The following is a 207,504-nucleotide window of genomic DNA, read 5'->3' on the forward strand; positions in this document are numbered from 1 at the left end:
CAGCTCTACATGACCGGTGCGTTTCCCCGCCAGGAGCTCGCGGTGCTGGACTTCTTCCTGCGGAATCACCGCGAGGTCGGTGCCCTGGTGGTCGTGACTGATCCCGGCTGGTGCGTGCATGCACGGCTCAAGGAGGAGGGCGGCGTCCCGTTTCCCGACTGGCTCTATGACAGAAGCGTCGTCACCTACGCTGCGCGTCTGATCTCATGGCAGGCCATCGAGCACGCTTTTCAACGCATCAGCATCGGCCTTGGCCGGCGACCACGGATGAACCCTGACGGCTTTGTCAGCTACGAGGACATCTGGCCGCCGGGCCAATTCAAGGAAGTCGGCTGGCCCAGGGATCCGGCGCCGTCCTTGTCCGCCGAGATGCGGGCGACATTTCCCGAGATCGCTGCGCTGGCAGATATCGTCAGGACATTGCCGGCCGGTGTGCCCGTCGTCATCATCGTGCCGCCGACCTTCGCGACCACCGTGCCGAAACCCGGCACGGAAGCCGCCCTGGAGCGCAGCGCGTGCGATGCCGCGCTGAAGAAAGTGGTCGCGGGCCGACCGCGCAGCAATTTCATCAACTATCGCGTTGACAACGATCTCACGCGCGACCGCGCCAATTTTGCCGACTTCATCCACTATCGCGCCATCCTGGCGCGCAAGATCGAGCAGGGGATCGTTGCGAGCCTGCGCGATGGGGAGAACGCGAAGATCGATTTCTGAGCGGTCCTCAGCCGAGCTGCTCGAAACCGCCATCGAGCCAGAGTTTGCGCGCCAGCTTGCGCTGGATCTTGCCGCTGGTGGTCTTCGGCAGGGCGCCGGGCCGGATCAGCGCGATGTGGCGCGCCGAGAGTTCGTGGTTGTCGGCGATGGCCTCCCGAATCCGGCCCCTGATCGCTTCGGTGTCGATCGAGTGACGCGCGGTGCGCTCGATTTCCTGGACGATGACGAGTGCCTCTTCGCCGGTCTCGTCGGGCACCGAGAACGCCGCGCCGCAATTTTCGCGCAAAGCTCCATCGAGCGATTGCACGGTGCGCTCGACGTCTTGGGGATAATGGTTGATGCCGCGGACGATGATGAGGTCCTTGATCCGCCCGGTGACGAACAGTTCGCCGGTGACGTCGAGCAAGCCGAGGTCGCCGGTGCGCAGCCACGCCCCGTTTTCGCCGGTAATCTGCGCATTGAGCCCCTCGCGCGTCGCCTCGTCGTTGCGCCAATAGGCGCGGGCGATATTGGCCCCGTTCACCCATATCTCGCCGACGCGGTCCGCGGGCAGGCGCGTGCGGTTGTCCGCGTCCACGATGGCGATCCGCTCGCCGGTGAGCGCGCGGCCGCAGCCGACGACGATCTGCGTGTCTTCGGCGCTGGAAGGCGCTTCCGCTGCGTGCGCCTGAAGCGCCGTGCGGCTCAGGCTGCGTGTGACATGACCGTCGTCGCGGCGTCCGCCGGAAATCAGGAGCGTCGCTTCCGCCATTCCGTAGGCGGGATACATTGCGCGCGGATCGAAGCCGTGCGGCGTAAATGTCTGGATGAACCGTTCGATGGTTTCCGCATGCACCGGCTCTGCGCCGTTCAGCGCGATCCTGAGCGAGGACAGTTCGACGCCCTCCATCTGGTCGGCGCGATAGCGGCTGACGCAAAGGTCGAAGCCGAAATTCGGGCTGCACGCCACTTCCGCGCGGTAATGAGAGATCGCGCGCAGCCAGCCGAGCGGCCGCTGCATGAACGCATTCGGTGCCATCAGCACGCAAGTCGCCCCAACATAGAGCGCCTGCAGTGCGTTCAGGATCAGCCCCATGTCGTGATAGAGCGGCACCCAATTGACGTAAGTCGATTGCCGGGTGTTGCCGAGCGCGAGCCGGATCATCTCGAGATTAGCGAGCAGATTGGCGTGGCTCACCATCACGCCTTTGGGCGCGGACGTCGAGCCGGAGGTGTATTGCAGGAAGGCGATGTCGTCCGGCGCCGGCTCGGGCAGTTCGATTGTCTCATCATCGGCCGCGGCGAGATCGACCTCGATCCAGCGAATGTGCTCGTGCGCGAAGCGTGCCCGCAGATCACCGCGGAGCGCGACGGCCGAATTGGTCAGCGCCACCGCCGGCGTGCAATTGGCGAGTATCGCGGCGCTCGCATCGCGCGCGCTGTTTCGCCGTGGCGTCATCATCGGCACGGCGATGATGCCGGCGATCAGACAGCCGAAGAACGCCACCATGAATTCGATGCCGGGCGGAAACACCAGGATGGCGCGGTCGCCGGGACGCGCGGCCACGGTCAATCGCTGCGCGAGGGCGGATGCGGAGTGATGCAGTTGGCGGAAGGTGAGGACAGCTTCCTCCGTCCCGCGATCGGATACGAAGATGTAGGCCCTATCGTCGGCCTGCTCCGCCGCACGTCGGGCCAGCAGTGCCACGAGCGAGCGGAAGGTTTCCATGGGTTGCGCCGGCTTCTGCCGCCCTCAGGCGGCGGGACGGATTGCGCCCTTGTCGGCGAGAAATTGCGACAGCGCCTCAACGGTCGGATGGTCGTAGAAGTCGTCCGTCGATAGTTCGAGGTCGAGCTTCTCCTCGAGTTCCATCATCAGGTAGACCAGCATCGCCGAATCGAGCCCAAGGCGGCTGAATTTCGTGCCGATGTCGACCCGGTCCTTCGAAATTCGCAGGATATTTGCCAGGGCGGCAACGCAGAAATCCGAAATCTGCTCGCGTGTCATGTCATGTCCCAAAAACAATGGGACGACAATACGGGTGACCCCCTGGTTGTCAATTTGACCGGAACGCCGCTGCGTTGAAGGTTGTGGACTGTTGCTTCCTTGCGTCGGCCGGTGCCCAATCCGTGCACAGGCTGGCGCTGTTTCCTGCGGTCGACTGCGGCAACGCGCCCGTCGCAGCAGCGGCTTTCTGATTCGCTGGCGCGGCAACGCCGCGTTCAGATAGGTCAGTTCTGGTAGTAATAGCCACGGGGTTGGTAAACCTGCCGGGGCTGCGGCTGATAGTAGGTGCCGTTGCCCTGATTGTAATATTGCTGCGGCTGCTGCTGATAGACCTGTGCGTCATAGAGCGGGCGGCTGCCACGCGGCGCCGGGTAGCGCGCGCCGGTGTCGGTGCCGTCGGCCGGATAGATGTAGTTGTCATCCTGCGGCATGTAGCGGCGGGCAGGTGCGGCCTGAGGCGTCAGGTTCACGGGATCGCCTGATGTGGCATACTGCTCTTCGGCGGGCTGCGGCGCGCGGGCCACTGCCGTGGGGTTGCGGCCACGCGGATTGCGCGCCAGGGCCACCTGCGCCGAGCCGGTCAGCGTCACCGTGGTGTTGAGCACGCCCTGCTGCTGCACCAGCGTGTAGAGCGTCGTGGCATTCTGGCGCGACAGCCGCACGCAGCCATGCGAGGCGGGCGTGCCGAGCCGACCGACCGAGTCGGTGCCGTGGATGGCGTGCCCGACCTTGGTGAAGAAGATCGCGTGCGGCATCGGCGCGTCGTCGAATTCCTTGGAGTAGTGATCCTCTTCCATGCGGAAGGTGCGGAACGCGCCGTTCGGCGTCTCCCGCGAGGGGATGCCTGTCGACACCGGCCAGTGGTAGCGCGCGACGCCGTCGACAGCGACGGTCATCTGCTGATTGTCCTTGTCGACGGTGATCTCGACCTTGGCCTGCGCGGTGCCCGCGCTCAAAAGCATCAGGGAGGTGAAAGCAATAAAAAACGAACGCATCTGACTTGTGGCCTCCGGCCTGTTCACACTAGGCGCCGCGGCTCTCCGTCCCCCGGCGTGCACTATGCCTGCAATCCGGCTTTCGTTCCAGCGGCCTGCCCGCCCATCGTTAACGGGACGCCCGGCGTAAGCAAGGCCGCTTTGTGCCGCAAAGCCAGCGGCGGCGCTGACATTTTCGCGAGCGGGAGATGCGTTCACAATGCCGACAATTCATCAGAATGGCGCAACCATCCGGGGCGCAACCATTTGGCCGCATCGGCGTTGATGATCGCTGCCTCGACCGGCGGCTTCCGCCGCCGGTTTTACCTTTGGGAATGAAGATGAACAAAGTTTGCGTCGCCGCCGCCTCTCGGCCGGCCGGTCTGCCTTTCCGTCTGCTCTTTGCTGGCGCCGCCGTTCTGGCCGCGCTGTCCTGCATCCCACAGCCTGGCCATGCCCAAGGCATCGTTCGGGGCGCCCAGGAAGGTTCTTATGAAGGCAACCGGATAGCCGGCCCCGTGGGTGGCGTGGTTGGAGGCGCGGTCGGCGCGGGTGTCGGCGGTGCCGTCGGCGCGGTCGAGGGGGTGTTCGGCATTCCTCATCGCGGCCACCGTCGCTGCCGCGGCTATTACGACGGATACAACCGCTTCCACTGCTATCGGTGATGTCCCCGTAGCCCGGATGGAGCGAAGCGCAATCCGGGCTACGCCTCTCGATCAGTTCTTCAACCGATACCCCGTGCGGAAAATCCACCAGATCACGACCAGACAGATCACCAGGAAGGCCGTCGTCATGCCGATGCTGACGGCCATGCTGACGTCCGCGATCTCGTAGAAGCTCCAGCGGAAGCCGGAGATCAGATAGACGACCGGATTGAGCAGCGCCACCGTGCGCCAGGCGGGTGGCAGCATGTCGATGGAATAGAAGCTGCCGCCGAGGAAGGTCAGCGGCGTCACCACAAGCATCGGGATCATCTGCAGCTTTTCGAACCCGTCGGCCCAGATGCCGATGATGAAGCCGAACAGGCTGAACGTCACCGCCGTCAGCACCAGGAAGGCCAGCATCCAGACCGGATGGTGGATGTGCAGCGGCACGAACAGGCCGGCTGTGGCGAGGATGATCAGGCCGAGGATGATCGATTTGGTCGCGGCCGCGCCGACATAGCCGAGCACGATCTCGAAATAGGAGATCGGCGCGGACAGGATCTCGTAGATCGTGCCGGTGAATTTCGGGAAGTAGATGCCGAACGAGGCGTTGGCGATGCTCTGCGTCAGCACCGAGAGCATGATCAGGCCCGGCACGATGAAGGTGCCGTAGCTGACGCCCTCGACCTGGCTGATGCGCGAGCCGATCGCGGCGCCGAACACCACGAAATACAGCGAGGTCGAGACCACCGGCGACACGATGCTTTGCAGCAGCGTGCGCCAGGTGCGCGCCATTTCGAACAGATAGATGGCGCGGACAGCGCGGTAGTTCATGACGCCCTCACGAGATCGACGAAGATGTCCTCGAGCGACGATTGCGTCGTGTCGAGATCGTTGAAACGGATACCGGCGGTGCGGAGGTCGCCGAGCAGGCTGGTGATGCCGGTGCGCTCGCCCTTGGTGTCGTAGTCGTAGACCAGCGTCGCACCGCCGTCGCAGAGGTCGAGCTCGTAATGCCTGAGGCTCTCCGGCAGCGCATCGAGCTTGCCTTGCAGATGCAGCGTCAGCCGCTTCTTGCCGAGCTTCTGCATCAAGGTAGCCTTGTCCTCGACCAGCACGATCTCGCCCTTGTTGATGACGCCGATGCGGTCGGCCATCTCCTCGGCTTCCTCGATGTAATGCGTGGTCAGGATGATGGTGACGCCGGATTGCTGGAGCGTGCGCACCACCTCCCACATGCCCTTGCGCAGCTCGACGTCGACGCCGGCGGTCGGCTCGTCGAGGAACAGGATCTGCGGCTCGTGCGACAGCGCCTTCGCGATCATCACGCGACGCTTCATGCCGCCGGAGAGCGTGATGATCTTGCTGTCCTTCTTGTCCCACAGCGAGAGGTCCTTCAGCACCTTCTCGATATGATCGGGGTTCTTCGGCTTGCCGAACAGCCCGCGGGAGAAGCTCACGGTCGCCCACACGCTCTCGAAGGCATCGGTGTGCAATTCCTGCGGCACCAGCCCGATCAGCGAGCGCGCCTTGCGAAAGGAGGTCTGGATGTTCTCGCCGCCGACGAGGACCTTGCCTTCGCTCGGATTGGCAATGCCGCAGATGATCGAGATCAGCGTGGTCTTGCCGGCGCCGTTAGGGCCGAGCAACGCGAAGATCTCTCCGCGCTTGATGTCGAGATTGACGTTCTTGAGCGCCTTGAAGCCGGACCCATAGGTCTTCGACAAATTGGCGACGGAAATGATGGAGGACATGATGGCCGCAAGTCTGAGGGGGCGAAGGCTGGGGAGGGGAGGCTGGAACCTGCCGGGAGGGGCGGGTCAGCGGAGCCCTGAGATAGGAATGCCCTTGCGCGGCTGCAATTAGCCGGAGAAAAATGGCCTCGAAACAGGCCCTTCCGAGGCGGGTTTCAGGCAAGTGTTGCGCGATGGTCACGACTTGCTGCTAAGATCGTCGTTCACGCGGCTCTTTGTTGCGTCTGCGAGCAGGCCATGGCTACGATTCCGGCCGAAGCATATTCCCAAGGAAAAGATCGATGAGACCGAACGGCCGTCACACCGCTGGCGCCAGCCAGTTGTCCGCCCTCCGTGCCTGGGCGATGGGCCTGCTCCTGCTGTCAGCTGTTGCCATGAGCCCGAACACCGCCAAGGCGGCGCCGAGCCAGGCTGCGGTCGCGACCACGCATGTCTACCTGCTCCGCGGCGTGCTCAACATCTTCTCGCTCGGGCTCGACACCATCGGCGCCCGGCTCCAGGCGCAGGGCATCCCGGTGACCGTCTCGAATTTCGTGTCCTGGTCCTCGCTCGCCGATGAGGCCGCCACCGCCTACAAGGCCGGCCGGCTCAGGACCATCGTGCTGGTCGGGCATTCCTCGGGCGCGACGGCGCTGCCGGACATGATCGCCAAGCTCAACCGTCTCGGCGTGCCCGTGAAACTCGCGATCGGGCTCGACTCCGTGTTCAAGACCAAGCTGTCGACCGGCGCGGAGCGCTACATCAACATCTATATCGGTGACGGCCCCGGCGAGCCGGTAAAGCGCGCGGACGGTTTTCGCGGCAAGCTCGACAATGTCGACGTCCGCGGGTCCGGCGTCGGCCACATCTCGATCGACAAGAACGAGGCGATCCAGCGCCGCGTGATTGCCGAGATCGACGCTGCAATCATGCGCTCGCGCGCACCTGCTCCGGTTGCCGAACCCGGCGCCCCCAGGCCGGCGCGCTCGGCGGCGGCAACGGCTCCCCGGAATTAAGCCTTTCGCCGCAAGCCGCTGAATTGACAATGCCGCCGTCATGCCGACGGCGGCATTGTCGTATCTGCACAAGCCAAGCTCGATCACCCGCCGGTCGAGTGAAGGGAACTCTGCACACGATCTGGTGTTGTCACACCATGACAAGGAAACGAAACGTCGGTCCCATGGCGGTTCAGCCCGAGCGGGCGTGGGCCGGTCGGCCTGTTTCCGAAAACGTCCTTGAGAAAAAGCCGCAGCCTCAATTGAGCCAGTTGAGCGCGAAGCGAGCCGGCCTGTTGAGGCAGCACGCGCTGCGAACGCAGCGGGCGTTGCTCGCCGGCAACCGCGACGGTCGCAAGAGTTAAGAGTTCCTCGAATCGACAGGCCGTTTTTCCGGTGTGCCGTCTGTCTGGGGCCAGTCCACGTGAAGATTTATCAGTGCCCGTCATGCCGCCATCCTGTCTCGTTCGAGCACGTCGCGTGCGCGAATTGCAGCACCGAGCTGGCGTTCGATTCCTCGCGCATCGAGATGACGAAACTTGCATCCCATCAATCTTGCCGTAACCGCGAAATCATCGGTTGCAACTGGTGTGTCGAGGGCGCGGACTGGTATTGCGACTCGTGCCGCCTCACGCGCACGATTCCGAATCTCGGCAGCACCAGAAACATCATGCTCTGGCGCCGGATGGAGGAAGCCAAGCGCCGTCTTCTCTATGATCTCAGTCGCCTCAGGCTTCCGCTTGCATCGCGCACCGGCGCACCATTGGCGTTCGACATTCTCTCGGACGAGGTCAGTCCGATCCTGACGGGGCATCTCTCGGGTCTGATCACGCTCAACCTTGCGGAGGCCGATGATGTCGAGCGAGAAGCTCGCCGCGTGGCGTTCCGGGAGCCGTATCGCACGCTGCTCGGGCATTTCCGGCACGAGATCGGTCACTTCTATTGGGACCTGCTCGTTGACGGCACGACATTCCAGGCCCCGTTCAAGCTGATCTTCGGTGACCAGGCGCAGGACTATCAGGCCGCGATCAACACCTATTACAGCCGCGCCGATCGTTCATACGACCGAAGCGGCTTCATCAGCGAGTACGCCACGTCCCACCCCTGGGAGGATTGGGCGGAAACGTTCGCGCATTTCCTGCATATCGTCTCGACGCTCGATTCGCTGGCAGGTTTGCCGTTGTCGCTGGACGAGCGCGCCCGCCAGACCCTGACGGATCCCTATCTCGAGAGCGACTTCGAGGCACTCCTGGCCCTGTGGATGCCGCTTGCCCGCAGCATCAACGAGCTCAACCGCTCGCTCGGGATGAGCGACGCATATCCGTTCGACATATCGCCGGCGGTCAAAGGCAAGCTGCATCTCGTCCACATGGCGATCAGCGCATTCCGCGATCAGCAGAGCCTGGCGGCGTAAATTTCGCGGGGGATAGCCCCGTTTGAAGCAAGAATCTAGGGCTTCGGTTCTGATTCGATCAGAACCAATCATGCTCTAGGCAGCCGTCACCCGCACGGGCATGCTCTTCAGCCCACGCAGGGAATTGTTGAGCCTGCGCCTCGGCTCTGCCGTGAGCTCGATGGTCTTCACTCGCCTTGCGAGCTCGCCGAAGATCAATTCGCCTTCCAGGCGTGCGATCATCTGGCCGACGCAGGCGTGGATGCCGGCGCCGAAACCGACATGCCCGGTCGCGAGCCGTTCGACGTCGAAACGGTCGGCTCGGTCCCAGCGCGCGGGATCGCGGTTGGCGGAGGCCATGAACAGCAGGACCTTGCGGTGTGCGGGGATCACGCCGCCGCCGATCTCGACATCGCGCGTGGTGGTGCGGAAGAACGTCTGTACCGGTGAATCATAACGCAGCCCTTCCTCGAAGGCATTGCGCGCCAGCTCCGGCTTGTGGTGCAGCTTGCGATATTCATCCGGGTGAGCGGCGAGCGCGAGCAGCGTATTGCCGATACCGTTGACGGTGGTGTCGATCCCGGCGGTGAGGAACGGTCGCACCAGATGGGTTGCTTCATGCTCGCTGATCTCGCCGTCGTCAGCCGCCTGGTAGATCATCATGCCGAGCCCGTCCGGTTGCAACGCATCTCGCGCACAGCATTCCATGATCCAGCTCTGCGCCGCGAGGCCGGCTTGTCGTGACGCCGCCAACGTTTCGTTCTCCGGGCCAAAACTGTCGAACACGAACGTGCTCCAGGCCAGCAGCCTGTCGCGGCCGTCCGGCCGGATGCCAATCGCATCCGGAAACACCTTCATCGGGTAGGCCTCGGCGAGATCGGTGACGGCATCGAACGTGCCCTTGTCGATCAGCTCCGAAACCTTCTTCTCCGCTTCCTTCTGAAACGTCTCGCGCAGTCGCCGCGCGACACCCGGGGACAGGGTGCGGCCGAGCACGCGGCGGCCCTTGTCGTGGTCGGGAGGATCGATCTGGAGCGTCAGCGGCTTTGGCAGGGCCGGGTTCATCCCGTGCAGCCCGACACCCTCGCCGCTGATGAACGTCTTCCAGTCCTTCAGGGCCGGCTCGACTTCGGCATAGCCTGCCATGGCCAACACGCCGTAGCGCTCCAACGCGAACGCGGGACCGAGCGCGCGCAACGCCTCATAGGCGGGATAGGGGTCCATCAGGAAATCTGGCGCAAACGGGTCGGCCGGACTGGATGCAATGCCGTTCATGGTCAGCTCCCGTCCACTATTGCCTGGTTAGCGGACACTGGCCTTCGCTCTCGGGGCGGAACGCGTCCTCACCCTTGATCGTGGCGACCACCTTCAGCAGGTCCCAAGTCGATGTCGACCCTTCGGGCGCCTTGACCTGGAGCAGATAGAGCGGGTGGATCTTGCGGCCGTCCTTGCGGATGTAACCCTTGCCGAACAGCGGATCGTCGGTCGGCATCTCCTTCATCGCCGCCACCACCGCCTTGCCGTCTTTGGCACTGCCGACCTTGTCGACCGCTTTGAGGTAGTGAATCACCGAGGCGTAGACGCCGGCCTGCATGTCGTTCGGATAGGCTTTCGACGGAATGCGTTCGGCGAACCGCTTGGCGAAAGCCCGCGTGCCGTCGTTCAGATCCCAGTAGAACGGGTTCATGATCTGCGCGCCTTGCGCAAACTTCAACCCGAGCGCGGGGAGGCCGTTCATGCCCAGGATCAACCCGACCAGCTTATGGTCCTTGGTCAGACCGAACTCGGCGGCCTGCTTCATCGACGTGATGGTGTCGTCACCGGCATTGGCGAAGCCGACGACGTTCGCGCCCGACGCCTGGGCCTGGAGCAGGAAAGAGGCGTAGTCGGCCGTTCCCAACGGATGCCGGACGCTGCCGAGCACCTCGCCGCCGGACGCCTTGACGGCCTCCGCCGCCTGTTTTTCCAGATCGTGACCGAAGGCGTAGTCAGCGGTGATGAAGAACCATTTCTTGCCACCCTGCTGGACGATCGCCTTGCCGAGGCCGCGCCCGTAGGCATAGGTGTCGTAGGTCCAGTGCACGGTGTTCGGCGTGCATTTTTCGCCGGTCAGCAGCACCGTACCGGCGCCCGATCCGACGAAGACCTTGTTCTTCTCGGCGCTCATGCCGGCGACGGCGAGCGCGATCGACGAGTTCGGAATGTCGAAGATCGCGTCGACGCCGTCGTTCTCGTACCAGCGCCGCGCGATGCCGATCCCGATGTCCGTCTTGTTCTGGTGGTCCGCGGCGACGACCTCGACCGGCTTGCCGCCGGCCTTTCCGCCAAAATCCTCCACCGCCATCTTGGCGGCGACGACGGAGCCTATGCCTTGATAGCTCGCGAACGGCCCCGACTGGTCGTTCAGGATGCCGATCTTCACCACGTCCTGAGCGAGGGCCGGCCCCGCCGCAGCCAGCATCAAGGCCGAAATGCACAATTTATGCAGAAATTTGCTGTTCATTGTCTCCCTCCCGTGGGCGGTCTTGGTGCCGCTAAATAATAGTTATATTTTATATCTATTTTCGGGAGAGTCAATTCGGCGGATTCTTGGGCCGCCGCGGTTCGAGGATCATGAGTTCGTGAAACCCGCAGGGAAGTCCGGCCAGCAGCCGGAGAAATCGTTGAATTTGCAGGCGCTCCAGCGCACGCCGGGCTTCATGCTTCGGCTCGCACAGCTGAAATTCTTTGAGGGCTTCTACGAAGCGTTCGCCGCATTGGGCGTGACCCCCGCGACCTATGCGATCTTCGTCGTCATTCGCGACAATCCCGGCGTTCCGCCAAGCAGCCTCGCAAGCCTGCTGCGGCTGCGCCTGCCCAATCTGATCAAGATCCTGAATGAGCTGGAGTCGTCGGGCTTCATCAAGCGCAACCGCTCCAAGGCGGATCGCCGCGCCGTCGAGCTCGTGCTGACGCCAAAGGGCGCCAAGCTCATCCACGAGGCGACGAGCCTGACGGAGCCGTACAACAAGAAGATGCTCGTGCCGCTCAGCGAAGCCGAGCAGCGCACCCTGCTCGAACTATTAAACCGGATCCTGCCGCTCTAGGTGGCCCGCATCGGCGGGCGTGCCGCCCGACAAGGGCCATGGCCGTTGCTCCTGTTAGGTCAAGAACGCGCGAATGCTGTCCGCGATCTCCTTCGCATGCGTCTCCAGCGCGAAATGGCCCGTGTCAAAGAACTGCACCACGGCGTTCGGATTGTCGCGTTTGAACGCTTCGGCGCCGGGCGGAATGAAGAACGGATCGTTCTTGCCCCAGACCGCGAGGAACGGCGGCTGGTGCGTGCGGAAATACTCCTGGAAGGCGGGATAGAGCGCGACGTTGCTCTTGTAGTCGCCGAACAAATCGAGCTGCACGTCGTCCGAGCCCGGGCGCGCGAGGTAGAAATTGTCGAGGCTCTGGCCGTCCGGTGACACGGTCATCGGATCGGGGACACCATGCGTGTACTGCCAGCGCGTGGCTTCCGGCGTGAGGAGCGCGCGGAGCGCCTCGCGATTGGCCGGCGAGGGATCCTGCCAATAGGTCTTGAGCGGAGTCCAGTTGTCGCTAAGGCCATCCTCATAGGCGTTGCCGTTCTGCGAGATGATCGCCGTGATCCGCTCGGGGTGGCTGAGCGCAAGCCGGAAACCAGTCGGCGCGCCGTAGTCGAAGACGTAGACCGCGAACCGGTCGAAACCGATCACTTCGGTGAAGCGTTCGATCACGCGTGCGACGTTATCGAACGTGTAACGGAAGCTTTCGCGCGAAGGCATGTCGGACTGGGCCGAAGCCGGGAAGATCGGGCGCCACAATCTGAAACCTGTTAGCAAGCAGCGGAATGAGGTCACGAAACATGTGGCCTGCGCTGGGGAAGCCGTGCAGCAGCAGGAGTTTTGGCGCTCCGGCAACGCCGGCCTCGCGATAGGCCACCTTGAATCCGTCGATATCCGCGCTGCGGTACGTGATTGAGGCCATGACATTCTCCATTTGCAGTAACCTTATAAAAGCTTTTTAAGAGGTTACTTTCAGGCCTCGTAACTTGTCAATGACGTTTTAACTGGTTATCTATGTTGTTCTCCCGACCGGCCAAGGACCGCTCATGGACCGCCCGCCCGCCATGTTCATCGCCGACTCGCTCGGCCTCGACTTCCTCAACTCGGTGGCGACGCCGGTCGATACGCCCGTGGACTGGATCGACGACGGCGATGGCCTGATCGACTGGCTGGCACAAGCGAAGCTGGTGCCGGCGGATGATCTGCACGCGCTGACAGCACGTGCCACGCCGGACGAGCTGGACAAGGTCGCGGATCAGGCGCGCGCCTTGCGCGAATGGTTCAGGGGGTTCGTGCGCAAGCATGCGGGCCGGCCGCTCACGACAGATGCCTTGCGCGAGCTCGGTCCATTGAACAGCCTGCTGGAGCGCGACGAAGCCTTCAGCCGGATCGAGCCCGGGCCTCACGATGGCGGCGCTCTGGCATTGCGAATCAAGCGGCGCTGGCGATCGCCGGAAGCGCTATTGCTGCCGGTTGGCGAAGCCATGGCGAAGTTCGTCTGCGACGAGGACTTTTCGAACGTCAAGGCGTGCGAGGGGCATACCTGCACCATGCTGTTCGCCGACCACACGCGCCGGCGCGCGCGGCGATGGTGCATCATGGCGGTCTGCGGCAACCGCGCGAAACAGGCCGCCCACCGCAGCAGGCTCAAGAGCATGCAGTGATTGGGTGTCGAGATGCTGGAATGAGCGTGGATCGAGCCCCGGTTCCGTGCCCCAAATTCCACCCAATCGACCGTCACTAAGCGCCTTTGGGGGAGGCTGCAGCCTCCCGGAGTGGGACTGCTGGACTGATGATCGATTTGAGGCGACTCCTCGCGCTGGCAGCCGTTGCGCTGCTCGCCTTCAGCACCGGGACGGCCGTTGCCTCACCTGCCAAGACGAAGCCCGCCGCGGCCGCACCCGCCGCGCCACCGCCCCCACCGTTCGAGCCGTTGCCGCCGCCGAAAATCTACCTGTTTCGTGGCGCCATGGGGCCGTTCTTCTCCACCGGCATGGACCGGCTCGAAGAGAAGCTGACGCAGGCCGGCTTTTCGGCCAACGTCTATGAATTCACCATCTGCCGATGGATCGGCGATCGTGCCATCTCGAGCTACAAGGAAACGCCGGCGCCGATCGTGCTGATCGGGCATTCGATGGGCGGGCTTTGCTCGATCGTCATCTCCGAGATGGCGGCCAAGGAGAACGTCCCGATCAGCCTCGTCATTACCATCGATCCCGCGCATGCGACCGGCGACGTGCCGCTCAATGTCGAGCGCTTCATCAACATCTACCTCTCCGACAGTGTGCTTGGCGGCGGCAACGTGGTCGCGGTGCCGGGTTATCGCGGTCACTATGCGAGCTATGACCTGAAGGAGAACGCGCGGGTCAGCCACATCAACATCGAGAAGTCCGACGACATCCACCGTCAGATCGTCGACATGGTCACGCAGTTGCCGCGCATTCCGCCCCAGACGCAGGTCGATGCCGTGCCGCTGCGCTATCTGGTGCCGGCGAATACGCTTGTCGAATTGTGGGACAGTGGCGTGCGGCTACCGGTACGCCGCGGCGACACCATGGAGAGCATCGCGGCAGCCAATCGCGTGCCGTTGTGGTCGCTGGCGCAGAGCAACTCGCTGCCGGAGAACGCAACCCTCACCCCCGGCCAGTCCATCATCGTTCCGCGCCACCTGACGCCGCCGGAGCCGACAGCCGCCATGGCGACCCCGCCGCCCGCACGGCGGTAAGCGGTCAGCAACGGAGATCGCCGGGATGGAGCTTGGCTGATGCCAGGCACCATCCCTCGCGGCGCCTGTCATTCACGCATCTTGTGTCGCGGCAGCCATCTTGAGGCAGGTGTCGCCAAGGGGGAGCGAGCCGTGGCGGAAGCCCGGCCCGCCGGGCGATAAGGCGCGGCGAGAAGCATCAGAAACAACGCCCTTTCAGCCGCATATTTGGCGGCGGGTCGGCCGTTTTCGCAGCCGTGCATGACCAGGCGTCCTTCCCTCGTGCAGACACGCCACCGCCATGTCCTTCGACCGCATTTCTTCAGGAACACTTCGAATGTCGGGAGCTGTTCGGGCATGTCGATTACCCGTGGCTGCTCGCCGTCAGGCGCGTGGTTGCGTTCCCCATCGCCCGGTTCGGAGCCTGAAAGGTGAGCGGAAAGGCGGAGACGGAGACCTTCTCGATCGCCGAGCGCTCCTCGGACACGCGTCGCTCGATGAACCGCCGTTCGAACTCGGTCAGCTCGGTCTTGAGCAACCGCTGATAGCGGCTGATGTTGCTGCGGTGGCCGCGCAGCAAGGCCAGCTCTTCATCGACCCTCATCGCAATCTCCGTAGAGCTGTCGTTGCCTACGCTGCGAGGCCGGTTCGCTCGACCGATCGCGTGCGGACCGGCTTGCCGCCCGGAGGCCCCTTCGGATGGTGGTCGAGGCTCGCGAGCGCTTCCAGGATTTCGTCGATGGTGACAGCTTTGCCCGAGCCGGGCAGCTCCCGCAATGTCGGACTCGAGGCGACACTGGCTGCGTCCGACGCCCAGGACGCAAGGATCGCGCGCTTCTCGCCGATCGACAGCGTTGGATCGGCTATGACGTCGCGGGGATGATCATAGACAGAGCCAGGGTGCAATATCGCGTTCAGATCGATGATGTTGTCGACATGATCGAGCATGAGAGGTCCTCCTCCTTTCTCTAAACCTCTGACTTGCATTCGGGTACGCGGTCGAAGGCCATGGCCGATCCCGCCCGACCATCGGGCGGGATCACCGGGTCTCCGACAGACCGAATTCAGGCGGCTTTGCCTTCGAGTTGATGCACGTTGCCGGACGGCGCGGCATTGATGGCAATTCGCCGCGGCTTCATGGCTTCAGGGATTTCCCGGACCAGTTCGATCTTGAGCAGGCCGTTCTCGAACGAGGCGCTGTGCACCTGAACATAATCGGCCAGGTTAAACTGCCGCTTGAACGGCCGCGCGGAAATGCCCCGGTAGAGATATTCGCGTTCGGTTCTGTCCGGCTTGTTTCCCTCGACGGTCACCGCGTTCTGCTCGGCCGTCACCGTGACTTCGTTGGGTGAGAAGCCCGCAATCGCAAGCGAAATCTGGTAGCGATCCTCGCTGAGGCGTTCAATGTTGTAGGGGGGATAGTTGTCCTCGCCGGCACGCTGTGCCGTTTCAACGAGGTCGAAAAGACGGTCGAAGCCAACGGTCGAACGCCACAAGGGAGAAAAGTCGTAAGTGCGCATAGCCAGATCCTCCAAGGAGCAAAATGGATACGAACGACACCGGACACGACCGGTACCCGTCTCAGTTTCCCGACCCACCAGGCGTCGGGAACGCCACCTCTCGGCGGCAGCGGAAAAATAAAAAAAGCCCGTTTTGGTTTCAAGAGGGGGTCCAAAATTTTTTGGAATCCCTGGCGCCTCCCGACCCAACCCTCTCCCCGCAAGAACGGGGGAGGGAGGAGACGCACCGCGGACTACACGTTGGATCCCTGGATCGCCTCGATCACGGCATCCGTCACCTCCTTCGTCGTCGCCGTGCCACCGACATCCGGTGTCAGCACGCCGGCGGCACATACTTTCTCCACCGCCGCCATCAACCGCACCGCCGCGTCTTTTTCGCCGAGATGCTCCAGCATCTGCGCGCCGGTCCAGAACGTCGCGACCGGGTTGGCGATGCCCTTGCCGGTGATGTCGAAGGCCGAGCCGTGGATCGGCTCGAACATCGAGGGGAAGCGGCGCTGAGGGTCGATATTGCCGGTCGGCGCCACGCCGAGGCTTCCCGCCAGTGCCCCTGCGAGGTCGGAGAGGATGTCGGCGTGCAAATTGGTCGCGACGATGGTGTCGAGGCTCTTCGGGTGCAGCGTCATGCGCACCGTCATGGCGTCGACCAGCATCTTGTCCCAGGTCACATCAGGGAATTCTCCCGCGACCTCGGCCGCGATCTCATCCCACATCACCATGCCATGGCGCTGCGCGTTCGACTTGGTCACTACGGTCAGGAACTTGCGCGGACGCGACCGGGCCAGCTCGAACGCGTAGCGCATGATCCGCGTCACGCCGACGCGCGTGAACACCGCGACCTCGGTGCCGACCTCTTCCGGGAGACCCCTGTGGGCGCGGCCACCCATGCCGGCATACTCGCCCTCCGAATTCTCGCGGACGATCACCCAGTCGAGGTCGCCGACGCCGACATTGCGCAGCGGCGAGGCGACGCCCGGCAAGATCTTGGTCGGCCGCACATTGGCGTATTGGTCAAAGCCCTGGCAGATCGGCAACCGCAGGCCCCACAGGGTGATGTGATCGGGAACATCGGGCGCACCGACCGCGCCGAAATAGATCGCGTCGAACTTCTTGAGCTCCGCGAGGCCGTCGGCGGGCATCATCACGCCGTGCTTCTTGTAATAGTCCGAGCCCCAGTCGAACGTCTTGATGTTGAAGGCGAGGTCGCCGCTGCGTTTGGTCAGCGCCTCCAGCACGCGAACGCCGGCGGAGATGACCTCGGGGCCGATGCCGTCGGCGGGGATCGCTGCAATCGAATGGGTACGCATGAGGATGCTCCGTTGGGTGTCAGTGGGATTGCGTGACGGGTTCGACGCGGGCGGTCTGCGCCCGCGACAATAGCAGGGTCAGGACCGCGGAGAGAACCAGCAGGCCTGCAACGCAGTAGAGCCCGCCGACAAAGCTGCCGGTCTGGTCCTTGATCCAGCCGATCATGGCGGGCCCCACGAAGCCGCCGAGGTTGCCGATCGAGTTGATGGTGGCGATGCCCGCCGCGGCCGCGGGGCCGGAGAGGAATAACGTCGGCATGCTCCACAGCGGTGGCTTCGCCGAGGAGATGCCGATGTTGACGAGCGCCAGCGCGATCAGCACGGTCACGACGCCGGTCGCAAGTCCGGCAAAGGCGAGCCCCGCCGCCGCGAGCAGGCAGGCCAGAACGACGTGCCAGGTGCGCTCGCCGGTGCGATCCGAATGGCGCGCCCACAGCACCATGGCGACGACGGCGGCGCTCGCCGGCAGCGCGTTGAGGAATCCGACCTGGAGCGAGGACAAGCCGAACTGCTTGATGATCTGCGGCGCCCAGACGCCGAGCGTGTAGAGGCCGGCCGAGGTGCCGAAATAGATCAGTGCCAGCGCCAGCACCCGCGGATCGGCGAGCCCTCGCCAGATGCTATGCTTCGCGGTCGCAGCTTTGCTGGTGGTCTCTACGTTCATGGTCTCGACCAGCCAGCGCCGCTCGTCATCCGCGAGCCATTTTGCTTTCTCCGGGCGGTCTGTGAGGAATGCCAGCACCACGAACCCCAGCAGCACCGCCGGCAGCGCCTCCAGCACGAACAGCCATTGCCAGCCCTTGAAGCCGAGCATTCCATCCATCTCCAGCAGCGCGCCCGAAACGGGCGATCCCAGCACGGTCGAGAGCGGCGCCGCCGCCATGAACAGCGCAGTCACGGCCGCACGCTGGCGTGCCGGGAACCAGTAGGAGAGGTAGAGGATGATACCGGGAAAGAACCCGGCCTCGGCGACGCCGAGCAGGAAGCGCAGCGCGTAGAAGCTGGTCGGGCCCTGCACGAAGGCCATCGCGGCCGACACAATGCCCCAGGTGATCATCACCCGCGCGATCCAGATCCGTGCGCCGACCTTGTGCAGGATGATGTTGGAGGGTACCTCGAACAGGAAGTAGCCCCAGAAGAAGATGCCGGCGCCGAAGCCGTAGACGGTCGGCGACAGGCCGATGTCCTTGTTCATCGTCAGCGAGGCGAAGCCGATATTGACGCGGTCGATGAAGGCCACGAAGTAGAGCAGCATGATGAAGGGAACGATGCGCCATGTGAACTTGCGCAGCACGCGCGTCTGAATCTCGGTCGCCATCTCAGCCTCCCTGATTCCGTTGTGACGGCGGACCCTGAAGGTCCACTTCGGAGCCAAGCTAGGCGGGAGTGGCTGGGGGACTCAATTGGCGCTGGTTTATACAAAAAAATGATATAATCCTCGCCGGGAAGGCCAGGAGGACTGCGAATGGAATTGCATCAGTTGCGATGCTTCGTGGCCGCGGCCGAGCAGTTGCATTTCGGCCGCGCGGCACAGCATCTCCAGATGCTGCCCTCCGCACTGGGCCGCCAGATCAAGCTGCTGGAGCATGATCTGGATACGCGGCTGTTCGCGCGGACGACGCGGGCGGTGTCGCTGACGGAAGATGGCGCGACGCTGCTGCGCGATGCCCGTGCCATCCTTGCCCGCGTCGAGGCGGTCGAGAGCAATCTGCGCAATCGCTCGCGCGCGGGGGCTGCTCGAAAACTCCGGGTCGGCGCGATCGACAGTGCCGCGGCGGGGCTGTTACCGGCATTGCTCCGCGACTTCCGCGCAAAGCACCCGGAGGTCGGGGTGCAGCTTCTGGAGGAGAAGACCGTCCGGCTGCTGCCGAAGATCCTGACCGGCGCGCTCGATCTCGCCTTCGTGCGTCCGCCGGCTCAGCGGGACAAGCGGCTCGAATTCCGCGATCTGCTGCAGGAGACAGCCATCGTGGCCTTTCCGCAGCGCCACGCGCTGGCCAAACGCAAGTCGATCACGCTGGTGGAGATCGCCGACGAAGCGATGCTGGTGCCGGACCGCCGCTCGCGGCCGCACAGCCACGACCTCACGATAAGACTGTTCGAGCAGGCAGGCCTCACGCCACGCATCGTGCAGGTCGCCGACGAGAAGCAGACCATCATCAATCTCGTCGCAACCCGGCTCGGGGTCGCGATCGTGCCACGCTGGAGCACGCGGATGGCCGTGTCAGGCGTGCGCTTCGTGCCGCTGCGGCCAAAGCAGATCGGACCCGTCGGCCGGCTACCGCTCGCTGCCGCATGGCTGCGCGGCTCGCGTGACCCGACCCGCGACGCGATGCTGTCCGTGCTCGAGACGCGTCTGCGCAGCTATGCGCGCGACGCCTGAGGCGCTATGACATCGGCTGTGCGAGAGGTGTAATGCGATGACTGAACGGCAAGCTTCGAACGAATTGCGGGTTGCCATTGCAGGGCTCGGCTCGATCGGCACCAAGATCGCGACCGCGCTCGATCAGGGCATCGAGGGATTGACGCTCTCCGCCGTGGCGGTGCGCGATCCCACAAAGCATCAGAAATTGCTCGGCGGCCTGCGTCGTCCGCCATCCGTATTGCCGCTCGACCAGCTCGGCGACGCCGCCGACATCGTCGTCGAATGCGCGCCGAGCAGCCAACTGCGTGCGATCGTCGAGCCCGCAGTGAAACGCGGCAGGGCCGCGGTCGTGGTCAGCGTCGGCGGGCTACTCGACAATTTCGATCTTGTCGATCTCGCCCGCGCCAATGGCGGCCGCATCCTGGTGCCGACCGGCGCGCTGATCGGGCTCGACGCCGTCAACGCGGCTGCGATCGGCACCATTCATTCGGTGAAGATGGTCACGCGCAAGCCGATCGACGGCTTGAAGGGCGCGCCGTTCATCGTCCAGAACAATATCGATATCGACAATCTGCGCGAGCCATTGAAGCTGTTCGAGGGCACGGCGCGCGAGGCCGCGAAAGGCTTTCCGGCCAATCTCAACGTCGCGGTCGCGCTGTCGCTCGCGGGGGTTGGGCCGGATCGCACCCAGGTGCAGATCTGGGCGGACCCGACCGTGACCCGCAACGTTCACCGCATCGAGGTCGAGGCGGACTCCGCGCGCTTCTCGATGTCTATCGAGAACATCCCGTCCGAGAATCCCAAGACCGGGTTGATCACGGCGCTGTCCGTGATCGCGCTGCTCCGCAAGCAGCGCGCCACGCTCAGTGTTGGAACATAACCTTCAAGCGCCGGTGACACGCCAGATCACGTTGCCGACGTCGTCGGCCATCAGCAGCGACTTCTTGTCGGGACCGATCACGACGCCGACCGGGCGGCCGTAGGATTCTTTCTCATCCGGAGCCAGGAAGCCCGACAAGATGTCGCGTGCGGGACCCGAAGGCTTGCCGTTCTCGAACGGGACGAAGACCAGCTTGTAGCCTGACAGCTTGCTGCGATTCCACGAACCGTGCTGGCCGATCGCCATGCCGTTCGGGAAGCCGGGCAGCGTGCCCGCCGGCATCCAGCACAGGCCGAGCGAAGCGGTATGGCCGCCGAGCGCGTAGTCCGGCGTGAGCGCCTTGGCGACCATCGCCGGATCCTGCGGCACGCGATCGTCCACCGTCTTGCCCCAGTAGCAATAAGGCCAGCCGTAAAAGCCGCCATCGTGCACCGAGGTCAAATAGTCCGGCGGCGTTTCGTCGCCGAGGCCGTCGCGCTCGTTGACGACGGTCCAGAGCACACCGGTCGTTGGCTCCCAGGCGAGACCAACGGGGTTGCGCAGGCCTGCGCCGAAGATGCGGTGCGTGCCGGCGACGAGGTCGAGCTCGTAGACCGCGGCGCGGCCTTCCTCGACCTCCATGCCCATCTCGGCGATGTTGCTGAGCGAGCCGACGCCGGCATAGAGTTTTTTGCCGTCGGGGCTCGCGAGCAGGCTGCGGGTCCAGTGGCCGCTTGGCTTGAAAGTGGTGAGGCGCTTGCCAGGCGCGGTGATGCGATCGGCATTCGCCACGTACGGGAAGGCCATCACGCCGTCGGTGTTGCCGACATAGAAGGTGTCGCCGACCAGCGCCATGCCGAACGGCTGGCTGAGATTTTCCATGAACGCGCCGCGATACTCCGCGACGCCGTCGCCGTCCTTGTCGCGCAGCAGCGTTATGCGGTTGGCGCTGACGCCGAGCGCGGCGGCGCGTCGCATCGTGGCCTGCATTGCGTAGTGAAACACGGACCTCGGCGCCCCCGCGATCTGCGTCGCCTCCGCAATCAGCACGTCGCCATTGGGCAGCACCTCGATCCAGCGCGGATGGTCGAGACCGGTCGCGAACGCATTGACCTTGAGCCCGGGTGCGACCGTCGGCTTCTGTCCCTCGCTCCAGCCCCGCGCCGTCGGCATCTTCAGTGTCGGGATGGCGCCTTGCGGCTTTGCTTCGGGAATGACGGGCGACTGGCCCCAGGCCGGCGCAGGCACGGTGCCCGACAGCTTTCGCCATTGCAGCGCGATGCCGCCGAGAAGCGCAACGAACTGCGCAAAGATGCTGGAAAAAGTCATGAGAGGCCCCTGTTTGCGCGCGCATCCAACGGGCTGACGGGGCAGACGTCAACCTGTGTGGAGCGCCGCGGGGCTCTATTCCCGTGGAATGGCAGCCGCTCGAATTTGCATGGGACGAATGCCGACAGGATGGGCCCGGAGATCAGCGGCCGATCTGCCGCTCTGCCCGGCGCGCCGCGCGAAAATCATCCAGATGATGGATGTTCGGCGCGAGCGCCGCCTCCCTGGAGAGGAGATGATAAACGCGCGCCACCGTGCGCTGCTTCTGCTTCGGCCGCCCGGGCGGCAGCGCCCGCGCCTTGCGGACGGCGGCGATCGCGTGCTCGCGAAAATAATCGTAGGCGTCGGACATGGCTCGATGCTCTGCGGTCATTGCAGGTGTCGAGGGGCTAACGGCCGCAGGCAGCAGGGGTTCCTGACAGCAGGTGTGTTGCGCACACAGCTTCCTCGGCGTCGTCCTGGCGAAAGCCAGGACCCATACCGCGGAATCCATCGACTGTATGCGGCCTCAGTTCCGGCAATCCCCGCCAAACCGCTCCCTGGGGTAATGGGTCCTGGCTTTCGCCAGGACGACTCCGGAGGTGCAGCCGCGCTACGCTTGTGATGACAGCGTTGAAGCGATACTCGCCTCAGCGCGGCGACAGGAACGGGATGATCATCGGGACGCGACGGCAATAGGCGCCGTAGGCGTCTTCGCCGAGCTCCTTGGACAGGAACACCTCTTCCATCCGGCCCTTCTGCCACATGCCGAGCGAGATCAGGATGGCGCCGAGCATCGCGGTTACCGTGCCGACCGCGATGCCGGTCACCAGCATGCCGAGGATCAGCCCGGTGTAGATCGGATGGCGCACGATGCCGTACGGGCCGGTGTCGATGACGCGGTGGTCTTGCTTGTGAGTGATGGTGTTGGACCAGAACTGTCCAAGATGCAGCCGTCCCCACCAGGTGAAGGAGATGCCGGCCAGCACGATCAGCGCCACGACGTAGACAGCATTATTGCTGAACACCCAGAGCGGCTTCTCGCCGAGCACCTCGGCGGTCCAGGGCGTGAACAGGATGCCGCCGACCAGGATCGGAATGCGATAGCGGCCGGACTCCAGCGTCATCACCTGCTTCTGGGTACGGCCTTGCCAGAACGAGGCGCCCACCCAGCTTGCGAGCCAGGCGAGCCAAATCAGGGCGAGCAGTTGCGTCGGCCAGGTCGTGGTCCAACCACCCCAGGCGACAGAGAGAAGCTTGCTGAAATCGAAGGACATGCGGAAAGGTTCTTTGGGTTGGGCGGCAGCTCAGCTGGCGCGCGAGGAGAGCGCGTGATGCTCGATGGCGCCGGAGGCAAGCGCGCCGCCGCGGGCGAGAAGATGGGTGATGGTTTCGCGCAGGACCGGCTCGATCGGGCGCGGCGCGTAGCCGAGTTCGGTGCGCGCCTTGTCGATCGAGAGGTCGCTCGCGGCGAGCGCGATGCGCACGCCCTCGGCGGTGCCGTTGGGCGGCCGGCGCGTGATACGATCGGAGAGATATTCGAGCATGATGCCCGACAGTTCGGCCATCTTGCCGGGAACGACGACCGGGAATTGCCGGCGGCCGCTCATCGCGGACATCATCCGCAGAATCTGGCCGAGCCTGACGCAGTCGCCGCCGAGGATGTAGCGCTGGCCGTTACGTCCGCGTTCCATGGTCAGCACCAGGCCCATGGCGACGTCGCGGACGTCGACGAGATTGACCGGGAAGTCGAGATGCGGCTGCACTTTCTTCTGCAGGAAGTACCACAGCATCGCGGTCGGCGGCGTCAGATTATGGTCGGCGGCACCGATCGGCATGGTCGGGGTGCCGATCACCAGCGGAAAACCTTCAGCTGCGGCCTTAGCGGCGCAATGCTCGGCCAGCGATTTCGACCGCGTGTAGGCGCCCGGCATCGCATCGGCCGGCTGCAGCGCCTCTTCGGCGGGAACACCGTTGAGGTCGGAATAGGGGAACAGGATCGATTCCGTCGAGCAGTGCAGGAAGCGCGAGACGCCGCGCTTCATCGCGGCCGCGAGCACGATCTCGGTGCCGCGGCAATTGACGTCGTGAAAGGCCTGCTTGTCGGCGACCCACATGCCGGGCAGGCCGGCGAGGTGATAGACCTGATCGACACCCGCAATTGCGGCATCGACCGCGGCGCCGTCCAGCACCGAGCCACGGGCATATTCGACGTCGGCATACGGCGTGGCCGGCGCACGAACATCGAGGACACGCACCCGCTGCCCACGGGCGCGGAGCGCTTCTACGAGATGATGTCCGATGAAGCCGCTGCCACCGGTAACCAGTACGAGAGCCATGCAGAAGGTTTGCTGTTTCGCGTCTAGAACTATCGGGTTGAAAGGGAATTGGTCGGAACAGGCGCCAGAATCGCGGCAAGGTCGCGACGGAAGCCCAATGCGATGAATAATTTTGCCATGACAAACATCGGTCCAAGCAGAAAATGCGTGGGGTGGTCGACCATCGACGGCTGCCGCTCCTCGAAAACCTTGTGGCCGACGATTTGCGACGCGACGCCGAGCCCGATCAGCACCGTAAAAATCGACCACATCATGACGATCGAGACCTGATTGCCGATCGCGGTTGCGACCGAAAGCAGCACGATCATCGCGGCGAGGATGCCGAGCCCGATCCCGGCGTCCAGCATCAGCCAGTAGACCAGCACCGGCAGGGCCAGAATCACGGCCAGACTGACCTCGATCCCGAACACCGGGAAATGCACCAGCGTCAGCGGCAGCACGGCGCCGGTGAAGAGCAGGAGGATGCCGACCACGTGCATCGCGCAGTTCCAGGGATCGCGATGATATTCGACGTAGTCGGCCAGCTGGTGTCGAAAAGAACTGGCCATCTCGGTCTCGTGCAGCATGGGGTCGGGAAGGACGAAAAAAGCCTATAGCACCTGATAGGGCGGTGCACAAACCGGCGCTATTGTCGCGCAAGGCCACGCTGTCGCGCTGTGAGACAGGTCACAAAATGATCAAGACTTCAAAGGGTTCCGCCAGCCGCCGTGGCGCGTCTGCTCAGTGTTTCTTGGCGGGCTTTTTCGCCGCAGGCGCAGGTGTCGCAGCCGGATGCGCAGGCGCTTCCTCGGGTACCTTGGCGTAGGTCAGGATTTGCAACTGGGCGTTGGCGGCCGCGGTTGGCCTGGCCCGGTCGAGAAACTGCTCCTCGCCGAGGCCGATCGGATGCAGCCGCTTGGTCGAGATCTTGAACGTGTTCACCAGCACGTCGCGAATCGCGTCCGCCCGGCGCTGGCTCAGGATCGCGTTGGCCTCGCGCGTCTTCGCGTTGGATTCCACGTGGCCGACGATCAGGAATGTGTAGGGCAGCAGCGAGGCATGGACCAGCGCGTCAGCGAGGCGCCCGACGGTCTGGTAGGACGCCGGCTGGATGATCGGCGTGTCGGCGTCGAACTGGATCTGCGCGGTGAAGGTCGGCAAATTGACCAGATCCGGCGCGATCAGCGGCCGGTTCACCGGACCGGGATCGTTCTTGATCCTGGCCTTGGCCCGCTCCATCACCTGCAGCTTCAGCGCGGGAAGATCGATCTCGGCGGCTTGTTCGAAATGGTTGAGCTTGCCGACGATGTCGTCGCGGGTCGGCGGCGCCGTCTGCGCTTCTGCCGCGCCCGCAAGCAAGGTGAGGCCGAGCGCGATGGTTATTCCGACGATGGAAAGCCGGTTCGCTGGCATCACCGATACCCCGCGTCGTCGACGGCCTTCAGGCAGTTGTTGCTGATGCCCTTGGGCGTCGAGACCAGGCAGGGGACCGCCTTGCTGGTCTCCTTGGTCGAGCCGCCGCAGACCTTGACGATCTCGCGCTGGCAGACGTTCGCCACCGTGACGCGCGCGGCGACGCGCTTCTGGATCGCGTCGAAGGCGCCGAGATAGTCGCTCTGGCACTGTTGCGAGAGCACGTCGCGGTTGCGCGAGAGGCACTCCTTCAGGCGGGTCGAATCCGGGTTGACGCCGCGGCAATTGGCAACGATTTCCGCACCGCAACTTTTCGCAAGCATCCCGATCGCATCGCCAAAGCTCATGGTCTCCGCCGCCGCAAGCGACGGCATAACCAATGCCAGCAAGATCAGTGTGATGGAGCCCCGGACCATGGCCGCATCTGATACGGGGAAGTTCGCGGTGGTCAAGGGCTGTTCGGGCGAGAAGTGTCGAGAGTCCGACCAGTGCGGCGAACAGTCCTCACTCCGTGGCCTCAGTGAGGGGTGGCCATTCGATCAGGGCGACCGTGTGCTTCCCGAGCTCGTCGGCCACATCAGGGTCGGCCTTGAGCTCGTCCAATGTCCGCGGCGGGGGAAGCTGGCGGCCGTCCGCGATCAGTTCCTGTGCATAGAACGCGAGTGCCTCGGGCGCATTCTCCAGGGCCTCATCGACGTCGTCGCCGCCGGAAATGCAGCCGGGCAGGTCGGGAAACCACAGGCCGACGGCTTCGTCCGGGCCGGCGTCCTCGACGATGGCGATGTAGTGCGGCATGCAGGCCTCACGCCCGCTGCACAAAGCTGTCCACGACCTTCTTCTCCCCCGCCTTGTCGAAGGCGATGGTGAGTTTGTTGCCGTCGATCTTGGTGACGCGGCCGTAGCCGAATTTCTGGTGGAAGACGCGGTCGGAGAGGGAGAATTCCGAGGTCGTGCCGGTGGATTTGGCGACGAGCTCGCCCTCGATCGTCAGGGGCCCACGGCGGCGCGAGGAGAAGCTGCCGAAATCGGGCGAGGACGACTGGGACGAATACGACGAGGCCTGTTCCTCGAAGCTGCCGCGGCCGCCATTGCCGCCCCCTCCGCCGCCGCGATTGCGATTGGCCTGGGCGCGCTGCCAGCCGGGGGTCGAATAGGTGGAGCCGAACGCTTCCATGTCGTCGAAGCGGGAGGCGCCGTAGCCGCCGGTGCCGCCCCAGGCCGAGCCGCCCTTGGATTCTGTGATCTCGACATTGGCGGCCGGCAATTCGTCGAGGAAGCGCGACGGGATCGTGGTCGACCAGGTGCCGTGGATCCGGCGGTTGGTCGCAAAGTAGATTTTGGCGCGGCGGCGGGCCCGGGTCAGGCCGACATGGCCGAGCCGGCGCTCTTCCTCGAGGCCGGCGCGGCCCTGTTCGTCCAGCGTGCGCTGGCTCGGAAACAGGCCTTCCTCCCAGCCGGGCAGGAACACGTTGTCGAATTCCAGCCCCTTGGCCGAATGCAAGGTCATCAGTGACACCGCGTCCTCATCGGCGCCGCTGTCGCGGTCCATCACCAGCGAGATGTGCTCCAAGAACCCTTGCAGGTTCTCGAACTCCTCCATCGAGCGCACCAGCTCCTTGAGGTTTTCGAGCCGGCCCGCGGCGTCCGCCGAACGGTCCTTCTGCCACATCTCGGTGTAGCCGCTCTCGTCGAGCACGATCTCGGCGAGCTCGGTGTGCGAGGTGACCTCGCGCTGGGCGCGCCAGCGGTCGAACTGCGCGACGACGTCGCGTAACGAGCCGCGCGCCTTCGGCTTCAGCTCGTCGGTCTCGACCACCGCGCGCGCCGCCTCGAACAGCGGAATGCGGCGCTTGCGGGCGTGGTCGTGCAACATCTGCACGGTGGCATCGCCCAGGCCGCGCTTGGGCGTGTTGACGATGCGCTCGAAGGCGAGATCGTCGGCCGGTGAATTGATGACGCGCAGATAGGCCAGCGCGTCGCGGATTTCGGCGCGCTCGTAGAAGCGCGGGCCGCCGATGACGCGATAGGGCAGGCCGAGCGTGACGAAGCGGTCTTCGAACTCGCGCATCTGGTAGGAGGCGCGAACGAGAATCGCGATCTCGTTGAGCTTGTCGCCCTGGCGCTGGATCTGCTCGATCTCCTCGCCGATGCCGCGGGCTTCCTCTTCCGAATCCCACGAGCCTGTCACCGTGACCTTCTCGCCGTCATGGTCTTCGGTGCGCAGCGTCTTACCGAGCCGGCCTTCATTGTGGGCGATCAGGTGCGAGGCGGCGGCGAGGATGTGGCCGGTCGAGCGGTAGTTGCGCTCGAGGCGGATGACCTTGGCGCCGGGAAAATCATGGTCGAAGCGCAGGATGTTGTCGACCTCCGCGCCGCGCCAGCCATAGATCGACTGGTCGTCGTCGCCGACGCAGCAGATGTTCTTGACGTGTGTTTTTTCGTTCGCCGGAGGCGGCGCCACATCGTCATTCTCGGCATCACCGGGCCGATGCGAAGCGTCGAGACCCGGTGATCCATCTGGCGAAGAATCGATGGCTTGCCGGGGCAAGCCGGGCAATGACGGATTGGACGATGGCGCCTGTGACAACAACCGCAGCCATAGATATTGCGCGACGTTGGTGTCTTGATACTCGTCGACCAGGATGAATTTGAAGCGCTGCTGGTACTGCCGCAGGATATCCGGATGCTCGCGGAAGATGCGGATGTCCTCGAGCAGCAGATCGCCGAAATCGGCGGCGTTCAAAATCTTCAGCCGCTCCTGGTAGCTCGCATAGAGCTTGCCGCCCTTGCCGTTGGCGAACACGGCGGCTTCGCCCGACGGCACCTGCGACGGCGTCAGGCCGCGATTCTTCCAGCCGTCGATGAGGCCGGCGAGCATGCGCGCGGGCCAGCGCTTGTCGTCGATATTGTCGGCTTGCAGAAGCTGCTTGAGCAGTCGGACCTGATCGTCGACGTCGAGCACGGTGAAGTTCGACTTGAGCTGCGCCAGCTCGGCGTGGGTCCGCAGGATGCGCCCGCCGATGGAGTGGAAAGTGCCGAGCCACGGCATCCCTTCCACCGCATGACCGAGCATCTGACCCAGCCGGTGCTTCATCTCGCGCGCGGCCTTGTTGGTGAAGGTCACCGACAGGATTTCGGATGGGCGGGCGCGGCCCTGGCTCAGGATATGGGCGATGCGCGTGGTCAGCACGCGGGTCTTGCCGGTGCCGGCGCCGGCCAGCACCAGAACCGGGCCGTCCAGCGTTTCCACAGCCTCGCGCTGCTCCGGATTGAGCCCGGACAGGTATTGCGGGCCCACCGAGGCCCGCGCACGCGCGGCGATGCCGCCGGCTGCGGGCTGGTGGTCGGGGACGCTCTGGGACGTGATCTTGCTCGGCTCGGTCATGCGAATCATTTGCCCCACGTTGGCACCGCGGGGTGGTGAAAGGGGAGCCTTCTTAACAGGGATTGGTCCCTATATGGGGCCGCGGGGAGGGGTTTTCCACGTGCGGGGGCAGCCAATTTGTTCCTGTCGGTTGAGCGAATTTCTGCTCCCAGCCGCTCGGAACCATTGTTCCGAGTTGGCGATTGGTTCTGCAAGTGAGGCGCGTCAGGCGCGCCGATCGCAGACAGACATCGAAACAGAGGTTTGGATCATGCTTAGCTGGGTAGTGACGTTTCTGGTTATCGCCCTGATCGCCGGTATCCTGGGCTTTGGCGGCCTCGCCGGCGCGTCGATCGAAATCGCCAAGATCATCTTCTTCATTGCGGTCGTGTTGTTCCTGGTCTCGGCCGTTGTGGGTCTGGCCCGCGGCCGTACCAGGGTCTAGCGCGCTTACCGCTTCGAGGGCATCGCCACGTTCCGGCCGATGCCCTCGGGCCGTGGCACCGCGCTGTGGGTCTTGACCACCGCTGCGATGCGCTCGCTTATGTCTGGCGGAAAAGCCGCCACCTTTCGTGAGCCCATGTCGATGTGAAGCGACATGTTCTCCGAAGTGGCCGACAGCCAGCCCTCGGCGGCGTGCCGCAACTCCTGGAACGTGTGCAGCCGCTTGTCGTCGGCCTCCAGCAGCCAGACCGAGACCTGCACGGGATCGCCCAAGTGGATTTCGCGCAAGTAGCGCACGTGGCACTCGGCAGTGAAGGTCGAGCCGCCGCGCTCCTTCATGTAGCCCGGCCCGATCCCGAGCGTCAGCCACATCTGATCGATCGCGCGGTCGAACATCACGTTGTAATAGGCCATGTTGAGGTGGCCGTTGTAGTCGATCCATTGCGGCTCGATCTGCATGATCGAGGCGCGGAACGGCGCGTCCTCGATCGTTGTGGCAGCAGTCTCCGGCATGTGTCCTTCCCCAGCTATGCGTCCGGTCGCTTGACTTGACCGGTGAGATGTCCTTTGCCACGGTTCGTCTCGTCGGGAGGAACGTCCGTGGGTACGACCATCACCAATAATCCGCCGCGGCCGGCGCCGAAAGCCCTTGCGAGCGCGCTGGAGCAGCTTGCCGCGCGGTTCGGCAACCGCCTCATCACCTCGCAGGCCGTCCGCGAGCAGCACGGCCATACCACCACATGGATCGTGAACCAGCCGCCGGACGCTGTGGTGATGGCGCAGAAGACCGCCGACATCCAGGACGTGGTGCGGATCTGCGCGAAAAACGGCGTGCCCGTCATCGCCTTCGGCACCGGCACCTCGCTCGAGGGCCAGGTCAACGCACCCGCCGGCGGAATCTGCATCGACCTGCGCGACATGAACAAGGTGCTCGCAGTGCATGCCGAGGACCTCGACTGCGTGATCCAGCCCGGGGTCACCCGCAAGGCGCTCAACGAGCATCTGCGCGACCAGGGCCTGTTCTTCCCGATCGACCCCGGCGCGGACGCCTCTCTCGGCGGCATGGCCTCGACCCGCGCCTCCGGCACCAACGCGGTGCGCTACGGCACCATGCGCGATAGTGTGCTGGCGCTGAAAGTGGTCCGCGGCGACGGCGAGATCATCACGACCGGCACGCGCGCGAAGAAATCATCCGCCGGCTATGACCTGACGCATCTGTTCGTCGGCGCCGAGGGCACGCTCGGCATCATCTCGGAATTGACCATCCGCCTGCGCGGCATCCCCGATACGATCGCGGCCGGCGCGGTGTCGTTCGAGACCGTGCACGGGGCGTGTCAGGCCGTGATCCTGGCGATCCAGACCGGCATTCCCGTGGCGCGCATCGAGTTGCTCAACGCCGCGCAGGTGCGGGCCTGCAACGCCTATTCGAAGCTGACGCTGCCGGAAACGCCGCTGCTGCTGATGGAATTCCACGGCAGCGAGATCGAGGTCGGCGAACAGTCCAAGGCCTTCGGCGAGATCGCAAAGGACTGCGGCGGCGGCGATTTCTCCTGGACCACCAAACCGGAGGATCGCACAAAACTGTGGCAGGCGCGGCACGACGCCTACTGGTCGGTGAAGGCGCTGCGGCCCGGCGACAGCATCGGCGTGGTCGCGACCGACGTCTGCGTGCCGATCTCGCGCCTTGCCGAATGTGTCGGCGAAACCGAGGAAGATCTCAAGCGGCTCAACCTGTTGTCGCCGATCGTGGGCCATGTCGGCGACGGCAATTTCCACTGCTCGCTGGTCTGCGACACCAACGATGCCGACGAGATGGCCCGCGGCGAGGAGTTCATGCATCGGCTGGTCGAACGCGCGCAGGCGATGGACGGCACCTGCACCGGCGAGCACGGCATCGGCCAGGGCAAGCAGAAATACCTCAAGGCGGAGCTCGGCCCCGAGGCGATCGATGCGATGCGGGCGCTAAAAAAGGCGCTCGATCCGCAGAACATCTTCAATCCCGGCAAGATCGTACCGGAGGCGTAGCGCGCAGGCTCACCGCCGTTTATGCTCGCTCCCTCACCACGGAGCAGGCAATGCAGTGGTTCGCGCGCAAGACGCGTCAAGACATCTGGGACGAGGCGATCGAACGGCCGCTCGGCGATATCGAGGCCGCCGAGCGCATCCGTGCGATCTGTGACGCCGCTGCGGCGAGCGCGGCAGGGGCCGCGCGCAGCGACAAGCGCGACAGCGGGCGCTACGAGCGCGCGGCCAAAGTCGCGATGGAAATCGCGATGAAGATCGCGGACGGGCTGATGCGCGACGACGCAGTCCGTCGCATCGTCGATCTCTGCATGACAGCGAACGACCTCAAGACGGCGCAAATCCTGTTTCGCGCGATCCATGCCAGCTGGATCCGCGAAACGGTGCAGCGGGATCATCCGACATTGGCGCAGTGAGCGCAGTTATTTCGCCAGCTTGCGCACGGCCTCGTCGACACTGTGGAAGACGTTCTCCCGGGGCAGGGCCTCGAACAGTTTGAACCGCTCGAACGCGTCCTGCGCGCGCACCGATTCCAGCCGGGCCAGCGCGACCGTGACACCCTGTTCGCTGCACGCCCTGAACACATCGAGCAGGATCTGCGCGGCGGTGAAGTCGATCTCGACCATGCCGCTCGCCTCCAGCACCAGCAGCTGCGGAGGCGTCGCGCCGAGCACCTTGGTCACGTCGCTGCGAAAGCCGGGCGCGTTGAGGAACGACAGCGGCGCCTGCAGCCCGATCACGGCGACTCCGGCAATGCGCTCTCCGGTGATGTGCGGATGCGCCGGCCACCAGATCGTGGTGCCCGGCACGCGCTCGAACTCGACGAGCCGCGCGCGCGTCGTGCTCCAGATGCCGTGCAGCAGCGACAGCACGATGCCGAGGAACGCACCCTGCTGGATCGGCAGCACGATGATGAGTGCGGCGGTGGCGGCGATCAGCAGGAATTCGCTCGGGGATTGGCGATAGATCGTGACGATCTGCTTCACGCGGATGATGCGCAGCGCGACGAACAGCAGGATGCCGCCGAGGGCTGCGTCCGGGACGTGCTGCAGCAATCCCGTTCCAAACGCGAGCAGCGCCAGTACGATTGTCCCCGCGGCGAGACCCGCGAGCTGCGATTGTCCGCCGGTCTCGGCGACAATGCCCGTCCGCGGCGGGCTGGCATTGACCGGAAACGCGCCGAACAGGCCCGACAGCGCGCTGCCGGCACCCACGCCGAGAAAATCGCGATCGACATCGGCCGGCTTGTCGGGATCGGACGGGAACGAGCGCGTCGTTGCCGCGGTCTGCACCATCACCACGACCGTGATGACAAACGCGAGCGGCACGAGGCGGACCCATTGCTCCGGTGCAAGCTCGGGGAAGGTCGGCCGCGGCAGCGTGCCCGGCACGAGGCCTACGACGTTGACGCCCTTGTTCTCGAGGCCGAGCGCGATCGTGGCCAGGGTCGCGGCGACGAGCCCGATCAGTGCGCCCGGAATTTTTGCGCTGATCTTCTCAGCGACGAAGACCACGGCCAGCACGCCGAAGCCGATGCACAACGTGAAGGGATTAGTGCGGCCGAGCTCGCTTGCGAGCACGCCGATGCGATCGAGCGTCGGTCCGCCCGGCGAGTCCAGGCCCAGCACGCCCGGCAATTGCGACACGATGATGTGGACGGAGATGCCGGCGAGGAAGCCGACCATGACGGGCACGGACAAGAGATTGGCGATGCCGCCAAGGCGGAAGGCGCCGCCGGCCAGCATCATCGCGCCGACCATCAGCGCCAGCGCGATCGCGAGCCCCTGATAGTCCGGCGAGCCGGCGGCGGCCAGCGCGGCAAGTCCGCCGGCGAAGATCGGCGTGATCGTGGAATCGGCGCCGCAGGACAGGAAGCGGTTGCCGCCGAGCATCGCAAAGCCGAGCGATCCCGCCATGAAGGCGAAGAAGCCGATCTGCGGCGCGAAGCCGCCGAGCCGCGCCGTCGCCATCTGCTCGGGAATCGCGATCGCCGCAAGCGTCAGCCCCGCCATCAGGTCGCCCGGGAGGGAATAGGACGCGAGTGAGCGAAACAGCGGCCAAGCTGGCTTGGCGTGAGCGTCGTGCGGCATCGATGTGGAGTCCCCGGAAAGTCTGGCGCCAGTCGGTTAGACTACAGCATTTCCGTATCGGGAAGCAGCAGACGCAGTTTATCTCCATCCGTCGACGGAGGACAGATCTGTCCTCCGTATCTCGCGAATGGGGTCTCAGTACCGGCCGCGGTCGTTGTGATAGTCGCCGCCGCGTCCGCCGCCCATACCCATGCCGATCCCGACACCGATGCCAATGCCCTGCATGATGGCGCCGGGCGGCGGGCCGCGATCCGGTGGCGGCGCGCGCTCGTAGATCACCTCATCAGGCGGCGGCCGGCGTTGCCTGGGCGGCGTGTCGACCACCTTGCGCTTTGGCGGGGTGTCGTCGACGCGCTTCTTGATCACGGGCGCGACCGCCGGGTTGACCGGCGAAGCCGGCGGTGTGGGCGTCGAGCACGGGCAGGTCGGGGCCATTGCGACGGCGACCGGGGCAGGAGCGGCCGCGACCACAGCAGGCAAGACGTAGTTGCGGTTCTGCACGCGGAGCAGCAGCCGGCGTGCGGTCGCAGCCAGATCGCTGTTGTCCCAGTTCGTCAGATAAGCCTCGAACGAGGCGCGGGTGTTGATCGCGGTGGCGCGCTCCCACGCCAGCATCTGGCGCCGGCGCTCCACGATCGTGCGCAGGCGCGGGGTACGGGTATCCTGGGCGTACAACTCGATATACGCCTGATACGCCGGCACGGTATCGTCGGTGATCACCATCTCATAGGCGACCATGGCCGGCTTGCCCTGCAAGTCCTTGCGCCAGTCCTCGAGGCTGCGCGTGCCGCTCGCAAGTGCCATGGAGGATGCGCCAGGAAGCGCAGCCTGACTGCCGCTGCCGTCGCCGCCGAAGAACTTGAAGTCGGTCGTCAGCGACGAGCTTTCCCAGGGGATCTGGCGTCCGTCGGTCGATTGCGCCACGGCGACGCGAATGCGCTTGAACACTTCTTCGATCGGCAGATTGGGCTGCTTGGCGACGGTCAGCGCCGCGGTGGTGTAGGGGCTGTCGATGCCGGAGCCATCCTCGGCTTCGGAGCCCGGCGAGGTCGAATAGGAAATGAAGGAGCCCGGCGCGCCGGCCTTGGTGTCGACGATTGCAAGCCCGTGGCCGGCGCCGCTGAGCGCCGGGAACGGGTTGTTGCGGCAGGCATCGAGCATGAAGATGCGGGCTCGTGTCGGCAGCGCGCCGAGCGTGTTGAGCAAATCGTTGAGCCGCACACCCTGCAGCGGAATGTCGGCTTCGCGCTTGGGGTCGAGATCGACGGGAACGAGATAGTTCTCGCCGTCGATCTGGAGGCCGTGGCCGGCATAGAACACCAGCGCGACGGTGTCGGCGCCGCTGGCGCTGACCTTGCCGGCGAAATCCGAGATCGCCTGACGCATGTCGTTCTGCGCCAGATTGGATGCCGTGGTGACGGTGAAGCCGGCATTGCCGAGCAGCTCCGTCATGCCTTTGGCGTCGTTGGCTGCGTTGGGCAGTTCCGGCACGGTGCGATAGGCCGATTGACCGATCACGAGTGCGAGCCGCGCTTCGGCCGCCGCATCCGTGGGCGTCGTCAATTGCGTGAGCGCGAGAAGAGCGGATCCAAGAAACAAATTGCGAAGAACTGGACGGCGCATGGTGTCACCTCCATCGGCAATGCGCGCGATGATGTCACCTTTTCTAGATGGCCGCCATGCGTCTGTCTGTGCAGTGGATCACGTTGAGCTGCGGCAAAATGGGGCAGGAGGTCTGCCAGAGCCAGTGCGGCATCGTTCTGGCGCCATCCATGTGAATTGCGCATTGATCCATGCGCCAATTAGATTGATTGCGATGCCGCGCGAAAGCATCCTCTCGCACAATGGACCCGATGCCGGTCTAAGCGAGAATCCCGCAAAAAACACGGTTGTTTCGCCGCGCGCGGATGCCGTCGATCTTCGCGACGCGCCGCTTTGCGACCACCGGCCGCAAGCCTTGCCTGCGCCGCCGCTTTGGCCATACAGTCCGCGCAACGGGCTGCGGCAACGACCGTCGCTCGAAAAATAATAATTGGGGAGAAACCGCATTATGTCCATCGTGCCCGTGAACCGTCGCGCGTTCATCAAGTCGTCGACGGGACTTGCCGCCGGCCTCGTGTTCTCCCCCGCACTCATCGGCCGCGCCGAAGCCGCGACCTTAAAGCTGAAATGCTCCTCCTCGCTGCCGAACGATCCCAAATTCGCCAACGGCCGCGTCTATTACGACAATCTCGTGAAAAACCTGAAGGCGAACGGCCTCGGTGAACAGGTCGAGGTCGCGTTCTTTCCCGACAACCAATTGGGTCAGGAAATCGACGTCATCAACTCGGTGAAGCTCGGCGTCATCGATCTCATGGTCTCGGGCTCGTCGATCTCGGCCAATCTGGTGCCGCTGGTCGGGACCTTCGATCTCGGCTTCCTGTTCTCGAGCTTCCCGCAGCAGACCAAAGCGTTCGATTCGGGCGCCGCCAAGCCGATCGAGGAGGCGCTGCTCAAGGGCAGCAACATCCGCATCATCGCCTGGGCGTATAATTTCGGCTCGCGCAGCGTGCTGGCGCGGAAGCCCGTAAAGACGCCGGAAGATCTCGCCGGACTCAAGATCCGCACCCTGCCGAATCCCGTCATCACGGAATGCCTGCGCCTGATGGGCGCCGCCGCAACGCCGCTGGCCTTTGGCGAAATCTACACGGCGTTGCAGGCCGGCGTGCTGGACGGGCTCGAGCACGATCCGCCGACCATCCTGGCCAGCAAGTTCTTCGAAACGGCGAAATTCTATTCACTGACGCAGCACAATTTCTCGCCGCTCGCGATCTATTTCAGCGACACGACCTACAATCGCATGGATCCGAAGCTGCGCGAGGGTTTCCTCGACGCCGCGAAGAAGGCTGCGGCCGACACGCGCACCCACGGGCTCGCGGTCGAGAAGGAGGCGCTGTCGGCTTTGACCGAGAAGGGCGTGACGGTGGCCGAATGCGACCGCGAGGCGTTCAAGAAGCGCGTCGCGCCGCAGATCGAGAACTTCATGAAGGCGCGGCCGGACTCCAAGGCCGTCATCGACATCATCCGCGCCACGCAGGCCTGACGTGGCAATGACAGCTGCCGTACCTCTCTCGGGCGGCCGCCACGGGAGCATCGCCCTGCTGCTTCGCGTCAGCGACGCGATCGCGGCCATTCTGCTGGCCGCGGATCTCGTCGTCGTCTGCGGTTCCGTGCTGCTGCGCTTCTGCTTCAACGCGCCGGTGGAGTGGTCCGACGACGTCGCGCGCGGCCTGATGGTCGGCTCGGCCTTCTTCGGCGCGGCGAGTGCGCTCGCGCGCGGCGAGAATGTCGGCGTCTCCTTCTTCCGCGACCTGGCTCCGGTACGGCTGCGCGCGCTGATCGATGCCGCGAGTGCGCTGCTGGTGGTGCTGATCTCGGGCTACGTCGCCTACAACGCCATCAAGCTCGGCTCGCTGACGGCGGGCCAGACCACCGGATCCGGCTTGCCGCTGGAGCTGACCTTCTACCCGATGGGCGCCGGCGCGCTGTTCATGACGGTGTTCGCGATCGACCAGCTCGGCGCCAGGCCGCTCCCTGATATCGTCAGAGGCCTCGTCGCGATTGCCGTCGTGACCGGCCTCTATCTCGCCTGGGATTATCTGTCGCCGGCCACGGTGCCGTCAGCGGGCACGCTGATGCTGATCGGTTTCTTCGCGACGTTGGTCGGCGGCTTGCCGATCGGCTTTGCGCTGGCGCTGGCCGCGCTGATCTTCATCTGGGTGGAGGGCGCGCTGCCCGGCGTGATTTTCGCCCAGCAAATGGCGCGCGGCATCGACAATTTCGTGCTGCTCGCGATTCCGTTCTTTATTCTCGTCGGCTACCTCATGGAAGCCAACGGCATGTCGGTGCGGCTGATCGAGCTGTTGCAGCGCGGGGTCGGCCGCATGCGCGGCGGCCTCAACGTCGTGATGGTGGCCTCGATGGTGCTGTTCTCCGGCATCTCGGGCTCGAAGATGGCCGACGTCGCGGCGGTCGGCTCCGTGCTGATTCCAGCCGCGCGCCGCTCCAAGCAGAATCCGGGCGGCGCCGTGGCGCTGCTCGCGGCCTCCGCGGTGATGGCGGAGACCATTCCGCCCTGCATCAACCTGATCATCCTGGGCTTCGTCGCGAATTTGTCGATCGGCGGCCTGTTCGTCGCAGGGCTGCTGCCGGCGGCGTTGATGGCGCTGGCCTTGATCGCCGTCTCCATCATCTTCGGCAAGACTCCAACTGAGACGCCAGCTGATGCCGAGGACATCGCGCCGCAGATGCCGGTGTCCGGCCTGTGGAGCGGCGCGATCGCCTCGTTCGGTCTGATCTTCATGATCTTCTTCGGCTTCAAGAGCGGCTTTGCCACCGCCACGGAGATCTCGGCCTTTGCCGTGGCTTATGCACTCGTTGTCGGCAGCGTGGTGTTCCGCGAGCTCAGCTTCACATCGGCCGCGCACAGCTTCGTCCAAGGGGCGACGCGCGCGGGGCTCGTGCTGTTCATCGTTGCCGCAGCACAATCGCTGGCGTTCACGCTGACCCTCCAGCAGGTGCCGCATGCGGTCGGCGATTTCATGCTGGGATTGTCCAAGACCAGCGGTACCTGGCTGTTCATCCTGCTCGCAATCGGCGTGCTGATCGTGATGGGCTCGGTGCTGGAGGGCGCGGCCGCGCTGATCATCTTCGGGCCGTTGCTGCTGCCGGTGGCCGTGCAGCTCGGCATCGATCCCCTGCATTTCGGGGTCGTGCTCGTGATCGCGATGGGCATCGGCCTGTTCGCGCCGCCGCTCGGGCTCGGGCTCTACGGCGCCTGCCTGATCGGCAACGTGCCGATCGAGCAGACGGTGAAGCCGATCATGGGCTATCTTGGCCTGTTATTCCTTTGCCTGCTTGTGATCGCGTTCGTGCCATGGCTCAGCACGGCATTGCCGCGCGCGTTCGGCTACTGAAGGAGTCTTGCCGTGAAAGTCCTGCTGGCCCACACGCCGGAGATGCGCCGCAATTACTATGGCGATCGCAGCCTGGACGGTTTGCGCGCGACCGCCGAGGTGGTCCTGCACGAGAGCGATGAGACGCTGGTCTCAACCAGCCTCGTGCGCGCTGCGCAAGATGTCGACATCATCGTGGCCGATCGCATGACCGAGGGACGCGGCGAGATCTTTGCGCAACTGCCGCGCCTGCGCGCCTTCGTCCGCTGCGCCGTCGACATCCGCAACGTCGATGTCGAGGCCGCCTCGAACGCCGGCGTGCTGGTGACCCGCGCCGGGCCTGGCTTCGTGCAAGCCGTTGCCGAGCTCGCGCTCGGCTTCATGGTCGATCTCTCCCGCGGCGTATCCCGGGCGACGGCCGACTACCAGGCAGGCCGCAAGCCGGAAGCGCGGATGGGACAGCAGCTCGCGGGCAGCAAGATCGGCATCATCGGCTATGGCAGCATCGGGCGCTATCTCGCCGATATTGCCAAGGTGATGCGCATGGAGGTGCTGGTCGCAGATCCCTTTGCGACCGTGAGCGACAGCGCCATCCGGCAGGTCAGCCTCGATGAGCTCCTCGCCGCGTCCGACTATGTCGTCTGCCTTGCCATCGCCAATGAGCAGACCGAGAACTTGATCGGGGGGGCGGCACTGGCGCGGATGCAGAAACATGCCGTTTTCATCAATCTCTCGCGCGGCAATCTCGTCGACGAGGCGGCGCTGGCGAAGGCGCTGCTCGAGAATCGTATCGCGGGTGCCGCGATGGATGTCGGCCGCGCGCCCGACCAGATGCCAAGCCCGGAGCTTGCGAAGCTTCCCAACGTCATCGCGACACCGCATGTCGGCGGCCTGACGCCGCAGGCGATCGAATACCAGTCGCTGGAAACCGTGCGCCAGGTCGAGGCGATCGTCAAAGGCGAGATCCCGCAAGGCGCCGTCAACGCCGACCGCTGGACGCGTCGGCCCTGATCCGGCTCTACAGCCGGTCCACTGCTTTGAACGTCCCGTCCTTCTGGATCACCGTCAAGAACACCTTCGGCGGCGCGTCGAGCATGCGCATGCCGACGGTGACGGTGCTGCCGCTGATGTCGAAGCGGCCGACATCGTTGATGGCGCGCAGCAGGTTCGCGCGCGTCGGTTGCGGCCCGGCTTGTTCCAGCGCCGCGGCGGCGAGGCGGCCGGTGAGGTAGCCTTCGAGCGACACGAAGTCCGGTGTCAGCGCCGGGTTGAACGCCGTCTGCGCCGCCTGGTAGTCGGCGACCAGCTTGAGCGAGCGGTCCCAGGGAAACGGCACGACCTGGGTGACGACGACACCTTCGCCCTCGGGGCCGAGCTCCCGGGCGAGCGCCACGGCGCCGACGAAGGAGATGTTGACGAAGGTCGGACGAGCGCCGCTGCGGTGCGCGAGCTTGATGAACTCCGCGCAGGGACCGTAGGTCCCGACCATGACGATCGCCTCGGGTTCGACGCGCTTGATCGTGCGCCAGGCCGACGCGACGGCGCGGGTGTTGCGCTCGAAGGTGCCTTCGGCGGCGAGCTCGAGACCGCGTTTGGCAAGCGCGCGCTTCACGCCGGAAAGACCGTCCCGCCCGAAGGAATCGTCCTGGTAGAAAATGGCGATGCGGGTGAAATGGCGATCCTCCGTGAGGTGCTTGACCCACGCCTCGGCCTCGGCGGCATAGCTCGCACGGATGTTGACCACGTTCGCAAGCTCGAGGTCGCGCAAGAATTCGGCGCCGCTGAACGGACCGATGAAGGGCACGTTCCTGGCGCTGGTGATCGGTATCGTCGCCATCGCGGTCGGCGTGCCCACCGCGCCGATCAGCGCGAACACCTTGTCGTCCTCGATCAGCCGCAGCGTCTGCGCCACCGAGCGGTCGGGATCGTAGCCGTCGTCGCGGCTGATGAGCTGGAGCTTGCGGCCATGGACGCCGCCTTTGGCGTTGATCTCGGTGAAAGCTGCGACGATGCCCTGCCGCATCCGCTGTCCGAGTGTGGAGGAGGGACCCTCGAGGGCTGCGGCCTGGCCGAACAGGATCGCATCCTCGCTGACGCCGATCTCGTCGGCTTTTGCCGGCAGCATGGTTGCTGCCAGGAGCGCGACGGTGATCACGATGAATGTCGCAGATCGAGATCGATACATCAAAAAGTCTACGGGTGCGGGGAGTGGTTTCGGGTAAAGCTATCGCCGCAGGATGAATCGCCGATGTATCGGCGGCTCCGTACTACTCCGGGGAAAACCGGCAACTTATTTCGACAAAGCCCGCATCATCCTGCACTTCATTAACTAAGCCGGCTGATGCAGAAAAGCCGCGTTCCGAAATTGTGCAGTTCTTAACCGGGGTCCTGTTCCGATAGTGGCTCCGGCGGCTCAACCAGAGGTTCGGTTGGCCGGGAGAGGGGACGGCGGTTTCTGGAATGGGCGGTCGGGATCAGAACGATCAGGATCGGGGACGTATGACCGGATGGTGGCGTGCCGCGCCGCTGCTCGGGCTCTATCGCCCTGCACTCGTCGCAGTCGGCGTTGGTCTTCTGTTCTCGGTCGCGGGTGCGGCCGCTGTGGCGCGATGGGAAGGCCGCGTCAACAAGATCGAGTTCGAAAACGCGGCCGAGACCGAAGTGATCGTCATGCAGAACGGCATGGGCGAGTACATCTCCAGGCTCGTCGCGTTGCGCACGCTGTTCGAATCGACCAACCAGGAGATCACCCGCAGCGAATTCGAGACCTTCAGCGCCCGCCTGTTCGAGCGCCATCCCGGCATGCTGCGCATCTCCTGGGTGCCGCGCGTGAACCGCAAGGAGCGCGCCGAATACGAGGCCGCGGCGATCACTGACGGCGTGTCCGGCTATCGCATCAAGTCGCTCCAGGGCGATGCGTTCGCGACCGCGCCGCAGAGCGACGAATATTTTCCGGTGCTCTACTCGACCCAGCCGAAGACGTCTCCGGTCTACGGCATGGACTACGCGACCATTCCGGAGCGCCGCGCGATCCTCGAGCGCGCACGCGACACCGACCGCGTCTCGGCCATTCGCACCCGCCTCTACGAGCCGAAGGCGGGCGGCCGGTTGCCCGACGTACTCGTCGCCATTCCGGTCTACGCCAAGGGAACATCGCGCGACACCGTCGTGGACCGGCGCCGCAATCTCGCCGGCTTCGTCGTCGGCGTCTTCGACCTGCCGCTGCTGATCCAGTCCATTCGCGCGACCACCGGGGCAAGCCCCGCGGTCAGCGTGAACGTCTATCCGCCGTTTACGGCGCAGATCGTCGGCCTGGAGGCCATGCTGCCGGATTATTCGTCGGCCGCGACGGCGCCGCAGTCGATGCGGGACGTCGCGCAGACCCTGCACTGGTCGGGCAATCTCAAGATCGGCGGCATGGATTGGCAGGTGCGGGCGGTTCCGGCTGCCGGCGGTCCGCTGGAGACGACTTACGATCGCGCGGGCGCGGTGCTGATCGTCGGCATGCTGCTGACGCTGTCGCTTTCGACCTATCTCATGCTCGCGAGCCGCAATTCGCAGCGGCTGTCGCTGGCGAACCGGCGGGTGCTCGAACTCGCCCAGACCGACACCCTGACCGGATTGCCGAACCGCGCCTTCTTCCTCGCCCGGCTCGACGAGCTCAATGGCCGTTTGATGGACGCTGGTCCGACCTTCTCGATCCTGATGCTCGACCTCGACCGCTTCAAGAACGTCAACGACTCGCTCGGTCACGGTGCGGGCGATGCGCTGCTGCGTCAGGTCGCACAGCGGCTGAAATCCGCGCTGCGCGCCAGCGACGTGCTGGCCCGGCTCGGCGGTGACGAATTCGCCATCATCCAGGAAGCTTGCGAGGATCAGCGCGTCTGCTCGACCGAACTGGCGGGGCGGATCGCCAAGCTCGTCGCCGAGCCGTTCCTTCTTCCCGGACATCGCGTCGAGATCGGCACCAGCATCGGCATTGCGATCGCGCCCGATCACGGCACCGATCAGGAGCAGCTGCTGAAGAAGGCCGACCTTGCGCTGTACCGCTCGAAATCATCGGGCCGCAACTGCTTTACCATCTACGACAAGGCGATGTCGGCCGAGCTCGAGGCGCGCAGCACGCTGGAAGGCGATTTGCGCCACGCCATCGCGCGGTGCCAGCTCGAGGTGCACTACCAGCCGTTTGTCGACGCCCTCAGCGGCGCGCAGCGCGGCTTTGAGGCGTTGGTGCGCTGGCGGCATCCGACGCGCGGCTTGATTCCGCCGGACCAGTTCATCCCGCTTGCGGAGGAGACTGGGCTGATCGTGCCGCTCGGCGAGTTCGTGCTGCGACGCGCCTGCGCGGACGCGGCCGGCTGGCCGTCCGACCTTGCGGTTGCAGTCAACCTGTCGCCGATCCAGTTCAAGGAGGCCGAGCTGTTCGAGATGATCAGCGCGGCGCTCGCCGATTCCGGGTTGCCGCCCCGGCGGCTGGAGATTGAGATCACGGAATCCGTGCTGCTGGAACGCGGCGTCGAGAACCACGCCTTCATGGAGCGGCTGAAGAGCATCGGCATCGCGCTCGCACTCGACGATTTCGGCACCGGCTATTCGTCGCTCAGCTATCTGACCGCGTTCCCGTTCGACAAGATCAAGATCGACAAGTCGTTCATCCGCAACCTCACGCATCAGCCGCGCAGCTCCGCCATCATCTCCTCGATCGTGACGCTGGCGCGCGGGCTGGACATGTCGGTCACCGCCGAAGGCGTAGAGACCCGCGAGGAATACGAACGGCTGAAGGCGCTCGGCGTCAATTTCGCGCAAGGCTATCTGTTCGGCCGTCCGCACCCAATCGAACGGATTCTGTTCGACGCGGCCGCCAAACCGCCCCAACGCGACGCCGCCTGAGGGCGGCCGCCCAAGGATCGCTCAATGGGGCATGCGCGAAAAGCGCTTGACCCGGGCAGCCCCGGATGGTCGGAAGGACCGTCCAGGGGTGAAACACACAATGCGGCTTCCGTTCTTCTACGGCTGGGTCGTGGTCGCGGTGACCTTCGTCACCATGGCCATCGGCGTCAACGCTCGCACCGCCTTCTCGCTGTTCTTTCCTCCCATCATCTCTGAATTCGGCTGGGAGCGCGGCGTCACCGCGGGCGCATTTTCCTTCGGCTTCGTGGTGTCGGGCATGGTCAGCCCGCTGATCGGCCGGCTGATGGATCGCGCCGGCCCGCGCGCGGTGATGGAGCTCGGCGTGGTTCTGATGGGTGGCGGGCTGCTGCTCGCGCCGCTCACGAGTCAGCCATGGCATCTCTACGTCACCATCGGCGTCATGGTTGGCGCCGGCTCGGTGTGTCTCGGCTATTCCGGGCAGTCGCTGTTCCTGCCGAACTGGTTCATCCGCACCCGCGGCCTCGCCATCGGCATCGCCTTCGCCGGGGTCGGCATCGGCTCGGTGACGCTGCTGCCGTGGGTGCAGCACATGATCGAAGGGACCGGCTGGCGCACCGCCTGCACGGCGATGGGCCTGATGATCCTGATCGTGCTGGCGCCGATCAATCTGTTCCTGCACAGGCGCCCCGAGGATATCGGCCTGCGGCCCGACGGCGATGCCGCGCCGGTCGCGGGTGCCGCAAAACCCGTCTCCAACATCGTCGATCCCGTCTGGGCCCAGACCGAATGGACACTCCGGAAAGCGGTCGCCACGACGCGGTTCTGGTGGATCGCGCTCGGCTATTTCTGCGGCCTCTACATCTGGTACGCGGTGCAGGTGCACCAGACCAAATTCCTGCTCGACATCGGCTTCAGCCCGGGTGTCGCGGTGTGGGCGCTCGGCATCGTCAGCCTGCTCGGCATTCCCGGCCAGATCCTGCTCGGCCATGTCTCCGACCGGATCGGGCGGGAATGGGTGTGGGCGATCAGCTGCGCGGGTTTTGCGATCTCTTTCGCGGCGCTGATGGCCCTGAAATTCCAACCGTCATTGTGGCTGGTCTATCTCATGGTGTTCACGCAAGGCGCGCTCGGCTACGGCCTGACCTCGATCATGGGCGCAGTGGTGTTCGAGATTTTTCAGGGCAAGCACCAGGGCAGCATTTTCGGCACGATCATGCTGGCGGCATTGGCCGGCGGCGCCGCCGGTCCCTGGGTCACCGGCTTGCTTTACGATCGGGTCGGCGACTACACGCTCGCTTTTGGCGTTGCCATCATCGTAAGCGGGCTGTCGGCGCTTTCGATCTGGCAAGCTGCGCCGCGCAAGGTGCGCGCCGTCGCCGGGAAGCTTCAGGTGGGCGCCGGCGCCGAATAGGTTCCGTACGCAGCGGATTACCCTCGCTTCTTTTGCAGAACATTAAGCATGTCGCGTCTTGGCGCGGCGCGACCGGGCTGCAAAAACGTCTTGGACACCATCGCGGCACTAGCCTCGGTTGCTGTATCTTCCCGATGCCTCCGGGTCTAGCGATGTCCGCCTCCGATTGTGCCATGACAGAAACTCCGGAAGTGCTGTTGGCCGCGCTCGAACGCGCCGACGAGGGCATCGTCGTCGTCGACAGCGCGCGTCGCATCACGCATTTCAATGCCGGTGCAGAGCGGATCTGGAATCTCGCACGCGCTGATGTGCTCGGCCGCGACGCCGAAACTCTCACCCTCAAATGCCTTCAGGCCGAACCGTTTGCGGAGTTCCGGGACGAGATCAGCCTGGTGCGCCGTGACGGCAGCCGGATCCGCGCGGCCATCTCGCTTTCATCCATTGCAAGTGGCGGCATTGCCTATCGCATCGTGTTCGCGCGCGACGTCACAGCGGACGCCGAGCGCCGCAGCAGGATCGGGCTTCTCCACGCCGTCTCCGACCAGACCAACCGTGCGGTGCTCATCACCGATACCGACCAGAACATTGTCTACGTCAATGCCGCCTTCACGACGCTGTTCGGCTACACCAGCGAGGAAGCCGAGGGCCGCCGCGCCAGGGGCCTGCTCGCGGGCCGCCACACCGATCGCAAGGCCGTTGCGAAGCTCGTCAAGCGCCTGATGGATGGCGGCCACCGCGGCGAGGTCGAGATGCTCGCCTATGACAAGGACGGCGAGGAGATCTGGGTCTGCGCCCGCATCGATGCCTTCCGCGACAAGAAGGGCCAGGTCAAGCACTTCTTCGCGCTGCTCGAGGACATCACCGAGACCAAGCAGCTGCGCTCGCTGCAGCAGCTCATCATGGGCGCGCTCGCCGACGAGGTCCCGATCGGCGAGATCGCCGACCGGCTGTGCCGCCGTGTCGAGCAGATGGCGCCCGACGTCGTCTGTTCGCTGCTGCACATCGATACCGCGGGCCTGATCCATCCGCTCGGCGGCCCAAGCCTGCCCGAGGACTATTCCCGCGCGCTGGACGGCGTGGCCATCGGCCCCAATGTCGGCTCGTGCGGAACCGCGGCCTTCTACGGCGAGCCGGTGCTGGCGACCGATCTGGAGACCGACCTGCGCTGGCAGCCCTACAAGGCGATGCCGCTCGCGATTGGCCTGCGCGCATGCTGGTCGACGCCGGTCAAGGCCAAGGACGGACGGGTTATCGCCACCTTCGCCTTCTACTACCGGGAGCCGCGCGCGCCGAGCAATTGGCATCGGCGCATCGTCGAGGCCTGCGTCAATCTCGGCGCCTTCGCAATCGAGCGCAAGGAGGCGCGCGCCGAGATCGCGCGGCTCGCCTATCACGATATCCTCACCGGCCTGCCGAACCGCGCGCAATTGCGGCGCCTGATCACCACCGCCATCGATGCCTGCCCGACCGGCAGCCACGTCGCGCTGGCCTTCCTCGACGTCGATCATTTCAAGGACGTCAACGACACGCTCGGTCATGCCGCCGGCGATGAGCTCCTGATCCAGCTGGCGCAGCGCCTGCGCGAGCAGATCGGACCCGAGGACATGCTGGGGCGATTAGGCGGCGACGAGTTCGTGATCCTGCTGCCGCGTCGCAACGCCGAGGGTGCCGAGCGCGTCGCGGCCGGAATCACCGAAGCGCTGGCGGCGCCGCTGCGGCTCGGCTCCAGGCAGCTGCAGATGTCGGCGAGCATCGGCGTCAGCCTCTATCCCGATCATGCGACCGACATCGACACCTTGATGCAGCAGGCGGACGCGGCCATGTACATGGCCAAGCAGGCGGGACGTTCGACCCATCGCCTGTTCAGCGCCGAGATGAACGGGCTCACCGAGCAGCGGCTGGCCTTGATTGCGGCGCTGCGCCGCGCCATCGCCGAGGGCGAGCTGACCCTCAGCTATCAGCCGCAGATTCGCAGCTGCGACGGCGCGATCCATGGCGTCGAAGCGCTGGCGCGCTGGCATGATCCCGAGCTCGGCGACGTCTCGCCGGCAAAATTCATCCCGCTCGCCGAAGAGTGCGGCCTGATCGAGCAGATCGGCCTGTGGTCGGTGCGCGAGGCCTGCCGGCAGATGGCGAGCTGGCGCCGCGCCGGGCTCGAGATTCCATCCGTGTCCGTGAACCTGTCGCCGATCAATTTTCGCAACGTCACGCTGGCCGCGCGGCTCAAGGACATCCTCGCTGAATACGATCTGCCGGCGGATGCGCTGATGCTCGAGATCACCGAGGGCGCGTTCATGCAGGACAGCGTCGCCGCGCTCGAGACGATGAACGCGATCCGGGAGCTCGGCGTCGGGCTTTCCGTGGACGATTTCGGCACCGGCTATTCCAGCCTGAGCCGGCTCGCCCATCTGCCGATCCGCGAGCTGAAGATCGACCGCAGCTTCATGCGCGACATCGAGCGTGACGCTGGCGCGCTCGCGATCGCCACCGCCGTGGTGCGCGTCGGCCAGGGCCTCGGCATGACCGTCGTCGGCGAAGGGGTCGAGACCGAGGCGCAGCGCAAGGTGCTGGCCGAACTCGGCTGCGACGTCGTGCAAGGCTTCCTCTACGCACCCGCACTCGCGCCTGTTGCCTTCGAGCGCTGGTTGATCGAGCACTGCGCCGAGCAGGCGCAGGCGATGCTGGCTCGTCTCGACATTGCACCGGCCGGCGCGACCGCAGTGAAGCGGTCAGCGTAGAAGCGACTTTCGGCGGGTGATGTCCGGGCTCAGACCTCCGGTTGCAGGAAGGTGCCGTATTGCTTGGTCGCGACGACCGCGGCTGCGGCCTGTCCGATCATCCGCATTGCTGCCATCATAGGCCACGGTCCAAGACTCACCCGCCGAACGCCGACGCGAGCCAGATCCGGAAGTGCGGGAACGCCTTGTGTCACCATGATGTTGACCGGCAGAGGCGTGAGCTGAACGAACCTTTCAATGAGCGCGAGGTCGGTGAGGCCGGGGACGAAAATTCCGTCGGCGCCGGCCTCGGCATAGACCTTCGCTCGCCCCGCCGCTTCGTTCATGCACTCGTCCGGCGATCCGAATTTCAGCAAGAACGGATCCGTTCTCGCATTGATGAAGAGCTGAACTCCCAGATTTTTCGCGGCGTGCCGCACGGCCTTGATCTTGGCGGCATGGAGCTCGGGATTGACGAGTTGCCGCTTTCCCCCTGATAGCCCGTCCTCGATATTGATGCCGACGGCGCCGGCTTTCAAAATCTCGGTCGCCGATCTGGCGGCAGCCTCCGGGGTGTCGCCATATCCGGCCTCCAGATCGATTGAGACTGGAACAGACACGGCCGCAGTCATCCGCGACACCAGGCCGGTCACCATGTCGAGCGGGACATTTTCTCCGTCGGCGTATCCAAGTGCGGAGGCGACCGCCCCGCTGCTGGTCGCGATGGCCGGAGAGGTCTTCGCGATGGCTTTGGCGGTGGCGGCGTCCCAGGCGTTGAACAGGATGAGCGGATCGCCCTTCCTGTGAAGGGCATGAAAGGTCTCGGCATATTGCTGTTGTGTCTTGGTGTCCATTGCGCGTACTCCGGATTAGAGAACTCAAAGGATGTTGTGGGCGACCGCCCTCTGCGTTCAGTCAGGCGCGTGCGTCTTGAACCAGCCCATGATCAGGCCGGTGACTTCTTCCTCACGCTCGAGGTGCGGGAAGTGCCCGACATCGGGCAGGACAATCCGCTTGTGCGGCCCCTTGAACAGCGGCTCCTCCTTGACCGAGTACCTCGCTGTCGGATCGTTGCTGCCATAGATCGTCAGCGTCGGCGTGTGCATGTCATTGATCGGCAGCCGGCGCGCGAGCCCCGCATCGGTCAGGCCTCCGTAATATTTAAGCGCTGCGGCCATCGTGCCGGGCGAGCTGAGCGTCTCCTTGATTGAACGGATGTGCTCGGCATTGTTGAATGTCGGCGACCACAGCTTCCAGAGATAGTCGACGAAGGGAAGTCCCTCGGTACTGACCGCGGATTCGGCGCCGGGAAGCTGGAAGAAATAGACATGGAAGACGGCTCGAACGAGCTCCGGATCCCGTCTGATGCTCGAAATTGTAATTGGATGTGCGGTGTTCATGACCACGGCGGCCTTGATTGCCGATGGCGCCGTTGCCAGCGCCTGAAAGGTCGAGGTGCCGCCCCAATCCATGCCGACGACGCGCGCCTGTCCGTCGTCACTCAGCGCCGCGATGAGGGCTTCGAGATCCTTGCCCAGTGCGATCGGATCGAAAACTCCGTCCGCCGGAATCTCGGTCGGCGCATAGCCGCGCAGGAACGGCGCGACCGCACGATACCCTGCATCCGCGAAGACCTGCAGCTGCTTTCGATACGACCAGGCATTATCGGGAAAGCCGTGCAGGAACATGACAAGGGGGCCGTCGCCCTGCTCGAGATAGGCGAAGCGCACGCCGTTGGCCTGCACGTATTTCAAGGCGGGTTCAATGCCTCTGGTATTCGCTTGGGCATTCGCTAGTCGTGCCGCGCTCCCAGTATTCATCGTCATTCTCCATGTCATCGTGCCCCGCGATCGAAATATGTGCGGAGCGCACATATTCGTCAAGTTGTTTTTTGTGCGCTCCGCACATATTGTCCGGCTCATGGAAAACGGAATCGCAAATTTGCTGGGGGCGCTTTCGCTCGCCGTCATGGATCGGATCGAGCAGGGCGCGCGCGAGGTCATCGGCCGCGGAGGCGAGACGCCTGCGGCACTGGTCGTCATCGGCTATGGCCAGGGCATGACCAACGACAAGCTGCGGCGGATTCTTGGCCTGTCGCATTCGGGAACGGTCCGGCTGGTGGACCGTCTGGTGTCGGATCGGCTGGTCGAACGTCGGCCCGGACAGGACGGCCGCGAGGTTGCTCTGCACCTGACCGCGAAGGGCGCCGCAACCCGCAACGACTTGATGACCTCGCGAATATCGGCGGTCGCGTCGCTTCTGGATGTGCTGTCGCCGGCTGAAACGAAACGACTCGAAACGCTGCTCCATGAGTTGTTGTCTCGGCAGGATACGTCCGAGATGGATCGCTTCACGATCTGCCGCATGTGCGACGACAGCGTTTGCACGAATTGCCCCTTGCCCACGGACAAGGGCAAACGCGCTCGCTAGCGGGCGCGCTCGACACAATCATCCGGCTTGGGCCCAACGCGCGTTCACGTCGCGGAAAGGAACGTCCGGCGCTTCTCCACGTTATCGGCCGTCGAGCGCAAACCGGGCCACACGATGAAGAAGATCGCCACCATGCTTGTCATGCTCTGTAGCTTGCCGGTTGCCGCCGGTGCGGAGAGCTGGAGTGGCTATCGCATTCCCGAGACCGGGACCAACGTCGACATCCCTTCGTCGATCTTCACCGAGCAAGCCGGTCGACCCGACGGGTATGGCATGCAGTACCGGACCAGCGACGGCCGCGCGGATTTGACGGTGCAGGCCGTTCCGAACGACGGCAGCTCACCGGCCGCTTTCCTGGCGCGAAAGAATCCGCCGCCCGGCATCACCTACAAGCGCATCACGCCGCGCTTCTTCGTGGTGTCCAGCACCCGGGGCGGCAAGATCTGGTACGACCGCTGCAACTTTGGCCGTCGCTACGTGCATTGCGTGTTGATCAACTACCCCGCTTCCGAGAAGCGGCAGTGGGATGCGCTCGTGACCCGCGTTAGCCGTACGCTGAGCGGCGGTTGATCCGCTCACAAAGAAAAAAACCTGCTCACAAAGAAAAAACTGCCCGCGAGTCGCGGGCAGCAGTCTCGTGAGGATGGTTCAGCGCACGTTCGTCGATGTTGTCGACATGGTCGGCTTGGAGCCTGGCACGTGCGACATGGTCTTGGTGGTGGACCCGACCTCCTCGCCCGCTTTCACTTTGGTGCGGGTGTGGGAGCGGCTGAACGTGCCACCCTCATGCGCCTGCGCGCGCGCATTGGAATTGAGCACCGGACCGTTGCCCTTGTTCATGCTGGTGCCGGACTGCGCCTTGCCGTTGGCAGACGCGGCGCTGCCGCCCGCTGCAATCGACGAGCCGGTCTGTCCGGAGCCCGAGGTCGACGTGCCGCCGGTCCCGAGCGTGCTGGCCGAGGTGCCGCCGGCGGCAGCCGAACCGCCGGTGCCTCCGGTCATGCTGGTTTGCGCCGACAACGGCGCGGCGGCGGCGAGCAGGAGTGCGACCGACGAGGTCGCGATCAACATTCTCATCTGTCAAATCCTTTTGCTATGGCGACGATGTCGAGATGGTGCAGCCGTTGACTGTGACGGTGCTCGCGCTGGTCGAACCGGGGCCGCCGGCCGTCGAGGACGAACTCGACACGTTGCCGCCACCGGCCTGGACGTGCACCGACGATCCGCCGGCCGAGCTCGAGCTCGAGAGCGAGCCGCTCGATGAGGTCGAGCCGGTTGTGCCCGAACCCGATGACCCCAGCGCGGTGATGCTGCCGTCGGGATGTTTTTCCACCGTGACCCGACAGGTCTCGCCGGATGCGGTCTTGCCGGTTTTCTGCATGGTTTCCCCCACAGCGGCGCTGCTTATCAAAGTCAAAACTGCGATCGCAACGATTGGTCTGTTCATGCCAGTCCTCCTCAGGAAGGACGAAGGAGCGGCATTGCTGCCGCTCCGCCGGCCGGGATGTCAGTCCTTGTCCTTCTTCATCTCGTCCTTGTGGTGGCCTTTGCCCTTTTCCATGCCCATGTCGCTGGAATGTCCCGCGGAGGAGCCGGCCGCTCCCACAGTCGAGCCGCTCTTGCCGCCGCCGGCCGACGAGCCGCCGGTGCCGACTGTCGATGCGGAATTGGAGCCCGAGCCTGCCGCAGAGCCGCCCGTGCCGACGCTGGACGAGCTCTTGCCGCCGCCGGCCGACGAACCGCCGGTGCCGAGCGTCGAGGCCGAGCCTGAGCCGCTGCCGGAGCCCGCGGCGGAGCCGCCGGTGCCGATCGACGAACTGCTGGTGCCGCCGCCGGCCGACGAGCCGCCGGTGCCAAGCGTCGAAGCCGAACCCGAGCCGCTGCCCGAACCCGCCGATGAACCGCCGGTGCCGACGGTCGAGTTGCTGGTGCCACCGCCGGCTGACGAGCCACCCGTGCCGACCGTCGAGCTGGACTGCGCCATCGCGAGCGCCGTACCGGCCAGCAGCGCGGCTGCGGCCACAGACAATTTCAGAATCCTCATCGCTGTCTCCTCCAATGATCAAATTGCCAAAACAGGCTCGGGATAAAGTGGCAAGGTGAGGAAACGTTCCTTGGATGGGGTACGGTGATGTGGAAAATGCGCGCGTATAATCGCTTCCAGGTTCCAGCGGCGCAGCGCGGCGCGCCGATGTCGAGCGGGAACAGCGAAGCTCGACGATCTGAAGACAACAAACGCTAGTCCGACGACAATCCTGTCCTGCGCCGCAGGTCCGTGATCGCGCGCAGAAAGCTGTCGGCCGGCGTCGTATCCGGATCGATCAGGCGGTGCAGGCGAAAGCCGTCTTCCAGCGCCAGCACGACGGAGGCCATCCATGGCGGATTGAGCGTGTCGCCCTTCGCGTTGCTCTTCAGCGTGGCCTCGACGATGTCGGCGACCAGCTTGCGCCGCGCGCGCAGGCGCTTTGCAAGCTCCGGTCGGCGCTTCTCCGCGCGCGCGACAAACAGGATCATCTCCATGTGGAGCAGCGGCGAGCGGCCGAGTGGATCCTGCCTTGTGCGATCCATCGCCTTCAGCGCCGCGATGAAGTCGTCGAGGTTGTCGTGCTGCGCGAGGATGTCCATGTTGCGCCGGATCGACTGCGCGACATGGTCCTCGAGCATGGCGATGATCAGCTCGTCCTTGCTCTTGAAGTTGGAATAGAACGCTCCCCGGCTGAATCCGGCCGCCGCCGCGATCGCCTCGATGCTGGCGCCGCCGATGCCGTCCTCCTCGAAAACGCGCGCGGCCGCCTCGAACAGCCTGTCGCGCGTGTCGTCCCTGGTCGGCCTGGTTCTCACCCTTGACATCGGAGCAGGTTAGGGCAGAATGCAACTCGATACAACAATGTATCGAGTTGATAATTCAGGGATGGTTACGCTGCGGCAAGAGGGGCTGCCCGCGTATGCGATTCATGCGGCAACCGATATGAGGTCACCATGAACGAGCACGTGCAGGGCGCCGGCGGTCCGCTGTTCAATCCGCTGTCGCCGGACTTCATCCGCGATCCCTATCCGCATTATGACCGGCTGCGCGCGATCTATCCGATTCACGTGACGCCGTTCGGCCAGTTCGTCACGAGCCGCCATGCCGATGTCAGCCTCGTGATGCGCGACAAGCGTTTCGGCAAGGATTTCGTCGAGCGTTCCAAGCGCCGCTACAGCGAGAAGATCATGGAGGAGCCGGTCTTCCGCAGCATGAGTCATTGGATGCTGCAGGCCGATCCGCCCGACCACAGCCGCCTGCGCGGCCTCGTCGTGAAGGCCTTCACCGCCCGCCGCGTCGAGGACATGCGGCCGCGGATCCAGGAGATCGTCGACCAGACCATCGATGCCGTGATCGACCGCGGCCATATGGACCTGATCGAGGATTTCGCCTTCCGCCTGCCTGTCACCATCATCTGCGACATGCTCGGCATCCCCGAGGACCATCGCGAGACTTTCTATAACAGCTCGCGCGACGGCGGACGGCTGCTCGACCCCGTGCCGCTCTCGCCGGAGGAGATCGCCAAGGGCAACGCCGGCAACATGATGGCGCAGATGTATTTCCAGCAGCTGTTCGAGCTGCGTCGCAAAAATCCCGGCGACGATCTTATCACTCAGCTGGTGCAGGCCGAGGAAGACGGCAACAAGCTCACCAACGAGGAGCTGACCGCCAACATCATCCTGTTGTTCGGCGCCGGCCACGAGACCACGGTCAATCTGATCGGCAATGGCCTGCTGGCGCTGCATCGCAATCCGGACCAGCTCGCGCTGTTGAAGGCGCGGCCGGAGCTGATGGTGGGCGCGATCGAGGAATTCTTGCGCTACGATTCCTCGGTGCAGATGACCGGGCGGGTCGCGCTGGAGGATATCGACGATCTCGGCGGCGCGAAGATCCCCAAGGGCGAGACCGTGCTCTGCCTGCTTGGGTCGGCCAACCGCGACCCAGCGGTCTATCCTGACCGGCCCGACCAGCTCGACGTCACCCGCCAGAATGTGAGGCCGCTGTCGTTCGGCGGCGGCATCCATTTCTGCCTGGGGGCCCAATTGGCGCGCCTCGAGGCCGAGATCGCCATCGCCACGCTGTTGCGGCGGCTGCCCGACCTGCGCATCGACGACGTCGAAAACCCGGAATGGCGGCCGACCTTCGTGCTGCGCGGCCTAAAGCGGCTGCCTGCGAGCTGGTGATGGCCGCCCGCGTTAACCTCCGCGCGCAACAGTCGCTGTGACTTCGCCACACTTCCCCCTATATAAGGGGCTGTTCCGGTACGTCTGAGGCCCTGCGGCTCAGGCAAGGCCCGCATCCGGTTTGGCCGAGGGGAGACCCGTGCAGACGACGCTGCTCGGATTGGCGATTGCCTTTATCTTAGCGCTGCTGGCCGCTCTGATCGGGCCTTACTTCGTCGACTGGAACCAGTTCAGGCCCCAGTTCGAAGCGGAGGCCGGCAGGATCATCGGCGTGCCGGTGCGGGTGGCGGGCGAGCTCGACGCGCGGCTGTTGCCGGCGCCGACGCTGCGGCTGCGCGGGGTCACCTTCGGCGGCAACAACGATCTCGGCCGCCTGCGCGCCGACAAGCTCGACGTCGAGTTCAGCCTGAGCTCGCTGATGCGCGGCGAATGGCGTGCCACCGAGCTTTCGGTCAACGGCATGGCGGTCGATCTCGGCCTCGACGCGCGCGGGCGGGTCGATTTGCCGTCCACCGCGAGCGGCAGTTTCAATCTGGCATCGCTGGCGATCGAGCGGCTGAACCTCACCGGCCGCATCGCCCTGCATGATGCCGCCAGCCGTTCGACACTGGAGCTCAACGACATCGCCTTCTCCGGCGACGTGCGGTCGCTGGCCGGCTCGGTCCGGGGCGACGGCAGTTTCACGGCCAGCGGCGTCCGCTATCCGTTCCGCGTCTCCTCCGGCCCGAGCGCCGACGGCAACGCCACCCGCCTCCACCTCAACATCGATCCCGGCGAGCGCGCCATCCTGGCCGATCTCGAAGGTGTGCTTGCCTTCGACAACCGCCTGCCGAAATTCGACGGCGCGCTGACGCTCGCCGTGCCGGCGCCGAAGAAGCCGGCCGAAGCGGGGCCGATGCCCTGGAAGCTCACCACGAAACTCAAGGCCGATCCGGCCGGCGCCAAGTTCGAGCAGGTCGACGCCAGCTTCGGGGCCGAAGACTCCGCGCTGAAGCTCGGCGGCGTCGGCGATATCAGGTTCGGAGCGTCGCCGCTGCTGCGCGCGGTGCTGTCGGCGCGCCAGGTCGATGCCGACAAGCTGACGGCCAAGAACGATGCCGAGCCGCAGCGCATCCTGCCGGCGCTGCGTGCTGGCCTCGCCGCAATCCCGCAGGCGCCGATCCCGGCGCAGATCGAGTTCAACTCCGACCAGATCATGCTCGGCGGCCGGCCGCTCCAGAACATCACGGCCGAGCTTGCGACCGACGGACGGTCCTGGACCTTCCAGCGGCTGGAGCTGCGCGCGCCGGGCCAGACGCAGCTCTCGCTCAACGGCGCGACGCCCGGCGCCGACAGCTTCAGCGGCCGTCTCAGCGTCGATTCCTCCGATCCCGATACGCTGGTGGCCTGGCTTCAGGGCCGCAGCGAGGTCAACCGCCGCAGCACGCGGCCGCTGCGCCTTGCCGGCGACGTGACCATCGCCGCCAACCATTTCGCCATCGACAGGCTGAAGGCCGAAATCGAGGGCGGCGCGGTCGAAGGCCGCATCGCTTTCGTCCAGACCGGCGCCAGCAAGGGCTCGCGGATCGACGCGGAGCTCAAGGCCGACCGCCTCGACCTCGATGCCGCCGCGAGTTTTGTGCGCGCGCTTTCGGGGCCTCAGGGCGAATGGCCGGAGGAAGCGAAGCTTTCGCTCGATATCGGCCGCGCGATCTCGGCGGGCCAGGAGCTGCGGCCGTTCACCACAAAACTCGGCTACGGCCCGGCATCGCTCTCGCTGGAGCAATTGCGGTTCGGCCAGGCCAGCGGCGTGACCACGGAAGCGAGCGGCAGCTTCGACCGCGCCAAGGCAACGGGCAAGCTCGCGCTGAAATCCTCCGCCAATTCGCTGCGCGATCTCACCGCGCTGCTCGAGCCGTTTGCGCCGTCGGTGCGCGCGCGCTTCGACGCCATCCCGTCGCTGCCAGGTGCGACCCGCCTCAAGCTCGACCTCAGCCTCGACAAGAACGCCGAGCATGCCGATCGCAACGACGCGCGTGCCGTGCTCGAGCTCGACGCGCCGCAGCTCAAGGCCAGCGCGACGCTGGCCGCGCAGACGCCGGTGGCCGCCGTCAACGGCATCGACATCGAGCGGTTGCGCAACAGCGACTTCACGCTGGATTCGAAAGTCTCGACACCGCAGGCCAGTTCACTGCTGGCGTTGCTCGGGCTCGATCGCGTGGTCGCCGCAGGCGAGGGCGCTTCGCAGTTCGAAGGCCGCTTGAGCGGCGCGTGGCGTCATCAGCTGCAATTGAATGCAAAGCTCAGCGGCGGCGGGTTGGACGCGGACGCACAAGGCAACGTCGAATTGTCGGAGCCGAAAGGCAGCGTGAATTTGCGCGTGCGCAACGCCAATCTGGCCCCGCTGTTCGGGACCAGCCCGGCCGATAAATCCGTGCAGAGCGTCAATCTGTCCTCGCGCGTCAGCCTTTCCGGCAACCGCCTGACCTTCAACGATCTCGACAGCACCTTGGCGGGCTCGCATCTGCGCGGTCATCTGGCGGTGACGCTCGATCAGGAGAAGACCGTCGACGGCGAAGTCGGCCTCGATTCGCTCGACCTCGTGCCGGCGCTCGCGATGGCCATCGGCGCGGCCGGACACGATGCCAATGCGCCGTTGAGTACCGGGCTTCTCGGCGGCTGGCGCGGCCGCGTCGCCTTCCAGGCCTTGCACGGCACGTTGCCCGGCGGCATCGAGCTGCGCCCCTTCGGCGGTACGATCCGGAGCGACGGTCAGTCGCTCGCGCTCGACGCACTGAAGGGCGGCGTAGGCGGCGGCGAGATGTCGGCGAGCCTCGATGCGCGCACTGGCGCCAACGGTCTGACGCTCAACGCGCGTATCGAGCTCGGCAATGTCGACGCGGCGGCGCTGCGCTATCGCGACCTCGCGCTGCCGAAGGGACGCGCCTCGGCGCAGATGGCGCTGACCAGCCAGGGCCGCAGCGTCGCGGCCCTCACCGGCGCGCTCGCCGGCAACGGCACGGTGACGCTTGATTCCGCTGAAATCTCCGGCCTCAATCCGCGCGCCTTCGAGATCGCCATCCGCGCCAGCGACGGCGGCCAGGTCGCCGATGACAATCGGCTGCGCCAGCTGGTCGAGCCCGCGCTGTCGGCGGGGCCGATTGCAGTGGCCTCGGCGCAGATCCCGTTCACGATCCGCGACGGGCGGCTGCGCGTCGGCGCAACGTCGTTGGAGGCGAAGAACGCGCGCGCCATCGTCTCCGGCGGCTACGACATCCCCGCCGACCAGGCCGACATCCGCGCTAGCCTGACGCCGATCATGACCGGGCTCTCCGGCGCTCCGCCCGAGATCCAGCTGTTCGCGGCGGGTCCCCCCGACAGGCTCAATCGCACCGTCGATCTGGCGCCGCTGTCCTCGTGGCTCGCGGTGCGCACGATCGATCGCGAGACGCGCCGGCTGGATGCCATCGAGCGCGGCGAGCCGCCGCCGGCGACCGCCGCGCTGCCGACCCTGGTGTCGCCCGAACCGACGCTGGAGCCGTCGCTGCCGGATGTGCCGATGCCCGGCCGCGATCCGCGCCGCGCGCCGCCGCCGAAGCCCAAGGCCGACATCAGGGTCGCGCCGACCCCGAAGGCGCCGCAGGCCGCTCCCGCAGCGCCAAGCCCTCCACTTACAAGCCCTCCACTTACAAGCCCCCAACTCACAAGCCCGCCGCTTGCGAACCACCAGATCGCGCCGCTGCCTCCGCCGATCGACGTGAGGCCGGCTCCCGGCCCGCCGCCCGCAAAGCCCAAGCCAAAGCCGCCGCTGGTGCTGACGCCACAGAATCCGTAGGCGACAGTCCGTCATGCCCGGGGCTTGTCCCGGCCATGACGCCGCAGAGGCATCAGTGCCCCAAGCCTTTTCAGCTAGCGGGAGAGGGGCGCAGCTTCCTCGCGACGCACCGGTAAACCCATTCCCTCGCTTTTTAACGAATTTTGCTCGGCAAAACTGATCTGCCGACTTTACCGGATTCTCGCGTTTGTTCCCTAGTCTCTGTTCCCAGAGGAACTCGGCGTCCTGCGGCACAAGCAGGATGGCTAGCCAAGAACTGGGGTCATCGGGATGAACGGCGCGACAACACTTCTGCAGGATCTGGACGACGCGATCGCACGTGGCACCGACGAAAGCCGGACCAAGGCGTTGTGGCACGCGACCGACATTCTGATCACCGGCCGCTACAGCGACGACGAGATCAGCACGTTCGGCGAGGTCATCGGCCGGCTCGCCGACGAGATCGAGGTCGCCGCACGGGTGCAGCTCTCCGAGGTCATGGCAGCCTGCGATCACGCACCGCTCAATGTCATTGCGCAACTCGCGACCGCCGACGAAATCGAGGTCGCCGGTCCCGTGCTGCGCGACTCCAATCGTATCGACGAGAAGCTGCTGGTCGAGAGCGCCATGACCAAGAGCCAGTCGCATCTGCTCGCGATCGCCCAGCGCAAGTCGATCGGCGAGGCCGTCACCGACGTGCTGGTCAAGCGCGGCGACCAGGAGGTCGTGACGTCGGTTGCCCGGAACGAGGGCGCGCGCTTCTCCGGCTCGGGCCTTCTGCACATGGTCCGCCGCGCCGAGGGAGACTCGATTCTCGCCGAGCAGCTTGGCCTGCGCAAGGACGTGCCGCGTCACATCTTCCAGCAGCTGATCTCGAAGGCGTCGGAAGACGTCCGCCGCCGGCTCGAGCACGAGCGCCCGGAAATGGTGGCGCAGATCCAGAGCTCGGTAAGCGACGTCACCGGCGATCTGCACTCCAAGTTCGGCCCGTCCTCGCGCAGCTATTTCGTCGCCAAGCGCGTGGTGACGACGCAGTACCGGCAGGGCAACCTCAACCAGGACTCGATCTCGAACTATGCGCGTCAGCACCGCTTCGACGAGGTGCAGATCGGCCTGTCGCTGCTGTCGTCGCTGCCGGTCGACGTGATCGAGCGTGCGATGATGGACCGCAATCGCGAGATGATCCTGGTGCTGTGCAAGGCGCTCGATTTCTCCTGGGACACCACCATGTCGCTGCTGTTCCTCGGCGCCAAGGATCACCTGATCACGGCGCGCGAGCTCCACGATAACGAACGCGATTTCGGCAAGCTCAAGATCGAGACCTCGCGCAGCGTCTTGAAGTTCTACCAGTCGCGCAAGAGCGCGGGTGCCGACGCGGGCCGTCAGCCCGAGCTCCAACAGGTGCACTGAGCGAGAGGGAGTATCTGCAATGTTGCCTCAATTCGGCACCGCCGTTCGCAAGAAGAACCTCAACAAGGCCGCAGCCGGCGAGATCGGCGGCGGAGCGGCCGACCAGGCCTCGGTCGATGCCGCCTGGCTCGTGCTGGAAGCCGCCAACGACCTCGGTGACCATGCCGCTATCGAAGCCTGCCGCCGCGTCATCGACGCCGAGCTGAACGGCACGGCCGCCGGCAGCGCGGATGTCGATCTCGTGCTGGGGTATTTCAGGTAGCAGTCGTGCCCGGCCGAGGATTGTCCGGCACCGTGAGAGCGGCTGTGAGTTCTACTTGCCGCGATATCGAAGGGTCTCGACGAGCAGCGAGAATGCCGGTGAAGGTTGGCGCCGACTGGGATAATAAAGGTGGTAACCCGAGAACGGCGGACACCAATCCGACAGCACCCTGATCAGCCGGCCCTGCGAGATGTATGGCTGCACGTGCCCTTCGGTGAGGTAGGCAAGTCCGAAGCCTTTGAGCGCGCCCTCCAGCAGAAGCCCTGCGCTGTTGAACACGAGCTGTCCTTCCACGCGCACGTTGAGCTCCCGACCGTTCTTCTCGAACTCCCAGGCGTAGAGGCTGCCGCCGTGAGTCGGTAGGCGCAGATTCAGGCAATTGTGCCCAGTTAGATCCTGAGGCGTCCTGGGGTCGCTTGCGTTCAGCGAAGTAGGACGGCGATCCAACGACGGCCATTCGAAGATCGGGGCTTATTCGCACAGCGATCATGTCCTTGGCGACGAGCTCGCCCGGACGAATTCCCGCGTCGACCTGCTGCGCCACGATGTTGGTGAGCCCGTAGTCGATGATCACTTCGGCGTGGATGTCTGGATACTGGGGAAGAATCTTCCCCAGCGCCGGCAGCAGGATCTCGGCGGCGGCGTACTCCGTGGCGGTCAGCCGTACGGTTCCCGCGGGCTTTTCCCGGAGTTCGCTCAAGGCGGCGAGATCAGCATCCATCTCCGTGAATTTGGGCCCGAGGCTCAGGAACAGCCGTTCTCCGGCTTGGGTTGGCGTGACACTCCGGGTCGTTCGGTTGAGAAGACGGACGCCCAGGCGCTCCTCCAACTTTCGGACGATCTGGCTCAGCGCCGATTGCGTCATACCAAGCTTGGCTGCGGCACGCGTGAAGTTGCGCTCCCTCGCCACGGCGAGGAAGGCCAGGATATCGCTGGCGTCATCCCGGTTCATTGATAAGCCTGTCTTATGACTGCATTCGAATTTTATCACCTAATCGGACCGGGGCGGAAGCCTTACTTTCTCATCAACATGAGGGGCCACTTGATCTCGTCATCGCCCAAGGGCTCGCCAGCCCGCGATCGGATTGGTCGCAGCCGGGCGCGATCGACGTCCGAACTCTGCCCAGCACTCGTCGCCTTGTGGCTGATGGCGCACCGGCAAATCTGGAAGGATCCACGCGATGAGAATGCTCGCAGCGGCCTTGTTTTCATTCTGCCTGTTTGCTGACGGCCCGGTCGCGGCGAAAGACGCATCCAGCGACGGAGCAAAGACCATATCAAAGCCGGAAGACATCCGTGCGGTCGCGCCAGCCCTCGAAGGCTACGCGCAAAAATTTGTCGATGGCGATCTGTGGAAGCGACCGGGTCTCTCGCCTCGGGACCGCAGCATCGTCACCGTCGCAGCTCTCATCGCACGTGGTCAGACGGTGGAGCTGCCATACTATCTGGGTCTCTCGCTGGAGAATGGCGTGAAGCCGTCGGAAATATCGGAGATCATCACGCATCTGGCCTTCTACACCGGCTGGGCCAACGCGATTGATGCGATCCCGGCTGCGAAGCAAGTCTTCGAGAGCCGCAACATCGGCGCCGATCAGCTCCCGCCCGCGACGGGACCGCAGCTGCCGCTCGACGAAGCGGCGGAGAAGCAGCGGGCAACGCGCGTCGGAGAGCAGTTCGGGCAGATCACGCCGAGCCTTGTCCAGTATACGACCGACGTGCTGTTCCGCGATCTCTGGCTCAGGCCGGCGCTGGCTCCGCGCGACCGCAGCCTGGTGACCGTGAGCGCGCTGATTGCCACGGGTCAGGTTGCGCAGATCACCTATCATCTGAACCGCGCAATGGACAACGGCTGACGCGGGAGGAAGCCGGCGAGGTGCTCGGCCATCTCGCCTTCTACGCCGGATGGCCCAATGCTTTCTCCGCGGCACCTGTCGTCAAGGACGTCATCGAGAAGCGACCCCGCTGAAAGAACGAAAATGCCTCGGTCGACAATCCCGCTCGCGATCCTCCACGAGCGGAGACATGCCATGGTGACACGCAGAGACATACTCGTTGGCGGAAGCGCCTCCGCCCTCGTCGGAATTCGACTGGCCCCGGCGCGCGCGTCCGAAGCACTGAAGGAGACTGCAATGGACATCGACATCAAGAGAAACGGATCTCGCCCTTCCCAGAAGGGCCCTGAAGACTGGTTCACCGGGACGGTGCGCATTGACCCGTTGTTCGCGGCTCCCGAGCCTGCACGCGTGAGCGGCGCCCAGGTCACTTTCGAACCTGGCGCACGCACGGCCTGGCACACGCATCCGCTTGGGCAGACGCTGATCGTGACAGCAGGGCTCGGCTGGGTGCAGCGGGAAGGCGGTCCTGTCCAGGAGATCAGGCCCGGCGACGTCATCTGGTTTCCTCCAGGGTTGAAGCACTGGCACGGCGCGTCGGCCACCACAGCCATGACGCACATTGCCATCCAGGAATCGCAGGACGGCCGAGCGGTCGACTGGATGGAGAAGGTCGGCGACGAGCAGTACCGAATGTGAAGACACTTCATCGGGCGCATCATCTGACCCGGGCGAGCGCGCCCAGTCGATCGGAAGAGGTTTCATGAGCGTACAACTCGCCCCAAAAAACGAGACGCTGTCGCCCGGTCCGGCATGGAGCGCGGTCTTTGCGCTGACCCTCTGCGTCGGGACATTGATTGCGTCCGAGTTCATGCCAGTCAGCCTGCTGACCCCCATCGGGACCGGTCTCCACATGACCGAGGGGCAGGCGGGCCAGGCCATCGCAGTCTCCGGACTGTTCGCCGTCTTCGCCAGCCTTGCGATCTCCTCGGTGACGCGGGGCATTGATCGGCGCAGTCTTCTGCTGGGCCTCACCTCGCTGATGATCGTTTCGGGGCTGATGGTGGCGCTGGCGCCGAACGCGCTGGTGTTCATGGTAGGGCGCGCGCTGATCGGGGTCGTCATCGGTGGGTTCTGGTCGATGTCGGCGGCCACCGTGATGCGCCTTGTGCCGGAGCAGCAGGTCGCGGCCGCCCTTAGCCTCCTCAATGGTGGCAACGCGCTGGCGACAACGATCGCCGCGCCGGTCGGGAGCTTTCTAGGTCAGTTCATCGGCTGGCGAGGCGCCTTCTTCTGCGTCGTCCCGCTCGCGATCATCACCCTGGTCTGGCAATACGCGACATTGCCCTCGATGCCTTCGGAGCGCGACGCCGCAGGGAACGTATTTGGGTTGCTCCGCCGGCGGTCTGTCGGCATTGGGATGCTCTCGGTCGCTCTCCTGTTCATGGGCCAGTTCGCGCTTTTCACCTATTTGCGGCCATTTCTGGAGACCGTGACGCGCGTAGACGTCTCCACGCTCTCGGCCATCCTGCTCGTGCTCGGAGTCGCGGGCCTGCTGGGGACCTACCTCATCAGCTTCCTTCTGAGGCGGAGCCTGCAAGCACTTCTGATCGGGATGCCGCTTGCGATGGCGGCCCTTGCCCTCGGCTTGATCGCCTTCGGAAGTTCAACCATCGTTGTCACCGTGCTGCTGGCCGGTTGGGGCCTCATCGGCACGGCCGCGCCGGTCGCCTGGTGGACCTGGATGAGCAGGGCGCTGCCTGAGGATGCGGAGGCGGGCGGCGGGCTGATGGTCGCGGTGATCCAACTCGCCATCACGGCGGGCGCCTCCCTCGGAGGATTCTTGTACGACAGCAGTGGATACCGGAGCGCCTTCATTGCCGCCGCCATCCTGCTCTGCGGCTCCGGACTTCTAGCTTTTGGGGTCAGCACGGTGCGAGATCGGGAGAAGGAACGACGGGCCGCCTGAAAGCATCGCACGCATCCGTGATCTCCGAAACCTGCCGACGCGGGTAACGACCGAAGCTCCCCTTCGTACAGCCTTCAGCGAGCGTAGTCTCGCAGAGCTGATGGATGTGAAACCGGGGAGACATGGTCGGATGAAAGAGTTCAACGTCGCTGAGGTCGGGGGTGGTTCCTATCGTCCTCTTGCCATTCTGCGCTGGGTCATGGTGATCATATTCGTATCGTTTGGCATGCAGAAATTCACGCCGCAGTCCGCCCAGGGGATCGCCCAGTTCATCAGCAATAGCCCGTTCATCTCCTGGCTGTCGGTGTTCGGCCTGAGGGGAGAGGCCTATGTCCTCGGCGTCGCTGAATTCGTGATTGCGGCGCTGCTCGCGGCAGGCAGCTTCAGCCCGGTCTCGTCCGCGCTTGGTTCATTCATGGGCATGGTGACCTTTGCGATCACCTGGTCGTTCTTCTTCACGACGCCCGGCGTCGTCAAATGGAGCCTTTCATCCGATCCGATGGCGTGGAATCTGACCGGCGAATTTCTGTTCAAGGACATCGTCCTGCTCTGCGTTTGCGCGGTGTTGTTTCTGGCCTCGCTGCCACGATCGGTTGTTCGCCTGCGCACCGAATGATCGTCAGGCCGTCTCTCAGCGACGAATCCGGTAGAGAACGCCGTTCTCGCCGTGACGGAACGTGCTTCGCTCGAGGAGATAGTTGGACTTCTCCAGAACGCGGCGCGATGCGCCATTGCCGACATAGACCAGGCCGATGAGGGACGGCAGCTCGTGGTGTAGCAGTCCGATATCGGTCAGCGCGGTCGCGGTCTCGCTTGCAAGGCCGCGGCCCCAGCATTCGCGCTTGAACGCGTAGGCAATCTCGATCTCGTCGATATCGTCCACCAGGATGTGCCGGATGCCCGCTCGCCCGGCGAATGCCCCGTCTTTCGTTCGCAGCACCCACAGCCCGAAGCCATACTGGTCCCAATGGGAGATATTTGCGTCCAGATAGGTCTTCGTCCTCTCCGCCGGGCGGACGCCGCCGAGATAGCGCGAAACGTCCGCATCGAGATGCAATGCGACGAGGTCGGCGAGATGATTTTCGTTCAGCCTCTCGGCCGTCAGGTTCTCGGTGCTGAAATGATCCATGGACCCGGATAGCCGCTTTCGGAGCAGGTCAGGATGACGCGCCTTCGCCGCCCCTCATGATTTCTAACACATCCTAACGGGCAATTTCGGCGGCATCCGGTCAATGTCTCCATGGAAAAGCGGCGGAATTTCCAAACAAGCACGAAGGTCGACGGAGATTGCATGACGTCCAAAACGCAAATCGAATCACTGCAACGGTCCGCGAGCGTCTCGCGCCGCGGTTTCGTGGGAGGCCTGTCGGCGGGCGTTCTGGGGGCGGTTGCGACCGAAGCGGCGGCGGCGCAAACCCTGGCCGAAATCCCTGATCGCGGGCCCGGCGCCGATCTCGGTGCGCACAGCGAACGATCGCGCTTCGTCAAGATCGATCGCATTCCTGAGGCAACACCAGGCAAGCGCAACGTCGACCCCAGTGATGCCATCAACTCCAAGACGCCGCATCAGAAGCTGGTGGGCAACATCACGCCAACCGATCTGCATTACGAGCGCAGCCATTCCGGGGTGCCGGACATCGATCCCGCGCAGCACCGTCTGCTCATCCATGGTCTGGTTCAGAAGCCGCTGGTGTTCAGCGTCGACGATCTCAAGCGGATGCCGTCCGTCACGCGCGTGGTCTTCATCGAATGCACCGGAAACGGCTGGGAAAACTGGAAGAAGGCAGACCCTGACCTGACGGTGCAGAACACGCATGGCCTCGTCAGCACCAATGAATGGACTGGCGTTCCGCTGAAGTTCCTCATTGGTCTCGCGGGCAAGGAGAAGAACTCGAACTGGATGCTCGCGGAGGGAGGCGACGGCGCGGGCGTCGACCGCAGCATTCCGTTGACCGACGAAATCGTGAACGAGGCCTTTGTCGCCTACGGTCAGAACGGCGAACCACTGCGCCCCGCGCACGGGTTTCCAATGCGACTGGTGATGCCGGGTTTCGAGGGCAACCTCAACATCAAATGGCTGCGCCGTCTCAAGTTCGGCACTGAGCCCTGGATGACCCGCTGGGAGACGGCGCGCTACACGCAACTGCTCGCCAACGGCAAGGCCCGCCAGTTCCAGCTGAGGATGGAAACCAACTCCGTCATCACACAGCCCTCGGGCACGATGCAGATCCGGCCCGGCTACAACATTATCTCCGGTCTGGCCTGGAGCGGCCATGGCAAGATCGCCAAGGTCGAGATATCGACCGACGGCGCGAAATTCTGGAAACAGGCGCAGCTGAATCAGCCGGTGCTGTCCAAGGCACAAGTTCGATTCCAGATGGACTGGGTCTGGGACGGAAAGCCGACAAGGATCGTGAGCCGCGCGACCGACGAGCAAGGCAACGTTCAGCCGGACCGGCAATCCTTCATCGCCGCGATGGGGAGCAATGCGCTGTTCCACTACAACGCCCAGCAGACCTGGAGCATCGACGAGGCCGGGAGGGTCCGCAATGTCCTCGCATGACAATCGGCTTGTCGCAGCGGCTCTCGCGCTCGGCCTGCTCGCGGCGCCCGCATTTGCATTCGATTTAGGCCGTCCCGCGACTCCGGAGGAGATCAAGTTATGGGACATCGACGTCACACCCGATGGCAAGGGGCTGCCTGTCGGCAGCGGCACGGTTGCGCAGGGTAAGCAGGTCTTCGCCGACAATTGCACGGCCTGTCATGGCGACAACGGCCAGGGCGGGATCAAGGATCGTCTGGCCGGTGGGCAGGGCACACTCGCCTCCAGCGCGCCGGTCAAGACCGTCGGCAGCTTCTGGCCCTATGCGACGACCTTGTACGACTACATTCACCGCGCGATGCCATATCCCACACCGGGTTCGCTCAGCACCGACGACACCTATGCCGTCACCGCCTACATCCTGAGTCTGAATGGCATCGTTCCCCCCGACGGCAAGGTTGATAAGGACAGCTTGCCGAAGATCAACATGCCCAACCGCGACGGCTTCATTCCGGACCCGGAATTCGATCCGGCAAAACTATTCCGCAAGAAATGAGCGTGTGATCATGAGGGTTTCGGCGCTGCTCAAGATCCTCGCTTTGGTTGCTGCGACATGTTTATGGGAGACCCAAGCAATGGCCGTCGACGGACTGATCACGATCAGGAGCAGTTTCGGGCCTGAAGAGACGATGAAGCGGCTGGAAGAGGAAGTGATGGTCAAGGGCCTCACAATATTCGCCCATGTCGATCATGCCGCGGGCGCCGCCGCTGCCGGCCTGCCGTTACGCCCGACCAATCTCATCCTCTTCGGAAATGCAAGGGGTGGTACGCCATTGATGCAGCAGTCGCAGACCAGCGGCATCGATCTGCCGCTGAAGGCGCTGGTCTGGCAGGACGAACAAGGCGCGACCTGGTTGTCCTACAATGATCCGGCGTATATCGCCGGGCGTCACGGCATCGGCGAGCCGGCCAAGGCTGCAATTGTCGCCATGACGGCGGCCCTGCACGCGATCGCGACCAAGGCCACCGCCCCCTAGCGCAATGGGACGGCCGCGCGACGCGTGCGCCAGGAGGAGAGATCCATGAACAGCACAGACGGGCAACCGGAATCACCCGCTCCCGGGGACGGCAAGATCGCCAGATGGCTGGTCATAGCGGTGCTATGCGCCTTCCTCGTCGGTGCCGGCGCGCTCGGCTATCTCGGCTGGTTCAGCACGACGACGGAGGTGCCAGCGTCGGGCTATGTCGCACTGGTGCTCGGCGTCGTGTTTTCGCTGGTGGTCGGCATCGGCTTGATGGCGCTGGTGTTCTACAGCAGCCGCAAGGGTTATGACGAACCGGCGGTGCTGATCCAGGAGCCGGAGAATGATTCGGACGAAGACGGCGTCAGCGCAGGCTCCGGTCCACCGACCGAGCCCACTGAGCGAGCCCACTGAGCCGGATGCTCGCATCGAGATGCAGTGTGACGAGGTCGGCGAGGTGATCTTCGCGAAGCCTCGGTGCGCTTAGCCTCGCAAGACCGGGCTCAGCTTCCTGAATCTTTCAACCAGGAGGCAATCGTCTGATTAAGGTAATCAGGCACTTCATGCTGAATGAAGTGGCCAACGTCAGGCACGATCTTGACCGTAAGATTGTCGGGATTTTCAATCCATGACTTTTCCAGTTCAATCGTGCTTAGCAAAGCGTGGCTCTCCTCGATTCCGTGCAGATGCAAGACCGGGCATTTGATCACGGCACCGGTGAGCTTCTTCATGGTTGGGTCGAAAAGATTGAGCGCAAGCTGGGAAAACGCGTAGTTGGCCTTGTAATAATTCATCATGGACGAGATGGAAGATTTCGCGAAAGCCTCGACGTATCGACTCCTCACCTGTGGATCGACAACCCAGTATGCCAAATGCTGCGCAGTCAAATTGTCGCCTTTGCCTCGAGCGAAGAAGCGTGTGGCGTAGGCGCTGGCCTTGGCCTGCGCGATAGGGTGGTTCCAAGGGAGCAATTCCCGCGTGATGGCGCCAGGATGAGGAACGCTGAGGACGACAAGTCTTTCGATCAGGTCCGGATTTTGCCCGGCGAATAGCCACGACAAAGCGGCGCCCCAGTCGTGCCCGATCAGGATGGCCTTGCGACCGTTTCTCTCTGCATTGATCACGGCACGGATGTCATCAAGGAGAACCGGAAACTTATAGTTCTCGACGCCTTCCGGCCGATCGCTCAAATCGTATCCGCGCAGATCGAGAGCGACCACCTGATAATCTGCTGAAAATGCCTGGATCTGATTTCTCCAGGAGTACCAGAAGTCAGGAAATCCGTGCACGAACACCATCAGCGGTTTTTGATGGGATCCCATGGTGACGTAGTGGATTTTCGTTCCCGCATTGTCCGCATATCTGTGCAGAAGGTTCGGATCCTTATCGATATCAACGGCAGGCTCGCTCAAAGCGACAGGGATTTTATTGTGCCAGATGGCATCGCTTGAAGTTTCTCCGGAAACGACGCGGCTGGACATCGCAGTGAACATGGCAGCTCCTAAAAGCATCATCGCGCAGGATCTAGAGGCCATCTCGGTGGTCCCGTTCGCTAGAACAATTGCCGAAATCGAAGTTGCTTGAGCTCATTTGAGTATGTCCTGCGCAGCAATCTGTGAGAGTGAAATGTCCGAGACTGCAACTTCTGGAAGTGAATCTGATAGCGGTGATACGGCGGGCACATTTACTATGGTGATCGCCATATCATGGCGATCACCATAGCGATGTCAAGCCAGGCGTGTTATGCTGACGGGATGCCCCGTAAGACTGACGCCCGCGATCGCGCGATTGCCACTGCCGAGCGACTGTTTCGCATCCAAGGCTACACTGCGACGGGATTGAGCCAGATCATCGAAGAAAGCGGCTCGCCTAAAGGATCGTTCTATTTTCATTTTCCGCGCGGTAAGGCACAGCTCGCAGAAGAAGCAATCGATCATTACGTTGCGACTAGAATGGCTGTGTTGGGGGCGATCTCGGCGAATACGACCGGCGATGCCCTGAGTTTTGTTCGCCAGATTTTCGGCGCGTTCGCGGCCGAGATGGTCGCCTCTGATTTCCAGTATGGCTGTCTCATGCAGAATCTGGCGAATGAGCTTCCTGCACTCGACGCTGAACTGACCGAACGGGTCGCGCGCGGATTTGCTGATTCAACCGAGATCGTCGCGGAGCATTTCAGAGGGTGCGGTTTCACGTCCGCGCGCGCATCTTCGACCGCTTCCGCATTGGCCGCTGCCGTCGAAGGCGCACGTACGATCGCCCGCCTGCAACGCACAGCGGCTATATTCGACGCGCTGGCGGATGTGAGTGTCCAGGGGTGGGCGGCCCCCGAGGGGAGACCCGAGGTCAGCTCCCGGCGGCGCGGACGGTAGCTGCAACGGCGGACTTCCTTGCCGTTGCAATTGGCATGAAACGATGTTCACCGCGTCGTTCCAGGCGAGCGGCATCGAATGACATTGACGCGGAATAACGGGCAGTGCTTCCTACCATTGCAAGGACGCGCTTTCGTTGGGGGTGACGGTCGTCCAGCGAATGTTCCGACGCGGAGTGGCAATGGATTTCGAGCGCGACATAGCCAAGGTCAGCGGAATCGCTGCGGTCTCGACCATCCTCGACGTGGTCAGCCGGACCACCGGCATGGGGTTTACGGCCGTTGCCCGCGTCACCGGGGACAGGTGGATCACCTGTGCCTCGCGTGATGAACTTGCGTTCGGGCTGAAACCCGGTGACGAGCTCAAGGTCGAGACCACGATCTGCCATGAGATTCGGCAGAGCCGTGAGGCTGTTGTCATCGACAATGTCAGCGAAGATGCCGCCTACTGCAAGCATCACACGCCCGCGCAATATGGCTTCCAAAGCTACATCTCCGTGCCCATCATTCTTCCCGACGGTTCATTCTTCGGAACTCTTTGCGCGATCGATCCGAAGCCGCGCAAGCTTCGGACCCCCGAGGTCATCGGCATGTTCAAGCTGTTTGCGGAGCTGATCGCGTCTCACCTCGACGCGGCCGACCGGGTCGAACTGATCGAGAACAGGCTCGCGCTGGAACAACGCAATGCCGAACTGCGCGAACAGTTCATCGCCGTGCTCGGTCACGACCTCCGAAATCCTCTTGCCTCGATTCAGGGGGGCCTGCGGCTTCTGAACAATAAGGTCGATGACGAGGGGAAGAACTGGATCAACCTCCTGCAGGGAAGTGTGGCCCGGATGGCGGGCCTGATCGACAATGTCATGGACTTCGCCCGCACGCGGCTCGGCGCTGGGATGCAGCTCAAGCTGAGAGAGCAGGCACTCGAGCCTGTCATCAAGCAGATCGTCGCGGAGTTCGAGAACGTGCATCCGGATCGGGTCATCGAAACGGTCATCAACGTCTCCGGGACTGTCAGAATCGACGCCGGCCGCATAGGCCAGATGCTGTCCAATCTTCTCGGCAACGCGATTTCCTATGGAGACGCCAACGAGCCGATCAGGGTCCTGGCGCAGGCGACCGGAGCTGGCTTCGACATCAGCGTTGTCAACAAAGGTGCGCCAATTCCGGCGGAAGCGATGCCGCGCCTTTTCACTGCGTTCGACCGCGGCGACGTTCAGCCGAACCAACAAGGGCTTGGACTCGGACTGTACATCGCCCAGGAGATTGCGCGCGCCCATGGTGGGTTGATCGTCGCGTCGTCGATGCGGGATGAAACGGTGTTCACGGTGTCGATCCCGGCAACACAGGCCAGCGGCTGAGGAGGCGCGCCACGCTTCGGTATCCTGCCGTCACCGCGCGTCTCACCAATTCTCCGACAATGCCATCATGCGCCTGTTTTGCCCGACGGCGCAACCGGCCTTGTGCGCAAGGCGTTGGTTCTGGCCAGCTGCGGTCAGCTGATTTTAGCACACGCGTAAGCCATTGATTTCACAACCCCCGTCTACTGTGCATGGGGTTGTTTTCGCGCTTTTTGGTTTCGAGACGTGGCTAGCCCGCTCCGAACGCGACCGCGACGTTGTAAGTCAGGAGGCTCGCGGCATAGGCCAGCACCAGCATGTAGAAGAAGGTGACGGCCATCCAGGTCCAGCTTCCGGTCTCGCGCCGGATCACGGCCAGCGTGGATGCGCATTGCGGGGCGAAGATGTACCACGCCAGCATCGACAGCGCGGTCGCGAGCGACCATTTCGTCGCCAGCACCTGGCCGATCTGCTCGGCCGCTTCCTTGCCGCCTTCGATCGCATAGACGGTGCCGAGTGCTGCGACCGCGACCTCGCGCGCCGCCATGCCAGGGATTAGCGCGACCGCGATCTGCCAGTTGAAGCCGACCGGCGCCAGCAGCGGCTCGAGCGCCTTGCCGATGATCGCGGCCAGGCTGAAGTCGATCGCCGGTTCGGTGGCGCCCGCGGGCGGCTGCGGGAACGAGGCCAAAAACCAGATCAGCACCATCATCGAGAAGATCGTGGTGCCGGCGCGGTGCAGGAACATCTTGGCCCGCGTGTAGACGCCGATCGCGATCGATTTCAGCCGCGGCACCTTGTAGTCCGGCAGCTCCAGCATGAACGGCGCCGGCGCATAGTCGCGCAGCATGAAGAATTTGATGAGGAACGAGACGGCCAGCGCGCTGGCGATGCCGACCGCGTAGAGGCCGAACATCACGAGGCCCTGGAGGTTGATGAAGCCCCAGACGTCTTTTGCCGGAATGAAGGCGGAGATGATCAGCGTGTAGACGGGAATGCGCGCCGAGCAGGTCATCAGCGGCGCGATCAGGATCGTGGTCAGCCGGTCGCGCTTGTTGTCGATCACGCGCGTCGCCATGATGCCGGGGATGGCGCAGGCAAAGCTCGACAGCAGCGGGATGAAGGCGCGGCCGTGCAGGCCGGCGCCGCCCATGATGCGGTCCATCAGGAACGCGGCTCGCGCCATGTAGCCGAAATCTTCCAGCAGCAGGATGAACAGGAAGATGATGATGATCTGCGGCAGGAACACGATGACGCTGCCGACGCCTGAGATCACGCCGTTCTGAAGGAAGCTCTGCAGCAGGCCGGCGGGCAGGGTGGCGTGCACGAACTCGCCGAGGGAGTCGAAGCCCGAGTTGAGCAGCTCCATCAGCGGCTGCGCCCAGGCGAACACCGCCTGGAACATCACGAACAGGATGGCCGCGAGCACGATCAGCCCGCCGACGGGATGCAGCACGATCGCGTCGATCCGCGCCGTCCAGGTGTCGGGCCGGCTGGGAAGGCTGACGCAATCGGCGATGATGCGGTCGGCTTCGCGCTGGGTGGCGCGCAGATCGGCCACGCTGAGCGCCCGCCAATTGTTCTCGCCCGGCTCGGCGGCGAGCTTCGCCGAAATCTCGTCGGTCAGCGACAGCAGGTCGGCCGTGCCGCCCTTGCGCACCGCGATCGAGGTGACCACGGGCACGCCGAGCTCCTTGGCGAGCCGCTCGACGTCGACAGTGATGCCGCGGCGGGTCGCGATGTCGAACATGTTGAGCACGAGGATCATCGGACGGCCGGTGCGCTTGAGCTCCAGCAGCAGGCGGATGGTCAGGCGCAGATTGGTGGAATCCGCCACGCACAGCACGAGGTCGGGGAGGGTCTCGCCGGAAGCCTTGCCGAGCACGAAGTCGCGGGTGATCTCCTCGTCCGGGCTGCGGCCGCGCAGGGAATAGGTGCCGGGCAGGTCGACCACGGAGACCTGGCGGCCCAACGGCGTGACGAAGAATCCTTCCTTGCGCTCGACGGTGACGCCGGGATAGTTCGCGACCTTCTGCCGGCTGCCGGTCAGCGCATTGAACAGCGAGGTCTTGCCGCTGTTTGGCGTGCCCACCAGGGCGAGATGAAGTAGGGGCAATTCCATGAAGTTGGGGTCCGGTCGCTTCAGGCGACGATGATGGCCATGGCTTCGCGACGGCGGACCGCGATGGTGATGCTGTCGACCCGGACCGCGATCGGGTCGCGCCCGACCAGCCCCTCGTGCAGGACCTCGACCCGGGCGCCCTCGACGAAGCCGAGCTCGATCAGCCGACTCTCGAGCTCGATGTCCGAGAGCGCCGAGCCCGCGTCCTTGGGGGAAAGGTGCTGGATGACGCCGGTATAGCCGCGCTGGGCCAGGCCGAGCGGCATCTGCGGACGCGTATCATGGATGTCGGTCATGCCCTGTATTTTCAACGCAGGGCATCGAGGTCAAGCGCGCTCGGTCGCTGAAACTGCACCTTAGAGTGATTTTAAAGTACCAGCTTCGTGACGGAGGCGATTGGCGCCAGGATCGGGCGCCAATCTCGGCACCAAGACGGCTACTGGGCCGGGACCTTTTCCGCCTGGATGGCGGCCATGGCGCGGCTCTTGAAGTAGTCGAGCACGAACAGGCGGATCGCCGAGGACAGATTGCCCTGCTGGCGGTTGCCGTCGATCTCGCCGACCAGCTCGGACAGCGTCATGTTGCGCAGGCCCGAGATCTCCTTCATGCCGTTCCAGAACGCCTCTTCCAGGCTGACGCTGGTCTTGTGACCGGCGACGACGATCGACCGTTTCACGACGGGCGACTTCATGGCTGCTCCTCGCGATCGATCTGGTGCTGGTCCAGGTGCGCCTTCGCCTGGTCCGCGCGCGTCTCCTCCGCCGACCGCTCCGCCTTCGTGCGGCCGAACTTCGTTCGGTTGGCGTCCGCCTGCTTCGCCGTGGCTTGCCGCTCGGCGCGCTTCCGGAAACGATTCAGGTTGATGACGTTCCCCATGTCGCGTCTCCATCATCCGATCCTCCGTGGGCAGGATGAAACATTCAGAAACTGTGCGCGGCACTGCGCCCAATGAGACTTGATCGCCATTCGCTTGTCCTCGTCAATCGACCCTTGGGCCATCAAACGATGAATTCCGCCCCGTGGGGGCGGAGGGGCTGCGTAACACGCAATCCCGCCGCGACATTGACGGTAATCAAATCCCGTCCTTTAAGCCCTACATTTAATGGAGCTTGGGGCTCCGTATCATTACGGATGGCTATCGGAATTCGGAATTTATCCCGGGCTGGTCATCTTCTCGGGGCGCACCAGGCGGTCGAACTCCTCCGCCGAGACGAAGCCGAGCCGCAGCGCCTCTTCCTTCAGGGTGGTGCCGTTGGCATGCGCCGTCTTGGCCACCTTGGCCGCGTTGTCGTAGCCGATCTTGGGGGCGAGCGCCGTCACCAGCATCAGCGAACGCTGCATCAGCTCCTTGATGCGCTTCTCGTCGGCGCGGATGCCGCTGACGCAATGCTCGGTGAAGGAGCGCGCGGCGTCCGCCATCAGCCGGATCGAATGCAGCATGTTGTAGGCCAGCACGGGCTTGTAGACGTTGAGCTCGAAATGGCCCTGGCTGCCGGCGACCGTAATCGCGGTGTGATTGCCGAACACCTGGCAGCACACCATGGTCATCGCCTCGCACTGCGTCGGATTGACCTTGCCCGGCATGATCGAGGAGCCCGGCTCATTCTCCGGCAGCATCAGTTCGCCGAGGCCCGAACGCGGGCCCGATCCAAGCAGGCGAATGTCGTTGGCGATCTTGAACAGGCCTGTCGCGACCGAGTTGATGGCGCCGTGCGCCAGCACATAGGCGTCGTTCGAGGCCAGTGCCTCGAATTTGTTGGCGGCGCTGGTGAAGGGCAGCTTGGTAATCCCGGCAACGTGCTTTGCGAACAGTTTTGCAAAGCGCGGCTTCGAATTGAGCCCGGTGCCGACGGCGGTGCCGCCTTGCGCCAGCGGATAGAGCTCCTTCACCGCGACCTTGAGCCGGGCGATGCCGCTTTCGACCTGGGCGGCATAGCCGGAAAATTCCTGGCCGAGCGTCAGCGGCGTCGCGTCCTGGGTGTGGGTGCGGCCGATCTTGACGATCTTTGCGAACTCCTTCTCCTTCTTGCGCAGCGCGCGCAGCAATTCGCCGAGGGCAGGGACGAGATCGGCGTTGATGCGGCTTGCCGCCGCGATGTGCATCGCGGTCGGGAACGAGTCATTCGACGACTGGCTCATGTTGACGTGATCGTTGGGATGCACCGGCTTCTTGGCACCGAGCTCGCCGCCCAGGAGCTCATTGGCGCGGTTGGCGATGACCTCGTTGAGATTCATGTTGCTCTGCGTGCCCGAGCCGGTCTGCCACACCACCAGCGGGAAATGATCGTCCAGCTTGCCCTCGATCACCTCGCGCGCGGCGCGGATGATGGCATTGGCGCGGCGCTGGTCGAGCAGGCCGAGCTCCTGGTTGGATTGCGCCGCGGCGAGCTTGACGATGCCGAGCGCATGCACGAGCGAGATCGGCATGCGATCGGTGCCGATGCGAAAATTCTGGCGCGAGCGTTCGGTCTGCGCCCCCCAATAGCGATCGGCGAGGACCTCGATCGGGCCAAAGCTGTCGGTCTCGGTGCGGGTCGCCGGGCGCGAGGAGCCGTCGGTCTTCGCGCGAGAAGTCTTCGAGCCGGAGGTCTTGGCCATGAGCACATCCATTCCGCCGCACGAAATGCCACGCGGCCTCTTCATGCGCCTCTATATAGGGAGTTTGGCCGCCTGCGACGGGCTCCGGCCCGATCTAGATCATTTCTTGCGGAAACGGTCCAATCGCACGACTTCGGCGCCGCCCTGGTTCGGAGCCGCCGGCTCTTCGGCGCCTTCCGCAGGTTCAGTGGCAGGGGGCACCGCGACCGCGGACGGGGCGGGAGCGGCCGGCAATGTCTCGTCCGAGACGTCGGCGACATCGGAGGTGTCGAACTGGAGGCCGAATTTCACGGACGGATCGAGGAAGCTCTTGATGGCGCTGAACGGCACGATCAGCCGCTCCGGAATGCCGCCAAAGGACAGGCCGACCTCGAAGCGGTCCTCGAGCACGGTCAGATCCCAGAACTGGTGCTGCAGGATGATCGTCATCTCTTCCGGATATTGGGCCAGCAGCCGCGACGACAATTTCACGCCGTCAGCCTTCGACACGAAGGTGATGAAGAAATGATGCTCGCCGGGCAGTCCCTGGGACGCGGCGTCGGTCAGCACCTTGCGCAACACGCCGCGCAGCGCGTCGCGGGCCAGCACATCGTATCGGATATGATCGGTCGCCATGGTGGTCCTGTTGCATTCCAGGAGCTGGGCCCTGCCGGCCCGACTCGCCAAGCCGCAATAGTACCGCGCCTGACGGGTCAACAGGAGTCCCCGCGGGGTAGGAAATAAGAGGTAAGTGGAGGCTTCTGTTGCCAGGTGCCTCCGAACCCCGCCTAACGGAGCTTAACCCGTTAGGACTTCAGAATGGTCTTTCAAACTGCGTTACGCAGCCTGAGCAACCGGAGCAAAGTTGTCGTTGGCAACTATTGCATAGCCCGATAACGGCGGAACAATACCGAGAAAAAGAACGCCCTTTACGCCCTCGTCGATCCTATTTCGCCCCCGCCAAAGCCCGCTTTCAGGGCCAGCCCACTGGTGGGCTTTGGTGGAGGCGCCGGGTACCGCCCCCGGGTCCGAATGGTTTATTGCGACGACCGTTTATTTCCATAGCCGGCGAACCGGCACTCCCAATATAGGGGGCAAATGTTTCAAATAACAGGTGTTTCGAGCGACCATTCCGAGGTTCCCTTGGGATAGGTTCCCGGCAGGCTTGGCCGCGTGCCGGCCGGCGTTCTAAGCTCCTGACATGTCCGAGGATTCCGCACCGGCTGCCCAAAAACGAGATCGCGAGCCGGGCGGTCCAGCCATCAGTGCTGTTCCGCCGGGCTTGCTCGCGCTGTTCCTGGCCTTCGCCCGGATGTCGCTGGCGGGCTTCGGCGGGGTTTTGGTCTTCGCCCGGCAGGCCATCGTCGAGCAGCACCGCTGGATGACGGCGGACGAGTTCAACGAGACGTTTGCGCTCTGCCATTTCCTGCCCGGGCCCAACATCGTCAATCTGTCGATGGTGTTCGGCGCGCGGCTGCGCGGGATCGCCGGCGGCATTGCCGCCTTCGCGGGGCTGTTGCTGCCGCCCACGCTGATCATGACGGTGCTCGCGATCGTCTACGCCCGGTTCGGCGATGTGGAGGTGCTGCGCCGCATTCTCGCGGGCATCTCCTGTGCGGCCGTCGGTCTCTTGATCGCGGTGGTCTTCCGGATGATGACGCCGCTGCTCAAGCGGCTGGACGCCGTCGCGCTCATCCTGATGCTGGGCGTCTTCCTCGCCATCGGCGTCCTTCGCCTGCCGCTCCAGGTCGTGCTTTTGGTCGCGATCCCCGTCAGCGTCAGCGCCATTTTCCTGATGCGGCGGAAGGTAGCAGCATGAACGCGGAGAACCCGATCTGGGCGCTGATCTCGACCTTCGGTCTGATGTCGCTGTTCGCAGTCGGCGGCGCCGCAGCGGCGGTGCCCGAGATGCACCGCATCGCAGTCGATGTGCATCACTGGATGACCGACAAGCAGTTCGCCGACGCCTATGCGATCGCGCAGCTCTCGCCAGGTCCGAACGTCCTTATCGTCACGTTAATCGGCTATGCCGTCGCCGGCATTCCCGGTGCCCTGGCGGCGACCTTGGCCATGTGCCTGCCCACCGCGCTGCTTGCCTATTATGTCAGCCGGCTCCTCAACCGGCCGAGCCAATCGCGCTGGCCCGGGCTGATCCAGGCTGCACTGGTTCCGCTCTCGATCGGTCTGATGGCGGCGAGCGCCCTGATCCTCGCCGAGTCGACCGATCGCACGCTTGCTGCGCTGCTTCTGACCGCGACGGTTGCAGTGGTCGCATCCGTCTCGCGCATCAATCCACTTTGGATTTTGCTGGTCGGGGGCTTGTTGGGTTTTGCTGGCATTGTGTAATGAAAATGGCTAGGCAGGGATCCGGGCGGGGCATCGATTTCCAGCCGATTAGAACAACAGTGCTCGTGGCTTACGGGTCGCGGAGGAGACATGCATGGCCGATACGATGGGCCACTCGGCGACAGCCAACCGAAACACCTCGGTGGTGATCAGCTTTTGTCTGCTGGCCATAGCGCCGCAGATCTTCGAATTCATCTGGTCGTTCGGGACGATCTTTGGCTGGGGCGCCGGACGCGGCCCGGCCGCTGTCGTGATCAGCCACGCTACGGCGCTGCTCGCGGGGGCGCCCGGCGCGTTGCTCGGGGCGGTCGGCGGTGACACTAAGAAGGCGTCATCCGACGTGCTGCTGGCGCTGATCTATTCTTATCCGATCTTTGCGGTGGCTATTCTCACGTTCTTCATGACGATCAGGTCGGCGCAGGATTATGTCGGCGGGATCGTGCTGATGGCGCTCGCCCTGTTCGCACTGTGGGCCTCCAGCGATTTGCAGGGGATGCGCGGCTTCTCCTTTGGCGCCGGCACGGCGCCGCGGATGTTTGGCGGACTGCTCGTCGCACTTGGCGCGGGCATTGCGTTGACGGGACTGCTGACCGACGGGCCGAGCATGGCGCACTATGCCTGGCGCGGGCCGCTCTTCGTGATGATCTCGATCGTCTTCTTCGCGCTGGCGATTCGTCCGCTTGGGGTGGTGGTTACGGCATTCTCGAGCTTCCTGATCGCGGCGATGGGCACGCATGAGACGCGCTGGGTCGAAGCGGTCATCGTCGGCGCCTGCCTGACGCTCGGCTGCGCGCTGCTCTTCCCCTACGTGCTCGGACTGCCGATGCCGATGTTCCCGCGCTTCCTGGTTCAGTGAGGGTGTGATGTTCGATCTCTTCCACAATCTGGGCCTCGGTTTCGGTGTGGTGTTTCAGATCTCGTGGTGGTCACCGTGGTGGCTCTACGGTCTGTCTCTGCCGATCTCGATCAACATTCTCATGTGCCTGATTGGCGCATTGGTCGGCACGCTGGTCGGCGTGCTGCCCGGTATCGGCACCGTCGCAACCGTGGCGATGCTCCTGCCGATCACGTTCGGATTGCCGCCGGTCGGCGCGCTGATCATGCTCGCCGGCATCTATTATGGCGCCCAGTACGGCGGCTCGACCACTTCGATCCTGGTCAATATTCCCGGTGAGGCGACGTCGGTCGTCACCGCCATCGACGGCCATCAGATGGCGAAGCAGGGCCGTGCCGGCCCGGCGCTGGCGATCGCGGCGATCGGCTCGTTCTTCGCCGGCTGCGTCGCGACAGTGCTCATCGCCGTGCTCGGCGCGCCTCTGACCAAGCTCGCGCTGGCGTTCGGTCCGGCCGAATATTTCTCGCTGATGGTGCTCGGCCTGATCTTCGCGGTGGTGCTGGCCAAGGGCTCGGTGCTGAAGGCGATCGCTATGATCGTGTTCGGCCTGATGCTGTCGATGGTCGGCTCTGACATCGAGACCGGCGCCTCGCGCATGGCGTTCAACATTCCGGAACTCGCCGACGGTCTCGGCTTTGCGACGGTGGCGATGGGGGTGTTCGGTTTCGCCGAGATCATCCGCAACCTCGACGCCGGCGCCGAGATGAACCGCGACCTCGTGCAGCAGAAGATCACCGGCCTGATGCCGACCAGGAAAGACCTGATCGACTCGGCGCCTGCGATCCTGCGCGGCACCGTGCTCGGCTCGATCCTCGGCATCCTGCCGGGTGGTGGCGCTGTCATCGCGTCCTTTGCGTCCTATACGCTCGAGAAGAAGATCGCCAAGAACCCGTCGCGGTTCGGCCGTGGCGCGATCGAGGGCGTGGCGGCACCGGAAAGCGCCAACAACGCCGCGGCGCAGACCTCGTTCATCCCGCTGCTGACACTCGGCATCCCGCCCAACGCCGTGATGGCGCTGATGGTGGGCGCGATGACCATCCACGGCATCGTGCCGGGTCCGCAGGTGATGCAGAAGCAGCCGGAACTGGTCTGGGGCATGATTGCCTCGATGTGGATCGGCAATCTGATGCTGATCATCATCAACCTGCCGCTGGTCGGAATCTGGGTGCGGCTGTTGCGCGTCCCTTACCGGCTGATGTTCCCCTCAATCGTGATCTTCTGCGCGATCGGCATCTACTCGGTGAACAACGCGCCGGTCGACGTCATCCTCGCAGGCGTGTTCGGTCTGGTCGGCTACTGGCTGATCAAGCACGATTTCGAGCCGGCGCCGCTGCTGCTCGGCATGGTGCTCGGACCGCTGATGGAAGAGAATCTGCGCCGCGCGCTGCTGATCTCGCGCGGCGATTGGAGCGTGTTCCTGACGCGTCCGCTGTCGGCCGTGCTGCTGGCGATCGCGGCCTTCCTCCTGGTGCTCACGGTGCTGCCCGCGTTGCGTGCCAAGCGCGACGAGGTGTTCACAGAGTCCGAGAACTGAGGGCGACGCGCCTGCCGGCGCGCCGTGGCTCGAACCCAAGCCGGCAAGTTGGCCAGCAGGATCAATCTGATAGACGAGGGGCGGGACGCTAAGTTCCGCCCCTTGTCGTTTGCACCGGGAACGCTCACTTTTCCGGGTATAATGCCCAGGGATGGCGAATCGCCGCTGTCGCAGCGTGGGGGCGGCCGCTAAATTCGCCGCCTCCCCAAAGGCTCACGCACATGCACCAGTATCAGGACCTGCTCGAGCGGATTCTTTCAGACGGCGCCGAAAAAACCGACCGGACCGGCACCGGCACGCTGTCGGTGTTCGGCCATCAGATGCGCTTCAATCTATCTGCCGGCTTTCCGATGCTGACCACCAAGCGCCTGCCGCTGAAGGCGATCGTGCATGAGCTGTTGTGGTTCCTGAAGGGCGATACCAACATCAAATATCTGCGCGACAACGGCGTCACCATCTGGGACGAGTGGGCCGACGCCAATGGCGATCTTGGCCCCGTCTACGGCCATCAGTGGCGCTCCTGGCCCGCGCCGGACGGACGCAGTATCGATCAGATCGCGAACGTCATCGACATGATCAAGCGCAATCCGGACTCGCGTCGGCTGATCGTCTCGGCCTGGAATCCGGCCGAGGTCGACAAGATGGCGCTGCCGCCGTGCCACTGCCTGTTCCAGTTCTATGTCGCCAACGGCAAGCTGTCGTGCCAGCTCTATCAGCGCTCGGCTGACGTGTTCCTCGGCGTGCCCTTCAACATCGCCTCCTACGCGCTGCTCACCATGATGGTGGCGCAGGTCACGGGCTTGAAGCCCGGCGACTTCGTGCATTCATTCGGTGACACTCATCTCTATTCCAACCATCTGGAGCAGGCGAAGCTCCAGCTCACGCGCGCGCCGCGCGCGCTGCCGGTGATGCGGATCAACCCCGACGTGAAGGACATCTTCTCCTTCCGTTACGAGGACTTTGAGCTCGTCGGCTACGACCCGCATCCGCACATCAAGGCCGCGGTCGCGGTCTGACGCCGATGTCGCTCAATATCCGCCGTGTGCGTCCCGGCGAAGGCGGGCTGGTTCTCGCTTTCATCCGCGAGCTCGCCGAGTACGAAAAGCTTTCGCACGAGGTCGAGGCGACCGAGGCTGACATCGCCGACGCACTGTTCGGCGAGCGACCGCAACTCCATTGCGCCCTCGCCGAGTGGAACGGCGAGCCGGTCGGCTTCGCGGTGTGGTTTGCGAATTTCTCGACGTTCAGCGGCCGCCACGGCATCTATCTCGAAGATTTGTATGTGCGGCCGTCGCATCGGGGTAGGGGCCTCGGCAAGGCTCTGCTCGTGCATCTTGCCAGGGAATGCGTCGAAAACGGCTGGTCCCGGCTGCAATGGGCGGTGCTCGACTGGAACGCGCCGTCGATCGCCTTCTATAAATCCCTCGGTGCCGTCATGCTGGACGACTGGACGCTGTGCCGCGTCACCGGGCCTGCGTTGACGCGGCTTGCCGGGAGCGCGTCCTGATGGAGATCGTCTTCGTCGTCGCGATCGCGGAGAACGGCGTCATCGGCGCCGGCAACGCCATGCCGTGGCGAATGAAATCCGACATGGCGCGCTTCAAGGCGCTCACGATCGGCAAGCCCGTGATCATGGGCCGCAGGACCTTCGAATCCCTGCCCCGGCCGCTTCCCGGCCGCACCAACATCGTCGTCACGCGCGATGCGGATTATCGCGCCGCCGGCGCCATCGTGACGACATCGACTGATGAGGCAGACGCCATCGCGCGCGGCGATGCCCTGCGGCGTTCGGTCACCGAGATCGCCGTGATTGGCGGCGCCGAAATCTTCCGGCAATGGCTCGATCGCGCCGATCGCCTCGAAATCACGGAAGTGCATGCCCGCCCCGAGGGCGACACGCATTTCGGCATCGACAGGGCCGAGTGGGATGAGGTGGAGCGCATCCGTCATCCTGCCGGACCCCACGACAGCGCCGACTACTCCTATGTGACATATCGTCGGCGGGCGGGCCATTAACCGCATTTGCCAATGTTAACATTGACTTTTCTGCCCCCAAGCTTAGCTCGGAGGGCGGCGATGGCTGCGTTGTAAGGGACCTGCCTGTCCCCTATAAAGCCGGACCGGACAAAGCGGGCTGGGGCAATTTCACCCTGCCGAGGAGAGCGTCGAATGCCGTGGAAGAATCAGGGCGGTGGCCCATGGGGCTCGGGTCCGAAGGGACCATGGGGCAACGGCCCGCAACCGGTCGGGCCAAGGCCGCCGGATCTGGAAGACCTTCTGCGGCGCGGCCAGGACCGCCTCCAGCAGATCATGCCGGGCGGCTATTTCTCCGGCATCGGCATCACGCTGATTGTGCTGCTCATCGTCGCGTTCTGGCTGCTGTCGGGCTTCTTCCGGGTGCAGTCCGAAGAGCTCGGCGTCGTGCTGCGCTTCGGCAAGCATGTTCGCACCGTGGAGCCCGGCCTGAACTACCATCTGCCCTATCCGATCGAGACCGTGCTGCTGCCGAAGGCACTGCGTGTGTCCACCATCTCCATCGGCATGACGCTGATCGACGATCCGGCGCGGCGCGGCCGCTCCATTCGTGACGTGCCGGAAGAGAGCCTGATGTTGACCGGCGACGAGAACATCGTCGACGTCGACTTCACCGTGCTCTGGCGCATCAAGCCCAACGGCGTCGGCGATTTCCTCTTCAACATCCAGAATCCCGAGGGCACCGTGAAGGCGGTCGCCGAGAGCTCGATGCGCGAAGTGATCGGTCGCTCGCAGATCCAGCCGATCCTGACCGGCGCGCGCAATGTCACCGAACAGGGCGTGCAGGAACTGATCCAGAAGACCCTCGACAGCTACGGCGCCGGCATTCAGATCAGCCAGGTGCAGATGCAGAAGGTCGACCCGCCGGCGCAGGTGATCGACGCCTTCCGCGACGTCCAGGCGGCGCGCGCCAATCTGGAGCAGCTGCAGAACGAGGCGCAGACCTATGCCAACCAGGTCGTGCCGCAGGCACGCGGACGGTCGGCGCAGATCATGCAGGCCGCCGAAGGCTACAGGGAGCAGACGGTCGCCGAGGCCAAGGGCCAGAGCTCGCGCTTCCTGAAGGTTTACGAGGAATACAAGAAGGCGCCCGACGTGACGCGTGAACGGATTTACCTGGAGACGATGGAGCGCGTGCTCGGCGGCTCGGAAAAGCTCATCTATGATGGCGGCCAGTCGGGCCAGGGCGTGGTGCCTTATCTGCCGCTCAGCGAACTGACGACCAAGCGGCCACCTGCAACCGGCCAGCAGACGACCGGAGGCAACCGATGAGATCTCCGGTCACAGGCATCGTCACGCTGCTCGGCCTCCTGCTCGTCGTGATCGTGGGCTACATGTCCCTGTTCACGGTGGCGCAGACCGAGCAGACCATCGTGCTGCAGTTCGGCAAGCCCGTCGACGTCGTCACCGCTCCCGGCCTGCACTTCAAGGCGCCGTGGAATTCGGTGATCAACATCGACAAGCGCATCCTCGATCTGGAGAACCCGTCGCAGGAAGCGATCGCGTCCGACCAAAAGCGGCTCGTGGTCGACGCCTTCGCGCGTTACCGCATCAAGGACGCGCTTCGCTTCTATCAGAGCATCGGCTCGATCCAGGCCGCCAACATCCAGCTCACCACGCTCTTGAACGCGGCGCTACGCCGCGTGCTCGGCGAGGTCACCTTCATCAACGTGGTCCGCGACGACCGCGAGAAGCTGATGCAGCGCATCCGCGATCAGCTCGACCACGAGGCCGACGGCTACGGCATCCAGGTCGTCGACGTCCGGATCCGCCGCGCCGATTTGCCGGAGCAGAACAGCCAGGCGGTCTATCAGCGCATGAAGACGGAACGCGAGCGCGAAGCCGCCGAGTTCCGCGCGCAGGGCGGCCAGAAAGCACAGGAGATCCGCTCCAAGGCCGACCGCGAGGCGACCGTGATCGAGGCGGATGCAAGGTCGCTGGCCGAGCAGACGCGCGGCGTCGGCGATGCCGAGCGCAACCGTCTGTTCGCCGAAGCCTACGGCCAGGACGCGGATTTCTTCGCCTTCTACCGCTCGATGGCGGCCTATGAAACCGGGCTGCGCGCGAACGACACCCGCTTCCTGCTGCGCCCGGACTCGGATTTCTTCCGGTTCTTTGGTAACCCGTCCGGCAAGACGGCGACCACGACGCCAGCGAAGCCGTAAGTGAGACAAGGGCGGCAGGTCTGGCCGCCCTTCGTTCAGACAAGAACAGCACAACGGGAGGTTCCAATCCGATGAGGTCCATTGCGTTCACCGACTTCCTCATCGGTTTGGGCATCCTGTTCGTGCTGGAAGGCTTGATGTTCGCGGCAAGCCCGGCCTGGATGCGCAAGGCCATGAAAAGCGCGATGGCCACGCCGGACAATGTCCTGCGGGCGGTCGGCATCGGTTCGGCCGTAGCCGGCCTGGTCCTGATCTGGGTTATGCGACGTCCAATTTAGCCGTCGCACCAACGCCAAAGTGAAGGCGAGGGACCGGTTTTCGCCTTATTGTCCGGGTCTTGAGGCCCGTTAAGGTCCGCGCTTGCGCCGTCCCCCCGTTCGAGCGCAGTCTTGACGCCGAATCCTTGTTTCCTGGAGATCACAATGACCGCTGCCACCATTGCCCCGACCCGTTTGCGCTTAGGGCTGGCCGCGCTCGCCGTTGGCGTTTTCAGCGCATTCGGCACACCGGCCTATGCGCGCGGACCGGATGGCATCGCCGACGTCGCCGAGAAGGTGATCGACGCGGTCGTCAACATCTCGACCTCGCAGACCGTCGAAGCCAAGGGCGGGGGCGGCGGCAATGCCATGCCGCAACTGCCGCCCGGTTCGCCCTTCGAGGAGTTTTTCGACGACTTCTTCAAGAATCGCAAGGGTCCCGGCGGCGGCAGCAAGGGCGGCGAGAATAGCCCGGCGCCGCGCAAGACCAACTCGCTCGGAAGTGGCTTCATCATCGACACATCAGGCGTCGTCGTCACCAACAACCACGTCATCGCGGACGCCGACGAGATCAACGTCATCCTCAACGACGGGACCAAGATCAAGGCCGAGCTGGTCGGAGTCGACAAGAAGACCGACCTTGCCGTACTCAAGTTCAAGCCGTCGAAACCGCTGGTGTCGGTGAAGTTCGGCGATTCCGACAAGCTGCGCCTCGGCGATTGGGTCGTCGCGATCGGCAATCCATTCAGTCTCGGCGGCACCGTGACGGCCGGAATCGTCTCGGCGAAGAACCGTGACATCTCCTCAGGTCCCTACGACAGCTACATTCAGACCGACGCTTCCATCAACCGCGGCAATTCCGGCGGTCCGCTGTTCAACCTCGATGGCGACGTCATCGGCGTCAACACGCTGATCATCTCGCCCTCCGGGGGCTCGATCGGCATCGGCTTCGCCGTACCGTCGAAGACGGTGGCGGGTGTCGTCGACCAGCTCCGCCAGTTCGGCGAATTGCGCCGCGGCTGGCTGGGCGTGCGCATCCAGAGCGTCACCGACGAGATCGCCGAGAGCCTCAACATCAAGCCGCCGCGCGGCGCGCTGGTTGCCGGCGTCGACGACAAGGGCCCGGCCAAGCCGGCCGGCATCGAGCCCGGCGACGTCGTCGTCAAGTTCGACGGCAAGGACGTGAAGGACCCCAAGGATCTCTCTCGCGTGGTCGCCGATACCGCGGTCGGCAAGGAGGTCGATGTCGTCATCATCCGCAAGGGTCAGGAGGAGACCAAGAAGGTCATGCTCGGCCGGCTGCAGGATCCCGACAAGGTGCAGGCCGCAGTGAAGACCGACGAGCCCGCACCTGAAAAGACCGTGACACAGAAGGCGCTCGGCCTCGATCTCGCGGCGCTGAGCAAGGATCTGCGTACGCGCTACAAGATCAAGGACAGCGTCAAGGGCGTGGTCGTCACCAATGTCGACGCTAATTCGGATGCCGCCGAGAAGCGCCTCTCCGCCGGCGACGTCATCGTCGAGGTGGCGCAGGAGAGCGTCTCCAGCGGCGCCGACATCCAGAAGCGGATCGACCAGCTCAAGAAGGACGGCAAGAAGTCGGTGCTGCTGCTGGTCTCGAACGCCGACGGTGAGCTGCGCTTCGTGGCGTTGAGCGTGCAGTAAGCACGGCGCAGTTCTGTAGGGTGGGCAAAGCGAAAGCGTGCCCACCACTTTTCCACCACTGCTGCAAGAGTGGTGGGCACGGCGCAAATGCGCGTTTGCCCACCCTACAGCAGTTGGGCGTGCGGTAAGACTTACGCCTCCACGAACTCCTCGCGTCGATACCCCTGCGCGTACAGCAGCGCGGTGAGATCGCCATGATCGATCCGCGCCGCCGCAGCGGCGGCCACCGCGGGCTTGGCGTGATACGCCACGCCCAGCCCCGCCGCCTGGATCATCGCGAGATCATTGGCGCCGTCGCCGACCGCCAGCGAGTCGATGTCGTCGAGATCGAACGACTCCATTAGATCCACCAGCGTCGCGAGCTTTGCCGCGCGCCCCAAAATCGGCTCCTTCACCTCGCCGGTGAACTTGCCGTCGCGGACGACGAGCTCGTTGGCGCGGTTCTCCTGGAAGCCGATCCTGGTGGCGACCGCGCTGGTGAACAGCGTGAAGCCGCCGGAGACGAGGCAGGCATAGGCGCCATGGGCGCGCATGGTCGCGACCAGTTCGCGACCACCCGGCGTCAGCGTAATGCGCTTGGCCAGCACCTCGTCGACGGCACTGGCGGGGAGGTCCTTCAGCAGCGCAACGCGCTCGCGCAGCGCCGGCTCGAACTCGACCTCGCCGCGCATTGCGCGTTCGGTAATGGCTGCCACATGGGCCTTCACCCCGACGAAATCGGCGAGCTCGTCGATGCATTCCTGGCCGATCATGGTGGAATCCATGTCGGCGAGAAAAAGCTTCTTGCGCCGGAAGCCGACTGGCTGCACCACGATGTCGATGGGCAGGTCGCCGCGAAGCTCGCGGAGCCGCTGTTCGATGGCGTGACGGTCGCCTTCGAGGTTACTGTCGGCGCCGAAGGGGATATCGACTGCAACCCCGTCGAACAGCCAGTGCGCGGGAGCTGCCTGAGGCAGCACGGCGCGGGCGCCGTCGACGATGGTGGAGTCGAGCGCGGGGTTATTCGGGTTGCAGATCAGCGTGGCAACGAGGGACATTTGAGGTTTTCGTGAGCGAGGGGCAAGTCGGCAGAAGGCATGTTGGCAAGGCGGTGCTTATCGCAGGCCCGACCGCCAGCGGCAAGTCGGCGCTGGCGCTCGAGCTTGCGCTCGCTGCGGGCGGGGTCGTGATCAATGCCGATTCCATGCAGGTCTATCGCGACCTCCGCATCATCACCGCGCGCCCCACAGATGGCGACGAGGCGCGGGCGCCTCATCGCCTGTACGGCCATGTCGATGCGGCCGTGAATTTTTCGGCTGGCGCCTGGGTGGGCGACGCGGCCAAGGCGCTCGAAGTGGCGAAAGCCGAAGGCCGCCTGCCGATCTTCATCGGCGGGACCGGGCTGTACTTCAAGGCGCTGACGGCGGGCCTTTCCGTGGTACCGCCGATCCCCGCCGAGGTGCGCGAGGACGTTCGAGCGCGACTGGAGCGGAACGGCGTCGAGGCGCTGCATGCGGAACTCGCAGCCTCCGATCCGCGAGCCGCCGAGCGATTGAACCTGCGTGATCGCACGCGCATTGCGCGCGCGCTCGAAGTGGTCGAAGCCACCGGCCGCTCGCTGCTGGACTGGCACCATGAGGGCCAGCCGCCTTTGCTCCCCGGGGACAGTTTTCGCGCGGTGTTCCTCGCGCCCGAGCGCGACGAGCTCTATGCGCGCATCGACGCCCGTTTCGACGCCATGTTGGGTGCCGGCGTGCTGAAGGAGGTCGAGCGTCTCGCCGCCCGAAACCTCGATCCGCTGCTGCCGGCGATGAAGGCTCATGGTGTGCCGGCGCTGATCCGGCATCTGCGCGGTGAGCTCAGCTTGGAGCAGGCGGCAACCATCGGCCGCGCCGACACCCGCCACTACGCCAAGCGACAGTTCACCTGGTTCCGGCACCAATTGCCCGAATTCGAGTGGGTGAAGCCCGGGGAGACGCGGGGCTGGCTGGCGGCGATCGTGAACGCGGCACTGGACCAAGGCTGACACGCTTTTGTGCCTCCGCTCCCGAATTTACCTCTCGCCCATCCCCGGGAACACCGCTACACTGCCAAAATCGCGCGGGAACGGCTGCATTGCCTTGACATCGGGGCGCCGGCCGCTATGTTTCGCGCAACCTTTGGGAAGCTGGGCGCCTGCCATGCGTAACATTATTACCAAACTCCTTATCGCCGTCGTACCCAGGCACACCGCCGGGGGTGGCTAGCTGCCATCCACATGACAGGCGGTGTGCATGGGCCCTCTTCGGGGCCTTTTTTATTTCCGAAAACCCGACACGAACGAAGCCGCTGACAACAGCGCATCCGGAGCAAGCCAATGAGCGACAAGAGCCACGATCCGAACCAGATGACCGGCGCCGCGATGATCGTCCGCGCGCTCATCGATCATGGCGTGACCGACATTTTCGGCTACCCCGGCGGCGCGGTGCTCCCGATCTACGACGAGATTTTCCAGCAGAGCGAAGTCCAGCACATCCTGGTCCGCCACGAGCAGGGTGCGGGTCACGCCGCCGAGGGCTATGCGCGTTCGACCGGCCGGCCCGGCGTTGCACTGGTGACCTCCGGTCCCGGCGCCACCAACATGGTGACGCCGCTCACCGACGCGCTGATGGACTCGATCCCGCTGGTCTGCATCTCCGGCCAGGTGCCGACGCATCTGATCGGCAACGACGCGTTCCAGGAATGCGACACCGTCGGCATCACGCGCCCCTGCACCAAGCACAATTGGCTGGTGCGCGACGTCAACGATCTCGCAAAGGTGCTGCACGAGGCCTTCTACGTTGCGACCACGGGGCGACCGGGCCCGGTGCTCGTCGACGTGCCCAAGGACGTGCAGTTCGCGACCGGCACCTATCATCCGCCGCGCAAGTCCGACGTGCATCGCTCCTACGCGCCGCGGGTGAAGGGCGATGCGACGCAGATCCGCAAGGCCGTGGCGCTACTCGCGGGCGCCAAGCGCCCCGTGATCTACAGCGGCGGCGGCGTGATCAATTCCGGCCCTGAAGCCACCAGGCTGCTGCGCGAGCTGGTCGAAGTCACCGGCTTTCCGATCACCTCCACGCTGATGGGCCTCGGCGCATATCCCGCGTCGGGCAAGAGCTGGCTCGGCATGCTCGGCATGCACGGCACCTACGAAGCCAACATGACCATGCATGATTGCGACGTCATGCTGTGCGTCGGCGCGCGCTTCGACGACCGCATCACCGGCCGCGTTGACGCGTTCTCGCCGGGCTCGAAGAAGATCCACATCGACATCGACCCGTCCTCGATCAACAAGAACATCCGCGTCGACGTGCCGATCATCGGCGACTGCGGCAACATTCTCGGCGACATTCTTCAAGTGTTCAAGGCGGAGGCGAAGAAGCCCGACATCAAGGCCTGGTGGCAGCAGATCGCGCAGTGGCGGGCCCGCAACTCGCTCTATTACAGGAAGAGCAACGACGTCATCCTGCCGCAGCACGCGATCCAGAGCCTGTTCGAGGCGACGCGCGGCAAGGACACCTACATCACCACCGAGGTCGGCCAGCATCAGATGTGGGCGGCGCAGTTCTACGGCTTCGAGGAGCCGCATCGCTGGATGACCTCGGGCGGTCTCGGCACCATGGGCTACGGCTTGCCGGCCGCGGTCGGCGTGCAGGTTGCCCATCCCGACAGCCTCGTCATCGACATCGCGGGCGATGCCTCGGTGCAGATGACGATGCAGGAGATGTCGACGGCGGTGCAGTACGAGCTGCCGATCAAGATCTTCATCCTGAACAACCAGTACATGGGCATGGTGCGGCAGTGGCAGCAGCTGCTCCATGGCAACCGCCTGTCGCATTCCTACTCGGAGGCGATGCCGGATTTCGTCAAGCTCGCGGAAGCCTATGGCGGCGTCGGCATCCAGGTGCACAAGCCCGGCGATCTCGACGGCGCCATCCAGGAGATGATCTCGGTCAAGCGCCCGGTGCTGTTCGACTGCCGCGTCGCGTCGCTGGAAAATTGTTTCCCGATGATCCCCTCCGGCAAGGCGCACAACGAGATGCTGTTGCCGGAGCAGGCGAACGACGAAGCCACCGCAAAGGCGTTCGCCGGCGGCAAGGCGCTGGTGTGATGTGATGTTCGACCTGAACGAGCTCGAACGCGCGCATGCGATCGTGGGGCAGGCGGTGCCGCCGACGCCGGCGCACGCCTGGCCGCTGCTCAGCCAGCGGCTCGGCACGCAGATCGTGGTCAAGCACGAGAATCATGCGCCGACGGGCGCCTTCAAGGTGCGCGGCGGGTTAGTCTATCTTGATCGGTTGAAGCGCGAACGGCCGAACATTCCGGGCATCATCTCGGCGACGCGCGGCAATCATGGTCAGAGCCTCGCCTTTGCGGCGAGCCGCCATGGTGTGCCTGCCGTGATCTATGTGCCGCGCGGCAATTCGGTCGAGAAGAACCGCGCGATGAAGGCGTTCGGCGCCGAGCTCGTTGAGCATGGCGAGGACTTTCAGGCCGCACGCGAGGAAGCCGGGCGCCACGCGCAGTTCGCCGGGCTGCACATGGTGCCGTCGTTCCATACGGACCTGGTGCTGGGCGTGGCGACCTATGCGCTTGAATTGCTCCGGGCCGCGCCCGATCTCGACATCCTCTATGTGCCGATCGGGCAGGGCTCGGGGATCTGCGGCTGTATCATGGCGCGCGATCTGCTCGGCCTGAAGACCGAGGTCGTCGGCGTGCAATCGACCGAGGCGCCGTCCTACGCGCTGTCGTTCGCGGCCGGTCATGCCGTGACGACCGAGACCAGCAATACGCTCGCGGACGGCATGGCGACGCGGATTCCCGATCCTGAAGCGCTCGCGGTCATCCTCAAGGGCGCCTCGCGTATCGTCCAGGTGACGGACGATGAGATCGCGCTCGCGATCCGTGCGCTCTGGACCGACACGCACAATCTCGCCGAAGGCGCCGGCGCCGCCGCGCTCGCCGCAGCGCTTCAGGAAAAGACCAAGCTACAGGGCAAGCGCGTCGGTCTCGTGCTGTCCGGCGGCAATATCGATTTCGATCTGTTCCGCGGTTGGGTCGGCACGGAAGCGCCGGTCGCTCGTCGGGCGACGGCGTAACGACGAGAATGAAGGGGACGACAATGAACCAGCCCGCATCCGCCTATTTCATCGAGGAACGCCACGATCCGAACGAGACGCACACGCTTTCGGTGCTCGTGCAGAACGAGCCCGGCGTGCTCGCGCGCGTCATCGGCCTGTTCTCGGGGCGCGGCTACAACATCGAGAGCCTCACGGTCTCGGAGACCGAGAGCCAGAAGCATCTCTCGCGCATCACCATCGTCACGACGGGCACGCCGATGGTGATCGAGCAGATCAAGCATCAGCTCGACCGCATGATCCCTGTGTATCGCGTCGTCGACATGACGCTGACGAAACGCTCGATCGAGCGCGAGCTTGCAATGGTCAAGGTTCGCGGAGAGGGCGAGCATCGCGTCGAGGCGTTGCGGCTGGCGGACGCGTTTCGCGCCCGCGTGATCGACGCCACCACCGAGAGCTTTGTGTTCGAGATCACAGGCAACACCGACAAGATCAACCAGTTTATCGACCTGATGCGTCCGCTTGGCCTCGTCGAAGTGTCGCGCACCGGTGTTGCCGCGATTGGTCGCGGGCCTGAAGGAATGTGAGCGATGCTGGCGCGCGACTGGTATTACAACGAGCGGAACCGGATGGGGATCGGGCCTGCAGTGGCCTCGATCTACGACAGTCACGACGATGCCGATCTACGGGCGCGCGCGGCGCTGAAAATTCTTGGGGTCCAACGCGGCTGGCGCATCGCCGACATCGGTTGCGGCAACGGCGTGCTCGCGACCGAGGCCGCGCTGATGGGCGCCGAGGTCGACGCCATCGACATCTCGCCCGCGATGCTGGCGCTCGCCGAGATCTACGCGCGCGACCGCAAGGCGCCCGTCCGCACGCAGTCCGCCGGCCTGCTCAGCTTCGCCTACCGGCCGGAATCCTATGACCTGATCGTCAGCGAGTTCACGCTGCACCATCTGCCGGATTTCTGGAAGGCGGTGGCCATGTCGCGGATCTATCGCGCGCTCAAGCCCGGTGCCACTTTCTATTTGCGCGACATCGTCTACGCCTCGATGCCCGATGCGCTCGAGCGCGACGTCGAGCAATGGGCCGACTTTGAGATCAAGAATCACGATGTCCCGCGTGAAAGCGTCGTCACTCACATGCGCGACGAATATTCCACTTTTGGCTGGGTCATGGAACGGATGCTGACCGACGTCGGCTTCACGCTGGTCTCGGCCGATTATCACGCCCCGATGCACGGCACTTATCTGCTGCGGAAACCCAATTCTTCCATTTAAAGGCCGGCGAGCAAGGCTCGACCAGAACAACAAACAGGGCTGCACGACAGGGCAGAACCGGGAACGACAATGAAGCCGGCCGACATCCTCATCGCCATCCTGGTGGCGGTCATCTGGGGGCTTGCCTTCGTGGCGAGCCGGATCGCGCTCGACGAATTTTCGCCGGAGCTGATGACGGCGATGCGCTTCACCATTGCCGCGGTGCCGTGCCTGTTCATTCGCAAGCCGAAGGTTGCCTGGTCGCTCCTGATCGCGATCAGCTTCACGCTCTTTCTCGGCCAGTTTCTGAGCCAGGCCTATGGCATCGCCCATGGCGTGCCGGTGGGGCTGACCAGCGTCGTCGTGCAGAGTCAGGCGCTGTTCACGATCGGCTTTGCCGCGATCGCATTCGGTGAGCGGCCGACGCCGGTGCAGACGCTGGGCATCGCCATCGCAGCAATCGGTCTTTTGATGATCTGCGGCACGGTCGGCTATGATTTCAGCATCGGTGCCTTCGCCGTGCTGATGATCGCGCCGGTCAGCTTTGCGGTCGGCAATATCCTGCTGCGCGGCGCCCGCGGCGTGCCGATGTTCGATCTGTTCGCCTGGTTGTGCCTCGCCACCGCGGTCCCGCTGTTCGCGCTCACGCTGATCGTCAACGGACCGACGCCGACATGGCAGTCGCTGATCCACATGTCGCTCACCGGCCTCATTTGCCTGCTGTTGATCGGCGCCATCTCCACCAGCATCGCCTATTGGCTGTGGGGCCGGCTGCTGCGTGACTATCCCCCTGCGCAGGTGGTGCCGTTCGCGCTGCTGGTGCCGTTCGTCGGCTCGGCCGCGTCCAGCATCGTGTTCGATGAGCGGTTCGGCCCGCTGCGCCTCGCCGGCATGCTCACCGTGATCGGCGGTATCGCGGTGATGGTGCTGGCGAAACGCCCCGAGGCGTTACCAAGAACCGCAGCCGAAGGCCGCGTGAGGTGAGCATGTCCCAGTCGCTGCTGTATGCCTTCCTCGCCTTCATGGCCGTGATGTATTTCACGCCTGGGCCGAACAACATCATGTTGCTGTCCTCGGGGCTGACCTATGGCTTCCGGCGCACGATACCCCACATCGCAGGCGTGGTCATCGGCTTCGCCTTCATGATTGCAGCGGTCGGCCTTGGGCTTGGCACCGTCTTCCTGGCCTATCCGATCCTGCAGACCATTTTGAAATATGCCGGCGCCGCCTACTTGCTCTACCTGGCCGCCGTGATCGCTTTCTCGGGCCCGGCCAAGCCGGACGAGGGGGATGGCCGCGGCCCGATGACTTTCCTGGGCGCCGCCATGTTCCAATGGATCAACGCCAAAGGCTGGGTGATCGTGATCGGCACCATCACCGCCTATGCGGCGATCGCCCAATTCCCGCTCAACATCGCGATCCAGACCTTGATCAGTCTGCTCGTGGGCACGGTCTCGACGGTGGTCTGGGCCTTCTTCGGCACCGCACTGCGGCCCGTCCTGACCTCCGTGCGGCTGGTCCGCGCCTTCAACATCCTGATGGCGATCCTGCTGCTGGCGTCGCTCTATCCCGTCGTCATGGATGCATGATGCCCCGGCTTTCCATGCAGAAACGGGTTTCCCAGGGGGCCGAAAATGCTCTAGACAGCCCCCGAAATCCGCAAATTTCACCGTCCGAGACCTGACTGACAAGACCTGACCAACGGCCGATTCCGGCCCCTGAACGAGGAAACGACCATGCGTGTTTATTATGATCGCGACGCCGACCTGAACCTGATCAAGGGCAAGAAGGTCGTCATCGTCGGCTATGGCAGCCAGGGCCACGCCCATGCGCTGAACCTGAAGGATTCCGGCGTCAAGGACGTGGCGATTGCGCTTCGCAAAGGTTCGGCCTCGGCCAAGAAGGCGGAAGCTGCCGGCTTCAAGGTGATGGAAGTCGCCGAGGCCGCCAAATGGGCCGACCTCGTCATGATGCTGACCCCGGACGAGCTCCAGGGCGACATCTACCGCGAGCACCTGCATGACAACATGAAGAAGGGCGCAGCGCTCGTCTTCGCGCACGGTCTCAACGTCCACTTTAACCTGCTCGATCCGCGCGCCGACCTCGACGTGCTGATGATCGCGCCGAAGGGCCCCGGCCACACCGTTCGTTCCGAATACCAGCGCGGCGGCGGCGTGCCCTGCCTGATCGCGATCGCCAAGGATGTCTCGGGCAACGCCCACGACCTCGGCCTGTCCTATGCCTCCGCTGTCGGCGGCGGCCGTGCCGGCATCATCGAGACCACCTTCAAGGAAGAGTGCGAGACCGACCTGTTCGGCGAGCAGGTGGTGCTCTGCGGCGGTCTGGTCGAGCTGATCAAGGGCGGCTACGAGACCCTGGTCGAAGCCGGCTACGCCCCGGAGATGGCCTATTTCGAGTGCCTGCATGAGGTGAAGCTGATCGTCGACCTGATCTATGAAGGCGGCATCGCCAACATGAACTACTCGATCTCCAACACCGCCGAGTACGGCGAGTACGTCACCGGCCCGCGCATCGTCACCGACGAGACCAAGAAGGAGATGAAGCGGGTTCTGAACGACATCCAGTCCGGCAAGTTCGCCCGCGACTGGATGCTCGAGAACAAGGTCAACCAGACCTCGTTCAAGGCGACCCGCGCCAAGCTCGCCGAGCACCCGATCGAGGAAGTCGGCGCCAAGCTGCGCGACATGATGCCCTGGATCAAGAAGGGCGCGCTGGTCGATAAGTCGAAGAACTAAGTCGCGGCCGTTCGGATGCGGCGTATCGGTTACGCCGCATCCGGACACGCGAGCGAAAACACAAGCTTCGCTCGCCAAACCAATTCTTAAATCTTTCGCGGCTATATTCGAGCGAGATCGCAACCAGCGGTCTCGCTCTTTTCGTCTCGCGCGAAGCATTGCTGCTTCATTCAAATTCTTCGCGAGCTGAAGTGCTCCCTGAGCAGGAAGAACTGACGCTCAAACCACATTCTTGGTCTCGCGTTGTTTTTCGGAATTTCTCAGAAGCTCCCGATCCTCAAAAGCCGAGCGTCTTCAGAGTCAAAGATTCGGCTCTTCATCCATATCTTCACACTGCAATCGATCTCACGTCGCGACGTTCCCGCCTCGCTTCAACTTAAGAACTGACATCGGCGGCGTCTCCTTGAGCGGTGGACGGCATTGCGCCGCGGCACGTTTCCACTGCATGATCGCGGGAGCTCTTCGGGGGAAAGACCATGCGATCCGTCGTCGTCACCGGCGCGTCCACCGGCATTGGCTGGGCCATTGCTAAATTTCTGATCGGGCGCGGGTATCGTGTTTTCGGTAGTGTCCGCAAGCAGGCCGATGCGGACCGGCTCACGGGTGAATTCGGTGCGAACTTCACGCCGCTGCTGTTCGACGTCACCGACGAGGCGGCGGTCCTCGCGGCTGCGCGAAAAGTCCGCGAGGCGCTGGGCGGCGAGACGCTGGCCGGTCTCGTCAACAATGCCGGCGTCGCGGTCGCCGGTCCCGTGCTCGAATTGCCGGTCGACGACTTCCGCCGGCAGATGGAGATCAACGTCATTGGCCCGGTCATCGCGACGCAGGCCTTTGGGCCGCTGCTGGGCGCCGACCCGTCGTTGAAGGGGCCGAAGGGCCGGATCGTGATGATCAGCTCGGTCGCGGGCAAGAACGGCAATCCCTTGTCGGCGCCTTACAGCACCTCCAAGCACGCCATCGAAGGCCTGTCGGAGAGCTTGCGCCGCGAGTTGATGCTGTTCGGCATCGACGTCATCATCGTCGCCCCCGGCGCGGTGAAGACGCCGATCTGGAGCAAGGCCGAGCAGATCGATCTCTCGGTCTACCAGAACTCGCCTTATCTGCCGGCGCTGAACAAGGTCATGGCGTTCATGATGAAGCTCGGCGAGACCGGGCTGCCGGCCGAGCGGATCGCCGAGGTCGTTTTCGAGGCGCTCACCGCCGAGAGGCCCAAGGTTCGCTACCAGATCACGCCGGACCGGATGCGACATTTGATGACGGCCGCGCTGCCCAAGCGTGTGGTCGACCGTATCATCGCCAAGCGGCTCGGGCTGCTGCCGCAGGGCTGAGCCTCCGAGGCGAGACCATTGCCAGACAGGTGATCGATTTCCGATCGTGGGAGCGTCTTGAGATGCCGGCTTATGTGATTTTCGACGTCGAGATCAGGGATTTGCAGCAGTACCAAAGCTTCATGTTGGGCGTGAAGCCCGCCCTGGAGGCCGCTGGAGCCAGGTATCTGGCGCGAGGGGGCGGCCACAAGGTCTACGAGGGAGACTGGCAGCCCCGCAGGATCGTTCTGCTGGAATTCCCGTCCGTCGCAGCCTGGGAGGCGTTCTACACAGGCGCGACCTACCAGGGACTCAAAGCGGTCCGGGATGCTTGCAGTTCTGCCCGCCTGGTCAGCGTCGAGGGCCTCGACTAGACGGCAAATCGGTTCTGCACCGCGGGATTTGCCCTGGGGACGGATTGGATGCGGAGACCAATCGGCTTCCGCTAACATTAAGCGAAGGTCGGATCGCGACGCGCGTTGCTTGTCCGTGACCGTTCAATTACAGTTTTATGACACGGTGCAGGCCTTCCGGCTGCGCCGAACGCCGCAGGCCCGGTCAGCCGGCTCGGCATCACCGTGCCGGACCAGCAGTTGCGTGTCGTCGATGGCGTCCGCGCCGAATCCAGGTCCTTCTGCCACAACCGCCGTGCTGGCGAGCGTCGCCGCGCTCGGCATCTGGCGGCTGCTCGCGGTTGCGGCGCCGCATCTCGCGGCGCTCGTCCTGATGTGCGAGACCGAGACGGATTTCGGCGCACGGCTCTCCTTCGTGCTGGCCTGGGGCATCCTCAATTTCTTCTGGATCGCGCTACTGCGGCGGCCGGCGCTCTCGGGTGCGCTGTCGCTGACCATGGTCGTGGTGCTGGTGCTGCTGTCGCGGCTGAAGCACGACGTCGTGCAGATGACGGTCAACTTCATCGACCTGATGATGATCGACCGCGACACCGTGGCGTTCCTGTTCACGATCTTCCCGAATCTGCGCTGGTCGGTGATCGGGGCTGGCCTCGTCACGCTGCCGCTGATGTATGCGCTGTGGTGGCTCGACCCGTTCCGCATCCGTAGGCTACCGGCACTCGCCTGCAAGCTCGCCTGCCTCGCCGCGCTGGTCGGCTATTCGCTCTATCATCCGGACGAGGCCTGGCGCGGCTATTACGACGACGGCTATCTCTCGAAGTTCTTCCGCTCCGGCGTCAGCGCGGTCTCCGACTTCGCGCAATACGGCTTCATGGAGTCGGCCGCTTCGACCAACGAACGGCTCAATACGCCGCTGGTCGATGCCTGCCATCCCGCCGGCCGGCGGCCGAACATCATCATGGTCCATGATGAATCGAGCTTCGACATCCGCGCCGCGCAGGGCATCAAGGTGCCGACCGGCTACGGTAGCCATTTCAAATCCTGGGACGGCAAGGAGCGCGCGTTTCTGGCCGAGAGCAATGGCGGGCCGAGCTGGTTCACCGAATACAATGTGCTCGCGGGGTTGTCGTCGCGCTCGTTCGGCCGCTTCGCCTATTTCGTGACGCGCATTGCAACAGGCCGTGTCGAGCGCGGCCTGCCGCTGGCGCTGCGCCGCTGTGGCTACGACACGATGTCGCTCTACCCCGCCAATGGCGGCTTCATGGCCGCGCGCAGCTTTCAGGTGACGACCGGCATCGAACGCTTCCTCGACTCCAAGGATCTCGGCGCCAAGGATGTCGAGCCGGATAGCTTCTTCTACGACAAGGCGCTCCGGCTGATGGGTGAGCGATCGCCGAACAAGCCGCTGTTCACCTTCATCTATCTCGGCGCCAATCATTTCCCCTGGGAGACGCGCTTCCGCCCGGATCTGCTGCCGAACTGGCGCGCACCGGGCAATGTGCCGTCCATCGACGAATATCTGCGTCGGCAGGCGATGAGCGCTGAGCAGTACAAGGCTTTCCTCGCGGGCTTGAAGAAGAATTTTCCCGGCGAGCCTTTCCTGATCGTGCGCTATGGCGACCATCAGCCCGAGTTCGCGCCCGGTATCCTCGAGCCCGGGCTCGACGAGGGTGCAATCGGCAAGAAGCTCGACGCCTACGACCCACGTCTCTACGCGACTTATTACGCGATCGACGCCGTCAATTTCGAGCCGGTGAAGAGCGAGGCCGTGATGGACACGGTCGATGGTCCGTATCTGCCACTGGTCATCCAGGAAGCCGCCGGCATCCCGCTCGATCCGTCCTTCGCCGAGCAGAAGGAGATCATGCTCCGCTGCAAGGGCATCTTCTACGGCTGCAAGGACGGCGCCGAGGCGCGCCGGCTGAATCGGCTGCTGATCGATGCGGGGTTGATCCGGGGGCTGTAGCCGGCCTACCGCCCACCCACCTTCTCCCACAGCCATTTCGCCACGGCATCCGGCGACGAATTCGCATCATTGCCGGCGGCGCGTAAATTGGCTTCGCGCATGGTCGCGATGTCGATCTTGCCGAGCAGCGGTTTCAGCGCGGCCTGCAGCCGCTCGTCGCCGGCCCGTTTCGGGGCCAGCAGCAGGATGGCGTCGTAGGGCGGGATCGCGTGCCTGGGATCGTCGAGCGCAACGAGATCGTATTTTGCGATCAGCCCGTCGCTGGTGTAGCCCGCGATGACATCGACCTCGCCGCTGGCGACCGCCGCATACATGAAGTCCGGCTGCATCTGGCGCTGGGCGCGGAACGAGAGCCCATAGGCCTTTTGCAGCGCCGCCCATTCGGGTCGCGAGAAGAACTCATAGTCGCCGGCGATCGACAGGGTCGAAGCATGCGCGGCGAGATCGGCGATGGTACGGATGCCAAGCGCCTCGGCGCGTTTCTTAGGGATCACCAGCGCATAGGCGTTCTCGAATCCGAGCTCGCCGAGCAGGGTGATGTTCTCCTTCGCAAGCGTCGTCTGCAGCTCCGCCAGCAGTTCCGCCCGCGGTTGGATGTCCGTGCGGTGAAGCTGATTGGCCCAGAGCGTGCCGGAATAATCGACATAGAGATCGATATCGCCGGCCTTCAATGCCTCGAAGATCACGCTCGAGCCGAGACCGGATCGTGCGACGGCGGAAAGGCCGGAGGCCTGCAGCCGGTCGCGCATCAGCGCCGACAGCACATACTGCTCGGCAAACGTCTTGGCGCCGACGACATAGCTGTTCGGTGAGCGCTCTATCGTCGGCACCAATGTTGCGGCGACCAGTGCCGCGATCCCGGCCGCGCCAAGCGCTGTACGCGCGCGGCTGCGCCACCGCAGGCCACTCTCGATCAGGCCGAGCAGTTGATCGACCGCGAGCGCCAGCAGAGCCGAGGCAAAGCAGCCGAACAGCACGAATACCCAGTTCTGGGTCTGCAGCCCGGCAAAGATGTAATTGCCGAGGCTGGTCTGCCCGATCGGGGTCGACAGCGTCGCGGTGCCGATCACCCACACGGCGGCGGTACGGATGCCAGCCATCATCACCGGGAGAGCCAGCGGCAGTTCAACCATCACCAGCGACTGCCGTGCGGTCATTCCGACGCCTTTGGCAGCCTCGATCAGCGCGGGATCGATGCCGTTGAGGCCGGTGATGCCATTGCGCAGCACCGGCAGCATCGAATAGAGCGCCAGCGCCAGCATCGCCGGCAGGAAGCCGAAAGCGGAGAAGGAGACGCCGAACCAGGCCAGCGCCACGGAGGCCGCGAGCAGCAGGAGCGGATAGAACAGCGCGAGCAGCGCCAGCCCGGGCACCGTCTGCACGATGCTGGCTAGCGCGAGCAGGACGGCGCGCGGCGTTGGGCGGTTGCGCGTCAGGATCGCCAGCGGCAGGCTGACGATCAGGCCGAGCGCAAGTGCGGCGAGACTGACCCGTACGTGGTTGCCGAGATAGTCGGGCAAATGCCCCAGCGCCTCGCCCCAGCGCGGATCGGTGAAAAGGCTCATGCCGCCCCGCTCTGTGGCAGCAACGCGTTCAATCGCTCGACCTGGCGTCGTGGCGTCCGCAACAGCTCCAGCACGTAGGCGTCGCTGCTTTTCGAGAGCTCCACTGGCGTGCCCTGCGCCAGCAGCTTCCCGCTGCGCATCACCGCGATGCGGTCGGCGAGCAAAATCGCTTCCGTCATGTCGTGGGTGATCATCACGGTGGTCAGGCCGAGCTTGCGGTGCAGCTCGCGAAAATCGTCGCCGAGCGCATCGCGGGTGAGGGGATCGAGCGCGCCGAAGGGCTCGTCCATCAGCACAATTCGGGGCCGTGCCGCAAGCGCCCGCGCCACGCCGACGCGCTGGCGCTGGCCGCCCGAGAGCGCATCCGGCAACCGCTCGCGATGCGCGGCCCGGTCGAGCTGCACGAGCTCGAGTAACTCATCGACCCGCGTTGCGATATCCGCCGCCGGCACGCCGAGCAGTTTTGGCGTGATCCCGATATTGTCCGCGACGCTCAGATGCGGGAACAGCCCGCCGCTCTGGAAGACGTAGCCGATGCGGCGCCGCAGCGCGACCGGATCGACGGATTGCACGTCGTCGCCCTCGACCGTGATCGTGCCGCCATCCGCCTCGATCAGGCGGTTGGCGAGCCGCAGCAGCGTCGTCTTGCCCGAACCCGAGCCGCCGACGACGGCCACAAACTCGCCTTCGGCGATGTCGAGTGACACATCGTCCACGGCCTTGAGCGCGCCGAAGCTCTTGGTGACGTGGGCATAGCCAATCATCGGCCTGGATGGCATCGGGCGGGGCTCACTACGCTAACCCGCCCGTGGGGCAGGGGATGACGAGGCCCATGCGTACCACGCTTGGCGGCTTGATTGAACTTGGCCGCGCGAGCGGCTAAGGCATCGGGCCAAGTTCGGAGGGAACACATGATAACGCCTACGGCAGTGGCGCTGGAAGATGCCAAGGTCGCGTTCCAGCTGGGGGACGGGCGGGTCTATACGGCGGTGGAGAAGGCGCATCTGACGGTGGCGCAGGGCGAGTTCGTCGCCATCGTCGGCCCGACCGGCTGCGGGAAATCAACACTGCTCAACGTCGCGGCCGGGCTGCTGAAGCCGGCTGCCGGGAGCGTCAGGATATTCGACCAGCCGCTCGCCGGGCTGAATCGGGATGCCGGCTATCTGTTCCAGGCCGATGCGCTGTTCCCCTGGAAGACCGCGCTGGACAACGTCGCGATCGGGCTCGAAGTCAGCGGCACGCCGCGCGGCGAGGCGCTGCCGCAGGCGCAGACATGGCTGACCTCGGTCGGCCTGGGTGCCTTCGCCAACCGCTATCCGCACATGCTCTCGGGCGGCCAGCGCAAGCGCGTGGCGCTGGCGCAGGTGCTGATCCGCGATCCAAAGATCCTGCTGATGGACGAGCCGTTCGGGCCGCTGGATGCACAGACCCGGCAGGTCATGGGCAACCTGCTGCTCGACCTCTGGAACGCCGATCGCAAGGCCGTGCTGTTCGTCACCCATGATCTGGAGGAGGCGATCGCGCTCGCCGACCGCGTTGTGATCATGTCGGCGGGGCCGTCCTCGCGCATCATCGGCGACTGGCGCGTGAGCCTGCCGCGCCCGCGCGACATTTTTGAAGTGCGGCTGGACAAGGAATTCCATGCGCTTCATCGCGAGATCTGGAGCGTGCTCAAGGACGAGGTCATGAAGGGCTACGCGCAATCCACGCAAGCGGCGGAGGCGGTGTGATGTCGCGCGTGACGCTGCTCCTGCTGCAAGTGCTGGTCGCGGTGGTCTGCCTCGCGCTGTGGCAATTGCTGTCGACCGTGCCCGTGTTCGGCAAGATCCTGCTGCCGCCGTTCTTCTTCTCCAATCCGGTCGATGTCTTCGCCCAGATCGTCAAATGGTTCTCGTCCGGCGTGATCTGGAAGCATCTCGGCATCACGCTGACGGAATCGATCCTGGCCTTCGTCATCGGATCGGCCGGCGGCGTGCTGATCGGCTTCTGGTTCGCGCGCCAGCCGTTGGTCGCCGCGGTGTTCGATCCCTACGTGAAGATGGTCAACGCACTGCCGCGTGTGGTGCTGGCGCCGATCTTCGCGCTGTGGCTGGGGCTGGGCATCTGGTCCAAGGTCGCGCTCGGCGTGACGCTGGTGTTCTTCATCGTGTTCTTCAACGTCTATCAGGGCGTCAAGGAGGTCAGCCGCACCGTGCTCGACAATGGCCGCATGCTCGGCATGAGCGAGCGGCAGCTGATGCAGCACGTCTATTGGCCCTCCGCGCTGTCGTGGATGTTCTCCTCGCTGCACACGTCAGTGGGCTTTGCCGTGGTCGGTGCGGTCGTCGGCGAATATCTGGGATCGGCGGCGGGGCTCGGCTATCTCATCCAGCAGGCCGAAGGCATATTCGACGTCGCCGGCGTGTTCGCCGGCATGTTCGTGCTGTCGGCCTTCGTCATCCTGATCGACTTTGGCGTGACGTTGGTGGAGCGGAGACTGCTGGTGTGGCGCCCGACCGTGGACGGTCGCGGCTAGGCCGCGAGGGGCCCGCGCACCGCGCGAGCCCCGGATCGATCAGTCCAGCAGTTTGGTGTCGTCGGGGGCCTGCGGCGGCGTCTTGATCGCGATCGCCTTGACCTGTCCGCTGATCGGCTTGGTGCCGCCATGCGGCGTCCCCTTCGGGATGATGACGAGGTCGCCCGGCTTCACCGTGACTTCCTTGTCGCCGAACCAGATCGTGCCGGTGCCCTCTAAAATGTACTGGATCTCGTTGGTGTTGGGATGCATGTGCTTGGGCACATTGCCGACCTGGATCGAGATGGTGGCGCCGTCGGCGCTCGCGAACATCTTGGAACGGAAGCCGACGGCGTTCGCGTTCCCGAGCGCGTCACCCTCCATCTCGCCGGTGTGGATGATCTGCGGCGTGATGTTCTCCGCGGCCAGCGCCGGCCGAAGCAGGTGAGTTGCGCCGCATCCGGCGGCAAAAGCGGTGGCGATCGACAGTCCGATTGCAAGGCGATTCATGGATGATCCTCCCCATCAAGAATTGTTCTTGTGGGCTCATGCTATTGCGCCGAAAGGCCGATGGCCAGCGCCTTCGGTCCTGCTTCTCAAGCCAGCTCGGCTGCTCTATGGTGCCGCCAGCCGAACGGAGGAAACCAATGAAGAACACGATAGCCAGGCTCGCGGGCGCGTTGATCGCGCTGACGCTCACCGCCGGTCTTGCCGCGGCGCAAAGCAAGGTCACCATCGCGATCGGTGGCGGCTCCTGCCTGTGCTATTTGCCGACGGTGCTGGCAAAGCAGCTCGGCGAATACGACAAGGCCGGTCTCAATGTCGAGCTCGTGGACCTCAAGGGCGGCTCGGACGCGCTCAAGGCCGTGCTCGGCGGCAGCGCCGACGTGGTCTCCGGCTATTTCGACCATTGCGTCAACCTCGCAGCCAAGAAGCAAGAGCTTCAGGCGTTCGTCGTCTATGACCGCTATCCCGGCCTCGTGCTGGTGGTTTCGCCCTCGCACACCAACGAGATCAAGTCGATCAAGGACCTCGCCGGCAAGAAGGTCGGCGTCAGCGCGCCCGGCTCTTCTACGGACTTCTTCCTCAAATATATGCTCAAGAAAAATGGCGTCGATCCCGCCAGCACCGCCGTGATCGGCGTCGGCCTCGGCGCCACTGCGGTCGCCGCGATGGAGCAGGGCCAGATCGACGCGGCCGTAATGCTCGATCCGTCGGTGACCGTGCTTCAGGGCAGCCACAAGGATCTGCGCATCCTCTCGGATACCCGCACGCAAAAGGATACGCTCGAGACGTTCGGCGGCGAATATCCGGGCGGCGCGCTGTACTCGACCGCGGCCTGGGTTGCCGGCCACGAGAAGGAGACGCAGGCGCTGACCAACGCGATCCTGGGCACGCTCGCCTGGATCCACTCGCACTCGCCCGAGGAGATCATGGCGAAGATGCCGGAGGAGACGGTCGGCAAGAACAAGGACCTCTACCTCGCGGCGCTCAAGAACACGATCCCGATGTTCTCCGAGACCGGCAAGATGGACCCGAAGGGTGCGGACGCCGTGCTCGCGGTGTTCAGCGTCGGCTCGCCGGAGGTGGCCAACGCCAAGATCGACGTCAGCAAGACCTTTACCAACAAGTACGTCGAGCAGGCCAAGAAGACTACGGGGAGCGCCAAATAACTGGCGCGAAGGCGTGGTCATCAGGCGTCATGACGTCACCCATCATTCATCGCGTCACCACCCTTGATCTCGCCGTGCGACCGATCGTCTGGCCGTTCGCGGAGGAGCGGCGCGCCGAGATCACCGCGCATTTCGCCGAGAAGCAGCGTGAGCGACCAAAACTCTGGAACGGTCGCGTCCTGATCGGGCGGGATGCCCTGTTTACCGACGGCCATCTCGCCGCGACCTATTTCGAGACCGATTTCGCGAGCTTCCTCGCCTGGCGCGACTGGGGCTTTCCCGACAAGGCCGTGTTCAACGGTTTTGGCATGGGCGCGCTGCGTAGCTCCGACGGCGCATTCGTGATGGGCGAGATGGCGCAGCATACCGCCAATGCAGGCCGGATCTATTTCCCGTCGGGCACGCCCGACCTCGACGACGTCAGGGGCGACACGCTCGACATTCCCGGCAGCGTGATCCGCGAACTCGAGGAGGAGACCGGCCTCACCGCGGCCGACTATCGGGTCGAACCGGACTGGCACTGCGTCGTCACCGGCCCCACGATTGCGATGTTGCAAATTATCAACCTGGACATGCCGGGTGATGTGGCGCGTGCGCGGATCGAAGCCAATCTGGCGCGCGAGGCCGAGCCGGAGCTGTCGGCTATCCATCTCGTGCGCGGAATGAGCGATCTCACGCCGTCCATGCCGCGATTTGTCACGGCCTTCGTCGAGCAGCAGTTCGCGTTGCGCTGACGCGCGAGGCTTGACATCGCTGCGCCCAGCCCATGTGATGGGCAAAAATACAAAAGCAAAAAGAATGCAATGCACAATCGGCCAGGGAGGTTTTGATGCGCGTGCGCATGGCTGCCCGTTTGGTACGTGGGCTGTTGGTCGCGATATCAGCGACGGTCTTGGCGGCGTCCGCCCAGGCTCAAGATCAAGGCAAAGAGAAGAAGATCAAGATCGGCGTCGTTTTCGATTTGACCGGGCCTCTCGCCGGCGGCGGCTCTGAGCTCGGTTATATCGGCGCAAAGATCGTTCTCGACCATTTCGCCAAGACCGGCGTCGAGGGTTACAAGATCGAAGCGGTCTATGCCGATGCGCAAAGCAAGCCCGACATCGCGATCAACGAATCCGTTCGCCTGCTCGAGCAAGAAAAGGTCGACATGGTGCTCGGCTTCTTCTCCTCGGCGCAATGCGTGCCGGTCGCGGCCCGTGTCGAGCAGCTCAAGAAGTTCATGTGGATGACGACCTGCATCTCGTCGGCCGTGTTCAACGAGAAGGGTTACAAATACGTCTTCCGCCCGCAAGCGAGCGGCGACCAGTTCGGCATGATGACGATGGATTTCATCGCGCAGAACGCCAAGGCGAAGTTCGACAAGGAGCCGAAGGATCTGCGCGTCGCGATCATTCACGAGGACGGCGCCTATGGCGTCGACGTGTCCAGGGGCAACGAGGCCGGCGCGAAAAAGGCGGGCTTCAACGTCGTGATGAAGGAAGGCTATTCGGCCACCGCGCCTGACCTCTCCGCGCTGGTGACCAAGTTGAAGCGTGCCAAGCCCGACGTCATTTTCCACACCGGCTACAACCCCGATATCACGCTGTTGCTGCGTCAGGCGCGCGAGCAGGGGCTGAAATTCGGCGCGCTGATGGGGCACGGTGCGGGTTACGGGGTCTATGAAAAACTGAAGGAAGGCATGGGCGCCGATGCCACCTACATCTTCAACACCGACCCGATCTCGATCTGGCTTGCCAACCAGAAGACCATGGATCCCAAGCTCCCGCCTGTGATCAAGATGGTCGGCGAGGAATTCGACAAGATCCGGCCGGGCGTCGCCATCCGCTCGGCGCATGTCGGCATCGGTGCGTCCAACACTTATGTGTTCATGAATGACGTGCTGCCGCGCGCGATCAAGAAGTACGGTGGCGTCGATCCAGATGCGCTGCGCAAGGCGGCGCTCGACATTGATATTCCCGAGGGCGGCACCATGCTCGGCTTCGGCGTCAAGTTTTACGGCGAGGGCACGCCGATGGCCGGGCAGAACGAGCGCTCGTTTCCGGTCGTGATCCAGTACATCGACGACAAGTCCTCCGTGGTGTGGCCCAAGAGCCAGGCGCAGCGCGAGGCCGTGCTGCCGTTGCCGAAGGGCACCACCTACAGCAACCAGTAGCGCAAATGCGCGCAGAGAGGAGAGCGGGACGGTGCTGGAAGTCAGCGGGCTGGTGAAGCGGTTTGGCGGCTTCACCGCCGTCAACAATGTGTCGTTCAAGGTCGGCCAAGGCGAGATCCTCGGCCTGATTGGCCCCAACGGCTCGGGCAAGAGCACGATCTTCAATATGCTCTCGGGTACGCTGGCGCCGACGTCCGGTTCGATCCTGTTCGACGGCTCCGAGATCGCAGGCCTTCCGCCGCACCGGATCATCAACAGCGGCATCGGCCGCACCTTCCAGATCCCGCGGCCATTCCGCCGCCTGACGATCTTCGAGAACGTCGCGCTCGCCGGCTTCTACGGCCAGGGCCGCCACAGCCGTGCCAGGGCCGAGGAGGCGGCCGAAAGATCGCTGGCGATGGTCGGCCTGCCGACCGATCGCCATGCCAGCGTGGATGGCCTCGGCGCAGCCGGCCTGAAGAAGCTCGAGCTGGCGAAAGCGCTCGCCACCGCGCCAAAACTCCTGCTGGCCGACGAGAGCCTCGGCGGCCTCGACGAGGCCGAGATGGGGCAGGCGGCCAACATGCTGCGCAACATCCGCGACGAGCTCGGCATCACCATCATCTGGGTCGAGCACATCATGGGCGTGCTGATGCGCGTCGTCGATCGCGTCATGGTGCTCGATCACGGCGAGAAGATCTCGGAAGGATTGCCAAGTGCCGTTGCCGGCGATCCCCGTGTCATCGAGGTCTATCTCGGCACCGATGCCGAGACCACGCAGGCCGCGGCCGCCGCAGCGCGCCGCCGCGCGGGGGTGCAGTGATGCTTGAGCTCCGCGGCGTCAATGCCGGCTATGGCACCTTCCAGGCACTGTTCGACGTCGATCTCGACGTGAAGGCGGGCGAGGCTGTCGGCGTCATCGGGCCCAACGGGGCCGGCAAGACCACCCTGATGCGCGTCATCTCCGGGCTGATCCGTCCCTCGCGTGGCTCGATCAGAATGGAAGCCGTCGACGTCGTGGCCACGCCGCCGCACAAGATTGTCAGCCTCGGGATCGCGCATGTGCCGGAGAACCGGCGGCTGTTTCCGCAGCTCTCGGTCGACGACAATCTCAAGATGGGTGCCTTCATGCAGGAGGCGCGCGGCCACTATGCCGAGCGGCTGGACGTGGTGTTCGAGCTGTTTCCGCGCCTGAAGGAGCGCCGCCACCAGATGGCCGGCACCATGTCCGGCGGCGAGCAGCAGATGTGTGCGATCGGCCGCGCGCTGATGTCGAATCCAAAGCTGCTGCTGCTCGACGAGCCGTCGGCGGGGCTCGCGCCGGTCGTGGTGCAGCAGGTGTTCGAGCTGGTGAAGCGGATCCGCGCCAGCGGGCTGACCGTGCTGATCGTCGAGCAGAATGTGCAGCAGGTGCTGAAAGTGGTCGATCGCGCCTATCTGATCGAGGCGGGCACGATCAGGTCCTCAGGCACCTCGGCCGAGATGCTGGCGAGCGACACGGTCAAGGAAGCGTATCTCGGGGTGTGAGGTTCATCCAGGCATGCAAGCATTTTTGGACATTTTCGACATCTACCTGCTGGAGGCCGTGATCAACGGCATCCTGCTCGGCGGCGTGCTGGCGTTGCTCGCGCTCGGGCTCAATTTGATCTTCGGCGTCATCGACGTGACCTGGATCTGCTATGCCGAGCTGGTGATGATCGGCATGTACGCCATGTACTTCCTGGTGCAGTATTACGGCATCAGTTACTTCCTCGCCGCGCCGCTCACCATCCTGCTGGTCGCGGTGCTCGGCGCGGCGCTGCATTACCTCGTGATCGCGCCGCTCCTCACTGCGCCGCCGATCAACCAGTTGCTGGCGACCGGCGGGGTGCTGTTCGTACTGCAGAGCTTTGCCACCGTCGCCTTCGGCATCGACTTCCGCAACCTCGGCATTCGCCTGCCGGTGCTCGCCTTCGGCGACATGAATTTCAGCTACGCACGACTTCTGTCCTTCCTGGCTGCGCTGGTCGGCATGGTCGCGGTCTATCTGTTCATGACGCGGACCTTCACCGGCACCGCGATCCGCGCGATCTCTCAGGACCGGCAGATCATGGCGCTGATGGGCGTCGATACCAAGCGCATCTATCTCATCACCTCGGCAATCGGCGGGGGGCTGGCCGGGCTCGCCGCCTGCCTCCTTGTGCTGCAATATGACGTGCATCCCTTCGTCGGCCTGTCGTTCGGACCGATCACGTTCCTGATCTGCGTGCTCGGGGGCCTCGGCAATTTCATCGGCGGCTTCATCGCCGCCTTCGTGTTCGCCGAGATCATCTCGCTCGGCGGCCTGTTCTCCGATCTCGAATGGGGCTATGTGCTCGCCTTCGCCTTCTTCATCGTCATGATGTTCATCCGGCCCGCGGGCCTGCTCGCGAGGCGCCGATGATGGGGCGGGGACGGCTTGCTGCCTGGGCGGTGGGATTGGCGGCGCTGGTCGCGCTGCCTTTCGTCTATCGCGATCCCTATCATCTGCACATCCTGGTGCTGATCCTGATCTGGTCGTTCGCCTATACGTCCTGGTCGATGATGGGGCGGTTCGGCCTCGTCTCGCTCGGCCATGGCGGGTTCATGGGAATAGGCGCCTATGTTACCGCGCTACTCTGGAATCACCTGGGATGGTCGCCCTGGATCGGCATCCCCATCGGCATGGTCGCGGCCGGCGCGCTGGCGCTGATCGTCGGCTATCCCTGTTTTCGCTTCCGCATCACCGGGCACTATTTCGTGCTGGTGACGCTCGCGCTCTCCGGCATTGTGCTCCAGGTCATCACGGCGACACGCGACTACACCGGCGGCTCGCTCGGCTACACGCCGAACCGGGCCGCGGGCAACAAGCTCTGGTCGCTGCAATTCGACGACAAGATCACCTGGTACCTGATCGCGCTCGGGGTCTGGCTGTTCGGCATCGTGGTCTGGCACGGGGTCGACCGCAGCATGGCCCGCTATGCGCTGGAGGCGATCTCGGAGGACGAGGACGCCGCGGCCGCCGCCGGCGTCGACGTCACCGCGGAGAAGCTGAAGATCACACTGCTCAGCGCGCTGATGACGGCGCTCGCCGGCGCGATCTACTGCCAGTACCAGATGTTCATCACGCCCGACACCGTCAGCGGCATCGCGGTGTCGCTCCAGATGGTGTTCGCGGCCATCGTCGGCGGCCTGTTCGTCTCGCTCGGCCCGACCTTCGGCGCCGTCATCACGATTATGCTGGCCGAGACCCTGCGCATCGGCTTTGGCACCAAGGCGGTCGGCTGGGACAATCTCGTCTACGGCGTGCTGCTCGTGCTTTTCATCATATTCCTTCCGAAGGGCATCCTTGGTAGCTTGCTCGATCGATTGAAGCCGCAACGCAAGGTGCCCCGCGCCCATGAGCAAGAAGTCGTCCAAATCGCTCGCCCAGGAGCTTGACCGCTACATCACGCCATTCCGCTACGATGGTTCGGGCAAGTTTCATCTCAAGGACCACAAGACCGACGAGAAGGGCGACCTCGACAAGGAGAAGGCGCAGGACATTCTCGACGCCAACATGAAGCGGCTGATCGCGTTTCAGGAGAAGCTTTACGCCCAAGACCGCTGGTCGGTGCTGATCGTATTCCAGGCGATGGACGCCGGCGGCAAGGATTCTGCGATCAAGGCGATCTTCGAGGGCATCAATCCGCAGGGTTGCGCAGTCAGTGCCTTCAAGGCGCCGAGCAGCAAGGAACTCGACCACGATTTCCTCTGGCGCCACGCGGTCGCGCTGCCGGAGCGGGGCCATATCGGCATCTTCAACCGCTCCCACTACGAGGAATGCCTGGTGACGCGCGTGCACCCGGAGATCCTCGCCAAGGAGAAACTGCCGCAAAAGCTCCTCACCAAGAACATCTGGAAAGAGCGATTCGAGGACATCTCTGCGTGGGAGCGCTATCTCTCGCGCAACGGCACCGTGGTGCTGAAATTCTTCCTCAACCTGTCCAAGGACGAGCAGCGCGAGCGCTTCCTCGACCGGCTGGAGGATCCGTCCAAGCAGTGGAAGTTCTCCATGGACGACATCAAGGAACGCGCGCTGTGGCCGCGCTACCAGGCGGTCTATCAGGACATCGTCCGGCACACGGCAACGCCTCATGCGCCGTGGTATGTCGTGCCGGCCGACCACAAATGGTTCGCGCGCGTCGTGATCGGGTCGGCCATCGTCGCGGCGCTCGAAAAGCTCGATCTGCGCTTCCCCCGCGCCGACAAGGCCTCGCTGGGCGAGTTCGACGAGGTGCGCAAGGCGCTGGAGAAAGAGGAGAAGGCGGACAAGAAGCAAAAAACGCGAAAACAACCCCATGCACAGTAGCCGGGGATAACGAAATCAATGACTTGAAGGTCAGCGCGAGGCTTGCGGATTCATTGCTGATTTAACGAAATCGTTTGACCCGTCGGGCAAAACAGGGGCATGATGTCATCATCCCAAATTCCTCAGGACCCGCGCGCCCACCAGCGGCAGAAGCGCTCCACATTGACGGGAAGGGTAGTCTCGTAACTCGCCCACTTTTCGTATTTCGCTGCAGCGAATCCGTCGCAGTGAGATGGAACGCACCATCAAATGTGATTTGTGCGCCATTGATCTTGCTTGACAGTCCTGCGTCACGGGAGGACCATCGCAATGGTCGCAAACATGCGACGCGCAACGTCCACATCAAGAGCAAGGGGAGGTCTATGACACCACCTCCGCAGATCCAGCCGCGGTAAGTGCGATGGAGCTCGTTCGGACTATCGCATAGCGGCAGAAAACCGCGAACGGCACGCCGGGCCAAGGTTTAGAGGGCTGCATCAGTGTGGCATAGCCCCTACCTGCCCGGCGCTGTATTCTGCAGCACATCGATTGCATCACAGCGAATTATGTCGGATGGCCGTGACGCGGCCGCCGCGCTTTTGACATCCTGATTCTCTCCTCCTCCTCATCGCGTCATTCCGGGCCGACTCCCGGAATGACGCAGGGCTATTGCATATCGGGGCGATCGCAGATGACGTCTCGGCGGCCCCCGAGCGAGCGCCTCGTCCTTCGAGACGTCCGCTTCGCGGCCTCCTCAGGATGAGGCTTAACTGCATCCATCTGCATTGAATGCTGCCGCATACGCATCCCTCGCCTTGAGACCGCGGTTCCCGTTTCCTGCACCGCGGCAAATGCCAAGAGAATGTCGCCTCATTGGCCAACTTCCGACACAGCGCCCGGGCGAATAGCGTCGATCCGACATGATGCATGTGCTTCGGCGGTGACGGTCCCGACGTCGCCGTCGCATTCATTTTTCCCAGGGAATCCCTCGTGTCGCATAAGCTTGCCTCCGCGCTTCTCGCCGCGCTCTTGATCGCGATCTCATCTCTCTCCAGCACCCGCGCCGCGCCGCCCGCACCGGCGGCCAATAGCGCTGCCGCGTTGTCGCCCGACGAGGCCAAGCGCGCGCTGGAGACGCTGCAGGACGACAAGAAGCGCGCGCAGATGATCGACACGCTGCGCGTGATCGCGAATGCGTCAGGTCCACAGCAGCCCGCGCCCGAGCCAAAATCGCCGATCCCGCTCGCGGCCGACGGCCTTGGTGCGCAGCTCATGCTCACCGTGTCCGAGGAGATCGGCGAAATTTCGCGAGACGTCGCCGATATGGCCAGGACGCTCACGCACTTCCCGGCGTTCTACTACTGGATCGTGCGGACCGCGAACGATCCCGCGGCCTACAATCTCCTGATCGAGATTGGTTGGAAGCTCGCGCTGGTGTTCGGCTGCGCCTTCTGCGCCGAATGGGTGATCTTCCGTCTGATCCGCCGCCCCGTCGCGTTCCTGGAAGGGCGCATGCCGCAAACGGCGCGCCTGCCGGTGCAGGTGTTGCCCATTGCCGATCCGCCGTCATCGGTCGCCGATGTCACCCCGGCGCCCGAACTGCAAATGCGCCGCCACAGCCTGGCGCGGGCCTGGCAAATCATGCTGCGGCTGCCGCTCGTGCTGGGACGCTTCCTGCTCGAGCTGCTACCCGTGTTGGTCTTTGTCGGAGTCGCCACGGCGCTGCTCGGCACCGAGATCGGCGAGCCCACCACCGTCCGCCTCGTGATCCTCGCCGTCGTCAACGCCTACGCGTTCTCGCGCGGGCTCATCTGTGTGGTCCGTGTGCTGGCGGGACCGTTCGGCTTGTTTCCGGTCAAGGCCGAAACCGCCGCCTATATCGAGATCTGGGCGCGCCGCATCGTCGGTGTCGGCGTCTCCGGCATCGCCTTTGCCAACGTGGCGCTGCTGCTCGGCCTGCATCGCGCCGGCTATGCCGCGCTCTTGCGCATGGTGATGCTGGTCGTGCATCTCTTCATCGTCGTCATCATCCTGCAATGCCGCCGCCAGGTCGCCGAAGCCATCCGCGCGCCGGCCGACCGGCAGGGGCTCGCGGCGCGACTGCGCAACCGCATCGCGGGCGGCTGGCACTATCTCGCCATCGCGCTCGACCTCGCGCTGTGGGCGGTGTGGGCGCTGAACATCCGCAATGGCTATTCGTTGCTGCTGCAATATTTCGTCGGCACCATCGCGGTGGCGCTGATCACGCGTGTCGCCATCATGCTGACGCTGGGCCTGATCGACCGCGGCTTCCGCATCAAGCCGGAAATCCTCCAGCGGTTTCCGGGCCTCGAGATCCGCGCCAACCGCTACCTGCCGCTGCTGCGCAAGATCGTATCCGGCGTGATCGCCTTCATCGGCCTGGTGGCCGTGCTCGAAGTCTGGGGCGTCGACGCCATCGTCTGGTTCTATGGCGGCCAGATCGGCAGCCGGCTGATCTCGGCGGTGGTGACGATCGGACTTGCCGTGTTCATCGCAGCTGCGATCTGGGAAGCCAGCAACGCGCTGCTGGACCGCCAGATCAATACGCTGTCGCGCGACGGGCACTATGCCCGCGCCGCGCGGCTGCGGACCTTTCAGCCGATGCTGCGCACGGCGTTGCTGTGCGTGATCGCGACCGTCGTCGGCCTCACGGCGCTCAGCGAGATCGGCGTCAACGTCGCGCCGCTGCTGGCGGGCGCCGGCATCGTCGGCATCGCCATCGGCTTCGGCTCGCAGAAGCTGGTGCAGGATCTCATCACCGGGCTGTTCCTGCTGCTGGAGAACACCGTCCAGGTCGGCGACAGCGTCAGCGTGTCCGGGCTATCGGGCGTGGTCGAGAACGTCTCGATCCGCACGATCAGGCTGCGGGCCGGCGACGGTGCCGTTCACATCGTGCCGTTCAGCGCGGTCACCACCATCACCAATGCCAGCCGTGGCGCCGGCAATGCGTCCGTCAGCGTCAACGTCGCCTACAAGGAAGACACCGACCGCGCCGGCCAGATCCTCAAAGACATCGTCGACGAGATGCGCCGCGAGGTGGAATTCCGCAGCCTGATCCGCGGCGATCTCGAGCTCTGGGGCATCGACAAGGTCGACGGCGCCATGGTGTCGATCGTCGGCCAGATCCGCTGCACCGAGGCCGGCCGCTGGCCGGTGCAGCGCGAATTCAACCGTCGCATGAAGCAGCGCTTCCAGCACAACGGCATCGAGGTCGCATCGGCCACCCAGACCATCCTGATGCACATCGCGCCGCCGGCTGACAACGCCGCTCATCTGACGCCGCGTCGAGCCGCAGGATAGTGGCGCGGTAAACTTACCGCTTGCCTTGGTCGAACCGGCAGCGTTCACTTCGCCCCAGCCCGCTGACGACATGCGGGCGGCAAAAAAGGGTGGATGGAATGCAGGGGCGGTGGGCTGGACTGCGCGGTCATGTGATCGTCATTTGTGCGTTGTTCGGATGTGCGGCGTGGACCGCTCCTGCGAGCGCGCAGCCGTTTCCGTCGCGGCCGATCACCCTCGTGGTGCCGTTCGCGGCGGGCGGTCCGACCGATACGCTGGCGCGCATCCTGTCCGAACGCGTCGCCGCCGAATTGCACGCGACGATCGTGGTCGAGAACGTAGCGGGCGCCTCCGGCAGCATCGCCGGCGCCCGGGTCGCGCGCGCAACGCCTGATGGTACCACGATCACGATCGGTCATTGGGGCACGCATGTGCTCAACGGCGCGATCTTCAAGCTACCCTATGACGTGATCGCCGATTTCGAGCCGGTCGCGACGATCGCGATGGGCACGCAGCTCATCGTCGGCCGGAAGTCGCTCGAGGCCAACACTCTGAAAGAGATGATCGCGTGGCTGAAGGCCAACCCCGGCAAGGTGACTGCCGGCACGGCCGGTGCGGGCACAGGTGCCCACGTCGCCGGTGTCTTCTTCAAGGAGAGAACCGGCACCGACTTCCAGTTCGTGCCCTATCGCGGCGCGGGGCCCGCCATGATCGACCTCGTGGCCGGGCAGATCGACATCATGTTCGATCAGGCCTCGAACTCGCTGCCGCATTACAAGAACGGTGCGATCAAGGCGTTCGCGGTGACGTCGCCGACGCGGCTCGCCTCCGCGCCCGATATCCCGACCGTCGACGAGGCGGGGCTGCCCGGTCTCTACATCTCCTACTGGCACGGCATCTGGGCGCCGAGAAATACGCCGAAGGAGATCGTCACGAAGCTCAACGCGGCCATCGTCACCGTGCTTGCCGACGCTTCCGTCAAGCAGCGGTTTGGCGAATTGGGACAGGAGATTCCTCCGCCCGATCAGCAAACACCCGCAGCGCTTGGAGCCTTCCAGAAGGCCGAAACCGAGAAATGGTGGCCGATCGTGAAGGCCGCCGACATCAAGGCTGAGTAACGCTGTCGCCCATACCACTGACTCATCCTGAGGAGCCCGCGGAGCGGGCGTCTCGAAGGATGCGCCGCGGAGAGCAGGGCCTGCATGATTCGCCCGGCGATGCAAAGCATCGTCCGGAGACGCGCGTTCCGCGCTCCTCACCATGAGGGGCGAGAGCCTCGCGGCGTTAACCTTTTTCGTGCGCACGACGAGCGGTCTGTCACCAAAACCTCGCTGCGGTGCGGGATCACAATGCTTGCCGCAGTTTTCTGCGTCCTTGATCTCAGGTGAGTGCTGGCCGACAATGCTCGCCCTTCAATAAGAAACTCCCTGGGGGAATTCGTGAATAGACCTGCTCGGGTCAGCGCCCATTCGACATCGTCCGATTCCGTGCACGGCATGGCGCTGCTGCGCGATCCCCTGCTCAACAAGGGCACCGCCTTCACCGCGCAAGAGCGCGACGACCTCGGCCTGCGCGGCTTGCTTCCGCCTTGCGTGCTGACGATGGAGACCCAGGTCGAGCGGGTGCTCGTCAATCTGCGCACGCTGCCGACCGATCTCGAAAAATACGTCGCGCTGAATGCGCTGCATGACCGCAACGAGGCGCTGTTCTTCCGTGTCGTCGTCGACAATATCGACGAGATCCAGCCGATCATCTACACGCCGACGGTCGGACTCGCCTGCCAGAAATACGGCCTGATCTTCCAGCGCCCGCGCGGCATGTTCATCTCCTCGCGCGATCGCGGCCAGATCGCCGAGATCCTGAAGAACTGGCCCTATCCGGCCAAGCTGATCGTCGTCACCGATGGCGAGCGCATCCTGGGCCTCGGCGATCTCGGCGCCAACGGCATGGGCATTCCGGTCGGAAAGCTCTCGCTCTATTCGGCCTGCGCCGGCGTGCATCCCGAAACGTGTCTGCCGATCGTGCTCGACGTCGGCACCAACAACGAAGAGCTCCTGAAAGACCCGTATTATCTCGGCTTGCGCGAGCGGCGGCTCACGGGCGAGGCCTATGACAGCTTCGTCGACGAGTTCATGGTCGCCGCGCGCAAGACCTTTCCGGGAGTGCTGATCCAGTTCGAGGATTTCGCCAACCACTCGGCGTTCAAGCTGCTGCACAAATACCGCGATGAGGCCTGCGTCTTCAACGACGACATCCAGGGCACGGCCGCGGTTGCGCTCGCCGGCCTGTTCTCGGCCTTGCGCGTCAACGGCGGCAAGCTGAAGGATCAGCGCATCCTGTTCCTCGGCGCGGGCGAGGCCGCGACCGGCATCGCCGATCTCGTGACATCCGCCATGATGGCGGAGGGCGCCTCCGAGGCCGAAGCGCTCCGCCGCAACTGGCTGGTGGATTCCCGCGGCCTGGTCGTTGGCGGCCGTGAAGGCCTGTCCGGTCACAAGCTCCGTTATGCCCATGCCGACCAGGCGCCGATCGCCGACTTCCTGACCGCGATCAGGACGCTGAAGCCGACGGCGATCATCGGCGTTGCCGCGGTCGGCGGCGCCTTCACGCCCGAGGTGCTCAAGGCGATGGCCGAGCTCAACGAACAGCCGATCGTGTTCGCGCTCTCCAACCCGACCTCGAAGGCCGAATGTTCGGCGGAGGACGCCTACCGCTACACCGGGGGCCGCGCGCTGTTTGCCTGCGGCAGCCCGTATGATCCTGTGAAGCTGAACGGCCGCACCTTCGTGCCGCGCCAGGGCAACAACTCCTACATCTTCCCGGGCGTCGGCCTCGGCGTCATCGCCAGCCGCTCGCGGCTGGTGACGGACGAGATGTTCATGGCGGCCGCCCATACGCTGGCCGATTGCGTCGGCAAGGACGATCTTGCGCAAGGCAGCCTCTACCCGGCGCTGCCGCGCATCCGCGAGGTCTCGGTCCGCATCGCTGCCGCCGTTGCCGATGTCGCCTATCAGCGCGGACTCGCGGACGGACCCGCGCCCAACGACGTGAAGGGATTGGTTCAGTCCCAGATGTACGAGCCGAAGTACTGAAGCCTCCGCATCGTCATGCCCGGGACAAGCCCGGGCATGACGACCGCCTAAAGCAAGCCCCGTTCGGTCAGCATCCGATACCATTTCAGGTAGAAACCCCGTTGCGCGGCGCGGCGGTATATGCGACGCTCTGTAGCGCTACAAGAAAATTCGAAAACCAAGGTAAGCCGCCATGGACGATCGTTTGCCCGACCTGGGCGACCTCGAGCACGAGGTCATGCAACTGGTTTGGGCCCATGGTCCTGTCACGGCCGAAATTGTGCGCGAAAAGCTGTCGCGTCGGCTGAAGGAATCCACCGTGCGCACGGTGCTGCGCCGGCTGGAAGAAAAGGGCTATGCTCGGCACACGGTGGACGGACGCACCTATGTCTACCACGCAGCCGAAGCGCGCGCGCGGGTTGCGGCCAAGGCGGTGCAGCGCATCGTCGACTGGTTCTGCAATGGCTCGATGGAGGAGGTCCTCGTCGGCATGGTCGACAATGCGATGCTCGACCAGCAGCAGCTGCGCACACTGGCCGACCAGGTCGCCAAGGCGAAGAAGGCGAGGGGAGTGAAGAAAGAATGATCGCAACTCTGGCGGAGGCGGCGCTGCGCTCCCTTGTGCTGGGAGGCGTCGTCTGGTTCGGCCTCAACCTGTTTCGCGTGCGCAATCCGCACGCTCACATGACAGCGTGGGTCGTCGTGCTGCTGGCATCGCTGGCGATGCCCGTGGTGATGCATTGGCCGACGGTCACGATCACCCGGCTGCCATTGCCGGTATCGGTGCCGGATGATGTCCTGCCGGCTGACATCTCGATGTTCGAGATGCCGCAGCCCATGCAGCCGATCGCGCCCGGCGCGGCGATTGCTTCCCCGGCGCAGAGCGGCGTCTCGATCAATTGGTGGCTTGTCGCCACAATCGTCCATGTCGCCGTCGCCAGCCTGTTGCTACTGCGGCTGGCCATCGGCCTCTATCTGACCTGGCGCCTCGCGCGCGCGGCAAGGCCGATCAATGGTCCGCACCTGGTCGACGCCGATGTGCGCGTCAGTCGCGACGTCGGCGGTCCCGTCACGTTTGGCTCGACCATTCTGGTGCCGCCGCAATTTGCCGGCTGGGACGCCAAGAAGCGGCTCGCGGTGCTCGCGCATGAGGGCGCGCATGTCGCCAACCGCGATTTCTATATCCTCCTGCTCGCCTCTCTCAATCGCGCGGTGTTCTGGTTCAGCCCGTTCGCCTGGTGGCAGCTCGCGCGTCTTGCCGAACTTGCCGAGATCATCAGCGACGCCGAGGCCATCGAGGTGATCGACGACCGGCTGTCCTATGCGGAAATCCTGCTTGATTTCGCAAGCACGGTAAACCCGCGGCCGCTCGAGCTCGCGATGGCGCGGGCCTCGACCGTGCGCGCCCGCGTCGAGCGCATCATCGCGACTGCCGCGATGCCCGTCGCGGTCGGCTGGCGCAAGCGAGCGTGGATCGCGGCCGCGATCGTCCCGGCCGTGATCGTGTCCGCCGGCATGATCGCCTATCGTACCCCGGAGCCTGCGCCGCTCGCCGCGGATAGCGGCGAGGTGCCGGCCCAGCATTACCGCCCCTTCGTCAATTTCTACGTCATGGGTTCGGCGTCGGTGTTCGCCATCTTCCGCGAAGGTGACGATCTCTTCGGCCAGCTCACCGGGCAGCGCCGGCTGCGCCTGACGGTCGACAGCGACGGCACCGCGTCCTACATGGCTTCGTCGAGCGAGATCACGTTCCCGCTCGATGCGGAACGTCGCTCCTCCGAACTGATGCTGCGGATCAACGGCCGCGACGTGCGCGCGGTGCGTGTCGCCGAGATGCCGGCGCCGACGACTGAACCTGCCTCGCTCGATCAATATGTCGGCTGGTACAGGATTGCGCCGAACCGCGTGCTCACCGTGCGCCGCGATGGCGACCGTCTCTGGTTGCAGGAAACCGGGCAGGGCACGACGCAAATCCTTGCCGAGGGCACTGATGCCTTCTCCTTCCGCGGCGACCATCTCGTCATCTTCCTGCGCGACGAGCAGTCGAGGGTCTCGCGCGTGTTGCTACAAGGTGCGGTTTTCGGCGCCCGTCTTGCGGCCCGCGTCGATGCGGCGGTGGCTCAGGCGGTCGAAGCGGATTTCGCGCGCCGCCTTGCCGAAGTCCCCGATCGCTTCAGGGAGCAGGTCCCGGCCGTCGGCGGCAAGGAGATGATCGTGCGCGGGATCGAGGATCTGCGCGCCGGCACGCCGAACTACGACCGCATGAGCGCGCCGCTCGCCGCCAAGCTCCACCGCCAGCTCAATGAAATGCACGCGACGTTCGTTGCGCTCGGCGGGCTGGAATCGATCTTCTTCCGCGGCGTCGGACCCGGCGGCTACGACATCTACGGCGCGAAGTTCGAGAACGGTACGGCCGAATTCCGCCTGCTGCTCGAGCCCGACGGCAAGGCCGGCGATGTCATCTTCAGAGCCGACGGCAACGACGAGCTCGGTGGCATCGTGCCTTGCTCTGAGGAGGCGAACGTGCGCGGTCGCGCCGGCACCTCGCCGATCAGGATCATGGTCTATAACGAGATGGGCGACGACATCCAGGTCTTCAATCTCGATGCCGACGGCAATCGGAGGACGCAGAGCGCCGTCAGGCCCAACATGACCTGGGCCTCCACCACCACCGTGAACAATCCGTGGGTGATTGCCGACAAGTCGGGACGGTGCATGGAGATCCTGGTGCCGGGCCGGCAAACGCGCTTCCACAATGTCGAGGCTTCGAACCTCGGCGCGCGTCCGAGTCGCGCGGCACGGCGCGCCGTTCCGATCGCCAATGGTGAGGAGATGCTGCGTCGCTACATCGAGGGAGTCGGCAAGGGACAGCCGGACTACGAGCGCATGACGTCGGAAGTGGCCGACATCACACGCGCGCAGCTTCCGTTCGATCAGGCGATTCTAACGCGGCTGGGTGCGTTGCGTGCGGTCTCCTTCCGCGGCGTCACCGCGCTCGACAGCGACATCTATGTCGCCCAGTTCGCCAACGGTTCCGCGGAATGGCGCATCGGCGTCAGAAACGGCACGATCACGAAGATCGCGCTCGGGCCCAATTTCTAGAAGAATCGCCGCCGCTGATCTGCAGGACCGGCGGCTCCCGAGTTGTTGACGGCGCTCTCTCAATCTCCGCTTGCCGGTCTTTGTCGTGAATGCTACGGTATGTAGCATTACGCTTCGTAGCTTCGCGCCGAAGTCGTCGGCAGGCTCGAAAGGATTGGGCATTCGCCATGAGCAGTTCTGCAAAGGCCGAGGCCGTGCTGGCGCTTCATCGCTTCGGGATGGGGCCGCGTCCGGGATCGATTGCGGCTCTCGGAACCGACCCGCGCGGCGCGCTGATAGCCGAGCTCGACCGCCCGCTCGTCCTGAACGCCGCCGCGAGCCTTCCCTCCAGCGCAAAGGCCTATCGCACCGTGGCCGATGCCAATGCGCGGCGCGCCGCGCGCGCCAAGCAGGCCCAGCAGCAAGCTAAAAAGCAGCAGGTGGCGGCGACGCCGACCATGTCAGAAGACCAGATGCAAGGGCAGGGAGCGGACAAGGACGCCGCCGAGATGGCGGCCAAGCAGGCGGCCGAGGCCGTGCCCGATCCCGGGCGTCCGATCTATTTGCAGGAAGCCAAGCTGCGTACGGAAGCTGCGCTTGCCGCCGACATCGGCTTTGCCGAGCGGCTGGTGTGGTTCTGGTCGAACCATTTCTGCATCTCAGCCAACAAGATCCAGAGCATGTCCGGCGCCTATGAGCGCGAAGCCGTTCGCGCCAATACGCTCGGCCGCTTCGTCGATCTCCTGTTGGCCGTCGAGGGCCATCCGGCGATGCTGTTCTATCTCGACAATCTCGGCTCGATGGGCGCGAACTCGATCGCCGGCATCAACCGCAGCCGCGGCCTCAACGAGAACATCGCGCGCGAGATCATGGAGCTGCATACGCTCGGCGTGCGCGCCGGCTACACCCAGGACGACGTCATCAGCTTCGCCAATGTGTTGACGGGATGGACGCTGGTGCCGCCCGGCGACAATCCCGAGCACGGCGGCGAATTCACCTTCAATCCGCGGCTGCACGAGCCCGGCGGACAGACCGTGCTCGGCAAGCGCTACGAGCAGGAGGACGTTGAGCAGGGCCGCGCGGTGCTGCGCGATCTCGCCGCGCGTCCGGCGACCGCGACCCATGTCGCGACCAAGCTCGCACGACATTTCGTGGCCGACGAGCCGCCGCCTGTGCTGATCGAGCAGATGGCGAAGATGTTTCGCGACACCGAGGGCGATCTCAAGCAGGTCGCGATCGCGATGGTGTCGTCGGACGAGGCGTGGCGCGGGCCGCCGTCGAAACTCAAGCGTCCCAGCGAGTGGGGCGTCGGCATGGTGCGCGCGACCGGCATCACGACCGTCGATCCCGTCCGCTTCACCGGCGGCCAGGAGCTGCTCGGTGAAGGGCTGTGGCGGCCATCGGCGCCCAAGGGTTATCCGGAGGACGAGGCAAGCTGGATCGACGGCATTGGCCGGCGGCTCGACATCGCCAACAATTTCGCCGAACGCATCGCGGCCACGGCCGATCCGCAAGTGATCATCGAGGACGTCTTCGCCTCCGAGATATCAGCCGAGGTGAAGCAGGCGGTCGGCCGCGCCGAGAGCCGGCAGCAGGCGTTGGCGCTCTTGTTCATGTCGGCGGATTTTCAGAGGAGGTGAGCATGGGCGTCGTCAATCATTTGCCCACGCGGCGCGAGCTTCTGGTCGGGTCCGGCGCGCTGTTCGCGTGGAGCCAGATGCCGCGGATCGCGCGCGCCGAAGGGCGCGATCCGCGCCTGCTGGTCATCGTGCTGCGCGGCGCGCTCGACGGCCTTGGCGCGGTTGCCCCGGTGGGCGATCCCGACTGGATCTCCTTGCGCGGCGATCGCGCGCTGGTGCTGGACGGCAAGCCGCCCGCGCTGCCGCTCGATGCCTTCTTCGCGCTCAATCCGGCGATGCCGAACCTGCATCGGCTCTACAAAAGCGGCAAGGCTGCGATCGTCCATGCCACCGCGACGCCCTATCGCGAGCGTTCGCATTTCGACGGCCAGGACGTGCTGGAGAGTGGGCTCGTCAAGCCAGGCATGACAAGCTCGGGATGGCTCAACCGCGCGCTGCTCGCGCTGGAATCCGGCGGGCGTGTCGACCCGCGCGGCAGCCGCGCGCTCGGCATTGGCTCTGTGACGCCGCTGGTGGTGCGCGGTTCGGCGCCTGTGATGACATGGGTGCCGCAGAGATTGTTGCCGGCGAGCGAGGACACGCAGAGCCGTTTGCTCGATCTCTACCAGCACACCGATCCGAAGCTTGCGACCGTGCTCCAGGCCCGCATGAGGCTCGCGTCGCTCGGCGGCGCATCGGGCGCGGGCGATCCGATGTCCGACGATCCAACCTTGGCGCCGCCCGGCATCGCGCGCGTCCGCGCCTATTTCGCCGAAGCAGCCGGCACCGCCGCGCGCTATCTCGCAAAGCCCGACGGTCCGCGTGTCGGCGCGATGGGCTTCGTCGGCTGGGACACGCACATCGCCGAGGGCGCGGCCTCGGGCCAGCTTTACAATCTGCTGGGCGCGCTCGACGGCGCCTTTGCCGCGATCGAGAGCAACATGGGCGAGGCGTGGCGCGAGACCGTCGTCGCGGTTGTCACCGAGTTCGGGCGAACCGCGCGCATCAACGGGACGCAGGGCACCGACCACGGCACGGGCACGGTCGCCTTCCTGATCGGTGGCGGGCTTACCGGCGGCCGCGTGATCGCGGACTGGCCGGGTCTGAAGCCGGCGCAACTCTTCGAGGATCGCGATCTCAAGCCGACCACGGATTTGCGCGCAGTGTTGAAGGGCCTGCTGAGGGATCATCTGCGTGTCGAGGAGAAGGTGCTCGCAGAAGCCGTCTTCCCAGGCAGCGCCGACGTCAAACCGATGGGAGGCCTCGTCGGCTGACGACGGGCTCTCGCAACCGGATCGGGTTCATGATGTGCACGCTGACACAACGGGAGCTCGACTTTCTCGCCGGCCTGAAAACCGGCTGGCGGCGGCTCTATCGGCGCGAGCTCGCACGGCTCTTGAAGGGCGACGCCGAGCCTGGCGAGGTTCCTCCGGAGACGCACCCGATCTGGCGCATCGTATCGAGCTTAACCCAGGAGTCTGTCTCGATTCAGGACAAGCCAGTGTGGTGGAATCGCCACAGCTAAACCTGAAACGGCTGCGGCCGCAGGCGCGCTTCCGTTCCGACAAGGTTCTGCCCTCATTGCCCACCGAAACTCGGGGTCGTTCGGAGGGCGCATCATGTCTCGATTTGCACGTGCCGAAACTGCCCGGATTTCGCCGGCAAGCCTGTGCCGGTTGCTGCTCGCCATCATCGGCGCGGCGTCGCTTGCGGCGTGTGCGCAATCGCCCGTCGGCCGTCAGAAGGCCGATCTCGGCACCCACCGCCAAGCCGCTGTCGAACGACCGCACAGGGTGGCGGCGCTGCATCTGCGTCCGATCAGCCGGGCGCGCGTCCCCGACGGTGATGCAAAGCAAAGCGTCTCGCATGGCGTCGCCAGCTTCTATTCGGACACGGAGACGGCAAGCGGCGAGCGGTTCGACAAGAACGAATTGACCGCGGCCCATCCCAGCCTGCCGTTCGGCACAAAGCTGCGCGTCACTGACGTTTCATCCGGCCGCTTCGTGACCGTCAGGATCAACGATCGCGGGCCGTATGTTCGCGGACGCGTGGTCGACATCTCGCCCTCCGCGGCGGAGGCGCTCGGCATGGTCGACAAGGGTGTCACCAATGTCAGGCTCGACGTGGTGCAATAATTTGCAGTGACATCGATCCGAAGCGCTGTGCTTAACCGGCTGTTAGCCGCCTCCAGCCACCATGGATACCCAATCATTCGGGACTCCAGATTGAAGCTCTTGGGAGGCGGCGTTTGACCACGATCCAGTATCTCGAAGATCAGGCCGCACGCGCCGAGCGGCTGGCCAAACGGATCACGGATACATTGACGATCGAAAAGCTCCTGACCTTCGCGGACGAACGCCGCCGCGAGATCGAGGTCATCGCCGGCAAGTACCGGCGCGCCTGATTTTCATCATCCAACGCGCGCTCAGCTGTGGCTCTCGACGAAGTCGCTGAGATAGTCGGGCAGCGTCATGCCATCAATGTCGCAGCGCGCCCGGATCTCACCGGCGACGTCGGTCGAGATGTCCTTCATCCAGTGCTCGAGCGTGTTGAACGAGATGACCTTGACGGGGTCGTTGAAGCAGCCGGCGACGAGCTCGCCAATCGTGGCGTCGAGATCGCTTCGCTCGACACGGATTTCGGTCGCCTTGTCGAGGCGATCGATCACCACGAACAGGGTCTGGTCTGCGCCATAGGGCACGACAGGGGCTGGCACGCCGGCTTCAAGCATCTGAGGCACTCACGCCTTCGCTTCCGATCCCCATCAACGGGAAAGACCGGTAGAAGGTTCCTGCGCTCAGCCGGTGCTTCTGCGAGGATCAGAGAAATTCGCGCGGCCGCGCCAGCTCGGTGATGTGCTCAGGCGAGAGGATGTCCGTGACCAGCGGCGGCTGCGCGATGGTGCGGATCTCATAGAGATGCCTGGTCGCCGCCGGCTTCGCCATGAACGCCGAGATGCATTCGTCTAGCGTGCCTTCGATCACCTGGTAGGACGCTCGGTCCGTCCGTCGCTGGTTCGCAAGCGATGGCCATTTATGCAGCACCGCAAGGACACCAAAATCGACCTTTGAATCCCCAACCACGTCCCCCATCGTTCCGCCTCACGCAAAAAGAACCCCGGCACACGATCGTGCGTACCGGGGCCCACACCCATTACTGCATCTCAATGCCACAGCACCAAACGCGATGACCGAGAAATTGTTCCCGGCCGATATTCGCTTTCAGCTCGCGGCCGCCGCGATCTTATGTCCCGGGCTGGTATGAACCTGACTGCGATCGTCGCCGCGGCTGACCTCCGGTGGCAACCCTGCGAAGCGCCGCAAGGCCTCGGCCATCTGCACCCGGCCCGGCGCGCCGGTGATGATCACGTCCACCATCGTGAAGGACGAGTGGAAATGACCGCGGGCCTTGAGTTGCTCGACCGGGACACCGGCGGCCGCCATTGCCTCGGCATAGGCGATGCCTTCGTCACGCAGCGGATCGAATTCGCAGGTGACGACGAAGGCCGGCGGCAGGCCTGCGACCTTGCCGCGGAGCGGCGAGGCGCGCGGATCGGTGCGGTCGGCCGGCGAGCAATACAGGTCCCAGAACCAGTACATCAGCGAACGGGTCAGGAAATAGCCGGTCGCATTGTCGTTGTAGGAGGGGCGGTCGAAAGTGCAGTCGGTGACCGGGCAGATCAGGAGCTGGCCCGCGATCTCCGGCCCGCCGCGATCGCGTGCAAGCTGGCAGGTGACGGCGGCGATGTTGCCGCCGGCACTCCAGCCCGCGACCAGCACCGGGCCCGGCCTGCCGCCGAGCTCGGCGGCGTGCTCGGCGATCCAGCGCGTCGCCGCATAGCCGTCTTCGGCCGCAGTCGGGAAACGATGCTCGGGCGCATGACGATAGCCGACGCTGACGAGCATCATGCCGGTCCGCCGCACCATGTCGCGGCAGAACGGCTCGTCCGACTGCTCGTCGCCGAGCACCCAGCCGCCGCCGTGGAAATAGACCACGACCGGATGCGGCCCTGATGTTGCCGGTTTGTAGACCCGATAAGGCAAGGGACCGTCGGCGCCGGGCAGCGTGCCGTCGACGATCTCGCCGATCGGCCGTCCAGCGGGACGGCCCTTGTTGAACTCATTGACGAAGGCGCAGGCGCCTTGCGCGCCCATCGACTCGATCGGCGGCAGGTTGAGCGAGGCAAGCAGGTTAAGCACCAGCCGCACATCGGGCTGCAGGCGCACCACCTCGCCGTCATTGCATTGCGCGGCAACGTTGGGACCGGTCAGCTTGAAGCCGAGCATGCCGCGGCTGACCACCTCGTCGCAGATGCTGCGATAGGGACCGACGCCGCCGGTATAAGGCATCAGGCCCTGCACCTTGCCGGGCACGTTGGCGCCCGTGTACCAGGTGTTGGCGAGCCGGTGCAGCGTCACCATCGAGCAATCGGCCATGTGCCTGTTCCAGCCGGCCTGCGCCGACTCCGTCGGCTCGATCGTGGTGAACCCGGCGTCGCGCAACGCCTTGAGCCGATCGACGACCCAGTCGACATGCTGCTCGATCGACACCGCCATGTTCGACAGCACCGACGGGCTGCCGGGCCCGGTGATCATGAAGAAGTTCGGAAAGCCTTCGACGGTGAGCCCGAGATAGGTCTGCGGCCCCTGCGCCCAGACATCGGTGAGCGACTTGCCGCCACGTCCGGTGATCGGATGCACGGCGCGGATCGCGCCGGTCATGGCGTCGAAGCCGGTCGCGAACACGATGACGTCGACATCAACGCTGCGCTTGGACGTCGTGATGCCGCTTGCGGTGATCGCCTTGATCGGCTCCTGACGCAGATTGACCAGCGTGACGTTCGGCCGGTTGTAGGTCGCGTAATAGTTGGTATCGAGGCAGGGCCGCTTGGCGCCGAACGGATGATCGTCCGGCATCAGCGCCGCGGCGGTCTCGGGGTCTTTGACGGCAGCGCGGATCTTCTCGCGGATCAGGTCCTGGACGATCTTGTTGCCGTCGATGTCCACCGCCTGGTCGGCCCAGAGCTGGGTCAGGATGTGGACGAGGTCGCCGGCCGCCCACGCGCGTTCGAACCGCTCACGACGCTCGGCATCGCTTAATTGCCAGCTCACGACCGTCTGCTGCGGATAGGGTACGCCGGCCATCGACTGGCGCGCCTGCTCGCGATAGGCCGCGCGATCGCCTTGCAGCAGGCTCATGCGATCGGAAGGCGCTGGGCCGTTATGCGCCGGCAGCGCGAAGTTCGGCGTACGCTGGAACACGGTCAGATGTGCGGCCTGTTGTGCGATCAGCGGGATCGACTGAATGGCCGACGATCCCGTGCCGATCACCGCGACGCGTTTTCCGGCGAGATTGACGCCGTCATGCGGCCAGCGTCCGGTGAAATAAACCTCGCCCTTGAAGTCCTTGACGCCGTCGATCTCCGGCGGCTTCGGCGCCGAGAGGCAGCCGGTGGCCATAATGTAATGGCGGCAGGAGACCGGCGCGCCATTGTCGGTGGTGAGCTGCCAGCGTCCGGTGGCCTCGTCCCATTTCGCTTCCGTGACCTTGGTCTTGAAGCGAATGTCACGCCTGAGATCGTAACGGTCGGCGACGAAGCCCAGATAGCGCAGGATCTCGGGCTGGGTCGCGTATTTCTCCGACCAGGTCCAGGCGGTCTCGAGGTCCGGATCGAAGGTGTAGCTGTAATCGATGGTCTGGATATCGCAGCGCGCACCGGGATATCGGTTCCAGTACCAGGTGCCGCCGACGTCGCCGGCTTCTTCGAGGCCGACCGCCGTCAGGCCGGCCTTGCGCAGCCGATGCAGAAGATAGAGGCCGGCAAATCCGGCACCGACCACGGCAACATCGACCTGCTGGCTGGTTCCGTGCCCCGCGTCAGAGGCACGCGCAGCAACCATTGCATCAGGCATGGCATTTCCTCCCGTGTGTTTTGTTTTGCCGGCAGGCTATCGCTGCAGGTTCGGCTTGTCATCACGGCATGTGCAATCTTCGGTAGCCATTTGCGGCGTCATCATGGCCGCGTGAATGTTGCGGCAGCACACGCATCGCGATGCACAATGGCCGTGATTTCCCGGGCTAATCAGGGTCGATCCACCTGTGTATGCTCTTGTTTTGCCACGCGTGCCGACGGGCGTCATGACAGAGTTGAGTGAGCGGACCAAAGCGAACATGGACGTCGTCCTGGAGGAGACGTGCCGCCAACTGCCGCACGGCGGCGATCACGACAGCCGCAGGTTCATCGCCGAGCGGCTGATCGAGGCGGCGCGATCCGGTCACACCACGCTCGGTGAGCTCGGCATCATCGCACGCCACGCACTGGCGGAGCTTGCCGCCAAGCGGAGCTAGGCGCGGCCGCGGCGCTTGCCTCGCAGCAGGCCACGGACATAACCTGCTCAAATCCTTCCGCGCATCGAGATGCTCCGAAGATGCGGTCCGTGTTCGCGCTTTTTGCGACGTCTCTCGTCCTCTGTTGCGCCGGCTCGGCCGCGGCCCAGCCGGTTGGCCAGTTTCCGTTTGCGCTGACGCGCGAAGGACAGATGCTCGGCGCCGTCGAAGGCGAGGTAGCCTCGTTCAAGGGGCTGGCCTATGCGGCCGCGCCGATCGGGCCGCTGCGCTGGCGTCCGCCGCAGGCTGCACCAGAGAGTTCGGAGATGCGCACCGCCTATGCGTATGGCGCGCCGTGTCTTCAGCCGTCGCTGCCGGGATCGAGCGAGGATTGCCTCACGCTGAACGTGTTCCGTCCGTTCGGCGTCGATGGCCCGCTGCCGGTGATGCTGTTCATCCACGACGGCGCTTTCGTCAGCGGCACTGCGAATGATCCGCTGTTCGATGGTGCCAGGCTCGCGCAAGCCGGTCTCATCGCGGTGACCGTGAATTTTCGCCTCGGCGTGCTCGGCTGGCTCACCGATCCCGCGCTGTCGGAAGACGGTTCCGGCAATTACGGCCTGATGGACCAGATCGCGGCGCTGCATTGGGTGCATGATAACATCGCGGCCTTCGGCGGCGATCCCACCAACGTCACCTTGTTCGGCAGTGGCGCAGGCGCGACCTCGATCGCGCTGCTGATGCTGTCTGAGCAATCGCGTGATCTCTTCCAGAAAGCCATTCTGCAATCGATTCCCGGCCGTGCGCGCCTGCGTTCGGCACAAGAGGCCGAGATTGTGGGGTGGCAATTCATGGCGGCGCTGGGGCGACAGGCCGATTTGCGCACCGCCGACCCGCGACGCCTGCTTGCCGTCGAAAAGCATCTGCTGGAAAAATCGCCGCGCAGCTTCGGGCCGACGATCGATGGACGTCCGGTGAGCGAGGAGGTCGCCGCAGGCTTCGCCGCCGGACATGAGAGCCGCATTCCCCTGATCATCGGCTCGAACGACGACGAGACCGGTTTCGACGGCGAGCTGGATATTCGGGAAGAGCTGGCGTCGTCAGGCGCCACCAGCGATGAGCTGCGCAGGCTCTATCCCGACCTCGCCAAACCTTCCAGCCGCGCGGCAAGGTTCTACACCGACAAGGTCTTCTCCGAGCCGGTGAGACTGCTGGCGCGCCTGCATGCCGCCAGCGGTGCGCCGACCTTTCGCTATCGCTTCGCCTATGTGCCGGAGGCACGGCGCGCAAACCCCGAGGGCGGTCACGGGCGGGAATTGCAGTTCATCTTCGGCGTGGAAGGCATGCCCGGTGCAGGTATCCTGTCACGAGGCGATCGCGAGGTCGCACACCGCATGCGCGCCTACTGGATCAATTTTGCCAAGAGCGGCGATCCCAACGGTGCGGACCTGCCGCGTTGGGATGCGGCCGCAGGCAGCGATCGCCTGCTGCTGATCACGAACGATCGCATCGCGAGCGGAGACGACTCCTGGTCGGAGCGCCTGGACCGGTTCGGGCGTTAGGGCATGTTGAGTTGGACTTAAGCCGCGAGCTCGACACGCGGCGCCGGGCTCAGCCGGTCTTCCTCCAGATAATCCATCGCGCCGTCTTTCTCGACGGCGTAGAACTGCTGGCCTTCCTTCGACTTGTAGGCGGCGCGAACGACGCCGCGGCGGCCCTTGTCACTGTTGACGACGTCCCCCAACGCAAACTTCTTCATTTCACGTCCCTGGCTGCTGGCCGACTCCTTCGGCTACGCCGGGGATTCTGGGCGGCAAATCGTTAACGTCTTGCTAACCATACGGGTTTGCCTATGCTCGCGGCCGATCGCGCGGGCAGCTCGCACGCGCATGTTGGCAATGAAACGAGCCTTCGCCGATGGTGCGACTTCCGACTTTCTTCCTGTCACATGGCGGCGGTCCCTGGCCGTTCATGGAAGACAGGCGGGTGCAATATGCGAAGACCGCCGAGGCGTTCGGCCGGCTGCCGGAGCTCTTGCCGGGGAAGCCCAAGGCCGTGCTCGTCATCACAGGACATTGGGAGGCTGACGCCTTCACCGTGTCGACCTCGGCGCATCCGCCGATGGTGTACGATTATCACGGTTTCCCCGAGCACACCTATCACCTCAAATATCCGGCGCCGGGGCGGCCCGAGCTCGCCGCGGAGGTGAAGGCGCTGCTCATTCGCGCGAGCGTCGATTGCCGGGAGGATCCCAACCAGGGCTTCGATCACGGCACCTTCGTGCCGCTCGGGCTGATGTATCCGAACGCCGACATGCCCATCGTGCTGCTGTCGCTGAGATCGAGTTACGATCCGGCCGAGCACATCAAGGTCGGGCAGGCGATTGCCTCGCTGCGGGACGAAGGCATTCTGATCGTCGGCAGCGGGCTCACCTATCACAACATGCGCGGGTTCGGCCGCGCGGAGTCGAAGCCGGTCTCGTATGATTTCGAGGCGTATCTGAACGAGGCGATTAGCCACAAGGACGCAGCGCGCCGCAACGCGATGCTGGTTGACTGGGAGAACGCACCGAGCGCGCGCCTGGCCCATCCGCGCGAAGATCATCTGCTGCCGCTGATGGTGGCCGCCGGCGCCGCCGGCAGCGACGCGGGCCAGCGCGTATTCGTCGACGAGGTCGCGAATGTCGCGATGGCCTCGTATGTGTTCGGGGGGTGATCTTCTCCTCTTCTCGCAAGCGAGGAGAGGTGAAGAAGAGTGGCTCACCCGTATTTCAGCTTCATGAACAGGATGCCGCCGGCGAGCACGATGGTGATGGCGTTTGCGGCGACGAGGGGCGCATCGCCCGACAGCAGGCCGTAGACGAGCCAGAGCGCTAGGCCCAGCACCATGACCAGGAACATGCCGAGCGAAATATCGCCGGTGGAGCGGGTCTTCCACACTTTGATGGCTTGCGGCGCGTAGGCCACGGTGGTGCAGGTCGCGGCGGCAAAGCCGATCAGCTTGATCAAGAACGGGTCCATGGCGGCTCTATAGCATTGATTCGACGATGTCGGGCCTCAGCCGCGCGCGGTGATGAGGCTGCGATAGAGCGCGGCATAGTCACCGGCGCGGTTGCGCCAGGACACGTCGGTCGCAAGGCCGCTCAGTTGCAGGCGGCGCCAGGTCAGCTTGTCGTGAAAGGCGATGTTGGCCTTGCGCAGCGTGCCGGCGAGGGCATCCGCGGTGACGGGTGCGAACTTGAAGCCGGTGGCATCGTGGCCCGATTTATCGGCCTCGCCGATATCGACGATGGTATCCTCGAGGCCGCCGACCCGCGAGACGATGGGCACGGCGCCGTAGCGCAGCGCGCAGAGCTGGGTCAGGCCGCACGGCTCGAACCGTGATGGCACGATGAGCGCGTCCGAGCCGGCCTGGATCAGATGCGCCATGATCTCGTCATAGCCGATCACGACGCCGATGCGGCCGGGGTTCGCGCGCGCAACGGCCTGATAGCGATCCTGCAGATCGCGGTCGCCGCTGCCGAGCAGCGCGAGCTGCATGCCTTCGCGCAAAATGGTCGGAACGGCTTCGAGCAGGAGATCGAGCCCCTTCTGCCAGGACAGGCGGCTGATGACGCCGAGCAATGGCGCTTCGTCCGAGGAATCCAGATTGAACTGTTGCTGCAGCACCGCCTTGTTCGCGGCCCGGAACGTGAGGTCCTCCGCGCCGAAGCGGTAGGCGATGTGCGGATCTTCTTGCGGATTCCAAACGGAGACATCGATGCCGTTGAGGATTCCGCTCAGCACGTGCGCGCGGGCGCGCAGCAAGCCGCCGAACCCCATGCCGCCCTCGTCGCTCTGGATCTCCTGCGCATAGGTCGGCGAGACCGTGGTGATGCGATCGGCGAATTGCAGGCCGGCCTTCAAAAAACTGATGCCGCCGAAATATTCGAGGTCGTTGACGCCGTAAGCGCGCCACGGCAGGCCGATCGAACTGATCAGCTCGGGCGCGAACTTGCCCTGATAGGCCATGTTGTGGATGGTCATCACGGTGGCGGGCCGCGGCCGGTTATCGTAGTGCAGATAGGCCGGCGCGAGCCCGGCCTGCCAGTCATGGGCATGCACCACGTCGGGCACGAAGGCGGGAACGAGGCCGTGGCCGATGTCGGCCGCGATGCGCGAGAGCGCGGCGAACCGCATGCCATTGTCCGCCCAGTCGACACCTTCGGCCGTCACGTAGGGGTTGCCAGGCCGTGCGTAGAGATGCGGCACGTCGAGCACGAACAGATCGAGGCCGTCATGCGAGCCGGCGAGCAAACGGCCGGGTCCGCCGAAATAATCCGGCCAGCGCCGGATTTCGTCGGCTCCCCCCAGCATCCGCATCACGTCGGGATAGCCCGGCATCAACGTGCGCATCTCGACGCCATGCGCCTTCAGCGCGATCGGCAGCGCGCCCGCGACATCGGCGAGGCCGCCGGTCTTGACGATGGGATAGACCTCAGAGGCGACCGCGAGGACGCGAACAGGCGTCATGTATTGAGCCTGTCGAGCATCGGCTGGGTGATGAGCGAAATGCCCTGCTCGGTGGTGCGGAAGCGCTTTGCGTCCAACTCGGGATCCTCGCCGACGACGAGCCCTTCCGGGATCTCGACGCCGCGATCGATCACGACGTTCTTCAAACGCGCGCCGCGGCCGATGTTCACGTACGGCATGATCACGGCGTTCTCGACCTGAGCATAGGAGTTGACGCGCACGCCGGTGAACAGCAGCGAGCGCCGCAGCGAGGCGCCGGAAATGATGCAGCCGCCCGAGACCAGCGAGCTCACGGCCTGGCCGCGTCGGCTCTCCTCGTCGTGGACGAATTTTGCCGGTGGCGTGATTTCCGAATAGGACCAGATCGGCCAGGCGCTGTCGAACAAATCGAGCTCGGGGACCACGTCGGTGAGGTCGATATTGGCGGCCCAATAGGCGTCGACCGTGCCGACATCGCGCCAATAGGCGCGCGGGTCGCTGCCGGAGCGGACGCAGGAGGTCGAGTACTGGTGCGCCATGGCGCGGCCGTTCTTGACGAGGTAGGGGATGATGTCCTTGCCGAAATCGTGGTTGGAATTCGGATCCTCGGCGTCGCGCTTGAGCTCATCGAACAGGAATTTCGCGTCGAACACGTAGATGCCCATGCTGGCGAGCGAGACGTCCGGCTTGCCGGGCATCGGCGGCGGATCTTTCGGCTTTTCAAGGAACTCTTTGATCCAGCCGTTCTCGTCGATATGCATGATGCCGAAGCCCGAGGATTCTGTCCGCGGCATCTCCAGGCAGCCGACGGTGACGTCGGCGCCGCTCTCGACATGCTGCCGCAGCATCACCTCGTAATCCATTTTATAGATGTGGTCGCCGGCGAGAACCACGATGAAGCGGCAGGCGTGGGATTCGATGATGTCGATGTTCTGGTAGACTGCATCGGCCGTGCCGACATACCACATGTTTTCGGAGACGCGCTGGCTTGCCGGGAGGATGTCGAAGCTCTCGTTGCGCTCGGGACGGAAGAAGTTCCAGCCCATCTGAAGGTGCCGGATCAGGCTGTGCGCCTTGTACTGGGTGGCGACCGCGATGCGACGGATGCCCGAGTTCACCGCGTTCGACAGCGCGAAATCGATGATGCGGGATTTTCCGCCGAAATAGACCGCAGGCTTGGCGCGCCGGTCGGTCAGCTCCAGCAGCCGGCTGCCGCGTCCGCCGGCCAGGACGAACGCCAGCGCCTGACGGGCAAGCGGCTCGGGTCTCGCGGCACTCATGTCATTCTCCCACAACTCTGGCGCTCGCGAGAAGCCTCCCGGCCGCGCACATTGGAACCGATAGTAACGGCACGAATAGTCAATCGGGAAGGTGGTTGTTGGTTGCGAATGCGCCGGAAGCTTAATGCTTTGCCGCGGTGATCGGGCCCCAGGCACCGTCCTGCCGGTGTCACACGCGGCGAGGTCGTCGAGCCCGTCGGGTACCGGTTGATCAGAATGGAGGCATGCGTCTTGTGCGGTGCACGCAAACTCGAGGCCGAATTTCTGGCTTTGACCTTGCGCCAGGATGCCCGATCATGGGCTGCGTCCATGTCCAAGCGAAACGTCAGACAGGGAGTAAGACGATGAGGATCTGGAAAACGGCAATTGCCTGTTCGCTGGCCGGCGCGGTCATGGCCGGCCAAATCGAGCCGGCCGCTGCGGGCCCGATGCCCACGAATGTCGCGACCATGAAGGCCGCGGCCGGCGATGATGTCACGCAGGTGTATTGGCGCGGCCGAGGTTTTGGATGGGGCATTGGCGGCCTCGCAGCCGGTGCGATCATCGGTAGCGCCATCGCCAGCAGCTCGCCTTACGGCTACGGCTACTATGGCGGCGGGCCTTATTATGGCGGCTACGGATACCCGGGGCCGGCTTACGGCTATGCTCCTGCCTATTATGGTGGCTATGGACCGGGTTACGGTTATGGCGGCTACTACGCGCGTCCCCGCTATTACGGCTATCGCGCCTATCGTCCATATTACGGTCCGCGCTACGGCTACTACCGGCCGTACCGGGCCTATCACCGCGGATATTGGTGATCGATCAAACGGGCGGACCGCCTCGCCGCAGCGCCACGATGCCGAAGAGGTTTGTGGGCCGCTGCAGGCAAGCGGCCCGATCGGCTTGCGCGCGTTGAACCCGGTGATGCGGCACGACGAGCCGGCCATGCCCGCCCGCGACAATCCCGATGCAGATCGCGACGATGATCGCGATCTCGATGCACCATTCCAGCGGTCCCGAGCTCATGGCAGCGCGATGGTGTTGGCGAGATCGAACTCGGACAGGCCCGGGCCGCCGCACGCAAGGTAGATTGCGAGGAGGAAGACGCGGCTGAGGACGGTGATGCCCAATATCACCCTGACGTCGTAATGGCGAATGGCAAAAGCGAGAGGCGGGATCGCCAAATGTCTTAAAATGCTCATGGCCAACTCCTTGCCAAAATTCAGGCATCGACTGCCTGTCGACTGAAATGACAGTGTGATGAAAAGGCCGTCCGACGCCTTGCCGGCGTCTCTGAAATGGACAGGCCAATGCTAGTGCCGGCGCAGGGCGCAGGTCTTTATCGTGTCCTTACATTTGGCTGAGCTTTCCCTTAAGGTGGGGGAGCATCCGGGGGTCGGAGCCGTGCGTACAGACGCGCTTGCCTTTGGTGAATTCCGCCTCGACCGTGCCAACGCGCTATTGTGGCGAGGCGGGGAGCGGATCGCGCTGGCGCCGAAGCCGTTCGAGGTTCTTTGCCATCTTGTCGGTCGGCCCGGTGAGCTCGTTACCAAGGAAGAGTTGCTCGACGCGGTCTGGTCCGATCTGCACGTCAGCGAGTCGAGCCTCGCCGTTGCCGTGAACGCGCTACGCTCGGTGCTCGGCGACGACAGGCAGTCCCCCAATTACATCGAGACAGTCACGCGGCGCGGCTATCGCTTCATTGCGGCGGTCGCGACCGTCGAATTGCCTGCGATCGAGCGAGCGCGCGAACAGGAGGCGGCGTCCGCCACGGAGCAGGCCGTCGATCGACGCCGGCACTGGAGGGTCGGGCGCACTGGGGCACTCGATACGCTGGACAAGGCGTTGCAACTCGCCCGTACCGGACAGCGTCAGGTCGTCTTCATCACCGGCGAGGCCGGGATCGGCAAGACCACCCTCTTGCAAATGACGCTCGAGAGGATGAACCAGCAGGGACTGGGCGTGCTGCATTGTAGCTGCAACGAATTGTTCGGCACCCATGAGGCCTTTCTTCCGCTGATCGGCGCGCTGAACGAGTGCTGCCGTCGAACCGATGGAGCATCGCTGCTGACTTCGATCCGCGAGCACGCCCCGACCTGGCTCGCGCAAATGCCCGGTTTCCTCGGCGACGCAGACCGGGCCGCATTCCAGCACGAGGTCTTTGGCGCAACCCGGGAGCGCATGCTGCGCGAATTTGCCGATCTCATGGAACATCTCGCCGTCACGCGACCATGGGTGATCATCCTGGAAGATCTGCATTGGAGCGACTTTGCCACCGTGGATGTGCTCTCCCGGCTGGCGCGGCGGGATCGGAGGGCTTCTATCCTCGTGCTGGCCACGTATCGGCCGATGGAAGTCGCCGTCGGCGGACATCCTATCCGTGCGGTTCACCAGGACTTGCGGATTCACGGACACGCCACCGAGCTCGCGCTCGATCGACTGACCGGCACCGACGTCGAACGCTATCTGTCCCTGCGCTTCAACTCGGCCGATTTCGCCAGAGAGCTGGTCGAGCGCATCTTCGCGCGAACCGGCGGGCATCCTCTATTCGTGTCGTCTCTGCTCGATCATCTCGTGGCCCAAGGCGCGCTGGTCGAGCACGAATTGGGCTGGCGGCTGGTCAGTGAAGACGCGGCCTCGCAGGACAGCATGCCGCGCGATCTGGAAGGAATGATCAAGCAGCAGATCGATCACCTCACCGCGGACGAGCGCTGCCTGCTCGAGGTCGCCAGTGCGGCGGGAGCGGAGTTTTCGGCGCTCCATATCGCCGGTGCGCTGGACCGTCCCGTGCTGGATGTCGAGCAGATGTGCGAGGACCTGGCGCGGACCGATCGCGTCATCGTCGTTGCCGGCATGACCGAGTGGCCGAACGGAGGCGTCTCCGGTCGCTATGCGTTCCAGCACGCGCTTTACCAGGAGATCCTCTACCAGCGGCTCGCGCCGGCGCGCCGCACGAAAACCCATGCGCTGCTTGGGGCGGGGATCGAGCAGGGCTACGGGCCGCAGGCTGTGGAGCTCGCCGCCGTTGTCGCGCGCCACTTCGAACTGGGCCGCGATTTCCCGAAAGCGATGCATTATCTGGGCGCGGCGGCCGAGGGCTCGGCGCGAAGGTTCAGCACGCGCGAGGCCGCCAATTACCTGTCCCGCGCTTTGGACCTGGTGCCGCATCTGCCGCCGGAGTTTCGAGTGACGACACGTCTGAAGTTGCTGCTTCAGCGCGCCTGGGCCTGGCGGGCCAGTGGAGATTTCCTGAATTCGCTGCAGGATCTCAGCGCGGTCGTCGCGCACGCGGCGGAGAACGGGCACGTGCGCGAAGAGGTGAACGCGCTGGTCGATCTCAGCAGATTTTGTCTCTACGTCGATCGCCGCCAGAGCCTGCCTGTTGCGGAACAGGCGCTTGTCAAGAGCCGGGCGATCGACGACGCGGCGTTCAGCGCTCTGGTCCAGGGCAACGTTGCCAATTTGAAGCTGATGCTCCGCGGCTGGGATCGCGAGAATGCCGACCTTGCCGAGCGTGCGTCAGCACTGATCACAGGGGAGCAGGATCTGAGCATGCGGCTGCGGCGCTGCTCGATGGAGATGGTGCTGGAGTTCCTGCGCGCGAATTATCCGGCCTGCTGCGATGCGACGACCAGGGGAAAGGAGCTCGCCCGCCTGGTCGGTGACGTCTATCTGTTCGTGCTCTATGAATCGGTCGAGGCCTTTGCCCAGATTTATCTCGGTGAATGGGGACGAGCGCAACGAAACGTCGTCTCCGCGTTGGCTATCTCGGAGCGGAATGCAAATCCGCAGGCCGTCGCGCTGTGTCATCTCACGATCGGATGGCTGTATTCCGAGGCGGAGGAATATGGCAGCGCGTCACGGCGCGCGGAGGATGCGCTCGGCCCGATGATCGAGGCCAATCCGTTCACCTTCTTCGTCGGCAGGAACCTGCTGGCACGAGCTTATGTCCGGATGGGCGACCTGCCTCGGGCGCGGCAGCATCTCGATGCGATGGAGCGGCGGATGGAGGTCGACCGGGTGCCGATGGAGTCGCTGGTCATCCCCCATTATCTGCTGACCTGCTGCGACTATTGGATCGCGACCGGCGATCTGGACCGCGCGCAAACATGGGCCAGCCAGTTTCACGAGGTGACGAGCGCGGCACCCGACCGGCCGTTTCTCGCGCTGTGCTACGAGGCTATGGCGAGAATTGCGATCCTGAAGCAGGATATGCAAGTCGCCGGCGAGCATTTGTCGACGGCCATTTCGATCCTCCGCCATGCCAGGCTGCCGCATGCCAGCTGGCGGGTTTATCGCACGACCGCGGTGCTCTATGAGAGCCTCGGACAAGCGCAAAGGGCTGCCAAGTGGCGGGACCGCTCCAGCCAGGTGATCGCATCGCTGGCAGAGACGCTTGATCCCGGCGATCCGCTGCGATCGGCGTCATTTTTCGACGCAGGCCGGGACAACGGGTCCAATCATGAGGGACGGTGACCAGTTTAATCCGGCAGGTCCGCGATCTCCCGTGGTTCGCCGGGCCGTTGCTTGACCTTGAATTGATTTTGCTGCTGCCGCCGCGTGCGGGAGGCACGGTAGGCATCCCTGCGCAACCGCATGATCGAGCCGAGCGGCTGATGCGCGGCGAGACATCGCCATGGGTCGAACGAAAGCACCTCGTCGGAATAGACGCGACGCGCGGGGCTGTCGGCGGTCTGGCGCGGAAGCGTGATCTTGCCGAGTGCTTGCGGCGGCGCGACGTCTTCGGGCCAGTCGATCGAGGCATCTTCGATCGGTGTTCGCTCCAGGTCGGTGCAGAGCTGGGCAAACAGTTCGTACTCGGCCGCATTGTCCTTGAAGAACGCAACGACGCTGTTCAGCACGGCATCATCGGCATCGTGGCAGGGCTGGCCGGTGAGTTGGCGAACCGACGCCGAGATCGGTACTAGGCGAAGCCTTGCGATATAATCGCCAAACCGCAATGCTCCCTCCGTATGAAAGGTTTCTCCGAGGATATTGCTGCCGGCATCACCGAGCGCTTTCAAGACGATCGGGATCGGAATGCCTGTTCTGTCCGATGCGGCGACCAGGACGCGCGCCAAAAAGCCTATGGGTCCGTACGCCAGATCAGGCAGGAACAGGGTGTGCTCGACCTTTTGCTGTGCGCGCATATAGGCCATCGCATCCGCGAAATAGCTGGGGTGATTGACGAGCAGGAGATCCTGGTTCGTCGTATCGTCGTCGCCGAGCGCCTTAGCCCCAGTCACGCCCAGGACCTTGATGGCAAATCCCCGTGGCGAGCGTACGCGATCGCTCCTGTTGAATGCGGTGGAGAGGCGGACGATGATCGGGAAGTGGCCAGCCTGCTTGAACAGGCCCTGGCGCAGATGATCCCGCAAATCGTCGTAGACGATCAGCTCGCCCCGGAGATAGCCGGCGCCCTTGGCGTGCTGCTGTCGGGTCCCGTGCTTGTCTTTGTGAAAAGTGCGATCGCTCGTTCGCGAAATCGAAGCAACGATCGCCTCGACGGCCGCCGCTTCCTCCGGCCGGATGTGTTCGACGGACGGGTCGTAACGAAGATACTGATCGGCTGACATGGCGCTGATGATCTCCAGCCCGAAGGTCGCCTTCCCATTGCAAGCGTCGACGGCCGCAGGGCGGATCACTGTAAGCCCGTCCAGTCGGGATCGGCAACCCGAGAGCGAGTTGTGATTGCCTGGACAAGCCGTGGGATGAGGCATCCTGTTACCGACGCGATCACACGGTCGATGCTAGGCCAGCGGCGGCTCGTAAGTCCTTATGGGCTCCTTATGTTGTCCTGATCTTTTCCTTAAGGCCGGGCCGGCGAACGGCGGCCCTGGCTGGCGTCTAAAGCGATAGCCACACGATCAGGCCCATGCAGGCCAAATGCGCGAGCACGATCGCGGCGAGATGCAGCGGGCCCGCCTTGAGACGAAGCGCGCGCATCCCGCCGACTCTGCTCTAGTTCGATCCCGCGGCCACAGCGGTGAAGCTGCGGTCGACGGCTTTGCTCACGTCGAGCTTGTTCGGCAGGATGCCGTAGCGCGTCGAGCGGTCCGAGGCTTCCTGCACCTCCTTCACGACGTTCTCATCAATCGGAATCGGGCTGGTGCGCTGCGCGGTGTAGGCCGAGAACAGCACGTCCTCCGGTAGCTTGGTCAGTTCGGCCGTGCTCTTGGCATATTCGCCGAGATGATCCAGCGACCACAGTCGCGCCTTGTTTAGCCGCTGCACGAGGTCCTGCACCGCCGCGCGCTTGGTGGCGATGGCGCTGTCGGAGGCGACGATGAAGGTGATGGTCGGCGTCAGGCCTTCACCGTTGGCGATCACGCGGGCTTTGTCCTTGAGCGTCGCGAAGGAGACGTAGGGCTCCCACACCGCCCAGGCGTCGATCGAGCCCGCGACCAGCGCGATCTTGGCGTCGACCGGGCCCAGCGGCGCGAACGTCGCGTCCTCCAGCTTGATGTCGGCCTTCTCCAGCGTGGCGTCGATCAGGAACTGGCCCCAGCCGCCGCGCGTGCCGGCGAGGCGTTTTCCCTTGAGGTCGGCCGCTGATTTGATCGGCGAATCCTGGCGCACGAGAATGGCTTGCGTCTTCGCATCCGACCTGGTGCCGCCGATCGCCTTGATCGGCGCGCCGGCCGCGTAGACCGAAAGGAATGAAAGGTCGCCGGTGTAGCCGACGTCGAGCGCGCCGGCGTTGAGCGCCTCCAGGATTGGAGCTGCCGCGGGGAATTCCGACCACTCGATCTTGTAGGGCAGATCCTTGGCGTAGCCCGAGATCTCGAGCAGCGAACGGTTGCCGCCCTTCTGGTCGCCGACGCGCAGCACGATTGCGTCGGCCGCGAACGAGGCGGCGGCCGTCGACAGGGTGATGGCGGCGGCAAGCAGCGATGCTGCGAGCCGGCGCGTGATGGAATGATCGAGGGGAGTTGATGCTCATGTGGCCTGTCTTGTTGCTTTGCCCACGACGCGTGAGCGAACGATGCAGCGAGACGATCAAGTCTATGATCGCGCGATGCGCGGTCAATGAAATGGCTAACCGTATTGCGCGCGCGACCAGCAAGGACATTTCAGCGAAGCTCTGATTTCGAGAACGTGCGGGATGTACGGCCGAAGCTGCGCAAAAATGAAGCAGCAGAGGGAGTCGCGCCGGTCTCCGCCAACCGATGCATCGGCGGAAATCCTTTCATCGTCCTTGCACGCACAGATGGAGAGAATGACTTCGCTTCGTGCCACATTCGAAATTCCATTTCATTGACGATACGGCGAACGGGCCGCATGATTTGCGCATCGCATCAAGGCACCGAGCAGGCGCCGGCGAAAAGAATTTCTCTCGACGCAGCTCCGCACGGAACAGGCGCAACGCAAGCCGTTGTGCCGATGGCGGAGCCGTGCCAGCGCAGGAGTGGAGACGGATGAACGACGACGACAAGCGCGACGGATCCAGGCTCGACCGGCGCCATTTGCTCCAGGCGGGATTAGCTGCGGCATTCGTTGCGCCGCTCGGTGCCTTCGGTGCGGCACAGGCCTTTGCGCCGCGGGCCATCGCGCCCGGCGTCGATCTCTCGGAGTTTCCGCTGTGCCGGACGGCGTCGGATGTGCCCGCGCTCACCGGCGCGCCGCGCAAGCTCAAGCTGTCCTGGAACGCCGGCGCGGTCTGTCTCGCCCCGGTGCCGGTCGCCATCGAGCACGGCTTCTTCCAGAAGCACAATCTCGACATCGAACTCATCAATTATTCCGGTTCGACCGACCAACTGCTCGAGGCCATTGCGACCGGCAAGAGCGATGCCGGGCTCGGCATGGCGCTCCGCTGGCTGAAGCCGCTGGAGCAGGGCTTTGACGTCAAGATTGCCGCCGGCACCCATGGTGGCTGCATGCGGGTGCTGACGCGCGCCGATTCCAGCGTGAGCAAGCTTGCCGATCTCAAGGGCAAGATCGTCGCGGTCGGCGATCTCGGCGGCCCCGACAAGAATTTCTTCTCCATTCAGCTCGCCAAGCTCGGTATCGATCCGAACAAGGATGTCGACTGGCGCGCCTATCCCGGCAACCTTCTCAACGTCGCCGTCGAGAAGGGCGAGGTGCAGGCCTTCTTGTCGTCCGACCCGCTGGGTTATCTCTGGCTCAAGGACAGCCTGTACAAGGAGGTCGCCTCCAATCTCGATGGCGAATATCGCGACAAGAGCTGCTGTATCCTTGGCCTGCGCGGCAGCCTGGTGCGCGAGGAGCCGCAGGTCGCGCGCGCCCTGACGCAGGCGCTGCTCGATGCCGCGATGTTCACTGCGCAAAATCCGTCCGTGACGGCGAAATCGTTCCAGCCTTACGCGCCGAAGACGGCGTCGCTCACGGATATCGAGGGTATGGTGCGCTACCACACCCATCACCATCACCCCGTCGGCGAAGTCCTGAAGCGCGAGCTCAAGGCTTATGCCGACGATCTCAAGAGCGTGCAGGTATTCAAGCAGAGCACGGATACGGCCAGATTTGCGGAGCGCATCTATGTCGACGTATTCGCTGTCTGACGGCCTTGCCTCCGGCGCGCCGCGCCTCTCGCGCGCACCGTGGCTGACGAGCTGGGTCCGGGACTCCGGTGTCGGCATTCTCGCCAGCGTGGCGTGGATTGCCTTCGGGCTGTCCTGCCTGTGGTGGGAGGACGTCGGCGACTGGTCGCGGACCCATTCGCTCGGCATTGCCGCACTTGTCATCGCAGCGATCGCGCTGTTCGGGACGGTCGGCGCCGATTACCTCGGTTCGACGGGCCGGGCCTTGCGCCAGCGCGCGCCGTGGCTCGTCGTGCTCGGCGTCGTCCTGACCCTGTGGGAAGTCGCGACGGCGAAATTCGCCTGGCTGCCATTGCCGTTCTTCCCGCCGCCGCAGTCGATCATCGAGGTCTACACCGACGATCTGCCGAAACTGCTCGACAGCGTGTTCGCCTCGGTCAAGCTCCAGCTCGGCGGTTATCTGATCGGCGCGACGGTCGGCTTCCTGACCGGCGTCTCGATCGGCTGGTCGCGCGCGGTCGGCTATTGGGTGCACCCGGTGCTGCGCTTCATCGGCCCGCTGCCGGCGACCGCGTGGCTGCCGATCGCCTTCTTCACGTTCCCGTCAAGCTGGAGCGCGTCGACCTTTCTGATCGCGCTGGCAACGGGGTTCCCGGTCACCGTGTTGACCTGGTCGGGTGTCGCGAGCGTGAGCAACGCCTACTATGACGTCGCGCGGACGCTGGGGGCAAAGCCGTCCTTCCTGGTGCTGAAGGTCGCAATCCCCGCGGCCTTGCCGCACGTTTTCGTCGGCCTGTTCATGGGGCTCGGCTCGTCCTTTGCCGTGCTCGTCGTCGCCGAGATGATCGGTGTCAAGGCCGGCCTCGGCTGGTACCTGCAATGGGCGCAGGGCTGGGCCGCCTACGCCAATATGTATGCGGCGCTGATCGTGATGTCATTGCTCTGCTCCGGCGCGATCACGCTGCTGTTTGCGATCCGCGATCGCCTGCTGGTCTGGCAGAAGGGGACCGTGAAATGGTAGCCGCAACTGCACTGGCTGAAATCGACGCTCACTCGGCCGCGGGCGCCGCGCTCGACATCGAGCAGGTCAGCCACGCCTTCGACATCGACGGCGCCGAGCTGCCGGTGCTCAGCGACGTCAGCATCTCCGTCGAGCCGGGCGAGTTCGTTGCGCTGCTCGGTCCCTCCGGCTGCGGCAAGTCCACGCTGCTGCGCCTCGTCGCAGGCCTCGACAAGCCCCGGTCCGGAACGCTGCGCGAGGACGAGGCGCGCATCACGAGACCGCACCCGTCGCGCGTTGTCGTGTTCCAGGATCCGACCTTGTTTCCCTGGCGCACAGTCTGGGACAATGTCGCGCTCGGGCTGGAGGCGCAGGGCATCTTGAAGAGCCAGCGTCACCGCGTCGATGCCGCCCTCGATCTCGTGGGGCTATCGTCCTTCCGCAATGCCTATCCGCACCAGCTCTCGGGCGGCATGGCGCAACGCGTCGCACTGGCCCGCGCGCTGGTCAACGATCCGAAAATCCTCATCCTCGACGAGCCGCTGGGCAAGCTCGATTCGTTGACCCGCATCACCATGCAAGCCGAGCTGGTCTCGCTGTGGCAGCGCAAGGGCTTTACCACGCTGCTGGTGACGCATGACGCCGAGGAGGCGCTGGTGCTCGCCAACCGCGTCATCGTGTTCAGCGACCGCCCGGCGCGCGTGAAGGCCGATATCCGTGTCGACCGGCCCTATCCGCGCCATCGCGGTGATCCGTATCTGGCCGATTTGCGCCGCCAGATTCTTGGCCTGCTCGGATTGGACGCCACATGGTAACTCCGATCGCCAAGGGGCGCGCGGCGCATCACGAACCCGACTACATCGCACGTGCCGAAGCGCTGGCCGAGGCTTTCGCTGCCCGTGCGGCCGAGTACGATCGCACCGGAAGCTTCCCGTTCGAGAATTTTCGCGAGCTGTCCGAGGCAGGCCTGCTGTCGCTGACGGTGCCTGCCGCCCATGGCGGCGCCGGGGCCGGCGCACGATACGCCGCACGCGTCCTCGGCATCATCGGCAAGGCCGATCCGTCGACCGCGCTGGTGCTGTCGATGCACTACATCAACCATCTGGTGATGGCACGGAGCCCGACCTGGCCGGCGCGGCTGTCGCGCAAGCTCGCGCGCGAGAGTGTCGAAGACCTTGCGCTCGTCAACGCACTCCGCGTCGAGCCCGAACTGGGTTCGCCTGCGCGCGGCGGCCTGCCCGCGACCATTGCACGCCGGACCGAGACCGGCTGGCGGCTCTCGGGGCACAAGATCTATTCGACGGGATCGCCGATCCTGAAATGGTATCTGGTCTGGGCGCGCACGGACGAAGCCGAGCCGCGTGTCGGACAGTTCCTGGTGCCAGCGGGCCTGCCGGGCACGCGTATCGTCGAGACCTGGGATCACCACGGCCTGCGGGCCAGCGGCAGCCACGACGTCATCTTCGACGACGTTGTGATTCCTCTCGATGCCGAGATCGACGTGCGCAAGCCGGCGGACTGGCGCGCCCCTGATGTCGCGCAGGCGACCGTCCACACGATCTTTGTCGCCGCGATCTATGACGGCGTTGCGCGGGCTGCACGCGACTGGCTGGTCGGGTTCCTGAAGCAGCGCGTGCCGGCCAGCCTGGGAGCGCCGCTTGCGACCTTGCCGCGGGCGCAGGAGATCCTTGGTGGGATCGAAACGCGGCTCATCGTCAATGCGCGGCTGATCGCATCTTTCGCCGATGATTTCGACGACGGTGTCGCGCTTTCGGCGACCGAGTCCAACGTCATCAAACTGACCGTGACCAACAACGCCGTCGCCGCGGTCGAGGATGCCTTGTCGCTGACCGGCAATCACGGCCTGTCCCGCGCCAATCCGCTGGAGCGGCACTATCGCGACGTCCTGTGCGGTCGCGTGCACACGCCGCAGGACGATTCCACGCGCACCGGCCTCGGCCGTGCCGCATTGGGCCTCTAGCCTGCCGCCAAACATTCAGGGAGAACATCATGTCGATCGAGTTCATCGGCTTTATCGCCAACAGTAATGCGTCCGAGACCATCGTGCGTCAGGGTCCGGTGCTCGATCCGGTTTATATCGAGACCGTGGCGAAGGCGCATGAGCTCGCGGGTTTCGACCGCGCGCTGCTGGCGTTCCATTCGACCACGCCGGATGCGCTCCAGGTCGCCCAGCATGTGCTGACCATCACCAAGTCGTTAAAAGTGATGATCGCGCAGCGGCCGGGCTTTACCGCGCCGACGCTGCTCGCGCGGCAGCTGGCGACGCTTGACCAGCTCTATGGAGGCCGCGTCTCGCTGCACGTCATCACGGGCGGCAATGCAGCCGAGCTCAGACAGGACGGCAACACGCTCGACGACAAGGACGAGCGTTACGCCCGCACCAGCGAGTTTCTCGACGTGGTGAAGCTGGAATGGACCAGCGAGAAGCCGTTCAACTACAGCGGCAAGTACTACAATGTCGAGAATGGTTTTTCGCAGGTGAAGCCGCTGCAGAAGGCCGGCATCTACACCTTCGTCGGCGGTGGCTCCGACGCTGCGATCGACGTCGCGGGCAAACATGCCGACACCTTTGCGCTGTGGGGCGAATCCTACGCGCAGGTGCGGGACGTCACCGCGCGCGTTCACAATGCGGCCGTCAGGCAGGGCCGTCCGACGCCGCGATTCAGCCTCTCGGTGCGGCCGATCATCGCCCCGACCGAGAAGCAGGCCTGGGACAAGGCGGAAGAGATTCTTGCGCGCGCCACCGCGCTCCAGGACAAGACCGGCTATCGCAAGCCCGCTGACGGCCATGCCACCGCCGGCGCGCGGCGCCTGCTCTCGCTCGCCGACCAGGGCAGCCGCATCGACAAGCGGCTGTGGACCGAGATCGCAAAGCTCACCGGCGCCAACAGCAACACCACCGCGCTGGTCGGCACGCCCGAGCAGGTCGCCGAGGTCTTCGGCGACTATTACGACCTCGGCGTCAGCCATTTCCTGATCCGGGGCTTCGATCCCCTGATCGACGCCATCGAATACGGCCGCGAGCTGATCCCGTTGACGCGCGAGCTGATCGCCAAGCGCCAGACCGTTCGCGGCGAGGCGGCGGAATGATTCGTTTCATGCTGGCTGGCGCGCTGCTGTTCGGATCGTTCGAACTGGCGGCGGCGCAATCCACCTTGCGCGTCGGCGACCAGAAGGGCAATTCGCAGGCCGTGATGGAAGCGGCGGGCGTGCTCAAGGACGTGCCGTACAAGATCGAGTGGAAGGAATTTCCCGCGGCCGCGCCGCTGCTGGAAGCGCTCAGCGCCGGCGCGATCGAGACCGGACTCGTCGGTGACGCACCCTTCACCTTCGCCGCCGCCTCAGGCGCGCCGGTGAAGGCGATCGCCGCGATCCGGCAGACGCGCGAGGGGCTTGCCATCCTCGTGCCCGAGAATTCTCCGATCAAGAGCTTTGCGGATTTGCGCGGCAAGAAGATCGCGACCGGCCGTGGCTCGATCGGGCATCAGCTGATCCTTGCCGCGCTCGAGAAGAACGGTTGGGCTGCGGCCGACGTGCAGATTGCGTTCCTGGCGCCGTCCGATGCCAAGATCGCCTACACGCAAGGCTCCGTCGACGCGTGGTCGACCTGGGAGCCTTATGTTAGCCAGGAGGAGGTGTTGTTCAAGTCGCGCCGCGTCATCACCTCAGAGGGCCTGACGCCGGGGCTGAGCTTTCAGGTGGCGCGGCCCGATGCCATCCGCGACAAGCGCGCGGAGCTGACCGACTTCATCCGGCGCCTCACCGCGGCGCGGGCGTGGTCGCTGAACAATGTCGACAGCTATGCCGCGACCTGGGGCAGGCTGATGAACATCCCGACCGCCGTGCCGCAAAACTGGCTGTCGCGCGCAAAAATCCGGATCGCGCCGATCGATGACGGCGTGGTCGCGGACGAGCAGAGCACGGTCGATCTCTATTTTCGCTGGGGCCTTATCAAGCAGAAGCTCGATGCGGCCGAGGTCGTAGATCGCTCGTTCTCGGATGCGATTGCGAAGGCAGGGCTGTAGGGCACCCGGGTGTCCCGGACGCGACGCTTACCCCTCTCCCCTTGCGGGAGAGGGCGGCTCGCCGCGTAGCGGCGAGACGGGTGAGGGGTTCTCTCCGCGAGTAGTCTCTCACATTGAAGTGAGCCGATAGAACCCCTCATCCGGCGCTTCGCGCCACCTTCTCCCGCAAGGGGAGAAGGAGTGCGGCGAGCGTTGGTCTTTCCTCGAAACGATCCTTCTGCATTCCGCGCTCATGACAACACCCGCGTTGCTATTTGCACGACCTCCCTTGCGCCGCGCTCCATCCCGGCAAAAATCATAACGACGACCACATCGGGAGACCGGCCATGGGCCTGCAAGAAACAAAAATCGAATCGCTTCCCTTCGTCACCGCCGAACTCAACTATCTCGCGCCGGTTTCTGGCAAGCCGCGTACCTACGCCTTCGATCCGCCGCCTGGCGAGCCCAAGAGCACGTCGTTGCCGGAGCCGCATCAGGTCCCGATCTTCGATGCGCGACTGATCGCGCAGAATTTCTCGCTCGACCGCGAAGGTTTTGCGCTGGTGCGGCATCCAACCCAGGTCAAGGACTTCAGCAACGACGACGAGGTGAGGGCGGTCTACTATCCCGCCGTCGAGGGCTTCCTGCGCGCAACGCTGAAAGCCGACCGCGTCGTTATCTTCGACCATACCGTGCGCAGGCGCGTCGAGGGCGCCGCGGATATTCGCGACGGTGGCCCGCGTCAGCCGGCAACACGCGTCCACGTCGACCAGACCGCCGTCTCGGGCGCCAACCGTGTGCGCGAGCATCTGCCCGATGAGGCCGAGGAGCTGCTGAAAGGCCGCGTCCAGGTGATCAATCTGTGGCGGCCGATCCGCGGCCCGTTGCGCGATTCGCCGCTCGCGATGGCCGACGGCACGACGGTGGCGCCCGACGATCTCGTCGCCTCCGATCTGATCTATCCCAACCGCCGCGGCGAGACTTATTCGGTGAAATACAATCCGAACCATCGCTGGTTCTATTTCCCGGAGATGACGGCGGACGAAGCGCTGCTGCTCAAGTGCTACGATTCCGCGACGGACGGCCGCACCCGCTTCGGGCCCCACACCGCGTTCGTCGATCCCACTACGCCGGCCGATGCGGCACCGCGCGAAAGTATCGAGGTTCGGACGCTCGTGTTTCACAAACAGTAACAATGTGTGATGGCACGGCCGGGCGCGACCCGGCGGCGCCTGAGGAACCCACGGGAACCAACAAACGTTGCTGCGCGGGGCAGGGCCAACCGGGAGCGGTGCCGTGCGAGCGCAGACCACGCTATTTTCTTGCCTTGCCACTTTTTCGCTTTCTGCAGTTTCCTTTGCCCAGGCCGAGAGCGGGCTTGCCTCCTATTACGGATACGGAAAAGCCGGAAAAGGCGAGCTGACCTGCGCGCACCGGACGCGCCCCTTCGGAAGCGTGCTGAGGGTGTCGTACGGGAGCCGCTCGATTCAATGCCGGGTCAACGATCGCGGCCCCTTCATCCGCGGCCGGATCGTCGATCTCTCGGTGCCGGCCGCCAAGGCGCTGGGCATGATGAGCGCCGGCGTGGTGCGGGTCTCGGTGGAATAGGTCCGCCGGCGCGCTATAGTGCCGCCCAAAGCATGGGTCAGGGGGCGCTATGGCCAGGATCAGGGTGGGACTCGTCGGCTGCGGCTTCGTGTCGGAGCTGCATATGTATGCGTTCCGGCGCGTCTACGGCGTGGATGTCGAGGTCGCGGCGGTCGCTGCGCGCGGCGACCATGTCGTCGAATTCGCCGGGCGCCACCAGATCCCGCGGGTCTATCGTGGCTTTGCCGAGCTGATCGCGGACCGCGAGCTTGACGTCATCGACATCTGCACGCCGCCCAATCTGCATGCCGAAATGATCGTCGCCGCCATGCAGGCCGGCAAGCACGTGATCTGCGAAAAGCCGTTCGCCGGCTATTTCGGCCGCGACGGCGACCGGCAGCCGATCGGCAAGCATGTGCCGAAGGCGCTGATGTATGAGCGCGTGCTGGAGGAGATGGACGCCACGCGCGCCGCGATCGAGCGCACCGGAAAGCTCTTCATGTATGCCGAGGACTGGATCTACGCGCCCGCGGTGACCAAGACCGCGGAGATCATCAAGGCGACGAAAGACAAAATCCTGTTCATGAAGGGCGAGGAGAGCCATTCCGGCTCGCACGCGGCCCACGCCGCGCAATGGGCGATGACCGGCGGCGGCTCGCTGATCCGGATGGGCTGCCATCCGCTCTCCGCCGTGCTGTATCTCAAGCAGGTCGAGGCCAAGGCGCGCGGCGAGACCATCCGCGTCGCCAGCGTCAGCGGCGATGTCGGCAATGTCACGGCTGTCCTGAAGCCGGAGGAGCGTACCTACATCAAGGCAAATCCTGTTGACGTTGAGGATTGGGGCACGCTGACCGCGACGTTTTCGGACGGCACCAAGGCCACCGTGTTCTCCGGCGACATGATCATGGGCGGCGTCCGCAATCTGATCGAGACCTACACGTCAGGCGGTTCGCTGTTCGCCAACATCACGCCGAACACTCATCTGATGAGCTACCAGACCTCCGAGGAGAAGCTCGCCTCCGTCTACATCACCGAGAAGGTCGACCGCAAAACGGGCTGGCAATATGTCTGCCTCGAAGAGGAGTGGACGCGCGGCTATCTCCAGGAGATCCAGGACTTCATGGAATGCGCCGCGACGGGACGGCAGCCGCTGTCGGACCTCGCGCTGGCGTATGAGACGATCAAGGTGAACTACGCGGGCTACTGGGCGGCGGAGGAGGGACGGCGGGTGGTGTTGTAGGGCGTGACAACGCCGATCTAGCTGAACCTGGTACGTCCGTTTTCAGCGCCTCCCGAGTGTCGTCAATGAGAAGCGCTGTGCGTCGCCTGGTCTCGCCCGCGACCTTGCCGCGACAAGGGCGCGAGCCTGATCGAGCGAATAGGCGCAGACTGTGAACAGCGGCTTCGGGCTCTGGCCGGGGATCGGCTGAAGGACTGTGAAGGACTTCGGGTTTCGCATGGCTTGCTCCGGGCTTGCGGACGACGATGCCGTCCTGTCCCGGTTCAGCCACCAGTGGGCGATGCAGTAAAACCAAGCTTTCGCCCCGAAATTCATTGTCCGACACTGATTGCGGGGCCTAATAGCCGCCGCCGATGTCGCGGCTGAAGCCGCCCCCGTTGTGCCAAGGACCCCACCAGCCCATCGTAGCGCTTGACGAGGGGACATGACTGGCAAATCTTTGTCGCGTTATTGGCACGGTCTGTCTGGATATGGATTAAATCATTGTGGAAAGTTCAGCTCAAACTACGCTTGGAAATACACTCGTCTCGCTCCTGATCTGGGCCTGCATGGCGAGCGCTGCGTTGGCTCAATCTGGCAGTGCAGGCGGGAGTATCTCGAATGATGAGAAATCCCTTTCCGGCTTGCGGCAGGCACCGCGCACGGTGGAGGCTGAGAAGCCCGCACGACGCAGCAAGCCCGAAGCCGCCCGGAAAAGCGGTGGTGGTGGTAGCGGTGTTAGCAAGTTCGACGGCGTGTGGCTCGTTACTGCAGTGGGCTGCGGTACCACCACCACGTCGACAGTCGTCGTCTCCGGCGGAAGCGTCAGTGGCGGGGGTGCCACCGGAACGATCAACGCCAACGGGGTCGGCCACTCCGTCGGCATCTACGATGGGGTCACCGTCACCGGTACCAGCTTTACTTCGGGCAATCGAGGCACCGGAACGTTCAGAGCATCGACTGGCTGTACAGGCACAGTCACCTCAATCAAACAGTAAAACGATTGCCTATTTGGGGAGGTGCGACCTACTCACCCGTCTCACCGCTTCGCGCCGAGCCACCCTCTCCCGCAAGGGGAGAGGGTGCACCGTCGTCGCGGCGCGTAGGCTCACGTCCCGTAGGTCGATCCCTTCGGCAGCGGAAACACCGGGTCTTGCGTCCTGATGTTCGTCGGCCACACCACCGAGATGTGCTCGCCGGCATTCTGCATCACGACCGGGGTCGAGCGCTCGTTCTGGCCGGAGAGCGGCGTGCCCGGCGGGAAGAATTTCACGCCATAGCCCTGGATGGTGCCGCCGGCGGGAATGTCGACGTCGAGCGCAGCTTTCCGAATGGCCTCGGGTTCGAAGCTGCCGTACTTCTCCTTGGCGACCGGCAGCACGCTGTTGAGCAGAATCCAGGTCTGGTTGAAACCCATCGAGCAGTGCGGCGGCACGTCGGTCGCGCCGGTCTTGGCCTGGTAGCGCGTGACCATGGTCTTGGTCAGATCGCCGATTCCAGGCGCAAGCTTGGCGGAATCGAGCAGTTGCGCCGGCACCGGATCGATGTTGCAGAAATTGTCGATGTCGGGGCCGAAGGTCGCGCGCAGCTTGTCGAGCTGGCTGTAGCCGGCGCCCGCCCCGAACAGCATCTTGAAGCGCAATCCGCTCTCGCGGGCTTGACGGAGGAACAGGGTGATGTCGGGGTTGTAGCCGGCATGCGAGATCACATCGACCTTGGCGCGCTTGAGCTTGGTCACAAGCACCGAGAGGTCGGGCGCGGAAGCCGAATAGCCCTCGCGCATCACCACCTGGATGCCCGCCTGTTTGGCATAGGCCTCGTCGGCCGCCGCGACGCCGACGCCATAAGGACCGTCCTCGTGGATCAGCGCAACCTTGACGTCCTTCGGGTCCATGCCGAGCTTGCCTTGCGCGTGCTCGGCGACGAAGCCCGCGAAGGCCTGGCCGTACTGGTCGGAATGGATCTGCGCGCGAAACACGTATTGCAGGTTCTTGTCCTTGAACACGGCGGTCGAGACCGCTGTCGTGATCCAGAGGATCTTCTTCTGCTGCTCGACCTTCGCGGCCATCGGCACCGCATGCGCGCTGGAATAGACCCCGTTGATGATGTCGATCTTTTCCTGGCTGATCAGCCGCTCGGCTTCGTTGATCGCCACGTCCGCCTTGCTCTGCGAGTCCGCCGCGACCGGCACGATCTTGGTCTTGCCGCCGATGCCGCCCTTTTCGTTGACGAGGTCGATCGCGATCTGCGCGCCGACCGAGGAGGCGACCGAGCCGCCAGCGGCGAACGGACCGGTGAGGTCGTAGATCAGGCCGATGCGTAAATTTTCGGCTTGCGCCTGGGCCCGTGTCCAATCGAGGCTGAGTGCGGCGGCGGCAGCCGCCGAGCTCTTCAGCAGCTGCCTGCGTGAAGTCGGCATCCTATCCTCCCTCAAAAACCGTTTTATGATTTGGTCTTGTTATTCTTTTTCGAAGTATGGGGAGCGGGGCGGCGGAAAGTCAACATGGCGAAAGTCGGGGTCCCGCCTCCGCGGCGCAGAACGCAATTGCGAAATGGGTGATGAGACCGAGCGCTACTGTTTCAAGCGACGGGCGAGATAGCCGGCGGTCTTCCCGCCGGCCTTGGCCACCTCGCGCGGTGTCCCTGACGCAACAATGCGGCCGCCTTCATCGCCGGCGCCGGGGCCGAGGTCGATAATCCAGTCGCTGTGAGAGACGACATCCATGTCATGCTCGACCACGACCACGCTGTTGCCGGCGTCCACGATGCGCTCGAGCTGGGCGATCAGTCGCTCGACATCCTTGGGATGAAGACCGGTGGTCGGCTCGTCCAGGACATAGAGCGTGTGACCGCGTTGTGGCCGCATGAGCTCGGTCGCGAGCTTGATGCGCTGGGCTTCGCCACCCGACAGTTCGGTGGCGGACTGACCGAGGCGGATATAACCGAGCCCGACCTCGCGGACGACCGACAGCGACCGGTTCAGTGTTGAATCTTCGCGGAAGAATTCGAAGGCCTCGTCGACGCGCATCGCCAGCACATCCGCGATGGATTTTCCGCGGATCTTCACCTCCAGCGTCTTGTCATTGTAGCGCGCGCCCTTGCAAGTCGGGCAGGGTGCGTAGACGCTGGGCAGGAACAGCAGCTCGACGCAGACAAATCCCTCGCCTTCGCAGGTGCTGCATCGGCCTTTCGCGACATTGAAAGAGAAGCGCCCGGCATCGTAGCGGCGGGATTTTGCCTGCGGCGTCGCGGCGAACAGCCGCCGGACGTGGTCAAACAGGCCGGTATAGGTCGCAAGGTTGGATCGTGGCGTGCGGCCGATCGGCCTCTGGTCCACCACCACGAGGCGATCGATCTGGTCGAGGCCGGCGACAATCTTGCCGCCCAATGTCTCGACCGTGGGTGCTGCCAGGCTGTCGTCGTCCGCGTCCGCGGCCCGTGTATGGCCGAGATGCTCCGCCACGGCATCGACGAGGAATTGGCTGATCAGGCTCGATTTGCCGGAGCCCGACACGCCGGTCACGCTGGCGAGAACCCCGAGCGGGACATCGACGTCGAGACCGCGCAGATTGTTGCGGGTCACCCCCCGGATCTTCAGGTGGCCTTTCGGCTCGCGGCGGACCGTCGGCAGTGGCTTTCGTGGATGCGCGAGATAATGGGCGGTTCGCGATTGTGCGACCTGCCCGAGCCCCGCGGGCGGGCCACTATAGAGAATGTTTCCGCCGCCCTCGCCAGCATCCGGCCCGACGTCGACCAGCCAGTCGGCATGCCTGATCACCTCGATCTCATGCTCGACCACGAAGATCGAATTGCCCGCATGCTTCAGCCTGTCCAGCGCCCGCAGCAGCGCCTCGGTGTCGGCGGGATGCAGACCTGCCGATGGTTCGTCGAGCACGTAGACGACGCCGAACAGGTTGGAGCGAACCTGTGTCGCAAGTCGTAGCCGCTGCAACTCGCCCGGCGACAGCGTCGGCGTACTGCGCTCGCAAGCGAGATAGCCAAGCCCGAGATCGAGCAGGACCGCCAGTCGCGCCGACAGATCCTCGCAGATGCGCCTGGCGACGATGGTCTTCTCCGATGCTCCATCCGTCGAAGCCTTCGCGAATGGCTTCATCACCTCCTGCAGCTTCTTGAGCGGCAGATGCGACATCTCGGCGATATCAAGACCGGCGAATTTGACCTTGAGCGCCTCGGGCTTCAATCGCGTGCCGTGGCAGGTCGGGCAGTCCTGGGTGATCATGAATTGCGCGACACGGCGCTTCATCATCGCACTCTCGGACTTGGCATAGGTCTGCATCACGTAGCGCTTGGCGCCGGTGAACGTGCCTTGGTAGCTCGGCTCCTCCTTGCGGCGGAGGGCTCGTTTGACTTCGGCCGAGTCGTAACCGGCATAGACGGGAACGGTCGGCTGCTCCTCCGTGAACAGGATCCAGTCGCGGTCCTTCCTGGGCAGCTCACGCCAGGGCTTGTCAACGTCGTAGCCTAGCGTCGTCAGGATGTCCCGGAGGTTCTGTCCCTGCCAGGCACTCGGCCAGGCCGCGACGGCGCGCTCGCGAATGGTGAGGGTGTCGTCGGGCACCATGGATTTTTCGGTGACGTCGAGCATCCGGCCGATACCGTGGCAGGTCGGGCAGGCGCCTTCCGGCGTGTTCGGCGAGAACGACTCCGCATAGAGCATCGGCTGTCCGCGCGGGTAATCGCCGGCACGGGAATAGAGCATCCTGAGCAAGTTCGAGATGGTGGTCACGCTGCCGACGGACGACCTCGTCGTCGGTGCGCCGCGCTGCTGCTGGAGCGCGACGGCGGGCGGCAGGCCTTCGATGTCGTCGACCTCAGGGATCTGCATCTGGTGGAAGAGGCGGCGCGCGTAAGGCGACACCGATTCCAGATATCGCCGTTGCGCCTCGGCGTAGATCGTCCCGAAGGCGAGCGAGGATTTTCCGGAGCCCGACACGCCCGTGAACACGACGAGGGCGTTGCGCGGAATACTGACGTCGACGTTCCTGAGATTGTGCTCACGCGCGCCGCGCACGCGAACGAAGCCGTCGTCCTGCATCAGGCCATCGGGTCGTCTTGGTCGGTCGTCCATCTGGCTGCTCCGGCCCACGCATGGGAGGTTAACGGCAGGATCGCAGGATGGGTCCACCGATGACAGCGTACCGGTGGCGTTCTGCACAAAACAAAGGCCCGTCGCGGCTGGAGCGACGGGCCTTGCAAGGGCGATGGGACGCTCGGGACCGAGCCCGGTGCCCAGTCCGGCGTGTTACTGCGACAGCTTCACAAAGCTCGGAAACTTCAGCTTGCCTTCCGCGATCTTCTCGGGCCAGACCACGACCTGCTTGGAGTCCTGCCACTGGAAGACCAGACCGGATACGGTCGTCGGACCGGACTTGATGCCGTGGGTGAACTCGTCGTCCTTGCCGTAGAACTGGATGCGGCCGATCGTGCCCTCGTAGTCGGTCTTTTCGAGTTCAGCGACCATCTTGTCGGGATCGGTCGAGCCCGCGCGCGTGATCGCCTCCGTGATGAAGTAGACCTCGTCATACGCGGTGTAGCCGGTATAGGCCGGCGGCGAGCCGAACTTGGCCTTGAAGGCGGCCGCGAACGGTTTCGTCTTGGAGGTCACGGCGACATCGGGCGTTGCGACCGCCAGCGACGGGACGCCGTCGGCGGCGCCATTGGTGTCCTTCCAGAAGGTCGGGCTCAGCGCCTGCGCGCTGATGCCGAACATCGGGATTGGTACCTGCTGGTTCTTCCACTGCACCGTCGGCTGCACGCCGACATGCGAGATGCCGGTGACGATCACGTCCGGCTTCTTGCCCTCGATATTGTTGAAGATCGGCGTGAAGTCGGTGGTGTCAGGCGAGAACCGCACGTGCTCGACCACCTTGAGGCCTGCTTTCGGAAGACAGGCCTCGTAGCCGACGTCGAGCGGCTTGGTCCAGGCGGCGTCCTCGCTCATGATCGCGACCGTCTTGAACTTGAGCTTGTCGACCAGGAGATCCTTGGCGGCGTCGCAGACGAGCTGCGCTTGCGCGGCCGAAGTCAGATAACCGTGGAAAGTGTACTTGTTCTTCTCGTAGTCGTTATGGATCGCCTTGGTGATCTCGTTCGAGGCGGCGCCGGGGGTGATCAGCGGCATCTTCAGCCGCGCCGCCCAGGGTTCGAGCGCGAGGACGACCTCGCTGATATAGCTTGCGATCACGGCGGAGACCTTGTCCTCGCTCACCGCGCGCTGGAACGCACGCACCGAGTCCGCCGAGGAGCTTTTGTTGTCGTAGGTCACGATCTCGATCTTGCGGCCGAGAATGCCGCCCTTGGCGTTGATTTCGTCGGCGGCGATCTGCGCGCCGCCAGGCGTCGCGGCACCCGCGATCGACTGCACTTCGGCGATGACGCCGATCTTGATGGGCTCGTTCGACTGCGCGTAGGCGGGAGCAGCGAGGCACAGCGCCAGCGCGGAGGCGAGGAGAAAGCTGCCGCTCAAATTCGTCGATGGTCGCATGGTCGTTTCCCTTTTGCTTGTTTGTTGTTGATATGCGCGAACTAGAGAAAATCGGCGCCAGCCTCCGCGGCGAAGCGGCCAGGATCGCCCTCCCAGACGATCCTTGCATGTTCGAGCACATAGACGCGGTCGGCATGCGGAAGCGCGAAGGTCACGTTCTGCTCGCCGAGCAGTACCGTGATCGACGTCGTCTGCCGCAGCCTCGTTAGGGCCTTGGACAGGAGTTCGAGAATGACGGGGGCGAGGCCCAGCGTCGGCTCGTCCAGGATCAGGATCTGCGGCTGCATCATCAGCGCGCGGCCGATCGCAAGCATCTGCTGCTCGCCACCGGAGAGCGTTTGCGCCATCTGACCCTGGCGCTCTTTCAGGATCGGGAATAGCTCGAACAGCCAGGCAAGCTGTGCCGCGCGCTTGTCGTCGGCGAGGTGTTGCCCGCCGAGATCGAGGTTTTCGCGCACGCTCATCTCGCCGAACAGCTCGCGCGATTCCGGGCACTGCACGAGGCCGCTGCGGGCGATTTTCGCTGGGCTCGTGCCGCGCAGATTCTCGCCGTTGCGTACGATCTCGCCGGTATAAGGCAGGAAGCCGGAGATGGTGTTGAACAGTGTGGTCTTGCCGGCGCCGTTGAGGCCGACAATGGAGACGAACTCGCCCTCGTGGACGTGGATCGAGACGTTCTCCAGCGCCTGCGCCTTGCCGTAGAACACGCTGACGTTCTCGACCTGGAGCAGCGGCACCTTGTCCTTGAAGCTGGTCTCGGGCCGCGCATGGGTCTCGATGGCGCCGCCGAGATAGACCCGCCGCACCGTCTCGTTCTTCATGACGTCCTCGGCCTTGCCGGTGACGATCTCCTCGCCGAGATACATCGCGAGCACGCGGTCGACCAGCGCCGCGACGCTCTTGACGTTGTGGTCGACCAGCATCACCGCGCGGCCCTCGTCGCGAAAACTGCGGATCAGGTCGGAGAAGATTTCGACCTCCGCCCGCGTCAGCCCGGCAAAGGGCTCGTCCACCAGCACGACTTTGGGGTCGCGCGCGATCGCCTTGGCCAGCTCGAGCCGGCGCAGGTCGGCGAAGGGCAGCGTTGGCGGGCGGCGGTTCATCACGTTGCCGAGGCCGACGCGGTCGGCAATCCATTTGGCGCGCTCGACCAGCGCCTTGTCGGGAAACAGCATGAACAGGCTGTCCGGCAGCAGCGCGACCATGATGTTCTCCAGCACGGTCTGCCGGTTCAGCGGCCGCGAATGCTGGAACACCATGCCAAAGCCTTTGCGCGCGATCTTGTGCGCGGGAAGGCCGGCGACGTCCTCGCCCTCGAAGATCACTTCGCCGGCGGTCGGGCGCTCGATGCCCATCACGCTCTTCATCGCGGTCGACTTGCCCGAGCCGTTCGGCCCGATCAGGCCAAAGATCTCGCCGCTATTGACCTCGAAGCCGAGGTTCTTCACCGCCGTCAATCCGCCGAAGCGCTTGGTCAGGCCACGGACTTCGAGCACGGCCCTGTTTGAAGTTCGCATATCCATCACGAGCGCGCCTCACGCGAGAGGGCCGCTCCGAGGAAGCCGCCGGGGAAGAACAGCACGACGAGCAGCGCGACGGCCGAAACGATGAAGGTCGCAAGCTCTCCGGTCGGGCGCAGGAACTCGCCGGCGACGATCAGGAAGATCGCGCCCAGCGCCGCGCCAAGCACGGTGCGCCGGCCGCCGAGCACGGCGGAGACGATCACGTTGACGCCGACCGCGACGTCGACGACGGTGCCGACCGAGGCGGTGCCGAAATAGAATACCAGCAGCGCCCCCGATAGCCCCGAGAAGAACGCGCTGACGATGAAGGCGGCGAGCTTGTGCTTGACGATGTTGAAGCCGAGCGCGCCGGCCTGCACCGGATCCTGGCCGCTGGCTTGCAGCACCAGGCCGATCGGCGACTGCGACAGGCCATAAAGAATAGCCGCCGAGATCGTCATGAAGCCGAGCGCGATCCAGTAATTGACCCCGGCGTTGATGGAGATGACGTCGGGAATGGTCAGGCCGATCTCTCCGCCGGTGAGGTCGGCAAACACCACGATGAAATTCTGCAGCATCAGTACCGCGACCAGCGTGGTCAGGCCGAAATACGGTCCGCGCACCCGAAGCGCCGGCAGCGCCAGCACGAGGCCCGCGATGACGGAGGCGAGCGCGCCGAGCACGATGCAAGCGTAAACCGACCAGCCGAACTGGGCATTCAGGATGCCGGCGGTGTAGGCACCGACGCCTATCAGGAAGGTCGGTCCGAAATTGACCTCGCCGGCGAAGCCGAACAGCAGGTCCCAGGCCATCGCGAACACGCCGAAATAGAAAGCGACGGTGAGGAGCCCGAGCACGTAGCCGGAGACGTAGAGCGGCAGCGTCGCCGCGATGACGACCAGCGCAAGCGAGATGAAGAACAGGCGGGTCGTAAAGAAGCTGGCCATCTCAGCGCCTCCCCAGAAGGCCCTGGGGCCGGATGTACATCACGAACACGAGCAGCAGCAGAGCCGGAATGGTGCGGTAGGCCGGCGAGATCAGGTAGGCCGTGAGCGTTTCGAGATAGCCGACCACGAAGGCCGCGATCAGCGAGCCGGAGACGCTGCCGAGGCCGCCGAGCACGACGATCGAGAACGCGCTCGCGGTCAGCGGTCCGACGCTGTAGGAGCTGACGCCGAGGAACATCCCGAGCAGCACGCCGGCGATGCCGGCGAGGATGCCGTAGATCGCCCATACCACGACGTAGATGTTGGTGAGCTCGAGGCCGAGCAGGGTGACGCCACGTGGGTTCATCGAGGCGGCCAGCACCGCCTTGCCGGTGCGGGTGCGGTTCACCAGGAGCCACAACAGCGCGATGACGAAGCAGCACACGATCGCGGTAAAGATCTCGTTCCTGGGCGTGCGTACGCCGAGGATCTCGACGACGCCCTCGACGATCGGCAGCACGGTCTTGGCGTTGTTGGTGAAGAAATAAGCGATCACCTCCTGGATCATGATCCCCCACAGCAGCGTGCCGGTGAGGACGAAGATCTCCTTCTCTTCATTCGGGATGCGTCGGGAGTCCTGGATCGGCTTCACTACCGCGAAATAGGTCGCAAAGGATGTCAGGAGGGCGACACCGACCCCGATCAGCGCGCCGGCATAGGTGCCGACATTCAGGGCGTTGGCGGCGGCCCAGGCCGCCACCGCTGCCGCCACCATGATGGCCCCGTGGGAGAGGTTGAGGACGCCGGAGACGCCGAAGATCAGCGTGAAGCCGGTGGCACCGAGAGCATAGAGAGCGCTGATGGCAAAGCCATCGATCAGAATCTGGAAAGCACGCATCTAGGGTTGGCAATCTGATTTATGAGAGACGATGTTGCTGGCGCAACGTGCTGCGGGGCCGCATGTGGAAGCTCCCGGGAGCTGGTCCCGGGAGCGTGTCCTGCTAGTTCGAGAGCTTGATGAAGCTCGGGAACTTGATGTCGACCTTGGCGACTTCCTTGGGCCAGACCGCGCTCTGCTTGCCGCCCTGCCATTGCAGCATCAGCCCGGTGATCAGGCCCTTGCCGTATTTGATCGAGTGCGTGAACGGATCGTCCTTGCCGTAGAACTGGACGCGGCCGATCGTGCCTTCCCAGTCCGTCGTCTCCAGCGCGGCGACCAGCTTGTCGGCGTCGCTCGAGCCCGCGCGCTTCACGGCGTCGGCGATGTAGTAGACCTCGTCATAGGCGGTGTAGCCGGCATAGGACGGATAGTTGCCGAACTTCTTCTTGAAGGCTTCGGCGAACGGCACCGATTTCGGCGTCACCGCGACGCCTGGCCCGGAGACGCCCTGATAGAGCACGCCTTCCGCCGCCTGATTGGTGTCCTTGCCAAAAGTCTCGTTGGTGGCCTGCGAGGCGATGCCGAACATCGGGATCGGCACCTGCTGGTTCTTCCACTGCACCGTCGGCTGCACGCCGACGTGCGAGATGCCGGTGATGATCACGTCGGGCTTCGAGCCCTCGATCTTGTTGAAGATCGGTGTGAAGTCGGTGGTATCAGGCGAGAAGCGGATGTGGTCGAGCACCTTCAGCCCGATCTTGGGCAGGCATTCCTCGTAGCCGATGTCGAGCGGCTTGGTCCAGGCGGCGTCCTCGCTCATGATGACCGCGGTCTTCATGTGCATCTTGTCGACCAGCAGGTCCTTGGCGCCGTCGCAGACCGAGAGCGCCAGCGCGGCGGAGGTCAGATAGCCGTGGAAGGTGTATTTGTTCTTCTCGTAGTCGGCGTGCACGCTCTTGCTGATCTCGTTGGACGCGGCACCGGGCGTGACGAACGGCGTCTTCAGCCGCGAGGCCCAGGGCTCCAGTGCCAGCACGACTTCGCTGATGTAGCTGGCGATGACCGCATTGACCTTGTCCTCGTTTACCGCGCGCTGGAATGCGCGCACCGAATCTGCCGAGGACGAGTGATTGTCGTAAGAGACGATCTCGATCTTGCGGCCGTCGACGCCGCCATTGGCGTTGATCTCGTCGGCGGCGAGCTGCGCCGCCTGAGGGATGGAGGCGCCGGCAATCGCCTGCGCTTCCGCGATCACACCGATCTTGATCGGATCGGCCGCAAGTGCCGCGCCTGAGGTCATCAACACAGCGGCCGCGGCGGTACCGAGTGCTATTCGCAACGCAACAGAGAGCGGTTTCTTCATCTTGTTCTCTCCCTTAACAGGCCTCTTATGAGCCATTATGCCGCGACTATACCGGCGGAGACATTCTCGGCAAGTGAAACCGCGTCCAGGATCGTGAGGCACGGACTAAAGTCTAGCGCTGCGCAAATAGCGGGCAGGAAAGCTGTCGGACCCGTTTCACGCGTAGGCATGCAGATTTCGTTGGTAGGCATGCGCAGCTATCGCGGCGCACAGCAGCGCGATCGATGAATGCGATGCCGTCGCGTCGGCTCAGCGCGCTCGCAGCAGCGATGGATCGAGGGGCGCGAGCCGGGCCGGATCAAATGGCGAGATGTCGACGCTGCGCGTCGCACCCTCCGCGATCAGTTGCGCCATGGCCTCGCCTGTAGCGGGCGCATTCAGGATGCCCCACACATTGTGCCCCGTCGCAACATAAAGACCTTCACTTCGCGGCACCTTGCCGATCAGCGGCAGGCCGTCCTGTGTCACCGGCCGGAAGCAAGCCTGCCGCGCGATGATCCTCTCGGAGCGGAACTGCGGCGACAGCCGCTCGGACATGGTTTGCAGGCGCGCGATCGCGTCGTTGTCCGGCGTCACGGCGGCCGGATCAAGCGGAAGCGGCGCGATGTCGGAGAGAGCGGTGATATGCGTGCTGCCGTCGGCGCGAGGAAAGACCTCGATCGACACGGCACTGCCATTCTCTTCAGACTCCAGGAACAGCGCATCGGCCGGCACATCCGTGCCGGTGTCGTACACGATGCTCGGGCTGCGTTGGCCGTAGACGGCGGGCAGGCTCATCCATTGCGCGGCGAGCAGTGACCATGGTCCCATCGCGATCACGACGGCGTCCGCCTCGACGATGCGGCCGTCGACCGCGACGCCCGTCGCGGTCGTGCCGTCCGCATCGCGCATGATACCGGTCACGTGGCCGATGCGAAGTTCGGCGCCTTGCGCGAGCGCCGCGTTCATCACGGCTGAGGTGAATTTCTTGGGGTGAACGATCGCGGTGGTCTCCGTCGTGCCGATGCGCTGCGTGATGATGACGCCGTTGCTGAGCCAGCCAAGCGCGGACGGTGTATCCCGGCGTGGATGGCCGTCGGCGGCAACGGAGCCGCTATAGGCACTCATCGGGCGATGACCCCAATCGCCTGCGATCTCGTCCGGCAGTTGCGCATGGAGAGCAAAGCTCCGTCGTGCCAGCGCATCGAGCGGCGAGCCCTCGCACCAGTTGTGCGCGAGGAAGCCGCCCGCCTTACCTGACGCTGCGGCCGCCACCTCGGTTCGTTCCACGAGGATGACATCGATGCCGTGACGTCGAAGAAACCAGGCGGTGCAGGCGCCGATGACGCCGCCGCCGCAGATCACAACGCGCACGAATGCTCTCTCATACAATGAAATCCTTTGCATGGAGATCCGCGGTATGGACCCCCTCCAGCGTAATCGTATCGGTCGCCGTCAGATGGATCACCGCGTTTCCTGTGCTGTCATCGCTGATCAGGCTTTTCAGCGCCGCCCAGTCTGCGAAGCCGTAATCGTGCAAATTGATCAAATCATGCTCTCGCGCCGTGCTGCCGACAGCCTTGTTGCCCTGGTCGAAATCGTTGATCACGTCCAGGCCCGAGCCCTTGTCGAAGACGAATCTGTCGTCGTTCGGTCCGCCCCAGAGTTGGTCATTTCCGCCACCGCCGTTCAGCATGTCCTTGCCGCCCGTGATCGAGCCGGCCGTGAACGGGGCGTAGGTCTGTGCGTCGCCATACAGCAAATCGTCGCGGCTGCTGCCGAGAAGAATATCATCTCCGCCATGCGCGTTGCCTGACATGTTCGAGGCATCTCCGACGAGCACGATGGACGTGGAGTCCGGGTTGCCGTTGACAGCCGCGATCAGGATATCGTTGCCGCCGCGGCTATCGTCGCTCATGTAGCCGGCGTCTCCAACCAGAGACGCGCCGCCGGATTGGGCGGCGGCGCCGACGGTGTAGCTGAGGATGTCGTTGCCGCCGCGCGCATCGCCGCTCATGGACACCAGGGCGTCGCCCGATATCGAAGCGCCGCCGTAACTGCCGACCTGGGTCACGCTGAGGATATCGTTGCCGCCATGTGCATGATCGCTCATGGAACTGCCGGAGTCTCCGCTGAACGCGCCGGACGATCTGTTTCCCATCGATGCAATGACGACGTCATTGCCGCCGCTCGTGTCGGCTGACATGGCGGTTTCGGCATCGCCAAAAACACCGAGGGTCGCGTAGATCGATGTCGATGCATCGACATGAAGCACATCGTTGCCGCCACGGGCGTGGCCGGACATCGCCTGCGCGTCGCCGTCGACGAACACGTAATCGCCGAAGCCTGTGACGGTCGCAGCGAGATGGTCGTTTCCGCCGTGAGAATATTCTTGCAGGGTCTGGTCGTCGCCAACGAATATCAGGACCGCGTTGCCCCCGTCGACGGTCGCGATCATCTTGTCGCTGCCGCCGCGGCCGTCGTTCGGCAGGCCCGGGTCCCCGAACTCGGTCACGAATTGCTGGGACCCAACGCTGACGATGATGGTGTCGTTTGGCATACGGCGCATCGCGCAACTCCCCGTTCAAGTCGGGCGCGGGAACGAAGGGCATCATGCCTTCGCACCGCGCTGCGGCCCTGCCGCGCCATACAATCTTCGTTGGATTGATGGCGGAGATTTGCCCGCGGCGTAGCTTGATTGCGATCAGGGAACCGAGGGCGCCGGCGGTCCATGCCGACGCCCGGGCTTGTGGTCTCTCGCGCGGGCTTAGCCCGGGCCTGCGCCTTGCGTGGCCGTGTACACCGCATAGAGCGACTGGCTCGCGGCCATGAACAGGCGGTTGCGCTTAGGGCCGCCGAAGCAGATGTTGCCGCACACTTCGGGCAGCCGGATGCGGCCGAGGAGCTTGCCGTCCGGCGACCACGTCGTCACGCCGCTATAGCCGACGGCACGGCCCGCATTGCTGGAGGCCCAGACATTGCCGTTGACGTCACAGCGCACACCGTCCGGCCCGCACTTCACACCGTCGATCACGCACTCGCTGAACCGCTTCTGGTTGGTGAGCTTGTTGTCGCCGCCGACGTCGAACACGAAAATCTCGCCCTTGCCGCCGGGCCCGGTGTCGCCGGGTCCCTTGCCGGTTGAGACGACGTAGAGCTTCTTGAAGTCCGGCGAGAAGCACAACCCGTTTGGATCTGGCACCTGCTCCTCGGTGACGACGAGGTCGACACGGCCGCTAGGATCGATGCGATAGCAATTGGTCGGCAGCTCGCGCCTGCCCGGTGCGAAGCCGGCCGGCTGTCCAATCCGTGGATTGAGCTTGCCGCTGGAATTGCTCGGACCGCCCGCGGCGTCGGGCTCACCTTCGTAGAGCTGGCCGCCATAGGGCGGATCGGTGAACCAGTAGCTGCCGTCAGGATGCGCGACGACATCGTTCGGCGAGTTCAGCTTCTTGCCGTTGTAATTGTCGCAAAGCACGGTCGCGGTGCCGTCATGTTCATAACGCGTCACCCGCCGGGTCAAATGTTCGCAGGAGAGTTGACGGCCCTGGAAATCGAACGAGTTGCCGTTGGAATTGTTGGACGGCGAGCGGAACACGCTGACGCGACCGTCGTCTTCGCTCCAGCGCATCTGCCTGTTGTTGGGAATGTCGCTCCATAGCAGATAGCGGCCCTGTGCACTCCACGCCGGGCCTTCAGCCCACAGCACGCCCGTATAGAGACGCTTGATCGCCGTGTTGGGCTGCGCGAGATCGTTGAAGGACGGATCGACCGCGATGACGTCGGGGTCCCAGAAATAAGTGGTCGGCGCGCCGTTGGGACCGAAATCGCGTGGTGGGGTGGTAATCGTCGTCGGCGGCGCGGCAGGTCCGGTCTGGGCCAGCGCGGAGCCGGCGCCAGCAAAAGTGGCGGCGCCGAGCGCAAGCCCCTGAACGAGCGTTCGTCGTGAAAGCGCAGCATCGTGGTCACGCTGCTTTTGGCGTATCATCGCGTCCTCCCGGTCATGTTCGGCTAGCCGGTTGATCCGGCCGAGCAGGGCGAGGTTAGTCCGGTCCGATGACGGTTGCGAGGGGGAGGTACGCATCCTCAGCGAGATATCGGGGCGGCAAAAGCGCTGCAACCTCGAACACGGAAACGACAAATTCGTCCGGCGCGCCGGAGTTTACCGGAACTGCGTTCGGGACATTGCCAAGCTGTGGAGCATGTCAAGCCTTGACCTCCTGCGCGAGGCTGGCAGAACGTCATTGGGGGCGTAAGTCGGAGTTTACTGTGGTCGCTGTCGTCGTACTGGTTTTGCTGCTCGGGATTGCATTTGCGGCCGGCTATTTCACCCGCGACTACGTGTCCCGCAAAAGGCGGGCCGAGGCGCGCCGCTGGCGTGAGTACAGCGAGCCGGATTGGCTGAGTGCCAACGCACCGGCCAATACCAACGAGATCGCGATCGCCGGTAAGGCTGCGCCGGTTGCCACCGGCGAGCTCGGTCAGATGCTGAACCGCTGGGAGAGCAGGGCTCGCGCTCGCCGCACGGCGTAACTCGACGGTCTTGCCGGCGCTCGGTCGGTCACACACACCCGGCACCGGGTCCTTCCACGCATCCGGCGCTGCGATCATGTCAGCCCTTCTGTCCATCTTTTGGCGTTGCGGTTGCTGCCATTTCTCGTCTAGAAACGACGCATCGAGCTCCCGGCAACCAACCGTCAACGGTTTTGACCGAGGATTTGAAGGCTCAGAAGGGTCTGGCAATGCTGATTCGCGGCCAAATTGATGGGATTTCGGGGGAGGTGGCTCTGGCCGCCGCCACGATCCCGGCCGCGCTGCTGCCCACCCTCCTGATTGGCGGGCTTCTTCTTACTTGCCCCTGAGGGCCGGCTGGGCGCCATGCGCCTGGGCGCTCAGGGGTTGGTCGAGATCACCGGACACCTCAAGCGCCCAGAAGACTGACGGCGCAAAAGCTCAAAAGGAATTTGAAATGGCCCCCGTGAACAAGTCCGATAAGGACCGCGTCATCATTTTCGATACCACCCTGCGCGACGGCGAGCAGTGCCCCGGCGCCACCATGACCTTCGAGGAGAAGCTCGAGGTCGCCGAGATGCTGGACGATATGGGCGTCGACGTCATCGAGGCCGGCTTCCCCATTACCTCGGAAGGCGACTTCCAGGCGGTCAGCGAGATCGCCCGCCGCTCCAAGAACGCCGTCATCGCCGGCCTGTCGCGCGCGCATCCGGCCGACATCGACCGCTGTGCAGAGGCGGTGAAATTCGCCAAGCGTGGCCGCGTCCACACCGTGATCGCGACGTCGCCGCTGCATATGCGGGTGAAGCTGAACAAGACCCCGGAACAGGTGCTCGAGACCTCGGTTGCCATGGTCGCGCGCGCCCGCAACCAGATCGACGACGTCGAATGGTCGGCCGAAGACGGCACCCGCAGCGAGATGGACTATCTGTGCCGCATCGTCGAAGCCGTCATCAAGGCCGGCGCCACCACGGTGAACATTCCTGATACCGTCGGTTACACCACGCCCGACGAATACACCCACTTCATGAAGACGCTGATCGAGCGCGTGCCGAACTCGGACAAGGCGGTGTTCTCCGTGCACTGCCATAACGATCTCGGCATGGCGGTGGCGAATTCGCTGGCCGGCGTCGTCGGCGGCGCGCGCCAGGTCGAGTGCACCATCAACGGCATCGGCGAGCGCGCCGGCAACGCCGCGCTGGAAGAGATCGTGATGGCGATCAACGTGCGCAACGACAAATTCCCCTACTGGAACAAGATCGACACCACGCAGCTGACCCGCGCCTCGAAGGTGGTGTCGGCGGCGACCTCGTTCCCGGTGCAGTACAACAAGGCCATCGTCGGCCGCAACGCGTTCGCGCATGAGAGCGGCATCCATCAGGACGGCGTGCTGAAGGACGCTTCCACCTACGAGATCATGCGGCCCGAGATGGTCGGCCTGAAGCAGTCCTCGCTGGTGCTGGGCAAGCATTCCGGACGCCATGCCTTCGTGCACAAGCTGGAGGAGATGGGCTACAAGCTCGGCCCGAACCAGCTGGAAGATGCGTTCACGCGGATGAAGGCGCTGGCCGACCGCAAGAAGGACATCTACGACGAGGACATCGAGGCGCTGGTCGACGAGGAGATGGCGGCTTCGCACGACCGCATCAAGCTGACCTCGCTGACCGTGATCGCCGGCACCCATGGCCCGCAGCGCGCGACCATGAAGCTCGATGTCGACGGCCAGATCAAGATCGAGGAGGCCGAGGGCAACGGTCCGGTCGACGCGGTTTTCAACTGCATCAAGCGCCTGGTGCCGCACGAAGCCAAGCTCGAGCTGTACCAGGTCCACGCCGTGACTCAGGGCACCGACGCGCAGGCGGAAGTCTCGGTGCGGCTGTCGCATGAGGGACGTGCGATGACCGCGCGCGCGGCGGATCCGGATACGCTGGTGGCCTCGGCAAAGGCCTATCTCGGCGCGCTCAACAAAATCGTCATGAAGCGCCAGCGCGACACCGTGACGACCGCCGCCGCGAGCTGAGGTTGCTACCACCGCCTCTTCCGGAAGCGGGAGAGGCGATGATTGCGGCGTTCACCATGAATGGCTGCCCTGCTAACGGCCAATAGCAGCTGGTGATGTCGACCTGTATTGATGCTAACGGCATAGGCCACCCGTGCGCCGGGTGGCCCAAATAACAACAGGGAGAGATTATGCGCACCTTCGCGATCGCTGCGTCCATCGCGGTCCTGGCTCTTGGCTTGACCGGGCCGGCATCGGCCCAAGCGCCCATCATCATCAAGTTCAGCCACGTTGTGGCCACCGACACGCCGAAGGGCAAGGCGTCGGAGAAATTCAAGGAGCTCGCCGAGAAGTACACCGGCGGCAAGGTCAAGGTCGAGATCTATCCGAACTCGACGCTCTACAAGGACAAGGAAGAGCTCGAGGCGCTCCAGCTCGGCAGCGTGCAGATGCTGGCGCCGTCCAACTCCAAGTTCGGCCCGCTCGGCATCCGCGAGTTCGAGGTATTCGATCTCCCCTACATCCTCCCTGATCTGAAGACGCTGCGGAAGGTGACCGAAGGTCCGCTCGGCGCCAGGCTGCTCAAGCTGCTCGAACCGAAGGGTATCACCGGCCTTGCCTATTGGGACAACGGCTTCAAGGAGATGAGCGCCAACAAGAAGCTGGTCGCGCCGGCCGACTATCAGGGCGTCAAGTTCCGCATCCAGTCCTCGCGCGTGCTCCAGGCGCAATTCAAGGCGCTCAGCTCGCTGCCGCAGGTGATGGCGTTCTCGGAAGTCTACCAGGCGCTGCAGACCGGCGTGGTCGACGGGCAGGAGAACACATGGTCGAACATCTATACCCAGAAGATGCATGAGGTGCAGAAGTACATCACCGAGACCAACCACGGCTATATCGGCTACGTCGTGATCGTGAATAAGAAGTTCTGGGACGATCTGCCGGCCGACATTCGCGACCAGCTGACCAAAGCGATGAAGGAAGCGACCGACTTCAACAATACGCAGTCGCAGAAAGAAAATGAGGACGCGCTCGCCGAGATCAGGAAGAGCGGCAAGAGCGAGATCATCAAGCTCACTCCGGAGCAGGATGAGGCGATGCGCAAGGCCATGGAGCCGGTCTACAAGGACGCGGCAAGCCGTATCGGGCAACCGTTGATCGACGAATTCCAGAAGGAAGCGAAGAGCACGACGAACTGATTTGAACGGATGATGAATGGGGGCTTCCGTGCCGGGCGCGGAAGCCCCTTTTTGTTGCGAATGATTTCCGATTGCGACTGAATAAAGGTTCAGGAGCGTTACATCTTCGAAAGAACCCGCTCCCTGTCCAAGTTGTAAGTTGCGCGTAAGCCGCGCTGCGCCCATCCTCACGACATCCTTCCAGAGGAGAGTTCGCATGAGGAAGTTCACCATCGCCGCCATCGCCGTGCTCAGCATCGCCGGCTCGGGCGCGGTCTATGCCCATTATCATCGCCCGTGGATGCACGAGCACATGCGCCACATCCGCATGAACCCGGAAGACCGCGCCGCCATGGTCGACGCGCGGATCGCCGCCGTCCATGCCGGGCTGAAGCTCAACGCCGACCAGGAAAAGCTGTGGCCGCCGGTCGAGGCTGCCGTACGTGACTTCGCCAAGCTGCGCATCGACCGCGCCAATGCGCGGATGAATGCCGGTCCCGGCGATGCCGGCAAGGACGCGAATAAGGACGCCAACAAGGATGCCGACAGGCCGGAGGATCCGGTCGCCCGCCTGCGTCAGCGCGCCGAGGACATGGGGGCGACGTCGGCGGTCCTGAAGAAGATCGCCGATGCCGCCGATCCGCTCTACAAGACCCTGGACGAGGGCCAGAAGCGGCGCCTCGCCGTGCTGACCCGCCACCGCGGCCCGTTCGGCGGCGGCGAAGACGGCCCGCGCCGCCACTTCATGGAGCGTGGCATGGACCGCATGATGGAGCGCGGTATGGACCACTTCCACCGTGACCGTTTCGACCGCGACGGCGGCCCGGACCGGGACCGCGAGGGCCGGCTCTGAGCTGCAAGGGTTGCCGCGATCAACCTTGGCGAAGCCGCTGGAATCCAGCGGCTTTTCGCTTTTTTGGGGGATGTGGGCATACCCTTGGAAAACTTACGTACCATCGCTTGCCAGACCCGGATCGCTTTGCTAAACGACCGGCCTCGCAAGGCATTGACCGCCTTTCGGGCGCATAGCTCAGTTGGTAGAGCAGCTGACTCTTAATCAGCGGGTCCCAGGTTCGAGCCCTGGTGCGCCCACCATATAAATCAAGACCTTAGCGAGACGAACCGTTTGAGGCGGCCGAACTAAAACGGTTTTTCAAACGGTGTTTTTGCGTGCAAGTCAAAGGGTTCGCTCTCCGCATTGTGATCGCCGTAGGAGCGCATGGCCACCGCAACACAAGGTCGATCCTTCCGGGGTCTGACGACCAAGTGAAAGTGCCCTCCGTCGCCGAACTCCTTCGATTAGCATCGAGCGGATCGACTTGGCCCTCTCAAGGCTGAAACAGGGGTTCGATTCCCCTAGGGAGCGCCAGCTTAATCAAACACTTACGCGAGATATGAATTGCAGGCCCGGTGTCAGGTAAGCACTGGGTAAGCACTAGCATCCGACTGGTCCACAGTGACGACCCCTCCGACAATCAGGCGCTGGTTAAACCGCGGCTACACTGCCGATGAGGTAAATGCGATTCTGATCTATTTGCGAGCTGAGCGGCGGCGGCTGATGAGGAGGACGCCTCCACAATCTCGCGGTCAGACGGCGGCACCAGATTGAATGGCAAGCGCTTCGTGCGACAGCAGATCCGGGCGAAGACGAAGAAGTTTTACCGATACCGCCCCCTCAACCTTCCAACGCTTCTGATGTTGGCGCGGCTCCAGAAGAATGACTTTTTGAGCGGCCTTTTTCCCGGACGCGATGATGCATGAATACCTATCCTGGAGCGGAGACCAACGGGAGCTTCGCCCGAGATCGATCTCAAAGACTTTTCTTTCGTTCGCAATCCGAGAGAGACGATGGAGAAGCTTTCCCTCGTCCTGCAGATCGAAGCAACGCAGCTACGGGCGCGACTAAACTTCGACGACGAACGCTGCACCGACATCGGCGCATTTCTGGTCCTTCAGGCAATCCGGCAGAACATCGCTCCAGTTTTTGAGGGCGGTCGGATGAACTTGCCGATGCAGAAGGTTATAGACGCCGTGGGCTTGCGAGCAGCTTTGAACATGGCCCCGTTCCATATCGAAGATAATCGCAACATTTGGCCCTTTCACTTACAGCAGAGAAGGGCAGGTAGGTCACGGTCAGCCGGCCGCCACATTGAGCCCCAAAAAAAGGAACAGGTCGCCGGTCGATTTGTCGATACCGTGAACAAGTGGCTGGCACTAGTCGCCAATCCGACACGCCGTCGACGCCGAGCACCACGGCCTCGCCGTCGATTACGAATTGCTGCTCGCGGTTCTTCAGCGCGGCCTGCACAATCCACGAGAAGCGGGCGGTCCAGTTGTGGCCGTTCTTCGTGATCAGACGCACGGACTTGCCCTGGCGCTCGACGCGCAGCCGATAGCCGTCATATTTGATTTCGTGGATCCAGTCGGGGCCGACAGGCACGGCTTTCGCTGCTGTGGGCAAGCAGAACTCGAACGCTTTCAGCATGGCAGATAGATGGGCTGGGGCGCGGCTTTTTGAAGTCTTTGTAGGGACGGCCGAATGGTGGTCCGGTTATCGCCAACAGCGTCCGAGTTCACGTCCCTGTCGGCTTCTCGGCTTGAATATGTAGAATGTAGAGGGTGTTCTGCTTCTCGTCGGTGACTTCCATGCGCCATTCGCGGCCAGGAGTGAGCTTCCCGTCCAATCCTTGGAGTATCTGCCCGGCGGTGCGCGTTGCTTCCTCCCATGCGGCATGCTTGTCCGGCAAATCTTCGCCCACCTCGTCGACTTCCCTGCGCTCGTGCGTAGTATGAAAAAAGTACCTCGGCATGGTAGTGCAATGCCGAGATTCGAAGTCCGTTCCCAATGTTCAATTGTGCACAGAAAGGCACCTCGATTTGGGAAAAGCTAATCGTGGGTAGAGGAGATCACCGTGAGCGAGTTCAGCCGCCGCGTGCAAGCGAACATGGATGTCGTTCTGGAGGAAGTGTGTGCCTCCTTGCCGCACGGCGGCGATCATGAGACCCGCAAGTTCATCGCGGAGCAAGTGAGGGAGGCCGCGAGCGCTGGGCAAACCAATCTAGGCGACCTCAAAGCAGTCGGGCTACGAGCCCTTCGCGCAATTAAGAAAGGCGCTCCGAAGTCCGCAGATGGTTAGGGAAGGACGACCTTGGCATAGTGCTTCTTCAGCCAAAGATTGCAGGCGCAGGAGCGGCGGTTGAGAGCTGCCCGGTCGCGGATTCGAATCTCTCCTCGAGCGGTCTCGAGAATGCCTTCGGCCTTAAGACCTTGAATGACTCGGCTTAGATAGCTGCGGCCTATTCCGAGCAGCCCAGCCAGCCGTTCGTGCGTAAGCGTGATATGTTCGGCGCCGGTGTGTTCGATAATGTGCAAGATCCACTTTGCGGCTCGTTGCTCGATAGAATGTGCTGCGTTGCAAGCGGCTGACTGGCTCTGCTGAGCGAAGAAATACTCAGAATATCGCTCAAGAAGGAGCCGCAGTTTATCTGATTGATGCTTCACATCGCTGAGCTTGCGAACGGGCAATTTTGCGACAGGACCTCCAGCTCTGATAAGGACGCTGGAATAGGATGGTAGAACGCCACTGCCAACCCCGCCGATCGCTCCCTCGCGACCTATCAGAACCGCGTCTACATCGCGGTCCTCTTCGGTCGCGATGGTGACAGAAATTAGAGTGGGCCCGCAGGGAAAGTAGACGGTGTCGACGACGTCGCCGGGATGATAGAGTGTTTCGCCCTGAGCGCATTCAACAAGGGACAACGAGGAGCTGAATAACTTGTACTCCCTGTCCTCGATCTGCCGAAGAAGGGCATTCAACGGCCGCATATACAAATCAACCATCGTGGTCCCGCGCTTGTTGGACCACAGCATTAACGTTCCTTAGCGGGAACCGACTGTATGATTGTGTACGTTCTTGAAGCCAGTGAGGGCTTATTTTAAAAAAGCTATTCGAGCAATCTCAGGGTTCTTCGTCCGCCCCAACGAGCGGTGACCGGTCAATACCTCTCGGTCGCTGACGCGCTGTAGGCCGCAACCTGCAAGGTCGTGCTTTCTTGCAGCTCACCCTTTCGATTGCGCATGTGAGCAGGCGGCTTATTTGCCGTCGCCAGGAAATGTCGGACCGGCCCCACGTTGTGAGGAGGGGGGCAACAATGGAGGAAGCTCATGAAGAGATTGTCGGCTGCGCTCGTCGTCTCCGCCTTGTCCGTAGGACCGGTCATGGCACAGCAAGCCACACCCAGCCAAAACCTGCAGAACGAGGCCGATAAGGGCGTCAAGACACATAACTCTGGCGCTTCCGGTAACGTCGGAAGTCAAGAGTCGCCTGGCTCCGCAGCGCACCCTCCTGGCCAGCCTGCCGCTGGTGCTGCTGCAACTGCCACTAGCGGGCAAAACTCCGGCGCCGGCATCAGCGGTGCGCCCGGCGGTAAGAGCGGACCGCCCCCCGGGCAAGGCACTGTCGGCTCAGCGGGCGATTCTACAGTGCAACAGCAGGATCCGAGCGGGGTTAAGGGACTCCCGGGCAACAAGAGTGGCCCGCCTGCGAAACGTTGAACCAGTCGCTTTAGCAACTCAGGGCTTGGTCGAGCAGCATCACCTAGCCCTGAGTGAAGCGCGTGCTATACGCCGGGCGCTTGCTGACGCAAACGGGATACGGGGCGCGGTAAGCTGTAAGGGCCGCAATCACCGCCGATTACGGTCCTTCTCAGATCCTTTCGCAACGTAGGTTAACTCGCCGTCGAGACGTCTGATTTCGGCCTTGGATGAACGCGGGAGTCGACCAGGACCTCCGTGATCGCGTCGCGAAGGCTGTCACGATCAAGGATGCGCATAAGGCGGGCCACCGTCGCTGCTGCATCCCGCTCGTCCGTGAGGTAGTCGGCCAACGCCATCATTGCGAGGTCGTAGCTCTGCTCGATCTGCTCCGCCGGCGTCAAGCGGGCCATGGTCACAGATCCTCCCGCAGGCCTTTGAAGAACGGATGTCGCACCTTCCCCTCCGCCGACTTGGCGCGATACTCGATCTCGGCGAGCAGCTTCGGTTCGACCCAGATGCCCTTGTGCGCGATGCGGCTGGTGTAGGGCTGGGTCTTTCGCTTGAGCGGCTCTAGGCGGTTGCGAAGCTCGGCTGCCGACGTCTTGTCGAAGCCGTGGTCGACTTTGCCGGCGTAGATCAGCTCGTTGCCCTTGCGCCTGCCAAGGTACATTCCATCCCACTTGCCGTCATCCAGCGCGAAGCCGGCAATGGTCAGGGTTTCGCGTTGCGCGCAGGTCTTCTTGACCCAGTTGTTGCCGCGGCCGCTCGCATAGACGCTGTCCCGCACCTTCGAGACCACACCTTCCAGCCCGATCTTGCAGGCGTGCGCGAACATCTCGCCGCCATCGATTTCGAAGCTCTCGCTGAATTGGATGTTGCTGCCCGCGAGGATCTTTTTCAACGCCGCCTTGCGCTGATCCAGCGGGAGCTTCCGCAGATCCCTGCCGTTGAGATAGAGCAGATCGAAGGCAACCAGGACGATTTTGGTCGAGGTCCCTTTGAGCTCGTTTTGCAGCACTAAAAAATCCGTGGTGCCATCTACGGCAGGAACGACGATTTCTCCATCAACAATCGCAGAGTTAGCCTTGATGTGCCAAGCATCTGCGGCGACTTTCTTGAAGCGATTGCTCCAGTCGTGGCCACGGCGGGTGAACACGGTGACTGCTTCATTGGCGAGATGCACCTGGACGCGATAGCCATCGAACTTGATCTCATGGACCCAACGCTCGCCGGAGGGCGCACGGTCGGTCGAGGTCGCAAGGGCGGGCTCGATGAATCCGGGGAACGGCGCCTTTACGCCAATCGCTTCCGTCTTCTTTCGCTGAAACGCCACCGCTAAACCAAGCGTAGGCTGAACTGCCGCAGATCCTGAGCGGCGTAGCGGTCGACGAACTCCTGAAGGTGCGAGGGAACGTCGCTCAGTTGCAGGTCGCAGCGATGCTGGATTTCACGCGCAATGTCCTCGGAAACGTCCTGGGACCAGCGCTCCGCGGTGTTGAACGCGACCACCCTGATCGGCCGGCGGTATTCTCCCGCCATCAGATCTTGGATGACCGTCTCCAGATCCGCCGTCTCGAGGTCGGCTTCGCGCCAGGCGCGGCCGGCCCGCCCGAAATCATCGGCCACCAGATACACGGTGGGCTCGTCATCGGGGACGATAGACGGAATCCAACGGGACTGACGCATACACAACTCCACGCCACAGAACCGGGATTCAATTTGACGCGAGCTGATTCGTTCCCGAAACTGGCAGATAACCCGCCGAGCGCGGGGGCAAATCGGGAGGATGATAATGGCAGTGAACAAGCCGACGGGCGACAATGCTCGGAAAGGTGCCGTGAAGAAGCGTTCCCAAACAAAGACAACGCTGGGCGGGGCTTTCGCTTATACTAAGCGAGACAAGACCTCCGGCGAGTTTATGGCTGTGAAGAAGCCCAAGAAGGGCAAGAAGGCCGCCAAGAAGTTCAAAGGCGTTCGCGTGGAGAAGAAGGCTGCCAAGAAAGCTAGCAAGAGAAAGACCGCCACAAAGCGCTGACTGGTGATGTTCTGAAAATTGGCAGACCATGCCCACGTGGTCCTAATAGCGACGCTGCTGTTCATTCACGGAGTTAGACGGGATCTTCCTTCACCCCGCGCGCGACAATCCGCAGAGAGCCATCCGGCAGCGGCCGCTGCAGCTTAAGGGCCTCCTCCGGCGGTGCCCTCATCCAAGTCTCGACCTCCTCCGGGGTGGTCAGGATCACGGGCATGGCCTTCGGGTGGATGGCGCCGACCTCGGCATTTGGCTCGGTGGTCAGGAACGCGTAGAGGTCGTTCGTGGTCTCGCCTTCCTTCACCTTCCGCACTGAGGTCCAGTTTGTCCAGATGCCGGCGAAGCAGGTGAGGGGGCGGGTCTCATCGAGCGCGAACCAGATGTCGCCGCCCTCGGCCTTGTTGAACTCGCTGAATGAGTTGAATGGCACCACGCAACGGTTCTCGAAGCCGAGCCATCTAGCCCAATGCTTGCTCTTCACGTTGCGGATGTTGGTTGTGCCGCCGTCCGGCTCCATCCGAAGCAGCTCCTTGAAATCGACCGTCTTGCCTTTGGCTTGCAGCTTCTCCGCACGCTTCTTGGTGGCGTCCATCAGCGCTTTGGACGAGGACGGCATGCCCCATCGCGCCGTAACAAGTTCGCGGCCGTCAGCGCCGTTCCTGACGATAGGGGCCTTGTAATCGGGGAATACGCCCGGCATTGGCGCGAGGTTGCCGACGTAGCGATTGACAACGCGGAACAGCGCGCTGATCGCGGCCTGGTTTGTGGTGACGCTATAGAGATTGCACATCGTCAGCAGGCCTTCTTCGTGCGCCGTGATGGTGCAGCGGGTGGGGGGTCGCCGGCCGGGCGCAGACCGATCAGGTCGGGCCGGCGCTTTTTGCCCAGGGTGCGCTGGCAGCGGCCGCAATAAAGAAAATCACGCATCAGCGCTACGTTACGATCACGGGGCTGCACGACCAAGGAAAGGTCAATAATCTCGGTGTGCTTGCAATGCTCGCAGCGCACTTCGAGGAGCGGGAAGCCTCCTGCGATGGCCGCCTTGATCGTTGGCGAGGCGTGATCGAGCTCCCCAATGAATACGGCCGTGTTCCAAGCCGCGCAATCGAGGGCATAGGCGGTGGCGCGCGCTGCGTCCGCAGCCGCATGGGCCGTGGCCGCCTGCTCAAGGAGATTGGCGAAGGTAACTTCGGCCTTATGGATCTCGCGGGCGAAGTATTTGCGGTCGCCGCCTGACATGAGTGGTGGCTTGATGATGCGGGCGGCGGACATGGCGCAATATCGGCTCGAATCGCGAACCAGAGAAGCCCCTAGTGCTAGAAGGGGGAGCTCGGTTCCGCGCAAGGTATTTGTCAAGTCCGCAATTCGGGCCAGCAAAATGCTGATGGCCCCCGTCGCCAGCGCCGAGCTGAGCTCGATCGCACTCGCCATTGAACTGTGGGACTTGCCCGTCAAGTAGCACACCCTGTACCAACTAAGGCAGCCTCAGTGGGCGGCCCGGATGTCCTCCCGGACGCGAACGAAGTTCTCTGTGTGGAGAGGTGGCCTCTTGGCCGGTCCTAGTCGATCGAGGCTAGCCCGAATGCAAAAAGTGCGGCGCCAACAACAATTAGCACGCTCAGCGGCCCCCAAAGAAGCCAAGCGCCCAAAAGTGCGAGCGACAAACCCGACAGTAAGATCAAGACCGAGATTGAGTTTTGCATTTGCGGGGAGACGGCCGAGAGTACCATATTAATCACCGAGATGAAGTGGCGTTCCATGGGTTAGGTGGCGGGCACTCCCGCCTGAAGACCGTAGTCATCCGGGCGAGAACACAGGTGCAACTTGGCTTAGGAATCCAGACTAATTCCAGCAAATGGTTTTGGCATGCCGCGGTATTACTTCGATTTTTACGATGACACGGGCGTAACGATTGACGACGATGGGCACGAACTGCCCGGCCTGGATGCTGCGCGCAGTGAGGCCCGCCGCACCATCGGCGAAGCTGCGCGTGACTTAACGGCGAAAGGCCAAGATGGTCTTATAAAGGTTGAGGTTCGCGATAAGGGCAGTGCCCTGGTGAGGGTTGCCCTCACTATCCTAACGACCGACCTCGTCGGTTAAGGCCGGCTCAGTCGGCGGACTCTCTGCCAGACATTCTCAGCGGATTCGTGATGTTACCGCTCTGGATGAACCCACTTATAGGGCCTGATTCCATGGCTTTCGGTCACCTTTATCATATGGGCTATGGGCCCGTTGCGACCCTTGCGGCGAGACCGGCATTTGAGTGAGCCTCCAGCTTCTCCGTCGCCAGCAACCTCATCGTCGCTGTCGTCCAGTTCGAGGTCATCTCCGAACGGGCTCGACCGCTTATCCGACAGCCAGCCCGGAGACGGCTCTTCGTCCTGCTGCTCCTCGAGCTCGGTCATGACGTAGGGGTCGGAGGCGTCCAGGAAGGCGATCAGCCTAGTGATCTCGGCGGATGCCTCTTTCCTCAGTCTGGCGAGGTCACCGAGAGCCCGTTCACGCTCACGCTGTTGGATGCCTAGGCCGTGCAGGATCGCACGGGTGGAGTCCGCCGGCGGTTGCGTTTCGGTCATGCCGACACCGCCATCGCTTCCACCGTCCGGCAGAGCATCAGGAAAAGCCAAGAGCCTTCCTCAAAGTCCGGCCAAGAATCTCCACGGTCCTCTCGATCGCGCGCGTAAGCCAGAAGCGCGACGGCGCCAGCCGGGCTTAAGTCATCGGTTGAAAGGAGTTCCGAGGCAGCTTCCTGCTCCTCTAGCGAGGCCCTGCAGCTCTCCTCAATATGGGCAATCCAGTCCGGGTGATCGGTCGGCACGCGCCGGTCAGGATCGCCTCTTTGGGCATCAAAGAAACTCGACTGCCGGAGCTCAAAAGGAATGCGCTCCTCCAACTCATCTTCGCCCAAAGTGGCGTCATACGCAGCATAAGCCGCCCGGTGCCGTTCGATGGCCGCGAAGATTGGATCGGGCTTGCTTTCAACGGCCAAGCCATCGCCGGCAGAAAGTGTCGCGCTTGCTGCCGCAAAAATTGCCGTCTCAAGAAAGGCGCGCCGGCTCGGCTTCGTTGTATGGCTATCAATCAAATTTTGGGCGAGCGTCTCTGTCGCGCTCGAAGTTACCCCCCCCAAAAAAATTCTAAAATCGATTAACCCAGGTTAGTGGACAGCCGGATGCGCAGGGGGAGAAACCGCGCGGCCTGTTCGTGTCACGCTGGCTGGTTAACGAGCGCTCGATCTCGCAAATTGAGGCGGCTTACCGCTGCTCAAATCCGGCCTGACGTCGGCCGCTCGGTTGCCGCATCCGGATTCAGCCAAGCGAACATTCGTCCGGCCAACGACGTATTGAAGGCAACGACCCGGGCTGGATGACGTAAGGCCGAGGAGATCAAGGCAGCCGCAGTCGCGGGAGCTACGTTTCAATAGATGTGTAATGGTATTCCAGCTGGTGGCGGCAAGCGGGACCGTTCGTTGATCATCACGACGTCGAAAAAATTGCAACGACAGCGGAAGCTCGATCCTGAGTTCGATGCGTTCGTGTCGAAGCACTTCGCGGCCAACAACTTCGTCGGTCAGCTCTTGCGCCACAACAAGGATGTGTCCGAAGAGATGAAGACGACGCTGCGTCTGATCGGAAAGATCAGGCACAAGGTCAAGGCGTCCCTCCAGTTCGTCAACGAACAACGCCCGCCGCATCGGTCTTGCTGGGGAGCACCCAATCGACCGCGAGCAGGCAAGCTTCGACGATAACAAAGGCCACCGACCCGCCGAGCCAACCGAAGAAGACGATGGAGAAGGTAGCGAGCAAGAGCGCGCAGAAGATGTCGGCGAGCACCTTGCCGTTGCGCTCGTCTCGGGTCTGGTCGGCTGTCAAGTAGGGCATTCGCGTCTCCTGCAGAGGCGCAAAGCCTAGCTTCAAGCGCGCCGGGAGTCGACCGCCGTCGGCCTCCGTCAGTGCGCTGCCGGCTCTTCTTCGATCTCCTGCCCGTGCAGATGCTTAAGCACGTCGCCGAGGTCGCGCATGTCCAGCATCTTGCCGCAGATCGTGCAGCGGATGAAGTGCTCGCGCTCGCTTTGCGGCGGAGGGCCTTCCGGCTTGCCCTCTCGGAACGTCATGCGGTGCCCTTTAGAGGCGGCGCGAGCCGCACATCAAAGCGCCTCGTCGCATTGGCGCTGATGAAGCCTTGCAGGGCGGCTGAGACATCGTCATCGCTGTCGATCGCGCGCTGCGCCAGTGCGTCCGCGACGTCGGAGGTGGCGTCGCGCGACCATCCTTCGCCCACATTGAAGCACACCACGATCCGGACCGGATAGACGTACTGGCTGGAGAGGAGGCCTTGCACCACGGCTTCGAGATCGGTGTCCGCTTCGTCCGTCTCGCGCCATGCGCAGCCCGCCCGCGCGCCGAAGTCTTCCAGGACAAGGTCGATGTCGCGGTCGAGACGATCCGCCGGGACGATCGAGGGCGAGGTACGCATACGCTCACTCCATTACAATCGACCGGCCGGAGATCACGAGTTGGCTACCCTATTGAAATGCAAGGGTACGACGGTCCCCCTTGCAGCTGAATCACGAGAAACCTCCCTGCGATGTCCTTCCGGATCTGTGCCGAGGAATGTCTAGGCAGCGTGAGATTGCCTGCACTGTGAATTAGGAGGCCACCGACAATCCGCTTGAGAAGAACTGTGATGTTCACTCTTGTCGCATAGCGTCGTTCCTGATCGGAAGAGAGGCCTTTGATTTCTTCAACAAGTTCGAGCAGCCGTGCTTTTAGCTCGTAGCTTGCTTGGTCGAGCAATGCCGGGTGAGCCAGAAAAGCAAGAACGGTGATCTCAAAGTCTTTGTATGTCCAGGCGGAGCGGCTGCAGGCGCTCTCATTCAAGACCTGTTCGCATAGGAGGACCTGCACATTCGAAATCCGATGGAAGATGACTTCGCCGCCGCAATAGGCACACGAGCATAGGTCACCGAAAATGTTAGCCAGATCATTTCCTTTGCGTCCGCGATGCGCCAGATTCTGTTGGCGCGCCGCCTGCGCAGCATCGAAAGTGGCCTTGTCAATGACTGCAGGGTAATAGCCGGAAATGGGAGGGCCGCTCGGGATTCCCTTCTTATGACCTGCGGCGAAGGACTTGGGCTGGTGCTCACCGTAGGTCGCCCGGTTCCTGAGCATCGAGTCTATGGTCGTGTTGTCCCAGTTGAGCGCACGGCTGAAGGTCGGCACCTTTAGTTCGTCAAGGTAATTCGCAATGGCGTAGCTGCCCATCCCGCCGATCGCGAGTTCGAAAATCTTTCGCACGGTTTCGGCCCGGTCCGGCAGAAACACGAACGACATCCTGTCTTCGGTCAGGCCGAGCCAACTCGGCGCCGCCGAGATCTTTTTGCTGTTCTCTTTAGACATGGTGATCCTGGGTTCCGAAGGGTGCCTTCGCCGTCTGCGGACACTCGATTCGTACGTTAGAGCATGCGTTTTTTCAGCTTCCACGGTTAGGGAGCTTGCATGTTCCCGCCGGGAAGGCCGGTCGTGGGCGACCACTCACGCGGTCGTGAGCGCCAAAATGGTCATATTCTACAATGGCTTAAATGAAATCTTTCCCCACAATGCTGCGTGATTTTTGTGCAACACCTGTCTGAAAACAAGCTTCGTCGGCCCGTTTCGAAGCGTTCTGTTGTTGTGTGTGCAGGGACCATCGATCATGGTGACTGGGCGACGGAGGGGGGCATCCCGAGGTCGTCCCGTCTTAGGTGGTTCGCTTAAGTCCCTCGCGTTCAGCGGGTGTGTCCGAAGGCGCGAAGCGACTAAGCGGTGGATTTAAGGGACAAGGGAACCAACCTTAGGGTGTCTTCACCCAGCGGATCCGGAACCTTCCCTATGGCAAACTTGGAGGTTTAACATGAAGTTGGTTAAGAGCCTTTTGCTCGGTTCCGCAGCGGGTCTGATCGCTGTCGGCGGAGCGCAGGCAGCCGATCTCCCCGTGAAGGCCAAAGCGGTCGAATACGTGAAGATCTGCTCCCTGTACGGTGCGGGTTTCTACTACATCCCCGGCACGGACACCTGCATCAAGCTGGGTGGTTATCTGCGCGCTGAAGTCGCGCTGAACACCAACTCGGATTACGGTGGGCAGTTCGTAACGAACAACGGTTCCCGCAACCGTCTGACGAACTACTACACCATGCGCGCTCGTGAAGATCTCAACATCGACACGCGCACCGCGACCGAATACGGCGTTGTCCGTACCTTCTTCGACGGCGTGTTCTCCTGGACCACCGGCAACTACAACGGCACCGGCAGCGCCTTCGGCGGCACCGCCTACAGCAACACGCTGGCCCTCAACACCGCGGGTGCGACCCCGTCGCTCGTTGGTTCCTCGGTCAACCCGACTGACGGCGGCACCTCGGGCGGTTCGCTCGGCGTGTACTACGCCTTCATCCAGTTCGCTGGCTTCACCATGGGTAAGGCCGTGTCGCAGTTCGACGCGCCCTGGACCAACTATCCCGGCAACAACTACGACAGCCTCGTCGGCGGTTCCGGCACTGTCACTGGTGTCAACCAGTTCTCCTACACCGCTGACTTCGGTCAGGGCGTCACCGCGGCGTTCTCGGCTGAAGATCGGGCGGCCTACTATGATGCCGGTAACCTGAACCTGTCGGGCGGAAGCGTCGCTGGCATCGTTGGTGGCTCATACGGCTCCAACGGCATCGGCGGTACACGTTCGCCGAACCTCGTTGCTATGGTTCGTGTCGACCAGGCCTGGGGTCTGTTCCAGGCGTCGGTCGCTGCGCATGACAACCACGTTGCCTACTACGGCGCCACCGAGCCGACTGGCCACCCCGACGACAAGTGGGGTTGGGCTGCTCAGCTTGCTCTGTCGATCAAGAACATCCCGACTGGTGCGGGTGACGTGATCAACATCCAGGGCGTCTACACCGACGGTGCGACCCGCTACAACTTCCAGAATCTCGCGGGCAGCGCCTACTCGATGTTCGGCTCTTCCGGCACTGCCTACCAGAGCGTTGGCTTCGCCAATGCTCCGGACACCGTGTATGTTACGGGTAGCCAGCAGGAGACGATCAAGACCTGGGGCTTCCGCGGTGCTTACACCCATAACTGGGATGCCTACTGGAACACGGCGATCTACGGTGCTTACGCTCAGGCGCAGTACGGCTCGCTCGGCAAGGCCGCTATCTGCGGTGTTGGTGGCACGTTCGCCACTGGCGCGGCTGTGGCTGGCGTTACCTCGTGTAACCCTGACTTCGCCATCGGCCAGGTCGGTTTGATCACCCGCTGGACCCCGGTCAAGAACCTGACGTTCTCGGCTGATTTGGCCTGGACGCATCTCGACCAGAAGTACTCCGGCGTGGTTGCCGTGGCCCCCTCGGGTGTCACAGCTAAGCCGGCTGCAGTCTACGAGCTCAAGGACCAGGACACGCTCACCCTGCTCCTCCGCGCTCAGCGCAACTGGTAAGTTCGGTCTAACGACTGCGCATTGGAGCTCTTGGCGGGTAACTGCCGAGAGCTCCTCAAAGCCCTCGGCGGGCAACTGCCGAGGGCTTTGCTGTCTTCAGGAGCAAGTTTACGAGTTCGAGTCCTTCAAGGAAGATTCGTTCCGGCCTTTGTCACGGCCGGCGGCGGCCTTTGATCTCGCATGCCTTGCTGTGGTCATAGCCGATCCGGCCGTGCAGATCGACGCGGAATTTTTTCGCACGCGGAAAGGGTGTTAAGCGCGATTCGAGCTTTAAGAGCTCGGCGCGGGATGCGTCGGGCTTCCTCGAGGCCGTCGTCGCGCGTCAACACCTCGGGCGCATCCTACCGCAACTTGCCCCTGTCATTCCGCGAGGCTGGGCTGCCAGACCGAGGTTCGCGACTTGACTTGAGCATGACGCCACTTCGCTGACTTCCAATATTCGCGCAACGCTGTCGTTCACCAGGGAAGACTCGACGAGGGCGTTAATCTACTGGAAAAGCCGATATCTCAGGCAAAGCTCGCGTTACGCGTGCGAGAAATTCTCGACCAGAACAGTGGAATTTAGCCTCTGGCACCTGGCAGACTCCAACCCCGAACTGAAGCACTACCTCTCTCTCGTTAGCGGTCGGTGAATTCATCGAGGCGACCGCCTGCGACGATGATGTCGAGCACGGCCAACCCGATCCCCGCCTTGTCGGGCTGGCGCTTAGAAAGCTGAGCCTTACCGGCTCCGGGGCTGTGATGATCGGAGAGAGGCTGCGTCGGGTGCCGGCGCCGCGGCGGCCGAGGTTTTGAGCGGCGGGTTCTCAGCCGAAGCTGCGTGAAGCGGGTTGCTTCGCGGTTGCTGATGACGCGTCCCCCTACTTGACGCGCTTGACGAGCCAAAGCCTTCGAAGGCAGGAGCGTAACCAGGAACATACGCTGCGCTGAGGAATTGGTGATCGAACTTTCCGGGACTTAGCCTCAGAGGTCATCATGTATCATCACGTGAAGAAGCTCATGTACACTGTTCGCGTGGACGAGCCGGATCCGCGTTTCGGCAACATGCTTCTTGAGCAGTTCGGCGGGGCCAATGGGGAGCTCGCGGCCGCGATGCAATATTCGATCCAGGGCCTGAACTGCGAGGATCCCGACCGTAAAGACCTTCTGATGGATATCGGTACTGAAGAACTCAGCCATCTTGAAGTCGTCGGCTCCCTCGCACGTCTTCATCTAAAGCCGACGAAATTCGACCGTGAGAAAGCGGAAGCCGATCCGCTCATCGCCATCGCCGGAGGCGGCGGCGTCAATCTCTTCAACTCGCAGGGCAATCCCTGGACGGCGGACTACCTGAAAATCACCGGGGAGCTGGACGTTGATCTGCGCAGCAACATCGCTGCCGAAGCGCGGGCCAAGATCGTCTACGAGCGACTTATCAACTTCTGCGACGATGCGGGCACGAAGGATGCGCTTCAATTTCTCATGACGCGCGAGATTACGCACATGAAAGCTTTCGCCGCCGCACTCGAAAGCATGAAGAAGCCGGCGTTCTCGATTGGGAAGATCGCCCCCACGCCTGGTCTCGTTGATCAGTTCTTCAACGATTCAACCGGCACCGGCGATGAGGGCGAGATAGATACAAGGGGACCTTGGAATGAGGGAGGCGATTGGGAATTCTTATCTTCTCCAGCCCTGTCCATCAGCGACCCCGACGGGGAAGCACTGATCAAGGCGGAAAGTTCACCTCCCACGGCGCCCGGGGGCATAAGTGAGCTGCTGGTCGACGAGTTGAGAGATATCCTGCACGCCGAGAAGCAGCTCACCAAGGCGCTTCCCAAAATGGCGGAAGCTGCGCGCTTCGTTCGGTTGCGCGAGTGCTTTGAGGAGCATCTTGTAGAGACCGAAGCCCAAATCGAGCGGCTGAACGAGTGTTTTTCGCTTCTGGGGGAGACGGCGCGGGCCAAGCCCTGCAAGGGCATGATGGGCCTTGTCGAAGAAGGTCAGGAGGTCATGGCTGAGGGAGAAAAGAAGGAAGACGCCATCGCGGACCTTGCGCTGATTGGCGCGGCCCAGCGGGTGGAGCACTATGAGGCGTCCGCTTACACGACTGCCAAAAATCTGGCCCAGCAATTGCGCCACAGCGCGATCGTGGCGCTCTTGTCGAAGTCGCTGGCGGAGGAGGAAAATGCGGATCAGCTTCTCAATCAAATCGCACGCACGCTAATGTCGGTCGCGAGGATGCCCCAGGCTATCGAACAGACCGCCGAGGAAGAATAGCAGCGAACAACGGGCCGTCTGTCGGAGCGGCCCTTATTCTTGTTTCGGAGTGCGCGCAGTGTTCTATTGGTGTCCGATGCTGTCGCTTCCGGTAGAAGCTCTGCAGGTTATCGAGCTGCGCCTTCGCCTGCTAGCTGCCGGAAAGGGTACGCCCGACGAGATATTCTTAGTGGTAAATGAGAAAATTGACGCGCTGGCGGAAGCCCGCAACATTCTAATTCGTAGCGGTGCCCCCGCCGAAATCCTGGATAACCACCGCAAGATCATCGCAGCAAGCGCGCTTCGTTTGAGCGAGACCGGTCCTAACACCCAGATGATGGGGTTATGGCGGACGAATGGGACTTCCAAAGGCGTGTCGTTTGCGCCAGCTTAATTCGTACAGGCATCTCCAGTGCAAGCGTGGTGGAGGCCCAACCCTTCCACCGATTCAACGCCGGATAGATAGCCTCAGTATGCGGTCCAAAGCTTTTCGGAAAGCAGGCTGTTCCGTAAATGGAACGAGTCGCCCGTTGCGCCGTTGAGGTGCTTTCAGGGTGCTTAAGATGCAAGTGATTGACCGCCTAATGCAGACCTACGGAATACTGTCCCCTTGGCGCATGAGGACGAAAATGCGGTCCGCCTGCAGAAAGACAAGGCGGGTCGTGATTGCATGCTGATCGTCGCGGCTTTGAGGTTTCTCCGGGGCGAAAAGCGGTTGCGCGCCACCGGATTGCAGAAACAATCGCGGAGTGAGGAATGTCAGAGCCTACGGAAAAAGAAATTAAAGTCCGCGCCTATCAAATATGGGAGCGGCTAGGCTGCCCAAAGGACAAGGAAGAAGAGTGCTGGCAGGCCGCTGTGGAAGAGCTGCGTGACCAAGACTCGTCATCACCACGAAAGACTCCTGATACCTTGTAGTCTTGCATCAGGAACTTAGGAATCTTCCATCAGGAACTTAGGACTCTTCGCAGCGTTTCGCTCTGCATAAGGAGGAATTGAATGGCCAAGAAAGCAAAGACGACTCGCGGCAGGAAACAGGATCGCGCGCGCGTCGCGAGCAAGCAGAACTACGAGGTTAGGCACGAGTCGAAGAAAACGGGAAAGTCCGCGAGCGCAGTGAAGAAGGCTGTGAAGAAGGTCGGCAGCAGCCGAAAGCGCGTTGAGAAGACGCTTAAAGGCAGTAAGCGGTAGCCGCGCAAGCGCAGTTTCATCAAATCCACACGGAGGGCGGATGTACCCCTCGTGGATTGTGAGGCCCTCCAGTCCGAACCTGGGGGCCTCTTGCATTTCGCGGCCGTCTCTATCGGGTTCGCGATTCCGCCATGCAAAGAATTCGCATGCTATCGACGCACGCCGGGGGGGGGGTGCCGCTTGGCCCGAGGGCAGTGGCCGCGATGGGAAGCGAACCGCTTCTAAGTGTCGATCAGTGCAGCCAATGACGTTGAGCACCTAATTGAGACTGGCCGAAGAGACCCGCTGCTACTATCAACTGATCCGGGGGCGGCGCAATAAGCCGCAAATATATCTTCGTCTGAACGTGGGAAGGACGGGCTCGTTCTGCAAGGGTATATCTGAACGGCAGAGTGGATGATCAAAGCGTTAGGTCGAATGCATCTCCTCTGGCCAAGCGCGGGGTGTGTCTGACACCATCAGGCGCTGTGGAAGTCTCGATTGCGCGGACGTTTGCATTGAAGGGCCGCTCTGACTTCTTCGTCGTCAAAGCTCTCCTCCCCATCTCGGCGCGGCCGTCCTCCCTTGCCGAGCTGCGGGGCTTCCGTGTAGGCGATGATCTCAGCAAACTGAAGCTGCACGCCATCGGCAAAGGCAACGCAACGGCATGAGGGCAACCGCTTTGGTGTTCGCCGATCATGCCGGTATTGCCGCGCAGTTGCGGAACCCTCTCTCGATCGCGCTGACTATGGCTCCTAGGGGACAATCTATTGATTTGGCTCGATGGGCAAAGCCGTTGATTTATAGACATAGTTCAGAACCGCGACAGGGGCTCCGAATGCCCCTTGTCCCCGATAGATCCGGCGAGTTGATTATGGCAGAATATGAAGCTGGGTAGTTTCGCGATGTTCGATAACGGGGACCGAGTCGTCTGCAGCGTCGATTGGGCCGCCTTGCGCTCATGCCATCGCGGACGGAATCGATCCAAACGACTGAGCAGCACGCCGCGCCGAATTGTGCGCTCCAAGTCCGCCGCGATATCCTGATCAGCGCGGTTTCGTGATCTGCTCTGGGCTTTCCCAGGTGTTCTTACCCGCTGCCGGCGCTGTCGTATTTGACCCTCCAATTCGTCGTTGGAATTGGCGAGCATCCTTTGTGCATTATCCAATCGTAGGCAGGGCAAGCCGCTCGGCGGCCCCTGGCCCGGCCGAACTCAGGCGCTCAGCACCCTTATTTCTTGACGCGTGATGATCGACCGGTTGTGGCGTTCTTGTCATCGTCGTCGTGCAGATCCGCCAGCAATTGCAGATGTTCCTTGATCTGCCCACGCGCCAGCTTCGCGACGTTGATGTGGGCTGGATCCTTGCCGCTCGCGAGATAGTCCTCCTGAATGCGCAGCAGCTTCTGGTGACCTTCGGTCTGCGCGCGGACATAGGCCGTCTCGAACTCCTTGGCCTCCATCTGCTCCATCTTCTGTAGCGTGGCTTGCTCGTCCTGCGGGACGTGCTGGCGAGCCTCGGATTCGGACGGAGGATTCGATTTACCTGTCGCCTTGCTCGGATCCATCATCGACATCAGCACGTCGCCCATGGTCTCCTGCTCGGCGACCTCGAATTCGGCAAACTCCTTGATGTCGTCGTCGCGGACCTTCTTGACCGCGACACGCGAGGCGAGCAGCGACATCGAACCCACGGCCTTCGTGTCTGTCATGTGCTTCTGCTCGGCATCCCCCATCGTGCCGGTACCTGCACCAGTGGTTTGAGACATCGACGAGTCCTTGGAGGCGTCATTCGTCCTTTCTTTGCCGGCGGTTTGAGCGAGAGCCGGCGCGGCCATGGTCGCAGCGATGCCGGCGAGAAGAATGCGTCGTTCCAGCATTTGAAAGTCTCCTTGCGCGTGGGGCGGGACAGCAGCCTTCAAACGTCTCGATTAGCGGAAGTTTCCTAGGAAACGACGCCGCTCCTGATCGCGGCGCGGGCGCAAGAGCGGCCGCGTCTTTGAGGCCTCCCGCTCATTTCGATGAAATTTGGCGGAGTTCCGCGCAATTGCTCCCGGCGCCAAGGAGGCGCAAGATGGATCGCTGGCAGAAACCATCGGCGGCAAAACATGCCCGATCGCAGCCTCAGAATTGGATTCAGGACGTCGATCACCGCGATCTTTGTCGGAACCGTCCTGTTCGTCGGGCTGTCGTTGGTCTACCTCAGCTTCGAGCGGGTCGGCGCGATCACCAGGACGGCGGCAGCGTCTTTCCTCGACACTGTCGCTCAGCTGTCGGCCGACCGGATCGACGCGCAGTTCATGGCGGTCCGCGACGGACTGGACGTCCTGCAGGATCTGCCGTCGGTGCGATCGGCCGCTGTGCGTGACAATCCCAGGCTCTACGCACTGTTGGCGTCGATGCTCCGCAACAACCGCCAACTCTACAGCCTCTACGCCGGCTACGACGACGGCAGATTTGTGCAGATGGACTACCTGGAACGTGGCGGCGAAATCGCGCGCTTGAGGACCGAAGCTCCCGATGGGGCGCAATTCCGCCTGCTCGTCATCCCGGATTCCGGCGGGGCTTCGACCATCGACTTCCTGCGGGACGATCTGAGCTCGATCGAGCGGCGGCCGGGACCCTCCGATTACGACCCCCGCCAGCGGCCCTGGTACGATGGGGCGTTCGAGAAGGAGCTGCGGCCGCTGACGGAGCCCTATATCTTTTTTGCCATCGGGCAGCCCGGCTACACGCTTCGGATGCCCATAGCCGGCTCGCCCCGCGGGGTCGTCGCCGGCGACATCCTGACCGGCGAGGCCGAAGCGCTGCTCCGCAGGCAGCAGCTCGGCAACTCGGGCATGGTCGTCCTGTTCGACGACGAGAACCGCGTTCTCGCCCATCCGCAGATGTCCGAACTGATGGCAGGCAGCGGCGGGACGGCCGCAGCGGCGGGGCTGCCGAAGCTCGCGGAGGTCGATCGGATCGGGATCGCGAAGGCTGTCGATGCCTGGAAAAAGACCGGCGTGTCTCAGCAGATCTTCGAGGATGCCGACGGGCGGGTCCATGCGGCGGCATTCCGCACCATCGCGTCCGCTGGGGCGGCCAACCTCCGGCTCGGCGTCTCCGCGCCCATCGACGAGTTCTACTCGCAGATCGAAGGAGAACGCCGGCGGCTGTTCCTGACGGCGCTCGGGTTCGTGCTGGCCGTGCTGCCCATCGTGCTGTGGGTGGGCGCGATGATGTCGAAGCGGATGAGGGCGCTTGCGATCGAGACCGACGGCATCCGGCACTTCGACCTGGCCAGACCCCGCGCATCCGGTCGGTGGTGCGGGAGATCGACGATCTCGGCCGGTCGATCGCCGCCATGAAGAATCTCGTCCGGACGTTCTCGAACTTCATTCCGAAGCGGCTGGTGCGGCAGTTGGTCGAAAGCGAAGTGCCCATTGAGCTCGGCGGCGAGCGCCGGGAACTGACCGTGCTGTTCACGGACGTGGAGAACTTCACCTCGCTGACCGAAGCCGCCGAGCCCACCGGCGTGATGCGGATGACCTCGCGCTACTTCTCGGCGCTTTCCGAAGAGATCATGGCGCGACAAGGCACGGTCGACAAGTTCATCGGCGACGCGGTGATGGCGTTCTGGAATGCACCGACCGAGGACGCGCGGCACGTCTCGAACGCCTGCCATGCTGTGCTGGCCTGCGTCGAAGCCAATCGTCGGCTGAATGCCGAATTCGCTGCCGAAGGTCTGCCGCCGTTCCGGACCAGGTTCGGCCTGCACGTCGGAGACGTCGTGGTCGGCAACATCGGCTCCAAGGACCGCATGAACTACACGGCGCTGGGCGCTTCGGTGAACCTCGCCGCCCGCCTGGAGGGGCTCAATAAGAGGTACGGGACCACGGTGCTGGTGAGCGAGGCCGTCAAGGCGCGCGTCGCGGACGAATTTCTCTTTCGCAGCATCGGTCGCATCAGCCCGAAGGGATTTGCCGCGAAGTTTCAGGTGTTCGAGTTGATATGCGCAGCAGCGGACGCCAGCGACCAGCAACTAGCCCTGGTGGCGGAGTGGGAGCGCGCATACGCCTCGTTGTCGAGCACGGGCAAGCGGAATGGCAACGAAAGGCTCGAAGCCTTCTCGGTGGCTCACCCGGACGACGCCGTCGCTCGGCATCATGCCAGTGAATGACGGAAGGACGCTTGTCGACGGCGCAAAAGATACAAGCGAGCTCAAATCTCAGGCGATGCCGACACTCGCCCTGCGCGAAAAAACGTTTGCCAACATTGCGGATCGCTCTTAACATATGATGCAACCAAGAGATGATCTAAGTTCAAGAACAAGAACAAAGCTTCCTTCCTGGCGATCGAAGATCGCAGAAACGAAGGTGATCATGCGGGCACCCATCTGACCTGTTGATGTCGTTATCCGGCCGCGCTCGTCCGCGGTCCGGCTTTAGAATGCGCGAAATCAACGGGCGGCCGTGTGGCCAACCATCTCTTCTGAGATCCGCATATCACGCGGAAAACATACGTTCGCTCCTCTGCCGCATCCGTGCGGGGGGAACGTTGGCGCTTGATCAAAAGAACAATGCTCACCGCCGAGCAAAAGGGAGAAGGCCATGCGAAACGACGCTTCGAATCCGCTGCGGCAAATCGTCCTGACCGCCGCTTTCGCGATCACCGCAATCTGCTGCGCGCCTTTGCAGTCTGACGCCGCACCGCTCGCGCCGGTTTCCATCAATGCCGGCCATTTGGCCGATCAATCGGCGGATGCTCCCATCCTGCAGGTACGAGCACGCGCGGTTGCCAGGCATACGGCTGTCGGTCCGCGCGGCGGCGTCTATCAAAGCAGAACGGTGGTGCGACGCGGGCCGGTTGCCCGCCCCGGCTATCATGGCGGCGGCGTCCGCTGGGCGCGTCCAGCTAACTATCGCTGGCCGCGGGGAGGCGCGATCGCCGCGGGCGCCGCGATCGGCATGGTGACCGCAGCAACCGCCGCAGCCTGGGCGGGTGCGGCTCCCGCGCCCGGCATGTGCTGGTACTACACCGATCCGTCGCGCACCCAGGGCTTCTGGGACTACTGTCGGTAGTCGCGGCGGTAACGGCGATGTCGGAACTTGGAATCAGAAAGCGCGAGCCGCTGCGGGACGATCTGCCGTCCGCAGACATGGTGGTCATTCCCGGCGGCACGTTCCGGATGGGATCGAACGACCACTATCCGGAGGAAGCTCCGGTTCATCGCGTCACCGTCGGTGCCTTCCGGATCGACCGCACCCCAGTCACCAATCGGCAGTTCAAGGAATTCGTCCGCGCCACCGGCCACGTGACGACTGCACAGGCCCCTCCGGATCCAGCCGACTATCCGGGCGCACTTCCGCACATGCTGTACGCGGGCTCGCTGGTGTTCGCGCCGCCGCAGCGCCCCGTCGATCTCCGCGACTGGAGCCAGTGGTGGAGCTTCATGAAGGGTGCCGACTGGCGGCATCCCTATGGGCCCAAGACCAACATCAATGTGCTCGACAATCATCCTGTCGTTCACGTCTCCTACGCCGACGCGCTGGCCTATGCGAAATGGGCCGGCAAGGACCTGCCGACCGAGGCCGAATGGGAGTTCGCCGCCCGCGGTGGGCTTGAGGACGTCGAGTTCGCCTGGGGCGACGAGTTCGCGCCTGGCGGACGTCACATGGCTAACACCTGGCAGGGCAATTTCCCGCGGCAGAATCTCGGCGAGGACGGGTACGAGAGAACCTCGCCGGTGACCGCGTTCCCGCCGAACGGCTATGGCCTGCACGACATGATCGGCAACGTCTGGGAGTGGACCTCCGACTGGTACTCGCCGGGCACGAAGCCGATGCGCCCAAGGCCTGCTGCATCCCGGAAAATCCGCGCGGCGGACGCGAGGAGGGCAGCTACGACAGCCGCCAGCCGAACATCAAGATTCCGCGCAGGGTCCTGAAGGGCGGCTCGCATCTGTGCGCGCCGAACTACTGCCGGCGCTATCGGCCCGCAGCAAGACACGCCCAGCCGGTCGACACGTCGTCGAGCCACATCGGATTCCGCTGCGTCGTCAGGGAGGGGGCCTCATGAGCGCCGGCGCCCCATCGCATGCGGCGGTCGCCATGACATGGCTCGCCCTCGTTCTCGCGGCGGCGTTGCTCACGATAGGCGCCTACACCTATGGCTTTTCGCTGCAGGTGCACCAGCGGTTCTGGACGGACATCGCCGACCGCATTCACGGGCCGATGACGTTCCGCTTCTTTCTGCAACCGACGATGGCGCTCATCGCGGCCATTCCGGACGGGATCTCGAACGCGCGCGGCGACGGCGGCACTCGTGGCGGCGTGCGGCAGGCATTGCTGGCGACGGCCCGCACCGTCCTGCTGGGGCTGAGCATGGATGTGATCTACCAGTACAAGGTGCTCGACCGGTTCTACCCCGCCGAGGCGGTCATGATGGCAGTCCTGCTGGCGCTGATCCCGTATTTCGTCTTCCGCTGGATCACGCAGGTCCTTGCCCGATGGTGGCTCGCGCGCCGGGAGCATCGCACGCCATGACAGCTCCCCACATCACCCGCCAGTCCGGCTCCGACGATATCTCGGTCGAGCTCTCGTCGCGGCGGACCGGGATGTCGTTTCAGCGCACCCGGATGAGCGCCGACCGGACTCTGATGTCGGTGATCCGCACCTCGCTCTCCCTGATCTCGTTCGGCTTCACGATCGCCCAAGTATTCGAAAAGCTGCGCGAGCACGATGTGATCGCTCACGCCGGCTCGGGCCGTAACTTCGGTGTGACGCTGGTGGCGCTCGGCATTCTGATGCTCGTCGGCGGCATCATCTACCACGTTCAGTTCATGTATCACCTCCGCGAGGAGCGGAAGGCGATGGCCGCCGACGGACTCATCCATGCGCAGAGCACCTTTCCGGTCTCCCTGACGCTGCTGACCGCGATCGTCCTGCTGCTGTTCGCCGTCTGCGTGATCGTGAGCATGATGTTCAGCGCGGGACCGTTCGGCTGAGAAGGTTCTGGCGACAAGGGAGCGAACTCGAGAGAGCGAAGTAGGCGACAAGCATCGAGCAATGGAGCGAGAGAATGGCCAAGACCAAAAAGCCCAATATCCTCGTCATCTGGGGCGATGACATCGGCATCACCAACCTGAGTTGTTACTCGATGGGGGTGATGGGATACAAGACGCCCAACATCGACCGACTGGCGAAGGAAGGAATGCTCTTCACCGATTCCTACGGTGAGCAGTCCTGCACGGCCGGACGGTCGTCGTTCATCACGGGCCAGAGCGTGATGCGCACCGGTCTGTCCAAGGTGGGGATCCCGGGCGCGCCGGTCGGCATGAACGAAAAAATCGTGACGATTCCGGCGCTCTTGAAGAACGAGGGCTACACCACCGGCCAATTCGGCAAGAACCACCTCGGCGACCTGAACCACATGCTGCCCACCAATCACGGTTTCGACGAGTTCTACGGCAACCTCTACCATCTCAATGCCGAGGAAGAGCCGGAGATGTATGACTACTTTCCCAAGGAGGAGTTCGGCGACTTCATCGAGACCGTCAAGCCGCGCGGCGTGATCCACAGCTTCGCGACGGACACCGACGATGCGACGATCCATCCGCGCTGGGGAAAGGTCGGCAAGCAGAAGATCGAGGATACCGGCCCGCTCAACAAGGAACGCATGCTGACGTGCGATGACGATTTCGCCGACAGAGCGAAGAGCTTCATCAAAAAGGCCGTGGACGACGACAAGCCGTTCTTCGTCTGGGTCAATTTCACCCACATGCACCTGTTCACGCACACCAAGAAGGAAAGCCTTGGGCAGGCAGGGCGCTGGCAGTCGCCGTACCATGACACGATGATCGATCACGACAAGAACGTCGGCTCGCTGCTGGACTACCTCGACGAGTTGGGCATCGCGGATGACACGCTCGTCATGTACTCGACCGACAACGGTCCCCACCGCAATTCCTGGCCCGACGGCGGCATGACCCCGTTCCGCAGCGAGAAGAACACGAACTGGGAAGGGGCGTTTCGCATTCCGCTGGTGGTGCGCTACCCCGGCAAGATCAAGCCTGGCTCCATCTCGAACGAGATCGTCCAGCATCACGACTGGCTGCCGACCTTCCTGGAATTGGCCGGCAACAAGACCGTCGTCGACGACCTGAAGGAGGGCGTGAAGGCGCTCGGCCGCACCTACAAGAACCACATCGATGGCGTCAGCCTGCTGAGCTATCTCACCGGGGCAACGGAAAAGTCGCCGCGCAAGATGTTCATGTACATCTCGGATGACGGCGACACGCTGGGTATCCGGTACGACAATTGGAAGATCGTCTTCATGGAGCAGCGCATGAAGGGCACCATGGGCGTCTGGGCGGAACCGTTCACGCCGTTGCGGGTGGCCAAGCTGTTCAATCTCCGGACCGATCCTTTCGAGTTCGCGGATGTCACCTCCAACTCCTACTACGACTGGTTCCTCCACCACGACTACATCATCTACGGAGCGATCGCGCTGATGATGAAGTTCAACGAGACCTTCGTCGACTTTCCGAAGATTCAGAAGCCGAACACCTTCACTGCGGACCAGGCCGTCGAGAAGCTGCACGCGACGGTCGCGGGAAGCTGACAAGTTTCCGGTACGCCGGAGCGAGTGGCGTTCACGATTAATGAAGGGCGGTGGTCGCGCCGCCCTTCGCAACCGAGCATCTGGACTGGGGTCGCCCGTGAAGCAGTGGCTGATCATCGCAACGGAGAACGCCATCGTCGTGATCGACGCGATGGCGTTCGTCATCGTGGTGATCGGGACGATCGAGGCCTTCTTCAGCGGGCTGCGCGCGATGCTTTCGGCGCCGGACGGACATGAGCGCCGCGAAGTCTGGCTCCGCTACGCCCGCTGGCTGGTGGCGGCTCTGACCTTCCAACTCGCCGCCGACATCATCGAGACCTCCATCACGACCAATTGGGAGGCGATCGGACGGATCGGGGCGGTCGCGGTGATCCGAACCTTCCTGAACCACTTCCTCGATCGCGATCTCGACGACGTGCGCCGGCGCCAAAGCGAAGGCGTGAAGGGAGCGGCACCGGGATGATGCGGATGGCGATCAGCAGACGCGGATTGGCGCTGGGCTTCCTCGCCGCATGGGCTTGGGCCGGCGCCTTGGCGCAGCCGGCCGACCCGCTTCCCTCCTGGAACGAAGGTCCGGCCAAGACCGCCATCACAGCTTTCGTGGCGAGGGTGACGACGGATGGCAATCCGGATTTCGTGGCTCCGGCGGAGCGGATCGCCACGTTCGACAACGATGGCACCTTGTGGACGGAACAGCCGCTGTACTTCCAGCTCGCGTTCGCGCTCGACAGCGTCAAGGCCATGGCGCCGAAGCATCCGGAGTGGAAGACGAAGCAGCCCTTCAAGGGCCTCTTCGAGCACGACGGGCGCGCGCTGAAGGCTGCCGGCGAGAAGGGACTGCTGGAGATCATGGCTGCCACGCACGCAGGCATGACCACGGAAGAATTCTCGAGATCCGTCGTCGCCTGGACCGGTAGTGCCCGGCATCCGCGGTTCAACAGGCCCTACACCGAACTGGTCTACCAGCCGATGCTGGAACTGCTGGCCTACCTGCGGGCGAACGGGTTCAAGACGTTCGTGGTCTCCGGCGGAGGCGTCGAATTCATGCGGCCGTGGATGGAGAAGGTCTACGGCATCCCGCCGGAGCAGGTGGTCGGCTCCTCGGGCCTGGTGAAGCTGGCGAACGGTCCCCGCGGCGGTCCCGTTCTGATGAAGCTTCCGAAGGTCGAGTTCATCGACGACGGACCCGGCAAGCCGGCCGGCATCAACCGCTTCATCGGCCGACGCCCGATTTTCGCGTTCGGCAACTCCGACGGCGACCTGCAGATGCTGCAGTGGACCGCGGCAGGATCCGGCGCCCGCTTCATGGGCATCGTCCATCACACCGATGCAGACCGCGAATACGCCTACGACCGCCAGTCGAAGATAGGCAAGCTCGACAAGGCCCTGGATGCGGCCGCAGCCGGCGCGTGGACCGTGGTGGACATGAAGCGCGACTGGGCGACCGTGTTCCCATCGGGGGCGAACCGGGTGGGGACGAGCAGGGCGGGGACGATCCAATGACGGGCTACGATGTTTTCGCGTGGATCGTCCTGATCATCCTGGTCGCCAGCGCGATCGGCGTGTTCTGCATCGCGGGCTGGCTGCCGGGGCACATCGCCAAGACCCGGGGGCATCCGCAGGCGGAGGCGGTGACCGTCGCGGGCTGGATCACCCTGCTGTGCGGTTTCGCGCTGTGGCCGATTGCCCTGATCTGGGCCTACGTCGACGTGCCCCGCCGCAGGCCGGAGCAGGTCTGATGGGCGCCGCGATCATCAATACCTACCTGGTGCTGCTGTTCGTGCTGGTGCACTTCAAGATCGTTCGCTTCAACCTGTTCTGGAAGCTGTCGCCCTTCATCGTCATGGCCCTGGTGCTGTTCGGGCTGCTGATCCCGATGAACTGGGGCGCGCCGCAGGGGTCCGCTATCGTGGTGCGCAACGCGGTCGCCATCGTGCCCGACGTCGCCGGCGAGGTGACCGACGTGCCCGTCCTCGCCAACGCCCCCCTGAAGGCGGGCGACGTCCTGTTCCGGATCGACCCGACGCCGTTCGATGCCCAGGTCAAGGCGATCGAGGCGCAGTTGAAGCTCTCCGACATGCGGCTGTTGCAGATGACGACGCTGTTCGAACGCGACGCCGGGCGGGGCTTCGACGTGCAGCAGCGCCAGTCCGAGGTGGACCAGCTGAAAGCCCAGCTCGAGGGCGCCAGGTGGAATCTGGACAAGACCACGGTCCGTGCTCCGGCCGACGGCTACGTCACCAACGTCGCGTTGCGCAAGGGCGCCCGGGTCGCGAACCTGCCGCTGACGCCCGTCATGGCCTTCATCGACACGTCCGGCACCATCATCGGCGTCGAGATCAACCAGATCGACGCGCGCTACGTCGAGCCGGGCCAGGAAGTGGAGATCACCTTCAAGTTCGCGCCCGGACGGGTGTTCGGCGGCAAGGTCGAAAGCGTGCTGCAGGCGGTCGCCACCGGGCAGGCGCAGACCTCGGGCACCGCGGTCCTGCCGAAGTCGATCGAGGCGATCCCGTTCGTCGCGCGCGTGAAGCTCGACGACGGACAGTTCGCACGAAACCTGCCGGCCGGCAGCACGGGAACCGCGGCCATCTACACCGACCATCTGCAGGCCACTCACATGGTCCGCCGCGTGCTGCTGCGCCAGGTCGCGATCACCAACTACGTCAATCCGTTCTGAGGGCCTAAGCGGAAAGGAGGTCATAGTGTCGAAGGATCGAAATCTCTTAGCCGCCGAAAGCAAGCCGGTCATGTTTCCGCTGACCGAGCAGCCGACGCTGAAGGTGATCTACGACACAGCACCCATCGGGCTCGCGTTTCTCTCTCCCGATTGCCGCTATCTCCAGATTAACCAGCGTCTCACGGACATCTGCGGGATTTCCGTTGAAGGTCATCTGGGCAACACCGTCAGGGATTGCGTGCCCGCTCTCGCCGATTCGGTCGAAAGCATCGTTGCCTCGATCGTGAAGACCGGCGAGCCCGTGCTCGGGATCGAGGTTGCAGGCCAGCGCGCCGACCAGACCGAAGCGCGCTTTTGGGTCACCTACTGGCACCCGGTGCGGGGTTCGGCGGGCGAGGTCGTCGGTGTCAACGTTGCCGCGGAGGAGATTACGGACCGCAAGCGCGCCGAGGCAGCGCTCGCCACGCAAGACGCGGCGCTGCGCGAAAGCGAATCCCGTTTCCGGGAGCTTGCCGACAACATCAGCCAGTTCGCCTGGACGGCGGACGCCGCCGGTTCGATCTACTGGTACAACAAGCGCTGGCACGACTACGCGGGGACCACCCTCGAGGACATGCAGGGTTGGGGCTGGCGGAAGGTCCACCATCCCGATCACGTGGACCGCGTCGTCGAGCGCATTCAGCAAAGCTTCGACACCGGCACGCCGTGGGAGGATACCTTTCCTCTCCGGAGCAGAGACGGGAGCTACCGCTGGTTCCTCTCGCGCGCGCTACCGATCCGAAACGAGGCGGGCGAAGTCGTCCGCTGGTTCGGCACCAATACCGACGTGACGGAACAGATGGCGGCCGAGAACGCGTTGCGGATCAGTGTGGAGCGGCAGACCGCGACGGCCGACATTCTGAGCGTGATCGCCAGTTCACCCTCCGACATCCATCCGGTATTGGACGCGATCGCCGAGCGATCGAATAGACTGGTCGGAGGCCATACGACGACGGTCGTCCGGGTCGTCGGCGATGTCGTCGACCTGGCAGCGTTCACCTCACTCGGTCCGGAGGCGGATGCGGCTTTGCGCGCCTGGTTCCCGCAGAGTGTCGCAACCTCTCCGCTGCTGGATCTCGTTCGGGAGGGGCAGACGGAAATCAGCGACACCGACTCCGAGCTGGCGGATAGAGCCGGCGTCAGAGACATCGGGCGCGCGCGGGGGTTTCGCAGCCTTTTGCTGACGCCGATGCGCAACGAGAAGGGCCTGGTGGGCCTGATCAGCGTCACCCGGAAGGAGCCCGGACCCTTCGCCCGGCATCACGTCGACCTGCTGCGAACGTTCGCCGACCAGGCCGTGATCGCAATGGAGAATGTGCGACTGTTCGAGGAACTGCAGGCGCGAACCAGGGATCTGTCGATCTCGCTGGAGGATTTGCGCGCCGCCCAGGGCCGCCTGATACAGACCGAGAAGCTGGCCTCGCTCGGTCAGCTCACAGCGGGCATTGCCCACGAAATCAAGAACCCGTTGAACTTCGTCACCAATTTCTCGGCATTATCTACGGAGCTGATCGACGACTTGGACGACACGCTCGGGCAGGCCGCGCTGGACGGCACGACGCGGAAAGAGGTCGACGAGCTCACGCTCATGCTGAAGGGAAATCTCGAAAGAGTCGTGCAGCACTGTGCGCGCGCCGATTCGATCGTCAAGAACATGCTGCTGCATTCGCGCGAAGGCGCCGGCGAACTTCGTCCGGCCGACATCAACGCCATCGTCGAAGAAAGCCTCGCTTTGGCCTACCACGGCGCCCGTGCCGAGAGACCAGGGTACAACGTCACCCTCGAGTGCGACCTCGATCCCGACGCTGGCATGATCGACATCTATCCGCAGGAGATCACGCGGGTATTCCTCAACGTGATTTCCAACGGCTTCTACGCCGCGGCCAAGCGCAAGGAAAGCGCCGGGAACGGGTTCGAACCTGTGCTGAGCGCGGCCACGAAAAGCTTCAGCGACAGGGTGGAAGTAACGATCCATGACAACGGCGCCGGTATCCCGCCGGAAGTGAAGGACAAGATGTTCAACCCGTTCTTCACGACCAAACCCGCGGGCGAAGGCACCGGACTGGGTTTGTCGTTGAGCCACGACATCGTGGTGAAGCAGCACGGCGGCCGGATCGACGTCGTCACCGAGCCGGGCGCCTTCACCGAATTCATCGTCACGTTGCCGCGCACGGCGGCGCGTGCCAAGGCCGGAGGCACGGAATGACCGCATGCATACTGGTCGTCGACGACGAACCCGACGTGGAAGTCCTGTTCCGTCAGCAATTCCGGCGCGACCTTCGTGCTGGTCGCTTCCTGATGGAGTTCGCCCCCTCGGCGCTGGCGGCGTTGGCCCGCACCGCCGACGCCGCCGAACCGGCCCTCGTTCTCATCTTGTCGGACATCAACATGCCCGGCATGAGCGGACTCGAAATGCTGCCGAAGGTGCGCGCGGAGCGTCCGGACGTTCCGGTGATCATGATCACGGCCTACGGCGATGCCGAAACCCGCCGCAAGGCGATCGAACGCGGCGCGGCGGATCTTTTGACCAAGCCGATCGACTTCGCGCAATTGCGCCATGAGATCGACGCCAGGCTCGGGGAGGCCGCATGACCGCAACCGTCCTCGTCGTCGACGACGAGCCCGATCTCGAGGCTCTGGTGCTGCAGAAGTTCCGCAGGCAAATCCGCGAGGGCGCGGTGCAGTTCGTCTTCGCCCACGACGGCATCGAGGCGCTGGAATCGATCGAGCGGCATCCGCACGTCGATCTGGTGGTGTCCGACATCAACATGCCACGGATGGACGGGCTGTCGCTGCTCGCCAAGCTGCAGGAAGCCGACGAGAAGAAGTCGACCGTCATCGTGTCCGCCTACGGCGACATGAGCAACATCCGCACCGCGATGAACCGCGGCGCCTTCGATTTCCTGACCAAGCCGATCGACTTCGGCGACCTCGAAACCACCATCGAGAAGACCGTTCGCCATGTCGAGACGATGCGCGAGGCGCGCCGCCGGCTGGCCGAGGCGGAGCGCGCTCACGCCTCCCTCCTGCGATATTTCTCACCGCAGATCGCCTCCCGGCTCGCCTCCCGCGGGGAAAGCAACGGCATGGAGGTGCACCGCCGGGACGTCGCGGCCATCTTCACCGACATCACCAGTTTCACGTCCTTGGTGGAGACCGCGGCGCCGGAAACACTGAGTGCGCTGCTGAATGAATACGTGGAGGGCATGACCGAGGTCGTCTTCGCGCATGAAGGCACGGTCGCGAAGATCATCGGGGACGCGGTCCAGGTTCTCTTCAACGCGCCGGGACACCAGCCGGATTATGCCGCGCGCGCGATCGCCTGCGCGCACGATCTCGACGCCTGGGCGGAAGCTTTTCGGGAACGCTGGAAATCAAGGGGCGTGAACTTCGGGGCTACCCGCATCGGCGTACACGCGGGCCCCGCGCTGGTCGGCAATTTCGGCGGCAGCCGCTTCTTCGACTACACCGCGTACGGCGACACCATCAACATCGCGGCGCGTCTCGAAGCCGCCAACAAGTTTCTCGGCACCCGGATCTGCGTCAGTGCCGCGGCCGCCGAAGCCACCAAAAACTTCGAAAGACGGCCGGTCGGCGACCTCGTCCTGCGCGGACGCAGCGAGCCGCTTCGGGCCTACGAGCCGCTGACCACCTCGGCGTTCGATGCCCCCCCGACCAGGACCTATGCCGAGGCCTTCGCCAGGCTGGAAGCGGGCGACGTCTCGGCGATGCCGGCGTTCGCCGCGCTGGTCGGCCAGCATGCCGGCGACGCGCTGGCGGGCTTTCACCTGAGACGATTGCTGAACGGCGCCAAAGGCGTCCGCATGCAGATGGAATAAGCACGAAACAACTAGGCCACTGACCTGAATGGACCAACCTGGAGTGAGTCATGGGAAATGTCGGACACCGCTGGATCGCAGCGTTCGGAGCCTCGTTCGCGCTCGCGACATTCGCGCCGGCGCCCGCCTTGGCCGACAACGGCGGCCTCAGCTTCTGGCTGCCGGGTACCTTCGGCAGCCTCGTGGCGGCGCCCGTCATGCCGGGCTGGGCCTATTCGACCATCTACCTGCATCTGCAGCAGTCCGCCGGCGGCGGGCGGGAATTCCAGAGGGGCGGATCCATCGTCGCCGGGCTCAACGCGCACGCCGACGTCCTCGTCCAAGGCCTGACCTACACCTTCGCGACACCGGTGCTGGGAGGCCAGGCCGCGATCACCGTTCTCGGAGCGCCCGGCAACATCGGCGTCGGAATCGACGCGACGCTGACCGGGCCACGGGGCAACACCATCTCCGGAGGCGCCAGCGACAACCGCACCACCTTCGCCGACGTCTTCTACCAGGGCACGCTGAAATGGAACCAGGGCGTCCACAACGAGATGGTCTACGTCACCGGCAACATCCCGAGCGGCACCTACGATCCGAACCGTTTGGCCAATCTGAGCTTCGGCTTCACCGCGGTGGATATCGGCGCCGGCTACACCTACCTCGATCCGAAGACGGGCCACGAATTCTCCGTCGCAGGAGGCCTCACCTACAGCGGGATGAACAATGCCCTGCAGTATCAGAACGGCATCGACTTCCACGTCGACTGGGGAGCCTCGCAGTTCATCAGCAAGACCGTCCATGTCGGCCTGGCCGGCTATTACTTTCAGCAGCTTACGGGAGATACGGGGGCCGGCGCCAAGTTAGGGGAGTTCAAGGGGCGCGTTGCCGGCATCGGACCGCAGATCGGGTTCATATTGCCGATCTCGAAGGACTATCAGGGATACCTCAACCTCAAGGGCTACAAGGATTTCGCCGCCGAGAACCGGCCCGAGGGCTGGACCACATGGGTGACGTTCCAGATCTCGCCGGCGGCGCCGGAGCCCGCAGCGTCGAAACCCATGTACCGGAAGTAGGCGGACGGATCCGACCTGCGGTTCAATGCGATAGGCACGGTAAGCTGCTCAATGACGCTGATCCGAAGACGAGATGTCGTGGTGGCAATCGGGATGGCAGTGGCCACCCGGTCGCCTGCCGCTGCGGCGGAGCACCGGAATCCGGTGGTAGGTTTTCTTTCCGGCGGGGCAAAACCCGGTGACGCGACGCGTTTGGCGGCGCTCTGGCGGGGCCTCAACGAAGGCGGCTACGTCGAAGGCCGGAACGTGACGACCGAATATCGCGGCGCGGATGGCCAGAACGATCGCCTGCCGGCATTGGTCGCCGAGTTGATCCGCGCCCAGGCGGCCGTCATCGTGGCACTTGGCGGACCGAGTGTGGCAGCGGCTGCCAAACGCGGCACGGAAATCGTGCCCGTCGTGTTCACCATCGGGAGCGATCCGGTGCAACTCGGCCTAGTGGCCAGCCTCAACCGGCCGGGAGCCAACGTGACCGGCACGAGCTCGCAAGCCAGCGCAATCGTCGTGAAGCAGCTGGAGGCCGTACGCGAGTTGAAGCCGAGCCTTGCCGTGGTGGGCTGCCTGGTCAATCCTCACAATCCGAATGCCGACAACGATGTGGCCGAAGTACGTCAGGTCGCGCTCACCTTGGGACTGCAGGTTCGCATCGCGAATGCGAGCGCCGAGGCCGACATCCCCTCCGCCTTCGCGACGCTTGCCGCGGCGAAGGTCGACGCGGTCGTCGTCGTGTCGGACGGTTTTCTCAACGGCCGGACCGGTCAGATCGCCGAGCTGGCGGCCCGCTCCTCGCTGCCGTCAATCTCCACAATTCGCGAGTTCGCGTTGGCCGGAGGGCTCATGAGCTACGGCTCTAGCCTCGCGTCCGCGTATCGCCAGTCGGGTATCTATGCCGGCCGGATCCTCAAGGGTGAGAAGGCGGCCGACCTCCCGGTTCAGCGATCCGACAAGGTCGAACTGGTCATCAATCTCAAGACCGCCAAAGCCCTCCGACTGGATATGCCGCTCAACCTTCTCGGGAGGGCCGACGAAATCATCGAATAGACCTCGGCTTATCTCTCGGTTGCGCTTGGATCCAAAGCTGTCTCGCCATGTGAAGCGCAGAGGCCGCCGGACGGCACCGCGCTAGGGTCGCTGGGACCGCGACATCAGGAGGTCTGCCTAGGCCGTCCAGAGGCTGGCCTGCTGCAGCGTCCCGATCTCCGACGCTTGGGCGATGCGACGCGCCATCACTTGGAACTCGTAGGCCGAGCGCTCTGCAGGCGGGCGCGACGGCGATGTACGGTGACCGAGCTAGGATTCGTCAGCAGAATCTTGGGCGAGACTGATCTTCCAAATCCGGATCTCTCCATCCGTGCGATCAAAGTGATGCGGGTGGCCCCGCGGGATGAACAGCAAATCGCCGGCCGTGCATTCCATCTTTTTGCTGTCCAAGCGCAACATCCCGTAGCCAGAAACGACAACATAGATGGTGTCAGAGGAGCCGTCGTCAGGTGCTCCACTTTCAGGGCCGTCGAGTGGTCGGATTCTGATAGAAGCCGTTCCGGGCCTGTGGCAAATCCGCAAGGTTTCGCAGGCCTGCCTCCAGCTCATACCTGACGCGATCTCCGTCAGGTTGACCGGAGTGCCCTCAGTGGGAGACGGCCGCGCATCGAGAAAAGTAGACATCAGATTAGCCCACGCATTCGCCTGGCGGGTTCGCTGTCAGGCTCCCGTTTTGCCCGATCGAGGTGCAGATAATTGCTTTCGAAACGTGCCGCATTGCGCAGCCCGGCAGGATCACACACCGTCCAGGTATTTCCCTCAATGCTGATCAGATTCTCCTGACGGAGGCGTCCCAGCATTCGGTTGACATACACTGGTGTGAGACCGGTCGCGTCGGCCAGATCCGTCTGAGTCACGGGAAATTCGAACTTTTGGTCGTCCACCACTCCGAAGGCGCGCATCCGAAGGAATATTTCGTAGGTCAGAAACGCGATTCGCGCATATGCGTCGCGACGGCCCACATCGATGATGCGCTCACGCAGGACGCCTTCGTCCTGCAAGGTGTTCCACCAGAACGCCAGCGCGATGCTTGGTCGATTTAGAAGGAGATCCTTCATGATTTCGCCGGAGATGGATGCGACGAGGCTGGGCGCTAATGTCCCGATACTATGATCCATCTCATCGAGGATGAAGATTTCCGAATCGCAGGGGTCGCCGGGCACCAGGAACGCCATGATCTGACGGGCGCCATCTTCAAGGTGTTTGTAGCGGCATGCCAGGCCGCTGATGACGAGGTGGATATCAGAAGAATGCTCCCCCTCCCTTATGATGTCCTGTCCCGGACCATACTGTCGCTGCCGCTCACAACTAATACGGTTCAGCAATTGACGGTCTTCGTCACTGAACGGCGCGAACTGCTCCAGTTTCCTGATTAGCGGGCTGTCCATGGGTTTCCTCCACGGGAAGAACGCCGGACGACACTTTTGGTCCCTCCTGTACCTCAATTGCACGGTCGTGATCTTGATCTAGTTTAGTGTCGTGCTCGCGCCCTAGTCCCACACTGTGTTGCATGGCGCGATTCACCCCAGATCAAATGAATCCCTCCATTCACGGTCAAGGCGGCCTGCTTCAGGCAGAGTTCATCGCAGAATCGGATCAAACTTGCCAAAATAGCGCTTTCTACGCGCGCATGGATCGCTGCAGGCGGGAAATTGTGCGCTGCATGACGAGTACATCCGAACGTATTCAACACACGAAGGAGATGCTTTCAACAACGACCGAACTCGTCGCGTATAGCCAGGAAGCAATCGCACGGTCGTTTCATCTCCTTAAAGTGAATAAGAGGGCTTGAGGACCGCTCGGACCTATTACTTGTTCCTTACTCCGGAAAGATTCGGCCTTTCGTCGTAGCGCCCGATTTGCACCTGGCCATGCAACTTGGATCACGTGTTCCTGGCATCTGTGAACCGACCTCGACGGATGGTCTTGCCTTCGGCCATCAGGAGAATCATCATGCATCCCACAGAAATCCTGATCCGACGATTGCGTGCGAACACTCGGCTGTCCGACGAGGACGCCGCCGCAATCAAGACGCTGCCCGTCGATGTAAAGCAGCTTACAGCGGACACTTACGTCGTTCGTGAAGGTGATTGCCCCAAACGTAGCTGTTTGGTCCTGAGTGGCTTCCTCTGCCGTTCGAAGATTGCCGAGAACGGCAAGCGTCAGATCCTGTCCTTCCACATCCCGGGAGACATTCCGGACTTACAGAGTCTTTTTCTCAGGGCGATGGATCATGATCTGGCGACAATATCCGCTGCGACACTGGGCTTCATCGACCATTCCGCTCTTTCAGCACTGATCGAGCAGCGGCCCGCCGTCGCGCGCGCTTTCTGGTGCGAGACGCTGATCGACGCCGCCATCTTCCGTGAGTGGATCGTCAACGTGGCAGTGCGCCAAGCACCGGCCCGTATGGCGCATCTTCTCGCCGAAATGCGCGAACGCCTAGCGACGGTCGGACTTGTCGGCGATGACGAGTTTGAGTTTCCTGTTACCCAATCCGATTTGGCGGAGGCGCTTGGGCTAAGTGTCGTGCACGTCAATCGCGTTCTTCAGGGCTTCCGCGCGCATGGCGTTCTCGATCTGCAGAAGAAGATGGTCAAGCTGATCGACGTCGAGAGAGTCCTCATTGAGGGCGGATTTGATTCAGCGTATCTGCACCAGAATGGCAACGCCTCCCCGTCCTGACGGCGTGCAAGGCTTGCCGGGTTTACCGGTCGGCCTTGTTTATATGCCGATTGACGTCGGTTCAGTATGGGCTGGGAACGATGTCCGTGGCAGCTCACGTGCGGTGACGGTCTGAATTTTGCACATTTCAGATCGGCCCTCAGAAGCGGACATCCACGACATGAGTACACGTCCCGCGCGCACGGTGCCGATGTCATCGCGGGCAAGATGGCCGAACCACTACGGTTGAGGACTTCTATAGCGTGGCGCTCTTCACGGATGTCTTCTTCGGCATCGCGCTGCGCAGTACAATTCCTGAATAGCTGATGAATCCTACTCCCGCTCCCATCATTACAGCGAGAGGGATGAAGCTGATGCGTTGCGAGCTGGCAATGTGCCGCGACCGAATAGTTCGGCTCTGCTGCTGATGGAGAGTCTTCAAGTACGTCGTCTTGCGTGCTCTCTGGCTCGCTTACGTCAAGGATGCTGTTCACCCCTGTCGACTTCGTTCAATGCATCACCATGCCACCTTGACGGGCGCACCGTCATTTCCGTAATGGAAAGAACGTCGGCCATCAGGTACACCGATTGCCGTTGGCCGTTCCTAGCTCTTCTTGGCTCCCGGAAAAATGCCGAGGACCTCGCCATCTGCATCGCGAACGGTGACAGTTCGCCCAGTCATTTCAGCCAGCCGCTTCGCAAGCGCGCACGCCTCACCCGCATTTTCTAGATCCAGAGCGACCACCGACAGCTTTGTTGCGTCAGCTCCAATGACGGCGATATCGAAAGGTTTGTTATAGGCCATGGCGCAACTCCTGCTGTTGGCGGGTAGCGCGATCCTTGGTACAGCAACCGTGATTTAAGGATTAGACACTTTGTGCACAAGTGAACACGGAACATGGTGCGCCACGATTTCGCGGTAAGCAGGCGAACGGACTGTCTCAGATCGCCTGCCTCACCATCCGTAGAAGTTCTTGGCG

At 63.8% G+C, this 207,504-nt stretch carries 203 protein-coding genes, 2 tRNA genes, 1 other RNA gene and 4 pseudogenes (1 of these 210 only partly in view); 123 read left to right on the top strand and 87 right to left on the bottom strand.

Going from position 1 to position 207,504, the window contains the following annotated elements; genetic code table 11:
* Nucleotides 1-714, top strand: the 3' portion of a protein-coding gene (locus tag IVB41_RS31600) for a hypothetical protein (protein ID WP_247438357.1). 249 nt of this gene lie to the left of the window's left edge; the window shows 714 of its 963 coding nt (coding positions 250-963); its start codon lies off the left edge, out of view; it ends in the stop codon at nucleotides 712-714.
* Between the two features lie 7 nt (nucleotides 715-721).
* On the opposite strand, the gene IVB41_RS31605 is transcribed toward IVB41_RS31600, so the two are convergent.
* The 3 genes from IVB41_RS31605 to IVB41_RS31615 all read right to left on the bottom strand — a co-directional run bounded on the left by IVB41_RS31605 (nucleotide 722) and on the right by IVB41_RS31615 (nucleotide 3,696).
* A complete protein-coding gene (locus tag IVB41_RS31605; protein ID WP_247438359.1) occupies nucleotides 722-2,422 on the bottom strand; it encodes a fatty acyl-AMP ligase in 1,701 nt (566 codons plus the stop codon).
* 24 nt (nucleotides 2,423-2,446) lie between these two features.
* Complete coding sequence (locus tag IVB41_RS31610; RefSeq protein WP_247288021.1) at nucleotides 2,447-2,701, bottom strand: acyl carrier protein; 255 nt, start codon at nucleotides 2,699-2,701, stop codon at nucleotides 2,447-2,449.
* Between the two features lie 224 nt (nucleotides 2,702-2,925).
* Nucleotides 2,926-3,696, bottom strand: coding sequence for a L,D-transpeptidase (locus tag IVB41_RS31615; RefSeq protein ID WP_247438361.1), 771 nt, complete (start codon nucleotides 3,694-3,696; stop codon nucleotides 2,926-2,928).
* Nucleotides 3,697-4,016: 320 nt separating this feature from the next.
* On the opposite strand from IVB41_RS31615, the gene IVB41_RS31620 reads away from it, so the two are divergent.
* Complete coding sequence (locus tag IVB41_RS31620) at nucleotides 4,017-4,340, top strand: hypothetical protein (protein WP_027519597.1); 324 nt, start codon at nucleotides 4,017-4,019, stop codon at nucleotides 4,338-4,340.
* Between the two features lie 51 nt (nucleotides 4,341-4,391).
* On the opposite strand, the gene IVB41_RS31625 is transcribed toward IVB41_RS31620, so the two are convergent.
* Complete coding sequence (locus tag IVB41_RS31625; protein ID WP_018454266.1) at nucleotides 4,392-5,153, bottom strand: ABC transporter permease; 762 nt, start codon at nucleotides 5,151-5,153, stop codon at nucleotides 4,392-4,394.
* Entirely contained in the window at nucleotides 5,150-6,073 is a 924-nt protein-coding gene (locus IVB41_RS31630) for an ABC transporter ATP-binding protein (protein WP_247288024.1), read from the bottom strand. The genes IVB41_RS31625 and IVB41_RS31630 overlap by 4 nt, the downstream gene beginning before the upstream one ends.
* A 281-nt stretch (nucleotides 6,074-6,354) precedes the next feature.
* On the opposite strand from IVB41_RS31630, the gene IVB41_RS31635 reads away from it, so the two are divergent.
* Both IVB41_RS31635 and IVB41_RS31640 read left to right on the top strand, forming a co-directional pair.
* The gene (locus IVB41_RS31635) at nucleotides 6,355-7,068 is read left to right on the top strand and encodes a hypothetical protein (RefSeq protein WP_247438364.1); all 714 of its coding nucleotides are present in this window, start codon (nucleotides 6,355-6,357) and stop codon (nucleotides 7,066-7,068) included.
* Between the two features lie 403 nt (nucleotides 7,069-7,471).
* Complete coding sequence (locus IVB41_RS31640; RefSeq protein ID WP_247438366.1) at nucleotides 7,472-8,461, top strand: putative zinc-binding metallopeptidase; 990 nt, start codon at nucleotides 7,472-7,474, stop codon at nucleotides 8,459-8,461.
* Nucleotides 8,462-8,536: 75 nt separating this feature from the next.
* On the opposite strand, the gene IVB41_RS31645 is transcribed toward IVB41_RS31640, so the two are convergent.
* Both IVB41_RS31645 and IVB41_RS31650 read right to left on the bottom strand, forming a co-directional pair.
* Nucleotides 8,537-9,715, bottom strand: coding sequence for a cytochrome P450 (locus tag IVB41_RS31645; RefSeq protein WP_247438376.1), 1,179 nt, complete (start codon nucleotides 9,713-9,715; stop codon nucleotides 8,537-8,539).
* 16 nt (nucleotides 9,716-9,731) lie between these two features.
* On the bottom strand, nucleotides 9,732-10,943 hold the full coding sequence (locus IVB41_RS31650) for an ABC transporter substrate-binding protein (protein ID WP_247438378.1): 1,212 nt from the start codon (nucleotides 10,941-10,943) through the stop codon (nucleotides 9,732-9,734).
* On the opposite strand from IVB41_RS31650, the gene IVB41_RS31655 reads away from it, so the two are divergent.
* On the top strand, nucleotides 10,933-11,526 hold the full coding sequence (locus tag IVB41_RS31655) for a MarR family winged helix-turn-helix transcriptional regulator (RefSeq protein ID WP_245287888.1): 594 nt from the start codon (nucleotides 10,933-10,935) through the stop codon (nucleotides 11,524-11,526). The two genes, IVB41_RS31650 and IVB41_RS31655, sit on opposite strands and share 11 nt — an antisense overlap.
* Before the next feature lie 54 nt (nucleotides 11,527-11,580).
* Here IVB41_RS31655 and IVB41_RS31660 read toward each other — a convergent pair.
* Nucleotides 11,581-12,433: pseudogene (locus tag IVB41_RS31660) on the bottom strand (alpha/beta fold hydrolase).
* Nucleotides 12,434-12,557: 124 nt separating this feature from the next.
* Here IVB41_RS31660 and IVB41_RS31665 point away from each other — a divergent pair.
* Both IVB41_RS31665 and IVB41_RS31670 read left to right on the top strand, forming a co-directional pair.
* Nucleotides 12,558-13,175 (top strand): ABATE domain-containing protein, encoded by a 618-nt coding sequence (locus tag IVB41_RS31665; RefSeq protein WP_247438380.1) that lies wholly within the window; start codon nucleotides 12,558-12,560, stop codon nucleotides 13,173-13,175.
* Nucleotides 13,176-13,303: 128 nt separating this feature from the next.
* The gene (locus IVB41_RS31670) at nucleotides 13,304-14,236 is read left to right on the top strand and encodes a LysM peptidoglycan-binding domain-containing protein (protein ID WP_247358722.1); all 933 of its coding nucleotides are present in this window, start codon (nucleotides 13,304-13,306) and stop codon (nucleotides 14,234-14,236) included.
* A gap of 343 nt (nucleotides 14,237-14,579) precedes the next feature.
* Here the strand turns inward: IVB41_RS31670 and IVB41_RS31675 are convergent, their stop codons facing one another.
* The 5 genes from IVB41_RS31675 to IVB41_RS31695 all read right to left on the bottom strand — a co-directional run bounded on the left by IVB41_RS31675 (nucleotide 14,580) and on the right by IVB41_RS31695 (nucleotide 18,360).
* Complete coding sequence (locus IVB41_RS31675) at nucleotides 14,580-14,819, bottom strand: hypothetical protein (protein WP_247438383.1); 240 nt, start codon at nucleotides 14,817-14,819, stop codon at nucleotides 14,580-14,582.
* A gap of 26 nt (nucleotides 14,820-14,845) precedes the next feature.
* Nucleotides 14,846-15,163, bottom strand: a complete 318-nt coding sequence (locus IVB41_RS31680; RefSeq protein ID WP_027570738.1) for a hypothetical protein — start codon at nucleotides 15,161-15,163, stop codon at nucleotides 14,846-14,848.
* Nucleotides 15,164-15,279: 116 nt separating this feature from the next.
* Entirely contained in the window at nucleotides 15,280-15,735 is a 456-nt protein-coding gene (hspD, locus tag IVB41_RS31685; RefSeq protein ID WP_247401922.1) for a small heat shock protein HspD, read from the bottom strand.
* A 233-nt stretch (nucleotides 15,736-15,968) separates the two neighbouring features.
* Nucleotides 15,969-17,042, bottom strand: a complete 1,074-nt coding sequence (locus IVB41_RS31690) for a tartrate dehydrogenase (RefSeq protein ID WP_247438385.1) — start codon at nucleotides 17,040-17,042, stop codon at nucleotides 15,969-15,971.
* Between the two features lie 19 nt (nucleotides 17,043-17,061).
* Complete coding sequence (locus tag IVB41_RS31695) at nucleotides 17,062-18,360, bottom strand: MFS transporter (protein WP_247438387.1); 1,299 nt, start codon at nucleotides 18,358-18,360, stop codon at nucleotides 17,062-17,064.
* Between the two features lie 147 nt (nucleotides 18,361-18,507).
* Between IVB41_RS31695 and IVB41_RS31700 the strand changes: the two genes are divergently transcribed.
* Both IVB41_RS31700 and IVB41_RS31705 read left to right on the top strand, forming a co-directional pair.
* Nucleotides 18,508-19,425 carry a LysR substrate-binding domain-containing protein gene (locus IVB41_RS31700; protein ID WP_027570742.1) on the top strand — a complete coding sequence of 306 codons (918 nt, stop codon included), beginning with the start codon at nucleotides 18,508-18,510 and terminating at the stop codon, nucleotides 19,423-19,425.
* A 37-nt stretch (nucleotides 19,426-19,462) separates the two neighbouring features.
* The gene (locus tag IVB41_RS31705) at nucleotides 19,463-20,287 is read left to right on the top strand and encodes an aspartate dehydrogenase (RefSeq protein WP_247438389.1); all 825 of its coding nucleotides are present in this window, start codon (nucleotides 19,463-19,465) and stop codon (nucleotides 20,285-20,287) included.
* 3 nt (nucleotides 20,288-20,290) lie between these two features.
* On the opposite strand, the gene IVB41_RS31710 is transcribed toward IVB41_RS31705, so the two are convergent.
* From IVB41_RS31710 to IVB41_RS31750, 9 genes are all read right to left on the bottom strand, one after another.
* On the bottom strand, nucleotides 20,291-21,595 hold the full coding sequence (locus tag IVB41_RS31710) for a sorbosone dehydrogenase family protein (protein ID WP_247438391.1): 1,305 nt from the start codon (nucleotides 21,593-21,595) through the stop codon (nucleotides 20,291-20,293).
* 142 nt (nucleotides 21,596-21,737) lie between these two features.
* Nucleotides 21,738-21,947 (bottom strand): hypothetical protein, encoded by a 210-nt coding sequence (locus IVB41_RS31715; protein WP_007613466.1) that lies wholly within the window; start codon nucleotides 21,945-21,947, stop codon nucleotides 21,738-21,740.
* Nucleotides 21,948-22,224: 277 nt separating this feature from the next.
* Entirely contained in the window at nucleotides 22,225-22,851 is a 627-nt protein-coding gene (locus tag IVB41_RS31720) for an isoprenylcysteine carboxylmethyltransferase family protein (protein WP_027570745.1), read from the bottom strand.
* Between the two features lie 30 nt (nucleotides 22,852-22,881).
* Entirely contained in the window at nucleotides 22,882-23,913 is a 1,032-nt protein-coding gene (locus IVB41_RS31725; protein ID WP_027570746.1) for an NAD-dependent epimerase/dehydratase family protein, read from the bottom strand.
* A 29-nt stretch (nucleotides 23,914-23,942) separates the two neighbouring features.
* Nucleotides 23,943-24,479 (bottom strand): Mpo1-like protein, encoded by a 537-nt coding sequence (locus IVB41_RS31730; RefSeq protein WP_346770878.1) that lies wholly within the window; start codon nucleotides 24,477-24,479, stop codon nucleotides 23,943-23,945.
* 154 nt (nucleotides 24,480-24,633) lie between these two features.
* Entirely contained in the window at nucleotides 24,634-25,305 is a 672-nt protein-coding gene (locus tag IVB41_RS31735; protein WP_027570748.1) for an OmpA family protein, read from the bottom strand.
* Entirely contained in the window at nucleotides 25,305-25,721 is a 417-nt protein-coding gene (locus IVB41_RS31740; protein WP_027570749.1) for a hypothetical protein, read from the bottom strand. The genes IVB41_RS31735 and IVB41_RS31740 overlap by 1 nt, the downstream gene beginning before the upstream one ends.
* 88 nt (nucleotides 25,722-25,809) lie before the next feature.
* Entirely contained in the window at nucleotides 25,810-26,100 is a 291-nt protein-coding gene (locus tag IVB41_RS31745; protein ID WP_247438402.1) for a type II toxin-antitoxin system HicB family antitoxin, read from the bottom strand.
* Nucleotides 26,101-26,107: 7 nt separating this feature from the next.
* Nucleotides 26,108-28,699 carry an ATP-dependent helicase gene (locus tag IVB41_RS31750; RefSeq protein WP_247438404.1) on the bottom strand — a complete coding sequence of 864 codons (2,592 nt, stop codon included), beginning with the start codon at nucleotides 28,697-28,699 and terminating at the stop codon, nucleotides 26,108-26,110.
* A gap of 241 nt (nucleotides 28,700-28,940) precedes the next feature.
* Here IVB41_RS31750 and IVB41_RS31755 point away from each other — a divergent pair, with 241 nt between their 5' ends.
* The gene (locus IVB41_RS31755; protein ID WP_007613448.1) at nucleotides 28,941-29,114 is read left to right on the top strand and encodes a DUF1328 domain-containing protein; all 174 of its coding nucleotides are present in this window, start codon (nucleotides 28,941-28,943) and stop codon (nucleotides 29,112-29,114) included.
* Between the two features lie 5 nt (nucleotides 29,115-29,119).
* On the opposite strand, the gene IVB41_RS31760 is transcribed toward IVB41_RS31755, so the two are convergent.
* Entirely contained in the window at nucleotides 29,120-29,626 is a 507-nt protein-coding gene (locus IVB41_RS31760; protein ID WP_247438406.1) for a thioesterase family protein, read from the bottom strand.
* Nucleotides 29,627-29,713: 87 nt separating this feature from the next.
* On the opposite strand from IVB41_RS31760, the gene IVB41_RS31765 reads away from it, so the two are divergent.
* Together IVB41_RS31765 and IVB41_RS31770 are read left to right on the top strand one after the other, a co-directional pair.
* The gene (locus tag IVB41_RS31765) at nucleotides 29,714-31,138 is read left to right on the top strand and encodes an FAD-linked oxidase C-terminal domain-containing protein (protein ID WP_247438409.1); all 1,425 of its coding nucleotides are present in this window, start codon (nucleotides 29,714-29,716) and stop codon (nucleotides 31,136-31,138) included.
* Between the two features lie 50 nt (nucleotides 31,139-31,188).
* A complete protein-coding gene (locus IVB41_RS31770) occupies nucleotides 31,189-31,551 on the top strand; it encodes a hypothetical protein (RefSeq protein WP_247438411.1) in 363 nt (120 codons plus the stop codon).
* Between the two features lie 6 nt (nucleotides 31,552-31,557).
* Here the strand turns inward: IVB41_RS31770 and IVB41_RS31775 are convergent, their stop codons facing one another.
* Both IVB41_RS31775 and IVB41_RS31780 read right to left on the bottom strand, forming a co-directional pair.
* Nucleotides 31,558-33,225, bottom strand: coding sequence for a SulP family inorganic anion transporter (locus IVB41_RS31775; protein WP_247438413.1), 1,668 nt, complete (start codon nucleotides 33,223-33,225; stop codon nucleotides 31,558-31,560).
* 135 nt (nucleotides 33,226-33,360) lie between these two features.
* Nucleotides 33,361-34,848 carry a caspase family protein gene (locus IVB41_RS31780; RefSeq protein ID WP_247401941.1) on the bottom strand — a complete coding sequence of 496 codons (1,488 nt, stop codon included), beginning with the start codon at nucleotides 34,846-34,848 and terminating at the stop codon, nucleotides 33,361-33,363.
* Nucleotides 34,849-35,275: 427 nt separating this feature from the next.
* Here IVB41_RS31780 and IVB41_RS31785 point away from each other — a divergent pair, with 427 nt between their 5' ends.
* Genes IVB41_RS31785 through IVB41_RS31795 form a run of 3 tightly spaced genes read left to right on the top strand, consistent with a single transcriptional unit; the run spans nucleotide 35,276 to nucleotide 39,170 of the window.
* The gene (locus IVB41_RS31785) at nucleotides 35,276-36,307 is read left to right on the top strand and encodes a TRAP transporter substrate-binding protein (protein ID WP_027570758.1); all 1,032 of its coding nucleotides are present in this window, start codon (nucleotides 35,276-35,278) and stop codon (nucleotides 36,305-36,307) included.
* Nucleotides 36,308-36,314: 7 nt separating this feature from the next.
* Complete coding sequence (locus IVB41_RS31790; protein ID WP_247438415.1) at nucleotides 36,315-38,180, top strand: TRAP transporter large permease subunit; 1,866 nt, start codon at nucleotides 36,315-36,317, stop codon at nucleotides 38,178-38,180.
* Nucleotides 38,181-38,192: 12 nt separating this feature from the next.
* The gene (locus tag IVB41_RS31795) at nucleotides 38,193-39,170 is read left to right on the top strand and encodes a hydroxyacid dehydrogenase (RefSeq protein WP_247438417.1); all 978 of its coding nucleotides are present in this window, start codon (nucleotides 38,193-38,195) and stop codon (nucleotides 39,168-39,170) included.
* A 7-nt stretch (nucleotides 39,171-39,177) separates the two neighbouring features.
* Here the strand turns inward: IVB41_RS31795 and IVB41_RS31800 are convergent, their stop codons facing one another.
* Nucleotides 39,178-40,344, bottom strand: coding sequence for an ABC transporter substrate-binding protein (locus tag IVB41_RS31800; protein ID WP_247438419.1), 1,167 nt, complete (start codon nucleotides 40,342-40,344; stop codon nucleotides 39,178-39,180).
* Between the two features lie 314 nt (nucleotides 40,345-40,658).
* Here IVB41_RS31800 and IVB41_RS31805 point away from each other — a divergent pair, with 314 nt between their 5' ends.
* From IVB41_RS31805 to IVB41_RS31815, 3 genes are all read left to right on the top strand, one after another.
* Nucleotides 40,659-43,049 carry a bifunctional diguanylate cyclase/phosphodiesterase gene (locus IVB41_RS31805; protein ID WP_247438421.1) on the top strand — a complete coding sequence of 797 codons (2,391 nt, stop codon included), beginning with the start codon at nucleotides 40,659-40,661 and terminating at the stop codon, nucleotides 43,047-43,049.
* Nucleotides 43,050-43,149: 100 nt separating this feature from the next.
* On the top strand, nucleotides 43,150-44,442 hold the full coding sequence (locus tag IVB41_RS31810) for an MFS transporter (protein WP_247438423.1): 1,293 nt from the start codon (nucleotides 43,150-43,152) through the stop codon (nucleotides 44,440-44,442).
* A 152-nt stretch (nucleotides 44,443-44,594) separates the two neighbouring features.
* Nucleotides 44,595-47,180: an EAL domain-containing protein gene (locus tag IVB41_RS31815; RefSeq protein ID WP_247438425.1), complete on the top strand. Its 2,586-nt coding sequence runs from the start codon at nucleotides 44,595-44,597 to the stop codon at nucleotides 47,178-47,180.
* Between the two features lie 29 nt (nucleotides 47,181-47,209).
* Here the strand turns inward: IVB41_RS31815 and IVB41_RS31820 are convergent, their stop codons facing one another.
* On the bottom strand, nucleotides 47,210-48,013 hold the full coding sequence (locus IVB41_RS31820; RefSeq protein ID WP_247438427.1) for an isocitrate lyase/phosphoenolpyruvate mutase family protein: 804 nt from the start codon (nucleotides 48,011-48,013) through the stop codon (nucleotides 47,210-47,212).
* 57 nt (nucleotides 48,014-48,070) lie between these two features.
* Complete coding sequence (locus tag IVB41_RS31825) at nucleotides 48,071-48,904, bottom strand: alpha/beta fold hydrolase (RefSeq protein ID WP_247403021.1); 834 nt, start codon at nucleotides 48,902-48,904, stop codon at nucleotides 48,071-48,073.
* 19 nt (nucleotides 48,905-48,923) lie between these two features.
* Here IVB41_RS31825 and IVB41_RS31830 point away from each other — a divergent pair, with 19 nt between their 5' ends.
* A complete protein-coding gene (locus IVB41_RS31830; RefSeq protein WP_247438429.1) occupies nucleotides 48,924-49,589 on the top strand; it encodes a MarR family winged helix-turn-helix transcriptional regulator in 666 nt (221 codons plus the stop codon).
* 114 nt (nucleotides 49,590-49,703) lie between these two features.
* The gene (locus tag IVB41_RS31835; RefSeq protein WP_027570768.1) at nucleotides 49,704-50,159 is read left to right on the top strand and encodes a hypothetical protein; all 456 of its coding nucleotides are present in this window, start codon (nucleotides 49,704-49,706) and stop codon (nucleotides 50,157-50,159) included.
* A 78-nt stretch (nucleotides 50,160-50,237) separates the two neighbouring features.
* On the opposite strand, the gene IVB41_RS31840 is transcribed toward IVB41_RS31835, so the two are convergent.
* The 4 genes from IVB41_RS31840 to IVB41_RS31855 all read right to left on the bottom strand — a co-directional run bounded on the left by IVB41_RS31840 (nucleotide 50,238) and on the right by IVB41_RS31855 (nucleotide 52,439).
* On the bottom strand, nucleotides 50,238-50,660 hold the full coding sequence (locus IVB41_RS31840; protein WP_407062513.1) for a hypothetical protein: 423 nt from the start codon (nucleotides 50,658-50,660) through the stop codon (nucleotides 50,238-50,240).
* Between the two features lie 22 nt (nucleotides 50,661-50,682).
* Nucleotides 50,683-50,970 (bottom strand): hypothetical protein, encoded by a 288-nt coding sequence (locus tag IVB41_RS31845; RefSeq protein WP_245287890.1) that lies wholly within the window; start codon nucleotides 50,968-50,970, stop codon nucleotides 50,683-50,685.
* A 126-nt stretch (nucleotides 50,971-51,096) separates the two neighbouring features.
* The gene (locus tag IVB41_RS31850; protein WP_247288054.1) at nucleotides 51,097-51,633 is read right to left on the bottom strand and encodes a hypothetical protein; all 537 of its coding nucleotides are present in this window, start codon (nucleotides 51,631-51,633) and stop codon (nucleotides 51,097-51,099) included.
* Between the two features lie 194 nt (nucleotides 51,634-51,827).
* Entirely contained in the window at nucleotides 51,828-52,439 is a 612-nt protein-coding gene (locus IVB41_RS31855; RefSeq protein ID WP_247438431.1) for a TetR/AcrR family transcriptional regulator, read from the bottom strand.
* A gap of 129 nt (nucleotides 52,440-52,568) precedes the next feature.
* Between IVB41_RS31855 and IVB41_RS31860 the strand changes: the two genes are divergently transcribed.
* The 4 genes from IVB41_RS31860 to IVB41_RS31875 all read left to right on the top strand — a co-directional run bounded on the left by IVB41_RS31860 (nucleotide 52,569) and on the right by IVB41_RS31875 (nucleotide 59,263).
* Nucleotides 52,569-53,798 carry a cytochrome P450 gene (locus IVB41_RS31860; RefSeq protein ID WP_247438433.1) on the top strand — a complete coding sequence of 410 codons (1,230 nt, stop codon included), beginning with the start codon at nucleotides 52,569-52,571 and terminating at the stop codon, nucleotides 53,796-53,798.
* Nucleotides 53,799-53,937: 139 nt separating this feature from the next.
* Nucleotides 53,938-57,612, top strand: a complete 3,675-nt coding sequence (locus tag IVB41_RS31865; RefSeq protein WP_247438434.1) for an AsmA-like C-terminal region-containing protein — start codon at nucleotides 53,938-53,940, stop codon at nucleotides 57,610-57,612.
* A gap of 270 nt (nucleotides 57,613-57,882) precedes the next feature.
* On the top strand, nucleotides 57,883-59,001 hold the full coding sequence (locus IVB41_RS31870; protein ID WP_247438436.1) for a DUF2336 domain-containing protein: 1,119 nt from the start codon (nucleotides 57,883-57,885) through the stop codon (nucleotides 58,999-59,001).
* A gap of 19 nt (nucleotides 59,002-59,020) precedes the next feature.
* Nucleotides 59,021-59,263: a hypothetical protein gene (locus IVB41_RS31875; protein WP_247288059.1), complete on the top strand. Its 243-nt coding sequence runs from the start codon at nucleotides 59,021-59,023 to the stop codon at nucleotides 59,261-59,263.
* A gap of 51 nt (nucleotides 59,264-59,314) precedes the next feature.
* Here IVB41_RS31875 and IVB41_RS35980 read toward each other — a convergent pair whose 3' ends face one another.
* Both IVB41_RS35980 and IVB41_RS35985 read right to left on the bottom strand, forming a co-directional pair.
* On the bottom strand, nucleotides 59,315-59,563 hold the full coding sequence (locus IVB41_RS35980) for a LysR substrate-binding domain-containing protein (protein WP_407062510.1): 249 nt from the start codon (nucleotides 59,561-59,563) through the stop codon (nucleotides 59,315-59,317).
* 103 nt (nucleotides 59,564-59,666) lie between these two features.
* A pseudogene (locus IVB41_RS35985) lies at nucleotides 59,667-60,215 on the bottom strand (LysR family transcriptional regulator); the annotation flags it as partial.
* 229 nt (nucleotides 60,216-60,444) lie between these two features.
* Between IVB41_RS35985 and IVB41_RS31885 the strand changes: the two are divergent.
* The 4 genes and pseudogenes from IVB41_RS31885 to IVB41_RS31900 all read left to right on the top strand — a co-directional run bounded on the left by IVB41_RS31885 (nucleotide 60,445) and on the right by IVB41_RS31900 (nucleotide 63,680).
* A pseudogene (locus tag IVB41_RS31885) lies at nucleotides 60,445-61,229 on the top strand (carboxymuconolactone decarboxylase family protein).
* Nucleotides 61,230-61,398: 169 nt separating this feature from the next.
* Complete coding sequence (locus IVB41_RS31890) at nucleotides 61,399-61,794, top strand: cupin domain-containing protein (protein WP_247438625.1); 396 nt, start codon at nucleotides 61,399-61,401, stop codon at nucleotides 61,792-61,794.
* Between the two features lie 64 nt (nucleotides 61,795-61,858).
* Nucleotides 61,859-63,064, top strand: a complete 1,206-nt coding sequence (locus IVB41_RS31895) for an MFS transporter (protein ID WP_027570778.1) — start codon at nucleotides 61,859-61,861, stop codon at nucleotides 63,062-63,064.
* Between the two features lie 130 nt (nucleotides 63,065-63,194).
* The gene (locus IVB41_RS31900) at nucleotides 63,195-63,680 is read left to right on the top strand and encodes a YkgB family protein (protein WP_247438438.1); all 486 of its coding nucleotides are present in this window, start codon (nucleotides 63,195-63,197) and stop codon (nucleotides 63,678-63,680) included.
* A 15-nt stretch (nucleotides 63,681-63,695) separates the two neighbouring features.
* Here the strand turns inward: IVB41_RS31900 and IVB41_RS31905 are convergent, their stop codons facing one another.
* Nucleotides 63,696-64,193 carry a GNAT family N-acetyltransferase gene (locus IVB41_RS31905; protein WP_247358781.1) on the bottom strand — a complete coding sequence of 166 codons (498 nt, stop codon included), beginning with the start codon at nucleotides 64,191-64,193 and terminating at the stop codon, nucleotides 63,696-63,698.
* Nucleotides 64,194-64,355: 162 nt separating this feature from the next.
* On the opposite strand from IVB41_RS31905, the gene soxC reads away from it, so the two are divergent.
* From soxC to IVB41_RS31925, 4 genes are read left to right on the top strand one after another with little or no spacing between them, the layout of a single operon-like run.
* On the top strand, nucleotides 64,356-65,627 hold the full coding sequence (soxC, locus tag IVB41_RS31910) for a sulfite dehydrogenase (RefSeq protein ID WP_247438627.1): 1,272 nt from the start codon (nucleotides 64,356-64,358) through the stop codon (nucleotides 65,625-65,627).
* Complete coding sequence (locus IVB41_RS31915) at nucleotides 65,614-66,162, top strand: c-type cytochrome (RefSeq protein WP_027570782.1); 549 nt, start codon at nucleotides 65,614-65,616, stop codon at nucleotides 66,160-66,162. Before soxC ends, IVB41_RS31915 begins: the two co-directional genes overlap by 14 nt.
* Before the next feature lie 10 nt (nucleotides 66,163-66,172).
* Nucleotides 66,173-66,643 (top strand): DUF302 domain-containing protein, encoded by a 471-nt coding sequence (locus tag IVB41_RS31920; RefSeq protein WP_027570783.1) that lies wholly within the window; start codon nucleotides 66,173-66,175, stop codon nucleotides 66,641-66,643.
* 45 nt (nucleotides 66,644-66,688) lie between these two features.
* A complete protein-coding gene (locus IVB41_RS31925; RefSeq protein ID WP_027570784.1) occupies nucleotides 66,689-67,042 on the top strand; it encodes a hypothetical protein in 354 nt (117 codons plus the stop codon).
* An 89-nt stretch (nucleotides 67,043-67,131) separates the two neighbouring features.
* Here IVB41_RS31925 and IVB41_RS31930 read toward each other — a convergent pair whose 3' ends face one another.
* Nucleotides 67,132-68,121, bottom strand: a complete 990-nt coding sequence (locus IVB41_RS31930) for an alpha/beta fold hydrolase (protein WP_247438440.1) — start codon at nucleotides 68,119-68,121, stop codon at nucleotides 67,132-67,134.
* A gap of 261 nt (nucleotides 68,122-68,382) precedes the next feature.
* Here IVB41_RS31930 and IVB41_RS31935 point away from each other — a divergent pair, with 261 nt between their 5' ends.
* Both IVB41_RS31935 and IVB41_RS31940 read left to right on the top strand, forming a co-directional pair.
* The gene (locus IVB41_RS31935; protein ID WP_247438629.1) at nucleotides 68,383-68,997 is read left to right on the top strand and encodes a TetR/AcrR family transcriptional regulator; all 615 of its coding nucleotides are present in this window, start codon (nucleotides 68,383-68,385) and stop codon (nucleotides 68,995-68,997) included.
* 181 nt (nucleotides 68,998-69,178) lie between these two features.
* On the top strand, nucleotides 69,179-70,354 hold the full coding sequence (locus tag IVB41_RS31940; protein WP_247438442.1) for a GAF domain-containing sensor histidine kinase: 1,176 nt from the start codon (nucleotides 69,179-69,181) through the stop codon (nucleotides 70,352-70,354).
* 229 nt (nucleotides 70,355-70,583) lie between these two features.
* Here IVB41_RS31940 and IVB41_RS31945 read toward each other — a convergent pair whose 3' ends face one another.
* The 7 genes from IVB41_RS31945 to ssrA all read right to left on the bottom strand — a co-directional run bounded on the left by IVB41_RS31945 (nucleotide 70,584) and on the right by ssrA (nucleotide 76,149).
* Entirely contained in the window at nucleotides 70,584-72,455 is a 1,872-nt protein-coding gene (locus IVB41_RS31945; protein WP_247438444.1) for a ferrous iron transporter B, read from the bottom strand.
* Between the two features lie 20 nt (nucleotides 72,456-72,475).
* Complete coding sequence (locus tag IVB41_RS31950; protein WP_007600961.1) at nucleotides 72,476-72,751, bottom strand: FeoA family protein; 276 nt, start codon at nucleotides 72,749-72,751, stop codon at nucleotides 72,476-72,478.
* A gap of 140 nt (nucleotides 72,752-72,891) precedes the next feature.
* Nucleotides 72,892-73,146, bottom strand: a complete 255-nt coding sequence (locus IVB41_RS31955) for a ribbon-helix-helix domain-containing protein (protein WP_007600962.1) — start codon at nucleotides 73,144-73,146, stop codon at nucleotides 72,892-72,894.
* On the bottom strand, nucleotides 73,143-73,331 hold the full coding sequence (locus tag IVB41_RS31960) for a DUF4169 family protein (RefSeq protein WP_027570789.1): 189 nt from the start codon (nucleotides 73,329-73,331) through the stop codon (nucleotides 73,143-73,145). The genes IVB41_RS31955 and IVB41_RS31960 overlap by 4 nt, the downstream gene beginning before the upstream one ends.
* Nucleotides 73,332-73,607: 276 nt before the next feature.
* The gene (fumC, locus tag IVB41_RS31965) at nucleotides 73,608-75,065 is read right to left on the bottom strand and encodes a class II fumarate hydratase (protein WP_407062511.1); all 1,458 of its coding nucleotides are present in this window, start codon (nucleotides 75,063-75,065) and stop codon (nucleotides 73,608-73,610) included.
* An 87-nt stretch (nucleotides 75,066-75,152) separates the two neighbouring features.
* Nucleotides 75,153-75,668: an SspB family protein gene (locus tag IVB41_RS31970; RefSeq protein ID WP_247438448.1), complete on the bottom strand. Its 516-nt coding sequence runs from the start codon at nucleotides 75,666-75,668 to the stop codon at nucleotides 75,153-75,155.
* A 114-nt stretch (nucleotides 75,669-75,782) separates the two neighbouring features.
* Nucleotides 75,783-76,149: a transfer-messenger RNA gene (ssrA, locus tag IVB41_RS31975) on the bottom strand.
* Between the two features lie 84 nt (nucleotides 76,150-76,233).
* Here ssrA and IVB41_RS31980 point away from each other — a divergent pair.
* The 11 genes from IVB41_RS31980 to IVB41_RS32030 all read left to right on the top strand — a co-directional run bounded on the left by IVB41_RS31980 (nucleotide 76,234) and on the right by IVB41_RS32030 (nucleotide 85,928).
* Entirely contained in the window at nucleotides 76,234-76,851 is a 618-nt protein-coding gene (locus IVB41_RS31980; protein WP_247438450.1) for a chromate transporter, read from the top strand.
* Nucleotides 76,848-77,378: a chromate transporter gene (locus IVB41_RS31985; protein WP_027519544.1), complete on the top strand. Its 531-nt coding sequence runs from the start codon at nucleotides 76,848-76,850 to the stop codon at nucleotides 77,376-77,378. The genes IVB41_RS31980 and IVB41_RS31985 overlap by 4 nt, the downstream gene beginning before the upstream one ends.
* Before the next feature lie 94 nt (nucleotides 77,379-77,472).
* On the top strand, nucleotides 77,473-78,234 hold the full coding sequence (locus IVB41_RS31990; protein WP_027570793.1) for a tripartite tricarboxylate transporter TctB family protein: 762 nt from the start codon (nucleotides 77,473-77,475) through the stop codon (nucleotides 78,232-78,234).
* A gap of 7 nt (nucleotides 78,235-78,241) precedes the next feature.
* A complete protein-coding gene (locus IVB41_RS31995) occupies nucleotides 78,242-79,807 on the top strand; it encodes a tripartite tricarboxylate transporter permease (protein WP_007600973.1) in 1,566 nt (521 codons plus the stop codon).
* 221 nt (nucleotides 79,808-80,028) lie between these two features.
* Nucleotides 80,029-80,823: a thymidylate synthase gene (locus IVB41_RS32000; protein ID WP_007613362.1), complete on the top strand. Its 795-nt coding sequence runs from the start codon at nucleotides 80,029-80,031 to the stop codon at nucleotides 80,821-80,823.
* A gap of 5 nt (nucleotides 80,824-80,828) precedes the next feature.
* Nucleotides 80,829-81,314 (top strand): GNAT family N-acetyltransferase, encoded by a 486-nt coding sequence (locus IVB41_RS32005; protein WP_247438452.1) that lies wholly within the window; start codon nucleotides 80,829-80,831, stop codon nucleotides 81,312-81,314.
* The gene (locus IVB41_RS32010) at nucleotides 81,314-81,823 is read left to right on the top strand and encodes a dihydrofolate reductase (protein ID WP_247358802.1); all 510 of its coding nucleotides are present in this window, start codon (nucleotides 81,314-81,316) and stop codon (nucleotides 81,821-81,823) included. The genes IVB41_RS32005 and IVB41_RS32010 overlap by 1 nt, the downstream gene beginning before the upstream one ends.
* A 153-nt stretch (nucleotides 81,824-81,976) precedes the next feature.
* A complete protein-coding gene (gene hflK / locus IVB41_RS32015) occupies nucleotides 81,977-83,113 on the top strand; it encodes an FtsH protease activity modulator HflK (protein WP_247402015.1) in 1,137 nt (378 codons plus the stop codon).
* Entirely contained in the window at nucleotides 83,110-84,006 is an 897-nt protein-coding gene (gene hflC / locus IVB41_RS32020; protein WP_018454336.1) for a protease modulator HflC, read from the top strand. The genes hflK and hflC overlap by 4 nt, the downstream gene beginning before the upstream one ends.
* Nucleotides 84,007-84,077: 71 nt before the next feature.
* Nucleotides 84,078-84,284 carry a DUF2065 domain-containing protein gene (locus tag IVB41_RS32025; protein ID WP_007600979.1) on the top strand — a complete coding sequence of 69 codons (207 nt, stop codon included), beginning with the start codon at nucleotides 84,078-84,080 and terminating at the stop codon, nucleotides 84,282-84,284.
* Between the two features lie 144 nt (nucleotides 84,285-84,428).
* Nucleotides 84,429-85,928: a Do family serine endopeptidase gene (locus IVB41_RS32030; protein ID WP_027570797.1), complete on the top strand. Its 1,500-nt coding sequence runs from the start codon at nucleotides 84,429-84,431 to the stop codon at nucleotides 85,926-85,928.
* A 131-nt stretch (nucleotides 85,929-86,059) separates the two neighbouring features.
* Here IVB41_RS32030 and serB read toward each other — a convergent pair whose 3' ends face one another.
* Nucleotides 86,060-86,965 (bottom strand): phosphoserine phosphatase SerB, encoded by a 906-nt coding sequence (gene serB, locus IVB41_RS32035; RefSeq protein WP_027570798.1) that lies wholly within the window; start codon nucleotides 86,963-86,965, stop codon nucleotides 86,060-86,062.
* An 11-nt stretch (nucleotides 86,966-86,976) separates the two neighbouring features.
* On the opposite strand from serB, the gene miaA reads away from it, so the two are divergent.
* From miaA to IVB41_RS32090, 11 genes are all read left to right on the top strand, one after another.
* Nucleotides 86,977-87,933: a tRNA (adenosine(37)-N6)-dimethylallyltransferase MiaA gene (miaA, locus tag IVB41_RS32040; RefSeq protein WP_027570799.1), complete on the top strand. Its 957-nt coding sequence runs from the start codon at nucleotides 86,977-86,979 to the stop codon at nucleotides 87,931-87,933.
* A 330-nt stretch (nucleotides 87,934-88,263) separates the two neighbouring features.
* Entirely contained in the window at nucleotides 88,264-90,039 is a 1,776-nt protein-coding gene (locus tag IVB41_RS32045) for an acetolactate synthase 3 large subunit (protein WP_027570800.1), read from the top strand.
* Nucleotides 90,040-90,043: 4 nt separating this feature from the next.
* On the top strand, nucleotides 90,044-91,027 hold the full coding sequence (locus tag IVB41_RS32050) for a threonine dehydratase (RefSeq protein WP_247438454.1): 984 nt from the start codon (nucleotides 90,044-90,046) through the stop codon (nucleotides 91,025-91,027).
* A gap of 23 nt (nucleotides 91,028-91,050) precedes the next feature.
* Nucleotides 91,051-91,593 (top strand): acetolactate synthase small subunit, encoded by a 543-nt coding sequence (gene ilvN, locus IVB41_RS32055; RefSeq protein WP_027519532.1) that lies wholly within the window; start codon nucleotides 91,051-91,053, stop codon nucleotides 91,591-91,593.
* Between the two features lie 3 nt (nucleotides 91,594-91,596).
* Entirely contained in the window at nucleotides 91,597-92,286 is a 690-nt protein-coding gene (locus IVB41_RS32060) for a class I SAM-dependent methyltransferase (protein WP_027570802.1), read from the top strand.
* A 69-nt stretch (nucleotides 92,287-92,355) separates the two neighbouring features.
* Nucleotides 92,356-93,249, top strand: coding sequence for an EamA family transporter (locus IVB41_RS32065; protein WP_027570803.1), 894 nt, complete (start codon nucleotides 92,356-92,358; stop codon nucleotides 93,247-93,249).
* A 2-nt stretch (nucleotides 93,250-93,251) separates the two neighbouring features.
* Entirely contained in the window at nucleotides 93,252-93,854 is a 603-nt protein-coding gene (locus tag IVB41_RS32070) for a LysE family translocator (RefSeq protein ID WP_027570804.1), read from the top strand.
* Between the two features lie 147 nt (nucleotides 93,855-94,001).
* Nucleotides 94,002-95,021 carry a ketol-acid reductoisomerase gene (ilvC, locus tag IVB41_RS32075; RefSeq protein ID WP_007600992.1) on the top strand — a complete coding sequence of 340 codons (1,020 nt, stop codon included), beginning with the start codon at nucleotides 94,002-94,004 and terminating at the stop codon, nucleotides 95,019-95,021.
* A gap of 476 nt (nucleotides 95,022-95,497) precedes the next feature.
* Nucleotides 95,498-96,349 (top strand): SDR family oxidoreductase, encoded by an 852-nt coding sequence (locus IVB41_RS32080; RefSeq protein WP_247438456.1) that lies wholly within the window; start codon nucleotides 95,498-95,500, stop codon nucleotides 96,347-96,349.
* A gap of 62 nt (nucleotides 96,350-96,411) precedes the next feature.
* Nucleotides 96,412-96,702 (top strand): DUF1330 domain-containing protein, encoded by a 291-nt coding sequence (locus IVB41_RS32085; RefSeq protein ID WP_027570806.1) that lies wholly within the window; start codon nucleotides 96,412-96,414, stop codon nucleotides 96,700-96,702.
* Between the two features lie 232 nt (nucleotides 96,703-96,934).
* Nucleotides 96,935-98,647 carry a sulfatase-like hydrolase/transferase gene (locus IVB41_RS32090; protein ID WP_247438458.1) on the top strand — a complete coding sequence of 571 codons (1,713 nt, stop codon included), beginning with the start codon at nucleotides 96,935-96,937 and terminating at the stop codon, nucleotides 98,645-98,647.
* Nucleotides 98,648-98,652: 5 nt separating this feature from the next.
* Here the strand turns inward: IVB41_RS32090 and IVB41_RS32095 are convergent, their stop codons facing one another.
* Entirely contained in the window at nucleotides 98,653-100,212 is a 1,560-nt protein-coding gene (locus IVB41_RS32095) for a glycine betaine ABC transporter substrate-binding protein (protein ID WP_247438460.1), read from the bottom strand.
* Complete coding sequence (locus IVB41_RS32100) at nucleotides 100,209-100,991, bottom strand: ABC transporter ATP-binding protein (protein ID WP_247402031.1); 783 nt, start codon at nucleotides 100,989-100,991, stop codon at nucleotides 100,209-100,211. The genes IVB41_RS32095 and IVB41_RS32100 overlap by 4 nt, the downstream gene beginning before the upstream one ends.
* Nucleotides 100,992-101,123: 132 nt before the next feature.
* On the opposite strand from IVB41_RS32100, the gene IVB41_RS32105 reads away from it, so the two are divergent.
* Both IVB41_RS32105 and IVB41_RS32110 read left to right on the top strand, forming a co-directional pair.
* Nucleotides 101,124-101,942, top strand: a complete 819-nt coding sequence (locus IVB41_RS32105) for an ABC transporter ATP-binding protein (RefSeq protein ID WP_247438462.1) — start codon at nucleotides 101,124-101,126, stop codon at nucleotides 101,940-101,942.
* On the top strand, nucleotides 101,942-102,727 hold the full coding sequence (locus IVB41_RS32110; protein WP_247288095.1) for an ABC transporter permease: 786 nt from the start codon (nucleotides 101,942-101,944) through the stop codon (nucleotides 102,725-102,727). Before IVB41_RS32105 ends, IVB41_RS32110 begins: the two co-directional genes overlap by 1 nt.
* Nucleotides 102,728-102,766: 39 nt before the next feature.
* On the opposite strand, the gene IVB41_RS32115 is transcribed toward IVB41_RS32110, so the two are convergent.
* The gene (locus IVB41_RS32115) at nucleotides 102,767-103,216 is read right to left on the bottom strand and encodes a cupin domain-containing protein (protein ID WP_247288096.1); all 450 of its coding nucleotides are present in this window, start codon (nucleotides 103,214-103,216) and stop codon (nucleotides 102,767-102,769) included.
* A 137-nt stretch (nucleotides 103,217-103,353) separates the two neighbouring features.
* Here IVB41_RS32115 and IVB41_RS32120 point away from each other — a divergent pair, with 137 nt between their 5' ends.
* The 18 genes from IVB41_RS32120 (at nucleotide 103,354) to IVB41_RS32205 (ending at nucleotide 124,312) form a co-directional block, all read left to right on the top strand.
* Nucleotides 103,354-104,379 (top strand): ABC transporter substrate-binding protein, encoded by a 1,026-nt coding sequence (locus IVB41_RS32120; protein WP_247438464.1) that lies wholly within the window; start codon nucleotides 103,354-103,356, stop codon nucleotides 104,377-104,379.
* Nucleotides 104,380-104,408: 29 nt separating this feature from the next.
* On the top strand, nucleotides 104,409-105,113 hold the full coding sequence (locus IVB41_RS32125) for an NUDIX hydrolase (protein WP_247438466.1): 705 nt from the start codon (nucleotides 104,409-104,411) through the stop codon (nucleotides 105,111-105,113).
* A gap of 95 nt (nucleotides 105,114-105,208) precedes the next feature.
* Entirely contained in the window at nucleotides 105,209-106,531 is a 1,323-nt protein-coding gene (locus IVB41_RS32130) for an ABC transporter substrate-binding protein (RefSeq protein WP_247438468.1), read from the top strand.
* 31 nt (nucleotides 106,532-106,562) lie between these two features.
* A complete protein-coding gene (locus tag IVB41_RS32135) occupies nucleotides 106,563-107,333 on the top strand; it encodes an ABC transporter ATP-binding protein (protein ID WP_247358833.1) in 771 nt (256 codons plus the stop codon).
* On the top strand, nucleotides 107,333-108,037 hold the full coding sequence (locus IVB41_RS32140; protein WP_027519516.1) for an ABC transporter ATP-binding protein: 705 nt from the start codon (nucleotides 107,333-107,335) through the stop codon (nucleotides 108,035-108,037). The genes IVB41_RS32135 and IVB41_RS32140 overlap by 1 nt, the downstream gene beginning before the upstream one ends.
* A 13-nt stretch (nucleotides 108,038-108,050) precedes the next feature.
* A complete protein-coding gene (locus tag IVB41_RS32145) occupies nucleotides 108,051-108,932 on the top strand; it encodes a branched-chain amino acid ABC transporter permease (RefSeq protein ID WP_007613294.1) in 882 nt (293 codons plus the stop codon).
* Complete coding sequence (locus tag IVB41_RS32150) at nucleotides 108,929-109,948, top strand: branched-chain amino acid ABC transporter permease (protein WP_247438470.1); 1,020 nt, start codon at nucleotides 108,929-108,931, stop codon at nucleotides 109,946-109,948. The genes IVB41_RS32145 and IVB41_RS32150 overlap by 4 nt, the downstream gene beginning before the upstream one ends.
* Entirely contained in the window at nucleotides 109,908-110,858 is a 951-nt protein-coding gene (locus tag IVB41_RS32155; protein ID WP_027570818.1) for a polyphosphate kinase 2 family protein, read from the top strand. The genes IVB41_RS32150 and IVB41_RS32155 overlap by 41 nt, the downstream gene beginning before the upstream one ends.
* Nucleotides 110,859-111,827: 969 nt before the next feature.
* The gene (locus IVB41_RS32160) at nucleotides 111,828-114,158 is read left to right on the top strand and encodes a mechanosensitive ion channel domain-containing protein (RefSeq protein WP_247438472.1); all 2,331 of its coding nucleotides are present in this window, start codon (nucleotides 111,828-111,830) and stop codon (nucleotides 114,156-114,158) included.
* 98 nt (nucleotides 114,159-114,256) lie between these two features.
* Nucleotides 114,257-115,255, top strand: a complete 999-nt coding sequence (locus IVB41_RS32165; protein WP_247438474.1) for a tripartite tricarboxylate transporter substrate-binding protein — start codon at nucleotides 114,257-114,259, stop codon at nucleotides 115,253-115,255.
* Between the two features lie 321 nt (nucleotides 115,256-115,576).
* Nucleotides 115,577-117,229 (top strand): NAD-dependent malic enzyme, encoded by a 1,653-nt coding sequence (locus IVB41_RS32170; protein ID WP_346770879.1) that lies wholly within the window; start codon nucleotides 115,577-115,579, stop codon nucleotides 117,227-117,229.
* Between the two features lie 172 nt (nucleotides 117,230-117,401).
* Nucleotides 117,402-117,794, top strand: coding sequence for a BlaI/MecI/CopY family transcriptional regulator (locus tag IVB41_RS32175; RefSeq protein ID WP_027570822.1), 393 nt, complete (start codon nucleotides 117,402-117,404; stop codon nucleotides 117,792-117,794).
* Entirely contained in the window at nucleotides 117,791-120,310 is a 2,520-nt protein-coding gene (locus IVB41_RS32180) for a M56 family metallopeptidase (RefSeq protein WP_247438477.1), read from the top strand. The genes IVB41_RS32175 and IVB41_RS32180 overlap by 4 nt, the downstream gene beginning before the upstream one ends.
* Nucleotides 120,311-120,477: 167 nt before the next feature.
* Entirely contained in the window at nucleotides 120,478-121,929 is a 1,452-nt protein-coding gene (locus IVB41_RS32185) for a DUF1800 family protein (RefSeq protein WP_247438479.1), read from the top strand.
* Nucleotides 121,930-121,931: 2 nt separating this feature from the next.
* Complete coding sequence (locus IVB41_RS32190) at nucleotides 121,932-123,182, top strand: DUF1501 domain-containing protein (protein ID WP_247438481.1); 1,251 nt, start codon at nucleotides 121,932-121,934, stop codon at nucleotides 123,180-123,182.
* A 29-nt stretch (nucleotides 123,183-123,211) separates the two neighbouring features.
* Nucleotides 123,212-123,433 carry a hypothetical protein gene (locus IVB41_RS32195; RefSeq protein WP_247438483.1) on the top strand — a complete coding sequence of 74 codons (222 nt, stop codon included), beginning with the start codon at nucleotides 123,212-123,214 and terminating at the stop codon, nucleotides 123,431-123,433.
* Between the two features lie 94 nt (nucleotides 123,434-123,527).
* Nucleotides 123,528-124,043 (top strand): septal ring lytic transglycosylase RlpA family protein, encoded by a 516-nt coding sequence (locus IVB41_RS32200; protein ID WP_247438485.1) that lies wholly within the window; start codon nucleotides 123,528-123,530, stop codon nucleotides 124,041-124,043.
* Nucleotides 124,044-124,156: 113 nt separating this feature from the next.
* Nucleotides 124,157-124,312, top strand: coding sequence for a hypothetical protein (locus tag IVB41_RS32205; protein WP_247288109.1), 156 nt, complete (start codon nucleotides 124,157-124,159; stop codon nucleotides 124,310-124,312).
* Between the two features lie 21 nt (nucleotides 124,313-124,333).
* Here the strand turns inward: IVB41_RS32205 and IVB41_RS32210 are convergent, their stop codons facing one another.
* The 3 genes from IVB41_RS32210 to IVB41_RS32220 all read right to left on the bottom strand — a co-directional run bounded on the left by IVB41_RS32210 (nucleotide 124,334) and on the right by IVB41_RS32220 (nucleotide 127,820).
* Complete coding sequence (locus tag IVB41_RS32210; protein ID WP_247358856.1) at nucleotides 124,334-124,639, bottom strand: hypothetical protein; 306 nt, start codon at nucleotides 124,637-124,639, stop codon at nucleotides 124,334-124,336.
* An 88-nt stretch (nucleotides 124,640-124,727) separates the two neighbouring features.
* On the bottom strand, nucleotides 124,728-125,000 hold the full coding sequence (locus IVB41_RS32215; protein WP_247438487.1) for a hypothetical protein: 273 nt from the start codon (nucleotides 124,998-125,000) through the stop codon (nucleotides 124,728-124,730).
* 129 nt (nucleotides 125,001-125,129) lie between these two features.
* On the bottom strand, nucleotides 125,130-127,820 hold the full coding sequence (locus tag IVB41_RS32220; RefSeq protein ID WP_247438489.1) for an alpha/beta hydrolase fold domain-containing protein: 2,691 nt from the start codon (nucleotides 127,818-127,820) through the stop codon (nucleotides 125,130-125,132).
* A 226-nt stretch (nucleotides 127,821-128,046) separates the two neighbouring features.
* Here IVB41_RS32220 and IVB41_RS32225 point away from each other — a divergent pair, with 226 nt between their 5' ends.
* Nucleotides 128,047-128,256 (top strand): hypothetical protein, encoded by a 210-nt coding sequence (locus tag IVB41_RS32225; RefSeq protein WP_027519501.1) that lies wholly within the window; start codon nucleotides 128,047-128,049, stop codon nucleotides 128,254-128,256.
* A gap of 80 nt (nucleotides 128,257-128,336) precedes the next feature.
* The gene (locus IVB41_RS32230; protein WP_247438491.1) at nucleotides 128,337-129,797 is read left to right on the top strand and encodes a carboxylesterase/lipase family protein; all 1,461 of its coding nucleotides are present in this window, start codon (nucleotides 128,337-128,339) and stop codon (nucleotides 129,795-129,797) included.
* A 17-nt stretch (nucleotides 129,798-129,814) separates the two neighbouring features.
* On the opposite strand, the gene IVB41_RS32235 is transcribed toward IVB41_RS32230, so the two are convergent.
* Nucleotides 129,815-129,994: a hypothetical protein gene (locus tag IVB41_RS32235; protein WP_007601069.1), complete on the bottom strand. Its 180-nt coding sequence runs from the start codon at nucleotides 129,992-129,994 to the stop codon at nucleotides 129,815-129,817.
* Nucleotides 129,995-130,152: 158 nt separating this feature from the next.
* Between IVB41_RS32235 and IVB41_RS32240 the strand changes: the two genes are divergently transcribed.
* Complete coding sequence (locus tag IVB41_RS32240) at nucleotides 130,153-130,950, top strand: class III extradiol ring-cleavage dioxygenase (protein ID WP_247438493.1); 798 nt, start codon at nucleotides 130,153-130,155, stop codon at nucleotides 130,948-130,950.
* 44 nt (nucleotides 130,951-130,994) lie between these two features.
* On the opposite strand, the gene IVB41_RS32245 is transcribed toward IVB41_RS32240, so the two are convergent.
* From IVB41_RS32245 to glgC, 3 genes are read right to left on the bottom strand one after another with little or no spacing between them, the layout of a single operon-like run.
* Nucleotides 130,995-131,255, bottom strand: a complete 261-nt coding sequence (locus IVB41_RS32245) for a SemiSWEET transporter (protein WP_007601071.1) — start codon at nucleotides 131,253-131,255, stop codon at nucleotides 130,995-130,997.
* A 36-nt stretch (nucleotides 131,256-131,291) separates the two neighbouring features.
* Entirely contained in the window at nucleotides 131,292-132,746 is a 1,455-nt protein-coding gene (glgA, locus tag IVB41_RS32250) for a glycogen synthase GlgA (RefSeq protein WP_247438495.1), read from the bottom strand.
* Nucleotides 132,743-134,005 carry a glucose-1-phosphate adenylyltransferase gene (glgC, locus tag IVB41_RS32255; protein ID WP_247438497.1) on the bottom strand — a complete coding sequence of 421 codons (1,263 nt, stop codon included), beginning with the start codon at nucleotides 134,003-134,005 and terminating at the stop codon, nucleotides 132,743-132,745. Before glgC ends, glgA begins: the two co-directional genes overlap by 4 nt.
* Nucleotides 134,006-134,349: 344 nt before the next feature.
* Here glgC and IVB41_RS32260 point away from each other — a divergent pair, with 344 nt between their 5' ends.
* A complete protein-coding gene (locus IVB41_RS32260; RefSeq protein WP_027570834.1) occupies nucleotides 134,350-134,805 on the top strand; it encodes a hypothetical protein in 456 nt (151 codons plus the stop codon).
* 4 nt (nucleotides 134,806-134,809) lie between these two features.
* On the opposite strand, the gene IVB41_RS32265 is transcribed toward IVB41_RS32260, so the two are convergent.
* Nucleotides 134,810-135,013 carry a hypothetical protein gene (locus IVB41_RS32265; protein WP_027570835.1) on the bottom strand — a complete coding sequence of 68 codons (204 nt, stop codon included), beginning with the start codon at nucleotides 135,011-135,013 and terminating at the stop codon, nucleotides 134,810-134,812.
* Nucleotides 135,010-135,189, bottom strand: a complete 180-nt coding sequence (locus IVB41_RS32270) for a hypothetical protein (RefSeq protein WP_027570836.1) — start codon at nucleotides 135,187-135,189, stop codon at nucleotides 135,010-135,012. The genes IVB41_RS32265 and IVB41_RS32270 overlap by 4 nt, the downstream gene beginning before the upstream one ends.
* Before the next feature lie 202 nt (nucleotides 135,190-135,391).
* Between IVB41_RS32270 and IVB41_RS32275 the strand changes: the two genes are divergently transcribed.
* Nucleotides 135,392-138,463 (top strand): AAA family ATPase, encoded by a 3,072-nt coding sequence (locus IVB41_RS32275; RefSeq protein WP_247438499.1) that lies wholly within the window; start codon nucleotides 135,392-135,394, stop codon nucleotides 138,461-138,463.
* 5 nt (nucleotides 138,464-138,468) lie between these two features.
* On the opposite strand, the gene IVB41_RS32280 is transcribed toward IVB41_RS32275, so the two are convergent.
* Nucleotides 138,469-139,563 (bottom strand): catalase family protein, encoded by a 1,095-nt coding sequence (locus tag IVB41_RS32280; RefSeq protein ID WP_247438501.1) that lies wholly within the window; start codon nucleotides 139,561-139,563, stop codon nucleotides 138,469-138,471.
* A 385-nt stretch (nucleotides 139,564-139,948) separates the two neighbouring features.
* A complete protein-coding gene (locus IVB41_RS32285; protein WP_407062514.1) occupies nucleotides 139,949-140,878 on the bottom strand; it encodes an ABC transporter substrate-binding protein in 930 nt (309 codons plus the stop codon).
* A 527-nt stretch (nucleotides 140,879-141,405) separates the two neighbouring features.
* Here IVB41_RS32285 and IVB41_RS32290 point away from each other — a divergent pair.
* From IVB41_RS32290 to IVB41_RS32335, 10 genes are all read left to right on the top strand, one after another.
* Complete coding sequence (locus IVB41_RS32290) at nucleotides 141,406-142,509, top strand: ABC transporter substrate-binding protein (RefSeq protein ID WP_247438507.1); 1,104 nt, start codon at nucleotides 141,406-141,408, stop codon at nucleotides 142,507-142,509.
* Nucleotides 142,487-143,509, top strand: coding sequence for an ABC transporter permease (locus IVB41_RS32295; RefSeq protein ID WP_247288122.1), 1,023 nt, complete (start codon nucleotides 142,487-142,489; stop codon nucleotides 143,507-143,509). The genes IVB41_RS32290 and IVB41_RS32295 overlap by 23 nt, the downstream gene beginning before the upstream one ends.
* Entirely contained in the window at nucleotides 143,503-144,303 is an 801-nt protein-coding gene (locus IVB41_RS32300) for an ABC transporter ATP-binding protein (protein ID WP_027570842.1), read from the top strand. Before IVB41_RS32295 ends, IVB41_RS32300 begins: the two co-directional genes overlap by 7 nt.
* Nucleotides 144,297-145,469, top strand: coding sequence for an acyl-CoA dehydrogenase family protein (locus IVB41_RS32305; RefSeq protein ID WP_247438509.1), 1,173 nt, complete (start codon nucleotides 144,297-144,299; stop codon nucleotides 145,467-145,469). The genes IVB41_RS32300 and IVB41_RS32305 overlap by 7 nt, the downstream gene beginning before the upstream one ends.
* Before the next feature lie 29 nt (nucleotides 145,470-145,498).
* Nucleotides 145,499-146,599, top strand: coding sequence for an LLM class flavin-dependent oxidoreductase (locus IVB41_RS32310; RefSeq protein ID WP_247438511.1), 1,101 nt, complete (start codon nucleotides 145,499-145,501; stop codon nucleotides 146,597-146,599).
* Entirely contained in the window at nucleotides 146,596-147,534 is a 939-nt protein-coding gene (locus IVB41_RS32315; RefSeq protein ID WP_247438513.1) for an ABC transporter substrate-binding protein, read from the top strand. The genes IVB41_RS32310 and IVB41_RS32315 overlap by 4 nt, the downstream gene beginning before the upstream one ends.
* Nucleotides 147,535-147,860: 326 nt before the next feature.
* Nucleotides 147,861-148,706 carry a CmcJ/NvfI family oxidoreductase gene (locus IVB41_RS32320; protein WP_247438515.1) on the top strand — a complete coding sequence of 282 codons (846 nt, stop codon included), beginning with the start codon at nucleotides 147,861-147,863 and terminating at the stop codon, nucleotides 148,704-148,706.
* 103 nt (nucleotides 148,707-148,809) lie between these two features.
* Entirely contained in the window at nucleotides 148,810-149,121 is a 312-nt protein-coding gene (locus tag IVB41_RS32325; RefSeq protein ID WP_007601095.1) for a septal ring lytic transglycosylase RlpA family protein, read from the top strand.
* 49 nt (nucleotides 149,122-149,170) lie between these two features.
* A complete protein-coding gene (locus tag IVB41_RS32330; RefSeq protein WP_247438517.1) occupies nucleotides 149,171-150,340 on the top strand; it encodes a Gfo/Idh/MocA family protein in 1,170 nt (389 codons plus the stop codon).
* A gap of 485 nt (nucleotides 150,341-150,825) precedes the next feature.
* Nucleotides 150,826-151,317, top strand: a complete 492-nt coding sequence (locus tag IVB41_RS32335; RefSeq protein WP_247438519.1) for a hypothetical protein — start codon at nucleotides 150,826-150,828, stop codon at nucleotides 151,315-151,317.
* Between the two features lie 110 nt (nucleotides 151,318-151,427).
* On the opposite strand, the gene IVB41_RS32340 is transcribed toward IVB41_RS32335, so the two are convergent.
* The 10 genes from IVB41_RS32340 to IVB41_RS32385 all read right to left on the bottom strand — a co-directional run bounded on the left by IVB41_RS32340 (nucleotide 151,428) and on the right by IVB41_RS32385 (nucleotide 165,462).
* Complete coding sequence (locus IVB41_RS32340; protein ID WP_027570849.1) at nucleotides 151,428-152,738, bottom strand: ABC transporter substrate-binding protein; 1,311 nt, start codon at nucleotides 152,736-152,738, stop codon at nucleotides 151,428-151,430.
* Between the two features lie 153 nt (nucleotides 152,739-152,891).
* Nucleotides 152,892-155,408, bottom strand: coding sequence for an excinuclease ABC subunit UvrA (uvrA, locus tag IVB41_RS32345; RefSeq protein WP_247438521.1), 2,517 nt, complete (start codon nucleotides 155,406-155,408; stop codon nucleotides 152,892-152,894).
* 174 nt (nucleotides 155,409-155,582) lie between these two features.
* Nucleotides 155,583-156,824, bottom strand: coding sequence for an ABC transporter substrate-binding protein (locus IVB41_RS32350; RefSeq protein WP_027570851.1), 1,242 nt, complete (start codon nucleotides 156,822-156,824; stop codon nucleotides 155,583-155,585).
* Nucleotides 156,825-156,865: 41 nt separating this feature from the next.
* Entirely contained in the window at nucleotides 156,866-158,347 is a 1,482-nt protein-coding gene (locus IVB41_RS32355) for an ATP-binding cassette domain-containing protein (RefSeq protein WP_247288135.1), read from the bottom strand.
* On the bottom strand, nucleotides 158,347-159,273 hold the full coding sequence (locus tag IVB41_RS32360) for a branched-chain amino acid ABC transporter permease (protein ID WP_027570853.1): 927 nt from the start codon (nucleotides 159,271-159,273) through the stop codon (nucleotides 158,347-158,349). Before IVB41_RS32360 ends, IVB41_RS32355 begins: the two co-directional genes overlap by 1 nt.
* A gap of 1 nt (nucleotide 159,274) precedes the next feature.
* Nucleotides 159,275-160,150 (bottom strand): branched-chain amino acid ABC transporter permease, encoded by an 876-nt coding sequence (locus IVB41_RS32365; RefSeq protein ID WP_247438523.1) that lies wholly within the window; start codon nucleotides 160,148-160,150, stop codon nucleotides 159,275-159,277.
* Between the two features lie 103 nt (nucleotides 160,151-160,253).
* A complete protein-coding gene (locus IVB41_RS32370; protein WP_027570855.1) occupies nucleotides 160,254-161,495 on the bottom strand; it encodes an ABC transporter substrate-binding protein in 1,242 nt (413 codons plus the stop codon).
* A 249-nt stretch (nucleotides 161,496-161,744) separates the two neighbouring features.
* On the bottom strand, nucleotides 161,745-162,848 hold the full coding sequence (locus tag IVB41_RS32375; protein ID WP_027570856.1) for an FAD-binding oxidoreductase: 1,104 nt from the start codon (nucleotides 162,846-162,848) through the stop codon (nucleotides 161,745-161,747).
* A gap of 10 nt (nucleotides 162,849-162,858) precedes the next feature.
* On the bottom strand, nucleotides 162,859-164,043 hold the full coding sequence (locus tag IVB41_RS32380) for a calcium-binding protein (protein ID WP_027570857.1): 1,185 nt from the start codon (nucleotides 164,041-164,043) through the stop codon (nucleotides 162,859-162,861).
* A gap of 198 nt (nucleotides 164,044-164,241) precedes the next feature.
* Nucleotides 164,242-165,462 carry an SMP-30/gluconolactonase/LRE family protein gene (locus IVB41_RS32385; RefSeq protein ID WP_027570858.1) on the bottom strand — a complete coding sequence of 407 codons (1,221 nt, stop codon included), beginning with the start codon at nucleotides 165,460-165,462 and terminating at the stop codon, nucleotides 164,242-164,244.
* A gap of 281 nt (nucleotides 165,463-165,743) precedes the next feature.
* Between IVB41_RS32385 and IVB41_RS32390 the strand changes: the two genes are divergently transcribed.
* The 6 genes from IVB41_RS32390 (at nucleotide 165,744) to IVB41_RS32415 (ending at nucleotide 170,529) form a co-directional block, all read left to right on the top strand.
* Complete coding sequence (locus tag IVB41_RS32390; RefSeq protein WP_247288140.1) at nucleotides 165,744-166,007, top strand: hypothetical protein; 264 nt, start codon at nucleotides 165,744-165,746, stop codon at nucleotides 166,005-166,007.
* A gap of 436 nt (nucleotides 166,008-166,443) precedes the next feature.
* Nucleotides 166,444-168,006, top strand: coding sequence for a 2-isopropylmalate synthase (locus tag IVB41_RS32395; RefSeq protein WP_027519477.1), 1,563 nt, complete (start codon nucleotides 166,444-166,446; stop codon nucleotides 168,004-168,006).
* A gap of 170 nt (nucleotides 168,007-168,176) precedes the next feature.
* The gene (locus IVB41_RS32400; protein WP_247438525.1) at nucleotides 168,177-169,181 is read left to right on the top strand and encodes a TRAP transporter substrate-binding protein; all 1,005 of its coding nucleotides are present in this window, start codon (nucleotides 168,177-168,179) and stop codon (nucleotides 169,179-169,181) included.
* A 196-nt stretch (nucleotides 169,182-169,377) separates the two neighbouring features.
* Complete coding sequence (locus IVB41_RS32405) at nucleotides 169,378-170,013, top strand: Spy/CpxP family protein refolding chaperone (RefSeq protein WP_247358902.1); 636 nt, start codon at nucleotides 169,378-169,380, stop codon at nucleotides 170,011-170,013.
* 166 nt (nucleotides 170,014-170,179) lie between these two features.
* Nucleotides 170,180-170,255 (top strand) — tRNA-Lys (locus IVB41_RS32410).
* 204 nt (nucleotides 170,256-170,459) lie between these two features.
* Nucleotides 170,460-170,529, top strand: a tRNA-Glu gene (locus IVB41_RS32415).
* A 651-nt stretch (nucleotides 170,530-171,180) separates the two neighbouring features.
* Here the strand turns inward: IVB41_RS32415 and IVB41_RS32420 are convergent.
* Nucleotides 171,181-171,645: a hypothetical protein gene (locus tag IVB41_RS32420; protein ID WP_247438528.1), complete on the bottom strand. Its 465-nt coding sequence runs from the start codon at nucleotides 171,643-171,645 to the stop codon at nucleotides 171,181-171,183.
* 88 nt (nucleotides 171,646-171,733) lie between these two features.
* Nucleotides 171,734-171,970, bottom strand: a complete 237-nt coding sequence (locus tag IVB41_RS32425; RefSeq protein WP_407062512.1) for a DUF6894 family protein — start codon at nucleotides 171,968-171,970, stop codon at nucleotides 171,734-171,736.
* 102 nt (nucleotides 171,971-172,072) lie between these two features.
* Here IVB41_RS32425 and IVB41_RS32430 point away from each other — a divergent pair, with 102 nt between their 5' ends.
* Nucleotides 172,073-172,297: a hypothetical protein gene (locus IVB41_RS32430; RefSeq protein WP_247438532.1), complete on the top strand. Its 225-nt coding sequence runs from the start codon at nucleotides 172,073-172,075 to the stop codon at nucleotides 172,295-172,297.
* On the opposite strand, the gene IVB41_RS32435 is transcribed toward IVB41_RS32430, so the two are convergent.
* The 4 genes from IVB41_RS32435 to IVB41_RS32450 all read right to left on the bottom strand — a co-directional run bounded on the left by IVB41_RS32435 (nucleotide 172,294) and on the right by IVB41_RS32450 (nucleotide 175,383).
* Nucleotides 172,294-173,001, bottom strand: coding sequence for a Crp/Fnr family transcriptional regulator (locus IVB41_RS32435; protein ID WP_247438534.1), 708 nt, complete (start codon nucleotides 172,999-173,001; stop codon nucleotides 172,294-172,296). The two genes, IVB41_RS32430 and IVB41_RS32435, sit on opposite strands and share 4 nt — an antisense overlap.
* Nucleotides 173,002-173,888: 887 nt before the next feature.
* Nucleotides 173,889-174,107: a hypothetical protein gene (locus tag IVB41_RS32440; RefSeq protein ID WP_247438536.1), complete on the bottom strand. Its 219-nt coding sequence runs from the start codon at nucleotides 174,105-174,107 to the stop codon at nucleotides 173,889-173,891.
* Nucleotides 174,108-174,109: 2 nt separating this feature from the next.
* On the bottom strand, nucleotides 174,110-175,030 hold the full coding sequence (gene ligD, locus IVB41_RS32445) for a non-homologous end-joining DNA ligase (protein ID WP_247438538.1): 921 nt from the start codon (nucleotides 175,028-175,030) through the stop codon (nucleotides 174,110-174,112).
* A 2-nt stretch (nucleotides 175,031-175,032) separates the two neighbouring features.
* The gene (locus IVB41_RS32450) at nucleotides 175,033-175,383 is read right to left on the bottom strand and encodes a hypothetical protein (RefSeq protein WP_247438540.1); all 351 of its coding nucleotides are present in this window, start codon (nucleotides 175,381-175,383) and stop codon (nucleotides 175,033-175,035) included.
* 106 nt (nucleotides 175,384-175,489) lie between these two features.
* On the opposite strand from IVB41_RS32450, the gene IVB41_RS32455 reads away from it, so the two are divergent.
* Nucleotides 175,490-175,732 carry a hypothetical protein gene (locus tag IVB41_RS32455; protein WP_247438542.1) on the top strand — a complete coding sequence of 81 codons (243 nt, stop codon included), beginning with the start codon at nucleotides 175,490-175,492 and terminating at the stop codon, nucleotides 175,730-175,732.
* A gap of 73 nt (nucleotides 175,733-175,805) precedes the next feature.
* Here IVB41_RS32455 and IVB41_RS32460 read toward each other — a convergent pair whose 3' ends face one another.
* Nucleotides 175,806-176,519 (bottom strand): SOS response-associated peptidase, encoded by a 714-nt coding sequence (locus IVB41_RS32460; protein ID WP_247438544.1) that lies wholly within the window; start codon nucleotides 176,517-176,519, stop codon nucleotides 175,806-175,808.
* Between the two features lie 2 nt (nucleotides 176,520-176,521).
* Nucleotides 176,522-177,001 (bottom strand): hypothetical protein, encoded by a 480-nt coding sequence (locus IVB41_RS32465; protein WP_247438546.1) that lies wholly within the window; start codon nucleotides 176,999-177,001, stop codon nucleotides 176,522-176,524.
* Between the two features lie 594 nt (nucleotides 177,002-177,595).
* Here IVB41_RS32465 and IVB41_RS32470 point away from each other — a divergent pair.
* Nucleotides 177,596-177,832, top strand: coding sequence for a DUF6894 family protein (locus IVB41_RS32470; protein WP_247438548.1), 237 nt, complete (start codon nucleotides 177,596-177,598; stop codon nucleotides 177,830-177,832).
* 53 nt (nucleotides 177,833-177,885) lie between these two features.
* Here the strand turns inward: IVB41_RS32470 and IVB41_RS32475 are convergent, their stop codons facing one another.
* From IVB41_RS32475 to IVB41_RS32505, 7 genes are all read right to left on the bottom strand, one after another.
* Nucleotides 177,886-178,308: a hypothetical protein gene (locus tag IVB41_RS32475; RefSeq protein ID WP_247438550.1), complete on the bottom strand. Its 423-nt coding sequence runs from the start codon at nucleotides 178,306-178,308 to the stop codon at nucleotides 177,886-177,888.
* Nucleotides 178,305-178,817: a hypothetical protein gene (locus IVB41_RS32480; RefSeq protein ID WP_247438552.1), complete on the bottom strand. Its 513-nt coding sequence runs from the start codon at nucleotides 178,815-178,817 to the stop codon at nucleotides 178,305-178,307. Before IVB41_RS32480 ends, IVB41_RS32475 begins: the two co-directional genes overlap by 4 nt.
* A gap of 135 nt (nucleotides 178,818-178,952) precedes the next feature.
* Nucleotides 178,953-179,426 carry a hypothetical protein gene (locus IVB41_RS32485; protein ID WP_247438554.1) on the bottom strand — a complete coding sequence of 158 codons (474 nt, stop codon included), beginning with the start codon at nucleotides 179,424-179,426 and terminating at the stop codon, nucleotides 178,953-178,955.
* On the bottom strand, nucleotides 179,404-179,613 hold the full coding sequence (locus IVB41_RS32490) for a hypothetical protein (protein ID WP_247438565.1): 210 nt from the start codon (nucleotides 179,611-179,613) through the stop codon (nucleotides 179,404-179,406). The genes IVB41_RS32485 and IVB41_RS32490 overlap by 23 nt, the downstream gene beginning before the upstream one ends.
* Before the next feature lie 68 nt (nucleotides 179,614-179,681).
* Nucleotides 179,682-179,846, bottom strand: a complete 165-nt coding sequence (locus IVB41_RS32495) for a hypothetical protein (RefSeq protein WP_247438567.1) — start codon at nucleotides 179,844-179,846, stop codon at nucleotides 179,682-179,684.
* Nucleotides 179,843-180,208: a hypothetical protein gene (locus IVB41_RS32500; RefSeq protein ID WP_247438569.1), complete on the bottom strand. Its 366-nt coding sequence runs from the start codon at nucleotides 180,206-180,208 to the stop codon at nucleotides 179,843-179,845. The genes IVB41_RS32495 and IVB41_RS32500 overlap by 4 nt, the downstream gene beginning before the upstream one ends.
* 44 nt (nucleotides 180,209-180,252) lie before the next feature.
* A complete protein-coding gene (locus IVB41_RS32505; RefSeq protein WP_247438571.1) occupies nucleotides 180,253-181,131 on the bottom strand; it encodes a recombinase family protein in 879 nt (292 codons plus the stop codon).
* A gap of 493 nt (nucleotides 181,132-181,624) precedes the next feature.
* Here IVB41_RS32505 and IVB41_RS32510 point away from each other — a divergent pair, with 493 nt between their 5' ends.
* From IVB41_RS32510 to IVB41_RS32535, 6 genes are all read left to right on the top strand, one after another.
* Nucleotides 181,625-183,196 (top strand): porin, encoded by a 1,572-nt coding sequence (locus tag IVB41_RS32510; protein ID WP_247438573.1) that lies wholly within the window; start codon nucleotides 181,625-181,627, stop codon nucleotides 183,194-183,196.
* Between the two features lie 975 nt (nucleotides 183,197-184,171).
* Complete coding sequence (locus tag IVB41_RS32515) at nucleotides 184,172-185,452, top strand: DUF892 family protein (protein ID WP_247438575.1); 1,281 nt, start codon at nucleotides 184,172-184,174, stop codon at nucleotides 185,450-185,452.
* Between the two features lie 76 nt (nucleotides 185,453-185,528).
* Nucleotides 185,529-185,825 (top strand): hypothetical protein, encoded by a 297-nt coding sequence (locus IVB41_RS32520; RefSeq protein WP_247438578.1) that lies wholly within the window; start codon nucleotides 185,529-185,531, stop codon nucleotides 185,823-185,825.
* Between the two features lie 362 nt (nucleotides 185,826-186,187).
* Nucleotides 186,188-186,349, top strand: a complete 162-nt coding sequence (locus IVB41_RS32525) for a DUF2934 domain-containing protein (protein WP_247438580.1) — start codon at nucleotides 186,188-186,190, stop codon at nucleotides 186,347-186,349.
* Between the two features lie 81 nt (nucleotides 186,350-186,430).
* Nucleotides 186,431-186,622: a DUF3606 domain-containing protein gene (locus IVB41_RS32530; protein WP_247438582.1), complete on the top strand. Its 192-nt coding sequence runs from the start codon at nucleotides 186,431-186,433 to the stop codon at nucleotides 186,620-186,622.
* Nucleotides 186,623-187,119: 497 nt separating this feature from the next.
* Nucleotides 187,120-187,272, top strand: a complete 153-nt coding sequence (locus IVB41_RS32535; RefSeq protein WP_247438584.1) for a hypothetical protein — start codon at nucleotides 187,120-187,122, stop codon at nucleotides 187,270-187,272.
* A 559-nt stretch (nucleotides 187,273-187,831) separates the two neighbouring features.
* On the opposite strand, the gene IVB41_RS32540 is transcribed toward IVB41_RS32535, so the two are convergent.
* A complete protein-coding gene (locus IVB41_RS32540; protein WP_247438586.1) occupies nucleotides 187,832-188,479 on the bottom strand; it encodes a DUF4142 domain-containing protein in 648 nt (215 codons plus the stop codon).
* Between the two features lie 312 nt (nucleotides 188,480-188,791).
* On the opposite strand from IVB41_RS32540, the gene IVB41_RS32545 reads away from it, so the two are divergent.
* The 16 genes and pseudogenes from IVB41_RS32545 to IVB41_RS32620 all read left to right on the top strand — a co-directional run bounded on the left by IVB41_RS32545 (nucleotide 188,792) and on the right by IVB41_RS32620 (nucleotide 203,860).
* Nucleotides 188,792-189,949, top strand: coding sequence for a cache domain-containing protein (locus tag IVB41_RS32545; RefSeq protein WP_247438588.1), 1,158 nt, complete (start codon nucleotides 188,792-188,794; stop codon nucleotides 189,947-189,949).
* Nucleotides 189,946-190,761 carry an adenylate/guanylate cyclase domain-containing protein gene (locus IVB41_RS32550; protein ID WP_247438590.1) on the top strand — a complete coding sequence of 272 codons (816 nt, stop codon included), beginning with the start codon at nucleotides 189,946-189,948 and terminating at the stop codon, nucleotides 190,759-190,761. Before IVB41_RS32545 ends, IVB41_RS32550 begins: the two co-directional genes overlap by 4 nt.
* 430 nt (nucleotides 190,762-191,191) lie before the next feature.
* Nucleotides 191,192-191,662 (top strand): hypothetical protein, encoded by a 471-nt coding sequence (locus IVB41_RS32555; RefSeq protein WP_247438592.1) that lies wholly within the window; start codon nucleotides 191,192-191,194, stop codon nucleotides 191,660-191,662.
* Nucleotides 191,663-191,739: 77 nt separating this feature from the next.
* Nucleotides 191,740-192,659 (top strand): annotated as a pseudogene (locus IVB41_RS32560) (formylglycine-generating enzyme family protein).
* Complete coding sequence (locus IVB41_RS32565) at nucleotides 192,656-193,126, top strand: hypothetical protein (RefSeq protein ID WP_247438594.1); 471 nt, start codon at nucleotides 192,656-192,658, stop codon at nucleotides 193,124-193,126. Before IVB41_RS32560 ends, IVB41_RS32565 begins: the two are co-directional and overlap by 4 nt.
* The gene (locus tag IVB41_RS32570) at nucleotides 193,123-193,587 is read left to right on the top strand and encodes a YidH family protein (RefSeq protein ID WP_247438596.1); all 465 of its coding nucleotides are present in this window, start codon (nucleotides 193,123-193,125) and stop codon (nucleotides 193,585-193,587) included. The genes IVB41_RS32565 and IVB41_RS32570 overlap by 4 nt, the downstream gene beginning before the upstream one ends.
* A gap of 74 nt (nucleotides 193,588-193,661) precedes the next feature.
* Nucleotides 193,662-195,203, top strand: coding sequence for an arylsulfatase (locus IVB41_RS32575; RefSeq protein WP_247438598.1), 1,542 nt, complete (start codon nucleotides 193,662-193,664; stop codon nucleotides 195,201-195,203).
* A gap of 97 nt (nucleotides 195,204-195,300) precedes the next feature.
* A complete protein-coding gene (locus IVB41_RS32580) occupies nucleotides 195,301-195,666 on the top strand; it encodes a DUF1622 domain-containing protein (RefSeq protein ID WP_247438600.1) in 366 nt (121 codons plus the stop codon).
* Between the two features lie 5 nt (nucleotides 195,667-195,671).
* Complete coding sequence (locus tag IVB41_RS32585; protein ID WP_247438633.1) at nucleotides 195,672-196,706, top strand: HAD family phosphatase; 1,035 nt, start codon at nucleotides 195,672-195,674, stop codon at nucleotides 196,704-196,706.
* Entirely contained in the window at nucleotides 196,703-196,942 is a 240-nt protein-coding gene (locus IVB41_RS32590) for a DUF3302 domain-containing protein (RefSeq protein ID WP_247438603.1), read from the top strand. The genes IVB41_RS32585 and IVB41_RS32590 overlap by 4 nt, the downstream gene beginning before the upstream one ends.
* The gene (locus IVB41_RS32595) at nucleotides 196,942-197,883 is read left to right on the top strand and encodes an HlyD family secretion protein (protein WP_247438605.1); all 942 of its coding nucleotides are present in this window, start codon (nucleotides 196,942-196,944) and stop codon (nucleotides 197,881-197,883) included. Before IVB41_RS32590 ends, IVB41_RS32595 begins: the two co-directional genes overlap by 1 nt.
* Before the next feature lie 70 nt (nucleotides 197,884-197,953).
* Nucleotides 197,954-200,128 (top strand): PAS domain-containing protein, encoded by a 2,175-nt coding sequence (locus IVB41_RS32600; RefSeq protein WP_247438635.1) that lies wholly within the window; start codon nucleotides 197,954-197,956, stop codon nucleotides 200,126-200,128.
* Entirely contained in the window at nucleotides 200,125-200,514 is a 390-nt protein-coding gene (locus IVB41_RS32605) for a response regulator (RefSeq protein WP_247438607.1), read from the top strand. Before IVB41_RS32600 ends, IVB41_RS32605 begins: the two co-directional genes overlap by 4 nt.
* Nucleotides 200,511-201,761: an adenylate/guanylate cyclase domain-containing protein gene (locus IVB41_RS32610; protein WP_247438609.1), complete on the top strand. Its 1,251-nt coding sequence runs from the start codon at nucleotides 200,511-200,513 to the stop codon at nucleotides 201,759-201,761. Before IVB41_RS32605 ends, IVB41_RS32610 begins: the two co-directional genes overlap by 4 nt.
* 50 nt (nucleotides 201,762-201,811) lie before the next feature.
* On the top strand, nucleotides 201,812-202,819 hold the full coding sequence (locus IVB41_RS32615) for a transporter (protein WP_247438612.1): 1,008 nt from the start codon (nucleotides 201,812-201,814) through the stop codon (nucleotides 202,817-202,819).
* Nucleotides 202,820-202,870: 51 nt separating this feature from the next.
* The gene (locus tag IVB41_RS32620) at nucleotides 202,871-203,860 is read left to right on the top strand and encodes an ABC transporter substrate-binding protein (protein WP_247438614.1); all 990 of its coding nucleotides are present in this window, start codon (nucleotides 202,871-202,873) and stop codon (nucleotides 203,858-203,860) included.
* 249 nt (nucleotides 203,861-204,109) lie between these two features.
* Here IVB41_RS32620 and IVB41_RS32625 read toward each other — a convergent pair whose 3' ends face one another.
* A complete protein-coding gene (locus IVB41_RS32625) occupies nucleotides 204,110-204,484 on the bottom strand; it encodes a cupin domain-containing protein (RefSeq protein WP_247438616.1) in 375 nt (124 codons plus the stop codon).
* Nucleotides 204,484-205,248 (bottom strand): Crp/Fnr family transcriptional regulator, encoded by a 765-nt coding sequence (locus IVB41_RS32630; protein WP_247438617.1) that lies wholly within the window; start codon nucleotides 205,246-205,248, stop codon nucleotides 204,484-204,486. The genes IVB41_RS32625 and IVB41_RS32630 overlap by 1 nt, the downstream gene beginning before the upstream one ends.
* A 565-nt stretch (nucleotides 205,249-205,813) precedes the next feature.
* On the opposite strand from IVB41_RS32630, the gene IVB41_RS32635 reads away from it, so the two are divergent.
* Entirely contained in the window at nucleotides 205,814-206,545 is a 732-nt protein-coding gene (locus IVB41_RS32635; protein ID WP_247438619.1) for a Crp/Fnr family transcriptional regulator, read from the top strand.
* Between the two features lie 583 nt (nucleotides 206,546-207,128).
* On the opposite strand, the gene IVB41_RS32640 is transcribed toward IVB41_RS32635, so the two are convergent.
* Complete coding sequence (locus IVB41_RS32640) at nucleotides 207,129-207,329, bottom strand: hypothetical protein (RefSeq protein ID WP_247438622.1); 201 nt, start codon at nucleotides 207,327-207,329, stop codon at nucleotides 207,129-207,131.
* Between the last annotated feature and the right edge of the window lie 175 nt (nucleotides 207,330-207,504).

The sequence above is a fragment of the Bradyrhizobium sp. 44 genome, assembly GCF_023073095.1.
Classification (GTDB): Bacteria; Pseudomonadota; Alphaproteobacteria; order Rhizobiales; family Xanthobacteraceae; genus Bradyrhizobium.

Coding starts and splice junctions, on each gene's coding strand:
- IVB41_RS31605 (WP_247438359.1), bottom strand. CDS start 2,422: ATGGAAACCTTCCGCTCGCTCGTGGCACTGCTGGCCCGACGTGCGGCG.
- IVB41_RS31610 (WP_247288021.1), bottom strand. CDS start 2,701: ATGACACGCGAGCAGATTTCGGATTTCTGCGTTGCCGCCCTGGCAAAT.
- IVB41_RS31615 (WP_247438361.1), bottom strand. CDS start 3,696: ATGCGTTCGTTTTTTATTGCTTTCACCTCCCTGATGCTTTTGAGCGCG.
- IVB41_RS31620 (WP_027519597.1), top strand. CDS start 4,017: ATGAACAAAGTTTGCGTCGCCGCCGCCTCTCGGCCGGCCGGTCTGCCT.
- IVB41_RS31625 (WP_018454266.1), bottom strand. CDS start 5,153: ATGAACTACCGCGCTGTCCGCGCCATCTATCTGTTCGAAATGGCGCGC.
- IVB41_RS31630 (WP_247288024.1), bottom strand. CDS start 6,073: ATGTCCTCCATCATTTCCGTCGCCAATTTGTCGAAGACCTATGGGTCC.
- IVB41_RS31635 (WP_247438364.1), top strand. CDS start 6,355: ATGAGACCGAACGGCCGTCACACCGCTGGCGCCAGCCAGTTGTCCGCC.
- IVB41_RS31645 (WP_247438376.1), bottom strand. CDS start 9,715: ATGAACGGCATTGCATCCAGTCCGGCCGACCCGTTTGCGCCAGATTTC.
- IVB41_RS31650 (WP_247438378.1), bottom strand. CDS start 10,943: ATGAACAGCAAATTTCTGCATAAATTGTGCATTTCGGCCTTGATGCTG.
- IVB41_RS31665 (WP_247438380.1), top strand. CDS start 12,558: ATGGACCGCCCGCCCGCCATGTTCATCGCCGACTCGCTCGGCCTCGAC.
- IVB41_RS31670 (WP_247358722.1), top strand. CDS start 13,304: ATGATCGATTTGAGGCGACTCCTCGCGCTGGCAGCCGTTGCGCTGCTC.
- IVB41_RS31675 (WP_247438383.1), bottom strand. CDS start 14,819: ATGAGGGTCGATGAAGAGCTGGCCTTGCTGCGCGGCCACCGCAGCAAC.
- IVB41_RS31680 (WP_027570738.1), bottom strand. CDS start 15,163: ATGCTCGATCATGTCGACAACATCATCGATCTGAACGCGATATTGCAC.
- hspD (WP_247401922.1), bottom strand. CDS start 15,735: ATGCGCACTTACGACTTTTCTCCCTTGTGGCGTTCGACCGTTGGCTTC.
- IVB41_RS31690 (WP_247438385.1), bottom strand. CDS start 17,042: ATGCGTACCCATTCGATTGCAGCGATCCCCGCCGACGGCATCGGCCCC.
- IVB41_RS31695 (WP_247438387.1), bottom strand. CDS start 18,360: ATGGCGACCGAGATTCAGACGCGCGTGCTGCGCAAGTTCACATGGCGC.
- IVB41_RS31700 (WP_027570742.1), top strand. CDS start 18,508: ATGGAATTGCATCAGTTGCGATGCTTCGTGGCCGCGGCCGAGCAGTTG.
- IVB41_RS31705 (WP_247438389.1), top strand. CDS start 19,463: ATGACTGAACGGCAAGCTTCGAACGAATTGCGGGTTGCCATTGCAGGG.
- IVB41_RS31710 (WP_247438391.1), bottom strand. CDS start 21,595: ATGACTTTTTCCAGCATCTTTGCGCAGTTCGTTGCGCTTCTCGGCGGC.
- IVB41_RS31715 (WP_007613466.1), bottom strand. CDS start 21,947: ATGTCCGACGCCTACGATTATTTTCGCGAGCACGCGATCGCCGCCGTC.
- IVB41_RS31720 (WP_027570745.1), bottom strand. CDS start 22,851: ATGTCCTTCGATTTCAGCAAGCTTCTCTCTGTCGCCTGGGGTGGTTGG.
- IVB41_RS31725 (WP_027570746.1), bottom strand. CDS start 23,913: ATGGCTCTCGTACTGGTTACCGGTGGCAGCGGCTTCATCGGACATCAT.
- IVB41_RS31730 (WP_346770878.1), bottom strand. CDS start 24,479: ATGCTGCACGAGACCGAGATGGCCAGTTCTTTTCGACACCAGCTGGCC.
- IVB41_RS31735 (WP_027570748.1), bottom strand. CDS start 25,305: ATGCCAGCGAACCGGCTTTCCATCGTCGGAATAACCATCGCGCTCGGC.
- IVB41_RS31740 (WP_027570749.1), bottom strand. CDS start 25,721: ATGGTCCGGGGCTCCATCACACTGATCTTGCTGGCATTGGTTATGCCG.
- IVB41_RS31745 (WP_247438402.1), bottom strand. CDS start 26,100: ATGCCGCACTACATCGCCATCGTCGAGGACGCCGGCCCGGACGAAGCC.
- IVB41_RS31750 (WP_247438404.1), bottom strand. CDS start 28,699: ATGATTCGCATGACCGAGCCGAGCAAGATCACGTCCCAGAGCGTCCCC.
- IVB41_RS31755 (WP_007613448.1), top strand. CDS start 28,941: ATGCTTAGCTGGGTAGTGACGTTTCTGGTTATCGCCCTGATCGCCGGT.
- IVB41_RS31760 (WP_247438406.1), bottom strand. CDS start 29,626: ATGCCGGAGACTGCTGCCACAACGATCGAGGACGCGCCGTTCCGCGCC.
- IVB41_RS31770 (WP_247438411.1), top strand. CDS start 31,189: ATGCAGTGGTTCGCGCGCAAGACGCGTCAAGACATCTGGGACGAGGCG.
- IVB41_RS31775 (WP_247438413.1), bottom strand. CDS start 33,225: ATGCCGCACGACGCTCACGCCAAGCCAGCTTGGCCGCTGTTTCGCTCA.
- IVB41_RS31780 (WP_247401941.1), bottom strand. CDS start 34,848: ATGCGCCGTCCAGTTCTTCGCAATTTGTTTCTTGGATCCGCTCTTCTC.
- IVB41_RS31785 (WP_027570758.1), top strand. CDS start 35,276: ATGTCCATCGTGCCCGTGAACCGTCGCGCGTTCATCAAGTCGTCGACG.
- IVB41_RS31790 (WP_247438415.1), top strand. CDS start 36,315: ATGACAGCTGCCGTACCTCTCTCGGGCGGCCGCCACGGGAGCATCGCC.
- IVB41_RS31800 (WP_247438419.1), bottom strand. CDS start 40,344: ATGTATCGATCTCGATCTGCGACATTCATCGTGATCACCGTCGCGCTC.
- IVB41_RS31805 (WP_247438421.1), top strand. CDS start 40,659: ATGACCGGATGGTGGCGTGCCGCGCCGCTGCTCGGGCTCTATCGCCCT.
- IVB41_RS31810 (WP_247438423.1), top strand. CDS start 43,150: ATGCGGCTTCCGTTCTTCTACGGCTGGGTCGTGGTCGCGGTGACCTTC.
- IVB41_RS31815 (WP_247438425.1), top strand. CDS start 44,595: ATGTCCGCCTCCGATTGTGCCATGACAGAAACTCCGGAAGTGCTGTTG.
- IVB41_RS31820 (WP_247438427.1), bottom strand. CDS start 48,013: ATGGACACCAAGACACAACAGCAATATGCCGAGACCTTTCATGCCCTT.
- IVB41_RS31830 (WP_247438429.1), top strand. CDS start 48,924: ATGCCTCTGGTATTCGCTTGGGCATTCGCTAGTCGTGCCGCGCTCCCA.
- IVB41_RS31835 (WP_027570768.1), top strand. CDS start 49,704: ATGAAGAAGATCGCCACCATGCTTGTCATGCTCTGTAGCTTGCCGGTT.
- IVB41_RS31840 (WP_407062513.1), bottom strand. CDS start 50,660: ATGTTGATCGCGACCTCGTCGGTCGCACTCCTGCTCGCCGCCGCCGCG.
- IVB41_RS31845 (WP_245287890.1), bottom strand. CDS start 50,970: ATGCAGAAAACCGGCAAGACCGCATCCGGCGAGACCTGTCGGGTCACG.
- IVB41_RS31850 (WP_247288054.1), bottom strand. CDS start 51,633: ATGAGGATTCTGAAATTGTCTGTGGCCGCAGCCGCGCTGCTGGCCGGT.
- IVB41_RS31855 (WP_247438431.1), bottom strand. CDS start 52,439: ATGTCAAGGGTGAGAACCAGGCCGACCAGGGACGACACGCGCGACAGG.
- IVB41_RS31860 (WP_247438433.1), top strand. CDS start 52,569: ATGAACGAGCACGTGCAGGGCGCCGGCGGTCCGCTGTTCAATCCGCTG.
- IVB41_RS31870 (WP_247438436.1), top strand. CDS start 57,883: ATGAACGGCGCGACAACACTTCTGCAGGATCTGGACGACGCGATCGCA.
- IVB41_RS31875 (WP_247288059.1), top strand. CDS start 59,021: ATGTTGCCTCAATTCGGCACCGCCGTTCGCAAGAAGAACCTCAACAAG.
- IVB41_RS31895 (WP_027570778.1), top strand. CDS start 61,859: ATGAGCGTACAACTCGCCCCAAAAAACGAGACGCTGTCGCCCGGTCCG.
- IVB41_RS31900 (WP_247438438.1), top strand. CDS start 63,195: ATGAAAGAGTTCAACGTCGCTGAGGTCGGGGGTGGTTCCTATCGTCCT.
- IVB41_RS31905 (WP_247358781.1), bottom strand. CDS start 64,193: ATGGATCATTTCAGCACCGAGAACCTGACGGCCGAGAGGCTGAACGAA.
- soxC (WP_247438627.1), top strand. CDS start 64,356: ATGACGTCCAAAACGCAAATCGAATCACTGCAACGGTCCGCGAGCGTC.
- IVB41_RS31915 (WP_027570782.1), top strand. CDS start 65,614: ATGTCCTCGCATGACAATCGGCTTGTCGCAGCGGCTCTCGCGCTCGGC.
- IVB41_RS31920 (WP_027570783.1), top strand. CDS start 66,173: ATGAGGGTTTCGGCGCTGCTCAAGATCCTCGCTTTGGTTGCTGCGACA.
- IVB41_RS31925 (WP_027570784.1), top strand. CDS start 66,689: ATGAACAGCACAGACGGGCAACCGGAATCACCCGCTCCCGGGGACGGC.
- IVB41_RS31930 (WP_247438440.1), bottom strand. CDS start 68,121: ATGTTCACTGCGATGTCCAGCCGCGTCGTTTCCGGAGAAACTTCAAGC.
- IVB41_RS31935 (WP_247438629.1), top strand. CDS start 68,383: ATGCCCCGTAAGACTGACGCCCGCGATCGCGCGATTGCCACTGCCGAG.
- IVB41_RS31940 (WP_247438442.1), top strand. CDS start 69,179: ATGGATTTCGAGCGCGACATAGCCAAGGTCAGCGGAATCGCTGCGGTC.
- IVB41_RS31945 (WP_247438444.1), bottom strand. CDS start 72,455: ATGGAATTGCCCCTACTTCATCTCGCCCTGGTGGGCACGCCAAACAGC.
- IVB41_RS31950 (WP_007600961.1), bottom strand. CDS start 72,751: ATGACCGACATCCATGATACGCGTCCGCAGATGCCGCTCGGCCTGGCC.
- IVB41_RS31955 (WP_007600962.1), bottom strand. CDS start 73,146: ATGAAGTCGCCCGTCGTGAAACGGTCGATCGTCGTCGCCGGTCACAAG.
- IVB41_RS31960 (WP_027570789.1), bottom strand. CDS start 73,331: ATGGGGAACGTCATCAACCTGAATCGTTTCCGGAAGCGCGCCGAGCGG.
- fumC (WP_407062511.1), bottom strand. CDS start 75,065: ATGGATGTGCTCATGGCCAAGACCTCCGGCTCGAAGACTTCTCGCGCG.
- IVB41_RS31970 (WP_247438448.1), bottom strand. CDS start 75,668: ATGGCGACCGATCATATCCGATACGATGTGCTGGCCCGCGACGCGCTG.
- IVB41_RS31980 (WP_247438450.1), top strand. CDS start 76,234: ATGTCCGAGGATTCCGCACCGGCTGCCCAAAAACGAGATCGCGAGCCG.
- IVB41_RS31985 (WP_027519544.1), top strand. CDS start 76,848: ATGAACGCGGAGAACCCGATCTGGGCGCTGATCTCGACCTTCGGTCTG.
- IVB41_RS31990 (WP_027570793.1), top strand. CDS start 77,473: ATGGCCGATACGATGGGCCACTCGGCGACAGCCAACCGAAACACCTCG.
- IVB41_RS31995 (WP_007600973.1), top strand. CDS start 78,242: ATGTTCGATCTCTTCCACAATCTGGGCCTCGGTTTCGGTGTGGTGTTT.
- IVB41_RS32000 (WP_007613362.1), top strand. CDS start 80,029: ATGCACCAGTATCAGGACCTGCTCGAGCGGATTCTTTCAGACGGCGCC.
- IVB41_RS32005 (WP_247438452.1), top strand. CDS start 80,829: ATGTCGCTCAATATCCGCCGTGTGCGTCCCGGCGAAGGCGGGCTGGTT.
- IVB41_RS32010 (WP_247358802.1), top strand. CDS start 81,314: ATGGAGATCGTCTTCGTCGTCGCGATCGCGGAGAACGGCGTCATCGGC.
- hflK (WP_247402015.1), top strand. CDS start 81,977: ATGCCGTGGAAGAATCAGGGCGGTGGCCCATGGGGCTCGGGTCCGAAG.
- hflC (WP_018454336.1), top strand. CDS start 83,110: ATGAGATCTCCGGTCACAGGCATCGTCACGCTGCTCGGCCTCCTGCTC.
- IVB41_RS32025 (WP_007600979.1), top strand. CDS start 84,078: ATGAGGTCCATTGCGTTCACCGACTTCCTCATCGGTTTGGGCATCCTG.
- IVB41_RS32030 (WP_027570797.1), top strand. CDS start 84,429: ATGACCGCTGCCACCATTGCCCCGACCCGTTTGCGCTTAGGGCTGGCC.
- serB (WP_027570798.1), bottom strand. CDS start 86,965: ATGTCCCTCGTTGCCACGCTGATCTGCAACCCGAATAACCCCGCGCTC.
- IVB41_RS32045 (WP_027570800.1), top strand. CDS start 88,264: ATGAGCGACAAGAGCCACGATCCGAACCAGATGACCGGCGCCGCGATG.
- IVB41_RS32050 (WP_247438454.1), top strand. CDS start 90,044: ATGTTCGACCTGAACGAGCTCGAACGCGCGCATGCGATCGTGGGGCAG.
- ilvN (WP_027519532.1), top strand. CDS start 91,051: ATGAACCAGCCCGCATCCGCCTATTTCATCGAGGAACGCCACGATCCG.
- IVB41_RS32060 (WP_027570802.1), top strand. CDS start 91,597: ATGCTGGCGCGCGACTGGTATTACAACGAGCGGAACCGGATGGGGATC.
- IVB41_RS32065 (WP_027570803.1), top strand. CDS start 92,356: ATGAAGCCGGCCGACATCCTCATCGCCATCCTGGTGGCGGTCATCTGG.
- IVB41_RS32070 (WP_027570804.1), top strand. CDS start 93,252: ATGTCCCAGTCGCTGCTGTATGCCTTCCTCGCCTTCATGGCCGTGATG.
- ilvC (WP_007600992.1), top strand. CDS start 94,002: ATGCGTGTTTATTATGATCGCGACGCCGACCTGAACCTGATCAAGGGC.
- IVB41_RS32080 (WP_247438456.1), top strand. CDS start 95,498: ATGCGATCCGTCGTCGTCACCGGCGCGTCCACCGGCATTGGCTGGGCC.
- IVB41_RS32085 (WP_027570806.1), top strand. CDS start 96,412: ATGCCGGCTTATGTGATTTTCGACGTCGAGATCAGGGATTTGCAGCAG.
- IVB41_RS32090 (WP_247438458.1), top strand. CDS start 96,935: ATGGCGTCCGCGCCGAATCCAGGTCCTTCTGCCACAACCGCCGTGCTG.
- IVB41_RS32095 (WP_247438460.1), bottom strand. CDS start 100,212: ATGAGCCTTTTCACCGATCCGCGCTGGGGCGAGGCGCTGGGGCATTTG.
- IVB41_RS32100 (WP_247402031.1), bottom strand. CDS start 100,991: ATGCCATCCAGGCCGATGATTGGCTATGCCCACGTCACCAAGAGCTTC.
- IVB41_RS32105 (WP_247438462.1), top strand. CDS start 101,124: ATGATAACGCCTACGGCAGTGGCGCTGGAAGATGCCAAGGTCGCGTTC.
- IVB41_RS32110 (WP_247288095.1), top strand. CDS start 101,942: ATGTCGCGCGTGACGCTGCTCCTGCTGCAAGTGCTGGTCGCGGTGGTC.
- IVB41_RS32115 (WP_247288096.1), bottom strand. CDS start 103,216: ATGAATCGCCTTGCAATCGGACTGTCGATCGCCACCGCTTTTGCCGCC.
- IVB41_RS32120 (WP_247438464.1), top strand. CDS start 103,354: ATGAAGAACACGATAGCCAGGCTCGCGGGCGCGTTGATCGCGCTGACG.
- IVB41_RS32125 (WP_247438466.1), top strand. CDS start 104,409: ATGACGTCACCCATCATTCATCGCGTCACCACCCTTGATCTCGCCGTG.
- IVB41_RS32130 (WP_247438468.1), top strand. CDS start 105,209: ATGCGCGTGCGCATGGCTGCCCGTTTGGTACGTGGGCTGTTGGTCGCG.
- IVB41_RS32140 (WP_027519516.1), top strand. CDS start 107,333: ATGCTTGAGCTCCGCGGCGTCAATGCCGGCTATGGCACCTTCCAGGCA.
- IVB41_RS32145 (WP_007613294.1), top strand. CDS start 108,051: ATGCAAGCATTTTTGGACATTTTCGACATCTACCTGCTGGAGGCCGTG.
- IVB41_RS32150 (WP_247438470.1), top strand. CDS start 108,929: ATGATGGGGCGGGGACGGCTTGCTGCCTGGGCGGTGGGATTGGCGGCG.
- IVB41_RS32155 (WP_027570818.1), top strand. CDS start 109,908: ATGAGCAAGAAGTCGTCCAAATCGCTCGCCCAGGAGCTTGACCGCTAC.
- IVB41_RS32165 (WP_247438474.1), top strand. CDS start 114,257: ATGCAGGGGCGGTGGGCTGGACTGCGCGGTCATGTGATCGTCATTTGT.
- IVB41_RS32175 (WP_027570822.1), top strand. CDS start 117,402: ATGGACGATCGTTTGCCCGACCTGGGCGACCTCGAGCACGAGGTCATG.
- IVB41_RS32180 (WP_247438477.1), top strand. CDS start 117,791: ATGATCGCAACTCTGGCGGAGGCGGCGCTGCGCTCCCTTGTGCTGGGA.
- IVB41_RS32185 (WP_247438479.1), top strand. CDS start 120,478: ATGAGCAGTTCTGCAAAGGCCGAGGCCGTGCTGGCGCTTCATCGCTTC.
- IVB41_RS32190 (WP_247438481.1), top strand. CDS start 121,932: ATGGGCGTCGTCAATCATTTGCCCACGCGGCGCGAGCTTCTGGTCGGG.
- IVB41_RS32195 (WP_247438483.1), top strand. CDS start 123,212: ATGATGTGCACGCTGACACAACGGGAGCTCGACTTTCTCGCCGGCCTG.
- IVB41_RS32200 (WP_247438485.1), top strand. CDS start 123,528: ATGTCTCGATTTGCACGTGCCGAAACTGCCCGGATTTCGCCGGCAAGC.
- IVB41_RS32210 (WP_247358856.1), bottom strand. CDS start 124,639: ATGCTTGAAGCCGGCGTGCCAGCCCCTGTCGTGCCCTATGGCGCAGAC.
- IVB41_RS32215 (WP_247438487.1), bottom strand. CDS start 125,000: ATGGGGGACGTGGTTGGGGATTCAAAGGTCGATTTTGGTGTCCTTGCG.
- IVB41_RS32220 (WP_247438489.1), bottom strand. CDS start 127,820: ATGCCTGATGCAATGGTTGCTGCGCGTGCCTCTGACGCGGGGCACGGA.
- IVB41_RS32225 (WP_027519501.1), top strand. CDS start 128,047: ATGACAGAGTTGAGTGAGCGGACCAAAGCGAACATGGACGTCGTCCTG.
- IVB41_RS32230 (WP_247438491.1), top strand. CDS start 128,337: ATGCGGTCCGTGTTCGCGCTTTTTGCGACGTCTCTCGTCCTCTGTTGC.
- IVB41_RS32235 (WP_007601069.1), bottom strand. CDS start 129,994: ATGAAGAAGTTTGCGTTGGGGGACGTCGTCAACAGTGACAAGGGCCGC.
- IVB41_RS32240 (WP_247438493.1), top strand. CDS start 130,153: ATGGTGCGACTTCCGACTTTCTTCCTGTCACATGGCGGCGGTCCCTGG.
- IVB41_RS32245 (WP_007601071.1), bottom strand. CDS start 131,255: ATGGACCCGTTCTTGATCAAGCTGATCGGCTTTGCCGCCGCGACCTGC.
- glgA (WP_247438495.1), bottom strand. CDS start 132,746: ATGACGCCTGTTCGCGTCCTCGCGGTCGCCTCTGAGGTCTATCCCATC.
- glgC (WP_247438497.1), bottom strand. CDS start 134,005: ATGAGTGCCGCGAGACCCGAGCCGCTTGCCCGTCAGGCGCTGGCGTTC.
- IVB41_RS32260 (WP_027570834.1), top strand. CDS start 134,350: ATGAGGATCTGGAAAACGGCAATTGCCTGTTCGCTGGCCGGCGCGGTC.
- IVB41_RS32265 (WP_027570835.1), bottom strand. CDS start 135,013: ATGAGCTCGGGACCGCTGGAATGGTGCATCGAGATCGCGATCATCGTC.
- IVB41_RS32270 (WP_027570836.1), bottom strand. CDS start 135,189: ATGAGCATTTTAAGACATTTGGCGATCCCGCCTCTCGCTTTTGCCATT.
- IVB41_RS32280 (WP_247438501.1), bottom strand. CDS start 139,563: ATGTCAGCCGATCAGTATCTTCGTTACGACCCGTCCGTCGAACACATC.
- IVB41_RS32290 (WP_247438507.1), top strand. CDS start 141,406: ATGAACGACGACGACAAGCGCGACGGATCCAGGCTCGACCGGCGCCAT.
- IVB41_RS32295 (WP_247288122.1), top strand. CDS start 142,487: ATGTCGACGTATTCGCTGTCTGACGGCCTTGCCTCCGGCGCGCCGCGC.
- IVB41_RS32300 (WP_027570842.1), top strand. CDS start 143,503: ATGGTAGCCGCAACTGCACTGGCTGAAATCGACGCTCACTCGGCCGCG.
- IVB41_RS32305 (WP_247438509.1), top strand. CDS start 144,297: ATGGTAACTCCGATCGCCAAGGGGCGCGCGGCGCATCACGAACCCGAC.
- IVB41_RS32310 (WP_247438511.1), top strand. CDS start 145,499: ATGTCGATCGAGTTCATCGGCTTTATCGCCAACAGTAATGCGTCCGAG.
- IVB41_RS32315 (WP_247438513.1), top strand. CDS start 146,596: ATGATTCGTTTCATGCTGGCTGGCGCGCTGCTGTTCGGATCGTTCGAA.
- IVB41_RS32320 (WP_247438515.1), top strand. CDS start 147,861: ATGGGCCTGCAAGAAACAAAAATCGAATCGCTTCCCTTCGTCACCGCC.
- IVB41_RS32330 (WP_247438517.1), top strand. CDS start 149,171: ATGGCCAGGATCAGGGTGGGACTCGTCGGCTGCGGCTTCGTGTCGGAG.
- IVB41_RS32340 (WP_027570849.1), bottom strand. CDS start 152,738: ATGCCGACTTCACGCAGGCAGCTGCTGAAGAGCTCGGCGGCTGCCGCC.
- uvrA (WP_247438521.1), bottom strand. CDS start 155,408: ATGGACGACCGACCAAGACGACCCGATGGCCTGATGCAGGACGACGGC.
- IVB41_RS32350 (WP_027570851.1), bottom strand. CDS start 156,824: ATGCGACCATCGACGAATTTGAGCGGCAGCTTTCTCCTCGCCTCCGCG.
- IVB41_RS32355 (WP_247288135.1), bottom strand. CDS start 158,347: ATGGATATGCGAACTTCAAACAGGGCCGTGCTCGAAGTCCGTGGCCTG.
- IVB41_RS32360 (WP_027570853.1), bottom strand. CDS start 159,273: ATGGCCAGCTTCTTTACGACCCGCCTGTTCTTCATCTCGCTTGCGCTG.
- IVB41_RS32365 (WP_247438523.1), bottom strand. CDS start 160,150: ATGCGTGCTTTCCAGATTCTGATCGATGGCTTTGCCATCAGCGCTCTC.
- IVB41_RS32370 (WP_027570855.1), bottom strand. CDS start 161,495: ATGAAGAAACCGCTCTCTGTTGCGTTGCGAATAGCACTCGGTACCGCC.
- IVB41_RS32380 (WP_027570857.1), bottom strand. CDS start 164,043: ATGCGCCGTATGCCAAACGACACCATCATCGTCAGCGTTGGGTCCCAG.
- IVB41_RS32385 (WP_027570858.1), bottom strand. CDS start 165,462: ATGATACGCCAAAAGCAGCGTGACCACGATGCTGCGCTTTCACGACGA.
- IVB41_RS32395 (WP_027519477.1), top strand. CDS start 166,444: ATGGCCCCCGTGAACAAGTCCGATAAGGACCGCGTCATCATTTTCGAT.
- IVB41_RS32400 (WP_247438525.1), top strand. CDS start 168,177: ATGCGCACCTTCGCGATCGCTGCGTCCATCGCGGTCCTGGCTCTTGGC.
- IVB41_RS32405 (WP_247358902.1), top strand. CDS start 169,378: ATGAGGAAGTTCACCATCGCCGCCATCGCCGTGCTCAGCATCGCCGGC.
- IVB41_RS32420 (WP_247438528.1), bottom strand. CDS start 171,645: ATGCTGAAAGCGTTCGAGTTCTGCTTGCCCACAGCAGCGAAAGCCGTG.
- IVB41_RS32425 (WP_407062512.1), bottom strand. CDS start 171,970: ATGCCGAGGTACTTTTTTCATACTACGCACGAGCGCAGGGAAGTCGAC.
- IVB41_RS32435 (WP_247438534.1), bottom strand. CDS start 173,001: ATGGTTGATTTGTATATGCGGCCGTTGAATGCCCTTCTTCGGCAGATC.
- IVB41_RS32440 (WP_247438536.1), bottom strand. CDS start 174,107: ATGGCCCGCTTGACGCCGGCGGAGCAGATCGAGCAGAGCTACGACCTC.
- IVB41_RS32450 (WP_247438540.1), bottom strand. CDS start 175,383: ATGCGTCAGTCCCGTTGGATTCCGTCTATCGTCCCCGATGACGAGCCC.
- IVB41_RS32455 (WP_247438542.1), top strand. CDS start 175,490: ATGGCAGTGAACAAGCCGACGGGCGACAATGCTCGGAAAGGTGCCGTG.
- IVB41_RS32460 (WP_247438544.1), bottom strand. CDS start 176,519: ATGTGCAATCTCTATAGCGTCACCACAAACCAGGCCGCGATCAGCGCG.
- IVB41_RS32465 (WP_247438546.1), bottom strand. CDS start 177,001: ATGTCCGCCGCCCGCATCATCAAGCCACCACTCATGTCAGGCGGCGAC.
- IVB41_RS32470 (WP_247438548.1), top strand. CDS start 177,596: ATGCCGCGGTATTACTTCGATTTTTACGATGACACGGGCGTAACGATT.
- IVB41_RS32475 (WP_247438550.1), bottom strand. CDS start 178,308: ATGACCGAAACGCAACCGCCGGCGGACTCCACCCGTGCGATCCTGCAC.
- IVB41_RS32485 (WP_247438554.1), bottom strand. CDS start 179,426: ATGCGGCGGGCGTTGTTCGTTGACGAACTGGAGGGACGCCTTGACCTT.
- IVB41_RS32490 (WP_247438565.1), bottom strand. CDS start 179,613: ATGCCCTACTTGACAGCCGACCAGACCCGAGACGAGCGCAACGGCAAG.
- IVB41_RS32495 (WP_247438567.1), bottom strand. CDS start 179,846: ATGACGTTCCGAGAGGGCAAGCCGGAAGGCCCTCCGCCGCAAAGCGAG.
- IVB41_RS32500 (WP_247438569.1), bottom strand. CDS start 180,208: ATGCGTACCTCGCCCTCGATCGTCCCGGCGGATCGTCTCGACCGCGAC.
- IVB41_RS32505 (WP_247438571.1), bottom strand. CDS start 181,131: ATGTCTAAAGAGAACAGCAAAAAGATCTCGGCGGCGCCGAGTTGGCTC.
- IVB41_RS32510 (WP_247438573.1), top strand. CDS start 181,625: ATGAAGTTGGTTAAGAGCCTTTTGCTCGGTTCCGCAGCGGGTCTGATC.
- IVB41_RS32515 (WP_247438575.1), top strand. CDS start 184,172: ATGTATCATCACGTGAAGAAGCTCATGTACACTGTTCGCGTGGACGAG.
- IVB41_RS32520 (WP_247438578.1), top strand. CDS start 185,529: ATGCTGTCGCTTCCGGTAGAAGCTCTGCAGGTTATCGAGCTGCGCCTT.
- IVB41_RS32525 (WP_247438580.1), top strand. CDS start 186,188: ATGTCAGAGCCTACGGAAAAAGAAATTAAAGTCCGCGCCTATCAAATA.
- IVB41_RS32530 (WP_247438582.1), top strand. CDS start 186,431: ATGGCCAAGAAAGCAAAGACGACTCGCGGCAGGAAACAGGATCGCGCG.
- IVB41_RS32540 (WP_247438586.1), bottom strand. CDS start 188,479: ATGCTGGAACGACGCATTCTTCTCGCCGGCATCGCTGCGACCATGGCC.
- IVB41_RS32550 (WP_247438590.1), top strand. CDS start 189,946: ATGAAGAATCTCGTCCGGACGTTCTCGAACTTCATTCCGAAGCGGCTG.
- IVB41_RS32555 (WP_247438592.1), top strand. CDS start 191,192: ATGCGAAACGACGCTTCGAATCCGCTGCGGCAAATCGTCCTGACCGCC.
- IVB41_RS32565 (WP_247438594.1), top strand. CDS start 192,656: ATGAGCGCCGGCGCCCCATCGCATGCGGCGGTCGCCATGACATGGCTC.
- IVB41_RS32570 (WP_247438596.1), top strand. CDS start 193,123: ATGACAGCTCCCCACATCACCCGCCAGTCCGGCTCCGACGATATCTCG.
- IVB41_RS32575 (WP_247438598.1), top strand. CDS start 193,662: ATGGCCAAGACCAAAAAGCCCAATATCCTCGTCATCTGGGGCGATGAC.
- IVB41_RS32585 (WP_247438633.1), top strand. CDS start 195,672: ATGGCGATCAGCAGACGCGGATTGGCGCTGGGCTTCCTCGCCGCATGG.
- IVB41_RS32590 (WP_247438603.1), top strand. CDS start 196,703: ATGACGGGCTACGATGTTTTCGCGTGGATCGTCCTGATCATCCTGGTC.
- IVB41_RS32595 (WP_247438605.1), top strand. CDS start 196,942: ATGGGCGCCGCGATCATCAATACCTACCTGGTGCTGCTGTTCGTGCTG.
- IVB41_RS32600 (WP_247438635.1), top strand. CDS start 197,954: ATGTTTCCGCTGACCGAGCAGCCGACGCTGAAGGTGATCTACGACACA.
- IVB41_RS32605 (WP_247438607.1), top strand. CDS start 200,125: ATGACCGCATGCATACTGGTCGTCGACGACGAACCCGACGTGGAAGTC.
- IVB41_RS32610 (WP_247438609.1), top strand. CDS start 200,511: ATGACCGCAACCGTCCTCGTCGTCGACGACGAGCCCGATCTCGAGGCT.
- IVB41_RS32615 (WP_247438612.1), top strand. CDS start 201,812: ATGGGAAATGTCGGACACCGCTGGATCGCAGCGTTCGGAGCCTCGTTC.
- IVB41_RS32620 (WP_247438614.1), top strand. CDS start 202,871: ATGACGCTGATCCGAAGACGAGATGTCGTGGTGGCAATCGGGATGGCA.
- IVB41_RS32625 (WP_247438616.1), bottom strand. CDS start 204,484: ATGTCTACTTTTCTCGATGCGCGGCCGTCTCCCACTGAGGGCACTCCG.
- IVB41_RS32630 (WP_247438617.1), bottom strand. CDS start 205,248: ATGGACAGCCCGCTAATCAGGAAACTGGAGCAGTTCGCGCCGTTCAGT.
- IVB41_RS32635 (WP_247438619.1), top strand. CDS start 205,814: ATGCATCCCACAGAAATCCTGATCCGACGATTGCGTGCGAACACTCGG.
- IVB41_RS32640 (WP_247438622.1), bottom strand. CDS start 207,329: ATGGCCTATAACAAACCTTTCGATATCGCCGTCATTGGAGCTGACGCA.